Consider the following 230,686-nt stretch of genomic DNA (forward strand, 5'->3'; position numbering starts at 1 on the left):
ATGGCTTTTCTCTATTAAGCTCAATCATAATAGCAATAGCCAACGAGAAAATAGCAAGTGCGAACCCCCAACCAATCCATGGTGCTTCATACCACCAATACAATATGCCAACAGACATAATCACGGCATTAAGACCAAGACCAAGAGCAATCAAACCGTAGCTTATCCAATCTAACTTTTGAATAACCTTGCTGCGGACAACGGGCGTAAGGGGCAAAGTATAGATACAGACCAAACTGATGAGAACCAACCCCATTTCCAAAGCAGAAAGACTGGAAAAACCACCACTTTCCAATAAACCGGGCGAAATCAAGCGTGATAAAGGAGCCGCTAAAGCTGCATTCATATAATTCAAACTAAGACCAACAGTAAATTTTTTTGCTGGCGCAAAAGCCTCCATCATATAAAGCAACGCAAGCGAAGCCAAAGGTGCAGCAGCAATCCCAGCAAAAAAGCGAATAATGAGCGCAGAACGTAAATCGGTCACAAAGAGCTGTAACACGCACACCAAAACAAAGCCAAGAATTGAGAGTTCAGCAAAAGCACGCAAACCAAATTGATAGCGGATTTTGATCAACATAATCGCCACACTGACATTTGGCGCCATATAAGCTGCAACTAACCATGTTGTCTCGGCCAAAGTTGCGTGAAAATCACCGGTCAGATGAACAATATTAGACTGAACAATATTAGCCCCTAAGCCATAAGCCCATTGCAAAATAAGAGAAGCACCAATATACACAAAACATTTTGGCAAAGGCCCCGCAAAAACACGACCAGGATGCGGAAAAGGCTTTCCGCTTCTCTTAGCAGACACAACCGTACTCTTTTTTCCGCTCATGTCATCTTTTCCTAATACACCTTAGCTACGCTTCTATTAACACAGAACCATCAGATGACAATTGCTGGAAAAAAGCTTCTATTTTAGGATTATCCACATCACCCATCCCCCCCTCTAACGAAGCTCGAACCTGCAAAATCTGCTGTTCTAATACATCAAAAGAAAGATGCTCAACAGCCACAACGCGCTCTACCAATAAAGAACAACCTGATAAGGTAACATTGGCAACACCTCCGCAAACAGCAAAGAGCTTTTCTCCCGCAGAAGTGTGAACACGAACACTCCCCAACACAATGCTTGCTACCAATGGTGCATGATGTGCCATAACGGTCAAAGAGCCTGAAGCCGAAGGAAGAACAACAGACACAACCTGCTCTGAAAACACAATCTTTTCCGGCGATACAAGCTCAAATAAAAAATGCTCTTCTCTATTGTTTTCCACAAAAGTCTCCACAATACGCGATAGAAGGACTCTCCGCCCTTTTTAACTTCTTTAACACCTTATCTTTTCAACAATTTGCCCTTATTTAACAAAAAATTTTGCCTTAATTAAGAAGCTTCTAATTTAAGAAACCTCTGCCATGAGACGTTTTCCTTTTTCAAGAGCTTCATCAATTGAACCAACCATATAAAAAGCCGCTTCTGGCAAATCATCATAATCACCCGCACAAAGACCTTTAAAGCCTTTGATTGTATCTTCCAAAGGAACAAGTTTCCCCGGCGAACCTGTAAAGGCTTCCGCCACATGGAAAGGTTGCGAAAGGAAACGTTCAATTTTACGCGCCCGTCCCACCAATAATTTGTCATCTTCAGAAAGTTCATCCATTCCAAGAATAGCAATAATATCCTGAAGCGCTCTATAACGTTGTAAAATGGTTTGCACTTGACAAGCAACCGTATAATGCTCTTCCCCCACAATCAATGGATCCAACATACGCGAGAAAGAATCAAGCGGATCAACAGCCGGATAGATTCCTTTTTCCGCAATAGAGCGCGAAAGAACGGTTGTTGCATCTAAATGGGCAAAAGATGTTGCCGGTGCCGGATCTGTCAAGTCATCGGCAGGAACATAAATCGCCTGAACGGAAGTAATAGAGCCTGTTTTTGTACTGGTAATACGCTCTTGCAAAGCCCCCATATCCGTTGCCAAAGTAGGTTGATAGCCCACAGCAGAGGGAATACGTCCTAAAAGAGCAGACACCTCAGCCCCTGCTTGTGTAAAACGGAAAATATTATCCACAAAGAAGAGAACATCTTGTCCTTCATCACGGAAACTTTCTGCAATAGTCAAGCCTGAAAGAGCAACACGTGCACGCGCTCCTGGTGGTTCATTCATTTGCCCGTAAACAAGTGCACATTTTGATCCTTCTGCTGAACCATTATTGTCTTTTGGATTCACATTCACGCGGCTTTCGATCATTTCGTAATAAAGATCATTTCCCTCACGTGTCCGTTCACCCACACCAGCAAATACGGAATAGCCACCATGTGCCTTTGCAATATTGTTTATAAGCTCCATAATAAGAACGGTTTTTCCAACACCAGCACCACCAAACAAGCCAATTTTACCCCCTTTAGAATAAGGGGCTAACAAATCCACAACCTTAATACCCGTAACAAGAATTTCTGAAACGGTCGATTGTTCAACATATTCAGGTGCCTCTTGGTGAATAGAACGTGTTTTGGTCGCAGGGATTGGTCCCACATTATCCACCGGCTCTCCAATCACATTCATAATACGTCCCAAAGTTGCTTCTCCTACAGGAACACGAATTTGCGCTCCTGTATCCACGACCTTTTGACCCCGCATCAGACCATCAGTCGTATCCATCGCAATTGTACGCACGGTATTTTCACCCAAATGCTGCGCAACTTCTAACACCAAGCGATGGCCTAAATTTTCTGTTTCCAACGCATTGAGAATATTTGGTAATGCCCCTTCAAATTGCACATCAACGACAGCACCAATAACCTGCTTGATTTCACCAACAGCACCTTTTACACGTTCTTCTTTTTTTACCGGTTCTTTTTTCACTAGCGTCTCTTTAGCGGCACGATGCGCAGAGGTAGGTGAATCCTTCACATCCACTTGAGATTTCGAAGTGCTTTTTTTCACACCGGAACGAGCAGCTGGTTTCTTTTTTTCACCTTTTTCTGCTCCTTTGCTTGAGGTTACTGCTTTTGCCATCAATCCTTACCTTTTCCATTTACAGCGCTTCAGCGCCCGCAATAATTTCGATTAATTCTGTCGTAATTTGTGCCTGACGTTGACGATTATAAGCCACCGTCAATTTATTAATCATTTCACCGGCATTGCGCGATGCATTGTCCATAGCTGTCATCTTTGCACCCATTTCACCTGCAACATTTTCGAGTAAAGCCCGAAAGATTTGCACTGAAAGATTGCGAGGCACAAGCGTCTCTAAAAGAGAAGCAGCATCAGGTTCATACTCATAAACAATCGTCTCAAAACCAGTTGATTGAGAACCTTTGCTCGTCTCTGTTTGCTCTCCAATATCTATTGCCTCAACAGCTGCTTTTGGAGCAATCATAGGGATTAAACCAAAAGCTGTTGGACGCTGATTAATCACAGAAATAAATTCAGAATAAAACAGCGTACAGACATCAAAAGCACCTTCATTGAACAAATCAACAATGCGTTGACTAATCATCACCGCCTCTGCAAAACCAATTCGCTTTACAGCATGCAAGTCGATATGATCAATCATCAAACTTTTGTAATCGCGCGATAAAATATCCGCACCCTTCTTACCTACAGTGATAATTTTCACAATTTTACCAGCAGCCAACAGCGCTTTAATCTGCTCACGGGCGCGACGAGCGATCTGCACATTAAAAGCACCACACAAACCACGCTCCGCAGTACACACCACCAAGAGATGGACATCATCGCGCCCCGTACCACGCATAAGAGCAGGGGCATCAACACCATCCACATCAGCAGCAACACTGGTTAAGATATCAGCCATCCTCTTCGCATAAGGGCGCGCTGATTGCGCCGCTTCTTGTGCACGGGACAACCTTGCTGCTGCAACCATCTGCATAGCTTTGGTAATTTTCTGTGTTGCTTTAACCGAAGCGATACGGTCTCTAAGATCCTTTAGTGAGGCCATTCAAGCATTCCATCAATTTATCACGAAAAATTTTTCGCATAAGTGTTAAGAACAGTGATCAACTTATCCTTCAGCTCGTCTGTTATCTGTTTTTGCTCAGCAATTGCCTTTAAGAGATCTTGATAATCACTCCTCAAAAGCACCAAAAGCCCTTGCTCAAACCGCGCAACATCAGAAACGGCGAGAGAATCAAGATAGCCATTTACACCGGCAAAAATAACCACCACCTGCTCTTCTGTTTTGAGTGGAGAAAATTGTGGCTGTTTCAAAAGCTCTGTTAAGCGTGCTCCACGATTCAACAGACGTTGTGTTGACGCATCCAAATCAGAGCCAAATTGCGCAAAAGCTGCCATTTCACGATATTGTGCCAATTCACCTTTAATCGAACCGGCAACCTGCTTCATTGCTTTAATTTGTGCTGCCGAGCCAACACGCGACACAGAAAGACCAACATTCACCGCAGGACGGATACCCTGATAAAACAAATTGGTTTCCAAGAAAATTTGCCCATCTGTAATCGAAATCACATTTGTAGGAATATAAGCCGAAACATCATTAGCTTGCGTTTCAATGACCGGCAAAGCTGTCAACGACCCTGATCCATTTTCCGCATTCAACTTCGCAGCCCGTTCTAAAAGACGCGAATGCAGGTAGAAAACATCTCCCGGATAAGCTTCACGCCCTGGTGGACGACGCAGCAAAAGAGACATTTGACGATAAGCCACCGCTTGTTTTGACAAGTCATCATAACCGATCAAAGCGTGTTGCCCATTATCGCGGAAATATTCACCCATAGCACATCCGGCAAGAGGTGCAATAAATTGCAATGGCGCTGGATCAGAAGCAGTCGCCGCAACAATAATGGAATATTCCAACGCTCCACGCTCTTCCAAGACTTTAACGAATTGCGCTACAGTTGAACGTTTTTGACCGATAGCGACATAAATACAATAAACTTTATCCTGCTCTCGTCCCGCTCCTTTTTCATGAAAAGGTTTTTGGTTTAAAAATGTATCGAGCAAAATCGCTGTTTTTCCTGTTTGGCGGTCACCAATCACCAATTCACGCTGTCCCCGTCCAATGGGGATGAGGGCATCAATGGCTTTCAATCCAGTAGACATAGGTTCATGCACAGACTGACGCGGAATAATCCCTGGCGCTTTAACATCAACACGACGACGCTCTGTTTCCTTAAGAGGACCTTTCCCATCTATAGGATTTCCAAGGGCATCAACCACACGGCCAAGCAAAGCCGGTCCCACAGGGACATCCACAATAGAGCCTAATCGCTTAACACAATCCCCTTCACGGATCTCGCGATCTGATCCAAAAATAACCACACCGACATTATCAACTTCCAAATTGAGCGCCATCCCGCGCACACCATTTGGAAAAGCAACCATTTCCCCAGCTTGAACATTATCCAAACCATAAACGCGAGCAATACCATCCCCCACAGAGAGGACCCAACCAATTTCTGAAACTTCAGTCTTTTGGTCAAAGTTTTTGATTTGCTCTTTTAGAATTTTTGAAATTTCAGATGGTCTAATATCCATCAGCTGACCTCTTTTTTCAATGCAAGCTTAAGCGAAGACAATTTTGTTAGAAGAGACGTATCAATTTGAAACGCCCCGACACGAACGATTAATCCACCAAGAATTGTTGGATCTACAATGATGTGTAGCAAAACTTTTCCCCCCACGACACCTTCCAAAGTTTCACACAACTCTTGTTTTTGTTGAGAATTCAGTGGGCGAGCAGAAATAATTTGTGCCGTAACTTGCTTACGAGCGCGTGCAACACAACGCTGAAAAGCATGTAAAATACCAAATACGGCATTAAGTCTACGGTTTGCTGCAAGAACACGTAAAAAATCACCAACAATCTGCCCTGCTTTTTTATCAGCAAATTTGATGTTTTCACAAACAGATTGCATCACCTTGATTTGCTCTTTAACTGAAAAGAATGGACTGAGCACAAAGTACTTTAAATCTTCATTTTGCTCTAAGATAAGCAAAAAATCTTCCACTGCCTTTTCAACCTTTTCAACGTTTCCTGCTTCTTGAACGCAATTAAAAAGCGCTTGCGCATAGCGTTGATCTACCAACGGTAGCGGTATGAGAGAAAATGAATCCGACACGAAATACCGCCTCTTTCCCTTGAGCGACTCTCTGATAGTTATCAGATGATAATGAAACAGACATTCTCAATCTTAAGAATCTTCTTCTTAAAACCTAGAACAAAAACCATTCGGTTTCTAGCATAGACATAACTGACTCGCAACACCACAAATCACTGCTTTTTAAAAATTTTAAATAAAATATTCAAAATATTTCTGAAAAAGATTTTTTTAGATCTGCAGGCCGGCACCACGGTTTTTTTTGCGTCTCTTTTTGACATTCTGTGAAAAAAATTCACACTCTTTAATTTTGCTTCAAACGCTTTTGCGACCCCAACAACGATTCTTCTTTTAAATAATGGATATTGCTTATTGCCTCACACTTTTATTTCTCACGTTCCTTAATGGAGTCACGACCCTCACGTAAAATAGAACGCCACCCAGTTGCAGTTTTACGGGCTTATTTTAAAGAAACATCTCTCAAAGCGCACACCACACCCATTTCGCGGGCGGTACCCGTGAATGGTATAATAGATACCCCCCTAGAATAATATAAAATCAATTGAGCATTCCCCTCTTTACGCTTATGGAGTAACAAGCCGGCAACATCACACATTTTGTAAGCTCTCAATATTGCAGACCATCCCTTGGGCTTGTAAGACGGTTCATGAAAAGCCATTTTCGTCCTTTCTTGTACAGTTTTCACCCACATGGCCCACCCGCTTTTGACGTGCAAGCAAGTGATTTTGATTGATTCACCATGAGAAAGATTTGAAATGAGAGAATCTTACGATATTCGGGACTCTCATTCAACACATAAAAAAGAAATATCATTATAAATCAATAAATTATTGCGAATTGATGCTATTATATTAACACAATCAAAGAGGCAAGACACCTCAAGGGTAAGCAAATGATAATGCTGACGTGCTGCAATCTCACGCGTGTAAAAATCTTCTGGTTGGCATGAAAAAAGAGCTTTTATGACCGGATGCCCCTGTTGATAGATTTGGGGTTGATAGGTTTGCCATAATCCTAAACTTTCCAATGCTACCCGTCCTACTCTTCCGGTCACTTGAGAAAGAAACTTGATTTTTAAAAAAAGCTTTGCGGATCGATATCAATTTGAACTCGGACAGAACTGGGCATTTTTGAGATATTGCTCAGCATAGCACGAATAAACCCTTGTATATCAAAAGAGCGTGGCCCTTGTAGTAAAAGCCGAAAACGATAACGCCCTCGAACCAAAGCGAGAGGGGCCTCTGCGGGGCCCATAACCGAGATATTTTTTTCCCGTGGTGCTGCTTGACGCAATGCCCGTGCATAATGTTCTGCGGTTTGACGCTGCTTAGAAGACACAATCAAAGAGGCAAGACGCCTCAAGGGTAAGCAAATAATAATGCTTCCGTGCTGCAATCTCACGCGTGTAAAAATCTTCTGGTTGGCATGAAAAGAAGAGCTTTTATGACCGGATGCCCCTGTTGATAGATTTGGGGTTGATAGGTTTGCCATAATCCTAAACTTTCCAATGCCACCCGTCCTACTCTTCCTGTCACTTGAGAAAGAAACTTGATTTTTAAAAAAAGCTTTGCGGATCGATATCAATTTGAACTCGGACAGAACTGGGAATTTTTGAGATATTGCTCAGCATGGCACGAATAAACCCTTGTATATCAAAAGAGCGTGGCCCTTGTAGTAAAAGCCGAAAACGATAACGCCCTCGAACCAAAGCGAGAGGGGCCTCTGCGGGGCCCATAACCGAGATATTTTTTTCCCGTGGTGCTGCTTGACGCAATGCCCGTGCATAATGTTCTGCGGTTTGACGCTGTTGAGCTGACACAATCAAAGAGGCAAGACGCCCATAGGGAGGCAAATGATAATGCTGACGTGCTGCAATCTCACGCGTATAAAAATCTTCTGGTTGGCATGAAAGGAGAGCTTTTATGACCGGATGATCAGGTTGATAGGTTTGCAATAATCCTAAACTTTCCAATCCTTCTCGTCCTGCTCTTCCGGTCACTTGAGAAAGCAGCTGGAAAGTCCGTTCACTTGCCCGTAAATCGCCATTAGCAAGACCAAGATCAGCATCAATAACCCCCACCAGAGAGAGTTTTGGAAAATGATGTCCTTTAGCGACCAACTGTGTTCCAATAATAATATCGACATCACCATTGGCAATAGCTTGCAATTCGCTTCGCAACTGCCCAATCCCACCTTTAAGATCTGTGGAAAGAATCAATGATCGCGCTTGTGGAAAAAGCATTTGTGTTTCTTCTGCAATTCTTTCCACCCCCGGTCCACAAGCCACAAGATGGTCTAATGTTCCACATTCAGGACAGGCTTCTGGAAGGGGTTGATGATAGCCACAATGATGACATTTCAGTTGCCCTTGCGCACGATGTTCGACCAACCAACTTGAACAATCGCTACAATGAAAACGATGTCCACAAACACGGCATAAGGTTAAAGGGGCATAGCCACGGCGATTAAGAAAAAGTAGTGCCTGCTCGCCCTTCTCAAGCGTTTGTTTTAAAGCGCTTTCAAGAGTAAAAGAAATAAAGCGCCCCTTTTGCACCCCTCCTTGGCGCATATCAATGACCCGTAACTGTGGAAGAGCGACTTCTTTAAAACGGGAAGGTAAATGCACCTTTTGGTAACGCCCTTTTAAAACATTGGCTTGGCTTTCAATCGACGGTGTTGCTGAAGATAAAATAACAGGAAAATGCTCAAAAGAGCCACGAGCAACAGCCATATCACGCGCATGATAAAAAATGCGCTCTTCTTGTTTATAAGCGCTATCATGTTCTTCATCAACCACAATCAGACCAAGTTTATGAAAGGGAAGAAAAAGTGCTGAACGAGCCCCCGCAACAACACGAACCCGCCCTTCTGCAACTTGTCGCCAGACACGTTCTCTACGACGCGGTGTCAAATCGGAATGCCATTCTGCTGCTGCAGCGCCAAAACGTGCATAAAAACGATCTAAAAATTGCTGTGTTAAAGCAATTTCCGGCAATAAAATTAAAACTTGGCTCCCCCTTTTGAAGGCTTGCGCAACCGCTTCAAAATAAACTTCTGTCTTTCCAGAACCCGTCACACCATCAAGCAAAAAAACTTGAAATTGAGAAGATAAAACACCTTCCCGCAACAATGTTGCTGCTTTGTTTTGTGCATCCTGCAACTGAGGAGGACAAAAATCAGGATCAGGCATACCCACAAGATCAGGAGCTGGAATCTTAACATCTTCAAAAATTCCTAGCGCTTTTAAACCTTCAACCACAGAAACAGACGTTCCAGCCGCATGCGCAAGACCAGAACGTGTCCATATCTTCTCACCACGCACCAATTCCAAAACCCGTGACCGCGCTGGTGTGAGACGTTCCACCTCTCCCCCACAATAGCGCAATCCCAACATCTGCGCTTCCGGCTCTAAAGCAGCCGGTACAGATAAAACCAATCGTGCAACAAGACCAAAAGGCGTCATTGTATAACGACTAACAAACCGCAAAAATGCAATCATTTCTGCCTTTAAGGGAGGACAATCAAAAACATGTAAGAGAGAGCGTAATTTTTCACGCGCCACCAAAGTAGCCCGTTGTCCATCCTTTACCCCTTCTCCAACATCCACAACAAAACCGCAAAGCTCACGCCCCATCACCGGAACCCGAACAAAAGAACCAATTTCCACCTCCATAGAAGACGGAACTTTATAACTATAAGCATGCGCAACAGGAAGAGGAACCAATACAGAAACCACCTTTTCCTCTATCATGTTTGAATTCACCCCTTTAACCAATTCATTCCCCCCTTGTCTAAGATCATCTTGTCTACGATCCTCTTGAACACCAACTAGTCTACACCTTAATCTTTAAGCACTCTTATAAAATTCATTGCGCAATTTAAATCACTCTCCCTTTCCACAACACGCCTCTCACAAGAATTCTCGTTTAATACGCATTCCATCACCAAAACACCAACAATCAATACACCATCATCTTTATAACAAAAAAGCAGCGCCATTCTCCAGTGCATAAAGCCCATCGCCATTAAGCATTCAATAGAATATCATCAGCACGCTCTTTAGCGATCCTATAATGTAACCTCATACCCAACATACACATTTTTATTTTCTGAACCTATCATATCTCAATTTATCCTAAATATATTGATTTATAAAGATAAATTGACATTTTATATTACGGTAACACGCCCCCAATATTGAGTGTTTTTTCATTTCCAATCCATCGAGAAACATGTGCAAACCTTTATTGATGAAAAAATATTCAATACTTTTGATGATAGGAAAAATAATACTGCAAATAGAACCATTATAAAAACCGCTGCAATATTCATCTTAAGCTTCGTGCCAAACATAAAAACTGTGTATACATCTTTCAGCTTAGAAAAATACACAACAATATAGGCAGCAAGCCGATACCATCATACCCTTTTGTCAACCCCCAATATTGCGGCAACTATGAAGACAGTTCATAAGAGGGATTTTTAATCCTTAATGTTTTTACCCCCATTCCCGCTCCCCATAACGTGCAAATAAGCAGTTTTCATGATTTTAACAGAAAGCAAAGTGCGTGATGAAAAAAGTTTATTGTTCTCACTATGATACTTCAAGTTTAAATTTATTATTGATCATTCTAAAGCAATATGTTGATCACAGAAAATACTTCATACATAAAATTTTACATGCTTATTTCAATGATATTCGATGACACAATCAAGCCATTCTTTTACATGTTAAAGGCGAAGCAAAACATAATTTCCCGTAAAAAAGGGAAGCATCTTATAATTACGATACACTCTCAAATATCAAAAGCAATCATCAATGGAAAACGAGCCAAGTTTTGAGAATATTCGCTTATTTTCATAAGTATAAAGATATCGCTACGCAAGATGCCAATACACAACGATAGTGGTACAGTACACAATGAATCCTACGCTGATCCTATGGCTTATCACAAACAAAGCCATGCAATGGATATGCCATTAACGCGTGATCTTTCTTGAAAAAAGCAGAGATATAATAAACACAAGAGCATTCTTGTTTTTTATATTCATTCTTGCTCTTGCTTTTGCAGTCAACAATAGCGCATAACAAAAGCGAAATAAAACGTGAAAAGCTTTGAATAAAAAAGCTAAAGAGAAGAGGTAAGAGATGAAATTTTTTGTGGATAGCGCCAATATTGAAGAAATCCAAGAATTACAGAATTTAAGCCTTGTTGATGGTGTGACCACCAATCCCTCTCTTATCCTAAAATCAGGACGCAATATTCTTGAAGTAACAAAAGAAATTTGTTCTCTCGTGAGCGGTCCTGTTTCTGCTGAAGTTGCAGCAACAGAATTTGAAAACATCATGAAAGAAGCTGCTGTTTTAGCAAAGATTGCGGACAACATTTGCATCAAGCTTCCTCTAACATTTGATGGATTAAAAGCTTGCAAAGCCCTTACAGCAGAAGGATTAAAGACAAATCTCACCCTTTGTTTTTCTGCCAATCAAGCCTTACTGGCTGCTAAAGCAGGTGCAACATTTGTTTCACCTTTTATCGGAAGACTCGACGATTGCGGGATCAATGGCAGTGAACTCCTCCATGAAATTCGCACGATTTATGATAATTATAACTTTAAAACACAAATTTTAGCCGCTTCAATCCGCACCGTTAATCATGTCAAAGAAGCAGCCTTAAGCGGTGCTGACGTTGCAACGGTCCCACCTGCAATCTTAAAAGCCCTCGTCAAACATCCTCTCACCGATAAAGGATTGCAAATATTCCTTGATGATTGGAAAAAGACAGGACAAAATATTGCTTAATGGCTAGGAGCTTTATGAGAAAGATCTTTTGAAAGCAGCATTAAAATCTCTTCAGCTAATTCTTCAGCCACACGCTTTCTCGCATCTTCTTCTGCTTGTATTGTTGCATATTCTTGACGCAACCGTTCAAAAGAAACACTCATGCTTAAAGTACTTTCGGCAATAAGAACATCTTCCATATCTTGCAAAACATAGGAAACTTCCCCCACCACAGTCCCAACAGAAGGCCGCCCTTCTCTTTTTTTATCGCGATCAATTTCGATCTGTACAGAGTTCCTTGTAAACGTAGATGTTTTCAATGTTAACTGATAAGCTGGAGTAGAAGGTTTTCGCCCATTTCCATGAAGAAGAAACAACAGACGATTACGCACCATTTGCCCAAAACGATCTGAAGGTTCTGCAACGACAACAGAAGCTAGTTTTTCGGAAAGACTCAAAGGTTTTTGTTTTGGAGATGAACTACCAAAAACAGAATCCGCATAACCTATTTTTGTCGAAATTTGCGAAACCTCATGATAAAGTGGTTCAATTGTGCAGCCATACAAAAAAGTTAACAATCCCGCTATACTGACAAGCAAAAATTTTTTAAAGTACGACATTTACAATCCTCTGTGGAACAATAATGATTTTTTTCATAGGTTTTTCAGCCAAATGTGCTTTAACAAAATCAAGTGCCAAAACCGCTTCTTCAATCATCGCTGTAGTCGCTGTTGCAGCCACAGTCACCTCACCGCGTTTTTTACCATTAATCTGCACCGGCAAACTATAGCATTCTGTAACAGTTAATGCAGGGTCATAAATGGGCCAAGCAAGTTCAGACATTAAAGTTTTCTTCCCTAAAGCCGCATGACATTCTTCGGCTAAATGCGGCATGATAGGTGCAATCATAGCAAGGAAAAAATCCACAGCTTGGCGCAAAGCAGCTTTCATTTCATCCTCAACATCTGCTACCTTATTTAATAAAGGTGCCATAATATTCAAGAGTTCATAAAGACGTGCAATAGCCCGATTAAAAGCAAATTTTTCCAAATCATCTTCCACAGCACAGAGTGTTCGATGCGCGACCTTTGACAGTTCCAAAGCAGCCCCCTGATGTCCTGCACAAGGGGTGACATCCCTTAACACAAAAGCACTCAAAGCGATATGTCGCCAAACACGTTGCACAAAACGATGCGCGCCTTCAACACCCGATTCTGTCCAGATAACATCTCGCTCAGGCGGTGAATCGGACAAAACAAACCAGCGCACAGTATCGGCACCATAGGAGGCAATAATATCATCTGGATCAACGACATTCTTTTTTGATTTGGACATTTTTTCAATCAAACCAATCGTCACCTCACTTTGATCTGTTAGTTTATACGCCTTGCGTTTTCCATCTTTTTCAACAATCGAAATCTCTGCTGGAGAAACCCACCCTTGATCATCGCGATAGGTTTCATGCACCACCATTCCTTGGGTAAACAGCCCTTTAAAAGGCTCATCCACACTCACATGACCAACCAATTTCATAGCACGCATAAAAAAGCGTGCATAAAGAAGATGCAAAATGGCATGTTCAATGCCACCAATATATTGTTGCACAGGCAACCACTCAGTAGTTGCTTGTTTCTCAACAGGTTCTAAAGCAAAAGGAGCGGTAAAGCGCGCATAATACCAAGAAGAGTCAACAAATGTATCCATGGTATCGGTTTCACGTTTGGCAGATTTTCCACAGGAAGGACAAGCAACATTCTGCCACCTTTCATGCCGCGCAAGAGGATTGCCCGGTTGATCAAAAGTCACATCATCCGGTAACACAACCGGCAAATCAGCACGGGGTACAGGTACAACGCCACACGCTGCACAATGGATCACCGGAATGGGGCATCCCCAATAACGTTGACGCGAAATTCCCCAATCACGCAAACGAAATTGTACTGTCTTTTTCCCTTGCGGTTGTCCATTAAGCACTTGCTCTCCAAGCCTTTTGGCAGCTTCTTCAAAGGCTTGTTGAGGCGTCAAACCATCCAAAAAGCGGGAGTTAATCATCACCCCATCACCAACATAAGGCGTTTCAGATATGACAAAATTTTCTGCTTGCTCTCCTTTTGGCAAAACCACCGGTTTTATCGGAAGATCATATTTACGCGCAAAATCGAAATCTCTCTGATCATGAGCAGGACAACCAAACACAACCCCCGTTCCATAGTCCATCAACACAAAATTAGCGATATAAACGGGAATATGTACCGCCACATCAAAAGGATGAACCGCCACAAGAGGAGTGAGAAATCCTTGTTTTTCAGCGGTTTCAAGCGCCGCTGTTGTTGTTGCTCCACTCCGACAACTCTCAATAAAAACCTCTAATGCCTTGTCTTTTTTTGCCAAAGCTTGCGCAATAGGATGATCAACAGACAGCGCTAAAAAGGAAGCACCAAATAGGGTATCAGGACGTGTTGAATAACAAACAACCTCATCAAATGCCTTACAAACATCATCGGCATTCTTGGCATCATCGGCATTCCTAGCGTCATCAGCCGCCTTTAAAGCCCAACGAATCAGCAAACCTTGGGATTTTCCGATCCAATTTTTTTGCATCGTGCGAACTTTTTCTGGCCATTGATCCAGTTCTTCAAGCCCTGCTAGCAAATCTTCACTAAAGTCGCTAATTTTGAAAAACCACTGGGTTAATTCCCGTTGTTCAACCAACGCCCCAGAACGCCATCCCCGTCCATCAACAACCTGTTCATTAGCCAAAACAGTATGATCAACGGGATCCCAATTGACCTTAGCCACTTTACGTGCCACCAACCCCTTTTGATAGAAATCAAGAAACAGCATTTGCTGGCGGTGATAATAGTCCACATCACAGGTTGCAAATTCACGTGTCCAATCCAGTGAGAGCCCTAATTGCTTTAATTGCCCACGCATGACCGCAATATTGTCATAGGTCCAAGTTTTAGGGTGCACTTTACTTTGCAAAGCAGCATTTTCAGCCGGCATACCAAAAGCATCCCAGCCCATAGGATGAAGCACATTAAACCCCTTTGCACGTTTGTAGCGTGCAACCACATCTCCCATGGCATAATTGCGCACATGCCCCATATGAATACGCCCTGAAGGGTAAGGAAACATTTCTAAAACATAATATTTTTCACGACCATCTTCCCCCATAGTCTGAAAAATTTTCTTTTCATCCCAAATTTCTTGCCATTTTTTTTCTCGTGCACGTGGATTATAGCGTTCGCCTATCTTATAATCTTCAATCGTCATTCCCATGATACTCTTTTAATAAAACTGAACCAAAAAACTTGTTTTATTATGCTTGATCATGGATTAACCTCATCGTCAACATTTTCATGAAATATTTCCCTAAGTATTTTATAAAAACAACCAACCCTTGAATAAAAATTGAATAAAAACGGCAAAGTACAAAAATATGAATACACACATAATCCCCCAAGCCCCTAGCATTGAAGCATGGCAAAACCTTAAAAAAGATATTGCAGCAATATGCCAAGAAATACAACGCCCCGTAGAAGAAATTGAACTTATCGCTGTTTCAAAAACTGTTTCTGCTGCTGATATACGTCCCCTTTTGCAGGCCGGTCAAACTCAATTTGCAGAAAACCGTGTACAAGAAACCGCTACAAAATGGCCTGCTCTCCGTCAAGAGTTTGAAAATATTAAACTTCATCTCATCGGTCCTCTACAATCCAATAAAGCCGCTGAAGCTGTTAAAATTTTTGATGTCATTCAAACGGTTGATCGTGAAAAAATAGCCAAAATTTTAAGCATAGAAATGCAACAACAAAAAAGAACACTCCCCTGCTATGTTCAGGTTAACATCGGCTTAGAGCCGCAAAAAAGTGGTGTTGCCCCACAAGAAGTCATTCCTTTTGTTTCCCAATGCCAAAACAACTATGGGCTTGATATTATCGGTCTTATGGCCATCCCCCCTGTCAACGAAAACCCCGGTCCTTATTTTGCACTCTTAGCAAAATTGGCAAAACAAGCCGGTCTTCCAAAGCTTTCCATGGGCATGTCTAGTGACTTCAAAACCGCCCTACAATTTGGCTCTAACGTCCTTCGCATTGGTTCAGCCTTATTTGGAAGTCGCCCTGTTTAAAAGCATTTTCATTACAACCCTACATTTCAACTGCACGAAACCAAACAAACAGCAAAATGCTCGCTTATTATTTTCTCTGTATACAAAAACCTCCTCCTTCCTTTGCACTCTGAGCAAAATGAGCACAACACACAGGATGACAAAAACTATTACTGAATATATTCAGTGAAATCTTATTGGTTTTCACTTTTTTCACATTGACTTTGCTTTTTTAGAAAACATCCTGTGTAAAGCAATTTCCCTTCATATAAAGGCCTATTAAAAACTCTACGAACAAACCAAAAATAACAGAAATGATAAAAATATTCCCCTCAAGTTCAATAAAAGCGCAACTCTAGCAGAAAAACCTCCCGTTCCTCTTTCACTCTATACGCAAAATAAGCAAAAGCTGCTCTTCCTCATCTTCTCACCAAGACATTCTCAACCCGTACAATGACTTCAAATGTATATTGTTAGCTCTCGTGGTTCTGTACCTTGACTCTGCTTTATGAAGAGGTAAGCCAGCACCATCACACACTTCCCTTACAATGTTGCGACAGCTCTTAATACATTGAAAAAACTTCATAAAATGAATGCCCTCCTTGTACAGTTTTACACCGCACACGGCTTCCCCTCTTTGTAACGTGAAAGCAAATGGTTTTGATTGATTTACCATGGAAGAGATTTGAAATGAGAAAATCTTGCGAAATTCAAGGATCTAACTTAAGATAAATAACGATATATTATCATTATAAATCAATACATTGACTCATTTAAAAGCACCTCCCTCAACCACCTTTCCAGAAAAAAGGAAAAAACTATTTGTAAAGGCAAATTGATAAGAACGATCAAAATCAGTTGCCCATTAATGAAAAAGAAGCGCAAAACAAATAAAAGAACATTCCAGTTGTCGCGATAATTTTCGTTAAAAATGCATCTATTAACCTCTTCTCTATGCGCCCCTACTCTCAAACAAGCAAAGAATAGCTTCGAAGACGACATCCTATAAAACCGATGCATGATAGATATCCTGCGCCGGAGAAAATGTAGAAAAACATACGAAATAACAAAAGTGCCATTTATTAAAAGTGCCATTTATTTAAGAACAACAACGGCTCAGCAAAGAATAACAAAAACTTTCCACACACTGGATGTAAAATACAAGACGATATTCACCTGAAAAATTAAAGTCCCTCGTATGTTAAGTGCAAAACACATACACACCAAACAACGGCCACGAAACCGAATTCAATAACAGTATAATTTTCTTGCTGATTGTTATAAATTAAAGGAAAAACACAAACTTTTCAGATGAGAAATTCTTCTAGTTTTAAAAATTAAATGAAGAAAAATAGTGAGAAATTTCTTATAAATTAAGATATTATATAAATAATAATATTTAATTGTTTATACAACGTTTTTATTGATAGTTTAAAAATATATTTGATTACTTCTCTAAAATTGATGATAGCCATTTGAAATATATCATTATGATACTGTTTTAATATCGATAATTAAGGGGGGGGATTAATATGAGAAATTTTGCTTCAGATTTAACTTATGCGATACATAATTCAACACCTGTTTATGGAAATATATGTAGGCCAAATTATTTTATTTTTCAGGTGAGTGCAAAAATTTTCTGTATGCAATTGCAGGAGGTAACCAGATCAGCATTGGGTTCTATAACTGATCAAAATGAATTATGGAGGGCCTGAGCGCTACGACTGGTTTTTCGAAGGTTATGCTTTGAGTTTCGTACAAAAAACTCATGAATATTGGTTCTAATTTTAGAGAGAATAGCGACAAATATATCTCTGAAGTTAGTCATTTTGTAATTGTTTTCAAAAACATATACCAAACTCAATATTACTGGATAAAATAACTTTCAAAGATATCCACTATTATAAAATATTATAATCAGGATTTTGTTATAATGAACATTCTTTATAACATTTCAAGATTGTTTTTTATTGCTTATTGTGTTTTGCTCTACCCTTGCTATTCCTATAAATAAACTCTCTGATTTCAGTTTAAAATTATCTATAATAGTATCATTCTCCTTAAGGTTTTTTCTTTTTATTTTTGATTTTTTGCGTAGATACTTTGGCCTATATTAATATAAGTTTAATTTATTATTTCAAAACGAGTGCATACAAAATAAAAAAACATTCTCATCAAGAAAGCACTCTCATTCTCTCTCCCTTTTTTATAGGGTATTTTTTTATGTTTTAATGTTTTTATAAAAAACTCTATTAAGACAATAGGTTTAGCCGCATTAGTACATCCAAAATAAGCATAAAAGCTTTCTTCAATAGGGTCACATCAGATTTTAAAAATTGACTATTCCAATCTTTGTCCTTTAAGCTAACCTTACAATGAAAAGCTTTTGAGAAAACGCTGCCCAAAATATAACAATAAAAAACAAAGGCAGATTTTTCCCAACAATATAATATAAAGAGGGAAACATGACTGAAAAGATTTACCCAATATCCGATAGTATTAAAAAAAATACTTTGCTCGATGAAGAAACTTATCAAAAATGGTATCAAGAAAGCATCAATGATCCAGAAAGTTTCTGGGAAAAACATGGTCAACGCATTGAATGGTTTAAACCTTTTACAAAAGTAAAAAATACTTCTTTTAATGGAGATGTATCGATTCAATGGTACGAGGATGGGATAACAAATGTTTCCTATAATTGTATTGATCGCCACCTGAAAACCCATGGCGACCACATTGCACTCATTTGGGAAGGGGATAACCCCTATCATGATAAAAAAATAACCTATAACGAACTTTATGAACATGTCTGTCGTTTTGCCAATCTTTTGAAAAGCCATGGCATTAAGAAAGGCGATAAAGTAACCATTTATCTTCCCATGATTCCCGAAGCAGCCTATGCTATGCTCGCTTGTGCTCGCATTGGTGCTGTTCATTCGGTAATTTTTGCTGGTTTTTCTGCTGAAGCCATAGCAGGACGCCTTGTTGACTGTGAATCAACCTTCATTATTACTGCTGATCAAGGCTTGCGTGGTGGCAAACAGATCAACTTAAAGGACACTGTTGATCATGCTATTGAGATAGCAGCGCGCGAAAACCTGCATGTAAACCAAGTCATGGTTATACGGCGAACTTGTGGTCCCATTCAATGGGTAGAGGGACGTGACTTTTGGTACCATGAAGAGATAGCGCATGCCAAAACAGACTGTCCAGTAGAACCCATGAATGCTGAAGATCCGCTTTTTATTCTTTATACTTCAGGCTCAACCGGCAAACCGAAGGGTGTTTTGCATACCACCGCAGGTTATCTTGTCTATGCATCAATGACCCATCAATATGTTTTTGATTATCACCCAGATGAAGTTTACTGGTGTACAGCTGATATTGGCTGGATTACGGGTCATTCTTACTTGGTTTATGGGCCTTTATGCAACGGTGCGACCACTTTAATATTTGAAGGCACCCCAACCTTTCCTGACAAGGGAAGATTTTGGGACATTGTCGATAAACACCAAGTCAATACGCTTTATACCGCCCCAACAGCTATCCGGTCTTTAATGGGAGCAGGAAATTCATTTGTTGAACGCTCAAAAAGAACATCCTTGCGTCTCTTAGGGACTGTGGGAGAACCGATTAACCCAGAAGCATGGGAATGGTTTTATCATACGGTTGGAAATGGCCGTTGTCCAATTCTCGATACATGGTGGCAAACAGAAACAGGGGGACATATGATTACCCCTCTGCCCGGTGCAATACCCCTCAAAGCAGGATCAGCCACACGTCCTTTTTTTGGTGTTCAACCGCAAATTGTTGACACACAAGGCAATGTTTTAGAAGGGGAAGCAGAAGGCTATCTTTGCATCAGTGATTCTTGGCCTGGACAAATGCGCACGCTTTATAAGAATCATGAACGCTTTATTCAAACTTATTTTTCCCCCTACAAAGGGAAATATTTTTCAGGTGATGGCTGTAGACGTGATAGTGATGGCTATTACTGGATTACAGGACGGGTTGATGACATTCTCAATGTCTCAGGCCATCGGTTAGGAACCGCTGAAATTGAATCAGCTCTTGTTTCTCATCCTGCCGTATCAGAAGCCGCTATTGTGGGTTACCCTCATCCCATTAAAGGACAAGGCATTTATAGTTTTATTACGCTCATGGAAGGAATAACCCCAAGTGAAGAATTGGAAAACAACCTTATAAAACATGTCAGAAAGGAAATAGGCTCCATTGCCATATTGGATAAAGTTCAGTTTGCTCCACAGCTTCCTAAAACGCGATCAGGAAAAATTATGAGACGTATTTTACGAAAAATTGCTGAAAACGATTTTGATAATCTTGGAGATATTTCAACCCTTGCAGAACCACAAGTTGTTGAAGAGCTGATTGCTAACCGAAAAGATTAAAGAAACCAAACTTTACTACAAAACATGGTGGTTTTTGTTTTTTTGCTCAAATATCTCCGCATTGTTATGAAAACCACCAATGAGAATTAAGAAAATAATTTATAAGAAGTTCAATAACTCTAACAACAAACGAGCTTCTTCATAACAAAGAAAAAACTTCCAAATTAGAATAGGCCAGAATTGGAAAGTAAATACGAACAAGAAAGTGAGATAAAAAGAACAACAGAATCTTGTTTAATCGTTCAATGCCCACGCAATGCAAAAAAAAGCCTCTAAGCAAGAAGGCAAGATGGTTCTAATGTTTATGCTAGAATCACTTTGAAATTCCTGCTAAAATTATAAATAAAGGGAAGAATAGCAGGTATAAGTGGTGATATTTTTGAGCAAGAATATTGATCGATAACAAAAGCGCAGAAAAACCATAAACTCTACAATGAACAAACTTACAACAAAAGTTTAACGTGATGAAAGAAAGCAGAAACTTTTAGAATAAATTAAAATAAATGATGCAGTATGCAATATAAGATCAGGAGTAATAATAAAAAGTGATTCATTTTGAAAATGTCGGTCTGCGCTATGGAATGGGCCCTGAGGTCCTTCGTGATATTAGCTTTCATATTCCTGCTGGATCATTTCAATTTCTCACTGGTGCCTCTGGAGCAGGGAAAACATCTTTAATGCGTCTGATGTTTTTGGCGCTCAAACCCACCCGCGGTCATATTGATTTATTTGGAACAGATACAGCTTTACTTAAACGACAAGAACTTCCTGCGCTACGACAACGTATCGGTGTGGTTTTTCAAGATTTTCGTTTGCTCGACCACATGACCACTTATGAAAATGTTTCCTTACCTTTACGCATTAAAGGACAAGAAGAAGCAACCTATCGCAGTGAAGTAGAAGATCTCCTTTGTTGGGTTGGTCTTGGAGATCACATTCATGTTTTACCACCGGTTCTTTCCGGTGGAGAAAAACAAAGGGTCGCCATTGCCCGTGCACTTATCGATCAACCCGAAATTCTACTTGCAGATGAACCAACAGGAAATGTTGATCCGCCCTTGGCAAAGCGCCTTCTGCGTTTGTTTATTGAATTAAATCGTTTTGGAACCGCTGTTATTATTGCCACCCATGATATCGCTTTAATGGAACAAGTTGCAGCACGGCGTATGCTTCTCCATAATGGACGGATGACGATTCATGAATAAAGCTTTTCCCATTTTTACCAACAATAAAAAAAACACAACTGCGATTATTCCCAGTAACAATATTTCTGGAAAAGCATTGGTTGCCGTAATTGCTATTATGACATTTCTCTCAAGCCTCACCTTAATTGGTGTTGATTTAGTTCAGCGTTCTGCCAAAAATTGGAGCAATCAGATTAGCTATGAAGCAACAATACAAATACGCCCCATTGATAATGTTGATATCAATAAAGCACTTGATGATGCTGTACAATTGGTTAAAACCTTTTCCGGTGTAGAAGATGCAAAAATAGTTGACCAAACAGCCACGGAAAAGTTACTGGAGCCATGGCTTGGAACCGGTTTTAATTTGAACGAATTGCCCCTTCCCCGCCTTATCATTGTTACCCTAAAAGAGAATGAAAAAATCAATTTTGCTGCCATCAATCACGCCATTAAAACTCAAATTCCAGGCGGTCAATTTGACGATCACCGTGTTTGGGTCCATCGTTTTGCAACCATGGCATACACCACAGTTTTCATTGGTTTTTCAATTTTAGCATTGGTTTTAGGCTCTCTTATCCTCACCATCATTTTTGCCACCCGCAATGCATTGGCAGAAAATGCCCATATTATCAATGTGTTATATTTCCTTGGTACTGAAACCCTTTTCATTGCACGCCAATTTGATTGGCATTTTTTTAAAACTGCGCTGCGTGGAGCCTTATATGGTGGTCTCACAAGCATATTTTTGTTTTCAGCCTTTTGCTTCTGGACAAATTATAACTTGGGGAGAGCAGAAGCTAGCCAAGTAACGGCTTTGTTTGGACATATTTCCATAAGTTCCATTCCTTATGGAAAAATCGTTCTCCTTATTATTTCCGTTTCTTTTCTCACCACTCTTACAAACCGCATGACTATTTTAACGCAACTGAAAAAAATCGATCAATGTGAAAATGGCTTATTTTAATTTATGATTCGCAGCTCTAACTCATCAACGCAAGACGATTTAGACCGTCCTATTGCAAAACGGCCTCATTATAATTGGTCTCGCGGCTGCTTATTTCGCTATTTTCCACCCACAACCCTTACTCTTGCTGTCATTATTTTCATTTTTTGGGGTGGTTTTATTATTTTTTCTGAAAAAACAGAACGGCTTTCCCCGCCAACCCCTCTGCCCAAAGCCGATGCCATCATTGTGCTTACAGGCGGAGAAAATCGGATAGAGGTAGGACTTCATCTCTTACAAAAGGGGCTTGGTTCACGGCTCCTCATCAGTGGTGTTAACACCTCAACCAATCTAAGAGGTTTTATGCATAACATGCATATTAGCCCACGGCTTGTCTCTTGTTGTATTGACATTGGGCATCAGGCAATTAACACTAGAGGCAACGCTGAAGAAAGCGCCGCTTGGATAAAAAAACACCACTATAAAACCCTTTATATTGTTACCCATGATTACCACATATGGCGCTCGATGCGTGAGCTTAAATATCTCATGCCTGATATCCATTTCATTGCCTATCCTGTGAAAAAGAGCAAAGCTGAAAGTACAATACAACAGATCAATCAAATGCGCATTCTTCTCTTGCAATATATTAAAACGCTCCAAGTCTACATTAGAACAGCCTTCTGATCTTGCCCTCTAGCCTTTTCCCTGTACTTTCAATCCCCCTACTCTTTCCCCTTGGGCTTTCACCCCCCTATCCTTTCTCTTTGCGACTTTAAACCTTTTTATCCACACTCTACTGCCCGCCCCCCCTCAAGAGCCTTACTTTAGGCTTAATTCAGTCAACTATTCCCTTAATTTTTATATTTCTTACGTGATCACTTTTCCACAAATACACACTATCCACACTAGCTACATGATGACTGTAACGATATTCTAAATATTAAAATGCTCGCTCTATTTGTTGACTTTCCAATGCTATGGCTTCACATCGCTCATCATCCTAAATAACCACAAGAAAAAACACCAAAATCATTAAGAACTGTATTAGACTATACGGCTCTCAACCAACACATATACAATCAAGTCATAAAACAATAACATTGATATCTTTCCCATAAAAGATGAAAGTCTCTTCCTCATCTAATTTAAAGATTAGCTTCTTTTGATGAGATCCCAACTGCTGATAAATATATTCCACTCTATCAGGCGCGACAACAAGCAAACATCAGGCGCGATAACAAGCAAACCCTTCCCTTATATAAAGCAAAACACCCTAATATACGTGTCACTTGCACATTGACCGAAAGACATCTCTCACATCCCAAACATCTCTCACAGCACTAATCTATCAATGCCATCCCAATATACTAAGACTGCTCTTATCAATAAAGCTTCCCAGACAGCTATAAAATCTCCAAACATGTTATAGAGACCTATCGATACCACAAACTTTAGGCTTCATAAAAAATGTAAACCGCCCCATCCTCTATTATATTTTTCCAATCCCACTATGATAATCGCTCTTAAGCCACTTGGGATAACGGATGAGAACATGCTTTATGCCTTTTTAAAACGGTATTGATATACCAATCTCATATGACATTTAAAAAAGTAATTTGACTAAATTTAAAGTAAGAAAATTTATAATCCTTGAGTTTCTTACTCAACAGAAAGAACGTTAAACAACCATTATAAGTTAGTAGATTAGCAACAATATCTTCATTCTATACAGAATCTTCATAAGAACATTCTAGCTCATCGAGACGATAAGCTCAAAGCGCACACTGCCACAAACATCTCACGTTCTTTATCGCAATCTTTTTTAAATCATTGCCCCTCAAATCACTTTGTATTTGGCTTTCTCCCCACATCTCAAAGAATAATTACCCCATAGATTTATACTAGCTTCTTGTCTAACGCGCATCCCCTGCTTACTTCGGCCCTTCCCGCTCAAAAGGCAGATTTCATGAAAATTGTGACTTCCTCGCAATTTCTTAAAAAACGAAGATTCCTACCAGCAACGGTTTATAAACAGTCCACTTTCTCTAGACAATCTCCATTCAGCTTCCCCTTTATGGTTCATTCACATATAAAGCGCAACAAGCAACCTCTTAAAGATATCCACCCCTGTTGCTAAAACTCATGTGTCAAAATTTTAGCTTCCTTACTGCGCAGGGTGTTTTATGACCAACACCCCTATTGATGAATAAAGATAAGAGCTCTTCACCTTAAATAAGTATCTTGAATAACTGAAGATTTTTTCATTTCAACCTTCTCTCATCTTCAATCAAAACCATGTTTTTTACATGTTACAAGCAAAACATGTTATTTTTTTAAGAAAGGCACCCCTCTCATGAATCATCTCAATGGTTCAAGGGCTGTTGAAACATTGGGAAAAAAAACAAAGTGTATGATAATACCAGTTCGTTACCATTCAACATTGTTTTACCGCACAGTAGATAGCGTCACCTTTTCAGTTTCTCGCACTTCTAACTTTGGCAGACTGCGCACAATTTTCATGGTTTCTAAGCTTACGGTAATAACCCGTTGAAACAATTCTAAAGGATAAGCCGGATTACCCACCGTCTCAACAGCATAGCGGTTGGCATCATTAACAATGCCGCTCGCTTTATCGGTTTTGACAATCTGTCGCTCCATCACCCATTCAAGAGCAGGCCTGCCATTGACCACATAATCATAAGCTTCAAAAGGAATATCTTGCATCGTAATATTGCTATTGTAAATCACGCTACTTTTATCAACAGCACCGCGCTTACCTGCAAATTTCATCGCTTGAACACGATAGAAACTCTTTTCATCAGAAATCACCCAAGTGCTTGGGGCCCCTTGTTTATAGGTCACGGGATAGGGCTCAACCTCTTCATAATTCATGTGCAAATCACCAAGCCTTCGACCTGCTTCTACAAAAGCCCAAAAATCCTCCACTCTTTTAACCGTTGGAATCCGTGGCAATTCCTTAGACAGATTATGCGCATAACGCGCACGATAATCCTCAGAGTGCAAAATGCCATAGACATAATAAAACAAATCATCCTTTGTAATCACTTCACCAGGATAAGCAGCCTTAAAATGCGCTAACCCTTCATCTGTCAGTGCATCACGCCGCTCTACACCAGCTTTTTTGCTTTCCTCTGCAAGGTTTGCAAACAAATGAACCTGATTTCCTTCTTTATCTTCTAAAGCACCATCTTCATAAACATACCGTGGAAAGCATTGACCTTTCTCCATGGCATCCAAGTTGGCCAAATGCTTAGTCATAAGAACAGAAAAACCACTACTTGCTCCAACTCCTGTAACTTGTATCACTCTATTTTCAACCGCTTGCCCCATAGGGAATATTCGCGGCATTTGATATACTCTCTCATTAAAATTGCGATTATAATAGAGCCACTGCCTTGTAAAAGGACGATAAAGGCTTTGAATTAAACAATCATTTTCAAATCCAGAAGTCCTTCCTCTTACTAATTCTTGTTTAACATTATGACTCCAACTGATCTTTGTAGCATCCGTGTTAACAAAATCGTTCACAGCATTTGTACGCACCTTGCGATCAGCATGTCCATAAGCGCTATTAAAACGCTCTACTTCACTATTATAAAAAGCAATCATATGGCTCATATTGCTCTCTAAAACTTCACGGCTTGCATTATATGCCCACGCATCACGGTTGGTTACAATACCAAGTGAAAAATTTTCAAAGAGCTTTTTATCACTACCCTTCTTGTCACCTAAAGCTAGAAATTTTTCAAAATCACTGTTGCGTTGATTGAGCCAATCACCGTGCGCATCTGGCGTAATCATCTGCCAACCATGTTCATGCTTGACACCATCAATACCGACCAATCTCTGAAGTTCAGATAACTTCTCTTTTTTCTTGAGATAATCTCCAATATCATGAAAATATATTTTTCCACGCTGTTGAGATACTGGATTTTTTACAAGAATAGAAATAGCAATGGGAGCTCGACTTCCGGCATCAAAAATGCCATCACCTTCTTTTTTACGCTGTTCCCCAGAAGTCCGTGCATTCCCGCGCAAATGAAAAATATAAAGACTGCTAAATTCCTCGACTAAACATTTTCGTAAACCATCCGTAGAATGACTACTGATAAAACCTGCATTTGTGACAAAACCAATAACGCCACTACTCTTTATGCGATCACTTGCCCAGCGAATAGCACGAATATAACTATCATAAAGTTTATTAAGATTGCTCGCACTAGATTGAACAGCATAAGTTTCTCCAATGCGACGATCTAATTTAGGATAGCCAATATTTTTTGCATTATCATTTTCGCTTTTTTGTCCAGAAGAATAAGGGGGATTGCCAACAATAACACGAATATCCAATTCCTTCTGACGTGCCCGTCGGGTGCTGTTATCCGCCAGCAAATCACTTATCAAGTCTTTATCTTGCTCATAAAGCTGAAATGTATCGGTCAGACAAATTCCCTCAAACGGGACATAATCACCCCCCATCAGACCATGATAGGTTGTCTCAATATTAATGGCGGCAATATAATAAGCCAAGAGAACCATCTCATTGGCGTGAATTTCATGACAATATTTGTGTTTCATCTCCTCGGGTGTAATCAAGCCTGATTGCAAAAGCCGTGTGATAAAAGTGCCGGTTCCCGTAAAGGGATCCATGATATGCACCCCCGATGAGCCAAGCGTTTGGCCAAATTCTTTCTTTAAAACATCATTGACGGAGTGCAGAATAAAATCCACCACCTCAACGGGGGTATAAACAATGCCAAGTTTTTCGACTGTGCGTGGAAAAGCATAACGAAAAAATTTATCGTAAAGCTCTACAATTAACCTCTGTTTTGCCTTTGGATCGGTAATGCCACTGGCGCGTAATTTCACACTGGCATAAAATTTCTCAAGATCTTTGGATTCCTTATCAAGCTTTTCCTCATCAAGCACATCAAGCATCCGTTGCATAGCACGCGAGACAGGGTTCTCACGCGTAAACTGATAGCCTTCAAATAACACCTGAAAAACAGGACGCGTGATAATATGTTGTGCCAACATCTCAATGGCATCAGCCTCTGTGATGGTATCGTTTAAATCGTCCCGCAGTTCTACTAAAAATTGATCAAAAGCTTGACGTGCCCTCGTCTCTGGCTCTGCCAGAAGTCCTGTTAAGCGCGTGATATGGTTCTTGGCAATTTCCGCAATATTACTTGCCCAATCTTCCCAATAATCACGCGTCCCGCATTTTTTGACAATCTTTGCCATGATGGCACGCGAAAGCTCATCCATTGCAAAAGAAAGTTGTCCCGCGCCTGGATCCGTCAAAAGGAGATCTAGCTCAGGACTTCCAATTCCCGATCTTGCAGGTTGTGAGCGAACCGGAAGATTGTCTACAACAGCTGTCACAGCCTGTAACTCACTACTTTGCGTCACCCCAATAATTTCAATCACATTGCTGATATCTTGCTCCAATGATGCTTTATTAATCGTCGCATCAAAACGATCATCATGCGCGCGCAAAGCATTTAAAATTTGCCAAACAACCCTATATTTATCATTGTTATTTAAAGCTTGTTCCACTGGAACACCAGCAGGAACCCCAATGGGTAAAATGACATAGCCCATCCTTTTGCCCTCAGAGCGACGCATCACCCGCCCAACCGCTTGCACAACATCAATCTGACTCTTGCGTGGATTTAAAAACATAATGGCATCAAGCGCTGGAACATCCACCCCTTCAGACAAACACCGAGCATTGGTCAAAATACGACAAACATCATCGCCGCTCTCAGCTTTCAACCAATCAAGCAGCGCACTACGATCCTTGGCATTAAAAGTGCCATCAACATGTTTCACGTCACATTGCAAAAATGGCGCGTTTTCCGCATTCCCTTGCGTATACTCAAGATATTCTTCAACCACAGCTGAAAATTCATCACGGACCAGTTTAGAACTGCGAATATCTTTACAAAATGCCAAGGCACGCTGCATAGGATGTCGGTCACCCCCAATATCAGCCTTCATATCTTGTTTGGCCAGCGCTTTATAACAGCCAATAATTTTTGTAGCATCATCAAGAATAAGCTCAGATTCGCTATCACTAAGACGCTTTTGAACAGCAGAACTCACCAGTTTTTCGTCCATGGCTAAGACAATAACCTTATAGTCCGTTAAAAGGCCATGTTGTACAGCCCACGAAAAACCCCGATAAAAAAGTGTTTTGCCAAAAAGCTTTTCATCATCCATCGACGCGAGAACAGCATTGGCTTCATTGGCACGACTTTTTGCGTTATCCCCAAAAATGCGGGGTGTCGCTGTCATATAAAGGCGCTTCTTAGCACGAATAGCATCATTGGAATGCACCTTCACAAAATTAGATTCATCCTCGCCCTCCAGCGTTGCCCCTGTTGTACGATGCGCCTCATCACAAATAATCAGATCAAAGGTTGGAAATTCATAATTTTTCTGCGCATCCGCAATCACCTGAATAGATTGATAGGTTGCAAACACCACGCTCATCTCATCTGCAACACTTTTGCCCGCTTGTTCTGCCAGTTTTGCTGCATCGGTTGTCGCTGGAAAAGCAAGATCACACACATCAATTTCCGCAACATCATCACTATTTTTACGACGCTTTCCTACTTGTGTATCAGAACATACCGCAAAGGAACGCAAGCCAATTTCTGCATCCGTCGTCCATTCACGCACTGTTTGTGACATCAATGCCAAAGAAGGCACAAGAAACAAGACAAACTTGCCCTTACCCGCTAAATCCTCAGCAATCTTAAGACTGGTAAATGTCTTACCGGTCCCACAAGCCATAATAAGTTTACCCCGATCTGCTTGCATAAGCCCCGCACGCACAAAACGCAATGCCTCCCCCTGATGGGGACGGAGCTTCTTTTTATCCTCCAGCTCAATTGTGCCTTTGGCTGCAAAAATCTCCCAACGGATCGGACTTTTCTGCAAATCAGAAAGACCAATCCGGTTAACAGGAATTTTTTGCCCCTGTATCATTGTTTCCGCATTGTTACTCCAAGCATTCATGGTGCTATCTATGACAATACGCTGCTTGAATGGTTCCTTACCTGATGCTGAAATAAAACTATCAATATCTGCTTTTTTGATCCGATAGGATTCATCATAAAATTTACATTGGATTGCTGCAAAACCATCTTCATGACGAAGCTTTGCCACCAGATCAATACCAGTATCACGACCATCCCAATCATTTTCATGGGCCCAATCTTTAAAGGTCTGAACCTTTTCATAAAATCCTGACTGGATTGGATCATAGGTCAGATAAGCAAGAGCCAAACGCTCAAAATACGTGCCCTTATCCCGTTCAGTACGCGCTTCATCACGATAGGTCTGTAAAAGCGATTGTAGCGTCATGCTCCCCCCAATTAAAAATACCTTCAATTATCGCGTCTAGACCAATTCGTCAATGGCTCTTGTGTCTCCTATCTCCCCCAAAAGATTTAAAATATCTTCATTTTAAGACGTTTTCTCTATCCTCGGCTGCATAATATTTAAGAAAACCTCTTTAGCCTATCCCCAAACCATATTGACGCGTTTACTGATGTTTACTTCCTTATATAAATAAAAGAAAAGCGTGATGATTTTAAAAATATTTTTTTGCATTTTGTAAAAAGACAAAATGAAAATGCGCGATAATTTTAGGATTTAGCTTAAAAACTAAGAGGGGGGAAATGAGCACAACACCTGTAAACACACAAAACACTAGGAAAGAAACGCCGCCCACAAAACAGCACATTTTACAAAAAGTAGTGCGTATAATATTTGCGATAATATGGACTATATTTTCTATAATACAAAAAATATTCATCGTGATATTAAAGGTTTTGATTTTTTTTATATTTCTTTTCCTCTTGTTTTTTCGTGGTCCGGTTCTCGCCTTATTAAATTTTCTAGCATTCGGATCCGCTTTATCGTTCTTTTTTTTCAGTATAGGAGTCTAGCTAGGAGGTACAATGCCACACCACCTACACATAGCACTGCTCATTGCTTACGCCATTATTTTTTTGGGCAGCTTATCTGCAGTTTGGTTTTACGATGCTCTCTTATTCCGTCTTACTCCTGCTGAGTATGAGCTTATGCTCTTTAAATAACTGAAAACCCTTTTTACTCACACATCATTCAAAATGAGAGGCTTTCTCGCTCTCAAACTTTTTTGCTTCTCCACCACAATCATGAGATCAACCCTATATTTCACAAAGTTAGTTCTAAAATCACGCTCCCTCCCTATGGCACATCTAAGCCACCCTTTGTCTCCGAAAACGCAATGGCTTGTTTATTCTTCAGACAAAAAAATGAAATGGAGTAAAAAAGCAATATCTGACAACAAATAGTCTCAAGAAACCTACGTTACATGCATGAAAAAACGGAAAATGGCTATATCTTAAGTCACTTTTTAAAACTTGAGCGCAATCATAATATTGTTTGCATCAAGCTTAAACACCTGAAATGAACCCCAATCCTTTGCAAAACCAAAATTTGCAAAACCAAAAGAAGTGTAAATCATCATAACATCTGTGCCAAAAACTTTTAAAAAGTCTCTATAAGAAATCTTAAACCACTCAATGAACACAATAACAAATAAGCCAAATTGACGACCATATCTTTACATACGGTAATGTATTAACTGATAAAGCATCAGCTTATCTTAAAGCAGAGTTTCAAATATCGTAAGATTCTCTCATTTCAAATCTTTTCTCTATAAAATCAATCAAAATCACTTGCTTGCATTTCATAAGCAGAGCTGACGTATGAATTAAAAAATAATAAGGAAAAAACTAAAAAATGTCCCTTATGAAAAATCTCAAGCTTATCCCTTTTCATGCCAAAAGATGTAGCAATATTGGGGGGTATGTGAATGATACTACTTTACGTCTCATCAAGCGTAAAGAGAAGAATATAAATTTTATACACTTCATCAGAATATTATACCCTCACGCCCCACCATCGCAAAATGGATCAGAAGGTAGAGACATTTCTTTCAAACAAACGCATAAATATACAACACATAAATGTGCAAAGTGTATTTTAGTTTGAATCCTACCACATATTAATTGACTTCTATAAAACGCGACAAAAAGCCTAAAAATAGCTCACCACACATTCTCAAAACATTTAATGTCTCAAGAAAGCTTATAGGCATACCACCATAGTTCACATGAACAGTCTTTTAAAAACATTCCTCTTTTACAAGACATTACAAGGACACCACACAATACGATGAAAATTTATTCATGACGCATGATGCCAAACGACATCTTTTGGTAAAAGTTAAGATACGTTCCACTTAACAAATAAAAGCGTTTTCTGGAAAAAAGCAGTAGAGCTAAATTTGTTCTATCCATAGTTTGCTTCATCAACACTTCATCCAGATATAACGAAAAATATATCTTATATATATTAAATTGAGGAGTGCTTAATCACGCGAAAGCGCAACAACAGGATCAAGCCGTGAAGCTTTCCGCGCAGGCGAAAAGCCAAAACATATCCCAATGAGCGTTGAAAAAGTAAGAGATATGATGATCGAATTAATCGTATAAACAAAGTGAATAGGTGCCTTAAAGAGCAAAAACAAACCACCGATAGAAAGTCCAAAAAGAATTCCTAAACCACCACCAATGACACAAACTAAAATGGCTTCAATGAGAAATTGCTGCAAAATATCACTCTGACGCGCCCCCACTGCCATACGAACCCCAATTTCATTGATCCGCTCTGAAACAGTCACCAGCATAATATTCATCACGCCAATACCACCCACAATTAATGAAATAGCAGCAATTGAAGACACTAAAAGCGTTAAAACATGGGTACTTTCCATGATACGATCACGAAAGAACTGAGAATTTCTAATGAAAAAATCCTCTCCTCCGTGGCGCATAATCAAGAAACGTTTCACCATCTTCTCGGCTAAATTTGAATCAATATGATCAGCGATCTTCACAGTAATGGCCCGAACTTGTGTTGTTCCAAGAAAACGCGTTTGCACAGTTGTATAAGGTAAATAAACCTGCAACGTATTTGAGGTCCCTCCCATCTGTTGCGGATCTACCACACCAATGATGCGTGCAGGAACATTGCCCAAATGAACAATTTTCCCTATGGGGTTTTCATGACTATGTGGAAAAAGCACCGCAATTGCCTCTTTTTCGATAACAAGATCAACCGCCCGCTCATGCACACTATTTTTATCAAATAACTGCCCTTGAATAGCTTTAAGTCCTTGTGTTTGAAAATATTGTTCTCCCACCCCAGCAATTACCGCATTCACTTTAATAGCACCAAAACGAACCACAGAGCTTGCAGAAATCTGCGGTGTTACACCAGAAATATAAGACAATTTAGAAAGAGCTTCTGCATCGGCTTCCACCAAACTGGTTATTTTATCTGCTTGTGGATCAGAAAGGCTTTTTCCCGGCAAAATTGTTAAGGTATTAGACCCCAAGCTTTTAAAATTTTCCAGTATTTTTTCCCGCGTACCATTTCCCAAAGCCACCATGGCAATAATCGCCCCAATACCGATAATCACCCCGAGCATTGTTAAAAAAGTTCGCATTCGGTGTGCATTCATTGCCAACAATGCCATAACAAATGCTTCACGAAACCGTTCAGCAAAAGAACGAAAAAAACCAAGCGTTTTTTGATCTTTTAGATTTTGCTTTTCTTGAATACAATATTTAGCCTTTGTTTTTTTACGCTTTGATACATTATCTGCAATAATTTCCCCATCACTGATCTCGATAATACGCTCTGCTCTTTTGGCCACCTGCATATCATGCGTGACAATAATAATAGTGCGCCCTTCTTGATGAAGCTCCTCCAAAATACGCAACACTTCTTCACCACTGTGTTTATCTAAAGCACCGGTTGGCTCATCGGCAAGAATAACCTCTGCATTATTCATCAAAGCTCGCGCAATAGACACCCGTTGTTGCTGCCCCCCTGAAAGCTGATTAGAACGATGATTGACTCTCTCTCTCATACCTAAACGTGTTAAAAGTTCTTCTGCACGTCTTTTTCTCACATCCGGTGCACAACCTGCATAAATAGCTGGAATTTCAACATTGCCAAGTGCCGTTAATTCATTCAATAAATGATAACGCTGAAAAATAAATCCAAAATGATTACGCCGCAAAGCGGATAATTCATCAGCAGAAAGAGAAGCGATTTCTTTTCCTGAAATCCAATAACGACCAGAACTTGGTCGATCAAGACACCCCAAAATATTCATCAATGTGGACTTTCCAGAACCGGAAGCCCCTACAATTGCGACCATTTCACCACGTTTAATGGTCAGATTGATTTCTTTTAAAACAGTGACAAATGTCTCACCCGCAGGAAATTTGCGCACAATATTTTCCAAAACGAAAACAGCCTCTGCTTTTTCTGCTTTCATAGCTTAATTCTCATCTTCCCTATGTTCATCAGAAATTTCTGGCATCACACCATCATGGGAACCGGTAATAACCACATCCCCCTCCTTCAGCCCAGAAACAATCTCTGCCATCACTTTGTTATTAAGCCCCACAGTCACTTTTCTTGCCACCACTTTATTGTCCCCCACCAAAAGTGAAACCCATGCTTTGTGCTCTTTTGTTTCATCACGTAAAGCATCACTTGGAACCAATAATACATTCTGAGCACGTCCTAAAATAATATGCACTTGAGCCGTCATATAAGTTCGCAAAAAGTTATCTTTATTATCAACATGCACAATCCCGTTATAATAAATTGCCGAAGATATAAGAGAGCTAGACCCTCCTGAACTAGGATTAATACTCACATCAGCACGAATGGATTCAGGAGCCGGATCGACCCTTTCTAGAACGCCCTCATAACGACGGTTTGAGTTGCCCAATACCGTAAAATAAAGGGGTTGTCCGGCACGAACTTTAAGAATATCGGCTTCTGAAATTTGCGCTTTGACAGTCATCTTTGATAAATCGCCTAAAATAACAATTGTAGGTGCTGACTGAACAGCATTGACATTCTGTCCTGCTTCAACAACTGTTGCCAAAACAGTTCCCGCTGAAGGAGCCGTTATCCGCGTATAACTGAGATTAACCTCAGCACTCTCCACATCAATTTGGGCTTGTACAATCTGCTGACGAAGTTGAGCAATTTGTGCCTCACGTATTTTCACTTGTGTCGCCGCATCATCAAAATTCGCTTTTGAAATTGCATGCGATTCTATCATTTTTTTCTGCCGTTCTAAATTTTTCTGTGCAAGAGCAAGATAAGCCTCTTGTTCCACCAAACTCGCATAATAATGAGCTAATACTGCTTTTTTTCTTTTCAGATCATTTTCTTGATCTGTAGGATCAATTTCTGCCAAGAGATCGCCTTCTTTCACAACACTGCCTGGAAAAACACGCATGGAAACCACACGCCCAGTAGCACGCGCTCCAACCGCCACCAACCGGTAAGGACGCACAAGCCCAGAAGCCAAAACGCTTTCCTCGATATCCCCACGCTTCACCACAGCTGTCATATACATTGGTGTGGATGTTTCAAAAAAAACAGAGCGCAGCCACAATAAAATAATTATAACGAAGAGTGAAATAAGAAAAAATGAAAGTTTTTTGCGTTTTTTTATGAAATTTTTGATGAAACTCTTTTTCATTTTCCTACCTTTGCAAGCGAACGGGGTGCACCATCAGCAACTTCCGGACTTGAGACATCAACGACGCCATCCCATCCACCCCCCAATGCTTTCATTAGGGTAATATATTGGGTCGCAAGAGCAATACGGCTATCGTTAAGAGCCATTTGCGCCGAATAATAGGAACGATCTGCATTTAATAATTCAAGAAAGCTGGTATTGCCATTTTCAAAAAGACTTCGTGAAAGTTGTAAAGAATGCAGAAAAGCTTTGTTTGCATCGACAAGCTTTTCAAGGCGCTGGTGTTCTTTTGTTAATCTTACAAGCGCATTTTCGACATCTTCTAAAGCCCTCAATACAGCAGCGCGATAAGTAATAAAAGCCTGATCGCGCTGTGCCCGTGCCATCGCAACAGAGGCAACAATCTGTCCTCCGTTAAAAAACGGAAAACGAAGACTGGGTCCAAAAGACCAGCCAATGGTTGAACCTTTCCATAATTGGCCTATTGCGGTTGCTGCTGTTGAAATATTCCCCGTTAATGTAAGCGAGGGATAGCGTTGTGCTTCACGCTGACCAATACGCGCTGTTGCTTGTGCATATTGGCGCTCTGCTCGCCGTAAATCGGGACGATTCAACAAAACATCTGCTGGAATTCCTGCTGGTATTGGCCATCGTGGTTGTGGAATTTTTATGTGTTTGGCATTTTTTTGCAAAAGATCCTTCAAAGCCGTAGGCACATGACCGGTTAAGACAGAAAGGCGATGTATACTCATGGCCACATTGGCTTCCATCTGAGAGATATCAGCTTCTGTATTGGCCATTTGTGCTTTCGCGTTTGAAATATCAAGCTCAGAAATACCACCCGCTGTTAATTTGGCCTGCATCAATTCATATGTTTTGCGCTGCGTTGCAGCAATTTGCCGCACAATCAACAGTTTTTGTTGCCAACCACGCAATTGAATGTAATTTGTAGCTACATCTCCTAACAATACGACCATCGTCGCACGCATATCTTCCACCACCGCTTCAAGACCATAACGCGCCGCTTCAACGCCTCGCTTATGCCCTCCAAAAAGATCAAGTTCCCAACTTGCATCAAACCCACTACGATATTGATTCAACGCATCAGATTGTCCAGAACTACTACGGGTTCCTGCAATTGTATTTGACACATTTGGCAACAAAGATCCCACCACTTGCCCCAAATTTGCCCGTGCCTCACGAACCCGCGCTTTAGCAACAGCAACATCATTATTGCCAGAAATTGCCTCATCCATTAATGTATTTAAAACCGGATCATTTAACCGCCGCCACCATCCAGCAAGAGCAATTGAATGCCCTGATATCTGGGCAGACTGCTGTCCCCATCGCGCTGGGACAGAAAAAGATGTCTTATGATAATTGGGACCAACCATACATCCTGACACAAAAAAACACAGCAAGATACTCGAAAGTAATCTGCGAGAAGTCCCCATTTTGAGATTTTCGATATGCATCAAGTCTCCCGCATTCTTTCAGAATCATTATGTAATATTAATACTTTATTTACCTCTTATTTCAAAATTAACATGAAAAATTAAACACAGTTTGCACAGGAATATGATCTGAAGGACGTTCCCATCCGCGCGCATCACGAAAAATCGAAAGATCGACCACAAAATGGGCTAAATCTGGAGAGGACCAAACATGATCAAGCCGCCTCCCATAATCGGTGAGAGCCCAATCGCGTGCTCGATAACTCCACCATGTGTAAAGTTTTGTGGGTACAGGGATATGCAACCGCATAAGATCAACCCACCCACCTTGACAACACAAGTCCTGTAAACGCTCAGTTTCAATGGGTGTATGGCTTACAACCTTCAACAATTTCTGATGAGACCAAACATCCTCTGCCAAAGGAGCAATATTCAAATCGCCCAGCAAAAGAGAAGATATCCCCTTTTCCTGATCGGCGCGAATAGAAGACATTTCTTTCAAAAAATCAAGCTTATGACGAAATTTTTCATTCACATCAGCGTCTGGGATATCTCCTCCAGCGGGAACATAAAAATTATGAATCCGCAAGCTTCTCCCATGGGCTTCCACAATCACTGAGATATAGCGACAATCTTGGTTTTGACAAAAGAAACGCTTTTCGACCTTTTTAAAAGGCAATCGAGAAACAATCGCCACCCCATTATAAGATTTTTGTCCACTCAGTGCGATGTACTTATATCCTGCATCTTCAAAAGCTTCCACTGGAAATAAAGCATCGGGACATTTTGTTTCCTGTAGACACAAAACATCGACAGGAAAGAGTTCCAAGTATTGCAAAACCTGAGCAAGACGCAAACGAATAGAGTTAATATTCCAAGTTGCAATACGAAAGAACATCTACTTCAACCCCAATAACATAACATTATTTCTTCATTTCTTTGAAGGAAGTGTAAACATTCCTTCAACGAACCGAACGCCTGTTTGCACATTCATAACCTGCACAGTCGTTTCCAAATTTTGTTGGTCAACAATTGTCCACTGCCGCAAAGTAGAGCCTTTAGAATCAAAAACCATTTTTATTTGCCCTGCCCCAATTGTTTTATCACGCAGAACAATCGTCACTGCCCCCGGATCTTCGCGAAAAGCCAACAAGCGCCCAGATGATACGTCAATTTTATTATCTAACAGAAACTTCATAGGTGTTTGTGAAAGTGGTGAAAAGTTCCAAGTATTTAAAGCCCGATTATTCACGCCCACAAATTGACCATCCGCAATGATTTGTAAAGGCATTTTCTTGTAAATAAAGCGAATTTTTCCTGGACGCTCTAGATAAAATGTTCCTTGAGACATTTTCCCCTTTGGACTAAATTGAATAAAATCACCTGTCATTGTTTTGATTGCCGCAAAGTGGTTTACTACATTCTGCGCCTTTACCACCTTATGAGAAGCTTGCGAAACGACAGGAAAAGTTAAACACCAAAAGAGAATAACTCCCACCAGCCAAAAAACTCTTCTTGGTAGTAAAAACGACGTTTTCATAAAAAATGCTCCAAAATAATACCTAATTGACTTTATCATTTATAATTCAGCCATCAATGATGAATAAGTACCCTGCTTTATAAGATAAAGATATTATTTGAAAAAACTATCAAAAGATTTTTAAAATATGCTTATTCGATAGACTTTAAAACTTTCCGTTTGCCTATATCATTGGCTAAACTAATGATATTTTCTTTTTCCATCCTCTCAATTAATGTCGCAGCTCGGTTATAACCAATCCTTAAACAGCGTTGAATATAAGAGGTTGAAGCCTGATCACGAAGCACAATCGCAACAGCTTGACAATAATCATTATTGCAGAAGAAACCAACGAAACATCCTTACTTTTTTCTTGTAATCTCTTGCGATGTCTTTTCCAAATAATCAGTCTGCGTTTCAGTTTCAAAAAGTATCCTAATTTCCCGCTTTTCCACTTATTTTCCAAACGCATAATATATTCTTTTCCCCCTCATCTGTGGAACAATATAGATTATCATCAGTAACCAACCAAACATATTTCTCGCGTAAGCTAAAAATTCTTTTTAATAGCAAAAAAAATTTTGACTTCTTCTCCACCCAAAAGAATAAAAATTCTTACCCATTTCGGTCTATAAACAATTTGGAGTTTACATCCTAAAAACCTCAAAACCTCGCCGATAAGTACACTTTGCGAAGTTGAAACTCAACTTTTGGGATTTTAGCAAATTCCACTTAGCTTCTTCCCCCATATAATTCGCTTACCCCCCGTATAATTCATTGAAATAAAGGCTCGACAAATAACCCCTTCCCTAAAAGAAAAAGACTAGAAAGCCACATGACACAGCAGGTTTCACCCTAAAGTCGAACGACGAGAACAACAAAATACTTAAATATTAAATCCTCCATGTCTTTATACCCCCATACTTTCAACGATGCCATTCTAAGGCAATACATTCATTGATAATAACTTATTATTTTTTTTAACTTAAATCATACCGCCAAATACAGTAAAAATCTCACTTAACATACTCTCTCTGACTTGAATCAATTCAAATCATTTTCTTTACCCATTACAAGAAAAGCAAACGTTTGAGTAAAATTGTATAAAATAAAGAATAGCTCTTCTGAAGAGTCTCAAATGCCAAGGTATTATCCCAACATTGAAAACTCATATATAACAATGCATTGTATAACGATGTCGACTTTTTACAGCATAATAAGGTAATCGCCTATTTTATAAGACATTTTTAAAAAAGCGATTATAAAGAATTTTCAAAAGCGTTCTTCTTCGGCAGGCACTAAAATTTCTCGTTTCCCTGCATGATTTGCTGGACTAATGATCCCTTCTTCTTCCATCCTCTCAATCAATGTCGCAGCACGGTTATAACCAATCCCTAAACGGCGTTGAATATAAGAGGTTGAAGCCTTACGATCACGAAGCACAACAGCAACTGCTTGACTGTAGGGATCATCTGCTGAAGGAGAAGCCGAAGAAACATCAGCACTATCTTCTTCCACTTCTTGGGTAATGGTTTCCAAATAATCAGGTCGTGCTTGCGCTTTAAGATGCGCAACAACCTGCTCCACTTCATCATCCGCAACAAAAGGTCCATGCACACGCTGAATACGGCCTCCTCCCATCATAAAGAGCATGTCTCCTTGTCCCAATAATTGCTCGGCCCCTTGTTCGCCTAGAATTGTTCGACTATCGATTTTTGAACTCACGGAAAAAGAAATGCGTGTGGGAAAATTGGCTTTAATCGTCCCCGTAATAACATCGACAGAAGGGCGCTGTGTCGCCATGATCACATGGATACCGGCAGCACGTGCCATTTGCGCTAAACGTTGAACCGCGCCTTCAATATCTTTACCAGCAACCATCATCAAATCAGCCATTTCATCAATAATGACAACGATATAGGGCATAGGACTAAAATCAAGTGTTTCCGTCTCGTAAAGAGGCTCACCAGTCTCATGATCAAAGCCCACTTGAATGGTACGCACCATTACCTCTTCTTGACCTTCCGACTCCTTGAGACGTGCATTAAACCCATCAATATTGCGAACGCCAAGTTTTGACATTTTATTGTAGCGCTCTTCCATTTCACGAACAGCCCATTTAAGAGCAGTCACTGCTTTTTTGGGGTCTGTCACCACGGGCGTTAACAAATGGGGAATGCCATCATAAACCGAAAGTTCAAGCATTTTGGGATCCACCATAATGAGACGACATTTTTCAGGTGTCATACGATAAAGCAATGATAAAATCATGGTATTAATAGCAACAGACTTTCCCGATCCTGTTGTACCAGCAACCAAAAGATGCGGCATTTTTGCTAAATCCGCAATAACAGCTTCCCCCCAATTGTTTTGCCCAAAGCTAGACCTAGTTTTGCTTTACTTTCAACAAATTCCTGCGCTTGCACAATCTCCCTTAAATAAACCATCTCACGCTTTGCATTGGGTAATTCTATTCCTATCACATTGCGCCCTGGAACCACAGCAACACGAGCAGAAATTGCTCGCATCGAGCGCGCAATATCATCTGCCAAACTAATGATACGAGAAGACTTGATGCCAGCAGCCGGTTCAAATTCATATAAAGTGACGACCGGTCCAGGACAGGCATCTATAATTTTGCCTTTGACCCCAAAATCTAACAAAACACCTTCAAGTTCCTGAGAATTTGCTTTTAAAGCAGCAGGAGAAAGTTTTGCATCCCGAACTGAGGGTGGTGGAACCGAAAGATAATCTAAAAGTGGAAGAACAAAACGACCATTTGAAGAAGCTGTGAAAGATTTCAAACCACGACCTTTAACAGCAGAAGCATGGGTTTTATTTTGGTTGTCTTCATATTGTGCTTTTTCGCCCAAAAAAGTTGGTTCAATCCGATCAAATGGCTTACCTTTCTCTTTACTCTGAGAATGCTTTTTGAAACAGAAAAGGCGAAAAAAACGCGCTTGTAAAAAATAAAAAAGATGTAAAAGAGCCCCAAAAGTTGTCGCAAAGAAACCATGCTTCTCACGATCATCGTCTGCGATATATTCCGCATCTTCTTCCACCTCAAAGACCGGATCAACGATTTCATCTTTTGGGATGCTTTTTTCTTTTCTTTTCTTTGTTTGACGCCGCCATATCACATTGCCTGCAAAAGCAGCCATGAAAAAACCTAAAAGGATAAAAACAACACTGAAGAGAACCGTGTAAAGTGGAGAAAGCAAAAGAGGAAAAATTGAAGGAACAACATTTAAAGCTTTATCTCCTAAAACCCCTCCCAATCCCATGGGTAATGGCCAATGAGTAAAAGAAGCAACAGGTGTCATAAGGGCAAAAGCCATTAAAAAACAAAACGTTGAGATCACCCATAAAAAAAAGCGCAAAGTCAAATTATAGATATTCTTTTGTGCCAGTAAGAGAAAAGACCAAAATAATGGCGGCAACAAAACAGCAAGACTTGCCAAGCCAAAAAACTGCATCATAAAATCTGAAAAAATCGCCCCCAGCCACCCCATAAGGTTTGTAACTTCATTTGTACTTGCATGGGTTAAAGAGGGATCTGCAACATTCCAAGTTGCCAAAGAAACGACGCAAAAAATAATAAAGCCCAAAAGCCCAAGCCCAATAAATACACCAATCTGACGTAAAAACATCTCAACAAGCCGAAAACCTTGAAAATTTCGCGTTTCTAATGAATCATAGGGAGAAGAATTTCGGTGCATCCATCAAATTCCAAATATAAAACTTTAATATTTCAAAGAGCTATAACTTCCTTGCTCTCCTAAAAAAAGACGAAGCTTACACATAGCACCAATCTTTAAATACATAGCTTGTTAACAATCCAACTTCTTAAATCTCGTGCATTCGCCCCTCTTCCCACTTCATGTCGTTCATAGACCACCATCTGAAGGGCTAATCCTTCATAAAGCACGAAAAAAGTCCTACCTTAAAATATTTATCACACGATCAACAAAAAAGACCTCATGTGTAGAGCTTCACATGGAATCTCATGAGCACTCACCTCAAACCGATAAGGCTTTACACGACATTATGATAACGATAAAATATTAATGCCGTTTTAACCATCACAAATAAACATCATTTTCCTTAATCGATCATCCTCAATGGGTTTCTTCAAAGTAGTTATATTAAAAGATTTTCACACAAATTCAAAAATACACTCTCATTTTTATTTAATTTTAGTTTTCTTTTTTATCAACACAAGTGTAAAAAGAGTTGAGGAGGACACTCAAAAAACTTATTCGATTAATCTTGCAACAGTGAGTCATAAAAGCAAAAGAGCTCTGAAAAACAGTCTGTCATCAGATTGAAACCCAAGATCCATCTCATCCAAAGAGAAGTTTCATCTTCGTAGAGCAGAAAGAAAAGTAAGAAAACTTTAAATAATGGAAGAAACATTGTGTATTCTAATCACCATAAAGATGTAAAACCCAATAAAAAAATAAAATCTCATAAAACCAAACAATGTGACCTTCTCATTGCAGGAGGGGGGGCTGTTGGTTTAACACTCGCAATAGCGCTTAAGCAAACCATCCCTCATATGAAGATTAAAATCGTTGATGCTGCTCCACAAGAAGATATTCCTGCTTCCAACATACGAACCATTGCCCTTGCTGCTGCTGCTATTCGTATGTTAAAACAATTGCAATGTTGGGACTCTCTCAAACCCTCCACACAACCCATTCACTCAATGATCATCACAGATACAAACACAAATGATCCTGTTAAACCCACTCTTTTAACCTTTGAAGGCGACATTACCCCCGGTGAACCCTTTGCAACAATGGTCGAACATAGAGAACTCATCAATAGTTTAAAAAAACGTGTCAAAGACCTCAATATCTCTGTTATCGCAAACACGCGTATCATTGACTTTCATCAAGAAGACCAACACACCACCGTCACCTTAAATAATAAAGATATTCTGCAAACAAAACTGCTTATTGCAGCTGATGGGGCCCATTCGACATTACGCCAAAAAGCAGGTCTTAAAAACTTTTCTCACCCCTACAAACAAACAGCAATCATCTGCACAGTTGAACATGAAAAACCCCATAATGGTCAAGCCATTCAACATTTTTTACCTGCCGGTCCTTTCGCTCTTCTTCCTCTCAAAGGCAACCAATCCGCCATTGTGTGGAATGAAGACCATAAAACTGCGCAATATTACCTCAAAGCTGATGCACTTATTTTTGAAACAGAGCTCGAAAGACGCATTGGCCATCGATTAGGAAAACTCTCTTGGAATGGCGAACGTCAAGCTTTTCCTCTAAAACTTTCTTTAACACGTCAATGTATTAAGCCCCGTTTTGCCCTCATTGGCGATGCTGCTCATACCATCCACCCCCTTGCAGGACAAGGACTTAATTTAGGATTACGCGATAGCGCTGCTCTTGCTGAAGTGATTATTGAAACAGCACGATTAGGTCTTGATATTGGCTCCCTCATCGCTTTAGAACGCTATCAAAGCTGGAGACGTTTTGAAATTGTCCGTATGGCTTTAAGCAATGATTGGCTTAATAAACTCTTTTCTAACGATAACTTTCTCTTACGAATGCTTCGCGATACCGGTCTTGGAATCGTCAATCAAGCGCCAAAAATAAAAAAATATTTCATTCAAGAAGCAGCTGGCCTTACCCCAAATGCGCCCCGTCTTCTACAAGGTTTCCCGCTTTAAAGCAAAAATTCATACCCTTTCACTTTTTATAACCTTTAGCTTTTTCCCCCTCAAAGCACAAAAAGCGCTCCATCCAATTTGATTTATTTATAGATCCAATTTTCATTGAATGAATTCTCCCAATATTTCGATAGTCATTGATATTTGAAACAACTCATAAGGGGCATTTTTAGCTCTTTATTCAACAGTTTTACCCATAAACCTACAGTGCATTGATTTATAATGATATTTTACTATTTTATATGTTGAATGAAAATCCCGAATATCATAGGATTCTCTCATTGCAAACCTCTCTCATGCTGAATCAACCAAAATCACTTGCTTGCACGTAACAAGCGGAGTTGGTGTGGGAGTAAAAATTATATAAGAAAAGACTAAAAATGGCTTTTAATGAACCATCTGAAGTGCCAAGGGTTAGTCCGCAACACTCAAAGGCTGGTAAAGTGTGTGATGATGCCGGCTTGTTTCTTCATAAGCGTAAAGATAGGGGTGCTCTATGGATTTATCGTTACACCATTTACAAGCGCCGTCACGAAATGGAATTGGGTGTGCTTTGAGAAATGTCTCTTTCAAACAAGCACGCGAATGTGCAAACCAATAGCACTCTGTTCTTCGTGAAGAACATGCCACCATTATGACACGCAATAAACAAAAGCGTGAGGCAATACATAATCTCCATTATTTAAAAGATATTGCTTTAGATGCCTTTGAAAGCCGTAAAAAAAACTCAAGAATGATGGTAAATGGTTTGCACCTTTACGTCTTTATATTCTCCCTAAATTAGGTTATCTGCCCATTTCAGAGATTACACAAACAAAAATAGGCAATATTCTTGCTCCTATTTAGTATACAAAAGCTGGAGTTGTTTATAGAGCTCTAAAGCATCTCAATGTGTATCTCAAACATGCGGCTGTCTTGGGTTTGGATGTTGATTTACAAGCAACAGAAAAAGTACGCGCTTTCTTAGGCAAACAACGTCATAAGGTTACGAATAGACCAGCCATAGATTGGAGAGATATACCAGCTTTTTATCAAGGGCTTTGTCAAACAACAACCCTACTCATGACGTACAAACACCAATAGTTTTGATTCCTTCAACATAAAAGAGATTTTAAATGAAAGAATCCTACAATATTCGAGGATCTAATTTAATATGAACAACAATAAATTATATTTATAAGTCAATATATTATACAGTTACCATCTCCCTAGCGCATTTCATTTAACCATAAGGCAAGATAAACAAGCCATACTTTGAGAATATTCACTATGCTCTGAAAAAACATTTAATGCTTATCGCACCACACCTCTAATAAGGCGATTTCACAGCCAACAAACTAAATAGGACTTTCTTTATCAGACAAACTTTGATTTATAACGAACACTTCATTGTTCTCATATTGAATGCGCGAGCTAAAAATCATAAAATACCCTCATTTCAAATCTCTCTCCTGCTGAGTTAATCAAAATCATGTTTCTTGCACGTTATAAACGAATGAGCCATGTGGGTAAAAAACAATTAAACAAAGTAATAAAAAGTCTCTCCCCCAATACCTAGGGCTATCAAAACATTAAAAATTTGCAAAAAGTATAATGGTACCAAATTACACTTTTTATCGAAGTAAAAATGGTATTGCACAATAGATTTTATATTATTCATTAGAGTGTTACCGTTATACTACTCATGAGAAACGCCATACAATGAACTTCATTGTATTAAAGTTTTTCTTTAAAAAAAATATAAGTTAGCAATATACATGTACTCCGCATAGGGCAAGACTATTGTGTATCTTTATTGGCTTAATCTCTAAACGAAGAGGTACCCTAATTTGAAACGAACATGAAGTTTAAATTGCCTATTGCCTCATGATTTTGTTTATCGCGTGTCTTTTTGGGGTCACACCCCTCATGTAAAAACACCATCACATTAAATATTCATGGGCTTTCTTTAAAGAAATATCTCTCAAGATATTCAAAACCATTCTGCTATAGCGCCTGTAAAGAATATAATAATAAAGCCCCCATGAAATAATATAAAATCCTGTAAGCACCACCATCTTTATGCTTAATATAAAGGGCAAGCCAGCACCATTATTATATTTTCCAGCCCCCAATATTGTTACAGTTCCTGACATTTGAAGCGGTTCATTAGAGGCATTTTGGGTCCTTTATTCAACAGTTTTACCCACATGATCTCCCCACTTATGACGTAGAAGCAAATGATTTTAATTGCCTCAACATGGAACAGATTTGAAATAAGAGAGCTGACAGTATTCAAGGACTCTTACTCAACATGCAAAACAATGCATTATCATCATAAATCAATGCGATGCGGCTTAGAGTATTCTATTGTGCAACACATTCTTTAATTTACATGAAGATATTACACTTAAAAAACTCTGATATATAACAAAGTATGCCATACTCTATATCATCACACACAATTGTAAACATATATATTTCCCCGACCCAACCATACAAGAAAACAAACGAAAGTAAAAAATGACTCAATCTTTTTATTTTCAATACACCTTATTGTTCATAAAGGCTCATAAATGCATTTTAATCATAGATATTTTAGAATATATTACAAAATCCTATTATCTTACCCGCCATAGAAAGTTTCTATTTTCTCCACATTTACTCATTTCAACGAGATAAATGATAAATTAAATAAAGCAAATATCTCATGTAGATAATCTTATAGAAACCAGACCCATCACATCAGGATCTGATTTTACAGAACAGTATTGTAAAAATATAAGGATATTATCAACATATTGATTGATAAAATTATTATTTATATATCGAAGTAGAAGCAAACAGAAAATTAATTTATAATGGTAATTTATCGTTATTTAGCCCCTCAATCCCGTAAGATCCCTCATTTCAAATCTCTCTCCTGCTAAGTTAATCAAAACCATGTTTCTTACATGTTATAAACGAATGAGCCATGTGGGTAAAAACTGTTTTAAGAAAGGCCCCCGAAATACCTCTAATGAACCGCCTCCAAAGCAAAGAACTGTTACAACATTGGGTGCTGGCAAATATAACAATGGTGCTGGCACACTCCTGATGCAATAAATTCTTCTCATTTCAATCCTTTTTATAAAAGAATTAATAAAACCATTCACTTTTCTAGTCTAAAAAAGGCCACATATAAGTAAAAATTATAAAAAAGAAGCAAAATATCCCCTCCCTCAAATACCAAGAATAATGACAACACTTTAAGCTAGCAAACTTAATAATGATGCTAGCTTATGACAATAATACCTCTTGCCTTTAAATACATCCGTTCATATTTTGACCATTTTATAAGACGACTCAATAGTTTAATATATCTGTTTAGTATGTTGATACAATCAAATGGGCAAAAAGCCTACTGCTTGCATTCATATCTCTTTGTATTCCCTTGCCTTATAAATATCGCATTGTGTTATGCTAATTCTATTGTTATGTTACTTCGAGTTCATCAAGCGTATACCCATTCTCCAACCATTCTTTAATCCACTTAGGTCTTCGTCCACGTCCATTCCATAATTCCCATTGGTTATTAGGATTTCTATAATGACGCTCTTTACTCACAAGATCAGCAATATCAATTCCATGGGTATTGGCGATTTCAAGAATTTTTCGTCGTGCATTTTGCTTTTCCTTTGCTTGCCGTTTTTTTAATTCTACATCGATTTGTGTGCGCATTTCTTGTAGTTCATCAAAATTCATATTTTTGAGATCATTCACCTTAATTACTCCCCTTGCAAAAAAGAATTATTCTTTGTCATATTTTAAACATAATTATAGACGATTTTTGCCTATTTGTTATCGAAATTAAAATTACGATAAATATATCACTTTGACGGAGATGTGCTTTGGATCGCAGAGAGTTATTTATTTGTGTCTCAGTTTCCACCACCGCATCCTTTTTCAGTTTAATTGCTGAAACTGGAAAGTGCGGTGCGCAAACACCATTGCCCTTCTCTGACTCTCATGAATCAGCAGTCAAAAGTAAATATAAATCACCATCTTATAAACTATGGCAATATGTCGCAAAGAACAAGCCCTCTGCGTATAATGATGATGTCGTTCATTATAACAGTGAGAGAAACCCTCAACTACGACAACTTTTCATTGTATATAAAAACTCCTTAAAAATTTTTTCACAGCTGAAAAATGATGTAAAACAAGCAATTTCAAAAGAGTATGACAGACTATTATTGTTTAAAATCCGTTTTTTTAGCCTTAATTTTAATAACATTCGTTGGCATAATGGGCCCTATTGTATTCCATACATTGATTTCGTTTCTTGGATATTTGTATCTGTTAAAAATGTTTTAAAAAAAGAACAAAGCAATAATCATAAAAAACATTTTAAACGGACCAATCTTGTTCTGCAAATTTGTAAAATCAAAAAACAACAACAAAAAGCATCACGCAGAATTGGCATTTATATCAATAAAATTCTTCATAATAGGGCGTATTGCTGATGATTGTCTCAGATTTAATAATGTCTGCTTCTGCATACACGAATGCATCTCCTACAATGCTTTCAGTTATTATCGCACCGGAATCGCGAAATAATCTTTATGTCGCAGGTGATAACGATAGATTATTCCATCAGTCATCTCAATCTAGAAAAGCGATTGCAACAAGTGAGCACTTTAAACAAAATAGACATAATATTGACGCAAACTTGGAGCAAATTGATGTCAAAGATGTGAAATGGTTTTCTTTTTGTGATCCATTTTATTTTTGTAGAAATCTTAAAACTGAGCAAGACACTTTAACCTACCGCTATGAACGGATAGCATCCGTATACAACTCTGAAAAGGATACATTGTTATCCGCAATAGGTTTTTACAACATGGGGAATTTTAATACCGCTTCTATGCAAGAGATTTCTTCATTGTTTGAAGTAAAGGTTGCTGCACATGTAGATAAAGACTTGCAAGAGCCTGTAGTACTTAAAAAAGGGGAACCAGAACGAGTAATCAAAACAGATTCTCTTCCTCTCTTTTTAGGTGAAGAGGAAGATGATGCCTTTAAACATACGGCAAGTAGCACTGATGATGCTTTTACAATGGAGGATTCTTCTTCATTTAAAAAGCAAGAGGAATATAATACTTACTAACTTTTGGAATTAAAATTTTGATAGGATAATATAATGAAAGCTAGATAAGAAAATATTAAAGCTCTAATTAGTAAGATTGAAAAAAATCTTCTAATTGAGGGCAAAGATAATGAAAATGATCGAACAAAACAGCGTTGATATAGCATTTAATCAAAAAGCAGCACGTGAAATTACAATTGTGATGCGCTCAGAGAGGGAGTGGTATTTTACGTTTGTTGCTGATGATCCAATAACTGGAAAACCAAATAAGTATACACTTCTTACACAAAGAGGAAAACTAAGAACTTGGGCTGATCCGAAATATCTCTTTAAATTTCTTCATGAAAGAGGAGTTATTTGTGGAAGCTTTAGTCTTAATGAGGATGAAAATCATGAAACGATCAAATATTCTTCAAACAGTCATTCGTAATAAAACTACTCAAATCTCTGCAGCTTTAACTCTATTTCTTATATCTCATCCTGTATTGGCCCAAGCACAAGGTTTGGATAAAGCCAAAAAAGCTTTAGAGAGCCTTAAAAGAGAATTGGGGATAATTATTCCTACCGCTGCTGCTCTTATACTTTTATGCTTAGCCATCGGTTATGCAGGGCGCTACATCGAAAGAGATACATTCGTACGGTGGGCAGTTGGTGTCATCATTGCAGGTTCAGCAGCCGAACTTGCTAATATGTTATTTATAAACTAAAGAAAAGGGTTGTAAACATGTTTAATACGAAATGATCTTTATCTTTGCAAAAAAAGTTTGGTAGCAATGGTTTTACACCAATTTCAATCTAATTAGGCAGAATAAAATGAATCTACAATTAAAAAATAATAGCAAAACTATCGCAATTTTTTCGGTTATAGCTTTATTTGTTATGGATACCTCTGTATATGCCCAACAAACTTTAGGGAAAGCAAAAACTGCTTTAGAGGCTTTACAAAACGATCTTATCCAAAACATTATCCCTATGGCTGCTGCGCTTATACTTTTGTGCTTAGCAATTGGCTATGCAGGACGATATATCGAAAAAGACACATTTATACGCTGGGCAATTGGTGTCATCGTCGCTGGCTCGGCAACCCAACTTGCTGCCATGTTCTTCAAAGGTACAAGTGGTTAAAATTAACTACGACAACATATAATACATAATGTTCTATAATAGTGAGAGGTTACTATTAATTATAAATAAACCAATGATAATTCTATTTATATTAGGGATATATGAAATATTTTTTTTATCTAAAATGGAAGTAAAAATGAAGCAATTCAATAAATTACAATCGAAAAATAATAATAAGATCGCTGCAATTTCTACAGCTATAACTGTATTTTTTATAACACATCCTGCATATGCAGAATTAAAGAATGCTAAAGACGCCTTAACAAAGCTTCAAGAGGACCTCATTAAAAATATTATCCCTATAGCTGCTGCGCTTATGCTTTTGTGCTTAGCAATTGGCTATGCAGGACGATATATCGAAAAAGATACATTTGTACGGTGGGCTGTCGGCGTTGTCATCGCAGGATCAGCAGCTGAGCTTGCACAAATGTTTTTGGGTTGATTATGGAGTCTCCAGCAAGAAGACTTTACGTCAAGAGAATCTATATTCAATAACAATCTTTACTTATACTGCGAATAAATAAACATTATTAGAGTCTTAATAAGGATAGAATATGAAACAACTACATGACCTCCAATTTAAAAATGGTAACAAAATCATTGCAATTTCTGCAGCTATAGCTGTGTTTTTTATAACACATCCTGCATATGCAGAATTAAAGAATGCTAAAAAAGCTTTAGATGCTCTGCAAAAAGATCTTATCCAAAACATTATCCCTGTAGCTGCTGCGCTTATACTTTTGTGCTTAGCAATTGGCTATGCAGGACGCTATATCGAAAAAGACACATTTATACGCTGGGCAATTGGTGTCGTCGTCGCTGGCTCGGCAACCCAACTTGCTACCATGTTCTTCACAAACAGTTAAAGATAAAATAAGTGCAATTACAATACATAATGTTTTAATAATATCTATTAATTGTAAGCTTATAGCAATAATAGTGTTATTTATAATGCAAAAAAGGAAATGTTCTTTATAAGAACTCTAGTTAAAATAGGAATGAGGGATATGCGACAATCAAGTATTTTTCCAGCAAAAATGTACAATAAAATTAGTGAGATTGTTATCACTTTGATTATGTTCTTAGTAAGTCAATCTGCATATGCTCAAAATGAAACAAAGAACTTAGATATTTTTATAGGGATGCAATATGGGTTAAGTATAATTATTCCTATCGCTGCTGGCATTATTCTTTTCTTTCTTTTACTTATTTACCTATTTCGCATTATTGCAAGGGCTACCTTTATACGATGGGCATTCAGTGTCATTATTGCAGGTGCAGCCTTTTATCTTAGCCACATGTTATTTTACATCCAGTAACAAGAAAATCCTATGAAACCACAAGAACAAAAAGCATTCCCCTTATTCAAAGGAGCAACGCGTGTTCCAACACTGTGGGGTGTCCCTATGATGCCACTTATCGTTATGATTATATGTGTCGCAGTTTTTGCCATGACAGTAAATATCTTTTTGTGGATTATGGCGCCACCTCTATGGTTCATTATGACGCAAATAACCAAAAATGATGACAAAGCGTTTCGTATCTGGTGGTTATGGATCGATACCAAATTTCGCAATCGCAATAAAGGCTTTTGGGGCGCATCAAGTTATAGTCCCTCTAATTATAGAAAAAGGAGATAAGCATGACAGCTGTTGAAAGCAGCAAACGCCTTGCATCAGAAACACCTGTAAGCCTGTTTTTGCCCTATTCACATCATATTACAGACACAATTATCTCGACTAAGAATGCGGAGTATTTGTCGATTTGGAAGATTGACGGACGTTCACATCAAAGTGCTTCAGAAGAAGATATCTTTCAATGGACAAAAGAGCTTAACAATACTTTACGGGGTATTGCATCAGCTAATTTATCCTTTTGGACGCATATTGTGCGCCGTCGTGTTTATGAATATCCTGATTCAACATTTGATCAAATGTTTTGCTATCAGCTTGATGAAAAATATCGGCAAAGCTTTACTGGTTATAATTTAATGGTCAATGATCTATATCTGACTGTTATTTTCCAACCGGTAGCGGATAAAATTATGTCGTTCTTCTCTCGACATGAACGCGAAACGCTTGATCAAAAAAAGCTACGACAGGATTCATGTATCAAAGCACTCAACGATATCAATCGTACTTTAGGTCAATCCTTAAAGCATTATGGTGCAGAAATTCTTGGTGTTTATGAAAAAAATGGGCATGCTTATTCTTCTGCACTTGAATTTCTTGGAATGCTTGTCAATGGTGAATATCGCCCTATGCCGATTTGTCGCGATCGTTTCGCTGATTACATGTCTATCAATAGGCCTTTTTTCTCAAAATGGGGTGCTTTTGGTGAGCTGCGAACAACCAGTGGAACTCGTCGATTTGGAATGCTGGAAATTAAAGAATACGATGCAACAACCAAACCAGGACAACTAAATGCTTTATTAGAAAGTGATTTTGAGTTCATATTGACACAGAGCTTTTCGGTGCTCTCACGCCATGCGGCGAAAGATTATTTGCAACGGCATCAGCGTAATCTTATTGATGCACGCGATGTGGCAACGAGCCAAATTGAACAAATTGATGAAGCACTCAACCAGCTTATCAGTGGGCGTTTTGTCATGGGAGAACATCACTGCACATTGACTGTATATGGTGATACAATACAACAAGTCCGTGACCATATGGCAAAAGCAAGTGCAGCGCTGCTAGATGTTGCCGTATTGCCCAAACCAGTAGATTTAGCGATAGAAGCCGGCTATTGGGCACAACTTCCTGGCAATTGGAAATGGAGGCCTCGTCCTGCCCCAATTACATCACTAAACTTTTTATCATTTTCGTCTTTTCATAATTTTATGTCAGGAAAACCCACTGGAAATCCATGGGGACCAGCGGTCACAATTCTTAAAACAACCAGTAAAACGCCGCTTTATTTCAATTTTCATGCCTCCAAGCTTGAGGAGGATTCCACTGACAAGCGATTACTCGGAAATACCGCACTTATCGGACAGTCTGGATCTGGTAAAACTGTACTGCTCGGATTTTTGTTGGCACAAGCGCAAAAATTTAAACCAACAACCGTCGTTTTTGATAAAGATCGTGGCATGGAAATTGCCATTCGAGCGATGGGTGGGAGATATTTAACATTCAAGCCTGGCAGATCAAGCGGTTTTAATCCATTTCAACTTCCACCCACACAAGACAATCTGATTTTTTTGAAACAATTTGTTAAAAAATTGGCAGAAGCTGGTGGCGAAATTACGCATCACGACGAGGAAGAAATTAATAATGCTGTTATGTCTGTTATGAGCAGTAACATTGACCCATCGCTGCGTCGTTTATCTTTTCTGGTACAATTTTTACCAAATCCGCATTTAAGCAATTTTAATGCACCTCCATCTGTTCATGCGCGCTTACTCAAATGGTGTGAAGGGGGTGATTATGGATGGTTATTTGATAACCCTCATGATGCGCTTGATCTTTCAACACATCAAATTTACGGCTTTGATATCACGGAATTCTTAGATAATTTGGAAACGCGTACTCCAGTGATGATGTATCTGCTTTACCGTACAGAAGGTATGATTAGCGGGCAGCGATTTATGTATATCTTTGATGAGTTTTGGAAGCCGTTGCAAGACCCATACTTTGAAGATTTAGCAAAAAATAAACAAAAAACTATCCGTAAACAAAATGGTATTTTTGTTTACGCGACACAAGAGCCTAGCGATGCTTTAGAAAGTAATATTGCCAAAACACTCATTCAACAATGTGCAACTTATATTTTTCTAGCTAATCCCAAAGCAAATTATGAAGACTATACAAAAGGCTTTAAACTAACAGATACTGAATTTAAACTTGTTACAGAGCTTGGAGAGTTTAGTCGTCAATTCCTCATTAAGCAAGGTGATCAATCTGCGCTTGCGGAACTGAGTCTCAGTAACTTCCATGTGACAAGCGATGGAAAAACCATCAAACACGACTTTAGTGACGAGCTCTTGGTGTTATCAGGTACGCCGGATAACGCAGAACTGGTCGAGAACATTATTGCTGAAGTGGGAGATGATCCAGCAATATGGTTACCAATTTTTTTAAATCACGCAAAAAATGAGAGGAGGGAACCATGAAAAAATACGTTATTTCAATAGCAGTAGCCGTAATCTTAGGGATACTAAGCCCAGCCAAGGCTTTTGAATTTGCTGCAGTACCACCAATTACTAGGTGGTGGAAACCAAAACCAAAACCAAAACGTCCTAATACACCAAAGCATTATCTAGATATTATTAAGTTATTAAAACAACAGCTTAATTTGGCAGGAAAACAGCTTTCAGGAGTAGAGAAAATTTATGAAGCTATAACTTTTAATTACTACAACATTAGGGCTAAGGACATTGAAATTAAGGAAAAAATGTATGACGATCTTTTTTTAAAAGATCCAAGTTCACTCTACAGAGACAATAAGTCTTTAAATACATCATATAAAAAGGTTATGGAGGACGAAAAAAAGCTGTAGACTTAGAAAATATTATTAAAAATTATAGTGGTGCTAAGACAAATCAGAGTACGTCTACCGTGAATAAGAATCTTTTGGAACGTTTACATTATACATCAGTTATGGATAGAGCTGTAGGTCTACACGCTTTGGATGGATCAGAAAAACGCTTTAAATATATTTTATCTCTATTAGACACATTTGAGAAAGCAGAAAATTCGGAAGATAATAATTTGAAAAATACTGCCGATTTTCAAGCAAATGTGAACGGTATGTTAGCTATGATCGCAAATGAATCTACAAAGCTGCAAATGGTTATGCATTTACGTGATGCTGAGGATGCGCTTATGGAAACGAAAAGGCGCCAACTTGGTATGAAGACTTTTGACAGTCAAAACAAAAAGATGCCTACCATAAGATTTTAATAAGCCTTTTATAAGCTTTATTTTCTCTCTTTTATGAAAATAACCTTATTGTAATTATACGTGTCTCACCAATCTGGAAGAATACATAAAAGTTTTGTCAAATCCCAAATAATCTTGATGAAAATACCTAAGTGACTTGTATCAATGCAAAATAAAGCACATAGCGTGCATCTGTGTTTTGAGATGATGAAAATTTGAAAGTTCATTAAAGAGGAAAGCCATGAATTTCACGATATTCTCGCAACTTTTCACTCAAATCGATAAGATAACAAAAACATATGTCACAGATATTTCCGCAAAAGCCATAGCTACTATTACACCCTTCGTCTCAATCGGGATCACCATCGCTTTTATCATCTATGGATGGCTCATCATTCGCGGCGCTATAGATATGCCTCTCTCCGGATTTGTAAGCCGTGTCCTGCGAATCAGTATTATTACTTCAATAGCGCTTACCGCAGGACTTTACCAGCCACAAATCACAGATTTGATAACGCAAATGCCGCAGGACTTATCAAAAGCACTCATAAAAAATCCACTCACAGATGCAGACCTAATGAAGTTACTGGATACAACGGCTAGCAGAGGGTTTCAATATGCAAGCAGCCTTTTCGCAGAAACTATCTTCTTCGAAGCCAATGGCTTCCTTTACGGTCTCTTAGGTATCCTCATCTTGATAACAACAAGCCTTGTCGTCGCAATCGGTGGTGGTCTCGTCTTCCTGACAAAAATCGCTATTGCACTTCTCGTAGGCTGGGGCCCAATCTTCATTATCGCTCTACTCTGGCAACCAACCTATCGCTTCTTTGAGCAGTGGATAGCACAAGTCTTAAGCTATACAATCCTCTTTATACTCTTAGCAACTGTATTTAATATGATGATGACTATCTTTGCAAACTATTTGGGCGATATGAAACTCGATTACGATCAGAATATGGGATACATGTTGGGGGGAGCGCTTATCTTGTCCATTATATCCATTATGCTGTTGCTTAAACTGGCAAATATCGCCAGTTCTCTCGCAAAAGGTATTACATTCGGACATTTCTGGAAATTCGATGGTATAACACGCAACAGTTCCCGTAACAGCCGTTCTTAGCACCCATAGGATAAAATAACCAAAACCCTAATCTCAAGGTAAAAAAATATCTGCACTGAAACTGAATTCTTCCATAGAAGAAAACAGAATTATGAAATCAAAAAATTAAAAAAATACACATTATGCACTTTACTTTATATTCAAAATATAAATAATGAAGGAAAATTTTGTATTGTATATAACAGCAAAAAAGAGTAGCACTAAAATGAAACGTCTCATTCTTATGATTTTGATCATAAATGTCTTATCGGCTTGTGCATTAGCACCAAAGCTAAAGCAACCAAATGATAGGAACCGTGTGCCTATCAACAAAACAATCCCTGCCGAAATTCAGCGAGAAAACATATGAAAAAGATTATTATTATAACAGGACTGGTTATGTTCTTAGGGATACCAAACCCAGCCAAGGCTTTTACTATGGTCCTAGCAGGAACAGGAGCAGCAGCAGCAGGAGTAGGTTTTGGCCTATCGAGCAATGCAGATACCAAAAACCCTGGTCCAAAGTATTATCAAGATATTATTAGGTTATTAAAATTCCAGCTTGAAACGCAAGAACTAAATCTTGTAGCACTAGAAGAAATTTATAAAACTATAACTTTTAATTACTACAACATTAGGGCTAAGGACATTGAAATTAAGGAAAAAATGTATGACAATCTTTTTTTTAAAGATTTAAGTTCACTCTACTTAAGTTCACTCTACAAAAACAATAAGTCTTTAAATGCATCATATCAAAAGGTTATGGAGGACGAAAAAAAGCTGTAGACTTAGAAAATATTATTAAAAGTTTGAGTAGTGCTAAGAAAAATCAGGCTATGTCTCCCGTGAATCAGAAACTTTTGGGACGTTTACATTATACATCAGCTATGGATAGAGCTGTAAGTGTACACGCTTTGGATGAATCAGAAAAACGCTTTAAACATATTTTATCTCTATTAGACACACTTGAGAGCGCAAAAGATGTGAAAGATGTTGCCGATTTTCAAGCAAATGTGGACGGTATGTTAGCTATGATCGAAAATGAATCTACAAAGCTGCAAATGGTTATGCATTTACGTGATGCTGAGTATGCGCTTATAAAAACGAAAAGGCGCGAAGTTGATATGAAGACTTTTGACAGTCAAAATAAAAAGATGCCTGCCATAAGATTTTAATAAGCCTTTTATAAGCTTTATTTTCTCTCTTTTATGAAAATAACCTTATTGTAATTATACGTGTCTCACCAATCTGGAAGAATACATAAAAGTTTTGTCAAATCCCAAATAATCTTGATGAAAATACCTAAGTGACTTGTATCAATGCAAAATAAAGCACATAGCGTGCATCTGTGTTTTGAGATGATGAAAAATTGAAAGTTCATTAAAGAGGAAAGCCATGAATTTCACGATATTCTCGCAACTTTTCACTCAAATCGATAAAATAACAAAAACATATGTCACAGATATTTCCGCAAAAGCCATAGCTACTATTACACCCTTCGTCTCAATCGGGATCACCATCGCTTTTATCATCTATGGATGGCTCATCATTCGCGGCGCTATAGATATGCCTCTCTCCGGATTTGTAAGCCGTGTCCTGCGAATCAGTATTATTACTTCAATAGCGCTTACCGCAGGACTTTATCAGCCACAAATCACAGATTTGATAACGCAAATGCCGCAGGACTTATCAAAAGCACTCATAAAAAATCCACTCACAGATGCAGACCTAATGAAGTTACTGGATACAACGGCTAGCAGAGGGTTTCAATATGCAAGCAGCCTTTTCGCAGAAACTATCTTCTTCGAAGCCAATGGCTTCCTTTACGGTCTCTTAGGTATCCTCATCTTGATAACAACAAGCCTTGTCGTCGCAATCGGTGGTGGTCTCGTCTTCCTGACAAAAATCGCTATTGCACTTCTCGTAGGCTGGGGCCCAATCTTCATTATCGCTCTACTCTGGCAACCAACCTATCGCTTCTTTGAGCAGTGGATAGCACAAGTCTTAAGCTATACAATCCTCTTTATACTCTTAGCAACTGTATTTAATATGATGATGACTATCTTTGCAAACTATTTGGGCGATATGAAACTCGATTACGATCAGAATATGGGATACATGTTGGGGGGAGCGCTTATCTTGTCCATTATATCCATTATGCTGTTGCTTAAACTGGCAAATATCGCCAGTTCTCTCGCAAAAGGTATTACATTCGGACATTTCTGGAAATTCGATGGTATAACACGCAACAGTTCCCGTAACAGCCGCTCTTAACACCCATAGGATAAAATAACCAAAACCCTAATCTCAAGGTAAAAAAATATCTGCACTGAAACTGAATTCTTCCATAGAAGAAAACAGAATTATGAAATCAAAAAATTAAAAAAATACACATTATGCACTTTACTTTATATTCAAAATATAAATAATGAAGGAAAATTTTGTATTGTATATAACAGCAAAAAAGAGTAGCACTAAAATGAAACGTCTCATTCTTATGATTTTGATCATAAATGTCTTATCGGCTTGTGCATTAGCACCAAAGCTAAAGCAACCAAATGATAGAAACCGTGTGCCTATCAACAAAACAATCCCTGCCGAAATTCAGCGAGAAAACATATGAAAAAGATTATTATTATAACAGGACTGGCTGTGTTCTTTGAGATGCTAGTGGCATTTGGTTGGGGGGGGTCGTCAAGCGCGTCTCGTCACCCTCATCACAAAGAATATTCGGAAATTATTAAGCTATTAGACAAAAATTTAAAAAAGAGCAGCGATCGACACAACCAAACGGTAGAGATATATGAGTCCATAACGGGTGATAAAATTAAAAGCGCATTGCCAAACTACTTTCTTCAGGATCCGCAGTCAATTTACTCAAACGCACGACCTTCTTACTCTCTCTCTAATACGCGTTTTTGGCCAAAGCCTTATTTTGAAGATCTTAACAAGATTGTTCTGAAAGAGCAATACACGGGGATAGGCTCACGAAATGATATGCATGTGATGATTAATAGACGTCTCAAAGATAGAGGAGCTATCGCTAGAGCTGTAAGCTTGCAAGCTATCCAGGACGTAGAAAAGCGTTTTGAAAGAATTGTTGATTTATTAAAGACTGCAGAAAAAGCAAAAGATTTGAAAGAAGTTATTAAGTTACAAGCAGAGCTGAGATATATGTTAGTTATGATTAAAAATGAAACTATAAAAATGCAAATGCTCAGAAATTTAACCAATAATGAAAAGGATATTATCAACAGACAAAAACTTAGGATATATTTGCCGGCTTCAATAAAGGCTGGCAAGATGCCTACCATAAGATTTCAATAAGCCTTTTATAAGCTTTATTTTCTCTCTTTTATGAAAATAACCTTATTGTAATTGTACGTGTCTCACCAATCTGGAAGAATACATAAAAGTTTTGTCAAATCCCAAATAATCTTGATGAAAATACCTAAGTGACTTGTATCAATGCAAAATAAAGCACATAGCGTGCATCTGTGTTTTGAGATGATGAAAAATTGAAAGTTCATTAAAGAGGAAAGCCATGAATTTCACGATATTCTCGCAACTTTTCACTCAAATCGATAAGATAACAAAAACATATGTCACAGATATTTCCGCAAAAGCCATAGCTACTATTACACCCTTCGTCTCAATCGGGATCACCATCGCTTTTATCATCTATGGATGGCTCATCATTCGCGGCGCTATAGATATGCCTCTCTCCGGATTTGTAAGCCGTGTCCTGCGAATCAGTATTATTACTTCAATAGCGCTTACCGCAGGACTTTATCAGCCACAAATCACAGATTTGATAACGCAAATGCCGCAGGACTTATCAAAAGCACTCATAAAAAATCCACTCACAGATGCAGACCTAATGAAGTTACTGGATACAACGGCTAGCAGAGGGTTTCAATATGCAAGCAGCCTTTTCGCAGAAACTATCTTCTTCGAAGCCAATGGCTTCCTTTACGGTCTCTTAGGTATCCTCATCTTGATAACAACAAGCCTTGTCGTCGCAATCGGTGGTGGTCTCGTCTTCCTGACAAAAATCGCTATTGCACTTCTCGTAGGCTGGGGCCCAATCTTCATTATCGCTCTACTCTGGCAACCAACCTATCGCTTCTTTGAGCAGTGGATAGCACAAGTCTTAAGCTATACAATCCTCTTTATACTCTTAGCAACTGTATTTAATATGATGATGACTATCTTTGCAAACTATTTGGGCGATATGAAACTCGATTACGATCAGAATATGGGATACATGTTGGGGGGAGCGCTTATCTTGTCCATTATATCCATTATGCTGTTGCTTAAACTGGCAAATATCGCCAGTTCTCTCGCAAAAGGTATTACATTCGGACATTTCTGGAAATTCGATGGTATAACACGCAACAGTTCCCGTAACAGCCGCTCTTAACACCCATAGGATAAAATAACCAAAACCCTAATCTCAAGGTAAAAAAATATCTGCACTGAAACTGAATTCTTCCATAGAAGAAAACAGAATTATGAAATCAAAAAATTAAAAAAATACACATTATGCACTTTACTTTATATTCAAAATATAAATAATGAAGGAAAATTTTGTATTGTATATAACAGCAAAAAAGAGTAGCACTAAAATGAAACGTCTCATTCTTATGATTTTGATCATAAATGTCTTATCGGCTTGTGCATTAGCACCAAAGCTAAAGCAACCAAATGATAGAAACCGTGTGCCTATCAACAAAACAATCCCTGCCGAAATTAAATGAGGAGCCATATGAAAGAAAAACGAACTAAACCGATAAAAGCTGAAAACATTGATTCCTATTATGAAGAAAGTCGTGGCTTAGAACGGGATCTTATAAATGAATTTGTAAAATCCCGTAAAACGGCGTGGCGTGTTGCGAGTGCTGTTGGTCTTTTTGGCTTATCCGGTATGATATGTGGAGTCGTTGGGTTTTCTCAACCAGCTCCAATGCCTTTAGTGCTCCGCGTTGATAACACAACAGGTGCAGTTGATGTTATTTCGATCATGCGTGAATATGAAGAAAGCTATGGTGAAGTTGTAGATAGATATTGGCTCAATCAATATGTGCTTAACCGCGAAGTTTACGACTATGATACCATTCAACTAAACTATGATACAACAGCACTTTTAAGTGCCGCAGCTGTTCAACAAGAGTATTATAAAATTTATGAAGGAGAAAAAGCGCGGGATAAAGTGCTTTCCAACAAAGCACGTATCGCAGTTAAAGTACGATCGATTCAGCCCAATGGACTCGGTCAAGCAACTGTACGTTTTACGACACAGCAATTTGACAGCAATGGAGTTGCTATTGGACCCAAACAACACCAAATTGCAACAATTGGCTACACCTATGTCGGTGCCCCCATGAAATCATCTGATCGATTGCTTAACCCTCTTGGTTTTCAAGTGACAAGTTACCGTTCTGATTCGGAAATACTGTTGAATGATTAAGGAATTGATTGTTATGAAAAAACTTGCATTCATTGTTCTATTATCTTCGTTCTCTTCTCTTTATACAATGCCTGCGCAGGCGCTTAAAAGTCCATCAAATTCGCAATATGATCACCGCATTCGCTATATAACCTATAACGAAGCCGATGTCGTTCAAATTGAAACGGTTCTTGGTGTGGCAACGCATATCATTCTTGAAGAAGGTGAACGCTATATCACGCATGCTTTTGGTGATTCAGAAGCCTATGCCTTTGCACATAAAGGACGACATATTTTTATTAAACCTAAAGCAGAACTTGCTAATACCAATCTTATCGTTGTAACCGATAAACGGAGCTACAAATTCCGTCTTCAATTTCGCAATGACCGTGCGGGATCTACTTATGAATTGGCTTTCAATTATCCTGATTTCGTGGATGAAAAGTCAGACGCAAACAATCAACGCCTTGCGATTGAACGTAGTTTTCACCAAAGCGTAAAAGGCTATAATCTTAGTTACACCATGAGCGGTCATAAAGATATTGCACCGATCAATGCTTGGGATAATGGGCGTATTACTTATTTCAAGTTTCCCGCTAACGTAGATATGCCATCGATTTATGTTGTAGATGACGAAGGGAATGAAAGCTTAATACCACGCACTATTGTCGGCGATTCTAATGATGTTATTGCTGTTCATAAGGTCAATCCTAAATGGCTCATACGGCTCGGTAAACGTGCGCTCGCTGTTTTTAATGAAGCCTATGACCCTCATGGTATACCCAATACAACCAGAACAATATCTTCGGTGGTTCATCGCGTTAATAAAGGAGGAAAATGATGTTTGAGAATGAGAAAGGAGAGGACAAAGGCAGACAACTGGACAATTCAGAGCAAAGACATATTGAAGGTGCTTATGAGGAATCAGAACTAGGTTCAGAACGCCGCCCAACAATTCCCGGCGCCCGTGCATTGTTAATGGTAGGGTTTGTTGTCATCATAGCGGTACCGATCGCTTTGACTTGGAAGGCTTTGAAAGTGAGCAATACCGTAGAAGATGAAGAAGAAATATCACAACAAACGGTACAGCAAATTATACCAAGCTATACCCCTCGGATTATAGAAGAAGAGCCAAAGGTTCCAGAAGAAAATAATGAGCCAACACAAACAGAGGACTCAGCTTTGGATATTCCACCCGCCTTGACTAAGTTTTTTCAAACAACCATGCCTCCACATATGATCCAAGATTCTGAAGAATTAGCACGCAAACGTATGTTCAGTTCTAGTCTTAACAGCGGTGGAAGTGAAGGGTCTACAGAGACAAAAGATACATCGTATGGTGATAGAAGCGGTGGTGCATTGTTCGATAATCTTCAGCCTGTACGTTTAGGTCAATCACATGCGGCGCAACTTCATAACCGTGATCTCTTGATTACACAGGGAACGCAAATGGACTGCACGTTGGAAACAAAGATCATCACATCACAACCTGGAATGACGACGTGTCATTTAACACGTGATGTGTATTCTACAAGTGGTCGTGTTGTTTTGCTCGATCGTGGTTCTAAAGTCGTTGGTTTTTACCAAAGTGGCATACAACAAGGGCAAACGCGTGTTTTTGTGCAATGGTCGCGTATTGAAACCCCTTCTGGCGTTATTGTCAATCTTGACTCACCTGGTACTGGTCCTCTTGGTGAAGCGGGTATCGGCGGCTGGATTGACCAGCACTTTTGGGAGCGATTTGGTGGCGCAATCATGGTGAGCATTATCGGTGATTTAGGAGAATGGGCGAAAGGTAAAGTCAGCAGTACCAGTAAAGAAAATAAAGAGAAATCACAACCTCAAGGTGTGCAAGGTGCTGAATCAGTAGTGAGTGATGTTCTTCAAAATTCCATCAATATCGCACCAACGCTTTATAAAAACCAGGGCGAGAGAGTAAATATTTTTGTGGCTCGTGATTTGGATTTCAGCGATGTCTACAGTCTCGTCACACGTTAATCCGATACAAAAAGATCAAGCGGTTTCTCAACTTCTGCAACCGCTTGATCGTTTCTTAGAAGATCCGAAGATCACTGAATTATCGATCTGCCGCCCCTGTGAAGTGTGGACAAAGACCTTTAATGGGTGGCAGGTTCACAGCGTACCAGAATTAACAACAGCTTTTTTACAAACGCTTATTACAGCGATTATCGTTTATAACGGTATGGCTCCTAAAAGTATTAATTATGTACTCTTGCCTGGTGGACAACGTGGTACAATTATACAAACGCCAGCTGTTGTTGATGGTGCCCTGTCTTTTGTTATTCGTAAGCATTCTCTTATCGTTAAGACGTTAGAAGAACTTAAAGAAGAAGGAGCATTTGATAACTTTTCTGATGTAAGTTTTAATAAGCCTTCGGAAAAAGAAGCCGATAACTTGTTGTTAAAGCAAGACTTCACACGGTTGGAACCATTTGAAGTTCAACTTCTGCAACGTAAGCGTGAAGGAAAAATTCTTGAATTTTTGCAAGAATGCGTCCTTCATAAACGCAACATTATCATCGCAGGCAAAACAGGATCTGGTAAAACAACATTTGCTCGCTCACTCATTGAAAAGGTTCCTGCAGAAGAGCGTATTATTACAATTGAAGATGTTCATGAACTTTTTCTCCCCAATCATCCTAACCATGTCCATATGATTTATGGTAATAATGTAGGCCGTGTTTCAGCTGAAGAATGCCTAGATGCATGTATGCGTCAGTCGCCTGATCGAATTTTTCTTGCTGAATTACGAGGCAATGAAGCATGGGAATATCTCAATTCACTCAACACGGGCCATCCTGGGTCAATTACAACGACGCATGCCAACAGTGCTTTGCAAACATTTGAACGCTGTGCTACCTTGATTAAAAGATCAGAAGTTGGCCGCCAACTCGAGATAGAAATGATAAAAATCGTTCTTTACACAACAGTTGATGTTGTTTTGTTCTTTAAAGATAGAAAACTTTCTGAAGTTTTTTACGACCCGATTTTTGTTAAATCAAAAATCGCTTAAAAAAGGCTTTTTTTTCAAGAATCGCACACAAATAAAAAAGCTGTAACCAATTGTTACGGCTTTTTTATTGTGCATCCCCTCTTCTCTTTGCTACTTAAATGCATTTTCTATACTCTTCATGAATACAAGAAGAAAAAAGTAAATCACATATAGAGCTCTATTCTCTTATCTTTGATTATTATTTCTATTTATTTTTTGAAAATGGGAATTTGATGCAAAAAAAGAAAATAACTACAAAATAAATATTTCAACAAAAGTAAAAAAATAACTTTTGATTTGTCCAGCAATGAAAGCTTTATAAAATAGCTCTTTTCAATCATCACCAATAATTATCATTATAAAGACAAAATCTTATCGTTTTAAAATTCTAAGTTTTATTTTTAAGTGATCAATAAATATACTTTTTAGCCAAACACTCTTCAGATACAGAAAACCTCATACAAATTCATTCCGATTAAGCATCCACAAATCACATTTTATTTGGTCATAAAAATATAGTGGTCTATCGACTTTTTTTGAATGAAAAAAAGCTCTTCATCCCCTGTTTATAAACAATCAAATTTCTCTTAAAGAAATCCTTACCAACCATATCACATGGAGCCATTTCCACCCTAAAAAATAATGTTATATAAACAACACAAGGCAAGCTTTACTAAATAAATATTCCTGCACTTTTCTCTATCGCTCAAAGGTCGAAAATTCCTACAAATGCCGCTCTACAGTCTCCCTTCTTAAAATAGACTCCACAGATTACCATCCCCAAAAGATGAAGCTTTTTAACCCACGTTAATCTGTAAACAATCCATCTTCTTGCTTCGCTGCTTTTACTTGCTAATCACTTTAAAGGCCACACTTAAAATAATGGTATTTTACCGTACAATAGAATAGATATTCTAACAATCATTGATTACACTGTTAATACTTAAATAGATGTCTTTTATGCGGAAAAATAAAAGACCTTTTTTGATGATTAAATCCATTTGACTCAAACCAATCTACAAACATCGCTTATTTTGCATTCACAATACATGTTCCCAAAATGTAGACTATCGTTTTCTAAACTTTTAGAATAGCTTACAAATTTTATATTTTCTCAAAAGCCTTTTATGGGTTCTCTAACAAATTAAAGTCTACGACGTTATAATAATTTCAAACTCCCCCTCTTATTAAACGATGCCCCCCTTAATTGTATGATCTATCATGATAGTAGAAGATGATTTTATGTTCTCCAATTTTGAGAACTATAAATTTTTTAATGTGATTAATACTCAAAATCTTAAAGTAAAATATGTCCTTTAAATATATGTCATGCTGTTATCAAAAATTCCTAGTCACTGCAAAAGTGTTTTCGATATGACGCAAAGGAAAAGTATGGCCCCTGTAAGGGTAAGAATAAGCAAACGTAAAGCCAGATGGGTTAGGAGTGTTGTTTGGCAAGGTATTTAATAAAAGGCAGGAACATCTCTCCAATTCATTTCTGGTCTATTAGTGTTTTATGAAATTGTTTGCCTAAAAACGCGCGTGCTTTTTCTATTACTTATAAATCAACATTCAACCCTAAGACAGCCGCATGTTTGAGACACATATTGAAAAACGTATAAGAGCTCTACCAGCTGTTGCTGCTTTTGTATGCCAAATGGAGGCAAGGGTATTGCATATCTTTAGTTGGTGTAATCTCTGAAACGGGCAGACAGACTCATTTAAGAAGAATATAAAGACGTAAAAGAAAAAACCAATCACAAGCCTTACTATCATCTTTTAATTCAGCTTTACGACTTTCAAAAATATCCAAAGCAATGTCTTTTTACATAAGGGAGATTAAGTATTGCCTCACGCTTTTATTTTTCATGTTCTTTAATGGGGGCACATTCATCACGCAAAGTAAAATACCATTAGTTTATACATTCACGGGCTTGTTTTAAAGAAACATTTCCTAACGCCCCCAAGCCCATTTCGCGGCAACGCCCGTAAAGGGTATAATGATGGAGTCCCCATGGCAATAATATAAAATTTCTAACATACTGTTATTTTTATGGTTATGAAGAAGCACGCTGGGCACCATCACACACTTTGCCAACCCTAGAATGTTGCAATAGACTTTGGCACGCAAGACGGTTTATGAAAAGCCATTTTTAGCCCTTTCTTGTACAGTTTTTACCCACATCAGCTCCACTTTTGATGTGCAAGCAAGTGATATTAATTGATTCAATCTGAAAGGATTTTGAATGGAAAAAACATACTATATTCAGAGCAATAATTCAAATTGAAAATTATTATTTATCATTATAAATCAATGTATTATCTACATAATAAAGAACATATAAAATTACGAACTGTCATAATAATCACGCCTTTGTATTGCATTTCAATAATCTACGGATAATAATATTCATATCAAAATTTTTTGTACTCTCTTTGAGAGAGAGTAAGATTTAATAAGAAAAGTTCAATTGAATCATGCATTAAAATGAGAATTTTGATACGAATTTAATGAAAACAACACATAAATACCGTTTTTACACAGAATGTTGTTTAAGTGCTTGTTTTACCTACAAGACTAATGCTGTTTTAAGGCAATAATAATTGTGTTGACCATCTTATGAAAACCAATAAATTTTTTAGAGATAAACCCCTAAGGGTATAAAAAGTACGCGCAACTTGTCTTTCACTTCACTGTTCATAAATCAGTGGATTTTCGGAGATAATACTCAAACATAAATTTTCTTAATCTCAATCACTGCAAGGATTGCTTCTAAAAGAATAAGAAAGAAGACTATACCCTCCTACTTTAGCCTCATGAACCGATTAACTTTTAAAGACGGCGTTCAACCATGAGTTTTTTTAATCTCAGCAATCGCCTTCGCCGGATTTAACCCCTTTGGACAAGTTTGTGCACAATTCATAGATAGTATGACAACGATAAAGGCGAAAAGGATCCTCTAAATTATCAAGACGTTCACCACACATCTCATCACGTGAATCCACAATCCAGCGATAAGCTTGAAGTAAAACAGCGGAGCCCAAAGTGTGATCACCATTCCCCCAATAACTGGGACATGATGTTTGGCAACAGGCACACAAAATACATTCATGAAGACTGTCTATTTTGAGGAAAAGAATAAGAAAGAATCCCATACCCTCCTACTTTAGCCTCATGAACCGATTAACTTTTAAAGACGGCGTTCAACCATGAGTTTTTTAATCTCAGCAATCGCCTTCGCCGGATTTAACCCCTTTGGACAAGTTTGTGCACAATTCATAATCGTATGACAACGATAAAGGCGAAAAGGATCCTCTAAATTATCAAGACGTTCACCACACATCTCATCACGTGAATCCGCAATCCAGCGATAAGCTTGAAGCAAAACAGCGGGGCCCAAATAACGATCACCATTCCACCAATAACTGGGACATGACGTTTGGCAACAGGCACACAAAATACATTCATAAAGACCATCAATTTTTTGACGATCGTAGTGACTTTGTAACCACTCTTTCGCAGGTTCAGGAGACACTGTCTGCAACCAAGGTTCAATGACTCGATGTTGTGCATAAAAGCGCTTTAAATCAGGAACCAAATCTTTCACAACCGGCATAGAGGGTAAAGGATAGACCTTAATGGGATGTTTGACATCATCCATCCCTTTGGTACAAGCCAATGTATTGCTTCCATCAATATTCATCGCACAAGAACCACAGATGCCTTCACGGCAAGATCGACGAAGCGTCAAAGTCGGATCAATATGGTTTTTAATAAACAAAAGCCCATCAAGAATCATCGGACCACAAGCAGAACGATCCACATAATAGGTATCTAGATGAGGATTTTCCTCATCATCAGGCGACCAACGATACACGTGAAATTCTGTCAGTTTTGTCGCACCTTCAGGTTTAGGCCAAACCTTTCCCTGTTTGACTTGAGAGTTTTTGGGAAGCTTAATTTGTACCATATTTCATTCTCCCCTTAATAAACCCGTTTTTTAGGTGCAATGCGCTTTAAATCGATTCCACCATCAGCTTCAGCTGTTAATGGATCCACATGAACAGGTCGATAAGACAAAGCCACCTTACCCTCTTTGGACAAATGTGAAATTGTATGTTTTCGCCAATTTTTATCATCACGCTCTGGATAATCTTCACGAGCATGAGCACCGCGGCTTTCTAAACGTGCTTCTGCAGAATAAACAGTCATAATTGCATTCGCCATGAGATTTTGAAGCTCTAATGTTTCCACCAAATCAGAATTCCATATCAGAGAGCGATCTGTGACTTTTAGATCAGACAATTCTCCCCAGATTTTATTCATCCGTTGACATCCCTGTTGCAAAGAATCTTCTGTACGGAAGACCGCCGCATCTTCTTGCATTGTACGTTGCATTTTTTCACGCAATAGCGCTGTTGGGATTGCCCCTTGTGCAAAACGTAAACGATCAAAACGCGCCATAATTTCGTCAACAGCTTCTTCGTTCAACGGTGGAATTTCTGCATTCCGATCAATAACTTCACCCGCACGAATGGCAGCAGCACGCCCAAACACCACAAGATCAATCAATGAATTTGATCCCAAGCGGTTAGCACCATGAACAGAAGCACATCCCGCTTCACCCACTGCCATCAGCCCTGGTTGAATACGATCAGGAGAATCAGCTGTTGGATTGAGAACTTCCCCGTAATAGTTGGTCGGAATCCCACCCATGTTATAATGAACCGTTGGCAAGATGGGGATTGGCTCTTTTGTCACATCTACCCCTGCAAAGATTCGCGCTGATTCTGAAATCCCCGGTAAACGTTCATGCAAAATCGCAGGATCAATATGATTGAGAACCAAATGAATATGATCCTTTTTTGGTCCAACACCACGCCCTTCACGAATTTCAAGTGTAATACAACGCGAAACCAAATCGCGTGAAGCTAAATCCTTAAAAGAAGGTGCATAGCGCTCCATAAAGCGTTCACCTTCAGAATTAATTAAATAGCCTCCCTCACCCCGAGCTCCCTCTGTAATAAGACAGCCAGAACCATAGATTCCAGTGGGATGAAATTGCACAAATTCCATATCTTGGAGGGGCAATCCAGCCCGTGCGATCATTCCACCACCATCACCCGTACAGGTGTGAGCTGATGTCGCGGAAAAATAAGCACGTCCATAACCACCGGTTGCTAAAACAACCATTTTAGCAGAGAAGCGATGTATTGTACCATCATCGAGATTCCACGCCACCACACCGGTACACACTCCATCGGTCATGATAAGATCAAGTGCAAAATATTCAATAAAAAATTGCGCATTATGCTTTAAGCTTTGTCCATAAAGCGTATGCAAAATGGCATGGCCTGTACGATCAGCAGCTGCACAAGTCCGTTGAACAGGTGGTCCTTCACCAAATTGTGTCGTATGTCCGCCAAAGGGACGTTGATAAATTTTTCCTTCTTGTGTTCGCGAAAAAGGAACGCCATAATGTTCCAATTCATACACAGCAGCAGGAGCATGACGAACCAAATACTCCATTGCATCGGTATCCCCCAACCAATCAGAACCTTTCACAGTATCATATAAATGCCACTGCCAATTATCAGGTCCCATATTCGAAAGCGACGCAGCAATCCCACCTTGTGCTGCTACTGTATGTGAACGCGTTGGAAAAACCTTCGTAATACAAGCTGTTTTTAATCCTTGTTCTGCCATACCCAATGTTGCACGCAAACCTGCACCACCGGCCCCAACAACAACAACATCAAATTTATGATCTACAGTGCGATAAGGGGCGTTACCTGCTTTAGCACCCAAAGATGATCTTGTACCCGCCATATTTGTCTAACCCCCTAATGCAATTTTCAAAAGAGCAAAAATAATGACACCACCTATGAAAAAACAAAATAAAATATTTAATGATAAAAAGAGTAACCGTAAACCTTCGCGTGGAATATAATCTTCAATGACGACCTGCATACCAAGCTTCATATGATAAAGGACAGAAAGAGCCATCAATCCCATCAAAATAGCAATAGCAGGATGAGCAAGCCGTGCACGCACTACATCATAATCCTTGCCCACAAGCGAAAGAATAAGAACAATGAAAAAGATTAAAAGCGGCAGATTGATAAACCCTGTCAAACGCTGTAGCCAAAAATGCTCTGTCCCTTCATGAGCACTCCCACGCCCTCGTACTTTTGCAAGTTCCGTTCGAAAATCTTCTTTCATATCTCTTTTCACCCCCAGCTAAACAACGCTATATCCAATAATCCAAATTACAAAAGTAACAACAAGAGAAATAAACACCGTCACCCAAGCGATAACTGTTGCCTTTTCTTTTGCCAAAAGACAAGGCATCATATCCCAAACCATGTGACGAATTCCACCAACCATATGATGAACACCTGCTAAAGTATAAAGAAACAAGATACACAACCCAAACCACGAACCATAAATCCCGTGGACTATTCTGAAAGTCTCTTCCCCACATGCAATAGCAGTTAACCAAACAGCAAGAAAGACCATTCCAATATAAAGGCCCACCCCCGTGACACGATGCGCAATGGACATGGCCATAGTAATCGTCCAACGATAAATACTTACATGTGGGGAACGAGGGCGCTCTTTTATCCTAATTGTCTCTGCCATAAAATATCCTGACCTGGTTTTTTTCAACCACAATGAACGAGAAAGTTGGCACAAAACGACCACCTACACTATCTCGTTTTACTTAATTTGGCATCCCAAGATACCAATATTACAGGTCGGTTGTCTCAAATAACGGATTAAAGGTCACGCATAAAAAAACCGATTACTCCACGGATATAATCCGCAAAACTTGTCTTAGCCTAATACACTTTTCTCTTCACGTCAAAGGTCTAACATCTTTTCTCAAATATAAACATACATTTTTTCAGATTATACTTAATACTTTTGAGTCTCCACGAATATGTGCAATGATATCCTGCACTCCACCCACTTATGTAAGAATAAAAAAAAGACAAAATTTGGATAGATTAAACATTTTTATACCTCTCCAAGCCTTTTATAAACCTTTCAAATGATAAAACGAATCATAAAAAAACACAAATAAGCGGCATAAAAGCCGCTTTTTCATAAAATCCAACCGATATAATTTTTTACTCGGCAACTTGCGTTTCAACATCTGCGCTTACAGGAGTTCTTTCCACCTTCTCAACAACTTTTTCAGCTTTTTTTCGATAATCTCTCTTTTCAGCAATACGTGCAGCTTTACCTCTCAAACCACGAAGATAATAGAGCTTTGCTCGACGCACTTTACCACGACGTACCAGCTCAACAGCTTCAATCAAAGGAGAATAAACAGGAAATACCCGCTCTACCCCTTCACCATAAGAAATCTTGCGGACTGTAAAGGTCTCATTCAACCCACCGCCTGAACGTGCAATACAAACCCCTTCATAAGCCTGAACACGTGTCCGCGTTCCTTCTGTCACGCGCACCATGACACGAACCGTATCGCCTGGTTGAAAGGCTGGAAATTGGCGCTTTTCTTCAATTTTTGCACATTGTTCAGCTTCAAGCTGTGCGATAATATTCATTTCTTTTATCCTTCATGTTCTTTATCGAACAGTCAGAGCGCTCAACTCTTACCCAAAAAGCCTTGTATTAAGAAAAGAAACTCTTTAGGTTATGCCTTACACAGGAGCGAATACACCATTCCTTCATTTTAATTCTGGAACTACAGAAAACCTTTTATAAAAAACTCTTTAAAAAAGAGAGCTATGCAATACACTACCTTATCCTATGAATCAAGTTTTCTGACGATTTTTATCATAACGCGCATAAAGATCAGGACGACGTTGCCGTGTTAACAGTTCAGCTTGGCTTTGCCGCCAATCTGCGATCTCTTTGTGATGACCTGAGAGCAAGACAGGGGGAATCTCTCGTCCTTCGAAAAGAGAAGGGCGCGTATATTGGGGATATTCCAGCAAACCATTTTCAAAACTTTCACACTTTGCAGAAGCTTTATTTCCCATCACACCAGGGAGAAGCCGTATAATAGCATCTAAAATAACCAATGCAGCTGTTTCACCCCCTGAAAGAATATAATCACCAATAGAGACTTCTTCTAACTCTCGTGCCTCTATGACTCGCTCATCAACCCCTTCAAAACGTCCACAAACCAAGGTAATGCCCGAATCATAGGCCAAGCAGCGTGCATAAGCTTGGTCAAAAGGCCGCCCACGTGGACTCATCAACAATTTTGGTGAATCCTGTGGACAATGATCAAGTGCAGCTGCCAACACATCCGCCCGCATCACCATACCAGCACCCCCACCAGCGGGTGTATCATCAACGCTATGATGTTTATCCAAAGCAAAATCCCTAATCTGCACTGTCTCCAGTGACCAAATCCCGCGTTTTAAAGCTTGCCCTGCTAAAGAATACCCTAAAAAACCTGGAAACATTTCAGGATAAAGAGTTAAAACGCGCACCTGAAATTTCATTTTTATTTTCTCATCCTCATTTTATTCAACAAACTCTTGTTAATTATTCAACAAACTTTTTTAAGTCAAAATGGCACAAATTAAATCAATGTAACGCCATAGCGTTAATTAGAATCTTCTTTTATCTGTGTCATATTCAACACAATCCTTCTCTTAACTGGCACTTTGAAAAAGATCCTAAAAATTCAGGAATATTTCGAGATAAAATGCTATAATATCTACTCAAAAGTGTCTTCTTAATATTTTCATACCTTCCACTTTTTATTGACGAAATTCACCGGTTATTTTTTTACTTTCACCTTTATTTTTTGATGTTTAAGCTATTTCCTTGATTTATATTTATTCACTTTCTCCCCCATTGCTAAGACCAGCAGCTCGGGGATCAACAACAAGAAAGCCAGAATCCATACAAATTTCTGGTACCGCTGCCTTACTAAAGGGAATAAGCACCTTTTTTCCCATATTCAAACGTATTTCAAGCAAATCACCAGCTCCGAAATTAAAAAAAGCACACACTTCACCTAAGATTGTGCCTCCACAGTCTTGAACGCGCAACCCTATTAAATCGACTTGATAAAATTCATCCTCACCCAAATCATCAATCAATTGATCACGCCTCACATAAAGACGAATCCCTTTTAAAGATTCAGCAACATTCCGATTATCGACCCCTTTAAAACGTACAATTGCCTTATTTTTTTGTATACGAAGAGTTACAATTTCATAAGAACGCCCCATATCATCATAAAGAGTCCCATAAAATTTAAAACGCTGTGGCTCAGCACCTAAAATTTTAACAAAAACATCTCCTTTTATACCATGAGGCATACCAATAATGGCAAGATAGACTTTATTTTTAAGCTTTTCTTTATTATATTTCATCCAAAAACATTATCTCTCAAAAGTGAACCCTCAATCTTAATAATTTCTATTTAATCTTGTTGCCATATTGAGACAATCTTCTCAAAAGAGCTTTCTTGGTAACAAAAACAAATTAATATAAGGAGAAAGTCTTATGGCAAATATTATGCTATTTTACAAAGATATCACCCCAATCAACAAAGTTTCCCATAAAAATTTAAAATTTGCACCGCCAAGTGATATGTCTTTTGCCCAAAATACGCACTGGGTTCCTTTAGCAAGTACTGAATATTTTCAAGCAGCACTAGACTATCCTATTTTGTTTATGTGCGCTGAAGATGAACAAAAAAAACGGCACTATACATCGGCTGCTCTTGTTGGTCTTTCTAACGACGAAAACGACTATATTGCCTCTGATAAAAGTTGGAAAACCAATACTTATATTCCAGCTTTTGTTCGTCGTTATCCTTTTGTTTTGGCTCAAATTAGCAATGAAAAAGAGCTTTCTGTTTGCTTTGACCAAAAATCTGGGATGTTTAATGAAGTCGCAGGAACAGAGCTTTTTAATTCCGATGGCTCTATTTCTCCTTTTATGGAAGAACGTATTCGTTTTCTTGAAAGCTTTAAAATCGCTATGGAGAAAACCTCTGAATTTATTGATACTCTTGAGGAAATGGACCTTCTCAGCCAAAAATCAATCAATGTGAAAAATGATAAAGGTCTCTCAGCACAATTGGAAAATTTTTGGGTTGTTGACGAAGAAAAATTAAATAAATTATCAGCAAGCCAGCTTGCCAAACTTCATAAAAATGGCTTTTTAGGACTAATTTTTGCGCACTTAATGTCAACGCATAATCTTTTAAAAATCCTCTCTCTCAAAGGAGAAAAACAACTTATCAGCCATGAAGAGAAACCGGAAAACAAAAATGGGCGTGCTGATGATGAAAAATCTAAAAAGAAAGAAACCCTCAACTAGATGATGCCCATTAAAAACGACAAGAGAAAAGATGAAAATAACCCTCTCATTCCAGCCGATCATGCGGTTTTAACCGCAAGGAAAAGCTGGTTAGAGTGTCTCGTGAAAACACGTCGTATGTCCGCACAAACAGCGCAAGCCTATGAACGTGATACGCGGCAATTTTTATCTTTTCTCTGTCAACATTTAGGTCATGCACCAACTCTCACCGATCTTTCTCAATTACACGTCAGCGATTTACGGGCTTATCTTGCATTTCGACGGACCAACAATGTTAGTGCTCGCTCTTTAAGCCGTGGGATAGCAGGCATCCGTTCTTTTTTCAAATATCTATCGCGCGAAGGAATCGTCAATATTCCCGCTGCTCAACTTATTCGAAGTCCCAAACATTCAAAATTGCTTCCAAAACCTTTAGCCATAAATTCAGCACTCAACATCGTTAAACAAGAAAATCAGCTGGAAACTGAACCTTGGATTACCGCGCGTAATACTGCTGTCCTCATGCTTCTCTATGGCTGTGGAATGCGCATATCAGAAGCCTTAAGCCTTACACCAGAGCAATTTTCTGATCCTAGGAAAACAAGTTTATTCATAACAGGAAAAGGAGGCAAAACACGCCTTGTTCCTCTCATCAAAATTGTTTACGAAGCTGTACAAAATTATCTCAAATGTTGTCCCTATCCTTTGAAAGATAACCAACCTATATTTCGCGGTGCGCGAGGGGGACCGCTACAACCTGCCATTATTCAGAAAGCTGTACGTAATTTACGTGCAAGTCTTGGTTTACCAGAAACAGCCACCCCCCATACACTGCGCCATTCTTTTGCTACCCATCTTTTATCACGAGGGGGAGATCTGCGAACGATTCAAGAACTTCTTGGGCACGCGAGTCTTTCTACCACACAAACCTATACCCATGTCGATACAGACCATCTGTTGAAAATTTACCAAAAAGCCCATCCGCGTTCTTAAAAAGACCTCATCAAAAATTAATTTTTTCAATTTCAAAAACCAAAACACGAATACAAGTTGCGAGCTCTTCTTGTGAAATTTTATCAATCACTCGCTCTATTTCTATATGCAATGATAATCTGAAAAAATACAAATATTTGATTTATAATGATAATGTAGCATTCTTCAACTTGAATATCGTAATATTTTCTCATTTCAACTCTGTGTATAGTCAAACAATCAAAAGCTTTGTTACACATCACAAGCGTAAGCTAGCGTGGTGTAAAAACTGAACAAAAAAGGCATGCTTTTTATGAAACATCTTAAGTGCTAAGAATCGCACAATAGCGGTGAGCTTAAAAAGTGTGTTATCGCGCTTACTTGCTCTTTTCTAAGGCGTAAAGATGGGGATGCCCAACATCAATAGATTTTATACATTTCATGAAAGCTCACTATTATACCATCCACATTCATGGGAAGTTATCGCGAAATGGGTGTGACAAGCATTGAGAAGTATTTCTTTTAAAAAATTCTTTTTAAGAGAAAAATTAAATCCTTTCAACTTCAAGTGCTAAAGCATGAACACAGGTCGCTAACTCTTCTTGCAAAACTTGATAAATGGCTCGATGTATTTCTATGCGTGTCATATTGGAAAAAGAAGAAGATAAAATTTTCACGCGAAAATGTGTTTCTCCTTTACCATCAAAAGCATGCTCATTATGAGGATGTCCCTCATGAAGATGACTCTCGTTAATCACTTCAAGTCTCTGCGGATGAAAAGCATCCTGAAGCTTTCTATTGATTATCGTTTCTATAGACATTTTTCGTTCCTTAACAAAATGAACGTGCTGGGATACACCTTTTCGTAACCATATTTAAGTGTGAAAGTAAATTTTTCAAAAGTCAATTCTTGTAAAATTAATCAATTTTGCATAAACCATAGAGTATGACCATAACATCTAAATTATTCGATTCAATTCGCATAAGCTCAAATAAAAAGCAACAGACTGAGCCAGAAGTGCAACAGTGTCAGTGGGAAGGTTGTGAAAAGGCAGGAACCCATAAAGCACCAGCAGGTCGAAATCACGAAGGACAATATCTCCATTTTTGTATTGAGCACGTTCGTGCTTATAATAAAAATTTTAATTACTTCTCAGGTCTTAGCAATCAAGATATCGCAAAGTTCCAAAAGGATGCTCTTACAGGACATCGCCCAACATGGCCTACAGATCTTAGCAATGGTACATCGAAAAAAACCGCTGCCAATTATGCAAAAATTCGCTCTGGGACAGCAGCCTATCAAAATCGTATGCGCGATCCCTTCACGCTTTTGAACGGACGGCATAGCAATAATTTCTCGCGAAAATTAAAGCCCTTAGAAGCCAAAGCTTTTGATACACTAGGACTAAAAGCAAATGCTTCAGCAGAAGATATCAAAATGAAATATAAAGAGTTGGTAAAAAAGCACCATCCAGATTCCAATGGTGGGAATCGTGCTTCAGAAGAGCGCTTTCGCGATGTTTTGCATGCTTATAATTTGCTCAAAAAATCTGGTCTGTGCTAAAACACGGGCTGATGTGAACCCATTTTCATTGCGACCATCACTCTTTACATAAAACATTGTTTTTTTCGCAAACGTTGTAAATTACGTGAAAAAAGATCTTCCCTCATCTCTAAGGCTCGCATTATAGAGCATTGCATAAATGCTCCAACTCTTGTATCGTTTTCTCATGAAATAAATTCCTTTCCCTGCCAGAAGCACAATGACAAATCTTAACCTTGAAAATTTGCCCGATATTACACTTTGCGCGCGTGATCTGTTTCATATTGAAACAGATATAAAAGTCCCTGCTTTTAGCACCAAAAGCCCTCATGTTCCTGATATTGATCCCGATTATCTTTTTGATCCGCAAACAACTTTAGCGATTCTTGCAGGTTTTAAATTTAACCGTCGTGTCATGGTTTCCGGTTATCATGGTACAGGCAAATCAACGCATATTGAACAAGTTGCTGCCCGCCTCAACTGGCCTTGTCTTCGCATTAATCTCGACAGCCATGTAAGCCGTATCGATCTTGTAGGAAAAGATGCAATCGTTTTAAAAGATGGCTTACAAATTACTGAATTTAAAGAGGGCATTTTGCCATGGGCTTATCAAAATAATATTGCTCTTGTTTTCGACGAATATGATGCGGGGCGTCCTGATGTTATGTTTGTCATCCAACGTATTCTTGAAACCTCTGGCAAACTCAGCTTACTTGATCAAAGCCGCGTGATCTCTCCTCATCCCGCCTTTCGTCTTTTTGCAACAGCCAATACCATTGGTCTTGGCGATACAACAGGGCTCTATCATGGTACCCAACAAATCAATCAAGCCCAAATGGACCGCTGGTCTATTGTAACAATACTTAATTATTTACCCCATGATAAAGAGGTTGATATCGTTTGTTCAAAGGTCAAATTCTTTCAAACAGCTGAGGGAAAAAAGACGATTTCACAAATGGTTCATGTTGCTGATATGGTCCGCCAAGCTTTTATCAATGGAGATCTTTCAACAGTCATGAGCCCGCGAACTGTCATTACTTGGGCAGAAAATATCACAATTTTTCAAGATATCGGCTTTGCTTTTCGATTAACCTTTCTCAATAAATGTGATGAACTCGAACGTGCCACTGTCGCAGAATTTTATCAACGCGCTTTTGGACAAGAGCTTCCCGAATCACTCATGCAGGATGTCTTGTCTTAAAGGAATATGTCGATTATGGCTATCGCCTCTGACGATAACAGCAAAAACCAAACAAAAAATCTTTCCCCCAATACGCTTGATAATGAAACTTTTAAGAAAGCGCTTTCTACTTGTATGCGTGCAATTGCTGGTACATCTCACCTAGAAGTTTCCTTTAGTTTCAACAGGCCATCTTTGAGCGAAAATTGTGCACGTTTACCAGAATTACCACAACACGCCACGCATAAAGATATCACCATTACCCGTGGATTAGGTGATTCCATGGCTCTGCGTAAAGCATGGCATGATAACCGCATTCACATGCAATTTTCTCCAATAGAATCAGAAGCACGCGCTATCTTTGATGCCCTTGAACAAACACGTGTTGAAGCAATCGGGTCTTTAGCCATGGAGGGACTTGCAAAAAACCTTGATGTCATGCTCGCTGATAAATACAAAAGAGCTCATTATGAAAAGATCAGCAATCAAAATGAAGCCCCAATCCAAGAAGCGATTGCCCTTTTATTGCGTGAAAAAATAACAAAGCGCACAGCCCCAAAAGAAGCAGGTCCCGTCTTAGAATTGTGGCGTCAAGAACTCGAACAAAAAGCCGCAACACAGCTCAATGAACTCACGCACCATATTTACAACCAACAAGCTTTTGCACAAATAGTTCGCCAAATGCTTGCTACCCTTAAAATGACCGTGCAACAAGATGAAACTTCTGACAGTGAAAACAATAAAAAATTAAAAAACGAATCTGAACCGTACGATCAAACAGAAGAAGAAAATAAAAATAAAAAACACGCTCAAAGTGAAGAACAAACCAATACTGAACAAGAAAGTGATGTACAAGACGAAGGAAAAACACAAGCAACACAAACAAACGACCATGATCAAGCTGACGGCGAGCAAAAAAATGACCCTTGGCAAGAAAAGCCAAGCAAACCAAAACGTCTTTTTTCCGATTCAGAACAAATGGAAAGACTTGGCAATTATAAAATATTCACCCGTCAATTTGATCAGATTTTGGAAGCAACTGATTTTTGTTCTGAAAATGAATTAGATCACTTGCGCCGTTATCTTGATAAGCAAATTAATCATCTTCAAAACATTGTTGGACGTTTAGCCAACCGTCTTCAACGCCGCCTTATGGCACAACAAAATCGCAACTGGCACTTTGACCTTGAAGAAGGATATCTCGATACAGCAAGGCTTCCACGCCTGATTATTGATCCCATGCAACCCCTTTCTTTTAAAATGGAAAGCAACACTCAATTTCGAGATACTGTTGTTTCACTCCTCATTGATAATTCTGGTTCAATGCGTGGACGCCCCATTAGCGTTGCCGCAAGTTGTGCCGATATTTTGACACAAACGCTTGAGCGTTGTGGTGTCAAAGTTGAAATTTTAGGTTTTACCACCAAAACTTGGAAAGGGGGTAAATCACGTGAAAAATGGCTCGAGCAACATAAGCCTCCTCATCCTGGACGCCTGAATGATTTGTGTCATATCATCTATAAAAGTGCCGATACCCCATGGCGTCGCGCACGCCGCAATCTAGGTTTGATGATGCAAGAAGGCTTATTAAAAGAAAATATCGATGGAGAAGCTTTAATTTGGGCACATCAACGCCTTTTATCACGACGTGAACAACGCCGCATTCTCATGGTGATTTCTGATGGCGCCCCTGTTGACGACTCAACACTCTCAGTCAACACCAGCAATTATCTAGAAAAACATTTACGCGCAGTGATTCAAGAAATTCAAACACATTCCCCCATTGAACTCATTGCCATTGGAATTGGTCATGATGTCACCCGTTATTATCAACGTGCTGTAACAATTATGAATGCCGAAGAGCTTGCAAACGCTATAACAAAACAACTAGAAACACTTTTTAGTGATAAAATACCTAAACTTTATAAAAAATAAAACACACCTTCAATCAGCAACACAGCCAATACAGCAATACATTGATTTATAATGATATATCTAGCGTTATCCAATTTGCATGAGAACCCTAAATACCGTACGATTCTCTCATTTCAAATCTCTCTATATTGAATCAATCAAACAAAATCATATCTCTTGCGCTTTACAAGCCCGATTAGCGTGCAGATAAAAGCTGTACAAGAAAAACATACCTCTTTTGAACCATCTCAAATGCCAAGAGCTGGTCTGCAATATTGAGGAACGAGCAAAGTTGTGTGATAGTGTCCGGTGTGCTTCTTCATAAACGTTTTATCGTTATACCATTCACGAGCCGCCACCGCGAAATGAGCTTGGGAGCTCTTTGAAAGATATCTCTTTAAAACAAGCCCATAAATTAATAGTCCCCGTATATTAATAATCTAAGTATATTCTGCCTGCAGCGTTTTGTATTACGTGAAGGACGTGACCCCATCGATCAGCAACATTAAAAAATGCCCCCTATCATTAAACCATCGGAATTTTATGGCTAACAACTTGAGAAGATAATCGCACAAATTGGATATCAAATTTTAAGGAAGCTTCCACTTTACTAGAGGCATTATGAACTCTAAAAGAAATGTGCTCCATCCATCTTCAAAAAATTATAATGAGTTTTTTTATTTTCTGGTTTTATTGCAACGGATAAAATTTTACTTGGAATTCTTAATTTACGACCATATCCTAGAGGATCATTCACACCAAAAGACTGAATAATTACCCGTTTTTGTCTCGATCTTTTATCTATCATAATCTTATAAAAATCATAAGAACCTATAATATACTGAAACAATAGCTTAACAAATCTATCTTGATAATCTCACCAAAGCCTTTAAAGTTTTTTAGAAAAAGCTTCTAGTCTTGAAAGATAAATTCTCCTTGCTTTATCCTTTATATGTCTAAAGAATATCTTATTCTCTCTAAGCTCTGCTCAATAATCAACAATTCTCTCCCTTAAACACGGCTCTAAAATACTGTTCTAATAGAGAAATATAATGCATAGGCTTTCGCCTTCAGTAGAATAAAAAATACAAACTGTATTTATTATATACAAAAGAAGAAGCATCCTATGAACGATATAAAGAAACTTTTTTAAATCCTAAAAATCATTTCACAACAGGACTCATAAATTATGGTGTAACATCAATCCTTTACAAGCAACAAGCTAACAGTAGGATCTTAATCCTCAAGCTCCCAATATGTCAAAATAAATGAATATACTTCCAGCAGCAAATATTGCGCTTTTATTGCATCCAAGCACTTTATAAAAAATCTCTCAGACAGCCCCCCTCATGTCCATTCCTTTTATAGAAGAGCAGCCAAATGATTTTGCTTAAGCATAGATCAGAGCTTTTTAAAATGCGTAATATTTTTATGATATTTTGCTTTTTCACTAAAATAACAACATTATAAATCTATGAATTAAAAAAATCCGTTACAAATTTTCTTCCCCAATTTTCTACCATTGAATCATTCCTAAAAAGCCTTTTGTTCCTTCGCAAACGATTTTTATCCCCATCCCGTTTTTATGAAAGAAAAATAAATAACTTTATTTCACCATCACAAAAGAATATTGAAATGGAAAAAGGATTGCGGAGCTCTCCCTTAAGCCTTCAAGCGATAAACTATCTAAATCAACGCGCTATCGCATGATAATACTACGGTTAGAGTTTCAGGAAAACAAAAAGACAAAGATGATTATTTGTTACAAATAACAGAGGAATCACCCTTTGAATGACTGTAATAAAGAGGAAGTTTTACAATGTTAAGAATTGTTCCATAAGGAATTAACATCAACAAACTCATAATAATTTTTACGGAAAAATCACCAAAAGCAAGCGAGAACCAAATTGGGATCCCTAACCCCGCCACAACAGTACTTTCTACTAATGAACTATCAGCATACCCCGTTAGCTTATCAAGAATGGCAAAAGAACTCGAAAAAGCAAGAGAAAAAAACAGCACCGTATCTAATGCTGAACCTACCAACGCTGCTGCTAAAGGTGCTTTCCACCATGTTTTCCGTCGCAAAGGCGTAAAAACAACAATATCAAGAAGTTGACCGAACAAAAATGCTAAACTAGAAGCAAGTGCAAGCCGCGGTGTTGCCAATATCCAAGAAACCAAAACACCGGCAAAAAACCCAGCATAAACGACACGCCGCGCAGAAGATGGACCATAAAAACGATTGGTCAAATCATTAATGAGAAAGGCAAATGGATAGGTAAAAGCTCCATAGGTCAAAAGTTCATTCAAACCAAACCAATAGACGGGATACTGAACCAAAATGTTGGAAGCTGTGACCGCAAGACACATGGCTAAAATAGAAAAAATAATATATTTTCTCTTTTGCCGTTCTAATAAAAGACCGCTTGAAGACATTTTTTTTAACCTGGGGTATGGAACCAATAAAATAATAGAGCGATCAAAGATGAGAGAACAATAAGCTTCTAGGATGAAGAACCGTGATTAAAGCATTAATCCACCAAGGATAATGCCCTTAAAAATCACGCTGCTTGTTCAGCCTTTTGCTCACTTTCTTGCTCAGCTTTTTTCTTAACGATTTGGCGTTTTAGCAAACGTGCACGTTGTGACAATTCTTTATCGTCTGCTTTGACCAAAAAACCATCAAGACCACCACGGTGCTCAACAGAACGCAATGCACTTGCGGAAATGCGTAAGCGATAACTTTGTTGTAACACTTCTGAAATCAATGTCACATTGCAAAGATTTGGTAAAAAACGACGTCGAGTCTTATTATTCGCATGGCTAACATTATTGCCATACAGAACCGCTTTCCCTGTCAATTCACATGCACGAGACATAAACTTCACCTTTAAACTCTAAGAAACTTTCACATCCCTTATACCCAAAGAAGACAATGAATGCAAAGCATGCACAATGCAACCTCAAATGGATATCATTGGGAAGTTTCCTGTTAATAGAGAGTCGATAACAAAAGGTCAAGTCTTTTATAAAACCTTTTTTATCTTCTTGCTGACTTAAGCCTGCATTTTTTTTCGGCAATAAGGCGTATAAATTCCACCAAAAACGTACAAAATGCTTTTTTAAAAGGCATACCGTGTTAGAATAAAAGCTTATTGTCCTGAAAGGAAGCATATATCATGAGCAAACAAGAGCCCCCTATGATAAAGCGTCAGGAAAATTCTTGCCGTTTTTCTTCTCTTTTGTTTGGAACTTTATGCATTTGTTTTTTTCTTCTCTTCAGTGCATTAGGCATATGGCAAGTACAACGATTAAACTGGAAAACAAATCTTATCACCAGTGTCAATCAGCGCGTTCATTTACCCCCCATAAAAGCCCCCGAAAAAAATCAATGGGCCGATATTAATTTTGAAAAAAATGAATATCAACCTGTTGTTATCGAAGGAAAATTTTTAAAAAATAAAAATATTTTGGTCACAGCCGCTGCTCAAAACACGACGGGCTACTGGGTTTTGACTCCCTTACAAACCACTGACAACACATTGACCTTTATCAACCGCGGCTTTATCCCTATGGATGAACGTAACAATTTTCAAAACTCAGAGCCATCGCATACAAATACCTCATATAAGCAAGATTCCACCACAAACACAGAACAAACAACAATCATCGGTTTATTACGCATAAGTGAGAAAAATGGATTTTTTCCACGAAAAAATAATCCTGACAAGAATGTGTGGTATACACGTGATCTTCCCGCTATGGCCAAAAAACTAGGACTGTCCACTGTTGCCCCTTATTTCATTGATGCCAGACAAACATCTCCACAAGCAAACCTTCCCATTACAGGTCTCACAATGATCCATTTTCGCAATAATCATCTTGTTTACGCAATCACTTGGTTTATTTTAGCTGCTGGTGTATTAGGTGCCTTTCTTTTTCTGCTACAGCAAAAAAAACCACAAAAATAACGAGAAAATATCCATCCCCAAAAGGGTTATTAAACAATTTAGTCTTTAAAAACATACATTTCACAATAGGGCCGATCTTAACACTGTCATATTGATATATTGAGCGTTTACACATCGAAAAATTTGTTTTTTAAAGAAGCAATCATTTTATTTATAATAATAATCTTATTATTTTATAATTTAAAATTAAGAGCTTAGATATCTGCCTCAAATACCCTTAAGACTCTTTGCACTTAAAATATTCTTGCTGAAACCAGCAAAATCATTCTCATAATCCCCCAAAAGCAAAGAGAATCGTACAAAATAAAGTTATTGAAAATAAGAAACAGCCATCTCAAATGCCAAATCTTATTAGAGCAAGAGTTATGAAAATATTGAAAACTGATAAAGACAAAGAGGCGTTCCGACTCACACTTTTAATGACGGATCATGGGTCTACAATGAATCTATTATACCATTCGGATTTACATGACACTCTTCACAAGACCACCATAAAATGGAATTTGCTTCATGGAAAAATGTTTTTTTTAATAAATACGCGTAAATTCGCACTATCATAGCGCTTTATTCTGCATAAAAAGCCTCACCTCCTTAAAAAGGTAACACACAAAAATGTGAGCCCATGTGTCATTTCCACTCTTTAAAAAACATTCTATTAAAAACACTGCCATAAATGCTTAAAAAATTAAACATGGCAGGAAAAATGAGCCCGTATTTTTCCCCTTACAATTTCATATTCTTGCCAATGATTTCCCCGTATTTAAAGATAACTTAAACGGGTATATGTGATATTCTTGCCTTTATCTCACATACAAAAGCAAATACAACAGAGAACGTATGAAGGCGTTTGGTATTTCAAACCTACTATGAAGGTAAGATATTGAGTTATCAGCAACAAGAAAACATTTTTAAAAAAATATTTTAATGTGTCAATGAAACCTCTATACCAATCACAACACCTCTAATGACGACATTTTACAGTATAAGAAAAAAGGCAAGCCATCGTATATTTTAACGAGTCACCGTATATTTTAAAAAGACAGTTTATCCTTTCGATATATTTTGCTAAAGGCTTGTGCTATAAATGTCTAAGCTTGTTTTGCTGAAATTTTAACTCTTTCATTTTTAAGGCTTCTGTTATGGGTGTTGTTGCCAAAAATTTTCCCGTACCTGATCTTCATCAGGTTCGCCGTGTTCTTCTTTCTGTGTCTGATAAAACGGGTGTGGTTGCATTTGCAAAAGCCCTTCATGCAATTTACAATGTTGAATTGATTTCAACAGGAGGAACAGCAAAAACCCTCATGGCTGCTGGTTTACCTGTAAAAGATGTTGCTGAAGTTACTGGATTTCCTGAAATCATGGATGGACGTGTAAAAACACTCCATCCTTTGATTCATGGTGCTTTGTTAGGGGTAAGAGAAGATCCCAGCCATAGGGAAGCTATGGAAAAAAACAGCATTCATGGTATTGATCTCTTGGTGGTGAATCTTTACCCCTTTGAAGAAACACTCCAATCGGGGGCTGACCCAAAAACAATTCTTGAAAATATTGATATCGGTGGACCAGCAATGATTCGCGCTGCAGCCAAAAATTATGCTTATACCGGTGTTGTAACAGCAATAAATGACTATGATTCGATTCTAGAAGAATTAAAACAGCATAATGGGTATTTAAGCTTATCCATGCGCCATCAGTTAGCAATGCGCGCATATGCACACACCGCTGCTTATGACACGGCAATAGCAGCATGGTTTGCACAAGATTTAAAAATTGAAACACCATCATGGCAGAGTTTTTCTGGTCATCTTGAAAGTGTCATGCGCTATGGAGAAAATCCACATCAACAGGCAGCATTTTATCGCAATAATGAAAAACGTTTTGGCGTTGCAACAGCCACACTTTTACAAGGTAAAGCACTATCTTATAACAATTTGAATGATACAGATGCAGCCTTTGAGCTTGTGGCAGAATTTGATCCGCAAAAAACCGCTGCTGTTGCTCTTATTAAGCATGCCAATCCTTGCGGAGTTGCGGAAGGAAAAACTTTGAAAGAAGCTTATTTGAAAGCTCTAATGTGTGATAATGTATCGGCATTTGGTGGAATTGTTGCTTTAAATCAAACCCTTGATGAAGAATGTGCGGAAGAGATTGTTAAAATTTTCACGGAAGTAATTATTGCTCCTGATGCGACAATGGCAGCCCGTGAAATTATTGCCCAGAAAAAGAATCTTCGTTTGCTCATTACAGGTGGCCTTCCTAATCCACGTTGTGGAGGACTTCTTGCGAAAACACTTGCAGGAGGCATTTTAGTGCAATCACGTGATAATGTGGTGGTTGATGATCTGAAATTGCAAGTGGTAACAAAGCGCGCCCCCACTCAAGATGAAATGCGTGATCTTCAATTTGCTTTTCGTGTAGCAAAACATGTTAAATCAAATGCTATTGTATACGCGAAAAATAGTGCAACAGTTGGTATTGGTGCTGGACAAATGAGCCGCATCGACTCAGCGAAAATTGCTGCAAGTAAAGCCGCAGAAAGTGCAAAGAGAGCAGGCTTAACAGAAACGCTTACAAAAGGATCCGTGGTTGCATCCGATGCATTTTTTCCTTTTGCAGATGGTTTATTAGCAGCAGCTGAAGCCGGTGCAACAGCCGTCATTCAACCAGGAGGCTCTATGCGTGATGAAGAAGTTATCACTGCGGCTGATGAGCAGGGATTAGCAATGGTTTTTACAGGAATACGACATTTCCGTCATTAACATCATTGGAATAATTTCCTCTTTATATAAAAATATTTCAAGGTATTTCTCATAAACCGTCTGTCGATTGATAACTGTTGAAAGGAAAGCCGTTATTCAATCCAGAGACTTTGTGCGTTACAAAGCAGTTATCACCGCAGAAAATATACATAATTTAGCCATTGTTTTAAGGGTAAAATGTTTAAAATCTTATTGTTATTAATGGCTTTAATGATTGCATTTTTACGCTGAGACACGTGTTACATGGAAAAGAGAATGTGTATAGATGCATAGCTATTATGACATTATAGCACAACTCTTTTTAGTAATATGTTCTATCCTATTCAGAGAGTGTAATTATAGAGTTTGAGTAAAGGATATGAATATTCTACGTTCTTACAGTAATTGGCGTCGTTATCGTCGAACCGTTAATGCGTTAAGTCGCCTTTCAACATATGAACTCAGTGATCTTGGCATTTGTCGAGGTGATATTGATTCAATTGCACGGCGTTATTCGCGTAAATCTTCCTAAAAGTTTTTTTGAAATATTTGAGAAAATGCTTTACCATAAAAATGGGAGCATTTGGTGGTTGGTTGTTATGACTTTATTATCAGTCTAGCTTCATTTTTAGTATAATACCAATTAGTATAATACCAAAAAGCAGAAGTTTCCTTCTTGACCGCTTATAATGTTGTTTCGTGAGTTCTAAATGATTGATGAGAGATAACTTTTATGATTTATAATGGATAGCTTTTGGTTGAGCAGGATGTTTAGTGTTTCCTGTATTCAATGAGAAGCTCTCATACAGGGTGGTCTTTTGCTATTTCAAATGGATTTATATATCAATAAAAGTCATATCTCTTGCTCACCACAAAAAAAGCTGACTTGTGAGAAAAAATAAGAATATTTTTTTGAGCACTATCAATCACTTAATAACATCGTACAACATTGGATAATGGAAGAATGTATGACAGGAACAGCGTGCATTTTTACTAAGCATAAAAATGGCAGCGTGTATGTGCAACATTATATTGTCAGATGATGTTTCCTTTTATACTCTCTCACCAAAGAGTATTCATAGAATGCCATCGGATTTCTATTGACGTGCTTTTTTAAAAAACACCTCTCAAGGCTCCTAAGTTCATTTCACAACCGTATCCATAAACATAAAATAGAGCAATAAAAGTGATAAAGCCCCCATGAAATAATATAAAATCTATTGGGGTCCCCTATCTTTACGCCTTAGAAAAAAGCAAGCTAACACTATCGTTATATTTTCCAACTTATCAAGTATTCTACAGTCCTTGGAGCTCTTGAAAAGGTTTATGAGAGGTCTTTTTATCGTACAGCTTTTACCCACATGGGCCCACCCACTTATGAAATGCAAACAAATGATTTTGGTTACTTCCATATAGGATAGATTTGAAATGAAAAATCTTACAATATTCAGCTCTCTAACCAAAATTGAATAGCGGTAATTTATTATTATAAATCAATATATTACTAAGGGAAATAAAACGCAATATATAAACTATAAATCGAAACAATGTTCTGATTTTACGCTTTACGGATAAAACGCCAGCGAACTTTTTCCTGAAATGCAGGACGAAAATATAAAACAATCTGTTGTGTCCGTTGTGGGCCTGCTAATTCTGCAAAATCAATCGAATCTTCAAGACAAATATCCGCATCAGGCGATATAAAATGCCATATTTGCTCACTCTTCACGTCCCCATTCTTGACCGCTAAACACACACGCTCACCATCATAGTTAACTTCAACTTCTGGATGAAGATGAAACCGAACAGCAACATGATTTTGCTCACTTTGCGCACTGTTGTGTCTCTTTTCCCCTTTATTGGGCATAAAAAAGCGATCATAACCTTCGATCATATCTCCGTTTGTCGCTAAAATAAGACCACGCTCATGAATAAGATTAAAGGAGCGCACATAACCATTATGGCTCGCAATAAAACCTGTTTTCTCTGAATCCTCTATACGGTGCACTTGAACATCGCTGGGCCCATCAAACAAAAAGGACGTGCCATTTTTCTTTTTTTTGTAAAAAATACCCACCGAACAATCATTAAGTGTCGCTGTTGAATGTGCTGCCGTAACACGCCCTAAATGTCGATAATCTTCCTGCCCATCAGGATTAACACCGGTATTGATAATAAAACGATGTCCTTGTGAAGACATTTCAAAAGACAAACATCCCGAACAAGCCTGCTGTGCGAAAAAGCGTGATGGGAATTTTCCTGTATCAGCAAGCACTGTTGTTTGATTGGCTTTTAAGCGCTGAAATCCTGAATAACGCGCATAACTAAAAGGCTGCCCATCTGTTTCATCAAGTGCCAAAAGAGTCGATAATCGTTCCGACACAAGAGGACCAACCCCATTAAAATGCGCCAACGTTTGATCCTCATGGATAAAGAATCGTAAAGCGGGCAACATACGCTCAACAGAATCAATCAAAATACGCGGTGCTGTTTCATTACTCCGCATAAAAAGATGACGCAAAGACAATAAATCTGATAATAAATTCAATAAGATGATAGGACTACGAGAAATATGCCCACCATCAACCAATATTTGACGCGAAAGCTCTTCTATGAGCGTGGCTTGTACCTTTTTTTTCACGTCCGCAGAAACAGGCAAAGCAAGCGATGCAAACGTCAAAGCTGTTGCTGCTTGTAAACGTTTATCATCATGTTTCATACTGCAAATTGTTACGCGCAAATAACGAAATTGCAAACCAAGTGCCCGTAAAAAGCGTTTTTCAAACCGCTCACTTGCCCCTTCTAACAACATTTTTGAGTGACAAATCCACGAAATCAAACGCCGCGCCACAACAGGACCACTCCAAGCAAGCCCTTTTACCTTTTTTCCAGCATGGTCAAGCCAATCTTCTAAAAGAGAACGCGCATGCGCCGCAGCTAAATCGCTTTCTGCTGCTTCCATATGGCGCAACCAATGAAAGTCATGCAGAGCCTCTTCCCATTCCAATGTTGGCGAAATCAAAGAAAATGGTGAAACAGCACCCGTATGAACAATATGACCAGCAAAAGCAAAACGACCATGATAAAATTCATGCGCCATCACCGGATCAGCCACATGCAAATCAATGGGATGCGCCAAAATTTTATGAGGACGAAACCCTGAAAACCGCCAACGAAATAATGGCCCAACCCATAAACGCCGCATAACATGCTGTAGTGTATCGACACAGGCTGCCATTCTTACCTGAGGAGCTTTTACCGCAACCGCCAAAATTCCATCTCCATTTACGCTGAATCAGATACAATTTCGACCATTTTTGTAAATGAAGCGTTAATTAAGAAATTTTTCGTAAGCGCGCAGCAAAAAAACCATCCATTCCTAAAAATGCAGTTTTCTCAGCATCAAAATCTTTATGACAAAAATCTGCTGGCGTTGTGCGCAACATCCCCTCACAAAGCAAATGTGCTAATGCTCCCATTTCTTCTGGATAAATAGGATCTAAAACAATGTCATCGCGTGTCGATAAAACTTTTTCAATAAGATCTTCACCTTCTTCTCTTGCCAATGAACAATTGGAAAAAATAATCCGCCCCCCTTCCTTGACCAAGGCAATTGCTGCGATAAGCAAATCATATTGCAACGCTGCTAACTTGACGACATCATCCCTCGATTTCGTCCATAAGATATCCGGATGACGACGGATCGTTCCTGTAGAAGAACAAGGAGCATCAAGAAGAACGGCATCAAAAAGCTGTGTGGGATGGAAATTTCTCACATCTCCCTGCCAAATGTTAACAGAAAAATGAAGCCGTTCCATATTTTCTTTTAAACGCTTGATACGGCTAGCAGAAAGGTCAATAGCTGTCACCCCTGCCCCCTGCAAAGCCAATTGAGCTGTTTTCCCCCCAGGGCTCGCACAAAGATCAGCAACATTTTTGCCCTGAAGCTCTCCTAATAAATAAGCAGGTAACGCTGCAGCAAAATCTTGAACCCACCAAGCCCCTTCATGATAGCCTAGTAAATCAGAAACAGAACACGCCAAGCGGTTCAATCGAACAGAACCATTGGGTAACACTACACCGCCAAGCTTCTCAGCCCATCCAGCACTATCGGATTTCACTGTCAAATCAAGCGGAGGCTCCACACTTTGAATTTCTATAATCTGATGCGCCTTTTCTATTCCATAAGCTGACACTAAAAGCTGCCTAAACCACGCTGGCACACCTTCAATGGTCGCAATCTGTTGGCGCAAAGACTCCGCCTCCCGTGCAACATTGCGCAAAAGAGCATTCACAACCCCTGAAAAACGACGCATACGAGGATCAAATTTTGCCACACGTACAGCTAAATCAATAGCGGCATGATCAGGAATATCAAGATAAAGAATTTGCGTCACACTGATATGCAGAAGATGCTGAAGTGAAAGTGCTTGTGAAGGCAAAGGACGCACCAAAAAGCGTGAAAGAGCCGCTGTAATCTGTCCCTGATGACGCAATGACGTTGTCAAAATAGCCCGACACAACAAACGATCTCGTTGTGAAAGCTTTAAATACTGTGGATGTCCATGTTCATTATCCGTCAAACCAGAAAGAGGCGTGTGCTTATCAACCACCGCCCCCAAAAGACGCACACACACCTGCCGAACCGCTAATCCTGGAACATCTTTTTCAGACACATGCTCCGCTTTTTTGTGTTTCAAAATAATACCTTTATGTCACTGCTTCCTCAAAAGATCTCTCAGAAATCTCCTAAAAAACTCTATGAACGAGATTTTTTTGAATTTTCATAACGAAGCCAAGAAGGACGTTTTGTAACCCGCTGAAAAGCACTGCTTTCTTGCTTACCCGATGTATAAACCTGACCACTACGAAAATCTTCATCGTTCATTCCGTTGTTTTTTTCATACCTACTGCCTTCTTTATTCCATCCTCCACTTTTGGCAAGAGCCCCTTTCATCTCTTCTGCTTGCCGATAAAGAGCTGCAATACGATTTGCCGTTGCCGGATGTGTTGAAAAAAGACTATCCGCTCCCTCACCGCTCAAAGGATTAATAATAAACAAATGCGCGGTTGCAGGATTATGTTCTGCTTCTTCATTGTAAACCCCATGCCCCCCATCAGCAATTTTACGCAATGCCGAAGCCAACCATAAAGGATTACCACATATTTCAGCTCCTCTGCGATCTGCAGCATATTCACGCGTACGGCTAATCGCCATTTGCACAAGCATTGCAGCAAAAGGTGCTACGAGCAATGCAATCACACCTCCAATTGCTCCAGAACCATGAGAACCTTCCGAAGAGTGGCGCTGTCCCCCCATAAAAAAAGCAAAATTACCAAGCATTGAAATTGCCCCAGCAATCGTTGCTGTTAGAGTCATGGTTAAAGTATCACGATGCTCAATATGAGCAAGCTCATGCGCCATAACGCCAGCAATTTCTTCTGCACTTAACCTCTCTAACAAGCCGCGACTGGCAGCAACAGCGGCATTTTGAGGATTACGTCCCGTTGCAAAAGCATTGGGCTGCGCGCTCTCAATCACATAAACCTTTGGTTGAGGAAGAGAAGCTTTTTTAGCTAAATCGCTTACAATCTGATAATAAACCGGTGCTGAATTCTGATCAACTTCACGCGCACCGTACATGCGTAGAACGATTTTATCTGAATTCCAATAAGAAAAAAAGTTTAAACCACTTGCCATCAAAAGAGCAATGACCATACCACCGCCCCCTCCAACAAGATAACCAACCCCCATAAAGAGAGCCGTTAAAAAAGCCAAAAGCATGGCTGTACGCATTATGTTCATTACTCAAAAAACTCCATGATAAAATACTATCGATACTATATGATGGGGTTTTCTTTCTGCTTCTTCAATGGAATAGGTGTAAAATGAATAAAAAAGATGAAAAAATAAGCTCCCAAAATGCTATCGCCGTTAAACAGCGCTCTCTTTCTCCGGCCGCACAACGCGCCCTTAAAGAAGCTGAAGAAAGACGAAAAAGCGAAGCAGAAAAAGAACAACCTTTGGAAAATGGCGGACGCGGCGGCAAAGACCCTTCTCGCTATGGAGACTGGGAAATTAAAGGCCGCGCCATTGATTTTTAAAGCCATAGATGCCTATCATTAGACTTTTAAAAAACCAACGATGTTTTAAACAAATACCCTCTTAAAGAAGATCCGTTTTTGCTGATCAAAAACGGATAATATCCCTTCCTCTAAAGTTTTTAAAAACGCATTAATTGAAACAATCATGCTTCTTGTGCTGGAGCAGATTCTGCTTCAGCTGCCGCAGCAGCAGCTTCTTCTGCTGCTTGCTTTGCAGCTGCTATACGTTCTTGTGCTTTTTTGCCCGGTTCACCTTTATGGGGATTATTGCGTGCTGGACGCTTTTTTAAGCCAGCGGCATCTAAAAACCGTAAAACACGATCTGTTGGTTGAGCCCCTTGCCCGAGCCAATATTGGATACGTTCTTCACTAAGTTTCACCCTCGGTCCATCTTTAGGCAACATTGGGTCCCATGCACCAACACGTTCAAGAAATCGCCCATCGCGCGGACTACGAACATCTGCAACGACGATATGATAGTAAGGACGTTTCTTTGAACCTCCACGGGACAAACGAATTTTCAATGCCATATTTTATCTCCTATTATCAGTTCTGGCTTTCGTTTAAATTGACTCTTTTTGTTTTTTGCTCTTCAGCAATAACTTCATGATGATGCACAACTTCTTTAATAATAAACTTTAAAAATCTCTCAGCAAAATCAGGATCAAGATGACTGTCCATAGCCAATTGCCGCAAACGCGCGATCTGATATTGTTCACGCAAAGGATCCACTTTAGGCAAATCATAACGCGCTTTTAAGTGCCCCACAGCTTTCGTACAACGAAAACGCTCTGCTAAAATATGAATCAAAGCTGCATCAAAATTATCAATAGATGCTCGTAAATTTTCTAATTCGTTTAATACCGTTTCCTGCATCATACTTCCTTCTCTCTTTGCATCTTATTTTTTCTTAGGGTGCTGAGAAAGTTTGCCCCTATCGACAAGACCATTGGTAAGATCAGGAAATGTAGATCCACGTCTCGGGAGTCCGGGCAAGAGCTTCCCTCCATGCCCATTTTCAATCTGCTTTTGAAGCGTTGAGAGTTGTTTTGGATCTAATCCCGATAAATCAGGCATAGCTGGAGAATCTGCACCTCCCATGCCTCCCAACCCTATTTTGGAACCAAGTCCCCCGAACATTTTTCCCATTAAACCACTTTTGCCTTTACCCCCCATGGCTTTCATCATATCAGCCATTTGGCGATACATCTTCAAAAGTTTGTTAATATCAGCAGCCGTTGTTCCAGACCCTTTAGCGATTCTTTGTTTACGGCTATGTTTTAAAAGCTCTGGGTGTGCACGCTCTTGTGGTGTCATAGATGAAATAATAGCCAATTGACGATTAAACAAACGATCATCAAGACCTGCCGCAGCAATCTGCTCTTTAACCTTGCCCAATCCTGGCAACATCCCCATAATACCACCCATTCCGCCCAGTTTTTTCATTTTTTGTAATTGGTCTGCAAGATCATTCAAATCAAATTTTCCAGCCTGCATTTTTTTTGCAAAAGCAGCAGCTTTCTCATGATCCATTGTTTCAGCAGCTTTTTCAACCAAAGAAACAATATCCCCCATTCCGAGAATACGGTCAGCAATACGACTGGGATGAAACTCTTCTAAAGCGTTTATTTTTTCACCCGTTCCAATTGCTTTAATGGGCTTGCCTGTCACAGCACGCATAGAAAGGGCAGCACCCCCACGCCCATCACTATCCATCCGTGTTAAAATAATTCCTGTAATCCCTACACGCTCATCGAAAGAACGCGCAAGATGAACGGCATCTTGCCCCGTCAAACTATCAGCCACCAACATAATCTCATGAGGTAAAGAACAGGCTTTAATTTCAGTCAATTCAAGCATCAACGCTTCATCAATATGATTACGTCCTGCAGTATCAAGAAGAAGCACATCATACCCCCCCAATTTAGCAGCCTGCACAGCACGTGATGCAATATCAACGGGTGATTGTCCCGCAATAATAGGCAAACTTGCAAGTTTTGCTTGTTCTCCCAATTGGCGCAATTGCTCCTGTGCAGCAGGACGACGTGTATCTAATGACGCCATGAGAACTTTTTTATTGTGCTTATCAGTAAAACGTTTTGCCAACTTTGCTGTTGTGGTTGTTTTTCCGGAACCTTGCAAACCAACCATCATGATAACAACGGGCGCAGGTGCATTCAAATCACTTAGAACGGTTTCATCTCCAAGAATATGAACCAATTCGTCATGAACAATTTTAACCACCATTTGGCCTGGTTTAATTGATTTAACAATTTCAGCTCCAACAGCTTTTTCCCGGACCCTATCGGTAAAAGAACGGACAACATCAAGAGCAACATCAGCTTCTAATAAAGCACGCCGAATTTCACGCAACGCTTCTGCAACATCCTGATCCGACAAAGCACCACGCCTCGTCAAATGAGACAGGATAGAACCAAGTCGCTCTTGTAAGGATTCAAACATTATTTACCTCATTGTTGCCGAACAAAGTTGCATAACGAACAAACCAAAACAGCATCCGAGAACGCACCGCGCCGTCGGATGTTGACCTCTGAGATCTCTTCATACCCTTTAAAGTGGGGTCTCAGTCGGTGGCTCCAAGTTAATTTTGTCACTGAAAGCTTGCTCCTTCAAACAATAAAACCCCAGCTTTGTCAAGTTTTATCATAAAATATCTTTTTATACGAAGAAATAAAAACAGCAAATACTACCCTTCAACACTTTCAACTTCAACACATATAAAACACCCTGTTTCCTGTTCCATACGCCATAATTTCCCGCTAGAAATATCAAACCAAACCCCGTGCAATGTTAAAATACCTTGATCTTTGCGGAATTTTATCCACGGAAACGTCTCTAAATTTTTCAACGAATGGCGAATAGAAAGCTGCTCTAAAGCTGTTTGTTTTTCTGGCCAAGAGAGCGACTTATTGTTCAAAACGATTTCTGCGGCTGGCGCTAAAAGACTGATCCATTGACCAATAAAATCATTTGACGATAAAGACTTACATGTCTCGTTAAGAGCCGTACGCACACCGCCACAATGGGCATGACCAAAAACAACAATATGTTTCACCTCAAGCAATTGCACAGCATATTCAAGAGCTGCTGATGTTGCATGATATTGATCATCCGGAGAAAAAGGAGGAACCACATTTGCCACATTGCGCAGAGTAAAAATTTCCCCTGGCTTAGCATCAAAAATCATTTCTGGAACTGCGCGCGAATCACAACAAGCAATAACCAAAACTTCAGGTTTCTGTCCCTCAAGTGCCAATTGTTGATACTGTGCTGTTTTATATGAAAAATGATTGTTTATAAAATTTTGGTAACCACTTAAAAGTCTTTCTGGTAAACGGGTCATTCTCTCTTTACTTCTACTTTATCTCTTTATTTTCATTTTATATATTTAAAAAAACAAACTATTAACAAATCAAAATACTAAAAAGTCCCTTTCATTGACGAAAAATATTTCTTTAAAGTACAAACTATTACTAAAAAAGAGCAAAACAAAACGCATTCTTTCCACATAAAGAGCTATTTTCTTTAGGAAGAAAGTGTTACAGTGCAAGAAAATATAATGGTCTGCTCTTTATATAGAAGAGAAGAAAAGGCCTCTAAAAGCAAAAAGGGAGAGCAAATGTGTTACAACAAAAAACAATAGCAACAAAAAATACCCCAAATAAAATAGAACAAATCCTTTTTGCTCAAACTGATAAAGAAGATATTGCTTATTACGAAACACAAGAACTTCAAAAAGCCGCAGCTATCGCGGTAAAAGCTTTTAATCTCCATCAGGCAGGAAAAAATACCATCTGCTTTGAGCAGGATTTGACCCGTAATCACAAACCTATAACCGTTATTACACTTGTCAATGACAACAAGCCCTTCCTTCTTGATTCCATTTTAAATATCTTCAATCAACACAAAAATCGTATTTATTTGATTGCTCATCCCATTCTTGATTGTACTTCTGGCAAACGCATCAGTCTGATGCAAATTCACATCGAGTCATTAGATAAACAGCAGGTACAAAAACTCGAAAACGAACTTGCTCTCGTTCTTAAGCAGGTTAATGCTGCTGTACAAGACTGGAAACCTATGCTTGAAGAAGTTGAAAAGCATATCCATGCCTATCAAACAAGCCTTCCCTCACACTACAAAGAAGAAGGCGAAAAGGCTATTGAATTTCTTCACTGGCTCATGAACGACAATTTCATTTTCCTTGGTCTGCGTACTTACAACTTCATCAAAGATCAAAAGCCCCTAAAGTCCTTTACAGCCAGTAACATTGAACTTGGTATACTCACGGATGCTTCTATTCATATCGTTGATGATGAAAGTATGAGAGAACCTCCTCAAGAAGTTTTATCCTTTATGGAAAGCGATAATCTGTTTATCGTGACAAAGGCCAATAGCCGCTCTAAAATTCACCGCTCTGTTTGGCTCGACTATATAGGTCTTAAAATCTTTGATAAAGAAGACCAACTGTGTGGAGAATTACGCATTGTAGGGCTTTTTACCTCCTCAGCCTATACACGCTCTATTTTGCAAATTCCTTTCTTAAAAGAAAAAGCCCAAACTATCATTCAACGTCTTGGACATAATCACGCTGATTATTCTGGAAAAGCACTCATCAGTGTTTTAGAAACCTATCCAAGAGATGAAATGTTTCGCTCTGATGTTGATACCCTAACAGAAAACATTAAACTTATTCTACAATTAGATGAGCGTCCCCGTTTACGCGTTCTTGCCCACACTGATTCTTTTGGGCGCTTTGTTTCTCTCCTTGTCTATGTTCCACGTGATCAATACAGTAGTAGCCTGCGTGAAAAAGTTGGCGAATATTTTGTTGAGCTCTATAAAGGCGACTTTTTTGAATCCTATCCGCTATTTTTGGAAAGTACCCTTATACGTGTTTATTATATTATCCATCGCAAAGGAAATGAAACTGTTCCACTTCACGAACGCGCTACCCTTGAACAACATGTTCGTTCGATTGCACGAAGTTGGGAAGATAGTGTTCAAGCCATCGCTCATACCCAAAAAACAACAGAACCACAAACCCGTCTAGCCAGTGAATTTCCCAACAGCTATCGTGATTTATTTTCAGCAGAAGACGCCATTAAAGATGCTGGGCATATTTTAAGCCTTCATGATGAAAAGCCCCTTTTCGTAAGCTTTTACCACGCACAAAACAAAGACAAACAGAATATTTCTCTTCGGCTTTTTCACCGCCATCAAGCCCTTGCTCTTTCCAAACGTGTACCACTGCTTGAAAATATGGGGTTTCGCGTTATTGCAGAACAAACCCTTGAATTACCCGATGGCAACGGACAGTCTGTGTATCTTCATGATATGCAACTAGAGAGTTCTTTCCAGCTCTATATTGATTTCGAAAAAGACGGTCAAAAGCTTGCCGAAACTTTTGAAGCCATTTGGGCACAAAATGCTGATAATGACGCCTTTAATGCCCTCAGTCAAACAGCTGAGCTTAATTGGCATGAAATTGTTATTTTACGCCATTACGGGCGCTATCTCCAACAAGCTGGAATTCCTTATTCGCAAGACCGCGTTGCCCAAACTTTAAATACTTATCCTGACATTACCCAAGATCTTTATGCTTTATTTCATTTAAAATTTCATCCAAGCCATACCGAAAAAGAACGAGAAAAAAACCGACAAGCTATTCAAAAGCGCATTGAAGAGAAATTACGAAAAGTATCTGGTTTAGATGATGATCTCATCTTACGCCGTTATTGTAACCTTATCGATGCAAGTTTACGAACAAATGCCTTTACGCCTCTTGGCGATGGAAGTCCGCGGCGTATTTTAGCCACCAAATTAAATCCGCGACAAATTGAAGGTTTGCCAGAACCGCGTCCTTATCGAGAAATTTTTGTTTATGGACCAGAAGTTGAAGGGGTCCATTTGCGTTTTGGACCTATCGCTCGTGGTGGGATTCGTTGGTCTGACCGCGCATTGGATTATCGCACCGAAGTACTTAGCTTGGTGAAAGCCCAACAAGTTAAAAATGCAGTTATCGTTCCTGCAGGTGCAAAAGGTGGATTCTATCCCCATCGCCTTCCTCAAACAAGTGACCGTGCTATCATCATAGAAGCAGCACGACAAGCTTATACAGACTTTATCACGGCTTTGCTCTCCATCACAGACAATCTTGTTAATGGCAAAATAAGTGCACCCCATGATGTCATCTGTCATGATGACCCTGACCCCTATTTTGTTGTTGCAGCAGACAAAGGGACAGCAACCTTTTCTGATACAGCCAACGCCATCAGCCAAGAAAATCATTTTTGGCTCGATGATGCTTTTGCCTCTGGAGGCTCAGCAGGTTATGACCACAAAGCCATTGGTATTACAGCCAAAGGTGCATGGGAAGCTGTCAAAAGACATTTTCGAGAAACATTTGATCACGATATTCAAACAACGCCCTTCACCTGTGTCGGTGTTGGCGATATGTCTGGTGATGTCTTTGGCAACGGAATGCTCCTTTCCAAACAAACAAAATTGATTGCCGCTTTTGATCACCGCGATATCTTTATTGATCCAGATCCAAATACAGAGGAAAGCTACGCAGAGCGTATGCGTCTTTTTAAACTTCCTCGCTCCAGCTGGCAAGATTACGACAAAAGTAAATTATCAAAGGGCGGTGGTATCTTCTCACGAAAAGAGAAAACGATTACTCTCTCACCTGAAGCAGCGCAAGCTATTGGTTTCGAAAAACAAACAGGAACACCCTTTGAAATTATCTCTGCACTTCTCAAAGCCCCTGTTGATCTTTTATGGTTTGGTGGCATTGGTACTTACATCCGTGCAGCAACAGAAAGCGATGCCCAAGTAGGTGATCGTGCAAATGATGCAATACGGATTACCGGAGAACAGGTGCGTGCAAAAATTATTGGAGAAGGAGCGAATCTTGGTGTTACACAACGTGGACGAATTGAATATGTCTCCAATGGTGGTCGATGCAATACCGATGCCATTGATAATTCTGCCGGTGTGAATTGTTCTGATATTGAAGTTAATCTCAAAATTGTTCTTGCATCAGCACTGCGTGCGAAAACACTCACCCGCGAAGAACGCAATAAACTCTTGAAGAAAATGACGCCTCAAGTCGAACAGCTCGTCTTACGCAACAATTATCTACAGCCCCTTGCTCTTTCTTTAGCGGAAAACCAAAGTGCTGCTGATTTGCCTTATCAAATACGCTTCATGCATGATTTAGAACAAAAAAAGCTTCTCGATCGCAGAGTTGAGATGCTCCCTAATGAGAAAGTTTTACGACAAAGAACAACCCAAGGCAAAGGTCTTCTCCGTCCAGAACTCGCCGTTATTTTTGCCTATGCTAAATTAACGCTCAAAGAAGAAATTGCCAATAGCCCCATTGTTGATGATCACTATTTCAATACAGCCTTGCTGAACTACTTTCCAACCCAAATTCAAGAAAATTTTGAGAAGGAAGTCATTAATCACCAATTACGTCGTAATATTATCGCAACACTGGTTGCCAATGATATTGTCAATCGTGGGGGAGCTACTTTTGTTAATCGATTACACGATGCAACAGAACAAAAGGTTGAAAATATTATTCGCGTTTTCATTGCCATCCGTGATGGTTTTGAAATTTCTGAGTTGTCTGACCAAATTGATAAGCTTGACAATAAAATACCCGGTCTTGTTCAAAACAAACTCTATGCAGCCATAACCCCTATGCTCTTTGAAGCAACCAATTGGGGTCTGCACAACATGGATCTCTCACGTCCATTAGAAGAAATTGTAAAAACAATAAAGCAAGCTCGTAGTGTGATTGAAAAAGAACTTATGCATTATCACAACAATGATATTAAGCAAAAGATTGAAGAAAAAACACGACACTATAGCGAAGAAGGGGCACCAAAAACATTAGCGAAGCAATTGGCTCTCTTGGAGGCTGCTCCAACAATCTGTGATATTTCTTTAATTGCCAAAAAAAGCAACAGTGATCTTATTAAAACCGCAGAGATCTATTTTTCACTGGCGCAAATTATTCGTATAAACCGCATTAACGAAGCAAGTCGTATCATTCCTGTGGTAGATTATTATGACAGTATGGCTTTAAGCCAAGCTAAAAAAAGTATTTCCGAAAGCTTACGGCAAATCGTCATTAAAATTCTCAAAAGTTATGGAAAAAAGAGAACCCTTTTGCCACTTGGAAAAAAACAGAAGAAGATCATATTCACAATGTCACAAACCGTATTAGTGCCCTTATTGAAAATGATCTCAACATTTCTCGTTTTACTTTTGCAGCAGGATTAATTTCTCAGCTTCAAAATACTGGCTTTTAAACTTAAAATACATACGAAATACCCCAGTAAAAACTCCCGTTCTATCCCACCAGAAAAAACCTGCAAAGATAGAACGGAAGTTTTTCGCTTTTTAGATAGCGCACCAAAAATCAAAATCCCACGACTTATTACAATGGAGATGCCCCTGATTTTGGGCGTCATAGCGTTTCTAAAGAGGGAATGTAAAATAAGAGACTTTTGAATTTTGCGCTGTTGTTTTGCTTAATTTTTTATATTGTTGGCAACAATTTCAAAACAATAACAGGATTGATTTCTCAACGTAAAAACATCAACTTTCAGATTTAAAAGCAAAGCAAAATAGCAAAGCTTTTATCGCTGTTCTATCCATCCATGATCAATGTAATCTGACAGTAGGCTTTATACCAAATAGAATTGAGGGAAAATACGTAATAATTTATTGTTTTTGTGGAATATTTTACCATTAATGCATATTTTGTAAAAATTGATTTTAACATCTGAAACTCGAAAAAATGCAGAGAGTGTCAAAAATCAAAATTTAGTAGCAAAAAAGGGAGTCTGGACTTTGAAAGCCTTTTACAAACCCTTTGAGAATTCCTTAAAAGTCATTTAAAATAAAATGAATGGACAAACAACTTAAGTAAAAATATACAAAATTTGCTGGAAAGCTACAATCAATAAGAGAAGAATAGGGACGCCATCTCACATTTTTTAATAGAGCACAGAAAATAAAAAATAACACTTGAAGATTCTTGGCTTAGCAAGAAATAGCCACCGCACAATATCAAGAATCTCTACGGCTTGAACAAAAAACAAATTCAAATTTTGCTGTCAAATATCTCGCATAATAAAAACATAATGAATTGATTTACGATCATAATTTTATTATTTTGCACATTTAAAGAAGCATCCAATCTTCTAAGTTGCTCTCATTTCAAATCTGTTTATATTGAAACAATCAACCCCATCTCTCTCCATGCATGTTATGAATGGGAAAGCCCATATAAATCACTTACCAATGAAGGACAAAATGCCCTCTTATGAAGAGTTGTAAATGTTAAGAACTATAGCAAATTAAGAGTTGGCAAAATAATGTGATGATGCTGACTTGTAACTCCATAAGTATAAAGATAGTGCGCTTAATGGCTTTATCTTTATACCACTCACGGAGTACTATTAAATGGGACGCACTAAGAAATATTTTTTAATAAACAAACATGTAACACAAATATTTTACGTGAAGGGCATGCCTCTATTAAGGAATAGAAAAACAAAAGTGTATGCATAGTCCATTATCAAAAGATATAGCTATAAATAATTTTGAAAAACGTAAAATCGAATAAAAATGGCCATAACGATAGACGTTTATTTTCACCTCTATACTTTATATTCTCCTCTAACGAGACTGGTTTACCTATTTTAGAAATTACCTAAACAGATATACGCGATATGCTCGCTTCACCATAAAAAAGGTCCTCCCACACATAAGCCTACCCCCTACATGAAAAACCAATTCACCTTACTTTAAAAATCAACTTTTTTCTAAGCGAGTGCGTGTTTTTCTGTTGCTTGCAAAGAACATTCAATCCTAATTCAGCCACATATTTGAGACAAATATTAAGAATATTCAGTGATTTACGATATTTATCAGCTTTTATAGACTACTGGAGCGGAGATATTGTGTATCTCTGTTTGGCTAATCTCTACACAAGTAGACAACCTGATGTAGAGAAAATATGAAGTTTTATAAGGTATAAACCTATTCCCACCCTTACCATTATTTTTCAATTCAGCTTTACGGATTTCAAAAGCATTGAAAGCAATATCTCTTAAAATAATAGAGATTTCTTATTGCCTCATGCTTTTGATCACGTTCTTTCAGAAAGTCACGACTTTCACGTAAAATAAAGCGCTCCAAACAAAATACACTGCGTTGCATATTCACGAGATTGTTTTAAAGAGACAACTCTCAAAACACTCAAATCCACTTTGCGCAAGTACCCGTCAATAATATAATGTTAAGTCCATTGAGAACCAGCACCTTTTATGCTTATGAAAGAGTTCACCAGACCCATCACACTATATCCCTCATGTTGCGATAGCGCTTGACATTTAATATGGTTCATAAAAGGTATTTTTAGCCCTCTCTTGATAAGCAATCCACATGACTTTCCTATTTTAACATGCAAAAAGATGTTTTTTGATTCCATATAAACAGATTTGAAATGAGAGAATCTTAGGATATTCAAGACTCTCATTCAACATGTAAAACTGTGAATTATCATTATAAACCAATACCTCGCCATACAGACGTTCTTGCCAATTTCCTCTGAAGTCTAAAGTGGGGGAAGACGACCAATATCTAAAAATCCTAGTTTTACCCAACCTTGATGAATAGTCAAAGAAAAAATGGGAGCACCATCTGCATTTTTAGGCAATGTACTCAAAATAAAACGTAACCCTTTTAAAGTATCTTCTTCTTCAGGAAACAAATGTTGCAAAGTATTAAGAAGCTTTATGTATTGTATACAGACAAGTTCAAATTTTGCTGTCAAATATCCTTCATCATCAAAAGAAAAAGGTCCACTGATATGCACACCACCACCTGTATGAAAAGCTAATTCACCATGCTTTAAAATGCCACTTTTCCCATACAGACGCTGTTTCCAATTTTTTTCTTCATTTTCAGAGAGAAGAGAAACATCATTTAAAGCCCATTTCAAATTGCCATCAATTTTGGGAACTTCAACAGAAGAAGATATAAAAATTGGAGAAACATCAAAACCGTCAACAGTCATATTTCCTGAGAAATGATTCTTTTCATGTTTAAAATCAAGACGCAAAAATTCTGTCGTTATTTTTTGGGAAACATTTTGGGGCTCTAATGGTTGAGAAGTCCCATCAGAACTATCTTGCAACGATGCCTGATCTTCAACATTTTGTTGTGTTGTTTTTTTGTCTGTCGTTTGTGATCCCGATACTTCTTGAAGTTTTTGATCCTCAAGAGAAGAGGAAAAAGGTGAAAATTCAAGCCCTTCAGCTCTCAACTTCAATGACTGACCTGTTTTCCAATAAGGTTCTGTTTCAATCACCAACTTACGCCAACGGGATACTATGGAAGTTTCCCCAGAAAAAACAATTGATGCAGGAGAATCAACATTAAACTCGACCAAATAAGGCGCATAAATTGGTGCACCAGCTATCACCTTCCCCGTCGATAAAGAAACTCCATATAAAGGCCAAGAAAATTGAAACTTGTCACAAACAACACCAATCCGTAATGGATAACCATTCTTGCGCACATTCTCACATACCGTCGCCATCTTACCAGAAGATGCTTTTTCGGATATATCAGAAACATAATTTTCTATTTTACGTGAAAAAAAAACCAGAAAGCGCTATAAACGAGGATCAGAGCAAGACAAAACAGCCCATAAAATAAATAACGTAAAGAAAAATTTCTTTGTGATGATGGTATTTGAGAGGACGTAGACAATTTTAAAACTTTCTTTATCTTTCGATTTTCACCCCACCCTAAAAAGGACAAAGATTCTTGAATATTCACCAATCTATTAAAAATCCAGCTTCTTAATCTAGCTGACTTTATCTGTTAGCCACTTCATGGAGCTCACAGTCACCGCCCTATAGCACAGTACCACATAAGCTCAAGAAGTAATATCTTCTTAAGAAAACTTTGTATCTTCTAACAAAAAATACCTTATATGTAAAGCTTTACATGCATTGTCTATCTTTAGCTTTAAACGGCACTATTTTACAGCACAACAAAAATTAAAGAATCAAGATATTGATTTATAATAATAATTCATTGTTTTATATATTGAATGAGAGTCTTCAATATCGTAAGATTCTCCCATTTCAAACCAGTTCCACGTTGCATCAATCAAAACCATTTTCTTGTACGTCAAAAGTGGAGCCGAGCTATGGGTAGAGATTGTACAAAAAAGGACAAAAATGCTTTTTTGCAAATCGTCGAAAGATGCCAAGAGCTGTTGCAATATTGGAAGAAACCTTCAAATATGTGATGGCGCCAATTTACTCCTTCACAAACGTGAAGATAGCAGCGCTCTATAGATTTTATATTATTTCCATGGGGGTTTTATCGTTATACTATTCATGGTCAGCACCATAAAATGTGCTTTGGGTACTTTTAAAGAGGTCTCTTTAAAACAAGCCCATAACGATGCAACCAAATGACGTTCTGGTTTACGTTAAGGTCGTGATCCCATTAAGCATAAATACCCCTTCACACAAGTGCGGTCGGCGTACAAAAGATCTGTTGTAATGCACCTTCAAACCATTGACTTAAAGCGCGATCATAGATTAAACGCCCTTTTAAATGTGCACTGGCAGGTTGAGCACCTTTTTCAGTCAATTTATGTGCCGAACGCACGACCAAGCGTCGCATCATAGCGCGTGTAAACTCAGCATGGAATTGCAAACCCCATGCATTGTTTCCATAACGGAAAGCTTGCGTAGGATATGTATGCCCAGTTGCCAAAAGTACCGCCTCTTTCGGTAAATCATAAATCCCTTCATCATGAAAATGGTAGACCATTTCTGGCCAATTCATCAATTCTTTTCCTTGTGGCGTTGCCTCTAGTGGATACCAGCCTACTTCAACAGTTCCATCAGTTCTTGTACCAACGCGAGCTCCCAAATGTCGCGCTAACATCTGTGCCCCAAGACAAATACCCAAAAAAGGCTTATTTTCCTTTAGCGACAACGAAATCCAATCAATTTCTTCGCCAATATAAGCTTCACTGTCATTCACACTCATCTGCCCCCCCAAAATAACAACACCAGCATAATGCTCTAATGTATCAGGGAGTTTTTGTCCTAAAATAGGACGATAAACATCAAGAACAAAACCATTTTGTTGTAAAAATTTCCCCAAACGACCAGTATAGGTAGACCACCGATGAATAACGACAGCAATCCTTGGTTTGCTATTTTTTCGCTTTTTATCAAAACATCTCTGATTTAAGAACATTTTTTAACAAATCATCTTTTCAATCAAGCAAAATTTCATTTTTTAAGCATAAGAAAATAATTCTATTAAACAAGATTAACGATAATTTTTTTCTTCTACATTCATTGTTTTTTCTGAAAAAACACTCAAATCACCCTATTGATGAAATTTAAAATAAACGAAATTTTTTTCTCGATAAAGACGTTCCTCCTTCTTCTATTTTAACCCCTGGATCATCAACGTTTAAATGAATTTGGTTAACTGTTTTAACATCTTGTTCTTTTATATCTTGTTTCTCTACCTGCGTATTATGCAAAAGAGAATGGTCTACAGAAGACAGTTTTTCAAGCTTCTTATCCTCATCCCCCTCACTTTTTTCCACAACGTCTTCTTTATCTTGGCTGTTTGGCATAATATTGGCCGCCTCTAACGTAAGAGGAGGTACGAAAGGTGGCGCCTTCCATTCAAAACAGCCCAAACGGCCACTAATTGGAGAAACAGCTGCCCAAGAAGAAAAAATGGATCCCTCACACATCCATACGGGATCACGTTCAGCACGAAGTGCTAAAGAAAGCCATTGACGCACAGCAGCTTTATTGTTTCCCTGGGCCTCTTCAATATCTGCCAATAATAAATACACACTTTCCCGTTGATGATACTGCAATGCTTTTTGTGCCTGCTCTCTTGCTAATGCCGTTTCACCAGCATCCAAAGCAGCTTTAGCAATAAGGAAAGCCGACTCAAAGACATCTTTATTATAAGAAGCAAGTGTCTTAGCTCTTCTCAATCGTCCAGTAGCCCCTCCTTCTCTTTCAAGATAAAGTGTCCCCAAATCGGGATGGGGTTCCTTCTGCCAAGCCGCTATAATCATTTTATCCGCTTTACGGGTTTCATTTAATTTATAAAGAATCTCAGCAGCTATAATTGTTATTGGAACAAAATCAGGTGCCAATTTATGAGCTTTCAAAATGGCTTCACGTGCTTGTACAGGATGTGTATCAAACAGATGAAGTGCTTGCCCACTGAGCAGGAGAACCTGTATATGCTGCCGCTCTGGAATCGTGCGAATAGAACGCGGGAGAGCTTTTTGCGCCTTTTCAAAAACAGTCAGTGCCTTATCCCATTTACCCTCAGCACCCAACTGATCAAGCACCGCCTGATGTGCCCATAAAAGTGCTGGTGATAAAGTCAGAGCCTCTTCAGCATATTGTTTTGCTGCCTCATAAGCTTTACTCTTCATCGCTTCACGAAACAAACCGTAAAGTCCAACCAGCTTTGTCGGATCTTCCTTTCTCATCTCCTCAAAAAGACTGATAGCGCGAACAGAGTTATTTTGTAAAGATAAGGTTTGTACTTTTAAAAATTTTACCAACGGCTCTTGTTTTCCTGCAAGATATTTAGCAACCTGTGCTTCCATTTTTTGCGCAACCATAGCATCACCAGCAAAAGTTGCAAGAATTCCCTTTGAAAGAGCTTCATAACCGCGCCTTTTATGACGTTTATAAAAATAATTTGAAAACGCACTCGGTATGAAAAAAAAGAAAGACAATAACCACCACAAAAGCACCAACGTAACAAAAAGCAAAGTAAGTACACTTAACACTGTAAGTAATGAAGCAGAAAATCTGAAGTGTAAAAATGTAAGGACAAAAACACCATTGTGATTAGCAACCCATCCGAAAGCTAACCCAAGGATACAAACAACAAAAGTATAAATAAAAACACGTATCATCTGGAGCCTATTTACATCTTTGTTGCCTTAAAAGATCCTTGTTGCACAGACAACAGCAATTGCTGCAGCAACTGTTGAACAGCAATATGTCTTTCAAGCTGCTGAACAAAATCCTTTGAAACATCTTTTGCACTTTGGGGCAGTGATTGCCATTCGCTCAAAGCCTTTTCGTAATCACCCGCTTGGATAGCAACTTCCATACGCGCTGCAATAGCCCCAAGCGTCATCCCTTCAACATTTCCAATCGGTCGCGAGACAACAAGCCCTTTTCCCCACGCTAAAATTCGCTCAAAAAAACCAGCATCTGATGCAACAATATTTTGCGTACCAACAATTGCATCAGCAACATGAGCAAAATCAGCTGAAAGCTGTGCTGAACTTGGAAGACCGATAGTCGCTGTTTTCTGCAACACATCAAGTCCATCAATCGAAGGTGATAATTGCTCTAACAACTTTAATTCATTGTTATAAGATCCACCTCGCTCTACAGCATTTTTTAATGAACTAATTGCTGTAAAAAGTGCCGTATTAACTTCTTTTTTCTCACTATTTTTAACAGCAATTTCTTGCCGTAATGCTTCCAATTGTTCTTTTAACGAAGCAAGATCATTTGCATTATTCTGCCCAACAGACAAAGCCGTTTTTATCTCTTTTGACTCCTCAACAAAAGTTTGTACAGCCTCTTCAAGCGCTTTTACTTTTTCTTCTAAAACCGCAAAAGCTTTTCTGCTTTCTTCTTGCGATAATTCATCGTTCTTCATTGTTTTAGACTGCTGTGATGAAAAAGAAGAAAATGCTGTTTTCAAGGTATCGATCTCTTGAAGCACCTGCTCCAATTGTTCTTTTGTTTCTTCACCTTGGCTTTTTGCAGCCTCAGCAATTTGCAAAACTTTTTCCCCTCCAGCAGAGTTTTCCACAGAAGAGAACGATGTTTTTAACGCATCGATTTCTTGAAATACACGCTCCAATTGTTCCTGTGTTTCCTCCCCTTGACTTTTTGCGGCTTTAGCAATCTGCAAAACTTTTTCCCCTCCAACAGAATTTTCCACAAAAGGAGAAAGAAACAAACCCGCCCATTGAAGCCCCACAAAAATTCCCAAAGCAATAAGCCCCCCTAAAATCCCTGAAAGGAGCAACAAATGCCAAGCTGTACTAGAGGTACTTTTATTCTGACCCTGCATAGTTTGCTTTTCTTGTTCATGGGATTCTGCAGAGTTTTGTATTTTTTCCTCTGAATCATGGGAAAGAGCTTCATGTTCAATAACTGGCTTCTTACGGCGCGTACCAGCATAATGTGATTTAACTTTTGGTTTTGAAGAATCGACCATCTCTGTCACTTTTCTGTGCACACCTTTTTCTAATGATAAAATAATAAAATGAAAAAAGTTTTAAAAATGAAGCTTTTCTCAAATATCTTCGTTTGCTTTACATGCTTTTTATAGAGAATATAACTTTATAGAAACTTTCCACCCCGCATTTTTCTCAAGAATATTTACAACGATAAACCTTAATAAACAAGTTTTTAAAAATAAATCTGCATTTTATACTCAAAAATACAATTTCCGTTTTTAATCAACAATGCCATAAATACCATAAAATTCAAAGAAACGACCAAAAAGATATATTCTCTCATAAAAAAATCAATTATTAAGAGAAATAGTTTGCATCTTTTTTTGTTCATGGTACGCACGCAGATAAAGAAGCTGCAAAATAAGGTTTTACTTAAAATGCGTCTGTTGGGAATAGAAACAAGTTGTGATGAAACTGCCGCTGCTGTCATTGAATACAACAATGAAACACACAGCCGAATTCTTTCCAATATTGTTTGGAGCCAAATTGATCATCACGCACCTTACGGCGGTGTTGTTCCTGAAATTGCCGCTCGTGCCCATGTTGAGGTTCTGGATCATTTAATTTTGCAAGCTCTCACGCAAGCAAACACAAAATTAAAAGATATTGATGGTATTGCAGCCACCAGTGGACCTGGTTTAATCGGAGGACTATTGGTCGGTGTTATGAGCGCAAAAGCACTCTCTCTTGCCACTGGAAAACCATTTATTGCCGTAAATCACTTAGAGGGACATGCTTTAACAGCTGTGTTAACGCACAATGTCAAGTTTCCTTATTTATTACTTTTAGTTTCAGGGGGGCACACACAAACAATCCTTGTTCATGGAGTAGGTAATTATCAGCGTTTAGGAACCACCATTGATGATGCATTAGGAGAAGCTTTTGATAAAACTGCAAAACTTTTAGGACTTCCTTATCCTGGTGGACCAGCGCTTGAAAAAGCAGCTTTATTGGGTGATAAAAATCGTATCCCTCTTCCACGACCTTTAAAAGGTGAAAAACGGTTAGATTTTTCTTTTTCCGGCCTCAAAACGGCTGTTCGACAAGCCGCAACCGCCATAGCTCCCCTTACTGAAAATGATGTTGCTGACATTGCAGCAAGTTTTCAAGCCGCCGTAACCGATACAGTGCGTGATCGTGTTCATTTGGCCCTACAACACTTTACCAACCAGTATCCTCTCTTTCATGATCAAGGAAAGCGTGCTCCTGCTTTAGTTGTCGCAGGCGGTGTTGCCGCAAACCAAGCCATTCGCTCTACATTGCAAGAACTTGCTCATCAACATGGTTTTGAATTTATAGCACCTCCTCTTTCCTTGTGTACGGATAATGCTGCCATGATTGCTTTTGCCGGTGCACAAAAACTTGTATGCGGAGAAACAAGTCCTCTTGATATTGCTCCCCGCTCACGCTGGCCATTAGATGAAAAAGCCTCTCCCTTGATCGGAACAGGGCGCCGTGGAACAAAAGCATAAAAAACTGCTTTCCCCCACATTTCAAAGAATGAAGATTTTTACTCAATGCGGTCTATAAACAATCCAGATGACTTTGAGTCAATTTCCTATCTGCAAACGATTCCACTTGCTTCTCATTTCAGAGGATTCACTTAACAAAAAGCTCTATACGCAAACTTAAATATTCACCAAATAGTCTAAAAGCACTTCATTTTTCAAGAAAACTGCAAACCAGCACCATCATACCCTTTGCTGCCTTTTAATGTTGCAGCAACCATTAAGCCATTGAGATCGTTCATTATAAGAGTTTTGAACCTTTTCTTGTACAATTTTTATCCACACACCAACCCCACTTATGATGTGCAAACAAGCAATTTTCATTGATTCAAAATATAAAAGGATTTGTACTAAAAAATCCCATAATTTTCAATTTACTAATTTAATCATCATGATAAACAACGCATTATATATTGATATTATTAAGCCTAAAATGATAGTATTGGCATAACAAGACGCACCCACCCCCACCGAAGCATAATGGAAAGCCATCCTTTGGTATCTTTACCTTTGATCATCTATTTATTTCACGACCATTATCGTCTGTTTTCAAAACCAATTTTCTTAATTTTTTAAACGCAATGCGCCTCTAGTGACTACGTTTCAAGCTTAGCCCAAAAAAAAATGATTGAGCCTCCACATGGCTGAGCACTTTTAAATCTATTTTTTATACATTGATATATTTTTCTGCTAAAAGATAAGCAAAGTATCTTTATCGATATCATTAATGGAGCATATGCCTCTATTACAAATTATTTGGAAACAAAAAACAGATAAAACCCGTTTTTTACGCCATTTAAAAAATCATCATTGATGATGTTACCAAGATGCTCATAAAAATGAACATGATGAATGCATAACAGTCTATGAAAAAGGTGAACACATGGCTTATTGGCTTTTTAAATCTGAACCCCATAAATGGTCATGGGAGATGCAAAAGAAAAAAGGAGCTGATGGCGAACAATGGGATGGTGTCCGCAATTATCAAGCCCGTAATAATATGCGCGCCATGAAATATGGTGATAAAGGTTTTTTTTATCACTCAAATAAAGGTTTAGAAATTGTAGGCATTGTAGAAATATGTGCTGAAGCACATCCAGATTCTACAACCTCTGATTCACGCTGGGAATGTGTGGATATTCGTGCACTTTATGACATGCCAACACCTGTTTCATTAAAACAAATTAAAGCCAATCCCAAACTAGCAAATATGGTGCTGGTCAATGCCAGCCGCTTATCAGTACAACCCGTGACAGAAGATGAATGGAAAGAAGTGTGTTTAATGGGAAACCTTAAAAAGAAAATACTTTGATCTTTAAATAATAATTTTTATTCATAAACTCATATTAAACAGTGCTTCATAGCGCAGAAGGATAAGTGCAACGCATTTTTTATGGATTCTCATACTAATATACTTTTTCTTATTATTTTTTATTCTGCACTCTTTCTCAATACAGCTTCCCCACATTGCACAAACATTCTCTTTATGATGCAATCATCTTTCCAGCGTAGCTCAAGATAAGGCTTACTCAACGATTATAATGAACAACACTACGAGCACGATACCAACCGCTTCTCATACAAATAAAATGCGACGAAAAAACAAAACTAAATGTGCATCAAAAACAATAGAAATGACTGTGATTTTTTTAAAACAGTGCATCTGTACTAGGGTAGTCTTCTTCACCCTTAAAAAACGCATCATATTGATTTATAAAGAATGTTCATCGTTTTGTATATTGGATGAGAGCTCCTTCATTCCTTAGGGTTTTCTTATTTCAAACCTATTGTTGAAATAATCAAAATCATGTCTTTTGCACGTTAAAAACAAAAAAATCTTGCGTGGATATGGATAAAAAACAATGAAAGAAAGAGCATAGCTCTTATTTAAGAATCTTAAACACCAGGGTATAGTAACATTTTAGAGAAAGCCCCAAATATATGATGATGCCGATGTGTTACTCTATAAGCGAAAAAAGAGTGGTGACTCATGGAAAAACACATTCTAGCATATAAAAACGTTTTCAATCAATGTATAAATATTCTGTGCATGAAAGATACATCTTCTTTTTGGCAAGCAACTATAAAAATCATAAAAGTTCATTTTTAAAAAACTCTTTATTTTTAACTTTTCTCTTTTAATTGTTCTTGCATGACAAATCATTTTTCATGAAACTACTCTTTATCGATCAGTACATCCACATCCCTATAAGGAAAAACATGAACAACTATACTCTTTTAATCGTTGAAGATGATGATCTACGTCCCATTTTGGTAGAACAATTGCAAATGCATCAAGAGTTTGAAGTTTTCCAAGCAAAAACAGCTGAAGCAGGAATGAAAATAATCAAAGAAGAACATATTGATCTTGTCATTTTGGGAATTGAACTTCCTGATCTTGATGGTCGCAAAGCTGTTCAACAATTACGCACCCAAGAATTTCGTGCCCCCATTATCATGATAACCAATGATGATACAAACTGCGATACCATTTTAGATCTTAAAACAGGTGCCAATGATTATGTGACAAAACCTTTTCGCTTTGCGGTGTTATTAGCGAGAATTCGAGCACAGTTGCGCCAATATGAACAAAATGAAGATGCAACCTTTCATATTGGTCCCTATATTTTTAAACTAAGAAAAAGACTCCTGATTGATCAAAATAACAATAAAATCCATCTCACAGAAAAGGAAACCGCGATTCTTAAGTGCCTTTATTATGCCAATGATAAAATTGTCAGTCGTGAAACATTGTTAGAACAAGTTTGGGGGTATAACGAAAACATTGTCACCCATACTTTAGAAACTCATATCTATCGTTTGCGACAAAAAATAGAAAAAGATTCCTCTAACGCGCAAATTCTCATGACAGATCAAAATGGTTATCGTTTAAACCTCTAATCCGATATTGAATGTCTTTAAAAGAGAAATATTCTCAATTGCCCTTTACATTAAAACACCAAAGAGATGAAAAAATACGCACATACAATTTAAATAATGCTGTAGAATTACTTATAATATATTGATATTTATGATGTTTTTTAAACACTGCTCTACGCACAACTTTATCACACATTCACGAGCCTCAATTGAGAGTATTTTTTATCGTTTTCCTCTCGTTCCTTACTGCTCTTTTCCTTAAGAGATCGTATAATTAAATGATATAAAGCTCGGTGTTTACCCTAACGATAAAGCGATTGAGCACCAATCTCTTTCCATTTATTGAGCAATACATCTAATAAAAGAGCAAGCGAACACCATTACATACTTGGGCCTGCTTTCAATGTTGCAACCACCTTTGACATTTGAGATCATTCATAAGAGGCATGTCCTTTTTGGTATCATTTTTATCTACATGAACCACCTACTTGTGACGTGCAAAAAAATGATTTTTACTGATTCAATATTATAAGATTTTAAATGAGAAAATCTTATAATATTCAAGGCCCTCGTTCAAATTGAATAACCCCATGCTATAGTTATAAATCAATATCTTATCTAAAAAATTCTATTTAAAGGACATAAGATATTTTTAAAAATAACCTTCTCATAAATGAAAATTAAGCAACCTCTATTTATCCAAAGCGCTTTAAAGCCTCCATCCTATAGAGATAAGGCAGCTATTTTTATAAAACATTTTAATTTATTATTATAAAGCAATAGAAAACCATTGAAAAAATAGCTTTCCTTTAAAGAAATATATCATCTTTCTACCAAGCCCACTTCACAATACGGTCCAGAAACCCAACATATTATTGCAAGATTATTGCAAGAATTTTTGGCTCTCTTATTTTTACGCTTACGAAGATAGCAGCATTTTTTCTCGCTTAAAGGTGTTATCACTATTTATTAAAGATAATTCGATATATTAATATTTTAGGTTTTTTATTAACATGCCAATTCCATTTATAAAATATTCAAACGAACATTTTGTGAATGACAAAATTTGAAGTAAGAGAATGCTCCCCCATGGGTGGTTCTTATGCCAATGACAAAATAATCAATGATTTTTATAAATTAAAGCATTTCTTGCCTGCGGTGATAACGCAGGAATAAAAATACGCCGCGACTGACGACGCTGTACCAACAAACCTTGATAAACACGTTTTTGCGCCTGACATATTAGAAGCCCACCAAAATAAGGCAAAAGATGGCGTGCAAATGGTTCATAAAAAAATGAAAACAAACGTGAAACATACCCTGCAGAAGGTGTATAGTGGACAATTTCTTGTATAGGCCCAGAAACAAAATTTGTTTTTTCAAACAAACGAGTAATCTGTTGCCGACTATAGGGTTCGCCATAACCAAAGGGCGTTGTCGTATTGCGTGCCCAAAAACCAGAGCGATTAGGAACAATAACGATCAAGTGGCCATTGGGAGTTAAAACACGCCATATTTCATTCAACGTTTCAAATGAATCTTCTGTATATTCTAATGCATGGACCAATAAAATACAATCAACTGACGCATCAGGAAGCGGCAAATCTTCTTCAAAGACAAGCGCTGTAGCAACTTTATCATCACAAGGCCAAGATGAAGCACCTTGTGCTGCTGGCATAAAAGCAAAACACTGTTGAGTACGTTCACGCAATGCAGAAAGATAAGGCAGTGCATAGCCCAACCCCATAACACGCTTATCCGTAAGATCGGGCCACCACAAATTTAATTGGTTACACAGCGTCTTTTGCACACGTAGTCCAAGTGCAGAAGCATAAAAATCTTTCAGTGTGACAATATCCAACTCAACATACCATGTAGAAAAAAACTTCAAATATTACAGGTTTTCATATACTAAACCTATATGGACTTTTGCTCTTTCTCCGCAATAGAGAACATTTTAATATTTCACATTTTAAACTTAAATGATCAAAAAAGCCTAGAATAGGATGATTATTGCATTAAAAGCGCTGTAATCATTTTCTTTGGAGCGTAAGCTCCATAGAGGTTTCTCATACGCTATTTCTGATATCAATTAAGAAAAAAGCTAATCATTGGTTAATTAAAATGAAGCAATCTTTCAAGATAGTTTTTTTCTTCTTTTGGAATATGCTCCTTGCCCAAACGTTTACGAATTTCATCTAAAATTTGTCGCGTACGCATTTGATCACTTTCTTGTGGGAGTGCCTCACCTTTTTGTCCTTCATCTGTTTTTGAAGAAAGTGGACGTCCTAACGGATCTTTCGGACCAGAATCAGCGTTTTGATCATCTCCTGTTTCTTTGAGTGTTTCACGCATTTTTTTCAAAACACTTTGCGCACCTTGCCGTAAAGATTCCAAAGCATCAGACTGATTTTGTATAGATGCCTGATGATTTTCCTGATCAAGATCATCCTTTGCAGAGTTCATTTTTTCTTCTGCTTTTTTCAATGCATCACCCGTTTCAAACCCCTGTTCTGATAATCCTTTTTCTAATGTTGATAATTCAGACTGCAATTCAGCCTGACGTTTTTTTAAAGATTCTTTTTGTTTTTCTGGTACATTTTCTCCGCGTTTTTGTTGCATCTCCAACTGATGTGTTTCATTGAGAATTTCTTGCTGACGACGCATTAAATCTCCAAGTTGGTCCAGCTTTTCTTTCATTTGTGCAGATTGGCTTTTTTCTCCCTCATTTTTATTGCCTTTTTGCACACGCAAATGATCCAATGTTTGTTCAACTTCCGACAAGAGCTGTTCAGCAGCTAAAGAAGAACCCGCTTTTGCCATTTCCTCAATGAGATCGAGTTTTTCTTGTAATGTACCTTCAGAAAGATGAAGATTTTTTGCGCTTTTAGAATTTTTAGAAACTTGACTATCTGGTGCTTTTTCAGCCAACGCTTGAATATAGTCATCCATAGCTTGCCGTAAATCTGCCATAAGCCGTTCGATTTCTGCCGCTGGAGCACCATATCGTAGTGCATCCCGTAAAGCGGCCTGTGCTTGTTTTAATTTTTTTTGCGCAGATTCAAGCTGATTGCCTTCAATCCCCACAGCAATCTGCCATAAATAATCCACCACACCGCGCAAATCCTCTTCTGTTTCTGCCAAAGAAAGCCTTGTCCACGCACTTTGTAGAACAAGAACATGTGTCGCATTTTGCAACCCCTTTTCTGGGCGCACCAACAAAGCAGAAAGCATATCTAATACACGCTCTTTTGCAGAAGCATCAAGAGCAAGTAAACGACGCAACTCACCTACAGCACGCGCAACAGGATTTGAAAAAACACGCTGTGGTAATGTCATAACAAAAGTTTTACTACGCCCTTTCTGCCCCGCACCATCTTCTGCTACCAAAGTAATTTTGACTTGCGATCCCGCCCACGGATGCGCTGAAACATCATACACGGTCCGCATTTTTCCCTTTCCACCCCGTGGAAGAAGAAGCTCTATTTCCGGTGCCTTATAAAGAGAAGGAACGTTTTTATCCTGAAAAAGAGGTTCTATTTCAACATAAGCCTTTGTCACACCATAATCATCATCCAACATATACTGCAATTCTAACGATCCCGTTAAAATACGCCCTGGTTTTTCCTGCCATTTAATTGTCGGAAAGGCATCTTTAATCATCTGCAAATGCCATTGCTGTTTTTTACGACGCGATGAGACAAACAAATCCATTGAATTTTCTACATGGGTTTCAAAACGAACAATTGGATCATTGAAAGCTGTTTGTTCCGTTTTCTTTGAAAAAGAAACTTCCCTCCCATCTTCTGCAAGCTTTGCTTTGACTGTAACACCAGCCCCATTGACAACACGCACAACTACATTGCTCCCTTCAGGAATTTCCAGTTGTGTCTTCTCATCTTTAGTCAAATAAATCGGTGCCACACCGGTATAAGCAGGTGGTGTTATCCAAGCATCAACTCGCATGAATCTTTCATCAACAACAGGACGAAAATCAAAGGCATCAGCCAAACGTCCCCCTCGTGAACCAAAAGAAAAACTAAAAGCACACACAAAAAGGAGAACACACAAAGCTCTCAAAGCCAAAGGATCATAAACCGCGCTATTAAGAGAGATAAATCCAGTTTTTAAATGATATAATTGTTTTGCCATTCGACGCTGATGTTCACGCCAAATAACAGCACTAAAATCTGCTTCATTTTCAGAATATACGTGATCTGTCTGAATATTCAAAGGCTGATGTTTAAGATCATTGATGTGTTCAAGACGGCGATCCACTTCCCGCATTGTAGGAAATCGAAAACCAATAAGAAAAAATAAACTTGCCCCCGCACAAACAAGGAGAATACCAAGTAAAATCAAATGGGACCAATAGCCTAAAATGCCAAAAAGTCCCAACCAGCTAAACGAACAAAAGAGACTAAGAACGAGGAAAAATGGCAACAACCGTACCCATATCCTTTCAAACGAAAGGATTACCCACATCAAAATGCGCACACACAAAAGCTTTATTGCAAAACTCTTGATGTTTTTATTTTTCATAAACAAGCATTTTTCCCCTTTTACCGTGGTGTATTAAGATCATAAAAGCCATACAAGACAATTTCCAGAAAATAAATTGTTTCATCAAAGTTTAGTAAAAATAAGACCAAAAACATTTAAGAAGGCTCAATCCAATCCGGAATATGATCACATTCTATCAATTGTGCATAATCAAGACGTGGACGAATAACCGCATAACGTGTATCTTGAACAAGAACTTCTGGGACTAAAAGTCGACTATTATAAGTACTTGCCATCACAGCACCATAAGCCCCAGCTTGCGTAATAGCCAAAAGATCCCCAGATGCCAAAATCGGCAAACAGCGATCTAATGCTAGATAATCACCAGTCTCACAAACGGAACCCACAATATCTGCACGAATAAGAGGAGCATCTTTTTCTGCTTGTTTCACAAGGACGATATTCTGCCAAGCATCATAAAGCGTTGGACGCATCAGGTCGTTCATTGCCGCATCCACAATAACAAAATTCCGCCCTCGCCCCTTTTTTAAGTAGAGAACAGAGGTTACCAACACACCGGCTTGGCCCACAATGCTACGCCCCGGCTCTACAACAATATTAATCCCTAAAGGAGCAATATGCTTCTTTACCAGCGCAGCATAATCAAAAGGAGAAGGGATAGCATGTTGTTCATCCCCATAGGCAATACCAAGCCCACCACCAATATCTATATGCGTTATTGCATAACCATCGCTCCACAATTGACGCACACAATCTGCAATAAGAAGGAATGCCTCTTCAAACGGCTTTAAATCACAAATCTGACTGCCAATATGTATATCGATACCACAAACCTGTAATCCAGGTAAAGAAGCGGCTTTTTTATAAGCTTCTCTTGCCAACAACAATGGAATACCAAATTTATTTTCAGATTTTCCTGTTGTAATTTTCTTATGAGTCTTAGCATCAACATCTGGATTAATGCGCAATGAAACACGCGCTGTCTTTGACAGCGCAACAGCCCGTTGCGATAACTGTTCAAGTTCTGGTTCTGATTCAACATTAAAACAATAAATATCCTGAGAAAGAGCAAAATCTATCTCTCTTACGGTTTTACCAACACCAGAATAAACAATGCGATGCGCCGGAATACCAACAGCAAGGACGCGCCGTAATTCACCTTCTGAAACGACATCAGCTCCCGCTCCATTTGCCGCTAAAAGACGTAAAATGGCTTGATTAGAATTGGCTTTAACCGCATAAGCAATCAGACTGGGCATTCCTTGAAATGCCTTTTGATAGTCCTTAAAATATGTGACCACTGCACTGGCCGAATAACAATAAAAAGGTGTCCCCACCTCTTGGGCAAGAGTAGTAAGCGAACACCCTTCGGCATGAAGCATACCTTGATGGTAAAAGAAAAAATCCACTCTTTCCTCCTACTTTATCAAACGATCAAGAATAAAAGGTTGATCATCTTCACTTTTAGCAGCAGATGTTCCCTGCATAGATTTTTCCACGCTTGTAAGAGGAGGCGCTTCTAATGACCCTTTACGCCCACACCCAGCAACACAAACGCCCCCAAAAAGGACAATCATCACCCCTTTTAAAACCACTTTCATCTGTCCTCTTTCCTTATCTCAATCTTTTTTACCTTTAAAATATAATCACTCAAGCGCTTATAAGACGCTGTTTCCAATATGCAATTTATAAAAGAACTCCTGAATATGCTGTTTCCCCAAGCTTTTACGACTTTCAACAAATTTTTCAACAGTCAAAACATCAAAAAATATCGCATCGATATCAGGACACATTACTTGAAGTTCATCTCATGATAAATCTTAAAGGCGACACTGTTTTCCTTCTGCCAGTGCTACAGCTCTCCCTATCATGTGGTAAGCCTCACAAAAAGGAATACCTCATTCGCGGACAAGCCAATCAGCAAAAGCTGAAGTCATTGCATCCCCTCAATCCACTGCTTATTGTATAGCTCCTTCATTTACTTCCAAATCAGCAATTATCCCTGTCATTGCTACCCGTGATAACGTCAAACTCAAAGCCCCATTAAATACGTAGCCCTCATCTTCTTGCATATCCTTTGAATAAGCAAGCGGTAATCCTTTTATCACCGTTAATAATCCCACAAGCCCTCCATTCAATCAATCTGCTTTCGCCCGTACTCACTTGCCATATCAGAATTTCTCTTTTGTGGCATAATCGATAAACCCGTTGAAAAAGCATCTAAAAAATGAATAAAATGAAACTGTTCACTTGACCAAAAAATTACTTCTTCTGCTAAACGCAAAAGATGCATTGTACAAAGAGCAATAGCACTTAAAAACTTTAATGCAAAATGACGATCAGAAACACTGTCAATCGAATTGCGTGTAGATAAATTGCGTATAGGTCGCCGAAAATCGAGTGCTTTTACTGTCATAAAGCGATCAATCGGAAAATTTGTTCCTGCTAAAACCGTAGTTCCAAAAGGCGATTCATTCATTTGCTCAATGGCATCAAACATCTAGGATAAATCGCAACAAAACATTTCAACATAAGCCATCCTATAATGCCTCAATGTGACGGATTGAGCCAATTGTAAATACGTAAAGCCTAGCATAAAAACATTAATGTATCGCTCTGCAAGAGTAAGCAATTGCGTTATCAATTCCTTTACAGCTTGTGCTATTTTCTGCAATGCCTCACGCACCTACAACCGCAAATCAACAGCCACTTGATCATTGCATGAACGTGCCGTATGCAAAACCCAGCAACCGAACCAATCAACGCATAGAGCCGTGTTTTAATATTCACATGAATATCTTCAAGCCTTTGTAAAAAAACAAATGTACCCCAATTTCCTATAAAATAATTTTTAAACTATGAGAAATTTTTTTATAAATTAAGACTGTAAAATAATCCTTATTTGCGCTAACATCGCAGTATGAGAGAGCGAACCTTCAATATCTTGCCGATAGAATTTTTGATCAACATCAATTGATACGTTAATTTCTTCCATCACTGCAGCAAATCCTGCAATAAACCGTCCTCCCACATTTGGTTCTTTACCCTCTCATCTGTCATATTAAAAAAACACCCATAAAAAGGATAAAAATTATGATTCCTCAAAGTGTTAATAGCCAAAATGAGAAAAACAAAAAACGGAAAGTTTTCATAGTATCCTTTTTTGTTGCCATCATCTTAGTTGGTGTTAGTTTATACGCAATAAAAAGTCATCATGACAAGAATGCATCTTCTTTTGCCAACTCATTTTCAAAAGAAAATACAGAAAAAATGCAAGACAAAAAAATGATGGCAATTCAAAAAGCCGCAACAGGCTTTTTTGCTCACATGCGATTTATTGATAAGCCCCTAGATATGAAAAATCTTTCTTTTAAGGATATTCAAGGAAAAGATCACACACTAGCTGATTTTACTGGAAAACCGATACTCATCAATCTATGGGCTATTTGGTGCGTGCCTTGTCGCACTGAAATGCCCGAACTGGCGCAATTAAAACGTGAACTAGGTGGAGAAAACTTCGATGTCATAGCGATTAATATCGATAAAGCCGCTTCTCCTGAAAAAATTCAGCAATTTTTGCAAGATATTCATGCGGATAATTTAGTCTACTATCGCGATGAAACCATGAATATCTTCAACGATATGAGAAAGCAGGGACTTGCTTTAGGACTCCCTATTACATTTCTCATTGATAAAAATGGTTATCTCATTGCGTCTTATAACGGGGCAGCGCCATGGGCCAATGATGATGCTAAATCACTTATAAAAGCTGTCATGAAAGAAGCAGAATAACCTAAATTTAATAACCGCGTCTTTTTAAACGCTGGATGGACACATCCAATGCTGACAAAAAAGCAGAACGATCTTTACCACAAAAAGGACGTGGTCCTCCTGTAACATGCCCCTGCTCTCGCAAATTTTCCATCAAATTGCGCATGACTAAAGCTTGACCGATTGAATGAGCATCAAAAATACGCCCCGTTGGTGAAAGACAACATCCCCCAACCTTTACAACCCGTGCTGCTAAAAGGATATCACTGGTTATCACAATACACGCCTCATGCACATGCTCTACAATCCAATCATCAGCCCTATCAAGTCCATCAGAAACAATAATTCTTTCAATGAGTGGCTCTTGGGGAAGAGAAAGAAAACGGTTTGCAACAATAAATGTTTTAAGCTGATAGCGATTCATAACACGATAAATTTCAGCTTTTACGGGACAAGCATCCGCATCAACCAACAAAGTAATGGCAGGTTTTATTCCTTGCTCCATCTTTTGGCTTTCATACGATCGACAGTTTTTTTCATTCATCGAAGAGATTGCCAATAATTGCGATAAAACATTATTGCAGCATTTATTTCACCCCCCAAAATAAAAATTGCGCTTAATATGTAAAGAAAAATTATGGCAACCATAATAGATGCTAACCCCGCATAGGTTGAAATATAATCAAACATCGTTAAATATTGCGCAAAAGCAAGAGAAGCCATAAACCATACAAAAATTGTCACCACAATTCCTGGTAAAATATCTATAAATTTCCGCTTTCCTGCTGGAAGCCATTTATGAACAATCAAAAGACTGATAAACAAAACAATAACTGCAATTGTATAACGCCATAAACGAATAACCCCAATATACTCAGTCATTAAAAAAGAATGATTTTGCATAATTTTGATCAGCAAAGGTGATAAAATTAATAAAAAGCTCATCACAACAAGACCAAAAGCTCCAAGAATCACAAAAAACAAACTTTGAAAACGACAAAACAACAAACTCCGTCGGTCAACAACTCGGTAAGCTTTATTTAAAGCCGTACGCAAAGCTTCTATTCCATTAGAAGCAAAATAAGCTGCTCCAATAACAGAAAGCGTTAACACACCTCCTTTATGAAAAGTTAAAACCTTGACAACTTCCTGAGATAAAGGCTCTGCAATAACATCAGGCAATAACTGCACCAATGCTTTAATTTTTTGCGGTGTATAGGTAAAAGCCCCGAGAAAACGAGCAAAAGATATTCCAAAAATGAAGAAAGGAAAAAATGCTAAAAGCCCCGATAGCGCAACATGACTTGCAAAAGCACTTCCATTATCACGCCAGTAATGACTTATTGCATCACAAAAAATACGATAGCTCCACCAAAAGATATTTTTTAACAAACCTCAATACTTTCTGGTAACATCCTTTTTCAGTTATCTCATACTTTATAAAAACCATCAAGACTTTAAAAACAAACATTTTACAGTATAGAGGGCAATAATCCATGCGGTCAAGTCTCACGCTGTCCTAAAACTGAAAAGAATAAGCCAAAAAATTTTACCAATAAAATATCTTCTGTTTGAAGCGTTGTATTTCATACTTAAGAGCTGCCCTCCATAAAAAAACGCAACAAAAATAAAATCTGGAGAAAAGACATTTCCCTACACGCTTTTTCACGCTAAAAAGCTTAAATTGAAAAAGAATAGACGGAAATGAATTTCTACTTTTACTTGTTTTATATCGTTCTCAAATGAAATTATTTTTCCATGTTAAAAGATAAATCAAACAGATAGCATACTCCAGTCCCAAACTGGCATACAAAAGCTAAAAAACAAATACACTCAATCATCTTAATATTTATTTCAAATATACCATTGTGTGAGATTTAAATGTTGACAAGCAAGAGACAACAAAAGGACAAGTTTTATAAAGAACACAATATCATAAAACAAATTGAACTAGGAGCATATCCTTATGAACTTTGCTCTCCTTTATGCGGTTTTGTTAACCAAAACAACAAACGCCGCTTATCAGGATGCAAAAACCTTTTGAGAGCCCAGAATGGGGGAAAAAGGTAAGCGCTCCCTTATCAGCCTAAAGACTCTTAAAAACAACGCCGTATCTTAATCACAACGAACAATCAAAAAGAACAGATATTACGACCAAAAAGAATGATAAAAATTAAGCAAAACAACAGCGCAAAATTCAAAAGTCTCTTATTTTACATTCCCTCTTTAGAAACGCTATGACGCCCAAAATCAGGGGCATCAATTTCCTGCCCTGCATCAATAATATTACGACGCACAGCACGCGTACGAGTAAAAAAATTAAACAGTGTTTCACCATCTCCTACACGAATTGCTTGTTCTAAAAAAGCAAGCCCTTCACTAAAGCGCCCCAACATCTCTAAAATAGCCTCTTTATTATGCAAACAAATATCCCGCCACATAACGGGATCAGAAGATGCCAAACGCGTAAAATCACGAAAACCAGAAGCAGAATAAGCAATCACTTCCGAATTTGTTACTTTTTCTAAATCACTCGCTGTCCCGACGGTATTATACGCAATCAAATGTGGCAAATGCGAAACAATTGCCAACACAAGATCATGATGCTTAGGCTCCATCTTTTCGACACGCGCCCCACAAGCTTCCCAAAACGCTGTCAATCGTGCTACAGCCGCCGCATCACTGTCTGCAAAAGGTGTTAAAATACACCAGCGATTCATAAATAAATCAGCAAAACCAGCATCCGGACCTGAATATTCCGTTCCCGCAATAGGATGCCCTGGAATAAAATGAACCGTTTTTGGCAACAAAGGCGCCATTTCTGAAATAACCAATTCTTTTGTAGAACCAACATCACTCACAATCGCCCCTAGCTTTAAATGGTTATGAATGCTTTTTGCGACCTCTGCACTCGCCCCAACAGGAACAGAAATAATAACGAGATCAGCACCTTCAACAGCCTTTGCATTATCCGTTGTATAAAAATCTCCAAGTTCCAATTCACGCGCTCTTTCCAATGTTTCTTGACGACGCGTGGCAACAGAAATCTCAGCTGAAAGATTTTTCTTTTTAATCACTCTTGCTAAAGAAGATCCAATCAAACCAATCCCTATGAGCGCTATTTTTTCAAATTGAATATGGGGCATCTTTCACCTTTAAAGATTCTTTGCAAATGACAAAAAGGACAATTGTAAAAACCATAATTTCCTTGTCTATTTGTTCAAGAGTTATGCACAAAACATTAAAAAACTACAACCAAGGAATAAAGAATAACGCAATTTACCCATCATCACCTGTGCAAACAAAAAACAGATCATTTTACCTGGAAAACGCAAAAAAATACGTGAAAAAATTTAATACCAAGCTTTAAAATTCTTACTTCATTGCTTAATAGCATATAACGCATTGATTAATAATCATAATTACATTGTTTATATAGTGAAACAATCTCTTAAATATCTCAGGCTTATTTCATTTTAAGCCTTCTTCTATTCAATTAATCAAAATTATATCTTTTGTCCCTCACAAGAGGAATAGCCTATGGATAAGACACTTAAAAGAATAAATAAAAAGCCTCACACTCTCTCATGCCAAGAGTTATCACAACATTAAAAGCGAGCAAAATACGTGGTAAGTGCTAGATTGCACTTTTGTTAAGTATAAAAGCTTCACGCAAAAGCGAATTTTTACAGCTTTCTAAAACCGTACTCTCAATTCTTTCCATTGTGTAAGAAACCTGTTCTAACTTCCAATATTTTAAAGCTTGTTCAACAGTCTTTTTTCGTTGAAAAAAATAGGAGGCCGTGTTTGAGAAACCACCGAAAAAGGTGATTTTTCTTCAAGTTCCTTGATAATGCAACAGCTGCAATTGCTGAAGATACCTTTGTGTCACCCTCAAAATAAAAAGTCATCACATTTTTAAAATGTTAGGCTGCCATCTGGCGTCGTGCAATAATTGTAAGCCCTAACAAAACTTGACGAATGATGGCTTCACCCAAAAGCGGATTTTTACGACTGTCTAAAACAGCCCTCTCAATTCTTTCCATTGCGTAAGAAATCTGTTCTAACTTCCAATATTTTAAAGCTTGTTCAACAGTCTTTTTTCGCTGAAAAAAAATAGGAGGCCGTGCTTGAGAAACCACCGCAAAAGGTGATTTTCCTTCAACCTCTACCTGATAACGCAACAGCTGTAATTGCTGAAAATGCCTTTGTGCTGTATTCAAAATGAAAAAAAGCGTCCCATGGCCTGCAGCATGTCGGTTAAAATGCGCCTCAAAGCTTGATATATCGCCCAACAAAAGAGCATCAATGACTTCATCTTGAGAAAGAGCACTAACATCGCTTACAACAGCTTTAACATCTTCAAGAGTAATATGAACATCTTCAGCGTAAAGACAAAGCTTCTCTAATTCACCTCGTGATACAAGGCGATCGGCTCCTAAACTTTCATGCAACCATTTGCGTGCATCCAAAGAAAGAGTCTTCTTAAACTGCGCTAAAGCCTCATCAATCAAACCGTCAAGAGAACGCATATCATCTGCAAAACAGGGTAAAGCCATTGCACTTGATGCTGTTTCAACAGCATTGCGCAACCCTGTTCCTTTTTTTAAATCCCCTGCTTCAATGAGAATAAAACTTTTCTCTGGTGGTTTCTCAATTAAAATCTTCAAGACTGTAAGAAAACCTTTTTGGTTAGCAGCATTCGAAATCCATATCAGACGATCTCCCCCAAAAAGAGATACAGTATGGGCTTCATTTTCCAAACGTGCAGGCTCTTTATCAATTTCAGCAGCATCCAAACGAATTGTCGAAAATGGATCTTCTATTTCAACCTTTGTAAGCTTTGCAAAACGTTGTGCACGCTCACAAATAAGACCACGGTCTGATCCATAAATCAGAACAATAGGAAAAGCACGTGAAAAACGCGTTAGAAACTGATCAACCTCATGTGTTTTTTTCTGAGCCACACTATTAATCCATTAATAGTTCATCATCATCAAGAACTTCCCCACGAACTTTCTGAAACATGCCAATTAAATCATTAACATCCAATCCTTGACGCTCTTCATGACAGACATCCAAAATTACTTTTCCACCATGTAACATCAATGTTCGGTCACCATAATCAAGAGCTTGACGCATAGAATGGGTCACCATCATAGTCGTTAATTTTTTCTCTTCAACGATTTTTTCAGTCAATCGCATCACAAAATCAGCCATTCCAGGATCAAGCGCTGAAGTATGTTCATCAAGTAATAAAACATCCGCATGCGCTAACGTTGCCATCACAAGACAAACGGCTTGGCGTTGTCCACCAGATAAACTGTCCATAGGATTTTGAATATATGCCTCAAGACCAATACCTAATTGAGCAATTTTCTCACGAAAAAATTGCCTTTTTTCATGGTTTAAAGCTGAACGCAAACTACGACGATTTCCCCGAAGTGCCGCAAGAGCTAAGTTTTCTTCAATTGTTAAAGAACCACAACTTCCCATTAATGAATCTTGAAAAACACACGCAACCTTTCCAGCACGTTCACTAACCGATTGCCTAGAAACATTTTGTCCATTGATAACCACTTTTCCTGTCGAGGGAAGTGTTGCCCCTGCTAAAACACTGAGCAAAGTTGATTTACCTGCACCATTTGAACCGATAACGGTTACAAAACTACCCTGATCAATTTTGAGGTTAATATCAATTAAAGCCTGTTTTTCCAAAGGCGTTTGCGGTTTAAATGTAACCCCAACATGACAAAACTCAATCACGTTTACGCCTCCTCCAATAGCGTGGCACAACAAGAGTTAAAACAACCAACAGTGAAGTAATCAACTGAAGATCTGTCGATGTATCAATCCCAATGCCATTAGCTTCAAATGCAAATTGCACCGCCACACGATAAAGCACAGATCCCACAATACAGCTGATTATAATCCAAAAAATATTACGTGTACGAAAGAGCGTTTCACCAATAATCACGGCAGCTAACCCAAAAACAATTGTTCCAATTCCACCGGTAATATCGGTGGCGATCGCAGTTTGAATATAAAGAGAACCACCAAGTGCAACACAAGCATTGGAAAGCCCCATACCAAAATAAATCAATGCTGATGTATGAACACCTTGCGCTGTCGCCATACGTGGATTAGCACCCATTGCACGCATAGCCAGACCAATTTCACTTTCCAAAAACCGCCAAATCAAAAATGCCACAACCAATAATACAGTACCAACGAAAAGAGGACGTACAAAAATATCAGACAAACCAAACAGATTATAAAAGGGCGTTAAAACTGTATCAGCAAGCGCTAAATTAACATTAGACCCTCCCATAATACCCATAATACGAAGATTAACCGTATAAAGTGCGGACATTGTTAAAATAGAAGCTAAAAGGTTCAAAATACCAAAACGCAAATTCAACAGAGCTGTTAATAAACCAGCAGCCATACCTGCAAAAAAAGCACATGCCATAGCTGTCCATGCGTTAAACCCTAAAAGAATCAAGACACCACAGACACAGGACCCGAGAAGAAATGAGCCATCAACTGTTAAATCAGGAAAATCCAAAACGCGAAATGAGAGATAAACCCCTATAGCAACAAACGCATAAATAAGACCTAATTCCACAGCGCCAGAAAACGCAAATATATTCATGTAAAGATAATCTCCATGAAAACTTAACGCACTTTTATTGTATCAACATCCTATCGACAAAAGTCATTGAATCACTTTTGTCGCACGGTCAATAACGGACTGAGGGATAACAATTCCTGCTTTTTCTGCTGCTTTCATATCAATTCGAATATCATTATTAGCCGCATGCACAACATCAATATCACCAGGCTTTTCACCCTTTAGAATACGCACAACCAATTTCCCAGCATCAACGCCTACATCATAGAAATTCACACCTTGAGTCATAAAAGGCCCGCGTCCTATCGTATTAGCATCCACAGTAAATACAGGTATATTAGCTTCCTGTGTGACCTTTATTGCGCCCTCTAAAACAGACAGAATCGTATTATCAGCAGGAACAAAAATAACATCGACCTTACCAATTAAAGCGCGCGTTGCAGCCTGAACATCAGAAGGCTTTGGGGCTGATGAAGGAATGATTTCAATTCCAGCTTTTTTTGCTACATCCTTTAACGTCTTAAGTGTTGAAACAGAATTTGCCTCAGAAGCATTATAAAGATAACCAATTTTTTTCAAATCTGGTTTTACTTCTTGCAAAAGTTTAACACTTTCAGCAACATCTATGCGATCAGAACTCCCTGTTACATTACCACCAGGTTTAGTCAAAGAAGAAACGATTTTAGCTCCAATAGGATCTGAAATTGCAGCAAAGACAATAGGAATTGTTTTTGTTGCTGCAAGCATTGTTTGCGCTGAAGGCGTGGTAATTGCGACAATAACATCGGGTTTATCACCAACAAATTTACGTGCAATTTGTGTTGCTGTTGAAATATTGCCTTGCGCTGATAAAAAGGTTAGCTGAAAATTTTCACCTTGCTTATAACCATTTTCTGCAAGAACATCTTCCACACCTTTACGAACAGCATCAGCAGCAGGGTGAACCATAATTTGTGTTAAAGCAACTTTAACGTGCTTAACCTGATCATCCGCTGTTGCAATACTGTTCATCATAAAAACAGCTGCAATGACAATCCCTAATATATTTACTCTCTTCAACATAAGACCACCCCTCTCCATGCAAAATTAAAAAAGTAGTAATTTATTACTGAAGAATCTTTTAAAAGCAATCTTTATTTTATTGTATCGAAACATAAACAAAATAAATCAAACTAAGATGATATTTTTTTGTTGCAATTCTCAGAAGCCTAAGCCATACAAGCACAGTATATATCGAATCGATGAGCGGGTGTAGCTCAGGGGTAGAGCACAACCTTGCCAAGGTTGGGGTCGTGGGTTCGAATCCCATCGCCCGCTCCATTGAGTTTTGATTTACTTAATTCCTCTATTTGTTTTTTGCAGTTTGCATTTGCAATTGTAGCATGTCATCAGTGTAGTTTGGCAGCAGGTTATAGCTTGTCAGAGGGTTTTGTATATTTTGACACTGGACCACTTTATTTTCTTTCAAATAATTTTCAAGGGATTTTTAAAGGGGCTTCAAAGACATTTAAAAGATTATTTTAAAACTCTTTAATGCGTAGACCAGCCCAACCTCTATTTTATTCCCTTTTTCAGTAAACATTACCCATTGCTTAAACGAAAGGAATTCTCTCGTGTTTACCTTATTTCTTACCATTGATACAATTGGATCAACTTGACCCTATTGCTCTCTCCCATCCCAATTGAAAAAATTGCACTTTGATCTCATTGAAGATTTGTCATTTTTTGTAAGAATTTATGGGATTTTACTCTGCAATCATCGGGATATAATTTTTAGCTCATAAAAAATAATCCTTATTTATATGAAAGTGATTTAAGTGGATTTTTCTAAGCGATCAGTGCGACTTGCTAAATTACTAAACTGTGTAAAATCGGATTGGAAAGCAATAGGAACTATCCCCATTGAACCATAGCGTTGTTTGGCACCAATAACTTCAAGTTTTCCAGAGACATTTTTGCCACAGGAATTTTTCCCAAAGACATTGATCATAGCCTCTTGCCATCCTGAAGATAATTTTTTTAATATTAGCCGCAGACCTGTTACGGACTTATAGGTCATAAAGGCTTAATTTAAAATAATTTGGGATTACCTTTGAGCTGACAGATTTTTACAACCCCAGTTAAAAGATCAATAAGAAATGATAAGTAATAGCAAGGAAAAAAGATGTTAAACAAATCAAAAATCGACTTATCATTAGAGAATAATTTTTGTTCAAAGGTACGTTTTTTACCAAAATTATGCCCCCAAATGCAGGTTATTGATTTTTCAAATGGTGTATCTTCTGTTCATTCAACATTTGCTTCAGACACATTCAATATTATCTCTGCTAAAAATTTACAAGAAACGATATCGCTAGGCCAAGCAAAGTCCATAGTCGATTCCTTTAATGCACAGAAACTCCCTTTAGCTTGGTGGGTTGGACCTCATTCATCTTATTATAAAGTTGATGAAGTTCTCTTATCTATTGGTTTAGAGCATGTTGAAACAGAAGTGGGAATGGCAGCTTTAGCGCAAGATATAGATTCGTACATTACTTCTACGCCGGATAACTTCAAAATCAAGGAAGTTGAAACACTGCAAGATTTTAGAGATTACGGAAATGTTATGGCATCCGTATTCGAGCCTTTTGATGAAGAGGCGGTCATATTTTATGAAACCATAGGAGGTTGTTATAAAAAAGACCCTAATGTCGATATGTTCGTTGGTTATATCAATAACAATCCTGTAGCCATATGCTTTTGTATTAAAGCAGATGAAATTGGTGGGGTGTATGATATTGTCACCAATCCAAATTTTCAGAAAAAAGGTATTGGGACATTCATGACAAAAATTGCCATTGAACATTTAAAAAGAAAGAAATGTGATGTCATTGGTATGCAAGCCTCTCAAGAGGGAAGTGGCATTTATAAAAAGTTGGGTTTTATAAACTTTGGTGAATTTAAAGTTTATTCCAATAAACACATGATCATTTAACAATGAATTCTTTTTTTCGCCACTTAAGAGAATTTACGATTTACAAATCCACTTTAAACAAATGAAAAGCTTTTAATTTGATATGACGGATAATTTCACCATATTTCTTTTATATGGTTAGTTTAACAGAAAAATTTTCCGCTTTATATAAAAAGGCCTTTTAAAGGTCATAACCTCTTTAGGGAGTTTTTTCTTTTTCTTAAAATTGCAATTAGGATGATGAGTTCTGTAATACGAATTACATTACTTAAAGCGTTACGCAAATAAATTGTTTTATTGTTTTTCGTGTAAATTGATTGAAGATTTTTCGTATCTCCAACATATCTAACATACACTGAGCAACCTTCTTATTGCCTTTGTCTATAAAACTTCAATTCACGCAAACCCAATTCTTGTTTGTGAAGCTAACGGTAAACTCTTTGATCACGACAGATAACCAGAAAAAATCGGCTATGGTAAAAGCTTTTAACAACAGCTCTTTTTAGAAAAACACGCGATTTAAATAGAATATACAAAGCAGCAACGATACTTTCAGCCTATCGTAACTTTTCCTTTTTTAGTGATTACGTATACCTCTTCTATAATTTCTGCTACTCCACCATATGATTATTCTTTTTCCTTATTGACTCTCTCAACATAAAATCGTGATTACACAGTTTCCCACATTGATAAGCATACCAGTTGAAACTTTTTCAACTCATTCTTACCAAATCTCGCACGAATCACCCTTCAGCCGCACTTATGGAAAAATCTCAACTGATTTTAATATTGTCTTCTCCATAAAAAGTTTTTACATATCAAAAGAATCCTAAAGCCAATCAGCTCTTTCAACTAAATTACGATTTTAATTTATTTACGCAATTTTTCATGATTTTTCATGGCATTCAATACCTGTTGGCTTATTTCCTGATATGTAAGCCAACGCCAACCATTTGACATTGTTTTTCGTCCTCATTTAACAGATATGAAATCAACCTCATTTTTATACGCATAATCAACACGCATTTGATCATGAAAATTGGAGCCAAAAACATGAAGAATACACGGTGGCTTAGCCAAAAAAGCCAACAACTCAATCAACGCACAAGAAAATGCATGGGCAGGCGAATGAACCCATAATATACAATATTTCACCCCACCCCATTACTTTACAGCTTCTAAAAATTGCGCCCGCGAAGCCGCACAATAATAATCTAACGGTACGCACAGAGAGTTTTTTGGGAATGCTTCAAGCTAATCCCTATGAAAAAGAAAGCGCGCTGCAATAATCACTTCTTGTGACTTTAGCGACTGATACAAAGAAGCAAGCATCCCCGTGCCACCTACCACTAAATAACGATATTGCGCGTCATTTTTTATCATCTTTCCCAACTTTCTGGTCTAAAAACGTATACATTTCATCAGCAAGCCGCTCACAACGCACCCGTACCTCTTCACTAAGAACTTTCCATGTGTACCCCTCCTCATCCGATACCCAATCCTCTTTAGCTGAAGCGACTTAACACTGTAGGGAATAACCATAAAGCGTACGTACCCACCGGCAATAAATGTTCGCACGATTGTGCACATTTCTTGGCTACATGACCATGAGAGATAAGCCCAACCGGTTTCTTTAAAAAAGCATTATAGGCCAAATGATCAAGAGCATTTTTTTAATCACCCGAATAAAACTCTTGAATAAAGGGGGCTAGAAAGAATAATCCCAGCTGCAATTGTTTTAACAAATTGACGAACGGCAGCACTGGGATGAGCCTCCAAATCATGATGATAATCTGGATTAGCAATCGGCAAAGGCTGTTCACAAACATCAACCCAATGAAGAGATGCATCAATAGGCAATCAGCCAAACAACGTTTTTGTTAATGAAAGTTGACGCACAGACCCCAAAATAATGGCAACAGAACCCTCCCCTCTATTTCTCCGACAAATCTGACGACATATTGAAAAATGATCGCCAACAGAATGACAATAAATGTTAAAGACTAATATCACTGACCAATGATCATGAAAATCTTTTTGCTCTTTTGTTTTTTAGCTATTTTTAAGACGCATTAAACTTCTTGTTTAATTTTTGTAAAAAACATTTCAAAAATGATTTTCTAAGTTTTCAAAGATTTTTCAAAAGATCTTAAAAGACCTCTTACAGCCCTTTTCTCCTTTTTTACTTCCTCATCCCACCTCTTTCCACATAAGTGCCCCCCTCGTGCCAAACAACACTTTTTTATTCGTTATTTATATAAGCATAGAAAATATCACGACAAAACACACAGCAGAATAGAAAATTTTGTCACATCAATTTCTTCATACACTCTTCCATAATGCATAAAAATGGTGAAGGGGACCACGTCCTTTTCCTACTTGCAAAGCATTTGAAGAAGATAACGCTCCATGTAAATAGTCCTTTGCTTGTTTAACCGCACACAATAAAGGCTGTGTAGGCAATAATGCTGCAATTGCAGCAGAAATGGTACAACCGGTACCGTGGTCATGCGTAGTTGTGAGACGAGGCGTCTCAAGCATGACAAGATCTTCACCATCACAATAAAGATCCGGACTAGAACAATTGTCATTCTCCATATCTTTTACAGCAAGAGTGCTTAAATGCCCCCCTTTTAACAGCACTGCCTTACAACAAAGTGCCAACAATTGTGGCGCATATTGATACATAGCCTTTAACGACCATTGCACCTCACATCCCAGTAACAAAGATGCCTCAGGTAAATTTGGTGTGATCAAAGTTGCCATGGGCACAAGAACATCACGCATAATTTCAATAGTATCCGGCTGTAAAAGCACATCGCCACTTTTTGCCACCATAACGGGATCAAAAACAATAAAACGCGCTTTGTGATAGGCAAGACGTTCTGCTATAACTTGTGCAATCTGAGCATTTGCCACCATACCAATTTTAACAGCATCAACATGGATATCCTCAAAAACAGAATCAATTTGATCAGCAACAAAAGAAGCATCTAATGCTTGAAAAGAACGTACACCTTGGGTATTTTGTGCAACAACAGCTGTAACCACACTCATACCATAAGTTTTCATAGCCGAAAAAACTTTCAAATCCGCCTGCATTCCAGCACCACCAGAAGGATCTGTTCCTGCAATAGATAAAATTCGTGGAATAAAAAGTTTATCTTTTTGTAATTCCATTAACCTCTTTCCTTCTTGTTTTTTAATATTGGAAAATGAGTTACTGAAAAAATAGATTCTTGAAAAAACATAAAGAAAATGTTTTCTCATGTGAATTATATTATATATGAATTCTTTTTATAGATATAAAATGGAAAATCTAGTGCTTATCCTTCGTTCTATTCTTTTTACGTTTGCTTTTTATACAACAACTTTCATACAAATGATCCTTTATGCTCCCGTTTATTTTCTCATGCCACGCAAAAAGGCATGGATCGTTCCCAAAACATGGGCACGCGTTACACTCTTTTTACAAAAGTACATCGCAGGTACACGTTATGAAATTGAAGGATTAGAAAATCTCCCCAAAGGAGCTTATATCATTGCTCCCAAACATCAATCTGCATGGGAAACCTTTAGTCTTGTTCCCTATCTTGATGATCCTACGCTCATTTTAAAACGTGAATTGATGTGGATTCCATTGTTTGGCTGGTATATGGCAAAAACACAAATTATCCCCATTAACCGCACAACGCCCATCAAAGCCTTAAAAACAGTTATACAAAAAGCAAAAGAGAAAATAAAACAAGGGCGTCAAATCCTCATTTTTCCGGAAGGAACACGCCGACAGCCCGGTCAAGAACCAGATTATAAGTCCGGAATTGTCGCGCTCTATAATGAATTAGGACTTCAAGTTGTCCCTATTGCGCATAATGCGGGTTTATATTGGCCACGAGGTAATTTCCGACGCTATCCTGGAACAATTCGTGTTCGTATTCTCCCTCCAATAGAAGCTGGTTTAAGCAAACGTGACTTTTTAGATCAACTTATCCAAAAAACTGAAGAAGCCTGTGATGAACTGCTCCTCTTAGCAGCTCAAGATTCTACCCCTCCTCCTATGCCACCATCGGCTGTTCAAAAGCTTCAAAAACTGAAGCATCATGAAACACAACCTTGACTGGTAAACAATATCACTTTGTCTGTTAAATAAAGCATATGAAACAAATCTATTAAGGAAAATCCTTCAAATCTTCTTATTCAAAATTATAAAACACACATACATTATAAAAAAAACAACGAATATATAAAATTCTTTGGAAAAGCTTCTTCCCTTCTCTAAAATCGTTTAAATAATACACATAATATTGATTTATAAAGATAATTTTCGCTATTCGACTTGAAATAGATTTGCAATAAGAAAAGCTTATAACTTTTGGAAATCCTCATTCAATACGAAAATAGCGAATTATCATTATAAATCAATGTATTATTAAATATAATAACCTGCAAAACGTATGATTATATCGGCCTGTTCCTTCCTTGCAAAACATCAATTTCCCCAAGAATATGAAATTTTGTACAATCTTCATCATTTAAAAAGTATTTCTTGAGAGACTTAAACCATCAAACCAAATTCAAGGGGAAAATAAAGATGAGCGTTGGTTTTTTTATCCCTAAAAACATAACGAATTCAGCAGTTAACCATCTATCCTCTCTATCCTGGACTTAAAAGCGTTGTATGTTACATTAAAACAATTCTAAATAATGAATAAGAAGGAACTGAATTTAAACTCATGAAACGTATTTTCTATAATTTATTTTTTTATTTCATTTTGAGTTTGTTCAGCACTGTTACTTTAGCGCAGCCTTTTATTTCTGTTGATGTTACAACGGGGCATATCTTAAAACATAATCAAGCTTTTGAGCGTTGGTATCCAGCTTCCCTAACAAAATTAATGACCGCTTATGTTATTTTTCGTGCCATGAGCCGAGGAGAAATTTCCCCCAACAAACCGATCACCATCAGCCAATACGCAGCAAAAGCTCCTGCGTATCATTCAGGCTATAAAGCTGGTTCTGTTCTCACACTTGATACAGCCTTAAGTATCACCATGGTTAAATCTACCAATGATTTGGCCATTGCTATGAGTGAAGCCGTTGCCGGTTCACAAAAAGCTTTTGTACGCAAAATGAATAGTGAAGCTAAACGTTTAGGCATGTTTGGCACCCATTTTGCAAATGCAAGTGGTTTACCAGATCCTCAAAACTACTCCACAGCACGTGATATTGCTCTTTTAGCCATGCAAATACGTCGAGAGTTTCCACAATATGCTCATTATTTTTCTATTCCAGCGATTGATTTTGGTAATAACCGAAAAATCCAGTATAACTCAAACAATCTCATTGGCCGTTTTTATGGAATAGATGGTATGAAAACAGGCTTCATTTGCGCCTCTGGTTTTAATCTTGTTGCCTCAGCCACCCGCCATAAACGTACAATTATTGCTGTTATTCTAGGCGCTACAAACATAAGCGAAAGAGAAGAAAAAGCAGCACAACTTCTTGAAATAGGATTTTTGCATCAAGGAAGCCCCCTATTAACCCTAGCAACATTAAAACCTTATGGGAATCATATGACACAAGCCAACAATATGAGACAACAAACATGCACCCCTGAAGCCATAAAAATGCATGCCAATTCGTATGATGATCAAGGAAATATTATTCTCACCTCACCTTTTATCACTGCTCCACCCTCTTTTTCTCATCCTTTAGAAGTACACCTCATTCATACACCTCAAATACCTAAAATGATCGTAAAACCACTGAAAAAACCCAACATTCCGTATAAAAAGCGCGCAAAGCGCTTTATAAAAAAACCTAAAATGTAATCTGTGGTTAATTGTAACACCATAATTTATAATGATAACTCACTATTTTACCCCTTATATCAAAACCATAAATATCGTAAGATTGACTCATTACAAATCTATATCTGTTAAATCAATTAAAACCGATCTCTTGCACGTCACAAGATGGATGAGCATATAAACAAAATAATCAAAGCCAAGGAATTAAAACTCCTCCTATAAAACCCTTCAAGTACCAAGAAGTATCATAACATTATCACTGTAAAAGTGTATGCTTATGCCCAGACTTACCTTTATAAATTTAAAAGTAATGATAAAATGGACTTCATAGGAAATTGACCATTATATTCCTTTACAAGCCCAATCATGAATGGGATTGACGTCGTAAGATATGTTTCTTTAAAATAAAACCGCGGTTGATAATTAAAATGAAAATAAAGCGCATTCCTCTCACGCTTATTACTGGTTTTTTAGGCTCTGGCAAAACAACCTTGCTCAACCGTATGCTAAATGACCCTCTCTTAACAGAATGTGCTGTTATCATCAATGAATTTGGTGAAATCAGTATTGACCACCTTCTAGTTGAAAAAACCACAGAAGGAATTATTGAGCTTGCCAATGGTTGCTTATGTTGCAATTTACGCAGTGATCTCATCGAGACATTAATTGATTTAATCAATCGCGTTCAAACAGGACAGATCAAACAACTCAATCACATTATTATTGAAACAACAGGGATGGCTGATCCTGCCCCTATTTTACAAATACTTTTAAGTCACCCATTGTTTATTCAAACATTGTCCATAAATACTGTTCTTGCAACATTTGATACATTAAGCACTCTTTCCATATGTGAGCGCTATCCTGAAATATATAAACAATTAATCTTTGCTGATAAAATTATTCTCACAAAAACAGATCTTACAGCTCCACAAACGCTTTCAGATGGATTCCTTAACACACTCAAAACAATGAATCCTACAGCACAAATCATCGATGCCCATTCTGAAGATTTCTGCTTAAATAATCTATTAATAAATCACACATTATGGGATGAAAAAGGAGAAAATATACACCTTAAACAAAATCTTAAAACAGCGCCACATGATCATTCCCCCCACAAAACCATTCGTACCTTTTCACTAGACTGTGAAGATCTTGTTGATTATGCCACCATTGAGACTTTATTAGAGCTCCTACACAACCGTTATGGTGAAAAATTACTCCGTATTAAAGCTATTATCGCATTGCGCAATGATCCTTATCGCCCACTTGTATTACATGGTGTACAAACATTTTTCCATCCACCTATAAGGCTTTCAACTTGGCCAAAAGGAATAAAACAAACACGTTTTGTCATCATTACCGATGGTATTGAAAAAGAAGCAATACAAAAACTTCTCAATGCTTTTTTTAATAAACCAGCAATAGATACAGCAGACAAAACAGCCCTACTGGAAAACCCTCTAATCATTCTAGGAATAAAATTTTAATTCTCTCCTTCAAGAATATAACGGTAAATCCGTTTCCCCCCTCCTCTTAACGCTTTTAAAGAAGAAAAATAACTCTCACCATAGATTTTGCCAGCTCCCAATGTGTAGCTATCTCTTAGCATTTGAGACGATTCATTAGAGGCATTTTTATGAATTATCTCAAACACCAAAAGCTTTTGTAGCATTAAGCACTAGAGAATATAGGATGATATCGGTTTGCTTTTAATTAAGAGTAAAGGCAGAAAACTCAATGGTTTTACCTTTATATCCTCAACCAGAGCCATCATAAAATGGATATGACATACATTGAGAAGTGTTTCTTTAAAGAAAGTACGTGAAGAAGCTACATATTCTATTTAGAGCACTTTGTTTTAAACGAGAAGCGTAGCTCTATTAAACAAAAGCGTAATGCAATGCATAATTTCCGTTATGAGTATGACAAAATAATATTTTACATCATATAAAAAAATACAAAGAGAGATGCATGTTATGTTAACTAACTCTTCACTAAAAAACCAAGATTTCCACCGATATTGATGTGCAAAAACGCCTCTTTTCTGAGCCAATTCCGCTTGGTCCTCACACTTCATTTAATTAACTGATACAAAGCTCTATTAAAAAACTCCGTACTTTAAAATATAGACGTCTCCCCTAAACACCTCATGTGTAAAATTTTTTCGTGTTCTATATCGCCGCCATCATAAGCGATGTTTTTTACGGTATGGCAGAATAGAATAACACTCATTTCATTAGAGAAACTGAAGTTTTATCAATATCACGATTAAAAATGTAACGTTTTCCATAAACTTCAACGTTTGGGGGTTGATGATTTTCTTCAAAAAAATCATAACCCTCCTTAAGCATAACCCAGAATTGGTAATGAGGATCATTGCGATGACGTGACATATTATCCTCGGTCATGCGGAAAGGAAAAGCCTGTAGCTGAAATGCTCTTTGTCCTCCTTTAAAAGCATCCCGTGCAAACGCATAAATCTGAGCCATATTCCTATCACTCATAGAATAACAACCGGCAGAAAAGCAAGAACCATGCACCATAAGATTGCTTCCTGTACGACCATTTTCCTGATCATAAAGGTTAGGAAATCCTATATTAAAAGAAAGATAATATTTTGAATAAGGATTCATTTGATTTGCAGTAATTGTATAAAAACCTTCCGGTGTCTGAAGATCCCCTTCTTTATATTTAGGTCCAAGCTTACCGGACCATTTACAAATACCATAGCGAGCAACCAAGATAAAAGGCCCTGAACGAGACTGCTTCCAAACTTCAGCAACATTTTCTTCCTTAAAAAATCGCATCACAATGGGTGCATAGAGATCAATATCGTATAAAGCCATTCTATTCTGGATTTCTTTCGGAAGAGGCTGCTCAGCTTTAGCACGAATAGAAGCTGGCAATCTTCCTTCACAGGCCGTCAATACTCCCATCACACACAACACACACACAGCGATGAATCTGTTAAGTGTCATTAAAAAACTCCAATCCAACACCCCTCACACAAGATGATTTATGCTAATGAACGACCAATTTGAAGGTATTTTTCCCTTCGTTCTTGTTTAAGAACTTCCCCATCTTTTCCTGCCATCGCTTTTAAAGCTTCTGAAATAGTCTCACCCGTTGAATCAATGACAATTTCTTTATCACGATGGGCTCCTCCTAAAGGCTCCGAAATAATGCCATCAATAATCTTTAATCGATACAAATCTTGGGCAGTAATACGCATATTCATTGCAGCATCTTTTGCACGGGTTGGATCACGCCATAAAATAGAAGCTGCTCCTTCTGGAGAAATAACAGAATAAATCGCATGTTCCAGCATATAAACTTTATTGGCTGCCGCAATTGCTATCGCCCCCCCAGAACCACCTTCTCCAATAACAACAGACACAACTGGAACTTTTAGACGCAAAGTTGCTGCCGTTGATTGAGCAATGGCTTCTGCTTGCCCGCGTTCTTCAGCACTTACCCCAGGATAAGCGCCTGCCGTATCGACAAAAGTAAGGAGTGGTAAACCAAAGCGATCCGCCATTTCCATAATACGGACAGCTTTACGATATCCTTCTGGCCGTGCAGAACCAAAATTATAGCGCAAACGTGTTTGCGTATCGTGACCTTTCTCTTGACCGATGTAAGCGACTGCTTCTCCCTTAAAGCGTGCAAAACCGGCTTGAATAGCCTCATCTTCAGCAAATTTTCGATCTCCTGCCAAAGCTGTAACATCACTCAATAAGCGTTTGGCATAGTCCATAAAATGGGGACGATCAGGATGGCGAGCAACTTGTGTTTTTTGCCACGGCGACAATTTTTTATAAATATCGCGCAATGCCGTTTGGGAACGTTTTTCAAGACGCGCAATCTCGTCACTCATATCAAGACTGCCTTTTTCCTGAGAAATTTTTTTCAATTCAAGAATTTTTCCATCAAGATCAGCAACTGGTTTTTCAAAATCAAGATAATTATACATTTGTATCAACTCACTCAGTGTCACTTATACACTTATAATTTGCTTTATAAAGTCTTTTTCAAAACATCACCTTTTCTTTAACGAGCCTTTTGCGCATCGGCAAGAGGATGATGCTCATTAACGAGACGATAAAGTCTCTCTTCCAACACATGGGTATAAATCTAAGTCGTAGAAATATCAGAATGACCTAACAAATGTTGAACGGCACGCAAATCTGCACCATTTTGCAAAAGATGGCTAGCAAAAGCATGGCGCAATACATGGGGAGAAAAGCTTTCACTTTTTATTCCAGCTCTTTTAGCAAGATTTTTCAGTTCCCGTGCAACAACTTGACGCGCAATATACCCTGTTTCTGAATGCGCCGGAAAAAGATAAAGACTTTTCGCATCTTTCCCTTTATCACGCAAATCCAACCATTGCAAAAGAACATGATAGGCTTTTTTTGATAAAAGCACCATTCGTTCTTTTTTTCCCTTACCGCAAACCACAATACTGTATGTTTTCCCCCGAACAGCCTGCACGGGCAAACTCACCAACTCACTAATGCGTAATCCCGTTGCATAAAGCATTTCACTCAACAGCTGAAGACGCAATGCACGCAGATAATCCTTAGATCCATAATCTGCTTGATTAACCTCTACTTCCGCCAAATCAAGAAATTTTGTCACTACATCTTCACTGATAATTTTAGGCAAAGGGCGCCCTTGTCGAGGGGCATCAATATCATGAGAAGGGTCATTTTCTCTTAATCCTTCTGCATAAAGAAACTGATAAAATTGACGCAACGTCGATAAACGGCGTGCTTGTGAAGTTTCAGCAAAACCCAATGTATGCATGAGCGACAAAAGACCAATCAAATCTTCCTTTTGTGCTGAAAGGAGGGAAACAGAATGCGAAGACAATTCGTCTTGCGTCCACTGTAAATCATGCTGATAAGCCACAAGTGTATGGGCAGAAGCGCCTCGCTCAGCACTCATCATTTCAAGAAAACGCTCTATCACAAGGTTACTGTTCATCGATTCATTCCCAAGGAATGATTCTGTGAATCCAAAGGGACATCAACAGATATATCCACAGTTACAGGTTCAACAAAAACCACAAGAACGATCATTATACCAAAGGAAAGAGTAAGAAAAATGAAAAGAATCATTAAAAGTCTGGTTAATGTTGGCATAAAATAATAAACTTTTTCCAAAATATTCTATCGCTTAAATCCTACATTATAAAGATTAACAGGAATTGACTCTAAATTAGATAAATGCCGAAATAAGCCATGAAAAGTAATCGACCCCAACATCCCCCCTTATCAAAGATAAAGAGACAACTCTTATCATCTCTCAATAACCAAGTTATTGTGTTTGTTGGTCTTATGGGAGCAGGAAAATCAGTCATTGGAAAACGTGTTGCCACCATGCTTGATTTACCCTTTTATGATTCTGATCAAGAAATCGAAAAAGCAGCACAAATGTCTATCATAGAAATCTTTAAAATCTATGGTGAAGCGGAATTTCGTACTCTTGAACAACGTGTTATTCTCAACCTCATAAAACAACGCCCTCTTGTCTTAGCAACAGGTGGTGGTGCTTACATAAATCAAGATACACAAAAAGCTCTTCATAAAAATGGAATATCTATCTGGCTTAAAGCAGATCTCGATGTCCTTATGCAACGCGTTTCCAAGCGTCCAACACGACCGCTTCTTCAAACAGCAAATCCTAAAGAAACGATGCAAAAACTCATGGAACAGCGTTATCCTCTCTATGCAACAGCAAACATAACAATTAACAGTCATAAAGAAAGTCCTCACAGCGTAGCAAAAAATGTCATACGATCTCTACAGCACTACCTCCATACAAAAAAATAAAGATAGAAAGAACAAGCATGCAAACCAAAACCGTCAGCATTAAATTAGACAAACACTGTTACGATATCATCATTGGCCCAGATCTTATTGCGCAAGCTGCTTTAAAGATTAAGATTTCTCTTCAGAAAAAAGATTTTCATCAAACGCGTTTGGCAATTGTCACCGATACTAATGTTGCATCTCTTCATTTGGATCCATTACAAGCAGAGTTCACAAAAAATAAAATCCATACTGTTCCTATTATTGTAGAAGCGGGAGAACAATCAAAATCATTTTCAACCTTGCAAACTATCATCGATCAAATTCTTGCAGCTCGTTTAGAAAGAGGTGACTGTGTTATTGCTTTTGGTGGCGGTGTCATTGGCGATCTAGCAGGATTTGCGGCCAGTATGATCCGCCGTGGTATGAACTTCATTCAAATGCCCACAACACTTCTTGCACAAATTGATTCCTCTATTGGTGGAAAAACGGGTATCAACAGCCGATATGGCAAAAATCTTATCGGTGCTTTTTATCAACCGCAATGCGTTATTACTGATACATCTGTTCTTGATACCTTGCCACCACGTGAATTTCGCGCAGGTTATGCAGAAATGGTTAAATATGGACTCATTAACCAACCTGATTTCTTTGCATGGCTTGAAAAAAATGGACAAGAAATTTTCTCCAATGGTCCTACGCGAATAGAAGCCATTGTTCGCTCATGCCAATTTAAAGCTGCCATTGTAGCACGTGATGAATACGAAAAAGGAGAACGCGCACTCTTAAACCTTGGACATACCTTTGGACACATGCTGGAGACAGCAACCGCTTATGATTCAAAGCGTTTAATTCACGGTGAAGCTGTAGCAATTGGAATGGTTCTCGCGCATCAATTTTCTGCGCAACTGAATCTAAGCGACCCCACGCTCTCACATCGCATCGAAGCACACCTTGAATCTGTAGGTCTTCCTACAAGGTTAAAGGATATCCCAGGAGAATTACCAGATGCTGAAGCTTTAATGACTCTCATTGCTCAAGATAAAAAAGTTTCACAAAATAACTTAACTTTCATTTTGACACGCGAACTTGGCCAATCATTTATTGCAAAAAATGTTCCACCAGATGCAGTTTTATCCTTTTTGGAACAAAAATTAACAGAAATTCGTTAATTCATATTGAATATAATTGATTCGTTTTTATACTTCTATTAAAGGAATAGTTATGATGATGTCTGCGTAGCTCAGTAGGATAGAGCACAGGATTCCTAAAGAAATTGGGCACTTTGAGGAGAAATCCTCAAAGTGGATCTGCTCAAATTCGGGGAAAGCTTCATGGGCAACTATATGCCAATCCCGAGCCAAGCCTCTCTTCACATGAGAGGAAGGTGTAGAGACTGAACGGGCAGCACCTAAAAAGCGCAAGCTTCAAGGTGAAGAGACAGTCCAGACCACAAACAGCCAATAAGGCTGGCGGTGAAAATCGAAGTGGTATGAATCCTGGGGTCGCAGGTTCGAATCCTGCCGTAGACACCATCTTATTTAAGACAAATTAGTTTTCATATAGGGAAGCATTATGAAAAAAACTCTACAAATCTTAGGATTTTTTTCCTCTTTATTATTTTTCAATGTCAGCAATACCTTAGCTGCTTCTTTAGTCATTGAAATGCCAAGTGACCCAGAAACACAAACCATAACCTATCAATGTGACATGGGTGCAAATACAGAACGCGTCGAAGCAACTTATTACAATGTTGATAATATTGCGCTGGTTGATTTTAAATGGAAAGGCGAGCGCGTCATCGCTTCTAAGGTTTATTTTAAATGGAAAAGCGACGATGTCATCACTACGAGTGCCTTTGCTGCTAAGGTCATCTCTGCCTCGGCAGAAAAATATGAAGGAGGTCGGTATGACTGGTGGAAGACGAACAATGAAGTCATACTTTATGTTCATCTTCACGACCCAGAAGGAAAAAATCTCATCCACTGTAAAGATGAAACACTGTTATTATTTTAAATAACTGAGGAAATATCATGAAAAAAATTGCTTTTATTATAGGATTGTGCGCTGCTTTAGGCCTACCGCTATTCGGTTCACTCAACGCCTTTGCAGGCTCTTTAGTTATCGAAGTCCCAGATGATCCAGAACCAACAACAACCGTTGCTGTCTATCAATGCGAGACAGGAACAAGTAAAGAGCGTGTTGAAGTAACCTATCTCAATGCGGATACCATTTCACTTGTTGATTTCAAATGGAAAGGAAATCGCATCATTGCTTCCCATGTTATTTCTGCTTCTGGAGCAAAATATGTAGCAGGACCTTACATATGGTGGACAAAAGGAAACGAAGCCACACTTTTTGATCTCGTGAATGATCCAGAAGAAAAAAATCTTATTCAATGTGTAGAAGAACAAAAAATAGAACAAACAGAATAGAGAAGCTTATGGCCCCTTAAAAATCGCTCTGGCTCGTATCACTCGGCATTTCTTGTGAGGAAGGTGTTTGTTTTTTCATCTGACGTGATAAAAGGGCCAGCGGTTTTTCTGATTTATTTTCTGAATAATGTCGATAAGCTGCCGCTTGTGATACCAGCATTGAAGCGACTGGTATTGTTACAAGTAAAAAAATCATCAACAAAAATTCATGAAAAACAAAATGATGATCTACAAAAGTTGAATAAAGAAACGACGCAATAAGAATACTGCCAGCACCCCAACTTGTCCCCAACGAAATCATATGTAAACGCTTATAAAAACTGGAAAGACGCACCAGCCCTATCATTCCAATCAGTGTGAGACCAGATCCTAAGATCAAAAAAAACGTAACAGCAATAGCAACAACAAGCGATACATCATCCTTCATTCAATAATCTCCCCCCGCATGAGAAACTTTGCCAACGCAATACTTGATACAGGACCCAATAAACCAACGATGAGCGCTGCCACAAAATAAATGGTTGTCCCTGAGCGAATATCAAAGGTCAGAAACAAAAAAATAGTGATAATATAAAGAGCATCCAACCCCACAATTCTATCCTGTGCCCTTGGGCCACGAACGATCCGAAATAGTGCGAGAATCATCGCTAAACTTAAAAAAAACTGCGAGAGATAAAGCCCCCAATAAAGGATAACCATACTCATGAGAAAATCTCCAAAAGTAATTGCTCATAGCGTTGTTTGATCAATTTTTGATAATCATACCCATTTTTAAAATTTAAGACGTGAAGCAAAAGTTCACTATTCTTTCTATTATAGGCAATCCAAACAGTCCCTGGAGTTGCTGAAAGAATACATGCTAAAACAGCTAAAGCAGTACGACTTTCAAGCGAAATAGGCACCACAATAAAACCAGACTGCTGTTTTCTAGATCTTTTGGTTAAAACGAAGCAAGCTACAGCAATATTTGAAACGATAGAATCAATAAACACACGAAAAGACAGCTGGAAAACAGCACGCCAACTTTTAATGGTTATTTTTTCCGGCTCAAGAAGCCGCATCATCCAGCCCCCAAACAAAGCAATGATAACGCCTAAAAGCAATTGACCGAAACTAAAGCCATTTAAGATCAGCCACATAAAAATAATTGCCACACTAGAAAAAGGGAAAAAATAATTCTGTTTCACTGATGAATCCCCCTATTTTCAAGGGAAAAATCATCTAAAACGCTGCCAATATAATTTTGAGGTTCATACAAAGTTTTGGCTGTTTCAAGCATATAACGACTAACAGGACCAGCGACAATTGTAATAAGAAAACACAAAGCAAGCAAAACAGCAACAGGGGCAAATTCAATCACCTGCACCCGTGGAATCCTCTCTTCGAGAGAAACCCAAAAAGTTCGAATACCCGTTCGTGTCATCGCAATCAAAGCAGCAAAACCAGATAGCGTAACAAAAATCATAAAAAGCCAATCGTGATAAACGGGTAGAGAAGTATTTTCTTTACTATGATTTAAAAGTGCCACAAACATCATAAATTTAGCAACAAAACCAGAAAAAGGAGGAAGACCAATAATCAAAAGTGCACAAAGACCAAAACAAGCTCCAAGAATTGCCACAGTTACCGGTAAATAAGTCCCTACTTCATCTTCTTCATCCTCTTCATCATCCCCATAGACTTCCATTGTCACCGTCAAAACATTAGCAGCAACATCTTGACAACGTTCAACCAACTCCACCAAAAGAAAAAAAGCCCCTAGCGCCAAAGTTGAGGAAACAATATAAAAGAGTGCCCCTGCGATCAGGGCTGTATTGCCGATCCCGATTACTGTTAATAATGTCCCAGAAGAAACCAAAACACTATAAGCTGCCAAACGCCCCAAGACTTGACTTGCCAACACCCCAATAAAACCAAAAGCCATAGTGGCAAGCCCACCGTAAAACAAAACCATTTGGCCAAAATGACTAAAATATCCACTTTCTGGTCCAAACCATAACAATGTTAAACGTAAAATAATATAAATACCGACTTTGCTTAAAAGTGCGAAAGAAGCTCCAACAGGCGCTACCGCTGCACTATAAGTTGGCATCAACCAAAAATTCAATGGCCACATCCCTGCTTTAATTAAGAAAGCAATTCCCAAAAGTGCAGCCCCTATTTCGAACAAAGTTATATCGCTAGAGGCTATATATTGTATTTTTATAGCCAAATCAGCCATATTGAGCGTGCCCACGATTCCATAAATGAGCGCCGCACCAACGAGAAAAAACGATGAGGCAACCAGATTAACCACGACATAATGCAACCCAGCGCGCACACGTAGTGGACCAGAACCATGTAAAGCAAGACCATAAGAAGCCGTTAACATCACTTCAAAAAATACAAATAAATTAAATAAATCACCTGTTAAAAAAGTGCCATTTATTCCAACCATGAAAAATTGCATCAATGACTGAAAATGTGAACCCGCTTTATACCAATTTGCCCGTGCAAAAACCAACACCGCGCAGATCAACAAACTAGCAAGCAAAAGCATCATAGCACTTAAGCGATCAAGCACCAAAACAATACCAAAAGGAGAAGGCCAATTACCAAGCCGATAAACATCCACAGCGGGTGCAACTTCAAGAACACGTTTTACTAATAAAACAGCAATAACAACGAGCAATGCGGCAGAAAAAATACTTATAAGTGATTTCAGTTTTGAATGTCGCTCATCATAGAAAAGAAGAAGAGCTCCAGTACTTAACGGCAAAAGAATCGGCAAAATAATAAGATGATGCACATAAGCTTCCATCACTTTACCTCACGTCCATCAACGTGATCTGAACCTGTCAAACCACGTGAAACCAACAAGATAACTAAAAATAAAGCTGTCGTTGCAAAACCGATCACAATCGCAGTTAAAACCAAAGCTTGTGGAAGAGGATCAACATAATTTGTTGGATTAATCACTTTAGCAGGATCAACAATTGGCGCTGCATTACTCCTTGGTCTACTCATTGCAAATATGAAAAGATTGACACCATAGGATATCAAAGACAAACCTAAAATGACTTGAAAAGTTCTAGGGCGCAAAATGAGCCAAATTCCAGATCCAACAAGCACACCAATAGCCAAAGAAAGAATAATTTCCATTAATTTTCCTTCTCTTTTACAGCTGGTTTTTTACCGATTCGATAACTACGAATGGATTGATGTGCCAGTGCAATTAAAATAAGAACTGTTGCTCCCAACACAAGAGAAAACACACCAAAATCAAATAAAAAAGCAGATGCTATAGGAACCTTTCCAATCAACGGCACATGAACATACTGGAAAAATGATGTTAAAAAAGGATACCCAACAAATAAAGCCCCTATTCCAGTTACCAGCGATAGCAATAAGCCAAAGCCCATCCAGCGTAAAGGTAAAACTCTTAAATGATTTTCCACCCAACGAATATCCCGTGCAAGATACTGCAAAATAAAGCCTATTGCTAAAGTTACCCCACCGACAAATCCCCCTCCTGGAAGATCATGTCCTCGCACAAATAAATAAAAAGAAAAGGCAATAATAACCGAAAAGAGCCACCCCATAATAACAGAAGGAATAGCAAGATAGTTTAAGACCGTATCCCCCACATTTCGCTCCGGCTGTGCCTTATCAAAAGCTTCCTGAACACGTTGTTGAAATGGTGGCTCAATACTTTCAGGAGCAGGACGGAATCGACGTAAAAGAGCAAAAACAGTCAAAGAAACAACTCCCAAAACCACAACTTCTCCCATCGTATCAAAACCACGAAAATCAACCAACAATACATTCACAACATTGCGGCCACCAGCACCAGAATAGGCATTTTGCAGAAAAAAATTAGAAACCGTTGTCCCTTGAGAACGTGTCATCATCGCAAAAGAAAGCCATGCAACACCAACCCCTCCCATAGTCGCTATAATAAAATCACGGGTACGATGTAAACGCACCCCAAAATGAATAGGCGCTGGAGCAGGATGATAAACACGCTTAGGCAACCAACGCAAACCAAGCAATAATAAGACAGCCGTCACCACTTCAACAACCAATTGCGTTATGGCCAAATCAGGTGCAGAAAGCCATAAAAATGTTGCACACGTCATCAATCCTGCTCCACTCAATAGCATGAGAGATGCAAGACGATGAAATTTTGCTTGCCAAGCGACTAAAAGCGCGCACAATCCACCAACCAGCCAAAGCGCGAGAAAAGGAATATCAAGAGGAAAAAGCGGTAACCCTCCTGCAGAAATGAAACCATCAAACCAAAGTAAAAGACCAACAAAAATAAAACACACAGCAAAAATCCAGTGTAACTGAATTTGCAAACGGCGTGTTGACAAAACAGCTTCCACCGCACGTGCCCATTTCCAAGAAATAATCACAAGAATACGTTCAAAAATACGCGGTCCTTTCAAATGGCGAAAAAAGGGAGCCCCATCATCACAAGATAAAAAATAACGCCGCCCGACAACATAGAGTAAGCCACCCCCTAATAAAGCCACCAAACTCATCATTAATGGTGTATTAATCCCATGCCAAACAGCCAAGCTGTAGGAGATTGTCATCGGTCCTAAAACAGACACAACAGCATTATCTAAAATAGGCCCGATTGTTAAATTAGGAAAAATACCAACGGCCAAACAAATAAACACCAAAAATTCCATGGGTAAACGCATAAAACGCGGTGGTTCATGGGGGATTTTAGGTAACGCATGAGGTTTTGGTCCCCAAAATACACCATGAATAAAACGTATGGAATAGGTTACACTAAACAAGCTAGCAAGCGTTGCGACATAAGGAGCAATCCAGTCAAGCCATGATTCCATATGCGTTTCAACTGCCTCAGCAAAAAACATTTCTTTTGATAAAAAACCATTGAGTAAAGGAACACCAGCCATCGCCGCGCTTGCGACTAAAGCAAGAGTTGCTGTAATCGGCATAGAGCGATAAAGGCCTGTTAGCTTCCGCATATCACGCGTTCCCGTTTCATGGTCAATAATGCCAGCAGCCATAAACAAAGATGCTTTAAAAGTAGCATGATTGGCCATATGAAAAATTGCTGCAACACATGCAAGGGGACTTCCAAGGCTCAAAAGCGTGGTAATCAATCCAAGATGACTGATTGTTGAATAAGCCAGTAATCCCTTTAAATCTTGCTGAAACATAGAAAAATAAGCGCCAAGAAGAAGTGTTGAGAGACCTGAAAAACCAACCAACCAAAACCAAGACTCTGTCCCAGAGAGCACGGGCCATAAACGCACCAGCAAAAATAATCCAGCTTTTACCATCGTTGCCGAATGTAGATAAGCCGATACAGGCGTTGGAGCTGCCATCGCATTAGGCAACCAAAAATGAAAAGGAAACTGTGCACTTTTTGTTAATCCACCCAATAAAATACAAATAAGGGCAGGGATATAAAGCGAACTTGATCGGATCATATCTCCAGACTGTAAAATTTTATCCAGATCAAAACTACCAACGATATATCCAATCAATAAAACCCCAATAAAAAGGGCAAAGCCACCAAAACCCGTAATCGTTAAAGCCATGCGCGCTCCTTCACGCGCACTCGCATTATGATACCAATAACCAATCAACAAAAAAGAAAAAATACTGGTAAGTTCCCAGAAAACAACCAAAAAAACGAGATTACCGGATAAAACAATCCCTGTCATTGATCCCATAAAGGCTAGAAAAAAAGAAAAAAATCGTGGTACAGAATCTGCCGGATCCATATAATAACGAGCATAAACAACGACAAGCAGCCCAATTCCAGTAATGAGTAAGCAAAAAAGCCACGACAGACCATCCATCCGGAGGATAAAATCCCCCCCCATTCTGGAAGCCAAGAAATATTTAAACGGATAATGTGATTACCACGAATCGCCGGATAAAGCATGATTGTAAAAAGAAGACTAAAGAGAGCAACGCCCCCAGCAAACCACGCTTCATTATTTTTTGCTGTCGAACGAAAAAAGCCAATAACAGCACTTCCACAAAAGGGAAGCAAAATGAGCAACATCAACATTGCTTCCCGTGTTGTCATTCTTTCAGCTCCATCCTGCCCTTAATATTTTGTCATTGACAAAACAAAAAATATATTTTTACCCCCCTATTTCACACTTAATGATAATAAGATTTAATAAAACTTAAAAGTATTTAAATTTTTCAAAAAACAATGCTTGCATGGAAATTCTGCACACCACACAAGTATTTTTTGTTATTGTAAGAGCAATAATGCCCACGACAAGAAGCAAGTAAAACTTTATTTAATCATTTCTATCCTTTAAAAAAGCGCGATAAACACTGTTTACGAGGCCCATGAAAAGGCTGAAAACTATTATCATTTTTACGATAAGAGCGATAACGGACACGACAAGATTCAATATGCTCTTTCAGCATCCATGGCTCTTTTTTTCCTAGACTTTCTGAAGAAGACGTTAAAAACACTCTTTTAGCATCTGATACAACTTTTAATGATATGCCTTTTGTGCTTAAGTGCGATGATGTAGCAAAAGCCGCTTTAGGATACCACCAATTATCTTTATATTTAACATAACCACGCCGATAATGATGATAACCCTTAAAACCATTAAGTTCTCTACGCCCCGTAAAAATCAAAGGCATCGAACGCTCTTGAACAGAAGCTTGGGAAACCAGTTCAGCTTTAGTATCACTCCTCTTTTGCTCCAAATGAACAAAAGCGGTTGTTATCATGAAAAAACTGCTCATAAATACAAAAGCTAAAGTATAATATAATTTTTTTTTCATACGCAAAACTCAAAATAATAAACAACAGCAAATAATAAACAACAGCCGTTACAGAAAGTTTTTCTATTACTAAACAGAAACAGATTCTTTGCTTAAGATTCTTGAGACATTCTGTTACTCCTTGTACTAAACGCAGATCTTAGCAATAAGATCCTTCAAAAAAGAATGAATAAATGATGATACAAACTCCCTATTATCTTATCGACAAATCGAAACTCATCAAAAATATGCAAACAATTTCTCGTTTACGAGAAATGTCAGGAGCAAAAGTTTTGCTTGCTTTGAAATGTTTCGCCACATGGAGTGTTTTTGATTTGATGTCTGAATTCATGGATGGAACCACTTCATCATCCCTTTATGAACTGCGTTTGGGAAGAGAAAAATTTGGTAAAGAAACCCATGCTTATTCGGTTGCTTGGGCCGATCATGAAATTGATGAAGCCTGTGGTTATGCCGATAAAATTATCTTTAACTCAATCCAACAACTTCAACGTTTTTCTAATGCAACAACAACCATTCAACGGGGTCTAAGATTAAATCCAGGAATAAGTGCATCGAATTTTGACCTTGCCAATCCCTCCCGCCCTTTTAGTCGCTTAGGAGAAACAAACCTGAGCGCTATTAAAGAAGTTCTTCCTCTCATCAACGGCCTTATGATCCATAACAATTGCGAAAACGCTGATTTTAATCTTTTTAACCAAATGCTTGGGCATATGGAAGAAAAGTTTTCAGAGCTTTTTTCTGCCGTAGACTGGGTAAGCCTTGGTGGTGGAATTCATTTTACAGCTGAAAATTATCCTCTAGATGCTTTTGCAAAACGCTTAAAGCATTTTTCCAAAACCCATGGTGTCACTCTTTTTCTAGAACCAGGAGAAGCCGCCATCACCAAAAGCACCACCCTAGAAGTTAGCGTTCTTGATACATTGTATAACGAAAAAAATCTTGCCATCGTTGATAGTTCCATTGAAGCTCATATGCTTGATCTTCTTATTTATCGTGAAAATGCCAAATTAGAACCCAATCAAGGAGAACACGAAATTATGATTTGTGGAAAATCCTGTCTTGCTGGCGATATTTTTGGAACATTTCGGTTTCAAAAACCTCTTAAAATAGGCGACAGACTGTCTTTTCAGGATGCTGCAGGTTATACAATGGTCAAGAAAAACTGGTTTAATGGTGTGACAATGCCTGCTATTGTTCTCAAAGAATGTGATGGAACATTAACGCTGCAACGCCAATTCAGCTACGATGACTATCGGACAAGCCTCTCATAAAAATAACCATGAAAAAAACGTCATATAACAGTATTAAAAAGGAGATGAACCTACAATGAAAAAAAATATTCTCATTATTGGTGCTGGGGGTGTTGCACAAGTTGTTGCACACAAATGTGCTCAAAACAACGGTATTCTTGGTGAAATTCATATTGCTTCACGAACACTTAAAAAATGTGAAGCCATCATTGCTTCCATCAAAGAAAAAAATTCTATGAAAGAACAAGGTGTTCTTCAAAGTCATGCACTCAACGCCATGAATGTAGAAGAAACTGTAAAGCTCATCCAAAAGACCAAATGCGAAATTGTCATCAATGTTGGTTCTGCCTTTCTTAATATGTCTGTTCTTTCAGCTTGTATCGAAACCAAATGCGCTTATATCGATACAGCCATCCACGAAGACCCTCTTAAAATTTGTGAAACCCCCCCTTGGTATGGCAATTATGAATGGCCGCGGCGTCAAGAATGTGAAAAAGCTGGTATCACGGCTATTTTGGGTGCCGGTTTTGATCCAGGCGTTGTTAATGCCTATGCAGCGCTAGCGCATGAAAGTTATTTTGATAAAATCACCGATATTGATATTATTGATATTAATGCTGGAAGTCATGGACGTTGGTTTGCCACAAATTTTGATCCAGAAATTAATTTCCGTGAATTTACGGGGCAGGTATGGTCTTGGCAAAATAAAAAATGGACTTCCAATAAAATGTTTGAAGTGAGCCACGAATGGGATCTTCCCGTTGTTGGAAAACAAAAAGCCTATATGACAGGACATGATGAAATTCATTCACTTTCCAAAAATCTTGATGTTCAAAATGTTCGCTTCTGGATGGGATTTAGTGAACGTTATATCACTGTTTTTACTGTTTTAAAAAATCTTGGTCTCTTATCGGAACAGCCCATTAAAACAGCGGAAGGGCAAGAAGTCGTCCCTTTAAAAGTTGTCAAAGCTGTCTTACCTGACCCTTCCTCTCTCGCCCCAGAATACACAGGAAAAACCTGTATTGGAGATCTTATTAAAGGTGAAAAAGATGGAAAACCAAAAGAGATTTTTATCTATAATATAGCCGATCACAAACAAGCTTTTCACGAAACTGGAGCACAAGGCATTTCTTATACAGCTGGTGTACCGGCAGCAGCAGCAGCCCTTCTTATTGCCACAGACAAATGGGATGTTAAAACGATGGTCAATGTAGAAGAACTCCCCCCCCAGCCTTTCCTCGAATATCTCGATCGTATGGGGCTTTCCACCTTTATAAGAGAACAAGAAGAGGATAAAAAATTACAGTTCTAAATTGATCTCTATAGAGTGCATAAGCTTGACTTTCTAAGTTATCACAAAACTGTCAAGTAAGAACAAACTTAATATTTTTATGAAATTATATTTTTTCAAAAATTGTAGCTCTTCGTTACATTTTGGCAACATTGCGATTTCTTAACACCCTTAAAGAAGATTCAGATCATCTTTAAAAATACAGTAAGCAGAACAGAAAAATAAAAAGAATTGATTTAATCATACTGTATGACTTGCTATTGGTATCAAAAAGAGAATGTCTCAACAAAAGATATAAATACCGCTCTTTTTAAAAGAGCGGTATTTTGTAAAATATAAAATATCTGACACCCTCTTGATCTTAAAAAATAAAGATCCTCAGCTAACGCTAATCATTAAACAATCCGATTTCTTTAAGAAAACGCCTCTTTCCTTTACACTCCATGTATCTTACGCCATAAATAAACTATTGATTTAAAATAATAAAACATCATTTTTATAAACAATGGCCTGTAAATAACCCAGCTTCTTATTGAATATCTCCCGCTTGGGCTTTCCACTTCATTGAACGCTATAAGTAAACTTTGCTCTGAGTATACAACAAACTGTAAGTATAATTTATTGTCTTGCACGTTGAATGAGAGTCCCTCATACTGTAGAATTCTCTCATTTCAAATCTGTTTATATTGAATTAGTCAAAAGTATTTCTTTGTTGCGAATGGGGGAGTCCATATAAATAAAACGAGGCAAGAAAAATATTTTTTATAAACGCTCTCAAATAGTTAAAATATATAACATTGAAAGCGCATAAACATAACTTATAGTATAGTGCCGACTTATACATTTCATTAAGCATAAAAATGACAGTTTTTATATACCTCACGAAGAACTTTATAGTTACACCATTCACCAGTGTTATCACGAAACAGGTTTTAGGATTTTGAGAGATGTTTCCTTAAAAAAGCACGTAAATAGGCTGAAAACCCTATCCTAAATATTCAGTATAAAAAAAACTCATATGTAAAACTTTACATAGACGAAATACCACTGCTCTAAACGAGTGTGCACAACGAAACAATCAATCAAAACGGCACAACTGAGATCTATAACAACAATTATTTAAAAGCACACAACAAATTAAGTAGGATACTTCATACGATTAGTTGTATTCCTGCCAAAATATTGTTGCATGCTTCACAAATATTTTTTTAACTTCCGTGCTTTTTAAAGTGCAATTTTAAAAGCTTTTTAAATATGAAGCGGTTTAGCAAATGTTGCTAAAGCTGCTTCACGGACTGCTTCTGATAAAGTAGGATGTGCATGACAACAACGCCCTAGATCTTCTGATGAACCACCAAATTCCATTAAAACTGCAATTTCATGGATCATTTCACCAGCACCAAATCCAAGAATATGTCCCCCTAAAACCCGATCTGTTTTTTTATCAGCAAGAATTTTAACAAATCCATCACTCTTTTGCATCGCGCGCGCACGACCATTGGCCATAAAAGGAAATTTGCCGACATTGTACTCAATACCTGCTGCTTTTAGTTCTTCTTCTGTCTTCCCTACACTCGCAATTTCTGGCTGTGTATAAACAACACTAGGAATAACATCAAAATTAACATGTCCCCTTTGACCTGCCAAAATTTCTGCTACAGCAACACCTTCTTCTTCTGCTTTATGGGCTAACATTGGTCCTTTTACGACATCACCAATCGCATAAATCCCTGGAACATTGGTTTGCCAATGCGCATCAATTTCGATAAACCCACGTTCATCCAACTGAACACCAGCCTCACTCAAGCCAAGTCCCTCCGTATATGGAGAGCGTCCAGTCGCAATAAGCACAACATCAGCCTCTAAAGTTTCAGATTCACCCTCTTTAACAGATTCAAAGCTTACCTGAGCCGTTGAGCCAGATTGCGTAATAGCTGTTACTTTTGCACCTGTTTTATATTCAATCCCCTGTTTTTCCATTAGTTTTTGAAATTGCCGTGAAACTTCACCATCCATTGCGCCCAGAACTTTATTAAGATACTCAATAATGGTTACTTTAGCCCCTAAACGGCTCCAGACTGATCCAAGTTCTGAACCAATAACACCAGCACCAACCACAATCATACGCGCTGGTACTTTTTCAAGTGAAAGGGCTCCCGTAGAAGAAACAATTGTCTGTTCATCAATTTTAACATCCACCCCTGGAATGCTCGAACTCTCTGACCCCGTCGCAATAATAATATTTTTTGTCTCAATTGTTTGCTTGTTACCATCTCTAGCAACAACTTCCACATGCCCAGCGCTCAAAATTTTAGCTGTTCCAAAAAAAGTATCAACTTTATTTTTTTTCATCAAAAAAGAAACACCACTTGTATTGGCTGTCACCACAGCTTTTTTATGAACCATCATTTGTTCAAGATTAAGCTTAGATTTGCCAATAGAAATCCCAAGCGTTTCAAAGCCATGCTGGGTTTCAGCAAACACTTCCGAAGCGTGCAACAAAGCTTTAGAAGGTATACAACCAACATTAAGGCATGTTCCCCCTAGTGTTGTACGCTTTTCAATAATAGCTACTTTAAGCCCTAGTTGTGCCGCCTTTATTGCTGCTACATAACCACCTGGACCCGCTCCGATCACAGCCACATCATAAGACATCCGTTTCTCCTTTCATCCTGAAAACTGTATTTTACAAGTCAAGAACAAGGCGTTCCGGATCTTCTAAGCTTTCCTTAACACGCACAAGGAAAGTTACAGCTTCTTGCCCATCCACAATACGGTGATCATAAGAAAGTGCTAAATACATCATGGGGCGGATCACAACTTGGCCCTCAACAACCATTGCTCGTTCTTTAATCGCATGCATTCCCAAAATACCAGATTGTGGTGCATTCAAAATCGGTGTTGACATCAACGATCCATACACACCACCATTGGTAATGGTAAAAGTTCCGCCTTGCATATCAGAAACAGCTAACTTTCCATCACGTGCAAGACGTCCCAAACGGCCAATCTCTTTTTCAATTTCTGCCAATGACATTTGATCTGCATCACGCACCACTGGAACAACAAGCCCCTTATCTGTTCCAACAGCGATCCCAACATTGACATAATTTTTATAAACAATATCTGTTCCATCAATTTCAGCATTAACAGCAGGAAGTTCTTTTAATGCATGACAAACAGCCTTGGTAAAAAATCCCATAAAACCAAGTTTAATACCATGTTTCTTTTCAAAAAGATCCTTATAACGCTTGCGCAAATCCATCACGGCCGACATATCAACCTCATTAAATGTGGTTAACATTGCTGCTACATTTTGCGCATCTTTAAGACGACGAGCAATTGTTTGACGCAATTTCGTCATGCGAACCCGCTCTTCACGTGTTTCTGGAACAGGAGTTGCCGAAGAACTTGTCGCAGCAGTAGAAGCAGAAGGTGTCGGGGCATTTGTCTTTTGTTCTAATCCCCCAAGAACATCTTCTTTAAGGATTTGTCCACGTTTTCCAGAACCTGAAAGATCGCTTTTGTCAAAATTATTTTCAGCCATCAATTTTGCTGCTGCAGGTGAAGGGGGCATGGAACTGCTCGACGTAGGCTTTTCCGATTCAGCTGAAGCTGTTGGAACAGGTGTCGCAGAAGGGGAAAATGATTGGGAGGTACCTGCTTGGCCAGCTTCCACTGCTCCTAAAAGAGCGTTCACTTCAACCGTATCGCCTTCTTTTGCAACGATTTCAGATAATTTTCCCGCAACAGGAGAAGGAACTTCAACGGTTACCTTATCAGTTTCTAATTCAACCAAAGGCTCATCCATAGCGACAGCTTCACCAAGTTTTTTAAACCATTTACCAACCGTTGCTTCAGTAACTGATTCGCCCAAAGTAGGAACACGGATTTCAGTAGTCATAATATTTTTCCATACATCAGAGTAGTAATAAATTAAGAACCTAACGCGTCTTTAAGAAACGCAGCCAGTTGTTCAAGGTGTTTCACCATTAACCCAGAGGCCGGTGCAGCACTTGCAGGACGTCCTGCATAACGAACACGTGAATATTGTGCATTAATATGCGTCAAAACCCATTCCAAATAAGGCTCAATAAATGACCAAGCCCCCATATTTTTTGGTTCCTCTTGGCACCAAAAAATTTCTGCCTGCAAAAAGCGCGACAACACATTTACCAAAACTTTTGCAGGAAAAGGATAAAGTTGTTCAACACGAAGAAGATAAACGTCATCAATACCCTTTTTTTCACGTTCTTCATAAAGGTCGTAATAAACCTTGCCCGTACAAAGAACGACACGACGGATTTTATTATCTTTCTGCAACTTAATAACAGAATCTTTAAGACGTTCTGCATCATCAAGCAATACACGACAGAAACTCGTCTCTGATCCCATCTCACTGAGAAGAGAAACAGCTCGCTTATGACGCAAGAGTGATTTCGGTGTCATTAAAATCAATGGCTTACGGAAATCACGCTTAATTTGTCGACGCAAAATATGAAAATAATTTGCAGGAGTTGTACAATTAGCAACCTGCATATTATCTTCCGCACAAAGTTGAAGAAACCGTTCTAAACGTGCAGAAGAATGCTCCGGCCCTTGCCCTTCAAAACCATGAGGCAATAAACAGACAAGACCAGACATACGAAGCCACTTACACTCTGCAGATGAAATAAATTGATCAAAAATGACCTGTGCACCATTAGAAAAGTCACCAAATTGTGCTTCCCAAAGTGTTAATCCTCGTGGTTCAGCAAGAGAATATCCATATTCAAAACCAAGAACAGCTTCTTCAGAAAGCATAGAATTAACAACTTCATAAAGCGCTTGCCCCTTTTGCAAATGATTCAAAGGAATATAACGTGCTTCATTTTCTTGATCATAAAGAACTGAATGACGTTGCGAAAAAGTTCCCCGTTCAACATCCTCACCGGAAAGACGAACCGGCGCCCCTTCTAAACAAAGTGAACCAAAAGCGAGAGCTTCAGCGGTTGCCCAGTCAACCCCCTCACCGGTTTCAAAAATTTTAGCACGATTATTTAAAAAACGTTGAATAGTTTTATGAACATGAAAATTTTCTGGAATCTCAATAAGTTTCTGACCAATTTCCTTTAAAGTTTTTAATTCAACACCCGTTGTTTTAGAATTTTGCTCATCAGTATCACTAAAAGCTTTGAGTCCCGTCCAGCTTCCATCAAGCCAATCAGCCTTATTAGGCTTATAAGAAGAACTTGCTTCAAGTTCAGTTTCAAGTTTATCACGCCAGAGCTTTTTTTGTTGTTCAATCTCCTCTGAAGTAACCACTCCTTCCGCTATCAATTGTTCACCATAAAGTTGAAGAGTTGTTTTATGATTACGAATTGCCTTATACATGAGCGGCTGCGTAAAGGAAGGTTCATCACCTTCATTATGTCCATAACGGCGATAACAAAACATATCAATAACCACCGGTTTATGGAAAATTTGACGAAACTCCATTGCTATTTTAGCAACAAAAACAACAGCCTCAGGATCATCACCATTCACATGGAAAATGGGTGCATCAATCATTTTCGCGACATCAGAGGGATAAGGCGAAGAACGTAAAAAACGTGGCGCTGTTGTAAAACCAATCTGATTATTGATAATAACATGAAGTGAGCCTGCAACACGATAACCTTTAAGACCAGAAAGACCAAAAGTCTCTTGTATAACGCCCTGCCCTGCAAAAGCAGCATCACCATGAATAAGCAATGGCAACACTTTTGAACGCTCACTTAATGGAAGCGAATCAGTATGCGTAGGTCCCACAAGTTGATCTTGTTTAGCACGTGCTTTTCCCATAACAACTGGATCAACAATCTCAAGATGAGAGGGATTAGCCAAAAGTGATAAATGAACTTTATTTCCACCAAAATCCAGATCCGCAGTCGTTCCTAAATGATATTTAACATCACCCGATCCCTCTACATCATCTGGCTTATAAGACCCCCCTTTGAACTCATGAAAGATAGCTCTATGCGGCTTAGCCAAAACTTGTGACAAAACATTTAAACGACCACGATGAGCCATTCCTAAAATAATTTCCTGCACCCCTAAAGCACTACCACATTTAATAATCTGTTCAAGAGCAGGAATCAGCGCTTCACCACCATCAAGCCCAAAACGCTTTGTACCTTTATATTTAGCGTCTAAAAATTGTTCAAATCCTTCTGCTTCAATAAGCTTATTGAGAATAGCTTTCTTATCTTGTTGCGAAAAAGCAATCTTTTTATCTCGCCCTTCAATGCGCTCTTGAAGCCATGCTTTCTGGGCAGGATCAGAAACATGCATATATTCCACACCAATTGTTGAACAATAGGTACGATTGAGAATCTCAAGCATTTGCGGAATAGTTGCATATTCCAACCCTAAAACATTATCAATAAAAATAGGGCGCTCATAATCATCAGAAGTAAAACCATAAGCTTCTGGAGAAAGTTCCTTATAATCTTCCAGTTTTTCAGCCAACTGAAGAGGATCAAGTTTTGCACGAAGATGCCCCCGCTCTCGAAACGCACGAATCATCATAATGGCATGAACAGAATCACGCGTTGCACGAATAATATCTTGTTCACTGGAAGTTTTTCCCTTTTGTGCAGCCCCTGTTGCTGCTTTTTCCTTTAATTTATCACCAAGATATTTCTCAAGAGACGACCAATCACCATCAAGAGCAGAAACCAATTCACCATTCGCTTTTAATGGCCAATGATCACGTTGCCATGTTGCTCCTTCAGCATTTTTAAAAACATCTTCTTTATTATCATGAAGACCTTCAAAAAAAGCACGCCACTGTGAATCAACACTCGTAGGATCTTTTTCATACTGAGCATAAAGTTGATCTATATAGTCGGCATTCCCACCATAAAGAAATGACGTCTGTGCAAAAAGACTATTTATCTCGTCCTGCCTTGCCATATACCTCTCCGGAACATCTATTCCGTCTCCTTATATTTTTTCGACCTTTAAATGCTTACAAAGCAGATGAGAGATCGAACATTCAAAAAAGTTTTACCTTTTTATACTCAAGCTTTATCATCTGAATTAAGAAATTTTTCTTAATTCAGATGAATTTTTCTTTTAACCTTTCAAAACTGACATCAAAGTCTTACCTATTTGCGACGGTGAAGGAGATACACGAATCCCTGCAGATTCCATTGCTGCAATTTTATCTTCTGCTCCACCTTTACCACCAGAAATAACAGCACCAGCATGTCCCATTGTACGTCCTAGAGGGGCCGTACGACCAGCAATAAAACCAACAACCGGCTTTTTACGACCTTTTCTTGCTTCATCTTGCAAAAACTGTGCTGCTTCTTCTTCAGCAGAACCACCAATCTCACCAATCATAACAATAGACTGGGTTTCATCATCTGCTAAAAACATTTCCAGCACATCAATAAATTCAGTCCCCTTAACGGGATCACCACCAATCCCTATAGCAGTGGTTTGTCCCAGACCTTCCTGACTCGTTTGAAAAACGGCTTCATACGTTAAAGTTCCCGACCGTGAAACAACCCCAACAGAACCTTTTCTAAAAATAGAACCAGGCATAATACCAATTTTACATTCATTCGGCGTGAGAATACCAGGACAATTAGGACCAATAAGACGAGACTTTGAGTTTTCCAATCGCGCCTTTACCTTAACCATATCCATAACGGGAATACCTTCCGTAATACAGATAATTAAACGAACTTCAGCTTCAATAGCCTCTATAATAGCTGCCGCAGCCCCTGCAGGAGGAACATAAATAACGGAAGCATCCGCGCCTGTTTTTTCTTTTGCTTCTGCAACACTCGCAAAGATGGGAAGAGTTTCACCTTTTGAACCGTCCCATGTTTCACCACCTTTTTTAGGATTAACACCACCAACCATTTGCGTACCATGATAGGCAAGCGCTTGTTCTGTATGAAACGTACCTGTTTTTCCTGTAAGCCCTTGAACCAGAACTTTTGTCTCTTTATTCACAAGAATCGACATCGCTTAAGCTCCCTTCACGGCCGCAACAATTTTTTGAGCAGCATCATCTAAATCATCAGCGGGAATAACATTCAAACCACTGTCATTGATAATTGCTTTACCTTGCTCAACATTCGTACCTTCAAGACGAACAACTAAGGGAACCTTTAAACCAACCTCACGAACAGCAGCAACCACACCTTCAGCAATGACATCACAACGCATAATACCACCAAAAATGTTAACCAAAATGCCCTTAACATTTGGATCAGCCGTAATAATCTTAAAAGCAGCTGTCACTTTTTCTTTCGATGCTCCACCACCAACATCCAAAAAGTTTGCTGGCTCAGCTCCATAAAGTTTAATGATATCCATGGTTGCCATAGCAAGACCCGCACCATTGACCATACAACCAATTTTACCCTCAAGAGCAACGTAAGCAAGATCATGCTTTGAAGCTTCGATCTCTTTTGGATCTTCTTCTGAAAGATCGCGCAGTTCTAAAATATCTGGATGACGAAACAAAGCATTATTATCAAAAGAAACTTTTGCATCAAGGACACGCAAATGACCATCTTTCATCACAATAAGCGGATTGATTTCTAAAAGGCTCATATCTTTTTCACAAAATGCCTTATAGAGAATTGGAAAAAGCTTTTCACCATCTTCCCGTGCACTATCGCGCAATTCCAATGCATCACAAAGCCTTGCACAATCAGCAGAAGTAACACCCTCTACCACATCAATAGGTAGTGTGAAGATTTTTTCTGGTGTCTCTTCAGCAACCGTTTCAATATCCATTCCACCTTCTGTCGAAACAACAAAAGCAGTCTGACCAACGCTACGATCAACTAAAAGCGAAAGATAAAGTTCGCGCTCAATATCGGCACCATCTTCAATATAAAGACGATTAACCTGTTTACCCTCTGGACCAGTTTGTTTGGTTACCAAAGTTTTCCCAAGCATTTCTTGAACATTTGCAACAACTTCTTCAACAGATTGCGCAAGCCGAACACCACCCTTTGCATCAGGACCAAGTTCTTTAAACTTCCCCTTACCACGACCACCAGCGTGTATCTGGCTTTTAACCACATAGAGAGGTCCAGGCAATTTTTTTGCCCATTTTTCAGCTTGCTCCACAGAATAAACAGCAACACCATTTGCAATGGGAGCGCCATATTCATGAAGCAGACGTTTGGCCTGATACTCATGGATATTCATGCATTTGTCCTTTTCTTTTATGGATTATTTTATTAATCTTAAAATTCTAATATTTTAATACTCTATTTTAATGAACAGAATCTTTCTTAATTTATTACTTATTTAAGGCTAGGCACAAGAGCAATACAATCATCACAAAGCTTCTTAACCGCATTCACAGAATGCTCAAAAGCACTTCTTTCCTCTTTATCAAGATCAATTTCGATAACCTTTTCAACACCACCTGCACCAAGTACAACAGGAACACCAACATAGGTATCATTAACACCATATTCCCCAGAAAGATAGGCCGCAACAGGCACAACACGCTTAGTATCCTTTAAGTAGGCTTCAGCCATAGAAACAGCGGAAGCAGCAGGTGCATAATAAGCAGAACCTGTTTTTAACAAACCAATAACTTCTGCACCACCATCACGGGTACGCTGGATAATTTGATCAATTCTTTCCTGTGTTGTCCAACCCATTTTAACAAGGTCAGGCAAAGAAATACCACCAACTGTTGAATAACGCACCAAAGGCACCATTGAATCACCATGCCCACCTAAAACAAACGCGCTCACATCCTTAACAGAAACTTTAAATTCTTCAGATAAAAAATAACGAAAACGCGCTGAATCCAGAATACCAGCCATACCAACCACTTTATGGGCGGGAAGACCTGAAAATTTCTGCAGTGCCCATACCATTGCATCAAGAGGATTTGTAATGCAAATAACAAAAGCTGAAGGTGCATATTTTTTAACCCCAGCACCAACTTGTTCCATAACTTTTAGATTAATACCCAAAAGATCATCACGGCTCATACCAGGTTTTCGTGCCACCCCTGCTGTCACAATAACAACATCAGATCCTTCAATCGCTTCATAAGCGTTTGCACCTTTTAAAGCGACATCAAAACCATCAACCGGAGAAGATTCAACAATATCAAGAGCTTTACCCTGTGGCACACCTTCTGCAATATCGAATAAGACCACATCACCAAGTTCTTTAAGCCCAATAATATGTGCTAAAGTACCACCAATCATACCTGAACCAATGAGAGCTATTTTTTTTCGTGCCATTTTATTTTTTCCTAACTTCTAGACAATTCAGTGCACACTTATCAGCGCCCATGTACTGAATATTTTTGACTGTAACTATATTCAAATAATATCATAAAAAGGAGTAAAGAAATGAAACTTACAAATTTTTTTCCTTACAGAAACAACAACCCTCCGCAGAAACAATTATTAGAAAATTATCATGATGTATCGATAAAGTGAATTTAAAAAAAATACAACAGAATTATTATATTTCTTTAATTTCAAAGAGCTATTTTTTTACAGTTTACGTAAAGGTAAAAGTATAATCAAGGCTTCTTCTTCAAAGGAAATTTTTCTTCCCAAAGTTTTAAATAATCATGGCTTTGCATCTCAAAAAGACGTGACTGTGTTCTTTGAAATTCAAATGTTTCCGCAGTCTGAGCATGTCCCTTATACAAATCCTCCACCCCTGCTGCTGCCGACATAAATAACCGGATGTGGCGCTCATAAAGAATATCAATAAGCAAAATAAACCGCTTTGTTTCGTTACGACATGTATCATCCATGATCGGTACATTATCGATAAAAATCGTATGATAACGCTCCCCTAATACCAAATACTCAGCTGCGGCCAAAGGCTTTGCACATAAGTCTCGATAATCAAAGCGTGCACAACCCGCAGCAACACGCGGAATAGGAATAAGACGTCCTTTTATAGAAAGCTCATCAGATATTTCCTTATGTCCTTGCAATACAAATGCCCATGCTTGATCCATGCATTCATCGGCTTTGTTCCCTAATGGAGTTACATACACAGGCTGTAGATTTGATTTTTCAAGACGATAATCTGTTTTTGCATCAAGGTTAACAACATGAACATATGCTTTCAAAACGGCAATAAAAGGCAAAAAGAGTTCACGATTTAAACCATTATAATAAAGGTTATCCGGCGCCACATTTGAAGTCGCAATAAAGAAAATTCCTTTATCAAACAAAGCAGACATAAGCCGCCCCAAAACCATAGCATCAGCAATATCTGTGACACTAAACTCATCAAAACAAAGAACCTTTGCTTCTCGTGCAAGATCTTCAGCAACAGCTAAAATAGGATTATTTTGTTTAGATTTTGCATACCCAGATGCTTGACGATAAAAATTAATACGCTCATGCACATCAGCCATAAAATCATTAAAATGAGCACGTTTTTTATGACCTTTAGGCAAACAAGAAAAGAACAAATCCATCAGCATGGTTTTGCCTCGTCCTACTTCACCATAAATATACAATCCCTGAAAAGAGCTATTTTCATTCCCTTGTTTTTCAACATGAGAAATATTTTGTTTTTTTCTTTTAAATATTTTTTTAAAAAAAGAACAAAATATCCAAGGACAAGGATGAGAAATATTTTGTTCTGAAATTTTTTTTAATAAATGATCAAAATGCTTTGTCAAAGCCAATTGAGCTGGATCAAAAAAAACTTTTCCCTTAGAGACCAGCTCCTTATAGCGTGTTGAAACGAGAAGCATCCAATCAACCTTTTTAAAACCGTTCTCTATAAAAAATACAAATTCTTTTCATTAATCTATTCATATAGCTTATTTTTTTATAAACGGTCAAAAATGATTTAACGACTTAAAACAACGGAATGATCATCAAGTGTACGTCCCTCAAAACGATCAAGATTCGAAGAATAAAGAGCAATGATAACACGTCCAGAATTATTATAAAAATATAATCTTTTTCCTTTAACAGCCCACGATTTCACTTGGGAAGCAATTCCTGGACAATGTAAAGGACCAGCACGATATCCTTGTCCAAATTTCGTTTGTGGCGTTGCAATTCGGCAAACTTTACCCCCTATAGAAAGATTCCACACCCCAGCAATACTTGCAGGAAATAAATCTGTAGCATTGCTTGGCAGTTCGAGACTAGCCATTCGTCCATCACTCTTAGAATCCCCTTTCTCATACATTGAAGCATTGGCAGCTTCAGAAGAAGCCGACGGGGAATCAGACACTTCTAATGTTGTTATTTGTTGAGATGGATAAAAAACTTCTAATGCATTGCTACTATCATTACTGTCAAACCGCGCTGTTGAACATCCTCCTAAAAGTATTACAGTTGATATTGCAAAGAAAAACGAAATTTTTGAAAACGACATATCTGTACTCTCTCCCACGACAATAAATAAGCTCACAAAAAGATTTAAGTGAATATTTGTTATAATTACAAAGATAAATTAACAAATTAAAAAAATAGAATAAAATTGCTTATTTAAAATAAAATAATTTATGTATCCAGTTTTATAATGATTAAACACTAGAAATTTATAAGATTTTCAGTCATATATCTCTTGATAAGTAATCATTAGAAATAGAGAATTTTTATGAAAGTGCCATTTAGCAAAATGGACGGTCTTGGAAATCAAATTATTGTTGCTGATCTGCGTGAAAGTGCACAGCCTCTTACATCACAAGCAATCTTGGCTTTAGCAGCAGATCCTGAAATGCATTTTGATCAAATCATGGCCATCCACACACCACTCAAGACAGAAGCCGATTTCCGCATTGAAATATGGAATGCTGATGGTTCAAAGGCTAAAGCTTGCGGCAATGGTACCCGCTGTGTCATTGCATGGCTTACAGACCACAATCTTGGTGAAAGTTTTCGTTTAGAAACCCCTGCTGGAATTATTGAAGGAAAATACCAAACCGACAATCTCATCTCTGTTGATATGGGCTGCCCAAATTTTAATGCAAAAGAGATGCCTGTTTCACGTGAAATAATTGATACCAATCACGTAGAAATTACGGCTGGTCCCTTAAAAGATGCTTGTCTTATATCTATTGGCAATCTCCATGCTATCTTTTTTGTTGAAAATAATATTCAACATTTTCCATTAGAAAAATATGGACCAAAGCTTGAACATGACTCCCTTTTTCCAGAACGGTGCAATATTTCCATTGCTTGCATAACGTCAAAGAAAAGTCTAAATTTACGTACATGGGAGCGAGGTGCAGGATTAACACAAGCATGTGGAAGTGCTGCCTGTGCCAGTGCGGTAGCCGCTTATCGACGTGGTCTGACAGAGCGCCATATCGATGTAAACTTACCAGGGGGAACACTTAATATTTTTTACCGAGAAGACGATCACATTATCATGACTGGACCGATAAAATATCAATTTAGTGGTTTTTTTAATCCTCTAACTGGGTGCTACAAAAAGGATCACTTTTGATGGCAATAGAAATTGTAACTTTTGGTTGTCGACTCAATAGCTATGAATCGGAAATCATCCGCAAAGAAAGTACTTCTTCCGGACTAGACCAGCTGAAAGATGGTGCTATTATCTTTAATACCTGTGCTGTCACCGCCGAAGCTGTACGACAAGCAAAACAAGCCATCCGCAAAGCACGACGTAAAAACCCTCATGCACGCATCATTGTAACAGGATGTGCAGCTCAAACAGAAGCACAAAATTTTGCCTCCATGACAGAGGTAGATCTCGTTTTAGGAAATGAAGATAAACTTCACGCCCATTCTTATCGTCAACTTCCTGATTTTGGTATTAACCATTCCGAAAAGGTACGTATCAATGATATCATGGAAGTACAAAAAATTGCTCCCCATATGGTCAGTGCCATGCAAGAACGTACCCGTGCCTTTGTACAGGTGCAAAACGGATGTGATCATCGCTGTACATTTTGCATTATTCCTTATGGACGTGGACCATCACGTTCAGTTCCAATGGGCGCTGTTATTGAACAAATAAAAAAACTGATCGGTGAGGGGATTCAAGAAGTGGTCCTTACAGGTGTTGATCTTACAAGTTATGGTCACGATTTGCCTGGAAAAGCTAATCTAGGAAAATTAACTTCAGCCATTTTGCATCATGTCCCTGACTTAACCCGATTACGTCTCTCATCTATTGACTCTATTGAAGCAGACGAAGAACTGATAAATCTTTTAGCCTATGAAAAAAGGATTATGCCCCATTTGCATTTATCGTTGCAAGCGGGTGATAATATGATTTTAAAACGGATGAAACGGCGTCATCTACGTGAACATGCTATTCAATTTTGCCAAGAATTGCGTGCCAAACGTCCTACAATGGTTTATGGTGCTGACTTAATTGCTGGTTTTCCTACCGAAACAGAAGAGATGTTTCAAAACAGCCTCGCTTTAATTAAAGAGTGTAATTTAACCCACCTTCATGTCTTCCCTTTTAGTCCAAGAGAAGGGACCCCTGCCGCACGAATGCCACAAGTCAACCGTAAAGTGGTTAAGATGCGTGCTGAAAGATTGCGTAAAGCAGGTGATGAGGCTTACCAAAAGCATCTTGCTCATTTACAAAACAGTCAACAAACAATCCTCGTTGAAAAAGATGAAATTGGACGAACAGAAGATTATACTCTTGTACAAATTAAAGGAGTAAAAGCAGGAACTATTGTTCAGGCTCTTATCGTTGACCATGATGGCGATAAATTAATTGCTGTCCTTCCAAAATTAAATGCTGCTTAAGCAGGAAAACCCTTATGACAAAATCTTTTATTAAAAAAATATTTTCTTTTAACAAATCTAAAGAGCAGGAAATAGAACAAATTTCTATTCCTGATACGAGCGGTATAATAGAAGAAAATAAGGACAAAGATGAAAGAACAAAAAATAGCCAAATCTCTACAGATGTAGAAAAAGAACAAAAAACAAACAATAAAAAATCAACACTTACAAAATGTGATGAAAAATCTTCCTCTTTAGAGGCTAATTCTGATAAGGTTTCCCTTTCTGGTAAGGTTATTGTCACAAACACCATCCATGAAAAAAAGAGTGAAGAAACTTTACCTGCCCCCTCTGTTGAACAAAAAAAGACAGCATGGTTTGGACGCCTTAAAAAAGGTTTAGCTCTTTCCTCACAACGCCTAAGTGGATCAATTGGCGATCTCTTTGTTAAAAGAAAACTTGATGAAGAGACATTGCAGGAGCTCGAAGATATTCTTATTCAAGCTGACCTCGGCGTAGAAACGGCAACACGCATCACAAATATTTTAGCTTCCAGTCGTTATGAAAAAGATCTCTCCCCAGATGACATTCATACAATTGTCGCAGATGAAATCAAAAAAGTTCTGGAACCTGTAGCAATGCCATTAGAACTTGATCTCAGTCATAAGCCTCATGTTATTTTGCTGGTCGGTGTAAATGGTACTGGAAAAACGACAACAATTGGAAAACTTGCAGCAAAATTAACAGAAGGGGGATTAAAAGTTATGCTTGCTGCCGGTGACACTTTCCGCGCCGCAGCGATTGAACAATTGCATATTTGGGGTAAACGTACCAATTCTCCTGTTATTTCAACGAAATTGGGTGCAGATGCTGCTAGTTTAGCCTTTGATGCTTTTGAAAAAGCAAAAAAAGAAAACAGTGATGTACTCATTATTGATACAGCTGGACGTTTACAAAATAAATCTGAATTGATGGATGAATTAGCTAAAGTTATTCGTGTTTTAAAAAAACACTCTCCTCAAGCACCCCATACAATCCTTCAAACGCTTGATGCAACCACTGGACAAAATGCACTCAGCCAAGTAGAGATTTTCCGTGATATTGCTGGTGTTAATGGTTTAGTCATGACAAAACTGGATGGAACTGCTCGCGGAGGAATTCTAGTTGCTATCGCAGAAAAATATAAATTACCCATTTATTTTATCGGTGTGGGAGAAAATATTGAAGATCTTCAACCCTTTTCTGCTTCTGACTTTGCCGAAACTATCATAGGAAAACATGTATGAAACAGCCTATATTTCCCCCTAATTCACACAATAATTCTGAAAAAAATATGGACAATAATAAAAAAACACCTCTCTCACCAACACTTAAATTTCTCTTAGAAATGGGACCATTGGTTGTTTTTTTTCTTGCCAATTATAAAGGAGAATGGTTGATAAAAAACATTGAATTTTTTCAAAATTTTAGTAAACCTATTTTCCCTGCAACAGCTATTTTTATGGTAGCAATCATTGTTGCATTAAGCTTATCGTGGGTTCTTGCAAGACAAATTCCTATTATGCCTCTTATTTCGGGAATATTTGTTCTCGTTTTTGGATTTTTAACACTCTGGCTTCACAATGATACTTTCATTAAAATGAAACCAACAATCATTAATAGCTTATTTGCTATTATTCTTTTTGGTGGAATGTTTTTTAAAAAACCACTTTTACGTTATGCTCTTGACTCTACCTTAAAACTTGACGATTTAGGCTGGCAAAAACTCACCTATCGTTGGGCATTCTTTTTCCTTTTTCTTGCTCTTTTAAATGAAGTCATTTGGCGTAATTTTAGCGATAACTTTTGGACGAGTTTCAAAGTCTTTGGTGTTATGCCTATAACAGTTCTCTTTATGCTTACCCAAATGCCTATTATACTAAAACACTCACAAGGGCTTTTTACAGAAGAGGACAAATCTAATTCTTAAGCAAATTTACCACGACATATTACTTTATAGATTAATTGACAGATACACTGCTCAGGAGAAAGAACATGTTGATTGAACAGTTTATCTGTCGAGAAGATAATTTTGGTGTGCTCATCCATGATGAAAAAAGCGGCATGACAGCCGCAATAGATGCACCTGAAAGTGAAGCTATTCATAATGCTTTAAAACGCCGTAACTGGACACTTAACACTATTTTTGTGACGCACCATCATCATGATCATGTAGAAGGTGTAGCAGAATTAAAAAAAGTCTACAACACTATTATTATCGGACCAGAAGCAGAAAAAGAAAAGATTTATTATCTTGATCAAACACTTCAACCTGATGAAAAACTTCTCTTTGGTTCTCATACGCTTCTAGCTCTTTCAACCCCTGGCCATACCTTGGGAGCATTATCCTACTATTTTCCTGAAAAAAAATTACTCTTTGCTGGAGATACGCTTTTTTCACTTGGCTGTGGACGTCTATTTGAAGGAACAGCAGTACAAATGCTGAACTCTTTAAAAAAGCTTCGTCAACTTCCCAATGAAACACTTCTTTATTGTGGACATGAATACACAAAAAATAATGCTCTTTTCGCATTGACACTTGATCCGCATAATCAAAAACTTCAACAAAGAGCAGAAGAAGTTTTTTCATTACGCTCACAAAATGCCGTGACTTTACCCGTCACGTTAGGACAAGAAAAAGAAACAAACCCCTTTCTTCGTTGGGATAATCAGGAAATCAGAAAAAATCTTTCAATGAAGGATGCTACAGATGAAGAGGTCTTTTCTGAAATTCGAAAAAGAAAGGATAATTTTTAGCTATGTTTAAAGTTGTATTATGCTTTCTTTTCATTTTCCCTTTTGTATTACAGGCTCAAGAAAAAAAGCAAGAAACAGACAATCCTTCTCTTACATTACCTCTTGTTGCCAATTATCCCTTAACAGAAAACTTTCTTTTAAAGCTGGAAAAAGTCGAAAAAGAATGTGAAAATTTACTTCCAGAGACAAAAAATAAATCTATTATTTATGATTCTAATATTCACTCCAATATTGAAAGCTACACTGCTTATATTTCTAGTAAACCAAAACTCGTGAATATTTTAAAAGAAAATAATATTACAGCTAAAGATTTTGCTGCTGGCACCTTAACACTTACAGAAATATCCATGCTTCTTGCATTTGTACCCGAAAATGAATATTCACATGAAAAAAATATTATATTTCTAAACAATCTTGAATTTGTTAAAAAACATTTTTACAAAATAACGACTCTTTTAGGGAGCTGTAAAAAGCTCATTTTGAGAAACTAATAAATTATGAAATGTCGGAAAATATCATCCCATTACTCTATATAAGTCAATACATTGATTTATAATGATAATTTATCTTTATTCAACTTGGATGAGAACCCCGAATACCATAAGATTCTCTCATTTTAAATTTGTTTATCTTAAATAAATCAAAACCTCTTGGTTGCACGTCAAAAGCGGATGGGCCATATGGGTAAAGTTTGTACAATAAAAATGGTTCTTATGAGCTGTCTTTTGTGCCAAGATTTAGTCCACAACACTCAAAGGCTGGCAAAGTGTTTTATGGCGCCTGCCTTGTTACTTTACAAGCGTAAAGATGAGGGTATTCAATAGATTTATCTTTATACCCTTAACAGGTGTCATCGTGAAATGGGTGTGACGTACGTTTTGAGAGATGTCTCTTTAAAACAAGCCCATGAATGTACAAACCAATGGCGTTCTGTTTTACGTGAGGGACGTAACTCTATTAAAAGAACACAATAAACAAAAACGTGAAACAATACATAATCTCCATTACTTAAAGGACATTACTTTAGATGCTTTTGAAAAACGTAAAACTTAATTAAAAGGTGATGATAAGAATGAGAACTGTTTTTCACCTCTAAAGCTTCATATTCTCCCTAAATTAGGTTATCTGCCCATTTCAGAGATTACACAAACTAAAGATAAGCAATACGCTTTCTCCTATTTGGCATACAAAAGCTGCAACAACTAATAGAGCTCTTATTCGTCTCAATATGTGTCTCAAACATGCAGCTACCTTGGGTTTGGATGTTGACTTACAAGCAACAAAAAGAGCACGCACGCTCTTAGATGAAAAACACCATAAAGTCAAAAACTTACCGGTAATGAATTGGAAAAAATTCCAACTTTTTATTAAACACTTTGCGAAAAGATAACAATGACACAACTGGCTTTGCGTTTTCTTATTCTGACAGGCATTCGTGCTTTTCCCTTATTTCATATTCATAAAGATTAAATTGATGGAGATATATGGACAATTCTTAGCTCGAGAATATGAAAGGAAAGCATGATAGCACAAAATAATTTCGCATACTCCTATCAATAAAAGTATTAGAAATTTTAAAACAAGCACACTTGCTTCCTCGTAATGATTTTTTTCTACAACCGATCGTGGTCTCCTTGCTGCAAATTGTATGTCACAATACATGCAACAAACTAGACTAAAAGCTTTTCTGCATGGATTTTGTTCTAGTTTACGTGATTAGCTTACTGAAACAACCGATACTCCCTATAAGGTCGCTAAAACCAGTTTAAGCCATACAGTAGGTAGCAAAGTAGAGCGTGCCTATCGTCTCGTACTGACTATCTAGAACAGCACCTACCGCACATTGTGTGCTGGAAAAGTATGTGGTGGTATAGTTTGTTTTTTCATAAGCATGAAATTTAGAATCCTATAATTTTTTATTATTATATGGTATCTTATCTTTATACCGTTTACGGAAAACATCATGAAAGAAGATTAGAAAAGCTTAAAATATAACTTTTTAACACAAGCCTGTGAACTAATACCCCAATGACGTTCTATTCTTCATTAGGATTATGCTCCTATTTAAAAGAATTCATTTAAAATCATCATATTTTTATCATTCCAAACAATTATCTTATTTTCAGTTATATCTCCAAATGATTTTTCTAAAAATAAAGAGCAACAGATGAGGAAATCTTTATTAAAAATTGAAAAAGAAAGGATAACTTTTAGTCATGTTTAAATTTATATTGTGCTTTCTTTTCTTTTTTCCTTTTGTATTACACGCTCGAGAAAAAAAACAAAAAACAGATCATCCTTTTTTTATATCACCTATTGTTGCTAATTATCCTTTAACAGAAGATCTTCTTTTAAAGCTGGAAAAAATTGAAAACGAATGTAAAAATCTATCTCCAGAGCCAGAAAAAGAAAATATAAAAAATAATTTTACCGCTGATAATAATCATCTTGAAGGATATATCTCTTATATTTCTAGTAAACGAGGACTCGTAAATATTTTAAGAGAAAATAATCTCACACCCAGAGATTTTGCTATCAGTAAATTAGCACTTCAAGCAACATTAAATGTGCTTATAAATGAAAAAACTTTTCCTCATAAACAAAATATTATATATTCAAGCAATATTGAATTAGCTAAAAAACATATGTATAGAATGATCAAAATTTTAAGAGACGGTTGTTAAAAAATCTTTTTAAATGAATTAATTAATTTTGTAAACGACGACAAATTTCATCTAATTGCTCTAATGAAGAGTAATGTATTTTTAAATCACCACCTTTTTTACCATGCCTAATCATAACTTTCATTCCGATTACATTTGCAAGTAATTTTTCTAAAGATTTTGTTTCTGCATCTTTTTCAACAGTGGTACGTTTTTTAGTCTTAGGATTAGCTTGCTCATAAGCAAGTATTTCTGTTTGACGTACCGAAAGCCCTTCACGGATAATTTTTTCAGCTAACTCTTGTGGATTATCAACGGTTATAAGACACCGTGCATGTCCCGCAGAAAGTTGTCCATCTGTTAAAAATTGTTGTACTTTTTCTGGAAGTTTTAACAAACGAAGCGTATTTGCAACATGACTACGACTTTTTCCGATAACTTGTGCTAAATCTACTTGTGTATAATCATGTTCATTTAAGAGCATCTCATATCCCTTTGCTTCTTCTATAGGATTAAGATCAGCCCGCTGAACATTTTCAATAATAGCCAATTCTAAAGCGGTTTTATCATCCACATCACGAATAATAACCGGTAATTGAGTTAAATTTGCACGTTGTGCTGCACGCCAACGCCTTTCACCTGCGATCAACTCAAACCGATGAGAATGATTTCTCAAAGGTCTTACAATAACAGGTTGAACCACCCCATGCTGACGAATTGATTGTGCCAAATTATCAAGTTCTGTTTCAGTGAAATGACGCCGTGGATTATGAGGATTACATGAAATAGACTCAAGGGGAATAAATCGTTCAGAAACGCTACCGGATTCTGCCAATTTATCAAAATTTGATGAACGTGTAAGATTGTTGTTTAAATTCATATCTCCAATCAATGCTGCTAATCCACGTCCTAGTCTTTTTTTTGAAAGATCGTCACTCATAATTTTTCTCTTTGAATTTTTAGATATTTTTTATATTTCTAAGCAGCAGCGCGTGCTTTTTTTTCACGTTGAATCACCTCTGATGCTAAACGCAAATAAGCTTGGCTCCCAGCACATTTAAGATCATAAAGCAATACAGGTTTACCAAAAGAGGGCGCTTCTGATACCCTTACATTTCGTGGAATAATAGTGCGATAAACTTTATCTCCCATAAAAGAGCGTACATCTTCAACAACTTGATTTGAAAGATTATTACGTCCATCATACATTGTTAAAACGATACCTTGGATTTCTAAAGAAGGATTAAGAACAGATCGTACTTGTTTTACTGTTTCAAGCAATTGACTTAAACCTTCAAGCGCTAAAAATTCGCATTGCATAGGTACCAAAATGGAGTCTGCAGCCCCCATAGCATTCAATGTCAGAAGATTAAGTGATGGTGGACAATCAATTAAAATATAATTGAATTTTTTTTCCATCTCCGGATCATCATAAAGAGCTTTACGTAAGCGTCTTATACGATCTTGTGATGATGAAATTTCCATTTCTACACCTAAAAGATCAAGTGTAGAAGGAACAATATGAAGATTGGGGACAGCTGTTTTTAAAGCTGCTTGTGTAATAGAAACTCCTGAAACCAGAACATCATAAGACGATAAAGGACGGCTGTTACGATCAATTCCTAAGCCTGTACTTGCATTACCTTGTGGATCAACATCCATAATAAGAACATTTTCACCAATGGCAGCTAAAGCTGTTGCAAGATTAATTGCTGTGGTTGTTTTTCCTACTCCACCTTTTTGGTTTGCAATAGCGATAATTCTTGTTTCGCTCATTTTGCTTTACCCTCTAATATGATCGAATATGAGAAATTTCTAAAATAACAGAATTTTCATCAACTTTACTTTTATGTTTTAGCAGATCAAAGTGCCAATTGGCAGAGGCATTTTTTATTTCTGTAGCGTAATCCCGACCTTTTTGCAAAAGAGCGACTGTTTTTTCTGTTAATAAAGGAAAAATAAGCTGTAACAGAGTATTGAGTGGCGCTAATCCCCGTGCCGTTATGATATCAGATATAGGGATTTTTTGATATATATCTTCAATTCTAGCGTGATAAACTGTTGCTGGAAGATTAAGTTGAGCAATAACTGTTCTCAAAAAAGCTACTTTTTTTCCATTACTTTCAACAAGATTAATATGTCCTGCTTTTTTTTCTTTCAGAAAGATAGCAATCACTATTGCAGGAAAACCCCCTCCTGATCCCAAATCACACCATTGTAAAGAATGACTATATAAAGGAAAAATTTGTGCTGAATCTAAGATATGACGTACCCATAGATCTGGTATTGTTGCAGCAGATATCAAATTAATATGCGCATTCCATTGAAGGATTAAAGACTCAAACTGAATTAAATTTTCCATCGTTTCACGTGAAACAAAAGGAGCAATATCTAGTAGTTGCCGATATTTTTGTTCTGTAGAAAAATCCATTAAGCTGTTTTAGCCTTTTCACGTCGCTGACGTTGAATATATGTAATAATAAGTGATAACGCAGCGGGTGTCATACCATCAATTTTTTGAGCATCAGCAATTGAACGCGGCGACACTTCTTGAATTTTTGATTTAAGCTCATTTGAAAGACCCGAAATTTTTTGAACATCAAGAGATGAAGGGATTTCTAAACGTTCATCTCTCTGAAGAGAGGCAATATCTTGTGCCTGTTTATCCAAATAAACCGCATATTGTGCTTCAATTTCTAAAGATTCTACTGTTTTAGAATCAATTGTTTTTAATTGTGGCCAAAAATGTGAAAGACGCTCTAAAGTTACATGCGGATAAGCAAGAAAGTCATAAGCTGAACGACGAATTCCATCATGATTAACGTGTAATCCATGAGCAGAAGCTTCATTAGGTGTTAAAAAGAGATCTTGACACATTGATCGTGCTTGATCAAGCCGTTGTTGTTTTTTCTGATAATACTCCCAACGGATATTACTCACAATACCCCATTCTTGTGCCAAAGGTGTTAAACGCGTATCAGCATTATCAGATCGTAAAGACAAACGAAATTCAGCACGTGAAGTAAACATTCTATAAGGTTCATAAACACCACGTGAAACCAAATCATCAACCATGACACCAATATAAGCGGTAGAACGACTTATGAGTATTTCATCTAATTTACCCACTTTACGGGCAGCATTTAATCCAGCTAAAAGTCCCTGTGCTGCAGCTTCTTCATATCCTGTTGTACCATTAATTTGTCCTGCTAAAAACAATCCCGGTAAAGAACGTAATTCTAAACTTCTTGTTAATTGCTGCGGATTAACAAAATCATACTCAATAGCATAACCGGGTTGCAAAACTGTAGCATTTTCCAACCCTTCAATGGTTTTCAATAGGGAAATTTGTACATCTTCTGGAAGAGAAGTAGAAAGACCATTTGGATAAACCGTATCATCATTTAATCCTTCTGGTTCTAGAAAAATCTGATGCCCATCACGTTCACCAAATTTAACAATTTTATCTTCAACTGAAGGACAATAACGAGGCCCTAATCCTTCAATATTTCCAGAATATAAAGCAGAACGATGAATATTATCACGAATAATTTTATGTGTTTGTGTATTTGTACGTGTTATAGCACATTCAATTTGTGGTTGTTCAATTTTTTCTGTTAAAAGAGAAAAAGGCACAGGATTTTCATCGGCTTGTTGTTTTGGAAGACGATCCCAATCTATTGTTTTTTTACTCAAACGAGCAGGGGTACCCGTTTTTAATCGTCCAAGTTTTATAGAATAATTTTTCAAACGTTCAGAAAGTTGCACACTTGCTGGATCTCCCATACGGCCAGCAGCCCATGTTTTATCACCAATATGAATAAAGCCATTTAAAAATGTCCCTGTTGTTAAAACAACAGCACCAGAAAAAAATATTCCTTTTTCTTTTAAAACAACACCTGATATACAATGATCTTTAATAACTAAGTCAATGACTTCATCTTCAATGAGAGTCAGATTTTTTTGTTCTTTTAAGAGGCTTTGAATAGCTTCTTTATAGAGTTGTCTATCAGCTTGTGTTCGTGGACCTCTTACTGCTGGTCCCTTACGTCGATTAAGTAGCCTAAACTGAATTCCCGCAGCATCTGCTGCACGTCCCATGAGACCATCTAAAGCATCTATCTCACGAACCAAATGCCCTTTTCCAAGACCACCAATAGCAGGATTACAAGACATTGTTCCTAGTGCTGATATTTTATGTGTCACAAGCGCTGTTTTTGCTCCTACACGTGCCGAAGCCGAAGCCGCTTCACAGCCAGCATGACCACCACCAACAATAACAACGTCATATGATTGCATTCAATTCATTCCATAAAGAATAGTAAGAATAGTTCTAAAGTTTCACGTGAAACAGGATATAAATTACATAATCTTTTAAATATGTCTATGAAATAATCAATGTTTCACGTGAATCATTATTTACCAACACAAAACTCTGAAAAAATAATATCAAGTAAATCTTCAACATCAATATCCCCCGTAATTTTTCCAAGAAAATCACTTGCACGACGGAGATGTTCTGCACGTAAACTAAGATCAAGAGAATGATAATTGAGAGAATTTTCAATCTCCCCAACAGCTTCCTTTAAAAGTTGAAGTTGTCTTTTACGCGCCGGAACAAGATTCCCAATTTCAGAAGCACGATGATGACAAAATGATTCAAGTTTTTTAATAAAATGATCAAAATTTAAACCCGTTAATGCAGAAAATTGTATAGACCAACACGGGTTATCTTTTTTACAAAGATCAAGCTTATTGCCAACATGCCATATTTCAGCCGATGTCTCTGGTAAATTAACTTGCCTAGGATTTCCTATATCATAAACTAAAATAACCAAATCAGCTTCTTTAACATGTTGTTTAGCAACTTCTATTCCTAATTGTTCTATTTTATTTTCTGTTTTTCTAAAACCAGCAGTATCCGTCAAAAAAACAGGTAAACCACCAAGAATAAGCCTCATCTCTAAAGCATCACGCGTTGTTCCTGCTTCTTCCGTCACAATAGCAACAGATCTTCCTGCAAGACGATTCATAATGCTTGATTTTCCAGAATTTGGAGCCCCCGCAATAACAATTTTTAATCCATCACGTAAAATACTTGCACGTTCTCCTTCAGCAATATGTTCTCGAAGAGAAGTACAAAGATTTTCCACATCTTTCCAAATTTTATCAGATATTGCGTTGGGAATATCTGCTTCATCAACAAAATCAAGTTCTGCTTCAATAAAAGCACGCGCCTTCATAAGCTTATGACGCCAATCACGATAGAGTTTTGTTAAATGTCCACTTGTCCCCATAACAGCTAAACGCCGTTGACTTTCCGTTTCTGCCTCTATTAAATCAGCAAGACCTTCTGCTTGAACAAGGTCTAATTTTCCCTCCATAAATGCACGACGTGAAAATTCACCGGCCTCTGCAATACGGCATCCAGAAAATGTCGATAATTCATCAAGAAAACGATTAACAACTGCTTTTCCGCCATGTAAATGAAACTCTGCACAATCTTCTCCTGTAAAACTATGAGGAGCAGGAAAAAAAACAGTTAAAGCAGAATCTAAAAAGCTACCATCACGAGCAGTAAGATTTCCATAATGCATAAAGCGTGCTTTAGGTAAACAACCACAAAGCGTTTTAACTACATGCACAACATGAGGACCAGAAAGCCGAATAACCGCAACCCCTGAAGGTAACAATCCACTCGAAATAGCAAAGATTGTATCCACAGGTTTTATCCTAATAAAAACTTTAACGATTTTACGTATTCATTGAATCAAAAAATTCACTATTATTTTTTGTCTGTTTTAATTTATCAATCAAAAATTCAATCGCATCTGTTACATTCATAGGCGCTAAAATACGACGAAGAACAAAAATTTTGTGCAAATCCTGTCGTGCAACCAAAAGTTCTTCTTTACGCGTTCCTGATTTCAAAATGTCCATAGCAGGAAAAATACGCTTATCAGCAACTTTTCGATCAAGAACTATTTCAGAGTTACCAGTTCCTTTAAATTCTTCAAAAATAACCTCATCCATACGACTTCCTGTATCAATCAAAGCCGTTGCAATAATGGTTAAAGATCCACCTTCTTCAATGTTACGTGCGGCACCAAAAAAACGTTTTGGACGTTGTAAAGCGTTTGCATCCACACCACCTGTTAAAACCTTACCGGAAGAAGGAACAACCGTATTATATGCACGTCCAAGACGTGTAATAGAATCCAGAAGAATAACAACATCACGTCCAGATTCAACAAGACGTTTAGCTTTTTCAATAACCATTTCAGCCACTTGTACGTGACGTATTGCTGGTTCATCAAAAGTAGAAGAAACAACCTCTCCCTTTACTGAACGCTGCATATCTGTAACTTCTTCTGGTCTCTCATCAATCAAAAGAACAATAAGATAACATTCAGGATGATTAGTGGTTATAGAATGAGCAATATTTTGAAGGAGAACTGTTTTCCCAGTCCGAGGTGGTGCAACAATCAATCCTCTTTGTCCTTTTCCTAATGGTGATATCAAATCAATCACCCGTGATGACATATCCTTTTCAGTAGGATCTTGTATTTCCATTTGGAAACGTTCGTTTGAATAGAGAGGAGTAAGATTATCAAAGTGAATTTTATAACGAATTTTTTCAGGTTTTTCGAAGTTAATTGTATTAATTTTGAGGAGAGCAAAATAACGTTCTCCTTCTTTTGGGCTCCGTATAGGACCTTCAATGGTATCACCTGTTTTTAAAGAAAATGACTGAATTTGTGCTGGTGAAAGATAAATATCATCAGGTCCAGGAAGATAATTAGCGTCAGCAGACCGTAAAAATCCAAAACCGTCTTGCAAAACTTCGACAACACCTTCTCCTATAATTTCGACATCTTGTAGAGCAAGTTTTTTCAAAATAGCAAACATTAATTCCTGTTTGCGCATAAGCGAAGCATTTTCAACTTCTAACGTTTCAGCAAAAGAAACAAGTTCAACAGGATTTTTGCTTTTAAGTTCTTGTAGTTTCATTTTTTGCATGAAATATGCTCTTTTGACTAAGAGGAGAATTACCCTAAACAATTTATGGAAATTTTATAGAATGAAATATTCCTAAGAAAATAACATTTTACACTCAATTTTTTTAATCCGCAAGTGTCATTTATATGAAATTTATTCATGTAATATTAGTATGTTATATGAAAAGTTTGAAAAATATTAAAATCCAAATAGTATTTTAATTATTATAATAGAGATATAATTAAAATTGCAACATTTATGAAATCTTATTCAAAGATATTTTTAAAAATTTATTAATAAATTTATATTATTAAAGAGGATTCTTTTTATTAAAGACTGTGTTTAGTGTGGATTATTATTTATACTTTATTTATCCGCAATTTTATCCACAAAAGGAAAGAAAAAAAGAATAAAAATAACACTATCTTAAAGGCATTATCCCCTCTTTTTTTATAAAAGGTGTTTGATTATTACAGGAATTTTATTTGTGTATAATAATGAAAAATTTTTTCTAAATTTTAGGTTTATAAAAAATGGTGAGGATATATACACATGTCTTAACAAGGAGTTAAAATTTTTGTGACAAAAGAAAAAAAATCCTTTCATTTACACATGCTTTCTGATGCAACAGGAGAAACATTAATCTCTGTTGGAAGGGCTGTAGCATCGCAGTATACAATGAGTGAAGCAACAGAGCATATCTATCCTATGATTCGTAATAAAATACAGTTAGAAAAAGCTCTTGATGAAATAGAACAAGAGCCAGGTATTGTTCTTTACACAATGATTGATGAAGAACTTAAGCTTCTTCTTCAAAAAAAATGCAAAAAAGTAAAAGTTCCCTGTATTGATATATTACATCCTGTTTTAAATGCTTTTCAGTCATATCTTGGAATGCCAACTCATTTACGTGCGAGCGCACAACACGATCTTAATGCAGATTATTTTCGCCGTATTGAAGCATTGGATTTTACAATAGAGCATGATGACGGACAGTCTTCTAATAGTTTATCTGAAGCAGATGTAATTCTTGTAGGAATTTCAAGGACCTCTAAAACACCAACAAGTATCTATTTAGCAAATCGCGGAATTAAAACGGCTAATGTTCCCCTTATTCCTAACATTGATTTGCCAGAATCCCTTTTAGAGGCAAAAAATTCTTTGATTGTTGGTTTAATTGCTTCAGCTGAAAGAATCTCACATATTCGCCAAAATCGAGATTTGGGAGAAGGTTTTGCTCTTGATAGTTATACCAATCGTATTAACATAGCTGAAGAATTAATCTATGCAAAACGCATTTGCGAACGTTTTGGTTGGCCTATTATTGATGTCACAAGACGCTCTATTGAAGAAACTGCTGCTGCAATATTTGAACTTTTATCACGATTTCGTGAAGGAAAATAAGAGAAAATTCTCATGAATGCAGATACGTTAATATTAGCATCTCTTAGTTCTTATCGTGCACAATTATTGAAAAAAGCAGGTTTAAATTTTTTTGTTGAAGGAGCTTCTTTTGATGAAAGAGAAGTAGAAAAAAAAGCAAAAGAAAAAACACCTAAAGAACTTAGCTGTTTTCTCGCAGGTGAAAAAGCAAAAAATGTTTCAGATCGTTTTCCTGAGGTTTTCGTTATTGGTTGTGATCAAGTGCTTGATTTGGAAGGTCGAGTTTTTCATAAAGCGAAAAATATTAAGGAAGCCCATCAACGTTTGTGTGAATTATCAGGAAAAAAACATTCTCTTCATAGTGCGGTAGCTTTATTTAAAAATGGTCAAAAAATTTGGGTGAAAGCTTTTAGCGCACATATGTTTGTACGTCCACTATCATCAGAATTCATTGAACGTTATTTAATGCGTGTAGGAAGAGATGTTTTAAACAGTGTGGGAGTCTATCAAATTGAAGGAGAAGGGATCCATCTCTTTGAAAAAATTGATGGGGATTTTTTTACCATTGTTGGTTTACCCTTACTGCCTCTGCTCGTAAAATTACGTCATTTGGGAATTATTGATGGTTAACTTAATAACAAGACAAACAAATTATCCTCGTGCTTTTGTTGTTGGTTCTCCTATTCATCATTCAAAATCACCAAAAATTCACAATTTTTGGCTTAAACAATATAATTTACAAGGGGAATATCTTGCACAGGAAGTAACCTCTGAAGAATTCAGCCATTTTATTAATTCTTTACAAAAAATGGGCTTTTGTGGAGGAAATGTTACTCTACCTCATAAACAGGAAGCCTTTCGTTTAGCAGACTATAAGGATGAGAGAGCAACAATGATTGGTGCTGTTAATACCCTTTGGTATGAAGGAGATAAACTTTGTGCCACAAATAGTGATGCCTATGGTTTTAGCGCTAATCTTGATGATTTTTCATCTGATTGGGGAGGGGAAACAGCTCTTGTCTTTGGAGCAGGTGGTGCTGCACGCGCTATCCTATATGCTTTAAAAAAACGCGGATTTGAACAGATTTATCTCGTTAACCGTACAAAAAAACGCGCTGATAACTTAGCAGATCATTTTGGAAAACCCATTAAAGTTTATGATTGGCATAAAATTCATGAAATACTTTATCAAGCTGATTTGATTGTTAATACAACTTCTATAGGTATAAAAAATCCAGAAGAAGAAAGTACTTCTTTTTTTTGTGATTTTCATAAAGCAAAAAAAACAGCATTGGTAACAGATATTGTTTACACACCATTGATAACCCCTTTTTTACAACAAGCAAAAGCTTGTGGTCTAAAGACTATTGATGGATTTGGGATGCTTTTACATCAGGCTGTTATAGGTTTTGAACGGTGGTTTGGAATAAGACCACAGGTAACCAAAGCGTTACGGACAGCTATTTTAGAGGATATGAGTAAAGAAAGAGAATGAAGGTCATAGGATTAACGGGATCAATTGCTATGGGAAAATCGACAGTTGCCGATTTTTTCAAGCAAGCGGGTATTTCTGTTTTTAGTGCTGATGAGGCGGTACAACAACTTTATAGAAGTGAGTCAGTTTTATCGCGCATAGAACGTATTTTTCCTAGTGTTATTGAAAACGGTGAAGTTAATCGTTTGAAACTTTCTGAAATTTTGATTGATGATAAGGAAAAATTACAAACACTAGAAGAAATAATTCATCCTTTGGTACAAGAAAAGGAAAGAGAATTTATTGATACAGCACGTAAAAAAGGGGAAAAATTAGTTGTTCTTGATATTCCTCTTCTGTTTGAAAAAAATGGTGAAAATCGTGTAGATAGCGTTATTGTTGTTTCTGCTCCACCAGAAATACAAAAAGAACGTGTAATGATTCGCCAAGGTATGAATGAGAAAAAATTTTCCTTTATCAATGCGAGACAAATGCCGGATGAAAAAAAAGAGAACGTGCTGACTTTATTATTGATACAGGGAAAGATTTAGAAAATACACGCCAACAAGTTTTTGATGTGATAAGAAAATTGCTAAAGAATTGAAATCATGCGGGAAATTATTTTTGATACAGAAACAACAGGTTTAGATAAAGAGAAAGATCGCATCATTGAAATTGGTTGTGTAGAAATGATTGATCGTTATCTTACGGGGCGCCAGTTTCACGTTTATTTAAATCCTGAAGGCGTTATTATTCCTGATGAAGTTGTGGCAATTCACGGATTAACCAATGAGCGCCTAAAAAACGAGAAAAGTTTTACTGATATTGTTGATGAATTTTTAGAATTTATCAAAGGCGCAACGATGATCGCGCATAATGCAAGCTTTGATATCGGTTTTATTAATGCAGAATTAAAACGCGTCAATAAGCCTCTTATCAGTGTTGATAATATTCTTGATACATTGGCTATGGCACGGCGTAAATTCCCTATGGGGCCTAATTCTCTTGATATTTTATGCAAGCGCTTTGGAATTGATAACAGCCATCGTGTTCTTCATGGTGCTTTGCTTGATGCAGAGATTTTGGCCGATGTTTACATTGAACTGATTGGTGGAAAGCAAGGCGTACTGGGTTTTGATAACAGAATGGGTGTTTATAAACATACCCAAAATGACAAAGACACACCTTATACAGTTAAATTGCGCCCACAGATTTTACCTTCAAGATTGAGTGTACAAGAAAAAAGGTTACACGCTGATTTTATCAATAAAATGGGTGAAAAAGCTCTGTGGAATAATTTTAAAGTTTATGAATAATACCCTTACCTTATCTTTTAAAAAATTACTTAAGATTAAAAATATGGATGTAAAAAAATGGTCGTTGTGGGGAGGGGAACACCACAACGACCCTGTCGCTACACCGTACCTCAGCTATCATAGGAGGAGCAAAATGAAAGCTATTAATCCTGTAACAGCAAAGAAAAGCTCTAAGTACGTAATATAATATGTAACAACTTCATGTCTTATGAAAAAAAAAATGGCTATTTAGAGGCAAAATGAAAAAATTAAAATAAAAGTGAAAAAACATATAAGGGTAATGTATTTTTTTAGCTGAAATGGAGAAATAAAATTGTCATGAAAGCAACAGATCATCTTTTGTTGGTTGACGGATCGGGATATATTTTTCGTGCTTACTATGCTTTGCCGCCTTTAAAACGTAAAAAGGATGGCCTTCCTATAGGAGCTGTAGCTGGTTTTTGTAATATGTTATGGAAATTACTCTGTGATGCTCGCAACAAAGCAACAGGTATTGTTCCAACACATTTTGCTGTTATTTTTGATTATTCATCTGATACTTTTCGAAAACAAATTTATCCTCAATATAAAGCGAATCGTTCTGAACCTCCCGAAGATTTAATTCCTCAATTTGCGTTAATACGCCAAGCAACAAAGGCTTTTAATTTGCCTTGTATTGAAAAGGAAGGCTTTGAAGCGGATGATTTGATAGCGACCTATGCACAATTAGCAACAAAGGTTGGTGCAAAAACAACCATTATCTCTTCTGATAAGGATCTTATGCAACTCGTCAATCAGCATGTATCCTTGTATGATGGAATGAAAGATAAGCATATAGGTATCTCAGAAGTTATAGAAAAATGGGGTGTTTCCCCTGAAAAAATGATTGATTTACAAGCGTTAATTGGAGATTCGACAGATAATATACCAGGTATTCCAGGCATTGGACCAAAAACTGCCGCTCAGTTATTAAATCAGTTTGGTTCTCTCGATATTTTATTGCAACGTGTGACTGAAATTAAACAAACAAAACGGCGTGAAAACATACAAACTTATAGTGAACAGGTTAAAATTTCTCGTGAACTTGTTAGACTTAAAACAGATGTTCCTATAGATAGTGATTTAGATGATTTTGTTTTGGAACCACAAGATGGACCACGCTTAATTGCTTTTTTAAAAGCAATGGAATTTTCAACATTAACGCGTCGTGTTGCAGAGGAAACGACATGTGATGCAGCTATTATTGATGCACTTGATGTAGATGTTGAATGGGAAAAGCCTGATAACCAAGATGATTCTAATACCAAGAACATAGAGCAAAATTTTTCTGAAAATTCTCCTCAAGTTTTTGCACAAAAACGTAAAGATCAAGCACTAACCCAAAAAATTACAAGAGAGACATATACAACGATTCTTGATGAGGAAGTTTTAGAAGAGTGGTTATTACAAGCACAAGAGCAGGGTTTTTTCGCTTTTGATACTGAAACAACTTCTCTTGATCCGATGCAAGCAAAGCTTGTTGGTTTTTCACTCGCATTACAACCAGGAAAAGCAGCCTATATACCTCTTGAACATTTTGATGAAGGAGAGAAGGACCTTTTGAGCAGCGGGCGTATTGCTTCGCAGATTGAAATCCAAAAAGCTTTAGAACTTTTAAAGCCGCTATTAGAAGATTCAGCGGTGTTAAAAATTGGTCAGAATATAAAATATGATTGGTTGGTGATGAAGCAATACGACATTGTGATACATTCTTTTGATGACACCATGCTTTTGTCTTATGCTTTGGATGCAGGAACTTTAACCCATAATATGGATGATCTATCTGAACGTTGGCTTGGGCATAAACCAATTGCCTATAAGGATTTAACGCATAACGGTAAAAAGATAACCTCTTTTGCACAAGTAGATTTAAAACAAGCAACCCTTTATGCGGCGGAAGATGCCGATATAACGCTACGCCTTTGGCAAGTTTTGAAACCACAACTTGTCGCTCGGGGAATGACAAAAATTTATGAGCGCCTTGATCGTCCTCTTGTAGAAGTTCTTGCAAGAATGGAAGAACGTGGGATTCTTATTGATCGGCAGATTTTATTGCGTCTTTCAGGAGAATTGGCACAAGCTTCTTTGATTCTTGAAGAAGAAATTTACAAGTTAGCAGATGAAAAATTTAATCTTGCTTCACCAAAGCAACTAGGGGATATCCTTTTTGGAAAAATGGGATTGCCTGGAGGTGCTAAAACCAAGGGTGGACAATGGTCAACTTCTGCACAGACCTTAGAAGAATTATCTGCTGAAGGTCATATTTTACCGCGTAAAATTATTGAGTGGCGTCAACTTGCAAAGCTAAAATCGACCTATGCCGATGCTTTGCCTTCTTATATTTTACCAAAAACAGGGCGTGTTCATACGAATTATTCTTTGGCAATAACATCAACAGGGCGCCTATCATCATCAGAGCCAAATTTGCAAAATATTCCGGTAAGAACTGCTGAAGGACGTAAAATTCGAGCAGCTTTTATTGCTCCCAAAGGGCATGTTTTGCTTTCTGCTGATTATAGTCAGATTGAATTACGCATTCTTGCACATATTGCGGATATAAAAGCATTAAAAGAAGCTTTTGCTAAAGGACATGACATTCACGCTATAACAGCATCACAAATGTTTGGTGTTGCGATAGAAGGGATGCACTCAGATATACGACGGCGTGCAAAAGCAATTAATTTTGGTATTATTTATGGTATTTCAGCGTTTGGATTAGCCAATCAATTGGGAATTTCACGCCAAGAAGCAAGTCGTTATATTCAACTTTATTTTGAAAGATTTCCAGGCATTAAAGATTATATGGAAAAGACTAAAAGTTTTGCGCGTGAGAATGGTTATGTAGAAACAATTTTTGGACGTCGTATCCATTATCCAGAAATAAGCGCAAAGAATGTAAAAATTCGTTCTCTTAATGAGAGGGCGGCTATCAATGCGCCAATTCAAGGTTCTGCGGCCGATATTATGCGCCGTGCTATGATACAGATGGAAGATGCTTTAAAAGAAGAAAGTTTATCAGCAAAAATGTTGCTGCAAGTGCATGATGAACTTATTTTTGAAGTACCAGAAGAAGAGAGCAAAAAAACCATGGTTGTTGTTAAAAATATCATGGAAAATGCTACAATGCCGGTTTTATCTTTGTCTGTGCCTCTTGAAGTGAAAGTTATGGCGGCTCAAAACTGGGATGAGGCACATTAACTTTTTTCATTTATTTTTAAGGATGTTTATTGCATTGGCAAGATTAAGATAAGCTTTGATTGGCAAATGATCTGAGGCAATGCGTGCAAGTGGTGAATGGTGGTTTTCAAGATTTGTTACCAATTGGTGAGGAAAGGCAAAAACGCGATCAAGGGCTAAAAAAGGAAAGCGAGAAGGAAAGCTTGGTACAACTTTAACAGTACTATCAAAATAGGGAGAAAAATGGTTTAAAGATGAGCCTTTTCCCATCCGCCATTCATTGAAATCTCCCATGAGGAGTGTGGGCATAAGGGAGCGTTTTTGCAAAACTGCAAGGAGCTCTTTTGTTTGTTGTTTACGAGAATAACGTAATAAACCAAAATGAGCCGCAATAATACGAAGAGGGCCTGCTGCCATTTCCAATTCTACAATAATAGCTCCACGTGGTTCAATACCAGGAAGAGTGATTTGCAAGGTGTCTCGCACATACCCCTTTCGCAAAAACAAAGCATTCCCATGCCAACCATGACCATGGGGTGACATAGTATCGAGAGGTACAGGGATCAAGCCAGTTTCAGCTTTTAACAGCTGAAGATTAATCAAACCAATACGTTCTCCAAAACGTTTGTCTGCTTCTTGAACAGCAAGGATATCAGCTTGTAATTCAGTAATAACACGGACAATTCGTTTAGGATTAAAAACTTTATCAACACCTACACATTTATGCACATTATAGGAAGCAACGGTCAGATCAGAATGATGATTTTGGTTGAGGATATTTGATTGATGATGAGAGCGGCTATAGATCGCCTTTAAAAAGGAGCTATGGAGCTTTTGTTGGACAAAACCGGTAAACCGAGGGAGTTTTTGTTTATAAGGTATTTTTATCATTTTGCGAAAAAAATAATGCTTAAGAAGCGAAGGGTAAAAACTTATACTAAAAACAAAAAAAACCTTGCCTCTTTTAGAAACAAGGTTCTCTCATTAAGGTATTATTTTTGCAATCAGTCACGGTTGGAGCCGAGAAACTGGAGCAAGAAGACAAACATATTGATGAAATCAAGATAAAGACTTAAGGCACCCATAATAATTTTACGCCCTTTGGTATCACTTTCATCTCCTTCATAATACATCAACTTAATGTTCTGAGTATCGTAAGCTGTTAAACCAGCAAAGATAAAAACACCAATCACGGAGATAGCAAATTGCAAAGCACTTGATCCAAGAAAAATGTTTACAATCATAGAAAGCAACAAACCAATCAATCCGATGAATAGGAATGAACCAATTGCTGTAAGATCACGCTTTGTTGTATATCCATAAAGCGAAAGGGCTCCAAAAGTTGCAGCAGAAATGACAAAGGTTTGGACAACACTTTCTGTTGTATAACGCAAAACGATTGAAGACAGTGAAAGTCCAATGAGCGCAGCATAACCAAAAAAGAGGCTACGAGCAGCATTTGTGCTCAATGTATTAATCTTAAAACTGAGGAATAAAACTGCAACAAGTGGTGCAAACATAACAATATAAGCAAATGGCGATGTATAAAATGTTACGCCAAATGGTGTTAGATAAACACTGCTATTGATCTGAGCTGCTGCTTGGCTCATATCTGTTGTTGTTGCTAATGACACAATTACATAGGCAGCAGCAGCTGTAATAAGCAAACCAATGGCCATTGTATTGTAGACACCCAACATATAGTCGCGCAATCCCTGATCAATTGATGCGTCGGCATGAGAAGCAGGCGCCGAACGTAAATCTTTAAAATTAGCCATAATATAAAATCCTTTAGCATATGCTCCGTCAGATATTGTTTTTTAAAAAGTGTCTCTGTCATTAAACAGATAAGTCCCATATAGGTCTTAATTTGGCAAACACAAAAAACCTTCAGAATCACTGACGGAATTCCAGCATGTCTCCCTTTATTATGGAGATTTATTAAAAAATTACAAGAGATTTATCTAAGCAAGAAGCTTAAAAATTAGTAAGGAAATGGTTCTTTTAAATGAAAAATATTTACGTTTTTTGCCATATTTTTGCACGATAAAAAATGAGATTAAAAGTTTTTTATTATTCACAGGAATCCTATAATTCCTCCCCTATAAAATATCTATCTTTACGGTGATGAGGAGAGCATCACTAACATCGCGCTATTTTCAACCTTCAAGATTGCATATGCTCTGCATAGCTATAAGAACTAATTGAATAGTTTATATAACATCTTGATATATAATAATATATTGTTTTTTTATAAGGGTAATAAATTTTTTTACTCTCAAATACACCCCAACAAATATTGTAAGATTCTCTGATGAAAAATCTATTTATATTAAATCAATCAAAGGTTATTTTCTTGCACGAAACGAGCAGGATTGGCATGTGGAAAAAGAAGTAAAAATATCTCTCAATATTTTTAAACCCATTTTGCGACGATGTTTGTGAATGGTATGACGTAAGAGAATCTTTCTCTTTATCCTTATGAAAGAGCAAGCTGCGCGCCGCCACCATTATATTTATCAGATCCCAATTACGGAACAATCCTTGGCACTTTAGACAATTCATTGAGGGGTAATTTTATTGTATTGTCTTTATCTAAACGTAAACTCCACTTGTGTCGTACAAGAGACATGGTTTTAATGGATTCAACATGAAAAACGGTAAACTACATTTATAACCAATAGGGTTATTTTAAAATACCTCCATTAAATAATATATAGAACAAATAATTTGAAACACTTAAGAAAAGCACCGTAAAAAACGATATCTATAAAAATAAAAAAACATATGGAAGGCAATTGTCTCAAGCAAATAAATAGAACTTTAAATGCTGTAAAATATTTTCATCTCAGGATAAGAGAGAGGGTATATGGATAAAAAATATTGATTTCTATCCAAATTTATTTCTTTTGCTTTGACTAAAGATGAAAATATAAAGTCTCATAAAGAAAAATATGTAAAAACAATGAGCAGCAAGAACGATACAAGAGAAACCAATTTATAATCAGGCTTACAATGGTCGAAAATCCCTTTTTAAAAAACGATGATAACATCAATGAGAAGATGTATGGTTAGAATGATTTTTTTCTTTCATCCAAGTACGCAATTCTTCAATAAGGATGGCAATAACACCAAGTGTGATAAAACTATCTGCAAGGTTGAAAATAGCAAAATAAAAAATATCATCAATATGAAAAAGTATATAATCAGTAACATGATGAAAGCGAATACGATCAATAAGATTGCCGATTGCTCCCCCAATAATAAGGATAAGACCAAAGCGCGTTAAAGACTTCTTGTATTCAGTATTTTTCCATAACCATAAAAGAAAGATAATCACAATGATCGTGATGGCAATGATTCCCCAGTGAGGAAAGGAAGAAAAAAACGAAAATGCAATGCCAGAATTGCACACATGATAAAGGGAAAGGAAAGGAATAAGCGGGAGTTCTGTTCCTAGAGGCATGTTATGTATAACCCAGTATTTGACCGCTTGATCAAGCCCTATTGTAATTGCTAGGCCCAAGAAAAGAAAAGAAAGTGATTTACGGATCATATTTTTTCCTCGCATGGCTCCAAGGTTAAATAAGGGCGACGGATTTCATAGAGCATAACAGCTGTTGCTACTGCTAAATTAAGCGAATCAGCACGTCCACTTTGTGGAATACGCGCAAGTTTATCACAGCGATGTGTTAGAATATCGGATAATCCTTGTTTTTCATTTCCCATTAAAAGGATGATAGGACCATTTTTCAAATCCAGTTTACGATAATCCAGAGATCCTTTGAGATGCGTTCCAACAATCATGCCTTTAAAGTGAGTAGACCAGTTTAAGAAGGCGTTTTCATCAAAACGATAAAGGGGGATAGAAAAAATTGATCCCATAGTTGCACGAACTGTTTCAGGTGAGAAAGGATCTGTTGTTTCTCCAATTAAAATAACACCTTTGGCACCTACGGCATCAGCCGTGCGAATAATGGTACCAAGATTTCCAGGATCACGCACACGATCAAGCGCGATGTAGACATCTTTAGCCTGTCCTTTTATCATTTCAAGAGGTTGCCATTTTTGTTTAAAAATACCAATAACTGTTTGTGGATTATCGCGTCGAGTCAGTGATTCCATAACTTTTTGTGAGGCTTTGATAACAAAACCACCATTGGCTACAGCGCGTGCAGCAGTATTTTCAATAGTGGTATTACCAATTTCGCTTTTAGAAAAAATAAGCGTCTGTATTGTCCAGCCAAGATTGAGAGCATCAATAACCAATTTCAACCCCTCTGCCATAAAAAGGCCTTCACGATTACGGTTTTTCTTTTGGCTAAGTGCTTTTAGATCTTTTATGATGGGGTTGCTAAGAGAGGTGATTTCTTTCACTCTACCAGTTTTAGGTGTACACATATTCAAGCAATCCAACGACTAAAAAGAGAAGTAGAAAGGGCGCGCCCTGCAACTTCTTCACGCAAAATGAGTTCTCCTGATTCTACCGTACCCCCAAGGTTTACAAATGCATCGCGCATTAAAGCATGAAGTGAAAAAAAGGAAGCTCGAATAGAATAAGCTGTAAGGACAACACAGATCGGTTTATCAGAGAGAAGTTTACGACAATTTGTAATCATGTCTGGTAAATGATCAAAAAGTTGCCAAACTTCGCCATGGGGTCCACGTCCATAAGCAGGGGGATCAAGAAGAATCATATCGTAGCTTTTCTTACGACGCAGTTCTCGCTCGACAAATTTTACAGCATCATCGCAAATCCAACGAATAGAATGATCTGGTAACCCTGCTCTTTTTTGATTAGCTTTTGCCCACGCAATGGCTTTTTTAGAAGCATCAACATGAGTAACGTTTGCACCCGCTCGTGCTCCAATCAAAGAGGCAACACCTGTATAGCCAAAAAGATTCAATAACTTGATAGGACGTGCGGCTTTAATAATTTGCTCTTCCATAGAGCGCCAATGGGCATCTTGTTCAGGAAAAACCCCTACATGACGAAAGGAAGTAAAGCGACCTAGAAAAGACAGTCCATTCCAAGAAAGTGGCCATGTTTCATCAAGTGGTGTTTTAGGAAAATGCCAACGCCCCACGCCTTCTTCATCAAGGTTACCTGTGAAAATAGCATCAACATCAGCCCATTGTTTTTGTGATAAAGCGGGTTTCCATAATGCTTGACCTTCTGGTCGAACAATTCGATAATCTCCATAACGCTCTAATTTTTTTCCATACCCAGAATCAATGAGAGCATAACTTTCACTCGTACTCGTTTCTAAAATAAGAGGCAACTTTTCCTGCGGATATCTATTATTTGGGGAGGATTGAAGGCATTGAGCAGGCATGTTTGGTATCACGATACATGAGGTATAAAAGTTGCATTATAAAGCTCTTAAATGTTTCGTAAAAGTGTAAAAGAGCTAAAATTTATTAGAATACGTATAGAAAAAAATAATAGAGTACCTTTAACGCTATATTTGATATAAAATCTAAAGAAAAAGGGGGCAGTGAGATACCATTACACCAGATTTGCGATAGACGTTTTCAATTTCTCGATCTCGGCTTTACTTTTTTTGAGAGCTCTTTTGCATTTGTGATAGGACCACCAATTGATTAAACTTCCTAATGCAATACCAATAGCAAAGAAAATTAAGAGCCATACAAAGAGGGGAGCATGATAAGTAAAACTTTCTGAATTTATTCGAAAGGGGTCAAGCGTTAAGGGAACCACTTGACGATTAGCTACGACAAAGATAATTAAAAACGCTGTGAGAATCACACCGATGCTCGTTAAAATAATACGTTTAATGATCATAAGTTTCTCACTGATTAAGACGGTCGCGTAAATCTTTGCCAGTTTTGAAAAAAGGAATCCATTTTTCTTCAACCGCAACGGCTTCACCTGTTCGTGGATTACGTCCATTCCGAGCTGAGCGGCTTTTTACAGAAAAAGCCCCAAATCCACGAAGCTCAACACGATTGCCATTTGCAAGTGCTGTTGAAATTTCTTCAAAAATAGCGTTTACAATATTTTCCACATCCCGTTGAAAAAGATGCGGGTTATGACGAGCAATAATTTGTACAAGCTCTGATTTGACCACAATAGCCTCACTTTCACACAAAAAATTTTTTATAATTGCGCACTTCATGCATATTACAATATATAAACGGAAAAAAGTAAAATAAAACCAAGAAAAAACAAATTGCAAGAAACAAAATTTGAAAATACCCTCTATAAAGGTTATACAGACTAAAAATGCGGAACATTTAAGCGATTAGGAGAGCATGTCCATACACAACCATTCTGAAGTCTTTTCAACGCCATCGTCTTTGGGAGATGTTTTTAAAAAAGCATCCCGTCATTCGCGTCGCATTAGCTTATTAAAAGTTTTTTTACCTCTCCTAGCATTGGTTTCAGTGTTGGTTTTTTGCTGGTTTACGTTTTTCTTGGTTCCCGTTACTTCTGATTCTATACCTTTGAATGATGAAGAGGATGGAGAGACGAACCTGACAATCCTTAATCCAAAATTAGAAGGGTATACGCGTGCTCATGAACCTTATTGGCTTAAGGCAGAAAAGGCATTTCAAGATCATACACACTCTGGAGAAATTGGGTTGCAAAATATTACAGCGAAAGCTTCTATGGGCCAGCAAAGACAAGTTTTTCTCGCAGCACAAGGGGGTGTTTACGATAACATTAATGGTTTTTTACAGTTGAATAAACCGTTCACCATTACGACGAATGATGGGATAATAGTACAATTTATGTCTGCTAATATTAATTTATCTGAGGGGCAGTTAGAAACAGATCAACGTGTTAATATCCAGCGAACCGGTTTTCATCTTGCCGCCAACGCTTTACAAGTTCGAGATAAAGGAAAAAACATGTATTTCCATGGTGGTGTGCATTTAGTACTTAAAAAGCAATGACGTAATATCAATACAAGTCTTTAAATGATATTTATAAAGAAAATTCATGTGTATACACAAACAGAAGAATTGAAATAATGAGATCATACAAAAGATGGATAGGTGTGACGTTAGCTTTTAGCATTGGAATGTTAGGAGGAAGAAGCTTTTTAGGACATGCTGAAGGGGCCCGCTTTGGAATAAGTCTATCAAACGACAAAGAACCGGTAGAGCTTCATGCTGATTCTTTAGAAATACGTGATAAAGAAGGGATAGCACTTTTTAAGGGTGATGTTTCGGTGGTGCAAGGTCAACGTCTTTTACGGACGGCAAAATTAGTTGTTTATTACGATAAATCCTATAAGGGAAAGGATAAAAAAAAGGAATATATACAAGCATCACATGCTGCTTTGTTTGGTTCGTCGGGTATACAAAAAATGGAAGCTTTAGGAAAAGTCTATGTAAAAATAGCGACGCAAATTGCTACGGGAGATAAAGGCGTTTTTGATGGAAAATCAAAAATGATGACCTTAACGGGGAATCATGTTGTATTAACCGATGGTGATAATGTGGCAACTGGGTGCAAACTAACGGCAAATATGGAAAGCGGAAAAGCTTTTTTAGAAGGTTGTGAAACGCCTAAAAAAAAGGGGCGTGTTTCTATTATTTTAAAACAAAATCAAAAGAATGGCCATTAAGATTTCATGTTTGGAATCAAAATAAAAAAACAAACTGATCAGTATGATTTTGCAAGTGAAGCTTCAAAAAAGCGCTTAAAAGGGACATTAATTGCCAGTCATTTGATTAAAGTTTATCGAGGAAGGCCAACAGTTAATGGTGTTTCTTTTGGTATTCGTGCAGGCGAAGCCGTTGGTATTTTAGGGCCAAACGGGGCAGGTAAAACAACGTGTTTTTATATGGTTACAGGCCTTATAAAATCTGATGGAGGATCTATTAAAATCGATGGATTTGATATTACGCATCTTCCGATGTATCGACGTGCGCGTTTAGGTATTGGGTACCTTCCCCAAGAAGCTTCTATTTTTCGTGGTCTTTCAGTAGAAAATAATATTAAAGCTGTTTTAGAGGTGGTTGAAAAAGATCGCCTTAAACAACGTGAAGAGTTAGATAGCCTTTTACATGAATTTAAAATTGATCATTTACGTAAAATGTCTGCACTTTCTCTATCAGGGGGTGAACGTCGACGACTTGAAATTGCACGCGCTTTAGCTTCTCGTCCCAATTTTATGTTACTTGATGAACCATTTGCAGGGATTGATCCTATTGCTGTTTTTGACATTCAACAACTTATTCGTCATTTAACACGACGTGGTATTGGTGTTTTAATAACGGATCATAATGTGCGCGAGACATTAGGGCTTGTCGACCGCGCTTATATCATCCACACAGGGAAAGTCTTAGTTCACGGTTCTCCTAACGATATTATCAACAACGTTGATGTTCGCAGAGTTTATTTAGGAAATCAGTTTTCTCTTTGATTTTATAGCTTTCAAGAGTTTCTATTTAAATTTAACTGAACATTCTTACTGAAAATCTCCTTATTTATGCCAAAACTTGCTTTATGATTACGGTTTGAAATATTTTATTGAGTGGTGAAAAATGTTTCATCACTATAAGATGAATTTTTTGTTTTATTGGTTTAGCTTACTTTACGATTGTATCATAGAAAAGATATCACTAGATTAACTTGATAATGAGTGATAAGCGGGGCTGTAAATAAATTGCGTGTGTTATTGAAAGGTAAGAGATATTCATCATATTTTGCTCTGTCGAATCAAGTAGCATATCAATGATGCTGTTTCGAATATTTTGATAAAATCATCAGTTATATATTGCATTGATTCAATAGCGATTGTCGTGTTTTATTGGTTTGTATGGCATATTTTAAAATAGGAGCGCGGTTATAGATATCAGGTTAAATCTATAAATCTTATTAAAATAATCATTAAACGTCTAAAAGCCTTTAGATTCTTGTTATAAGGCCGTGTTTGGGCTATACAATAATCATCAAGGTAAAGGTCTCTTTTCCCTGTATTCTTCTTATTTTATTAAGGGTTCGTTTTCTTATGACAAAAAATCTTGGTGAAAAATATAAATTAACTTTTGTGACAAGTTTAATAAATTTATAAATAATGACCTTTTCTGATATCGTAAGGAAATTAATTTTATGAAAAACTTCATTTCTTTGTTTTCTCATGCTGTTAATGAAGTGCTAAATACGATCTATTATTGTGTTAAAAGTGATACGAGATATATTGGCCATCACCCATGATAACTTGAAAAGTACAACACATACAATGATGCATGAAAGTGAAAGAACATTAGATATCTATACCGAGTTTATTGGTAAACGTTTGGGCGTGTAAAAGGAAAATTAAAGGATGAATTTGGGTGAGTTAATAGCACCGGAAGCAATTATTCCGGCTCTTAAGGCTAATTCGAAAAAACAAGTTCTGCAAATTTTAGCCGAAAAAGCGTCTCAGCTAACAGGCCTTAGTGAGCATGTAATTTTTGATATTGTTTTGCAACGTGAGAAGCTTGGTTCAACGGGGTTAGGTGGTGGTATTGCGATTCCTCATGGAAAATTACCGGATATTAATCGGATTATTGGTATATTTGCACGTCTTGAAAGTCCTGTTGATTTTGAAGCTCTCGATGACGAACCCATAGATCTTGTTTTTCTCCTTTTAGCACCTGAAAATGCTGGTGCAGATCACTTAAAAGCTTTATCACAGATTGCACGTGTTTTGCGTCACGCTGATGTTGTGCAAAAATTGCGCAATACACAAAGTGCCAATGAACTTTATACTTTATTGATTCAAACTTCAGAATCAAACGCAGCTTAAGAGAAACTATGAATGTGCAAATTACAAGTGATACACGTATAGAGAGAAAAAGTAATATAATTTGTATCTTAAAGGGCTTATACAAAGGTTATGTCATGCAATTTTGAGAAATTTTTTCTAAGCGAAGTTTCTTTTTAAAGAGAAATAAATAACAATAAAGTCAGTGCCTTTTCTTATTGTCGTATAGCGTTCAATCATTATGTTCTTACATGTGTTTATTCTGTTATGCTCTAAAACAATACCATATAAGGTGTATTGAGGTAAGGCATTTAAGTCTCCTTAATACATTAAGTGCTTTTAGAATATTTCGTAAATATTCTAAAAGCAGGACTTGCTTGTAGAATCCTTAATTTAAGTGAACTTCATGCATTGGAAGACAAGAGGAGCACGTTCGACAAGATCCAAATTGTTGACAGACCTAGATTGGGTTAAGAATCTTCGTCCTTTACGAGCGTCAAAAAAAGTCAACAGGAAACATTTATTTGTAAGTTGAGTTTGAGTGTTTAGGATAATAATAAGGCTCAAGCAGAAATAAAGAAGTAGATTAAAAGATATTATGTTTTTTGTATGAGAGGGGGAGATCGCTTCTTTTTATAAGTGTGGTTTAAATGTCAGTCGTTATATAGGGCTCATGCCAAAAAATATTTTTATACGGTACGAATAAAAATGATAGCTTTAGGCTGGGTAAAAGCGTTTTATAGGAAAATTTATTCAACGACACTTTAATTGAGTAAAATGCTGTTTAAAAACGATAAGATAAAAATTATAGGGCTGATGTAGGAGGAAGTTTTTATATTTTTATTTATAAATTACCTAAAAATAAGCTGAAGAAATTATATAAAAGAACGCTTGGCAAGATTTTGGTAGCAGGAAAGAAGATATTGTCTAGTACACTAAAATAATATGGCTAAGTCCGTATAAGCAACTAAAATCATTTTAGAAACTAATCATTGGAAATGAAATATATAAGGAAATGGAATCATAAAGAAACAAAGTTGCATATCATTATTAAGACAAAATCTGAACTTTTTATATTTCATGATTAATATATTGATAATACTTGACTATTTTTTACAAGGTCATTTTAAAACTGTGGAAATATGATGTCGAGATGATGTTGAATACGAAGTATGAATGCACTATAATCAATGAAAGGTGGATTATTTTACGAAAATACATGTATTGAATGTGTAACATCGAGAAGTGATATTGCATGGGGCTGTGAAATTTTTTAAGGGAGTAGGGGGGGTGTGTTTTCGATATTTTTCAGCAGATTGCTTGTGATATAAAGAGTGTGGTTTATTTCTTAACAGAGTAGTGGTATATTTTCGTCTTGTTTTGAAATTCTATTGCTTAAAGAAATCGTTTTTTATACAAAAATGAAATAGGTAGTGTAAAATCAAGCACATGCTATTTTTTTATGTAATGATTGAATAAAAAGTTCATATTTTTGTAACGACTAAAATGAAACGTAAAAATCTATTCTGATTGGTGTAAAAATATTTCGCTTATTGAAGGAATTAGGATGATTACACATGAATATTGAGGAGTTTTTGTTAAACTTTTCCGATGAAGAGAATATTGTTATAAACTAAAGAAGTGAGCTAAATGAATATGTTTGAAAAAACTGTTATTGCTACATCTGTAATGGTTCTAATTACAGCAGGAGCAGCATGTGCACAAACGCCAAGCCGTTTAAATCAATTTGAAGCGTGGGGAGCCTATTCTTATAAATCGCCAAAAAATACGATTTGTTATGTGTTATCGGTTCCTTTGAAATCTCTTCCAACAACAGTTAATCATGGTGATAACTTTTTCTTAGTTACCAAACGTTCTCAATCGCCTATTTCTTTTGAACCGCAGTTTATGGCTGGTTATAGGCTTCAAGAAGGATCAAGAGTGACAGTGACTATTGGAGGTAAGGACTTTGATTTTTTCACGAAGGATTCCTCAGCTTGGTTAGCGTCATCAGAGCTAGAAAAGCAGCTTGTTTCTGCTATGCGTGCTGGAAACAATATGACAGTAAAAGCGATATCAAAACGGGGAACGCATACCACCTATACTTATTCCTTAAAAGGGATTACTGCTGCCTTAAATGCAGTTCAAAAGTGCCATTAAGGTTTTGATAATTTCTAAAATAGTGATGTGAATTGGAAAGCAATGACCATTTCTTATGACCTTAGACCAGTTGGTTCATGTTTTGCGCAAAAAACAGATAATGTGGTGGTAAAGGAGAGTTCTAAACTCTCTTTAATTGGCTTATCGCAAGACGAAATGGTACAAGCTTTAAAGACAGTTGGTGTACCAGAACGTCAAACGCGTATGCGTTTACGTCAGCTTTGGCATTGGCTTTATGTACGCGGCGTTTCAAATTTTGATGAAATGCTGAATATTTCTAAAGTAATGCGGGAAACACTTGAACGTCATTTTTCTATTGCACGTCCGGAAATTGTTGGAGAACAAATATCAAAGGATGGTACACGTAAATGGCTTTTGCGTTTTCCAGCACGTGGGGCTGGTAGGCCTGTTGAAGTTGAAACGGTTTATATCCCTGAAGAAGGACGTGGTACTTTATGCCTTTCATCGCAAGTCGGGTGTACGTTAACCTGCTCTTTTTGCCATACAGGAACGCAGATGCTTGTTCGCAATCTGACGGCAGAAGAAATTTTGGCACAATTATTGGTTGCGCGCGATTGTTTGGGTGATTTTCCTGATAAAGATACTCCTGATGGGGCAATTGTTCCCGTTGAAGGGCGTAAAATTACCAATATTGTTATGATGGGAATGGGAGAGCCTCTTTATAATTTTGAAGCTGTAAAAAAAGCTTTATTGATTGCTTCTGATGGCGATGGTCTTTCTTTATCAAAACGCCGAATTACGCTTTCAACCAGTGGAGTTGTTCCTGGAATTATCCGAACTGGGGAAGAAATTGGTGTTATGTTAGCAATTTCACTCCACGCCGTACATGATACACTGAGGGATATGCTTGTTCCTATCAATAAAAAATATCCGTTAGCTTTGTTAATGGATGCTTGCCGTAATTATCCTGGTTTGTCTAATGCAAAACGAATCACTTTTGAATATGTTATGCTGAAAGATATCAATGATAGTTTAGATGATGCTAAACGATTGATTCAGTTGTTGAAAGGAATTCCTGCTAAGATCAATTTAATTCCTTTTAATCCGTGGCCAGGGAGTAATTATCAATGTTCTGATTGGGAACAAATCGAGCGTTTTGCTGATGTCGTTAATCAAGCAGGTTATGCTTCTCCTATCCGGATGCCACGTGGACGCGATATTTTAGCTGCATGTGGACAACTTAAATCGGCTTCAGAACGTTTACGAAAATCTGAACGTTTGAAACTTGAAAATGCCATTGATCATTCGTTAACGTAATTTTTAGCGCTATAACGATACAAAGCCTGTGCTTTTTTATCTATAAATCAATTCAAAATCTTATGTGATAGTATGTGTGAAAAAACTGGATCAGTACGAGACGAATAGTTCTAGCTTTTATAGGTTCAATAGGGGAAAAAATATTACATAGAGTCTTTTTTCGTAACTTCTGAAATGAGGAACCAGCCTAATTTAGAGGAAGGTCTAACGGGCTATATATTTCCACTTCGCTCCTACACTCTTTGACTTTAGCTTTATAACTTTTAAAAGCATCTGTGGTTATATATTTTAAAGAGTGGAAATGTACATTGTCTCATGCTTTTGTTTATTGCATTCTTTAATAAGATCATGATTCACCCGCAAAACAGAGTGTCTAAAATATAAATGCCATTGTGTTGTCTATTGATATGTTTTTTAAAGTATTTCTTAATATACTTATCTCATGACAATGCCAGTAGGGTGTAAAAAGCTTCTGTGAAACGTAGGGGACTTCCACATCTTACATTTAATAGAGGTTTCAGTTGTTAGGGGTGTTCTATTTTTCATACCCTAATGTTGTAACAGCTTTTGGTGTTTAAAACGGTTTAGGAAGAGTTATTCTTTTTCTAAGTCATTTTTATTTACATGACAATTCTATCTTTTCTTGTGAAGTACAAGGGAAAGCATTTGTTTAATTCAGCTAAACAGATTTGAAATAAGAAAGTTTCGAAATATCTAGAGTTTTCATTTACATTAAAAACGATAAATTACACCTTATAAATCAATTTTTTGTAACGATAAGAAGATGGAGGGCAAAGCTGGTGAAAATACCTGCAATAAGCCAGTCGAGAAAGCGAAGATAAAGAGGGTTTTGTTTAAGGGTTTTGGTAAGTTTATGCGCTGTAAAAACAACTGAAATTGTAATGGGGAAAGAAATAGGAATATAAGAGAGTCCTAAAAAGAGTAACTTTTGTGTTGCCATAGGGTCATTCGCATCGATAAATTGTGGCAAGAATGTTGCATTAAAGAGTATCACTTTAGGATTGAGAAGATTAATTCCAATACCAGCAAGATAGTTACGTTTCAAATTGTGAGATTTAGAAGATGTTGGTTCAAAAGAAAATGTTGAGTGCCTGCGTAATGTTTGGAAGGAAAACCATAAGAGATAAAAGGCGCCCGCAATTTTCAGAAGGAAAAAAGTGTGTGGCGCTGCAAAAATAAGCGCAGATAAGCCAAGCGCTACAGCGGTAACTTGAATAGCAAACCCTGTCGCACTTCCCAAGGCGCATACAATTCCCGCTTTTTTGCTTTGTGTAATAGTTCGTCCGACAGAAAGCATCATGTCAGGTCCTGGAATAAGTGCTAAAATCAGCGATGCTAAAGCAAATTGTGCAATAATAGACCACTCCGGTAAAAATGACACGTAAATCTCCTCTTAATTTTTAAGCAGTGTTCACTTTTTATAGTTTTATGGCCCTTTATTTACGCTTTTTGAGTCTTTTTAATGTTGTCTAAAGAGTATTTTATACCTTCTACATTGTTTTTATTGCTTGATAAAAAGCAGCTCGTATAGAACTTTAGAATGAAAAAATATTAGAAAAGTTGTTTTGGCTTATTCAGGGGGGATAGGTCAGTTATTCTCAAGTGGTTAAAATACACTAGGTATTGAAATTATAACTTTTACAGCAGATTTTGGATAGGGAGAAGAACTAGAACTTGCTCGTCGTACAGCTGAAATACTAGGTGTTAAGAAAATCTACATTGAAGATTTGCGTGAAGAGTTTGTGCGTGATTTTGTCTTTCCAATGTTTCGAGGCAATACCGTTTGTGAAGGGATTTATCTTTTAGCAATATCAATTGCGCGTCCTCTTATTTAAAAACGTTTGATTGAAACTGCTAGAAAAACAGGGGCAGATGCAATTGCTCATGGGGGCAACGAGTAAAGGCAATGACCAGATAAGCTTTGGGTTTTCCGTTTATGCCCTTAAATTATGATAGAAAGATTATTACTCCACGGTGTGATTGGAACTTTAAGAGTCAAACAGATCAGTTTGAATTTGCTCGTACACATCTAATTCCTATAGAAAAGGATAAGCCAAGAGGAAGAGCCGTTTTCCGTGGATGCAAATTTATTGCCTTTCTCATAAGGAGGAAAGATTTTGGAAACTCTAGTCAGTCCTTTCTGCGCTTCTGAATATGTCCATATATGTACTTTTTCTCTGGAAAATGTTTCCAATCAAGCAACCAGAATCACCCTTGGCTTAAAAAAAGACAATGTGATTTTAATCAATGGAAAAAATTTATCTCTGGCAACTTTACTTGCAAAGTTAAGTACTTATGGATGCAATAATGGTCTTGGTCGATTAGATTTGGTAGAAAGTTGCTTTGTGAGGATAAAATTGTGGGGTATTTAATAAATACTAGAAGAAACCATCCTTTTAACGGCTGATAGAGCGATAGAATCTTTAACGCTAGATCATGGTGCAACACATTTGAAAGATGAATTGATACCACGTTATACAAAACTCATTTATTATAATTTTTAGTTTTCATCTGAATGTAAGATGTTGCAGACAGTGATTGATTTATTCCAAGAATATGTTGATAAGTGAAGTCACATGAAAACTCTATAAAGGGGATGTGATTGTTGAAAGGGAGTCGAAGTCAAAAGTCACTTTATTCGAGTGAGTTTGGAACTTATCAAGGATAATCAAGGTGCTTGTGATCAAAAAGATGCAACGGGTTTTATTAAATTAAATGCTCTGCGTTTATATACATTTTCCATGCGTCATCAAGGTTATTAAAGAAAAGAAATAAAAAATTTTACTGTGGCGAGTTTAATGTAGATTAGTGCCTTGGTATGAAATTCTTCATTTAAGCATTTTTATCTGTTTTTCTGCAGTTCTTTCGTTCAGTATTAAAGACTTCGTTTTATGCTTTATCCTATTGGTTTATAAAGGTCATTTAGCGTTATTTCTATTGAATGAAAACCTTCAATAGCGTATGATGCTCTCATTTCTAATATCTCTTATTTTGAATCAAACAAAATTTATTTGCTTACACATTATAGGCGGGGCTGATGTGAGGGTAAAACTGTGCAATGAAAGTGCCACATCTAAAGTTCCAAGGTGCAACATTAGGAGACAGCAAAGTGTGTGATGCATGCCAGTTTGCTGATCAACATAACATAACCAGTGATTCTTATGATAAGAGCAATGAAGGTTTTGATAATCAAAATGGGATAATTTTTTCTTTATAATATTAAATATTTTTTATTTTTATCAGAACGAAATATGTTTACAGCAAGGGGAGTTTTTGTATTGTTACTTAAGAATATAAAGAAATTTTCATCTTTTTGCTTGCTATTATTGACGAATAAATTCAAGAACCATACACCCTATTTTTAAAGAGTATAATTTTTAGGATAAATAATAATGCGTGATCCGTTTGATGCCCTTAACCTTACGCCTGAATTAAAAGATGCGGCTGCTCAATCGAGAGCTTGGCCATTTGAAGAAGCGCGTAAGATTATCAAACGGTATGAAAAGGTGGGTTATCCAGAAAGTGTAATATTTGAAACGGGTTATGGACCTTCTGGTTTACCGCATATTGGGACTTTTGGGGAGGTTGCACGTACAACCATGGTGCGTCATGCCTTTCATGTTCTCACAGAAAATAAAGTAAAAACAAAATTGCTTTGTTTTTCTGACGATATGGATGGTTTGCGCAAAGTTCCTGAGAATGTGCCTGATCGTGACAAGATGGAGCGTTATCTTGGTCAACCGTTAAGCCGTGTACCAGATCCTTTTGGAGATGATTATCCTTCTTTTGGGGCGGCGAATAATGCACGTTTACGGACTTTTCTTGATCGTTTTGGTTTTGATTATGAATTTGCAAGTGCTACGGATTATTACAGTTCCGGTCGTTTTGATGAAACACTTTTAAAAATCCTTGCCTGTTATGACAAGGTGATGGCGATTGTTTTACCAACATTGGGTGAAGAACGACAAGAAACCTATTCACTTTTTTTACCGATTTCTCCTTTTTCTGGAAAAGTATTACAGGTGCCGATGATTGCGCGGAATGTTGAAAAAGGAACGGTTACGTATATTGAACCTGAGACAGGCGAAACCATAGAGACAGAGGTTACAGGAGGCAAGGTCAAGTGCCAGTGGAAGGTCGATTGGGCTATGCGTTGGACAGCGCTTGGCATTGATTATGAAATGGCAGGAAAAGACCTTATCGATTCTACAAATCTGTCTTCTAAAATTTGTAAAGTATTGGGTGGAAAGCCTCCAGAAGGATTTAACTATGAACTCTTTTTAGATGAAAAAGGTCAGAAAATTTCCAAATCCAAGGGAAATGGTTTAACCATTGATGAATGGCTTAACTATGCCCCGACAGAGAGTTTAGGGCTTTATATGTTTTCAAAGCCTAAAACAGCCAAACGGCTTTATTTTGATGTTATTCCCAAAACCGTGGATGAATATTATGCACATCTTTCCGCCTATGGTCGTCAAAGTTGGCAAGAGCGGCTTAATAATCCTGTATGGCATATTCATAATGGTTCTCCACCAAAGGTTGATTTGCCGGTATCTTTTGCCATGCTTTTAAATTTGGTCAGTGCTTCAAATGCAGAGAATGCAGAGGTTCTATGGGGTTTTATTTCTCGTTATGCTCAAGGAGCCAATCAACAAACTTATCCAGAACTGGATCAATTGGTGCAATTTGCCATTAAATATTTTGATGTCTTTGTTAAACCCAACAAGAAATTTCGTCTACCAGATGACAGCGAACGTGCAACATTAGCACAAATTGATGAAAAGTTAGCCAATTTGCCGGAAACTTTTGATGGCAACATATTGCAAAATACACTTCTTGATGTTGCACGGTTAACGGAACGCTATCAAGATCATAGTAAGAAAAGTCCTGAAGGGGGACCTGGTGTTTCCAATGTCTTTTTCCAAATGTTGTATGAAGTTCTTTTAGGACAAGAGCGAGGTCCTCGATGGGGATCATTTATAGCGCTTTATGGAATTGATGAAATGCGTGCATTGATTGCTGAAGCGCTTGCACGGCGGCATATGGAGGAATAATGGAACGAAGAGTGCAAGAAGTAAAGCGACGCCGTACATTTGCAATTATTGCTCACCCAGATGCTGGAAAAACAACATTGACAGAAAAGCTGTTATTGTTTGGTGGCGCTATTCAACTTGCAGGAGAGGTAAAAGCCAAAAAAGATCGTATTCAAACCCGTTCTGATTGGATGAATATTGAACGTGATCGTGGTATTTCTGTTGTGACCTCGGTGATGACGTTTGAATATGAAAATCATATTTTTAATCTCCTAGATACTCCAGGACACGAAGATTTTGCAGATGATACCTATCGCACACTCACTGCGGTTGATAGTGCTGTCATGGTGTTGGATGGGGCCCGCGGGATTGAGCCTAGAACACTAAAATTATTTGAAGTGTGTCGGATGCGGGATATTCCTATTGTTACTTTTATCAATAAAATGGATCGTGAGGCACGTGATCCACTAGAGCTTTTAGACGAAATTGAAGAAAAGTTAGCGCTTGATACCGCACCCATAACTTGGCCCATTGGGACGGGTAAAGATTTTGTTGGCACTTATGATCTTCATCATAATCGCTTTCGTCAAAAAGACGATGAGATAACACAGCAGGTCGTTTCAGACCCCAGTGAAATTGTCCATTTACTTCCAGAGTATCAACGTTCAACTTTTATTGAAGGGGTAGAAATCGCTCGAAGTGCTTGCAAAAACTTTGATCTTCAAGCTTTCCATGAAGGTCATATGACTCCAGTTTATTTTGGTTCGGCTTTACGAAATTTTGGTGTTCGTGATTTGATCAATGCACTCATTGATTTTGGTCAAAGTCCTCGTGATCAAAGTGCAGATCAGCGCGATATCATAGCAATAGAACCTAAAATGACGGGATTTGTTTTTAAAATTCAAGCGAATATGGATCCTAATCATCGTGATCGTATTGCATTTTTTCGGGTATGTTCGGGAACACTTGAACGTGGTATGAAAACAAAGTTGGTTCGAACAGGAAAACCAATAACACTTTCGGCCCCACAATTTTTCTTTGCACGTTCACGCCAAATTGCTGATCAAGCTTATGCGGGTGATATCGTGGGAATTCCTAATCATGGAACATTACGGATTGGTGATACTTTGACAGAAGGAGAAGATGTCCTTTTTAAGGGTGTACCTAATTTTGCACCAGAGATTTTGCGTCGTGTTTGTTTGGGTGATCCAATGAAAGCAAAAAAACTCAAAGAAGCTTTGCAACAAATGGCTGAAGAAGGGGTTGTGCAATTATTTATTCCTGATGATGGATCTCCTTCTCTTATTGGGGTTATTGGTGCTTTGCAAATTGATGTTTTAAAAGAACGATTAAAAATAGAGTATTCTTTACCAGTGAATTTTGAATCAGCGCGCTTTAATTTATGCCGCTGGATTTCAGCGCAGAGCAAAGATGAGTTGCAAAAATTTCTCAGCAATCACCGTTCTGCTATTGCGTATGATTTAGAAGGTGATCCAGTTTTTTTAGCGGAGAACCATTTTTCATTGAATTATGAGGCAGAAAGAGCCCCTAAAATAAAATTTTCTGCTGTTAAAGATTATCAAGTACGCACTTAACGTAAAGAAAAAATTTTATACAACGACTTGATTTATAATGATCATTTATCGCCTTTACCAAGGATGTAAGAATCTAAATATTGTGAAGTTCTTTCATTTGGAAGCCTCTATTAAAACAATAACAACCATTTACTGGCAATACCGATGAATAGGATTGGTGTGTGTAAAAAAATTTGAAAAAAGAAATAAAATACCTCTTATACCCCTTCTCCATACCCAAGAGCTGTCCAAATATTGGATGAGAGGAAAAATAATGTTGCCGGTTTGCTGCTTTCTAAAGTAAAAATTTGTGGGGTGCGATGAATTTTGTCTCATACATGAAAGATTTTACGGTATGCTATGTATTATATTATTTACGATGTAGCATTCATTTATGCGGTAGGCTTGCGTGCGTAAGAGATGCTTCTTTTAAAAAACGCGTAACTTTGCAACAGGATGATGTGTTGTTTTGAACACCTATTTAAATAATGAAGTTTGCTTATTGCCTCATGTTTTTGTTTCTCATGTTCTTTAATGGGATTACGCTTTTCACATAGAGCAAAGTACCATCAGATGTATATTCACGGGCTTTTTAAAAGAAACATTTCTCAATGTCTTCAAGTTCATTTTGCGATGGTGTCCAAGGGTATAGCGATAAATCCATTAAGAATCTCCGTCTTTACACGTCATAAAAGAGCAAGCCAACACACACCATCATACACTTATACCAGCTCTAAAATGTTGCGGATAAAAACTTTGCACTTCTCAATGATTCATGAAAAGCTACGACTTTCTTGTACAGTTTTACTCCATACACTGATCTTACTTGATAATGTGCAAGGGGATGGTTTTGATTGTTTCAACATACACAGATTTAAAATAAAAGAATCTTAGGGTATTCAAGGTTATAATTCAAGTTGAACATCGATATATTGTCATTATAAATCAGTATATTAGCTAAACTATAACTCATTCTTCGTTGAAAAATATCAGGAAAATTTTGATATATTTTTTCACGATGGCTTAAGACATGAAATGTCTTTCAATCTTTTTAAAATCTCAACTGAAAATATCCTGTATAAGGATAGCTGTTCAGTTTTTCCTTGTAATGAAAATTATATACAGTCAAAATAATTCAAATAATCAATAAGATGAAATTTTTTATCTCAAATATGAGCTCATATGACCAATAAACCGCGTATTTTTTCTATTTCTTCTGGAACAGCTTTTTTGCCTCACTTTGTTGATGCGCTGCTCTCTGGTACTCTTATTGATAATTTTGCGCCCAATGGGGATATTCAAACCGCTCTTGCTGATAGCCTTATTTATGTTCCGACACGTCGTGCGGCTCGTGCTTTGCGTTTAGCTTTTGTTGAAAGAAGCGATACACAGTCAACCTTTTTGCCAACCATTCGTGCTCTAGGAGATGTTGATGAAGATAGTTTCTTGTTTGTTGAAAATCGTACCAGCGCTCTCAATCCGCCTATTGGCGAAAGTGAACGCTTGCTGCTTTTAGCGCGCCTTATTCGTCCATGGCGTGAAAAATTGCCTGCGCATCTGCGTGCCATGTTTGGGACAGAAGATGTGCTTATTCCGGCGCATAGTGCCGATGCCATTTGGCTTGCTCAGGATTTAGCACATTTGATGGATGAAATTGAAACAGAAGCAGCAGACTGGTCAAAACTTAAAGATATTGCGCCTGATATGGTTGCTGAATGGTGGCAAATAACGCTCGATTTTCTGACGATCGTTACACAAAATTGGCCACAAATCTTAACAGAAAGGCAACGAAGTAATCCTGCTGAGTGGCGTAATCAAGCACTCACCATGCACGCAGAGACATTACAACGCGCCCAATCTGATAAACCGATTATTGCGGCTGGTGTATCGGGTTCTATTCCCGCCGTTTCTCGTCTTTTGAAGGTTATAGCCTCTCTACCAAAAGGAGCCGTTGTTCTTCCTGGTCTTGATCTTCATATGGATGAAGAACAATGGAATGCACTCAGCACAATGAATAAAGAAAAAACAGCTTGTAATTTTTTTGATCATGCAGAAAATGTTTTTAGCCATCCTCAATATCATTTAAAAAAACTTCTCACTCTCATGGAGTGTCAACGTGACTGTGTTTGCGAAATTGGCCAACAAAGTACAATAAAAAAAAGACGAATGGCTCTTTTATCAGAAGCATTACGCCCCGCTTCTACTACCGATAAATGGGTACAAATTGTCCGTGATGATTATGAGGAGATTTGTGCAGACTGGTCGTTTATTGAAGTTATGAATGAACGCGAAGAAGCTCTCGCTATCGCGGTTGTCTTACGCAAAGCTATTGAAGAACCTCAAAAAACTGCAGCTCTTATTACCAATGACCGTAATTTGGCACGCCGTGTTGCTGCGGAATTACAGAGATTTGGTATTGAAGCAAATGATTCAGGGGGAATACCTCTTGCACAAACATTGCCTGTAATGCTCTTACGGCTTATTTTAGAAAATGTATTACAACCTGATGATCCCACGGCTTTTCTTTCCCTTCTTAAACATCCATTAACAACACTCCAACAAAACCGTCATCGCTTACGCGAAATGGCAGAAAATTTTGAACTTTTTGTTCTTCGAGGGAATACAGGACGTATCAATCTTTGCGAATGTGATCAATTTCTTGAAAAATGGATTGAAACATATTTCCATGATTGTTCTGAAATCAATGCCCTTGATCAGCAGAAATGTGAAGAAGCACGTCTCCTTTGTCAGCTTTTAAAGAAAGCTTTTGAACCTTTAGCTTCTCTTCTGAAACAAGAGAAAGAATGCACCATCAACGAAGCTGCGATAGCAACGGTTGAGGTTTTTGAAAATTTTGGTCGCAATGAGGATAATTCTCTGGCTCATCTTTATCAACATGAGGAAGGACAAGTCCTATCAAATTTTTTGCGTGAATTGGTCAGTGATCAATCAGGATTAACATTTCACCTTAGCGAATGGCCTGCTATGTTTTCTGCATTGATCGCAACGCGTTCCGTTACACCTTCACCTGGAGGACATCCACGTTTATTCATCTGGGGTACTTTGGAATCACGTTTGCAAACGGTTGATACAGTGGTTATTGGTGGTCTTAATGAAGGATCATGGCCGATATCAGCCAAAAATGATGCTTTTTTATCACGACCGATGAAAATGATGTTAACGCTGGAACCACCAGAGCAGCGTATTGGTCTTTCGGCGCATGATTTTCAATGGGCTATGGGAATGGATAAAGTGGTGATGACTCGCGCATTGCGTGTTAATCATACCCCTTCTATTCCTTCGCGCTGGCTACAACGCATAGAAACCGTTGTAGGAAAACAGGCTTGGAAAAAAATTCGTGCACGCGGTGAAATACTGCGTCACTGGGCTAAGATGCTTGATCATACCAGCGTGATTTCTAATGTAGAACGTCCTTGCCCTATTCCCCCCCTTGAGATGCGACCGCGTCATTTTTCAGTTACTGAGATAGAAACATTGCGGTATGATCCTTATGCTATTTATGCGAAAAAAATTCTACGGCTCAAACCCCTTAAAGCACTGATTCATGATCTTGGCACACCTGAGCGTGGAATACTTTATCACGCTATTCTTGCTGCTTTTTGCACACAAATAGAAAATCCAAATGCTAAAAATGCATTAGATGTCCTGCTTGCTATTGGACGTAAAGAATTTGATAAATTCAATTTTCCACCCGATATTGAAACAGTTTGGTGGAATAGTTTTGAAAATCTTGCTCCATTTCTTATTCAATGGGAACAAAGTTTAGGACCACGAAAGCGCTATGCAGAAGTGGTTTCACAAAAAATCCCTATAGGTACAACAGGGGTAACCCTTTCAGGGCGGGCTGATCGTCTTGATGTGTTGCCAGACAAAACGGTTGAAATTCTAGATTTTAAAACCGGAACCCCTCCTTCATCAAAACAGGTTCGTGAGTTATTATTTCCGCAATTAGCTTTAGAAACAGCTTTGCTGATGGAAGGGGCATTTCCAGATTTTCAAGATCTTGTCCCTTCAAATTTATTTTACATTCCTTTAAACGGAAAAGGTGAAATTAAATCCCAATCTATTCTTTTAACGAAAAAAGAAGGAAAAACTTATCTTAGTGCCGTTCATCTTGGTGAAATTGCCTGGAAAAATCTTATTGCACTGATAACCTATTATCAAAATCCACAACAAGGCTATCTCTCACATGCTGTTCCCATGGAAAAACGGTATGAAGGTGACTACGACCATTTAGCACGGTTGTGGGAATGGTCAATCGGTTTTCATAAAGAAGAATAATCATGACTTTTTTTTCTATTCCTCAAGCCGCTCTTGATGCACAAGCAACGGCAACACATCCCCAAAAAAACGTGTGGGTTTCTGCAAATGCAGGATCTGGAAAAACACACGTTTTAAGTGAACGTGTTATTCGTTTGCTTTTAAATGGTACGCCTCCAGCACGTATTTTATGCCTTACTTATACAAGAGCTGCTGCTGCTGTTATGCAATCACGAATTTTTTGCACGCTTTCCAGTTGGAATGAACTGGATGATGCACAGCTGCAAGAAACCTTGACAAGGTTTGAGAATAAGCCCGTTAATGCGCAAAAGTTAACGTATGCACGACAACTCTTCGCGCGTGCTCTCGAAACACCTGGTGGCTTAAAAATTCAAACGATTCATGCTTTTTGTGAATCTCTTTTGCATCAATTTATGTTGGAAGCCAATATTGCAGGGCATTTTGAAATTCCCGATGATGTCAGTCGCAAAAAATTACGACAAGAATCCCGTCGCCAACTTTTATTACGCCGTGATATACAGCCTGCTTTACAACAGTTACTTAAAGTTATTAGCGAGCATACTTTTAACAAACTGCTCTATGAAGCCGTTGAAAAGCAACATAAACTCTCTGATTTTTTCTCTTCTATTGTATCTGAAAATGGAGAAAAAAAACTACGCGCGCTTTTTAACTTAGCGCCCGATGAAACAAACCAATTTTTGCTGGAACAAATTCAACAAACTGCGCGTCTTCCTCTTCATGCGCTTAAGCATTGTGAAATCAATGGCAGTCAAAGTCTGAAAAAGATTATGGCAAAATTTCCTCAATTAGAAAAAGCGCGTGATGAGACCAATATTCTCAATATTGTCTCTGATATTTATTTGACCACAGAGGGTAAACCACGTAATTTTCCACATTTATTTCGTAAAAAGTCAGATGAAATTTTTCCTTTTATTCAACAAACGCTTGAAGATAAACAAAGCAAAATTTCTGTTCTTTTAGAAAAATACCAATGCGCAAAAGTTGCTACCCTAAATATGGCTGCTTTTCAGCTATGTGCCGTTTATCTCGAAATTTATACCAATCTAAAAAAGGCCAATGGTTTCTTAGATTTTGACGATATTATCGAGCGTACACTTCATTTGTTACAGCGCAAAGGTGCAAGCCAATGGGTACATTATAAACTTGATCAGGGTCTTGATCATATTCTCCTTGATGAAGCACAAGATACCAACCCAGAGCAATGGCAAATTATCCAACTTTTGGCACAAGAATTTTTCTCAGGGTATAGCCAACGAACAAATATACGAACTCTTTTTGCTGTTGGAGATGAAAAGCAATCTATTTATTCTTTTCAAGGAGCTGCTCCAGAAAATTTTGCTGCAAATGGACGAATTATTCAAAAAAAAGTGAAACAAACAAATCAACAATTTGAAAAAATACAATTGCATTACTCTTTTCGCTCTACAGCAGATGTTCTAAAAAGCGTTGATTTGGTTTTTGAAACACCAGAAAATTATAAAGGACTTTCGGCAGAAAATACAAAGACGGTGCATGAAGCTATTCGTGTGCATAGTCCGGGCGAAGTTGTTATATGGGATGCTATTTCCAAAGAAACGAGCGAGTTTCCGCATGATTGGCATTTAAGCGTTGATCATTTAGATACCCCTGAAGTCCGTTTAGCAGAAAAAATTGCTGAAACGATTGCTGATTGGCTACAAAAAGGCGAAATGCTTCCAGCAAAGGGACGCTTAATACGGGCAAGTGATATTATGATCTTGGTCCGTAAACGTGATAAATTTGTCTCAGCTCTTTCCCGTGCTCTTAAACACCGTAATATTCCTGTAGCAGGGGCTGATCGTTTACAACTCACCAAACATATTAGTATCCGTGATTTAATGGCGCTTGCGCGTTTTGTTTTGCAGCCACTAGATGATCTTTCTCTTGCTTGTGTATTAAAAAGCCCTCTTTTTGCTTTGAGTGAAGAGGAACTCTATCAGCTTTCCGCGCACCGAACCGGCTCTCTTTGGCAAAGTTTAAGGATGCACGCATCATCGAAAGCGTCTTTTAAAGATGCTTTTGAAAAGTTAAGCCATTATCGCGCTTTAGTGGATCAAATACCGGTTTTTGAGTTTTATAGCTATATTTTAAATAATGATAAGGGAAGACAAAAAATTCTGTCTCGTTTAGGATCTGAAGCCAATGATGTGCTCGATGCTTTTATGGATTATACGCTCAACATTCAAAAAACAAGCTTACCAGGATTACAAGCTTTTTTAGACACATTAAGTGCAAGCGAACCAGAAATTAAACGTGAATTTGAACAAAACAACGAAGAAATTCGCATTATGACTGTTCATGCTGCAAAAGGACTAGAGGCTGCTATTGTGTTTCTGGTTGATCCTGGTAGTGAGATTTGGCATTCTCAGCATGCGCCTCATTTGCTTAAAGTTCCTTTAAACAATGCACAAGGGGACGAACAACAAGCTTGTATTTGGCGCCCCAATGAAAAGTTTGATACAAAACTCTCTAAACGAGCAATTTCACATTTAAAAGAACGTGCAGAAGAAGAATATAGACGCCTTCTTTATGTAGGAATGACACGCGCTGAAGATCGTTTATTTGTTTGTGGATATAAAAGTCAGAAAAGTCCCTCTAATACATGGCTACAACTGATAAAGAAAGTCCTTGAACCCCATGTGGTTACTATAAAAGGCCCTGCGGAAGATATTGCAGCTTGGCGTTATTGCATTACTCCTCCTTCTTCTGTCTCTATAAACCAAGAAGTCTCCTGCACTGAAAGTCAAGTTTTACCCCCTTTGCCTGCTTTTTTCTCTCATAAAGTACCAGCAGAACCAGCACTCCCAAAACCGTTAAAACCCTCCGTTGCAAGCCTTTCCATTGAAGCTGATACAGAACTTTCCTCAAGTCCAAAACAGCTTTTTACGTCACCTGTTTTAGGGGAAATAAACACCAACAGAGCTTTTTTCATTGAATATGGTCATCTCATTCATCGATTATTACAATATTTACCCGACTGCCCTCCAGAAAAGCGTCAAGATTATGCTCAAAATTATCTTAATATCAAAGCCTCTCATTGGGAGGAGAGCCAAAGAGAAGATGCTCTTCGTCATGTTTGGAAAATATTAGATCATGTTTATCTCAAGCCTCTTTTCTCTGAACATTCACGTGCTGAGGTTCCCTTAATGGGTACTGTAAAAATTCGTGGAAAAGAACAAGCAATTTCTGGTCAAATTGACCGTCTTTACATCACGCAAAACAGCATTATCTTTGCTGATTTTAAAACGGGAATCCCACCAGAAAATGAAGCTGCTATTGCGCCTCATCATTGGTTACAAATGGCTCTTTATCGAAAATTGTTGCAAGCTATTCATCCCAATAAAGATGTCCAAGCGCTACTTATCTATAGTAAAGAAGCAAAAATTTTTAAACTTCCTCCAGAAAAACTCGAGGCATTTCTTGATGAAGTTGCCTTATAAGTTATTTCTTCTCGTCAAAGTAGTTTTACGTTTTTTTATTTTCATAAAACTGCTTAAATAAACACGCTCCACAATTTTGGGTGTAAAAAAGCTCCTTAATAATTTATCTTTGCAATAACTTGATATGAATTGTTATCATACCAATCTATAAAAAATGACTATAAAGGATAAATTAATGACGTGTATAAAAGTTGATAAGGATAGTTTCGAAAGTGAAGTTTTAAGTTCTTCTACGCCTGTTGTGGTTGATTTTTGGGCAGAATGGTGTGGTCCATGCAAAATGATTGCTCCAATTTTGGATGAAATTTCAACGGAAATGCAAAATCAAGTCAAAATTGCTAAAGTAAATATTGATGAAAATCCGGAACTGGCGACCCAATATGGTGTGCGTTCTATCCCTACATTATTAATGTTTAAAAATGGAAATATCTCATCAAATATGGTTGGTGCTACCTCTAAAGGACGTCTTTCTGAGTGGATAAAGGATGGGCTTAGTTAATGCTATATATAGGGAACAATAAAGGAGAGTAACTTTATCTCTCCTTTTGACTCTCTAGGTATTGTTTTCTACAGTATATTGTCATAGCAATTCAATTAAATCAAAAAGTTAAAGCATTTATTTTAATGCTTTTAAGAATCCCTACGGTTAGGCATAATTCAATATTCAATGGATCATTTTTTATTAAAAAATTGTCCTGTATAAATAATGTAGACAGTCTCTTTTTTATATGCACACTAAGAATATGAGCTAAATGGATATTTTTTATTCTTAGATAAAGCTATCAAGATAGGGAGCCAACCCATAAAAACAAAAATCAATCGAGAAATAAAGAGACTTTTGAGGAGTTCTTGGCAAGCATAGAAAAAGATTTTAAGCAAAGATTTTAAAAATTTCTTTTCTGAAATTTGCAATTTTTAAGTCGAAAGAAGCAAGAAATACATTATAGGTGTGTCAATACTCTTCTGAGAAGGTTAACACTTTGATCTAAAATTCTTTTCTATGTTTCTCTCACATCAAAAGAGTTTTTTCAAAATCTTCAAAAAATATGAAAAACTCATTCTCTAAGAAAAACGTATTCATTCCTACCAATTAACGGAATTCTTTTGCACGTTGTGCCATTTTTATAAAAGAGTCAGTGTTTTGTCTCATCTTTATGGTTGGTGCATCCATGGGCTTCTTTATATTATGCATCATTTCAAATTTCATAGGGCTGTTAAGGCATTACCAACTAAACAATGATGATGCCTATGATCATGTCGATATTTTTTATGTGCGAATTGCAAAAGATTGTTGCAAACGTTCAATAGAATGTGGTGCTGATCTCAGTATCACATGACGCCCCTGTTCTTTATATTTTAAGGTGAGTGCAAAAGTAGCAAGCTCCAAAAGATCTGCACTTCTTTCTGGCCATTCAACAAGTAAAATGCTTTTTTCACGTGCTTCATAAAACCCTAATTCATCAATTTCTTCTGCCATAGAAAGGCGATAAAGATCAGCATGAATAATTTCACACTGTGGAAGTTGATAGCTTTGCACAAGGGTAAAAGTAGGGCTTGGAACATCCATAGTGTTATCGTTTGCAAGCGTTTGGATGATTGTCCGTGCAATGGTTGATTTTCCAGTTCCAAGATCTCCTTGCAGCGTCACAAGATCTCCCACCATTAAAGAAAAAGCTAAATTTTGTGCAAAAATCTTTGTTGCCTCTTCATTTTCAAGAAAAAAATTAAAATTCATTAGAACTTCCATGAAATGGGTAAAAAATTTTTTCTATAATAAAAGTTGAAAAGTTGAAATTAAAAAGTCTTCTCTTCTTTGAGGAGTGGAAAAAAACACTTAACAGTTGTTCCTTTTCCAGAACCAGTAATAATTTCAACATGCCCACCGTGTAGTTCAACGAAACTTTTCACGAGTGAAAGGCCAAGCCCCGCTCCCGCACGCCCACCATGGTGTGAATGGGAAGAAAAACGTTTAAAAATACGATCAAGAATGTCTTCAGGGATGTCAGGGCCCTCATTGTGAACGCTAAAAACAATGTTATCATCTTGTTCATAGACACAAAACTCAATAGTGCTTGCCTCTGTTGCAAAATTAATAGCATTACTTAAGACATTCACAAAAATTTGATGTAAGCGTTTTTCATCAGCAGAAATAGAGTTTAAAGAAGGAGAAATTTGTTGTAAAAGCGTAATATGACGTTCATTAAGGCGATCTTCTACACGGGTTACTGCTTGTATCACCGCACCAGCAATGTTCACTGATTTTATGTCTAACTCCATAATACCTGCATCAAGGGTGGCAAGATCAAGAATATCATTAACAATATTTAAAAGTGTTCCTGATTCTGAATGAATATGCCCAAGATATTCTTGTTGACGTTCATTGATAGAACCGAAAATTTGATCCCGTAGAATATCGGAAAATCCAATAATATTGGTGAGAGGTGTCCGCAATTCATAGGAAACATGTTGGACAAATTCATTGCGCAAACGATCAGCACTTTTTAATGCTTCATTTTTTTCTTGGAGAGCACGTGCAACATGGACAGTGTCTGTAACATTCACAAAAGTAAGCATCGTTTGTCCGTCGGGCAGAGGGACCAGAGTATAGTCAATAATCGTATCATTTTTAAGATCTATACGACCCGAATATGTTTCACGTTTTTCAGCAAAACCAGTAATAAATTTAGTAAATTGATCCCATTCTTTCCCCAAAGTTAAAGCTGAACAATGGCTTTGTAACTGTGTAATATGGGTTCCTTCTACCAGTAAATTATAAGGCAGAGACCACAATTTCGACAGGGCAGGATTCGATAAACGAAGGCGTCCATCAGTACCAAAAACAACGACACCTTCAGAAAGCTTATCAAGTGTTTCACCTTGTATTTTAATGAGTGTATTATAACGACGTTCAAGATCAATTTTTTCTGTAAGATTTTCGTAAAGCCACGTGACTCCTCCTTGTGGATGAGGGGTTGATATAACACGTACCGTGCGTCCATCTGGAAGATTCCAAATTTGTTGATTTGATTCTGTTTGCTGATAGGCTTTAAAAAGTTCCTCTTTCCATGCGCGCCAATCAGGGTGTTCAGCAATGAGCCCTTTTTCACGTAAATGTTCAAGAAACAATGTATGACTTGGTTCACTTTCTAAAAAGGAACTTTCCAATGGCCATAAAATTTTAAAAGCATGATTGCAGAATTTTAATTTTTGGTTTGTATCAAAAATAGCTACAGCTGTTGAGATTTGGTCAAGAGTTTCACAATGGCTTTGAAGAACATATTTTAATTCATGAGCAAGATTTTCATAGGCACTGTCATCACGTGCAAAAGCGGCCATCCCTTCGGCTGTTGTGAGACGTGTGAGGTGAAAACGATGCCGTTCTCCATCAATAACGGTGTAAACATGTTCTTGAAAAATTGTTTCTGTTTCATTTGTTTTGCATTGTGTATTTTCATTGAAAAGATCCCCCACTTCATCACTGCCTTCATGAAAGTCTGTCATTTCTCTAAAGGCGCGATTGATAAAACAAACTTTTCCTTCACAATCTTTTATCCATACTGGCTCTTGAATAAGATCAAGAAGATTACGCTGCATTCTCAGTTCAGTAAGAAGACGGGCAATATTTTTTTGTAAACGAGCATTTTCGCTCTGCTGTTTTGAGGTATCTTGAAAACGAGCAATGGCGACTGTTCCGGCAATAACCCCTGTAACATGTAGCAGCACATTATTTGTGGTGGTGATAGAAAGTTCAAAAGGGTGGCATTGAGAACGCAGTTGAGTCAATGTATAATCAAGTTCTCGCAGAGAGTTTTCTTCAACCCAGAGCTCAAAGCGCTGAAAATTTTGCTGATCAATACCTATTTTTTGCAATGTGGAAAGGGCACCAACGACACGAGGTAAGGTTGTTGGATTTTCCCAAATAAGAAGGAGTTGCTCAGTTTCCTCTAAAAGCCATTCATAATATTTAAGTTTTTCAGAAAAATCTGCCTGAATTATCTTCAAAGGTTTCTGTGCAGCTTTTTTTGTCTGCATAATAACAGCCATACACGTGAGAAATGAAGCACAAGCAATTCCTCCACACAACGCTAAAAGCAGCCATGGACCATTTGGCAACGTGAAGGAAAATGGTAAATGACCTTCCAACGACTGAGCACCAGCGCGTGTGGGAGACAAAAAGAAAAAAAGGCAAAATATATACGTATAGATTCGAATCATTTTTTGAGCTTTTTCTTTGGGGGTATGGTCACCAAAGCTGAGCACGATATTTTTCCCTTTTTAAAAGCCAAGGAAGCATTTTAATAACGGTAATGGTTTGGTTTATAAGGCCCTTGCGGTGTGACTCCAATATAAGCGGCTTGTTCTTCTGATAAAACAGTTAATTTTATTCCTAACCGATCAAGATGAAGACGTGCAACTTTTTCATCAAGATGTTTAGGCAAAATAGTGACTTCATTTCTATAGTGTTCTGCACGCGTAAAAAGTTCAATTTGCGCCAAAACTTGATTGGTAAACGAGGCTGACATGACAAAAGAAGGATGCCCCGTTGCATTACCGAGGTTTAATAAACGCCCTTCAGAGAGTAAAATGATGCGTTTTCCATCGGGAAAGGTGATCATATCAACTTGAGGTTTAATATTTATCCATGGCAAATTTCTAAGAGCTGCAACTTGGATTTCATTATCAAAATGACCAATATTTCCAAGAATACACATATCTTTTACTTGTCGCATATGGTCTAAACGGACAACATCTTTATTGCCTGTTGTTGTGATGATAATATCAGCACTGGAGGCAGCATCATCCAAATTAACAACCTCATAGCCATCCATCGCTGCTTGAAGAGCACAAATAGGATCAATTTCTGTTATTTTAACACGCGCTCCAGCACCCGAAAGAGATGCTGCTGAACCTTTTCCTACGTCGCCATAACCACAGACAATGGCTGTTTTCCCAGCGATCATCACGTCTGTCCCACGTCGAATACCATCGACCAATGACTCTTTACATCCATATTTATTATCAAACTTTGATTTCGTGACGCTATCATTAACATTAATAGCAGGAAAAGGCAGAAGTCCTTGCTTTTGTAATTGATAAAGACGGTTTACACCTGTTGTGGTTTCTTCGCTAACACCTTTAATTGCGGCGCACTGCCGTGTAAAAAATCCTGGCGTTGTATCCATACGTTTTTTGATTTGTTTGAAAAAAAATTCTTCTTCTTCTGTTTTGGGATGTGAGAGGATATCTTTATTTTGTTCGGCACGACTTCCCATTAAAATATAGTTTGTAGCATCAGCGCCATCATCTAAAATCATATTGGAAGGATTACCATCAGGCCATTGAAAAATTGCATCTATATAAGTCCAATATTCTTCCAATGTTTCACCCTTAACAGCAAATACAGGAATATCGGCTGCGGCAATAGCGGCAGCTGCATGATCTTGCGTAGAAAAAATATTGCTAGAGCTCCACCGTATATCCGCACCAATCGCTTTTAATGTTTCAATTAAAACAGCTGTTTGAATTGTCATGTGCAATGAGCCAGAAATACGCGCACCGCGCAAAGGTTGACTGGTGGAAAATTCTTTACGACAAGCCATCAAGCCAGGCATTTCAGTTTCCGCAATATCAAGTTCTTTACGACCATAAGCGGCAAGTGCAATATCTTTGACAACAAAATCTTGAGCTGTCATTCTTCATTCCTTTTAAATCAGTGTTTTGAAGAACGGTAGGAGAAATTAAAAAAAAATGCAAGACAAGAAAGAAGACTTCTTTATGTGAAAAAATACTTTTAAAATCTCTATAAATTTGTGTAACAAATATGCCCAGAATATATGCATTGATATTCCAGAATATGAGAAACTATAGCATCAACGAGATAAAAAACTATCTAAATATGCTTTAAATTCTGTTTTTTTATATAAATGATCATACTCTTTTCATGAAGAGAGCTATGATAGGTAAGAAAAAAGATAATCACTTTGGTGAAAGATAATGAATTATCTTAATATCTTTGTGTGTTGTTGATAATCAAGGTATGCAAAAAAACGATAATGCTATCATGTCCTTAAAGATATTCTCTAGACAAGGCGTTTTGGTATATTATCCTCAGTTTGATTTTTATGAATACGACATAGGGGACATATACAACTACTCATAAGATGCATTAATGGGAAGTGAGAGGTGTTCCTAATGTCATTTTCAAAGTATTTTATAAAAAAACCATGTCAATGTTATAGCGGAGATATTTTCATTTTTATGGGGGTATTTATTTAATAAAATCTGTGATGTTATCATGAAATTATTTTCAACCTGATTTTTACGAATATAACGCAGAAAAATTTATACAATTACCTGTAAGGATGAAAAAATATAAATCCAAATATGTGATTGCCATTATTTTGCAAAGGGAAAAAATCTGAAGCTTTTGCTCATAAAACTTGTGCAATCACTTGTAAAGGGACATCTCACTTTCATGCCATCGCGTGATTAAAACAAATGTTGAGAGGATTAAAGACATTCTATAAGCAATCCCAACTTTTTTATAAGCCAGAGTGAGGCAAGATAAATATTACTTTTAATAATCTCTAAAATGAAACATAATTTGATTTAAAAAAAGAAGGCATAAAAAGAAAAAAAAACTGTATCCTTGTCATGGAACTTTACAATTTGTAAAAATATGTAGAGAAATATCTTTTAAAGAATAAAAATGATGCATTGCTTCACAGTTTTTATGTCGGTTTTTTTACGGGATAATCAAAAACAGCATACTCTTATTCTACGCATTCATGCAGTTTTTTAAAAAGGCATTATTACCTTGTTTTAATTTCATTATTAAGCTTTTTAGAAAAATAATATAATGCAAAAGCCACTATGTTTTTATTTTTATATTTATGGATAGATAATCCAAATCCAGCTCTTCTGGATTCCCATGTTGCATTTGCTTTTGCTTGAAGATAATTTATAAGGAGTATTTTTTCCTATTCTTAACGATTTTTATCAAAAGAGCGGATATGCGAGGAGACACTTTTTTCAATACTGAACAGAGTATTAAAAGTGAAAAAACATTAATCTATTGAACACTCTAATTTTAAAGTAGCCAGCAACAAGCTATGAATTAAAAATCAAACAATTAATTCAGTTTGGAAAAATTTATTTTAGACGGTTAAGTTTTGGGAAAATTGACCATGTGGACGAAATCTCCAGAGATAATTTGGCAAGAAGGCAGCTATTGCTTTAGGAGTAATTCCCACACCTTCTAAGGTATTTCCATTTTCAATAGCTTCTTGAGAAATGATGTTATCCATTTGTAAAAAGCGTATCTGATTGGCTGTTACAAGTGTTGGTATAAAAGGTAATTTACCGATGGTTCCCAAAATTCCTCCAATTAACAGACCAGCAGAAAGAGGCATGGATAGGATGGTTTTTTTACGGTGAATAACTTTGAGTATAATTTCAAGAGCATTTTGGAAGGTGATAATCTGGGGACCACCAAGATCATAATTTTTTCCCCAAGCAACTTGTCCATCTAAAGCATGCGCGATAAACTCAGCAACATCACCAACATACACGGGTTGCAATTTACTTTGTCCTCCTCCGAAAAGAGGCATAATGGGTAAAAAACGTGAAAAATCTGCTAAGGTGTTAAAAAAACAATCTTCTGGTCCAAAAATAATGGATGGACGGATAATAATTGCTTGAGGGTGCTTGTTATGAACGATTTGCTCACCCATAAATTTAACACGTGCATAAAGACATGAAGCGTTCTCGTTGGCTACAAGTGTTGACATATAGATAAGTGGAATACCAGCTTCTGCTGTTAATTCAGCAACATTGTGAGCACCATCAATTTGTATGTTTTTGAAATTTGATTGATTTGCTTGTTTTAAACTACCTGGCAAAAACACTGCAGCATCAGCTCCACGCAATGCGCGTACAACAGAGGCACGATGCTTGATATCTGTTTTCAGCATTTGGGTTTGTCCTACTTCTCCTATTTGGAGCATGTAATAAGCTTTTTGTGGATAACGAACAGCGATACGAACACGATATCCCCGTTTAGTCAAAGCCTCAACGACATGGCGTCCTACAAAACCAGATCCACCAAAAACAGTAATAAGTTTAGGATTTTGATAAAGTGCACGATCAAATTGCATAGTTAAAAAGTCTATCTTTCAAAGCTTTAAAAATAGCTAATTTCTAACATGGTGGTGTTTTATTGTCACGTAAAATATCGCCTGCAAGATAAAGAGATCCTCCAATAAGGAGAATAGCCTCTTTATATTCCATCTTAATTTTATGCAAAGCACCTTGTAAGTGCGTTTGAGGGGATGCACAGATTCCTGCTTTTTGGGCTGATTCAGCTAAGTTTATGGGACAGATACTGGCATTATTGTTAATAAGTGGTATCGTATACACTTTATCAACAAGGTTTGCTAAAGGACGAAAATAACCGACAGCATCTTTGGTATTAAGCATGCCAGCAATCATAATAATAGGACGATTTATTTTTTTTCTCCATTGCGTAAGTTCTAAAGCAATAGCTTTTCCAGCAGCAGGGTTGTGACCACCATCGAGCCATAAATCAATATTAGGGGATAATTGATCAACCAAATATCCATGGGTTAAATGTTGCATCCGTGCGGGCCAATAAATATTTTTTAAAGCGTCATTGATGATTTGTTCTGAAAGTTGAAAACCTGCTTGATAGACTGCTTCAAGAGCAGCACCAGCATTGGCAACTTGGTGATCTCCAATGAGGTTAGGAAGGGAAAGATCCATGAGGCCTTGATTGTTTTGAAAAACCATACGTCCATGTTCTTTATAGCTTTGATAATCTTGATCAAAGAGAGAATAAGGTGCTTTATTTTTATCAGCAAGGGGTATTAAAGTAGAAAGAGTTTCCTCATAATTTTGCTTACCGATAACCACAGGAACGTTTGGTTTGATAATTCCCCCTTTTTGAAAAGCAATTTGAGAAATTGTGTTCCCAAGAAAGTTCTCATGATCATAATCAATGGGCATAATAAGCGATACAGCTGGTTTGTTAATGACATTGGTTGCATCAAAACGTCCTCCCAACCCAACTTCTAAAATAACAACATCAGCTGGATGTAACTTAAACAGAATAAAGGCAGCGACTGTAAAAATTTCAAAAATAGTAATTGGCTCTTGATGATTGACGGTTCTAATTTCACGGATTGTCTCAGCCAATAGACTTTCTGTAACAAGCTTTCCTCCTCCTTTTTGACCTAACCGACAGCGTTCGTTCCAGTTGACAAGATGAGGTGAGCTATACATATGAACACAGTAGCCTGCACTTTCTAAAAGGGCACGGCAAATTGCTGAGGCAGATCCTTTGCCATTTGTTCCAGCAATATGAATAATAGGAGCAAGTTTTAAATGTGGATTACCAAGACGTTCTAAAAGGCGCACAATACGGCCTAAAGAAAGATCAAACTTTTTCGGATAATTCTTTAGTAAATCATCCACCACCCTTTGCACTTGACTGTTTGGCATAAATTTAAGCTGCTTTTGTTGTCGAAAGCGATGTTTGAGGGTCTGTGGGGGATGGGGTGGAAGGATTAATAACAGCAGGATGTTTCATCATTAAGCGTAAAAGACGTGCAATGGTTGTTTTCATTTCTAAGCGCGATACAACCATGTCAATCATACCATGTTCGAGCAGATATTCACTACTTTGAAAACCTTCTGGTAGAGTTTCACGTATAGTTTGTTGAATCACACGTGGACCAGCAAAACCAATCATAGCGCCAGGTTCAGCAATGTGAATATCGCCAAGCATAGCATAAGAAGCAGTAACACCGCCGGTGGTTGGATTGGTCAGAACAACAATATAGGGAAGTTTTGCTTCTTTCAGCATTTCAATCGCTACGGTTGTACGGGGCATTTGCATCAATGAGAGTGTTCCTTCTTGCATGCGTGCACCACCAGAAGCAGCAAAAAGAACCAACGGACGCCTTTCCGCAATGGCGGTATCAAAAGCTTTGATAATAGCTTCTCCTGAAGCCATGCCGAGAGATCCACCCATAAAGGCGAAGTCTTGAACGGTTGCAATAATGGGTAAGCCTTCAATCGTACCGCGTGCACTTAAAATATTGTCATCAACACCAAGTTTAGAGCGATAATCTTTTAACCGGTCAATATACCGTTTTTCATCGCGAAACTTTAAAGGATCAGTGACAACTTTTGGATTTTCAAGAGCTGTATAGGAACCATCATCAAAAAAATGCATGAGACGATTTTTGGCACTGATACGCATATGATGTCCAGAATTGGGAGCCACAAATTGATTAGATTCCAAATCTTTATGGAAGATCATTTCACCATTGGTAGGATCTTTAATCCACAGATTTTCTGGAATTTCACGGCGTCTCAATATAGAGTTAATTTTAGGACGAACATAATTTGTAATCCAGTTCATCTTTATAGCCTTCCTTTAAATATTATACATCTTTTGCATGATTTGAAAAAATATAGAATTTAGGCAGTCATATTTGCTTTTCTGGTTGAAGAAAATGAGTCTATTTAATACTTTCATCTGCGCAGGTATAGCTTTAACTGCATTATTTGTTTATTTTTAATCTTTTCAATACTATAATAATCATATGAACAAAGATTATTCCCTATAAAAAATTTCTTAGAAGTTTTAAGAACTCACATGTTTTATTTTTTGACGTTGGTATTAAAACTCGCCTCTTACGCTGGTTAACAAACAGCCTGTTTTCTTTTAATAAAAACACCTCTCCCGTTAATCACTAATATCAACAGCCCTAAAGCAAAGAAATCGTATAATACAAAACCTTAATAAGGCCACACTAACCTGTTAAAGACAATGAATATGATAATGTTATGTTAGCGAAACGCGAACATCAGAGCAAGATTTTTTTCAAACGGTTTTCTTAAAGCGCGTGCGTTTCATATAAAATAAAGCATCCAAAAAAATATCATTTTTATTGTGCATTCACGCATTGTTAGATTTAACAGTTTTACATATTCCAAAAATTCTCTCATGATTAGTTCCTATGAAGAGTATATCCTTTCTATGAAAGGTATAAAATCCATAAGCTCTCCTATTTTTACTGGAATAGAAGGTACAAACCAATATTTTCATACTCTTTTCTGCTTTCCAATGTGACAACAATTCTTGCGTTTGAGAATATTAATGAGTGATATTTTATACCTTTTTAAAAATGCTTTTATCCACACTCCGTCCTCGTTTATGATATCTCAACAAATGATTTTAATTGATTTAATATGAATAGGGGTGAAATGAGAAAGCCTTATGATATTTAGGTTTTTCACTCATGTTGTGAAATGATAAATGATCATTATCAATCAATATATTGATTTAAGTGAAATATAAGATTTTATAGTATGTTTTTTTGACGGAAAAGTTTTATTAAGTTCACGAAACCTTATTTTTGAGTGATGCGTTCTATGTTTTTTGGGAAAGCATTTTGTGTAAATGTGTCATAAAGGCAGCTGCAAAAAGCGGTGTGGCTAAATTAAGAATGGGAATCGAAACAAAAATTGCGATCAACAATCCAGCGCCAAAAACCGTTGTATAATGGGTATGTAAAAATGCGCGCGCATTTTGTTCTGTTCGAAAACGATAAGCTGCAAACAAGAAATACTCATGCCCAAGCAAATAACCGTTAATAACATAAAAAGCAATCAAATTAACACCTGGTATGAAGAATAAAATAAAAGCAATTCCATTACCAAGAAGGCTTAAAATAACAAATTTAAAGGAGAGAACAAGAGAACGCCCAAGAGGCATAGCTTGACCAAGAGGCTCATTTGGATAATCTTGCCTTTCGATGATTTCAGCAGCAGAGTCAATGAAAAAACTACCAATCATAGCTGTGATGGGGGCAATAAAAAAAGCCAATAAAAGAGCCAAACCAAGATTAAAGATGATAAGCATGCTAAATCCCAACCACCCTGCCCAACTTGGAAGACCAGGAAGAAACTGAGCAATCCAAGGCCAAAAGTAAGACATAAAAAGTTGGTGCACACATAACCATAAAATGGCGAGTACGAAAAAAGTAACCCCCAATGCTTTAAGTATCATAATACGATATTGCGAGGTCACAAGACGTTGTAAAGCACGATAGGCAGCGGTAAAAATCATAGATTAATAAATTAAGAAAATAAGAAGAAAAAACAAGAAATACATTTAAAGAAAGAAGGTGTTGTGTAATTTTTATTGCTTGAATGACATGCTCTATTTTCAATAACATTAAAGCAATATATCGATATTGCTTTATAAAAAAGAGAATTTTCCACCTTTATATATTATTAAAATACAAGATAAATTTTTTTATAGAATAGATAAAATAAGCAACCAAAACAAAGAAACGACTAGAGCTGCTGCTTAGTTTACAATAAAGTTTAAATAAATAGAAATTTTTAATTTTAAAAAACCGAGCAGAATTTAAGAGCCAACCATTATAGCAGAATTTTTAAATATTTTTGTACAAAGTTTAGCTGATTGCGCTTACATGACATATGGAAGAAATTAAAGGTTAAGAGATAGTTAGTAGTTCTTATAACTTCTATTTATTCAGTAGAGTTGTCTAATTTTGTTTATCTACATTCTTGCTTATTTTTGCATAATGTTCCATGCTTTTCTATCATTGGGTGTGGCGCATTTTTGTTTTCGCTTTTATCCAAAATAATCTTGAGGTTAATGGAATAAGGGTAATGTAGTTGCACTGGAGATATTCTGATTTTGTGCAATAGAGTGACTCATATGTTAGCGCAATGGGAAAAGAAAGGAGCTTAAACGATCCATATCCTATGAAAAGCAATTTCTTGAGAAGAAGCAAAGAGAGGGAGATGTCACTGATGATTAAAAATGATGAAATTTTAAGTTTTAAAAGTTGGATAATAAAACTTCATTGAAGAATTTTTCATACAAATGATGCATTGGAACGGATAATTTTTTAGATCATCACATCATTGATTTATGAAGAGAATTGATCATCTTCAACTTGAATAAGTAAAAATATTCTCTCAAATTTTCATCTTTACAATCAAAAAATCATTTATTTGTACATTAAATCTTTTTTATAAAAGACTAACAATTCTTCTCATGAATGGTCATAGTATAAGGACATTATGAATTTTGGAGGCTCTGATACATCGGAGGGGTTATACACTTAAATATTAAAGGCCTATCATTGAGAG

The 230,686-nt window shown here is 37.7% G+C and carries 168 protein-coding genes, 1 tRNA gene and 16 pseudogenes (1 of these 185 running past the window's edge); 84 read left to right on the forward strand and 101 right to left on the reverse strand.

The window, feature by feature from the left end:
- From AC6ER9_RS03260 to AC6ER9_RS03305, 10 genes and pseudogenes are all read right to left on the reverse strand, one after another.
- Positions 1-841, reverse strand: partial view of an MFS transporter gene (locus tag AC6ER9_RS03260; RefSeq protein WP_497074970.1) — the 5' portion only. The gene continues 794 nt to the left of window position 1, outside the view; the window shows 841 of its 1,635 coding nt (coding positions 1-841); its start codon is at positions 839-841; its stop codon lies off the left edge, out of view.
- 25 nt (positions 842-866) lie between these two features.
- Positions 867-1,283, reverse strand: a complete 417-nt coding sequence (locus AC6ER9_RS03265; RefSeq protein ID WP_497074971.1) for a F0F1 ATP synthase subunit delta/epsilon — start codon at positions 1,281-1,283, stop codon at positions 867-869.
- A gap of 123 nt (positions 1,284-1,406) precedes the next feature.
- Entirely contained in the window at positions 1,407-3,029 is a 1,623-nt protein-coding gene (gene atpD, locus AC6ER9_RS03270; RefSeq protein WP_497074972.1) for a F0F1 ATP synthase subunit beta, read from the reverse strand.
- A gap of 19 nt (positions 3,030-3,048) precedes the next feature.
- The gene (locus tag AC6ER9_RS03275) at positions 3,049-3,975 is read right to left on the reverse strand and encodes a F0F1 ATP synthase subunit gamma (RefSeq protein ID WP_497074973.1); all 927 of its coding nucleotides are present in this window, start codon (positions 3,973-3,975) and stop codon (positions 3,049-3,051) included.
- A 20-nt stretch (positions 3,976-3,995) separates the two neighbouring features.
- Complete coding sequence (gene atpA, locus AC6ER9_RS03280; RefSeq protein ID WP_497074974.1) at positions 3,996-5,531, reverse strand: F0F1 ATP synthase subunit alpha; 1,536 nt, start codon at positions 5,529-5,531, stop codon at positions 3,996-3,998.
- The gene (gene atpH, locus AC6ER9_RS03285; RefSeq protein WP_497074975.1) at positions 5,531-6,115 is read right to left on the reverse strand and encodes an ATP synthase F1 subunit delta; all 585 of its coding nucleotides are present in this window, start codon (positions 6,113-6,115) and stop codon (positions 5,531-5,533) included. Before atpH ends, atpA begins: the two co-directional genes overlap by 1 nt.
- A 367-nt stretch (positions 6,116-6,482) precedes the next feature.
- Positions 6,483-6,773: pseudogene (locus AC6ER9_RS03290) on the reverse strand (hypothetical protein); the annotation flags it as partial.
- 126 nt (positions 6,774-6,899) lie between these two features.
- A complete protein-coding gene (locus AC6ER9_RS03295) occupies positions 6,900-7,169 on the reverse strand; it encodes a hypothetical protein (RefSeq protein WP_497074976.1) in 270 nt (89 codons plus the stop codon).
- A 20-nt stretch (positions 7,170-7,189) separates the two neighbouring features.
- Positions 7,190-7,665: pseudogene (locus AC6ER9_RS03300) on the reverse strand (primosomal protein N'); the annotation flags it as partial.
- Between the two features lie 5 nt (positions 7,666-7,670).
- Entirely contained in the window at positions 7,671-9,866 is a 2,196-nt protein-coding gene (locus AC6ER9_RS03305) for a primosomal protein N' (RefSeq protein WP_497074977.1), read from the reverse strand.
- A gap of 1,398 nt (positions 9,867-11,264) precedes the next feature.
- Here AC6ER9_RS03305 and fsa point away from each other — a divergent pair.
- Entirely contained in the window at positions 11,265-11,918 is a 654-nt protein-coding gene (gene fsa, locus AC6ER9_RS03310; RefSeq protein WP_497074978.1) for a fructose-6-phosphate aldolase, read from the forward strand.
- On the opposite strand, the gene lptE is transcribed toward fsa, so the two are convergent.
- Positions 11,915-12,517, reverse strand: a complete 603-nt coding sequence (gene lptE / locus AC6ER9_RS03315; protein WP_497074979.1) for an LPS assembly lipoprotein LptE — start codon at positions 12,515-12,517, stop codon at positions 11,915-11,917. The two genes, fsa and lptE, sit on opposite strands and share 4 nt — an antisense overlap.
- Positions 12,504-15,173 (reverse strand): leucine--tRNA ligase, encoded by a 2,670-nt coding sequence (leuS, locus tag AC6ER9_RS03320; protein WP_497075262.1) that lies wholly within the window; start codon positions 15,171-15,173, stop codon positions 12,504-12,506. The genes lptE and leuS overlap by 14 nt, the downstream gene beginning before the upstream one ends.
- A gap of 166 nt (positions 15,174-15,339) precedes the next feature.
- Here leuS and AC6ER9_RS03325 point away from each other — a divergent pair, with 166 nt between their 5' ends.
- The 5 genes from AC6ER9_RS03325 (at position 15,340) to AC6ER9_RS03345 (ending at position 23,237) form a co-directional block, all read left to right on the forward strand.
- Positions 15,340-16,029: a YggS family pyridoxal phosphate-dependent enzyme gene (locus tag AC6ER9_RS03325; protein WP_497074980.1), complete on the forward strand. Its 690-nt coding sequence runs from the start codon at positions 15,340-15,342 to the stop codon at positions 16,027-16,029.
- A 2,447-nt stretch (positions 16,030-18,476) separates the two neighbouring features.
- Complete coding sequence (acs, locus tag AC6ER9_RS03330) at positions 18,477-20,420, forward strand: acetate--CoA ligase (protein WP_497074981.1); 1,944 nt, start codon at positions 18,477-18,479, stop codon at positions 20,418-20,420.
- A gap of 545 nt (positions 20,421-20,965) precedes the next feature.
- Entirely contained in the window at positions 20,966-21,625 is a 660-nt protein-coding gene (ftsE, locus tag AC6ER9_RS03335) for a cell division ATP-binding protein FtsE (RefSeq protein ID WP_012232498.1), read from the forward strand.
- Positions 21,618-22,571, forward strand: coding sequence for a cell division protein FtsX (locus tag AC6ER9_RS03340; protein WP_497074982.1), 954 nt, complete (start codon positions 21,618-21,620; stop codon positions 22,569-22,571). The genes ftsE and AC6ER9_RS03340 overlap by 8 nt, the downstream gene beginning before the upstream one ends.
- Before the next feature lie 3 nt (positions 22,572-22,574).
- Complete coding sequence (locus tag AC6ER9_RS03345) at positions 22,575-23,237, forward strand: YdcF family protein (protein ID WP_497074983.1); 663 nt, start codon at positions 22,575-22,577, stop codon at positions 23,235-23,237.
- A 1,761-nt stretch (positions 23,238-24,998) separates the two neighbouring features.
- Here AC6ER9_RS03345 and AC6ER9_RS03350 read toward each other — a convergent pair.
- From AC6ER9_RS03350 to AC6ER9_RS03385, 8 genes and pseudogenes are all read right to left on the reverse strand, one after another.
- Positions 24,999-29,948 (reverse strand): DEAD/DEAH box helicase, encoded by a 4,950-nt coding sequence (locus AC6ER9_RS03350; RefSeq protein WP_497074984.1) that lies wholly within the window; start codon positions 29,946-29,948, stop codon positions 24,999-25,001.
- A gap of 2,059 nt (positions 29,949-32,007) precedes the next feature.
- The gene (locus AC6ER9_RS03355; RefSeq protein WP_497074985.1) at positions 32,008-33,987 is read right to left on the reverse strand and encodes a MacB family efflux pump subunit; all 1,980 of its coding nucleotides are present in this window, start codon (positions 33,985-33,987) and stop codon (positions 32,008-32,010) included.
- Between the two features lie 3 nt (positions 33,988-33,990).
- Entirely contained in the window at positions 33,991-35,214 is a 1,224-nt protein-coding gene (locus AC6ER9_RS03360) for an efflux RND transporter periplasmic adaptor subunit (RefSeq protein WP_497074986.1), read from the reverse strand.
- Positions 35,211-36,689, reverse strand: a complete 1,479-nt coding sequence (locus AC6ER9_RS03365; protein ID WP_497074987.1) for an efflux transporter outer membrane subunit — start codon at positions 36,687-36,689, stop codon at positions 35,211-35,213. Before AC6ER9_RS03365 ends, AC6ER9_RS03360 begins: the two co-directional genes overlap by 4 nt.
- Positions 36,690-36,756: 67 nt before the next feature.
- Entirely contained in the window at positions 36,757-37,566 is an 810-nt protein-coding gene (locus tag AC6ER9_RS03370) for an exodeoxyribonuclease III (RefSeq protein WP_497074988.1), read from the reverse strand.
- Between the two features lie 33 nt (positions 37,567-37,599).
- Positions 37,600-38,208, reverse strand: a complete 609-nt coding sequence (locus AC6ER9_RS03375; protein WP_497074989.1) for a LolA family protein — start codon at positions 38,206-38,208, stop codon at positions 37,600-37,602.
- A gap of 131 nt (positions 38,209-38,339) precedes the next feature.
- Positions 38,340-38,603 (reverse strand): annotated as a pseudogene (locus AC6ER9_RS03380) (DNA translocase FtsK); the annotation flags it as partial.
- An 856-nt stretch (positions 38,604-39,459) separates the two neighbouring features.
- Positions 39,460-41,906: pseudogene (locus AC6ER9_RS03385) on the reverse strand (DNA translocase FtsK).
- Positions 41,907-42,604: 698 nt separating this feature from the next.
- Between AC6ER9_RS03385 and AC6ER9_RS03390 the strand changes: the two are divergent.
- Positions 42,605-43,882 carry a ubiquinone biosynthesis hydroxylase gene (locus AC6ER9_RS03390; protein WP_497074990.1) on the forward strand — a complete coding sequence of 426 codons (1,278 nt, stop codon included), beginning with the start codon at positions 42,605-42,607 and terminating at the stop codon, positions 43,880-43,882.
- A gap of 380 nt (positions 43,883-44,262) precedes the next feature.
- Positions 44,263-44,941 (forward strand): annotated as a pseudogene (locus tag AC6ER9_RS03395) (integrase arm-type DNA-binding domain-containing protein); the annotation flags it as partial.
- 2,394 nt (positions 44,942-47,335) lie between these two features.
- Here the strand turns inward: AC6ER9_RS03395 and AC6ER9_RS03400 are convergent.
- Positions 47,336-47,623 carry an H-NS histone family protein gene (locus tag AC6ER9_RS03400; RefSeq protein WP_142416710.1) on the reverse strand — a complete coding sequence of 96 codons (288 nt, stop codon included), beginning with the start codon at positions 47,621-47,623 and terminating at the stop codon, positions 47,336-47,338.
- Positions 47,624-47,751: 128 nt separating this feature from the next.
- Between AC6ER9_RS03400 and AC6ER9_RS03405 the strand changes: the two genes are divergently transcribed.
- The 25 genes from AC6ER9_RS03405 to virB11 all read left to right on the forward strand — a co-directional run bounded on the left by AC6ER9_RS03405 (position 47,752) and on the right by virB11 (position 64,579).
- Positions 47,752-48,366 (forward strand): hypothetical protein, encoded by a 615-nt coding sequence (locus tag AC6ER9_RS03405; protein ID WP_497074991.1) that lies wholly within the window; start codon positions 47,752-47,754, stop codon positions 48,364-48,366.
- A complete protein-coding gene (locus AC6ER9_RS03410) occupies positions 48,366-49,010 on the forward strand; it encodes a lysozyme family protein (protein WP_497074992.1) in 645 nt (214 codons plus the stop codon). Before AC6ER9_RS03405 ends, AC6ER9_RS03410 begins: the two co-directional genes overlap by 1 nt.
- Positions 49,011-49,119: 109 nt before the next feature.
- On the forward strand, positions 49,120-49,419 hold the full coding sequence (korA, locus tag AC6ER9_RS03415) for a KorA family transcriptional regulator (protein ID WP_497074993.1): 300 nt from the start codon (positions 49,120-49,122) through the stop codon (positions 49,417-49,419).
- On the forward strand, positions 49,382-49,696 hold the full coding sequence (gene trwL, locus AC6ER9_RS03420) for a VirB2 family type IV secretion system major pilin TrwL (protein WP_497074994.1): 315 nt from the start codon (positions 49,382-49,384) through the stop codon (positions 49,694-49,696). The genes korA and trwL (AC6ER9_RS03420) overlap by 38 nt, the downstream gene beginning before the upstream one ends.
- Before the next feature lie 106 nt (positions 49,697-49,802).
- The gene (gene trwL / locus AC6ER9_RS03425) at positions 49,803-50,114 is read left to right on the forward strand and encodes a VirB2 family type IV secretion system major pilin TrwL (RefSeq protein WP_497074995.1); all 312 of its coding nucleotides are present in this window, start codon (positions 49,803-49,805) and stop codon (positions 50,112-50,114) included.
- 136 nt (positions 50,115-50,250) lie between these two features.
- Positions 50,251-50,556 (forward strand): VirB2 family type IV secretion system major pilin TrwL, encoded by a 306-nt coding sequence (trwL, locus tag AC6ER9_RS03430; RefSeq protein ID WP_497074996.1) that lies wholly within the window; start codon positions 50,251-50,253, stop codon positions 50,554-50,556.
- Positions 50,557-50,668: 112 nt separating this feature from the next.
- Positions 50,669-50,980 carry a VirB2 family type IV secretion system major pilin TrwL gene (gene trwL, locus AC6ER9_RS03435; RefSeq protein ID WP_497074997.1) on the forward strand — a complete coding sequence of 104 codons (312 nt, stop codon included), beginning with the start codon at positions 50,669-50,671 and terminating at the stop codon, positions 50,978-50,980.
- A gap of 141 nt (positions 50,981-51,121) precedes the next feature.
- Positions 51,122-51,433: a conjugal transfer protein gene (locus AC6ER9_RS03440; protein WP_497074998.1), complete on the forward strand. Its 312-nt coding sequence runs from the start codon at positions 51,122-51,124 to the stop codon at positions 51,431-51,433.
- A gap of 12 nt (positions 51,434-51,445) precedes the next feature.
- Positions 51,446-51,754: a VirB3 family type IV secretion system protein gene (locus AC6ER9_RS03445; RefSeq protein WP_497074999.1), complete on the forward strand. Its 309-nt coding sequence runs from the start codon at positions 51,446-51,448 to the stop codon at positions 51,752-51,754.
- Positions 51,755-51,756: 2 nt separating this feature from the next.
- A complete protein-coding gene (locus AC6ER9_RS03450; RefSeq protein WP_497075000.1) occupies positions 51,757-54,228 on the forward strand; it encodes a VirB4 family type IV secretion/conjugal transfer ATPase in 2,472 nt (823 codons plus the stop codon).
- Entirely contained in the window at positions 54,225-54,614 is a 390-nt protein-coding gene (locus tag AC6ER9_RS03455) for a TrbJ/VirB5 family protein (protein WP_497075001.1), read from the forward strand. The genes AC6ER9_RS03450 and AC6ER9_RS03455 overlap by 4 nt, the downstream gene beginning before the upstream one ends.
- A gap of 14 nt (positions 54,615-54,628) precedes the next feature.
- On the forward strand, positions 54,629-55,018 hold the full coding sequence (locus AC6ER9_RS03460; RefSeq protein WP_497075263.1) for a type IV secretion system protein: 390 nt from the start codon (positions 54,629-54,631) through the stop codon (positions 55,016-55,018).
- 220 nt (positions 55,019-55,238) lie between these two features.
- The gene (locus AC6ER9_RS03465) at positions 55,239-56,117 is read left to right on the forward strand and encodes a TrbL/VirB6 family protein (RefSeq protein ID WP_497075002.1); all 879 of its coding nucleotides are present in this window, start codon (positions 55,239-55,241) and stop codon (positions 56,115-56,117) included.
- 205 nt (positions 56,118-56,322) lie between these two features.
- Positions 56,323-56,466 (forward strand): TrwH protein, encoded by a 144-nt coding sequence (locus AC6ER9_RS03470; RefSeq protein ID WP_497075003.1) that lies wholly within the window; start codon positions 56,323-56,325, stop codon positions 56,464-56,466.
- A complete protein-coding gene (locus AC6ER9_RS03475; RefSeq protein WP_497075004.1) occupies positions 56,463-56,882 on the forward strand; it encodes a hypothetical protein in 420 nt (139 codons plus the stop codon). Before AC6ER9_RS03470 ends, AC6ER9_RS03475 begins: the two co-directional genes overlap by 4 nt.
- Before the next feature lie 59 nt (positions 56,883-56,941).
- Complete coding sequence (locus AC6ER9_RS03480; RefSeq protein ID WP_497075005.1) at positions 56,942-57,271, forward strand: TrbJ/VirB5 family protein; 330 nt, start codon at positions 56,942-56,944, stop codon at positions 57,269-57,271.
- A gap of 220 nt (positions 57,272-57,491) precedes the next feature.
- Positions 57,492-58,370, forward strand: coding sequence for a TrbL/VirB6 family protein (locus tag AC6ER9_RS03485; RefSeq protein ID WP_497075002.1), 879 nt, complete (start codon positions 57,492-57,494; stop codon positions 58,368-58,370).
- A gap of 205 nt (positions 58,371-58,575) precedes the next feature.
- Positions 58,576-58,719: a TrwH protein gene (locus AC6ER9_RS03490; protein ID WP_497075003.1), complete on the forward strand. Its 144-nt coding sequence runs from the start codon at positions 58,576-58,578 to the stop codon at positions 58,717-58,719.
- Entirely contained in the window at positions 58,716-59,423 is a 708-nt protein-coding gene (locus tag AC6ER9_RS03495; protein WP_497075006.1) for a TrbJ/VirB5 family protein, read from the forward strand. Before AC6ER9_RS03490 ends, AC6ER9_RS03495 begins: the two co-directional genes overlap by 4 nt.
- A gap of 217 nt (positions 59,424-59,640) precedes the next feature.
- Positions 59,641-60,519, forward strand: a complete 879-nt coding sequence (locus tag AC6ER9_RS03500; protein WP_497075002.1) for a TrbL/VirB6 family protein — start codon at positions 59,641-59,643, stop codon at positions 60,517-60,519.
- Positions 60,520-60,724: 205 nt separating this feature from the next.
- Positions 60,725-60,856 carry a TrwH protein gene (locus tag AC6ER9_RS03505; RefSeq protein ID WP_497075007.1) on the forward strand — a complete coding sequence of 44 codons (132 nt, stop codon included), beginning with the start codon at positions 60,725-60,727 and terminating at the stop codon, positions 60,854-60,856.
- Positions 60,857-60,864: 8 nt separating this feature from the next.
- Positions 60,865-61,566, forward strand: coding sequence for a VirB8 family type IV secretion system protein (locus tag AC6ER9_RS03510; RefSeq protein ID WP_497075008.1), 702 nt, complete (start codon positions 60,865-60,867; stop codon positions 61,564-61,566).
- Positions 61,567-61,579: 13 nt separating this feature from the next.
- Positions 61,580-62,386, forward strand: a complete 807-nt coding sequence (gene virB9 / locus AC6ER9_RS03515; RefSeq protein ID WP_497075009.1) for a P-type conjugative transfer protein VirB9 — start codon at positions 61,580-61,582, stop codon at positions 62,384-62,386.
- Positions 62,386-63,543 carry a type IV secretion system protein VirB10 gene (virB10, locus tag AC6ER9_RS03520; protein ID WP_497075264.1) on the forward strand — a complete coding sequence of 386 codons (1,158 nt, stop codon included), beginning with the start codon at positions 62,386-62,388 and terminating at the stop codon, positions 63,541-63,543. Before virB9 ends, virB10 begins: the two co-directional genes overlap by 1 nt.
- A complete protein-coding gene (gene virB11, locus AC6ER9_RS03525; RefSeq protein WP_497075010.1) occupies positions 63,518-64,579 on the forward strand; it encodes a P-type DNA transfer ATPase VirB11 in 1,062 nt (353 codons plus the stop codon). Before virB10 ends, virB11 begins: the two co-directional genes overlap by 26 nt.
- 1,445 nt (positions 64,580-66,024) lie before the next feature.
- Here virB11 and AC6ER9_RS03530 read toward each other — a convergent pair.
- The 9 genes and pseudogenes from AC6ER9_RS03530 to rimM form a co-directional block, all read right to left on the reverse strand.
- Positions 66,025-66,567, reverse strand: a pseudogene (locus tag AC6ER9_RS03530) (integrase); the annotation flags it as partial.
- 824 nt (positions 66,568-67,391) lie between these two features.
- Positions 67,392-67,687 (reverse strand): annotated as a pseudogene (locus tag AC6ER9_RS03535) (4Fe-4S dicluster domain-containing protein); the annotation flags it as partial.
- Between the two features lie 62 nt (positions 67,688-67,749).
- Entirely contained in the window at positions 67,750-68,529 is a 780-nt protein-coding gene (locus AC6ER9_RS03540; protein WP_497075011.1) for a succinate dehydrogenase iron-sulfur subunit, read from the reverse strand.
- 14 nt (positions 68,530-68,543) lie between these two features.
- Entirely contained in the window at positions 68,544-70,388 is a 1,845-nt protein-coding gene (gene sdhA / locus AC6ER9_RS03545; protein WP_497075012.1) for a succinate dehydrogenase flavoprotein subunit, read from the reverse strand.
- 6 nt (positions 70,389-70,394) lie between these two features.
- Positions 70,395-70,781, reverse strand: coding sequence for a succinate dehydrogenase, hydrophobic membrane anchor protein (gene sdhD / locus AC6ER9_RS03550; RefSeq protein ID WP_497075013.1), 387 nt, complete (start codon positions 70,779-70,781; stop codon positions 70,395-70,397).
- A gap of 18 nt (positions 70,782-70,799) precedes the next feature.
- A complete protein-coding gene (gene sdhC, locus AC6ER9_RS03555) occupies positions 70,800-71,201 on the reverse strand; it encodes a succinate dehydrogenase, cytochrome b556 subunit (protein WP_497075014.1) in 402 nt (133 codons plus the stop codon).
- 491 nt (positions 71,202-71,692) lie between these two features.
- Positions 71,693-72,133 carry a 50S ribosomal protein L19 gene (rplS, locus tag AC6ER9_RS03560; protein WP_497075015.1) on the reverse strand — a complete coding sequence of 147 codons (441 nt, stop codon included), beginning with the start codon at positions 72,131-72,133 and terminating at the stop codon, positions 71,693-71,695.
- 210 nt (positions 72,134-72,343) lie between these two features.
- On the reverse strand, positions 72,344-73,042 hold the full coding sequence (gene trmD, locus AC6ER9_RS03565) for a tRNA (guanosine(37)-N1)-methyltransferase TrmD (protein ID WP_497075016.1): 699 nt from the start codon (positions 73,040-73,042) through the stop codon (positions 72,344-72,346).
- 339 nt (positions 73,043-73,381) lie between these two features.
- Positions 73,382-73,924, reverse strand: a complete 543-nt coding sequence (gene rimM / locus AC6ER9_RS03570) for a ribosome maturation factor RimM (RefSeq protein ID WP_497075017.1) — start codon at positions 73,922-73,924, stop codon at positions 73,382-73,384.
- Positions 73,925-74,057: 133 nt separating this feature from the next.
- Between rimM and AC6ER9_RS03575 the strand changes: the two genes are divergently transcribed.
- Together AC6ER9_RS03575 and AC6ER9_RS03580 are read left to right on the forward strand one after the other, a co-directional pair.
- On the forward strand, positions 74,058-74,879 hold the full coding sequence (locus AC6ER9_RS03575) for a SapC family protein (protein WP_497075018.1): 822 nt from the start codon (positions 74,058-74,060) through the stop codon (positions 74,877-74,879).
- A gap of 3 nt (positions 74,880-74,882) precedes the next feature.
- Positions 74,883-75,851, forward strand: a complete 969-nt coding sequence (locus AC6ER9_RS03580; protein WP_497075265.1) for a tyrosine recombinase XerC — start codon at positions 74,883-74,885, stop codon at positions 75,849-75,851.
- Between the two features lie 527 nt (positions 75,852-76,378).
- Here the strand turns inward: AC6ER9_RS03580 and AC6ER9_RS03585 are convergent.
- Complete coding sequence (locus AC6ER9_RS03585) at positions 76,379-76,651, reverse strand: BolA family protein (protein WP_497075019.1); 273 nt, start codon at positions 76,649-76,651, stop codon at positions 76,379-76,381.
- Positions 76,652-76,776: 125 nt separating this feature from the next.
- Here AC6ER9_RS03585 and AC6ER9_RS03590 point away from each other — a divergent pair, with 125 nt between their 5' ends.
- The 3 genes from AC6ER9_RS03590 to cobT all read left to right on the forward strand — a co-directional run bounded on the left by AC6ER9_RS03590 (position 76,777) and on the right by cobT (position 80,488).
- Positions 76,777-77,394 carry a J domain-containing protein gene (locus AC6ER9_RS03590; RefSeq protein WP_497075020.1) on the forward strand — a complete coding sequence of 206 codons (618 nt, stop codon included), beginning with the start codon at positions 76,777-76,779 and terminating at the stop codon, positions 77,392-77,394.
- Between the two features lie 199 nt (positions 77,395-77,593).
- On the forward strand, positions 77,594-78,574 hold the full coding sequence (gene cobS / locus AC6ER9_RS03595) for a cobaltochelatase subunit CobS (RefSeq protein WP_497075021.1): 981 nt from the start codon (positions 77,594-77,596) through the stop codon (positions 78,572-78,574).
- Between the two features lie 15 nt (positions 78,575-78,589).
- Positions 78,590-80,488, forward strand: coding sequence for a cobaltochelatase subunit CobT (cobT, locus tag AC6ER9_RS03600; protein ID WP_497075022.1), 1,899 nt, complete (start codon positions 78,590-78,592; stop codon positions 80,486-80,488).
- A gap of 504 nt (positions 80,489-80,992) precedes the next feature.
- Here the strand turns inward: cobT and AC6ER9_RS03605 are convergent.
- The 3 genes from AC6ER9_RS03605 to rpmB all read right to left on the reverse strand — a co-directional run bounded on the left by AC6ER9_RS03605 (position 80,993) and on the right by rpmB (position 83,349).
- Positions 80,993-81,115 carry a HaeIII family restriction endonuclease gene (locus AC6ER9_RS03605; RefSeq protein WP_497075023.1) on the reverse strand — a complete coding sequence of 41 codons (123 nt, stop codon included), beginning with the start codon at positions 81,113-81,115 and terminating at the stop codon, positions 80,993-80,995.
- Positions 81,116-82,222: 1,107 nt separating this feature from the next.
- Positions 82,223-82,906, reverse strand: coding sequence for a queuosine precursor transporter (locus tag AC6ER9_RS03610; protein ID WP_497075024.1), 684 nt, complete (start codon positions 82,904-82,906; stop codon positions 82,223-82,225).
- 125 nt (positions 82,907-83,031) lie between these two features.
- Positions 83,032-83,349: a 50S ribosomal protein L28 gene (rpmB, locus tag AC6ER9_RS03615; protein ID WP_497075025.1), complete on the reverse strand. Its 318-nt coding sequence runs from the start codon at positions 83,347-83,349 to the stop codon at positions 83,032-83,034.
- A 300-nt stretch (positions 83,350-83,649) separates the two neighbouring features.
- Between rpmB and AC6ER9_RS03620 the strand changes: the two genes are divergently transcribed.
- From AC6ER9_RS03620 to AC6ER9_RS03630, 3 genes are all read left to right on the forward strand, one after another.
- Complete coding sequence (locus AC6ER9_RS03620) at positions 83,650-84,441, forward strand: SURF1 family protein (RefSeq protein ID WP_497075026.1); 792 nt, start codon at positions 83,650-83,652, stop codon at positions 84,439-84,441.
- A gap of 1,139 nt (positions 84,442-85,580) precedes the next feature.
- Positions 85,581-87,200 carry a bifunctional phosphoribosylaminoimidazolecarboxamide formyltransferase/IMP cyclohydrolase gene (purH, locus tag AC6ER9_RS03625; protein ID WP_497075027.1) on the forward strand — a complete coding sequence of 540 codons (1,620 nt, stop codon included), beginning with the start codon at positions 85,581-85,583 and terminating at the stop codon, positions 87,198-87,200.
- A gap of 358 nt (positions 87,201-87,558) precedes the next feature.
- On the forward strand, positions 87,559-87,711 hold the full coding sequence (locus AC6ER9_RS03630; RefSeq protein WP_497075028.1) for a DUF1127 domain-containing protein: 153 nt from the start codon (positions 87,559-87,561) through the stop codon (positions 87,709-87,711).
- A 1,026-nt stretch (positions 87,712-88,737) separates the two neighbouring features.
- Here AC6ER9_RS03630 and AC6ER9_RS03635 read toward each other — a convergent pair.
- The 3 genes from AC6ER9_RS03635 to htpX form a co-directional block, all read right to left on the reverse strand.
- The gene (locus tag AC6ER9_RS03635; protein WP_497075029.1) at positions 88,738-90,450 is read right to left on the reverse strand and encodes a heparinase II/III family protein; all 1,713 of its coding nucleotides are present in this window, start codon (positions 90,448-90,450) and stop codon (positions 88,738-88,740) included.
- A gap of 64 nt (positions 90,451-90,514) precedes the next feature.
- Positions 90,515-91,879, reverse strand: coding sequence for an RsmB/NOP family class I SAM-dependent RNA methyltransferase (locus tag AC6ER9_RS03640; protein WP_497075030.1), 1,365 nt, complete (start codon positions 91,877-91,879; stop codon positions 90,515-90,517).
- Between the two features lie 59 nt (positions 91,880-91,938).
- The gene (gene htpX / locus AC6ER9_RS03645; RefSeq protein WP_497075031.1) at positions 91,939-92,985 is read right to left on the reverse strand and encodes a zinc metalloprotease HtpX; all 1,047 of its coding nucleotides are present in this window, start codon (positions 92,983-92,985) and stop codon (positions 91,939-91,941) included.
- Between the two features lie 83 nt (positions 92,986-93,068).
- Between htpX and AC6ER9_RS03650 the strand changes: the two genes are divergently transcribed.
- Complete coding sequence (locus AC6ER9_RS03650; protein WP_497075032.1) at positions 93,069-93,284, forward strand: DUF1674 domain-containing protein; 216 nt, start codon at positions 93,069-93,071, stop codon at positions 93,282-93,284.
- Positions 93,285-93,427: 143 nt separating this feature from the next.
- Here the strand turns inward: AC6ER9_RS03650 and rpsP are convergent, their stop codons facing one another.
- The 4 genes from rpsP to AC6ER9_RS03670 form a co-directional block, all read right to left on the reverse strand.
- Complete coding sequence (gene rpsP / locus AC6ER9_RS03655; RefSeq protein WP_497075033.1) at positions 93,428-93,814, reverse strand: 30S ribosomal protein S16; 387 nt, start codon at positions 93,812-93,814, stop codon at positions 93,428-93,430.
- Positions 93,815-93,830: 16 nt separating this feature from the next.
- Positions 93,831-94,160, reverse strand: coding sequence for a chorismate mutase (locus AC6ER9_RS03660; RefSeq protein ID WP_497075266.1), 330 nt, complete (start codon positions 94,158-94,160; stop codon positions 93,831-93,833).
- A gap of 24 nt (positions 94,161-94,184) precedes the next feature.
- A complete protein-coding gene (gene ffh / locus AC6ER9_RS03665; protein WP_497075034.1) occupies positions 94,185-95,747 on the reverse strand; it encodes a signal recognition particle protein in 1,563 nt (520 codons plus the stop codon).
- A 244-nt stretch (positions 95,748-95,991) separates the two neighbouring features.
- Positions 95,992-96,648, reverse strand: coding sequence for a carbonic anhydrase (locus tag AC6ER9_RS03670; protein WP_497075035.1), 657 nt, complete (start codon positions 96,646-96,648; stop codon positions 95,992-95,994).
- A 278-nt stretch (positions 96,649-96,926) separates the two neighbouring features.
- Between AC6ER9_RS03670 and AC6ER9_RS03675 the strand changes: the two are divergent.
- Positions 96,927-101,629 (forward strand): annotated as a pseudogene (locus tag AC6ER9_RS03675) (NAD-glutamate dehydrogenase).
- A 2,315-nt stretch (positions 101,630-103,944) separates the two neighbouring features.
- On the opposite strand, the gene AC6ER9_RS03680 reads toward AC6ER9_RS03675, so the two are convergent.
- From AC6ER9_RS03680 to AC6ER9_RS03695, 4 genes are all read right to left on the reverse strand, one after another.
- Entirely contained in the window at positions 103,945-104,931 is a 987-nt protein-coding gene (locus tag AC6ER9_RS03680) for a DUF2125 domain-containing protein (RefSeq protein ID WP_497075036.1), read from the reverse strand.
- A 941-nt stretch (positions 104,932-105,872) separates the two neighbouring features.
- Complete coding sequence (locus tag AC6ER9_RS03685) at positions 105,873-106,619, reverse strand: glutamine amidotransferase (protein ID WP_497075037.1); 747 nt, start codon at positions 106,617-106,619, stop codon at positions 105,873-105,875.
- A gap of 148 nt (positions 106,620-106,767) precedes the next feature.
- Positions 106,768-108,330 (reverse strand): heme biosynthesis protein HemY, encoded by a 1,563-nt coding sequence (locus AC6ER9_RS03690; protein WP_497075038.1) that lies wholly within the window; start codon positions 108,328-108,330, stop codon positions 106,768-106,770.
- An 11-nt stretch (positions 108,331-108,341) separates the two neighbouring features.
- Positions 108,342-109,658, reverse strand: a complete 1,317-nt coding sequence (locus AC6ER9_RS03695) for a COG4223 family protein (protein WP_497075267.1) — start codon at positions 109,656-109,658, stop codon at positions 108,342-108,344.
- A gap of 399 nt (positions 109,659-110,057) precedes the next feature.
- On the opposite strand from AC6ER9_RS03695, the gene tsaD reads away from it, so the two are divergent.
- The 3 genes from tsaD (at position 110,058) to AC6ER9_RS03710 (ending at position 114,089) form a co-directional block, all read left to right on the forward strand.
- Complete coding sequence (gene tsaD / locus AC6ER9_RS03700) at positions 110,058-111,152, forward strand: tRNA (adenosine(37)-N6)-threonylcarbamoyltransferase complex transferase subunit TsaD (RefSeq protein WP_497075039.1); 1,095 nt, start codon at positions 110,058-110,060, stop codon at positions 111,150-111,152.
- Between the two features lie 919 nt (positions 111,153-112,071).
- Complete coding sequence (locus AC6ER9_RS03705) at positions 112,072-112,500, forward strand: EVE domain-containing protein (protein ID WP_497075040.1); 429 nt, start codon at positions 112,072-112,074, stop codon at positions 112,498-112,500.
- Between the two features lie 908 nt (positions 112,501-113,408).
- Positions 113,409-114,089 carry a response regulator transcription factor gene (locus tag AC6ER9_RS03710; RefSeq protein ID WP_497075041.1) on the forward strand — a complete coding sequence of 227 codons (681 nt, stop codon included), beginning with the start codon at positions 113,409-113,411 and terminating at the stop codon, positions 114,087-114,089.
- 1,099 nt (positions 114,090-115,188) lie between these two features.
- Here AC6ER9_RS03710 and AC6ER9_RS03715 read toward each other — a convergent pair.
- The 5 genes and pseudogenes from AC6ER9_RS03715 to argH form a co-directional block, all read right to left on the reverse strand.
- On the reverse strand, positions 115,189-115,959 hold the full coding sequence (locus tag AC6ER9_RS03715; RefSeq protein WP_497075042.1) for a class I SAM-dependent methyltransferase: 771 nt from the start codon (positions 115,957-115,959) through the stop codon (positions 115,189-115,191).
- A gap of 224 nt (positions 115,960-116,183) precedes the next feature.
- On the reverse strand, positions 116,184-118,610 hold the full coding sequence (locus AC6ER9_RS03720; protein ID WP_497075043.1) for a TIGR02302 family protein: 2,427 nt from the start codon (positions 118,608-118,610) through the stop codon (positions 116,184-116,186).
- 116 nt (positions 118,611-118,726) lie between these two features.
- Entirely contained in the window at positions 118,727-120,001 is a 1,275-nt protein-coding gene (gene lysA / locus AC6ER9_RS03725) for a diaminopimelate decarboxylase (protein WP_497075044.1), read from the reverse strand.
- A gap of 9 nt (positions 120,002-120,010) precedes the next feature.
- Positions 120,011-120,193 (reverse strand): hypothetical protein, encoded by a 183-nt coding sequence (locus AC6ER9_RS03730; RefSeq protein WP_497075045.1) that lies wholly within the window; start codon positions 120,191-120,193, stop codon positions 120,011-120,013.
- A gap of 49 nt (positions 120,194-120,242) precedes the next feature.
- Positions 120,243-121,652 (reverse strand): annotated as a pseudogene (gene argH, locus AC6ER9_RS03735) (argininosuccinate lyase).
- Positions 121,653-121,685: 33 nt separating this feature from the next.
- Between argH and AC6ER9_RS03740 the strand changes: the two are divergent.
- The gene (locus AC6ER9_RS03740; RefSeq protein WP_497075046.1) at positions 121,686-122,384 is read left to right on the forward strand and encodes a TlpA family protein disulfide reductase; all 699 of its coding nucleotides are present in this window, start codon (positions 121,686-121,688) and stop codon (positions 122,382-122,384) included.
- Positions 122,385-122,391: 7 nt separating this feature from the next.
- Here AC6ER9_RS03740 and AC6ER9_RS03745 read toward each other — a convergent pair whose 3' ends face one another.
- The 8 genes and pseudogenes from AC6ER9_RS03745 to AC6ER9_RS03780 all read right to left on the reverse strand — a co-directional run bounded on the left by AC6ER9_RS03745 (position 122,392) and on the right by AC6ER9_RS03780 (position 130,059).
- The gene (locus AC6ER9_RS03745) at positions 122,392-122,868 is read right to left on the reverse strand and encodes a YaiI/YqxD family protein (protein WP_497075268.1); all 477 of its coding nucleotides are present in this window, start codon (positions 122,866-122,868) and stop codon (positions 122,392-122,394) included.
- A 35-nt stretch (positions 122,869-122,903) separates the two neighbouring features.
- On the reverse strand, positions 122,904-123,755 hold the full coding sequence (locus AC6ER9_RS03750) for a YihY/virulence factor BrkB family protein (RefSeq protein ID WP_497075047.1): 852 nt from the start codon (positions 123,753-123,755) through the stop codon (positions 122,904-122,906).
- An 821-nt stretch (positions 123,756-124,576) separates the two neighbouring features.
- Positions 124,577-125,509 carry a prephenate/arogenate dehydrogenase family protein gene (locus AC6ER9_RS03755; protein ID WP_497075048.1) on the reverse strand — a complete coding sequence of 311 codons (933 nt, stop codon included), beginning with the start codon at positions 125,507-125,509 and terminating at the stop codon, positions 124,577-124,579.
- Positions 125,510-126,000: 491 nt separating this feature from the next.
- A pseudogene (gene holA, locus AC6ER9_RS03760) lies at positions 126,001-126,267 on the reverse strand (DNA polymerase III subunit delta); the annotation flags it as partial.
- Between the two features lie 22 nt (positions 126,268-126,289).
- On the reverse strand, positions 126,290-127,330 hold the full coding sequence (holA, locus tag AC6ER9_RS03765; RefSeq protein ID WP_497075049.1) for a DNA polymerase III subunit delta: 1,041 nt from the start codon (positions 127,328-127,330) through the stop codon (positions 126,290-126,292).
- A 4-nt stretch (positions 127,331-127,334) separates the two neighbouring features.
- Entirely contained in the window at positions 127,335-128,129 is a 795-nt protein-coding gene (locus AC6ER9_RS03770; RefSeq protein ID WP_497075050.1) for an ABC transporter ATP-binding protein, read from the reverse strand.
- Positions 128,122-129,018: an ABC transporter permease gene (locus tag AC6ER9_RS03775; RefSeq protein ID WP_497075051.1), complete on the reverse strand. Its 897-nt coding sequence runs from the start codon at positions 129,016-129,018 to the stop codon at positions 128,122-128,124. The genes AC6ER9_RS03770 and AC6ER9_RS03775 overlap by 8 nt, the downstream gene beginning before the upstream one ends.
- A 63-nt stretch (positions 129,019-129,081) precedes the next feature.
- Positions 129,082-130,059 (reverse strand): ABC transporter substrate-binding protein, encoded by a 978-nt coding sequence (locus AC6ER9_RS03780; RefSeq protein ID WP_497075052.1) that lies wholly within the window; start codon positions 130,057-130,059, stop codon positions 129,082-129,084.
- A 183-nt stretch (positions 130,060-130,242) separates the two neighbouring features.
- Here AC6ER9_RS03780 and AC6ER9_RS03785 point away from each other — a divergent pair.
- Positions 130,243-130,317: transfer RNA gene (locus AC6ER9_RS03785), tRNA-Gly, on the forward strand.
- A 493-nt stretch (positions 130,318-130,810) separates the two neighbouring features.
- On the opposite strand, the gene AC6ER9_RS03790 is transcribed toward AC6ER9_RS03785, so the two are convergent.
- A complete protein-coding gene (locus AC6ER9_RS03790) occupies positions 130,811-130,987 on the reverse strand; it encodes a hypothetical protein (protein ID WP_497075053.1) in 177 nt (58 codons plus the stop codon).
- A gap of 174 nt (positions 130,988-131,161) precedes the next feature.
- Between AC6ER9_RS03790 and AC6ER9_RS03795 the strand changes: the two genes are divergently transcribed.
- Positions 131,162-131,971: a GNAT family N-acetyltransferase gene (locus AC6ER9_RS03795; RefSeq protein WP_497075054.1), complete on the forward strand. Its 810-nt coding sequence runs from the start codon at positions 131,162-131,164 to the stop codon at positions 131,969-131,971.
- Positions 131,972-133,204: 1,233 nt separating this feature from the next.
- Here AC6ER9_RS03795 and AC6ER9_RS03800 read toward each other — a convergent pair.
- From AC6ER9_RS03800 to thiD, 3 genes are all read right to left on the reverse strand, one after another.
- Positions 133,205-133,333, reverse strand: a complete 129-nt coding sequence (locus AC6ER9_RS03800; protein ID WP_497075055.1) for a hypothetical protein — start codon at positions 133,331-133,333, stop codon at positions 133,205-133,207.
- A 294-nt stretch (positions 133,334-133,627) separates the two neighbouring features.
- Positions 133,628-133,810 (reverse strand): hypothetical protein, encoded by a 183-nt coding sequence (locus AC6ER9_RS03805; RefSeq protein WP_497075056.1) that lies wholly within the window; start codon positions 133,808-133,810, stop codon positions 133,628-133,630.
- 462 nt (positions 133,811-134,272) lie between these two features.
- On the reverse strand, positions 134,273-135,130 hold the full coding sequence (gene thiD, locus AC6ER9_RS03810; RefSeq protein ID WP_497075057.1) for a bifunctional hydroxymethylpyrimidine kinase/phosphomethylpyrimidine kinase: 858 nt from the start codon (positions 135,128-135,130) through the stop codon (positions 134,273-134,275).
- A gap of 130 nt (positions 135,131-135,260) precedes the next feature.
- On the opposite strand from thiD, the gene AC6ER9_RS03815 reads away from it, so the two are divergent.
- From AC6ER9_RS03815 to AC6ER9_RS03825, 3 genes are all read left to right on the forward strand, one after another.
- Positions 135,261-136,067 carry a lysophospholipid acyltransferase family protein gene (locus tag AC6ER9_RS03815; RefSeq protein ID WP_497075058.1) on the forward strand — a complete coding sequence of 269 codons (807 nt, stop codon included), beginning with the start codon at positions 135,261-135,263 and terminating at the stop codon, positions 136,065-136,067.
- Positions 136,068-136,683: 616 nt separating this feature from the next.
- On the forward strand, positions 136,684-137,781 hold the full coding sequence (locus AC6ER9_RS03820) for a D-alanyl-D-alanine carboxypeptidase family protein (RefSeq protein ID WP_497075059.1): 1,098 nt from the start codon (positions 136,684-136,686) through the stop codon (positions 137,779-137,781).
- Positions 137,782-138,188: 407 nt separating this feature from the next.
- The gene (locus tag AC6ER9_RS03825) at positions 138,189-139,253 is read left to right on the forward strand and encodes a CobW family GTP-binding protein (RefSeq protein ID WP_497075060.1); all 1,065 of its coding nucleotides are present in this window, start codon (positions 138,189-138,191) and stop codon (positions 139,251-139,253) included.
- A 741-nt stretch (positions 139,254-139,994) separates the two neighbouring features.
- Here AC6ER9_RS03825 and AC6ER9_RS03830 read toward each other — a convergent pair.
- The 3 genes and pseudogenes from AC6ER9_RS03830 to AC6ER9_RS03840 form a co-directional block, all read right to left on the reverse strand.
- Positions 139,995-140,744: a L,D-transpeptidase family protein gene (locus AC6ER9_RS03830; RefSeq protein ID WP_497075061.1), complete on the reverse strand. Its 750-nt coding sequence runs from the start codon at positions 140,742-140,744 to the stop codon at positions 139,995-139,997.
- A gap of 38 nt (positions 140,745-140,782) precedes the next feature.
- Positions 140,783-141,739, reverse strand: coding sequence for an acetyl-CoA carboxylase carboxyltransferase subunit alpha (locus AC6ER9_RS03835; RefSeq protein WP_497075062.1), 957 nt, complete (start codon positions 141,737-141,739; stop codon positions 140,783-140,785).
- Between the two features lie 77 nt (positions 141,740-141,816).
- A pseudogene (locus tag AC6ER9_RS03840) lies at positions 141,817-142,755 on the reverse strand (tyrosine recombinase).
- A 257-nt stretch (positions 142,756-143,012) separates the two neighbouring features.
- Here AC6ER9_RS03840 and AC6ER9_RS03845 point away from each other — a divergent pair.
- The 4 genes and pseudogenes from AC6ER9_RS03845 (at position 143,013) to AC6ER9_RS03860 (ending at position 146,017) form a co-directional block, all read left to right on the forward strand.
- Positions 143,013-143,646, forward strand: a pseudogene (locus AC6ER9_RS03845) (shikimate kinase).
- On the forward strand, positions 143,621-144,754 hold the full coding sequence (gene aroB, locus AC6ER9_RS03850; protein WP_497075063.1) for a 3-dehydroquinate synthase: 1,134 nt from the start codon (positions 143,621-143,623) through the stop codon (positions 144,752-144,754). Before AC6ER9_RS03845 ends, aroB begins: the two are co-directional and overlap by 26 nt.
- A gap of 403 nt (positions 144,755-145,157) precedes the next feature.
- A complete protein-coding gene (locus AC6ER9_RS03855) occupies positions 145,158-145,598 on the forward strand; it encodes an MliC family protein (protein WP_497075064.1) in 441 nt (146 codons plus the stop codon).
- Positions 145,599-145,615: 17 nt separating this feature from the next.
- Positions 145,616-146,017 carry an MliC family protein gene (locus AC6ER9_RS03860; protein ID WP_497075065.1) on the forward strand — a complete coding sequence of 134 codons (402 nt, stop codon included), beginning with the start codon at positions 145,616-145,618 and terminating at the stop codon, positions 146,015-146,017.
- A 16-nt stretch (positions 146,018-146,033) separates the two neighbouring features.
- Here AC6ER9_RS03860 and mnhG read toward each other — a convergent pair whose 3' ends face one another.
- The 7 genes and pseudogenes from mnhG to AC6ER9_RS03895 form a co-directional block, all read right to left on the reverse strand.
- Positions 146,034-146,444 carry a monovalent cation/H(+) antiporter subunit G gene (mnhG, locus tag AC6ER9_RS03865; RefSeq protein ID WP_497075066.1) on the reverse strand — a complete coding sequence of 137 codons (411 nt, stop codon included), beginning with the start codon at positions 146,442-146,444 and terminating at the stop codon, positions 146,034-146,036.
- Positions 146,441-146,722 carry a K+/H+ antiporter subunit F gene (locus AC6ER9_RS03870; RefSeq protein ID WP_497075067.1) on the reverse strand — a complete coding sequence of 94 codons (282 nt, stop codon included), beginning with the start codon at positions 146,720-146,722 and terminating at the stop codon, positions 146,441-146,443. Before AC6ER9_RS03870 ends, mnhG begins: the two co-directional genes overlap by 4 nt.
- Positions 146,719-147,204 carry a Na+/H+ antiporter subunit E gene (locus tag AC6ER9_RS03875; protein WP_497075068.1) on the reverse strand — a complete coding sequence of 162 codons (486 nt, stop codon included), beginning with the start codon at positions 147,202-147,204 and terminating at the stop codon, positions 146,719-146,721. Before AC6ER9_RS03875 ends, AC6ER9_RS03870 begins: the two co-directional genes overlap by 4 nt.
- On the reverse strand, positions 147,201-148,817 hold the full coding sequence (locus AC6ER9_RS03880) for a monovalent cation/H+ antiporter subunit D (protein ID WP_497075069.1): 1,617 nt from the start codon (positions 148,815-148,817) through the stop codon (positions 147,201-147,203). The genes AC6ER9_RS03875 and AC6ER9_RS03880 overlap by 4 nt, the downstream gene beginning before the upstream one ends.
- Positions 148,817-149,158 (reverse strand): Na+/H+ antiporter subunit C, encoded by a 342-nt coding sequence (locus AC6ER9_RS03885; protein WP_497075070.1) that lies wholly within the window; start codon positions 149,156-149,158, stop codon positions 148,817-148,819. The genes AC6ER9_RS03880 and AC6ER9_RS03885 overlap by 1 nt, the downstream gene beginning before the upstream one ends.
- Positions 149,158-152,078: pseudogene (locus tag AC6ER9_RS03890) on the reverse strand (monovalent cation/H+ antiporter subunit A). The gene AC6ER9_RS03885 and the pseudogene AC6ER9_RS03890 overlap by 1 nt, the downstream one beginning before the upstream one ends.
- 233 nt (positions 152,079-152,311) lie before the next feature.
- A complete protein-coding gene (locus AC6ER9_RS03895; protein WP_497075071.1) occupies positions 152,312-152,809 on the reverse strand; it encodes a BA14K family protein in 498 nt (165 codons plus the stop codon).
- A 170-nt stretch (positions 152,810-152,979) separates the two neighbouring features.
- Between AC6ER9_RS03895 and AC6ER9_RS03900 the strand changes: the two genes are divergently transcribed.
- Together AC6ER9_RS03900 and AC6ER9_RS03905 are read left to right on the forward strand one after the other, a co-directional pair.
- Positions 152,980-154,077: a carboxynorspermidine decarboxylase gene (locus AC6ER9_RS03900; protein WP_497075269.1), complete on the forward strand. Its 1,098-nt coding sequence runs from the start codon at positions 152,980-152,982 to the stop codon at positions 154,075-154,077.
- Positions 154,078-154,132: 55 nt separating this feature from the next.
- Positions 154,133-155,371, forward strand: a complete 1,239-nt coding sequence (locus tag AC6ER9_RS03905) for a saccharopine dehydrogenase family protein (protein WP_497075072.1) — start codon at positions 154,133-154,135, stop codon at positions 155,369-155,371.
- Positions 155,372-156,598: 1,227 nt separating this feature from the next.
- Here AC6ER9_RS03905 and lpdA read toward each other — a convergent pair.
- The 8 genes from lpdA to AC6ER9_RS03945 form a co-directional block, all read right to left on the reverse strand.
- Positions 156,599-158,005 carry a dihydrolipoyl dehydrogenase gene (gene lpdA, locus AC6ER9_RS03910; protein ID WP_497075073.1) on the reverse strand — a complete coding sequence of 469 codons (1,407 nt, stop codon included), beginning with the start codon at positions 158,003-158,005 and terminating at the stop codon, positions 156,599-156,601.
- Between the two features lie 31 nt (positions 158,006-158,036).
- On the reverse strand, positions 158,037-159,254 hold the full coding sequence (gene odhB, locus AC6ER9_RS03915; protein WP_497075074.1) for a 2-oxoglutarate dehydrogenase complex dihydrolipoyllysine-residue succinyltransferase: 1,218 nt from the start codon (positions 159,252-159,254) through the stop codon (positions 158,037-158,039).
- A gap of 32 nt (positions 159,255-159,286) precedes the next feature.
- Positions 159,287-162,286 (reverse strand): 2-oxoglutarate dehydrogenase E1 component, encoded by a 3,000-nt coding sequence (locus AC6ER9_RS03920; protein WP_497075075.1) that lies wholly within the window; start codon positions 162,284-162,286, stop codon positions 159,287-159,289.
- A 162-nt stretch (positions 162,287-162,448) separates the two neighbouring features.
- Complete coding sequence (gene sucD, locus AC6ER9_RS03925; protein ID WP_497075076.1) at positions 162,449-163,351, reverse strand: succinate--CoA ligase subunit alpha; 903 nt, start codon at positions 163,349-163,351, stop codon at positions 162,449-162,451.
- A 3-nt stretch (positions 163,352-163,354) separates the two neighbouring features.
- Entirely contained in the window at positions 163,355-164,551 is a 1,197-nt protein-coding gene (gene sucC / locus AC6ER9_RS03930; RefSeq protein WP_497075077.1) for an ADP-forming succinate--CoA ligase subunit beta, read from the reverse strand.
- 98 nt (positions 164,552-164,649) lie between these two features.
- Positions 164,650-165,612: a malate dehydrogenase gene (mdh, locus tag AC6ER9_RS03935; RefSeq protein ID WP_497075078.1), complete on the reverse strand. Its 963-nt coding sequence runs from the start codon at positions 165,610-165,612 to the stop codon at positions 164,650-164,652.
- A gap of 287 nt (positions 165,613-165,899) precedes the next feature.
- The gene (gene zapE / locus AC6ER9_RS03940) at positions 165,900-167,099 is read right to left on the reverse strand and encodes a cell division protein ZapE (RefSeq protein ID WP_497075079.1); all 1,200 of its coding nucleotides are present in this window, start codon (positions 167,097-167,099) and stop codon (positions 165,900-165,902) included.
- A gap of 98 nt (positions 167,100-167,197) precedes the next feature.
- Positions 167,198-167,734 carry an AprI/Inh family metalloprotease inhibitor gene (locus AC6ER9_RS03945; protein ID WP_497075080.1) on the reverse strand — a complete coding sequence of 179 codons (537 nt, stop codon included), beginning with the start codon at positions 167,732-167,734 and terminating at the stop codon, positions 167,198-167,200.
- A gap of 225 nt (positions 167,735-167,959) precedes the next feature.
- On the opposite strand from AC6ER9_RS03945, the gene dapF reads away from it, so the two are divergent.
- The 8 genes and pseudogenes from dapF (at position 167,960) to AC6ER9_RS03985 (ending at position 175,553) form a co-directional block, all read left to right on the forward strand.
- Positions 167,960-168,811 carry a diaminopimelate epimerase gene (gene dapF, locus AC6ER9_RS03950; RefSeq protein ID WP_497075081.1) on the forward strand — a complete coding sequence of 284 codons (852 nt, stop codon included), beginning with the start codon at positions 167,960-167,962 and terminating at the stop codon, positions 168,809-168,811.
- Positions 168,811-170,094: a tRNA (N(6)-L-threonylcarbamoyladenosine(37)-C(2))-methylthiotransferase MtaB gene (mtaB, locus tag AC6ER9_RS03955; RefSeq protein WP_497075082.1), complete on the forward strand. Its 1,284-nt coding sequence runs from the start codon at positions 168,811-168,813 to the stop codon at positions 170,092-170,094. The genes dapF and mtaB overlap by 1 nt, the downstream gene beginning before the upstream one ends.
- A gap of 14 nt (positions 170,095-170,108) precedes the next feature.
- Positions 170,109-171,359: a signal recognition particle-docking protein FtsY gene (ftsY, locus tag AC6ER9_RS03960; RefSeq protein WP_497075083.1), complete on the forward strand. Its 1,251-nt coding sequence runs from the start codon at positions 170,109-170,111 to the stop codon at positions 171,357-171,359.
- Complete coding sequence (locus AC6ER9_RS03965; RefSeq protein WP_497075084.1) at positions 171,356-172,042, forward strand: septation protein A; 687 nt, start codon at positions 171,356-171,358, stop codon at positions 172,040-172,042. The genes ftsY and AC6ER9_RS03965 overlap by 4 nt, the downstream gene beginning before the upstream one ends.
- Before the next feature lie 65 nt (positions 172,043-172,107).
- Entirely contained in the window at positions 172,108-172,869 is a 762-nt protein-coding gene (gene gloB / locus AC6ER9_RS03970) for a hydroxyacylglutathione hydrolase (protein ID WP_497075085.1), read from the forward strand.
- 2 nt (positions 172,870-172,871) lie between these two features.
- Complete coding sequence (locus AC6ER9_RS03975; protein ID WP_497075086.1) at positions 172,872-173,360, forward strand: hypothetical protein; 489 nt, start codon at positions 172,872-172,874, stop codon at positions 173,358-173,360.
- A gap of 369 nt (positions 173,361-173,729) precedes the next feature.
- Positions 173,730-174,771, forward strand: a pseudogene (locus tag AC6ER9_RS03980) (tyrosine-type recombinase/integrase).
- A gap of 314 nt (positions 174,772-175,085) precedes the next feature.
- Entirely contained in the window at positions 175,086-175,553 is a 468-nt protein-coding gene (locus tag AC6ER9_RS03985) for a hypothetical protein (protein ID WP_497075087.1), read from the forward strand.
- A 22-nt stretch (positions 175,554-175,575) separates the two neighbouring features.
- Here the strand turns inward: AC6ER9_RS03985 and AC6ER9_RS03990 are convergent, their stop codons facing one another.
- The 6 genes from AC6ER9_RS03990 to rho all read right to left on the reverse strand — a co-directional run bounded on the left by AC6ER9_RS03990 (position 175,576) and on the right by rho (position 182,552).
- Positions 175,576-176,472, reverse strand: a complete 897-nt coding sequence (locus AC6ER9_RS03990) for a ParB/RepB/Spo0J family partition protein (protein ID WP_497075088.1) — start codon at positions 176,470-176,472, stop codon at positions 175,576-175,578.
- Between the two features lie 38 nt (positions 176,473-176,510).
- Complete coding sequence (locus AC6ER9_RS03995; protein ID WP_497075089.1) at positions 176,511-177,308, reverse strand: ParA family protein; 798 nt, start codon at positions 177,306-177,308, stop codon at positions 176,511-176,513.
- A 13-nt stretch (positions 177,309-177,321) separates the two neighbouring features.
- Positions 177,322-177,963: a 16S rRNA (guanine(527)-N(7))-methyltransferase RsmG gene (gene rsmG / locus AC6ER9_RS04000; RefSeq protein ID WP_497075090.1), complete on the reverse strand. Its 642-nt coding sequence runs from the start codon at positions 177,961-177,963 to the stop codon at positions 177,322-177,324.
- Positions 177,963-179,831, reverse strand: coding sequence for a tRNA uridine-5-carboxymethylaminomethyl(34) synthesis enzyme MnmG (gene mnmG, locus AC6ER9_RS04005; RefSeq protein WP_497075091.1), 1,869 nt, complete (start codon positions 179,829-179,831; stop codon positions 177,963-177,965). The genes rsmG and mnmG overlap by 1 nt, the downstream gene beginning before the upstream one ends.
- A gap of 116 nt (positions 179,832-179,947) precedes the next feature.
- Entirely contained in the window at positions 179,948-181,255 is a 1,308-nt protein-coding gene (gene mnmE / locus AC6ER9_RS04010; RefSeq protein ID WP_497075092.1) for a tRNA uridine-5-carboxymethylaminomethyl(34) synthesis GTPase MnmE, read from the reverse strand.
- A gap of 31 nt (positions 181,256-181,286) precedes the next feature.
- The gene (gene rho, locus AC6ER9_RS04015; RefSeq protein ID WP_497075093.1) at positions 181,287-182,552 is read right to left on the reverse strand and encodes a transcription termination factor Rho; all 1,266 of its coding nucleotides are present in this window, start codon (positions 182,550-182,552) and stop codon (positions 181,287-181,289) included.
- 558 nt (positions 182,553-183,110) lie between these two features.
- Between rho and AC6ER9_RS04020 the strand changes: the two genes are divergently transcribed.
- From AC6ER9_RS04020 to polA, 6 genes and pseudogenes are all read left to right on the forward strand, one after another.
- Positions 183,111-183,935, forward strand: coding sequence for a pyruvate, water dikinase regulatory protein (locus AC6ER9_RS04020; protein ID WP_497075094.1), 825 nt, complete (start codon positions 183,111-183,113; stop codon positions 183,933-183,935).
- Positions 183,936-183,947: 12 nt separating this feature from the next.
- Entirely contained in the window at positions 183,948-184,544 is a 597-nt protein-coding gene (locus tag AC6ER9_RS04025) for a Maf family nucleotide pyrophosphatase (protein ID WP_497075095.1), read from the forward strand.
- A complete protein-coding gene (locus AC6ER9_RS04030; RefSeq protein ID WP_497075096.1) occupies positions 184,537-185,409 on the forward strand; it encodes a shikimate dehydrogenase in 873 nt (290 codons plus the stop codon). Before AC6ER9_RS04025 ends, AC6ER9_RS04030 begins: the two co-directional genes overlap by 8 nt.
- Positions 185,406-185,992 (forward strand): annotated as a pseudogene (gene coaE, locus AC6ER9_RS04035) (dephospho-CoA kinase). Before AC6ER9_RS04030 ends, coaE begins: the two are co-directional and overlap by 4 nt.
- Positions 185,993-185,996: 4 nt before the next feature.
- Positions 185,997-186,704 carry a DNA polymerase III subunit epsilon gene (dnaQ, locus tag AC6ER9_RS04040; protein WP_497075097.1) on the forward strand — a complete coding sequence of 236 codons (708 nt, stop codon included), beginning with the start codon at positions 185,997-185,999 and terminating at the stop codon, positions 186,702-186,704.
- A gap of 318 nt (positions 186,705-187,022) precedes the next feature.
- Positions 187,023-189,920 (forward strand): DNA polymerase I, encoded by a 2,898-nt coding sequence (polA, locus tag AC6ER9_RS04045; RefSeq protein WP_497075098.1) that lies wholly within the window; start codon positions 187,023-187,025, stop codon positions 189,918-189,920.
- A 6-nt stretch (positions 189,921-189,926) separates the two neighbouring features.
- Here polA and AC6ER9_RS04050 read toward each other — a convergent pair whose 3' ends face one another.
- The 7 genes from AC6ER9_RS04050 to ihfB form a co-directional block, all read right to left on the reverse strand.
- Positions 189,927-190,790 carry an endonuclease/exonuclease/phosphatase family protein gene (locus AC6ER9_RS04050; RefSeq protein WP_497075099.1) on the reverse strand — a complete coding sequence of 288 codons (864 nt, stop codon included), beginning with the start codon at positions 190,788-190,790 and terminating at the stop codon, positions 189,927-189,929.
- 113 nt (positions 190,791-190,903) lie between these two features.
- Entirely contained in the window at positions 190,904-191,677 is a 774-nt protein-coding gene (locus AC6ER9_RS04055) for a Bax inhibitor-1/YccA family protein (RefSeq protein WP_497075100.1), read from the reverse strand.
- 1,274 nt (positions 191,678-192,951) lie between these two features.
- Positions 192,952-193,455, reverse strand: coding sequence for a signal peptidase II (gene lspA, locus AC6ER9_RS04060; RefSeq protein ID WP_497075101.1), 504 nt, complete (start codon positions 193,453-193,455; stop codon positions 192,952-192,954).
- A complete protein-coding gene (locus AC6ER9_RS04065; RefSeq protein ID WP_497075102.1) occupies positions 193,452-194,300 on the reverse strand; it encodes a TrmH family RNA methyltransferase in 849 nt (282 codons plus the stop codon). The genes lspA and AC6ER9_RS04065 overlap by 4 nt, the downstream gene beginning before the upstream one ends.
- A gap of 2 nt (positions 194,301-194,302) precedes the next feature.
- Positions 194,303-195,235, reverse strand: a complete 933-nt coding sequence (locus tag AC6ER9_RS04070; RefSeq protein ID WP_497075103.1) for a class I SAM-dependent methyltransferase — start codon at positions 195,233-195,235, stop codon at positions 194,303-194,305.
- A gap of 173 nt (positions 195,236-195,408) precedes the next feature.
- Positions 195,409-195,705: a LapA family protein gene (locus tag AC6ER9_RS04075; protein WP_497075104.1), complete on the reverse strand. Its 297-nt coding sequence runs from the start codon at positions 195,703-195,705 to the stop codon at positions 195,409-195,411.
- Positions 195,706-195,712: 7 nt separating this feature from the next.
- Positions 195,713-195,991 carry an integration host factor subunit beta gene (ihfB, locus tag AC6ER9_RS04080; RefSeq protein ID WP_142416588.1) on the reverse strand — a complete coding sequence of 93 codons (279 nt, stop codon included), beginning with the start codon at positions 195,989-195,991 and terminating at the stop codon, positions 195,713-195,715.
- A 184-nt stretch (positions 195,992-196,175) separates the two neighbouring features.
- On the opposite strand from ihfB, the gene lptC reads away from it, so the two are divergent.
- The 6 genes from lptC to rlmN all read left to right on the forward strand — a co-directional run bounded on the left by lptC (position 196,176) and on the right by rlmN (position 203,062).
- Positions 196,176-196,820: an LPS export ABC transporter periplasmic protein LptC gene (gene lptC / locus AC6ER9_RS04085; RefSeq protein ID WP_497075105.1), complete on the forward strand. Its 645-nt coding sequence runs from the start codon at positions 196,176-196,178 to the stop codon at positions 196,818-196,820.
- A 77-nt stretch (positions 196,821-196,897) separates the two neighbouring features.
- Positions 196,898-197,497: an LptA/OstA family protein gene (locus tag AC6ER9_RS04090; RefSeq protein WP_497075106.1), complete on the forward strand. Its 600-nt coding sequence runs from the start codon at positions 196,898-196,900 to the stop codon at positions 197,495-197,497.
- Between the two features lie 6 nt (positions 197,498-197,503).
- Positions 197,504-198,298: an LPS export ABC transporter ATP-binding protein gene (gene lptB / locus AC6ER9_RS04095; RefSeq protein ID WP_497075107.1), complete on the forward strand. Its 795-nt coding sequence runs from the start codon at positions 197,504-197,506 to the stop codon at positions 198,296-198,298.
- Positions 198,299-199,201: 903 nt separating this feature from the next.
- Positions 199,202-199,666 carry a PTS IIA-like nitrogen regulatory protein PtsN gene (ptsN, locus tag AC6ER9_RS04100; RefSeq protein ID WP_497075108.1) on the forward strand — a complete coding sequence of 155 codons (465 nt, stop codon included), beginning with the start codon at positions 199,202-199,204 and terminating at the stop codon, positions 199,664-199,666.
- A 1,614-nt stretch (positions 199,667-201,280) separates the two neighbouring features.
- Positions 201,281-201,784: an invasion associated locus B family protein gene (locus tag AC6ER9_RS04105; protein ID WP_497075270.1), complete on the forward strand. Its 504-nt coding sequence runs from the start codon at positions 201,281-201,283 to the stop codon at positions 201,782-201,784.
- A gap of 42 nt (positions 201,785-201,826) precedes the next feature.
- A complete protein-coding gene (gene rlmN, locus AC6ER9_RS04110; protein ID WP_497075109.1) occupies positions 201,827-203,062 on the forward strand; it encodes a dual-specificity RNA methyltransferase RlmN in 1,236 nt (411 codons plus the stop codon).
- Between the two features lie 760 nt (positions 203,063-203,822).
- On the opposite strand, the gene AC6ER9_RS04115 is transcribed toward rlmN, so the two are convergent.
- Positions 203,823-204,464, reverse strand: a complete 642-nt coding sequence (locus AC6ER9_RS04115) for a LysE family translocator (RefSeq protein WP_497075110.1) — start codon at positions 204,462-204,464, stop codon at positions 203,823-203,825.
- Positions 204,465-204,633: 169 nt separating this feature from the next.
- Between AC6ER9_RS04115 and AC6ER9_RS04120 the strand changes: the two are divergent.
- The 6 genes and pseudogenes from AC6ER9_RS04120 (at position 204,634) to trxA (ending at position 217,970) form a co-directional block, all read left to right on the forward strand.
- A pseudogene (locus AC6ER9_RS04120) lies at positions 204,634-205,845 on the forward strand (argininosuccinate synthase).
- A 627-nt stretch (positions 205,846-206,472) separates the two neighbouring features.
- Positions 206,473-208,137: a lysine--tRNA ligase gene (locus AC6ER9_RS04125; RefSeq protein ID WP_497075271.1), complete on the forward strand. Its 1,665-nt coding sequence runs from the start codon at positions 206,473-206,475 to the stop codon at positions 208,135-208,137.
- Positions 208,137-209,711: a peptide chain release factor 3 gene (locus AC6ER9_RS04130; protein WP_497075111.1), complete on the forward strand. Its 1,575-nt coding sequence runs from the start codon at positions 208,137-208,139 to the stop codon at positions 209,709-209,711. Before AC6ER9_RS04125 ends, AC6ER9_RS04130 begins: the two co-directional genes overlap by 1 nt.
- Before the next feature lie 1,161 nt (positions 209,712-210,872).
- Positions 210,873-213,992, forward strand: coding sequence for a double-strand break repair protein AddB (gene addB / locus AC6ER9_RS04135; RefSeq protein WP_497075112.1), 3,120 nt, complete (start codon positions 210,873-210,875; stop codon positions 213,990-213,992).
- 2 nt (positions 213,993-213,994) lie between these two features.
- The gene (gene addA, locus AC6ER9_RS04140; RefSeq protein WP_497075113.1) at positions 213,995-217,471 is read left to right on the forward strand and encodes a double-strand break repair helicase AddA; all 3,477 of its coding nucleotides are present in this window, start codon (positions 213,995-213,997) and stop codon (positions 217,469-217,471) included.
- A 175-nt stretch (positions 217,472-217,646) separates the two neighbouring features.
- Positions 217,647-217,970, forward strand: a complete 324-nt coding sequence (gene trxA, locus AC6ER9_RS04145; protein ID WP_497075114.1) for a thioredoxin — start codon at positions 217,647-217,649, stop codon at positions 217,968-217,970.
- Positions 217,971-218,738: 768 nt separating this feature from the next.
- Here the strand turns inward: trxA and tsaE are convergent.
- From tsaE to AC6ER9_RS04180, 7 genes are all read right to left on the reverse strand, one after another.
- On the reverse strand, positions 218,739-219,206 hold the full coding sequence (tsaE, locus tag AC6ER9_RS04150; RefSeq protein WP_497075115.1) for a tRNA (adenosine(37)-N6)-threonylcarbamoyltransferase complex ATPase subunit type 1 TsaE: 468 nt from the start codon (positions 219,204-219,206) through the stop codon (positions 218,739-218,741).
- A gap of 59 nt (positions 219,207-219,265) precedes the next feature.
- The gene (locus tag AC6ER9_RS04155; protein WP_497075116.1) at positions 219,266-221,731 is read right to left on the reverse strand and encodes a PAS domain-containing sensor histidine kinase; all 2,466 of its coding nucleotides are present in this window, start codon (positions 221,729-221,731) and stop codon (positions 219,266-219,268) included.
- 35 nt (positions 221,732-221,766) lie between these two features.
- On the reverse strand, positions 221,767-223,164 hold the full coding sequence (ahcY, locus tag AC6ER9_RS04160) for an adenosylhomocysteinase (RefSeq protein ID WP_497075117.1): 1,398 nt from the start codon (positions 223,162-223,164) through the stop codon (positions 221,767-221,769).
- Positions 223,165-224,628: 1,464 nt separating this feature from the next.
- Positions 224,629-225,627: a complex I NDUFA9 subunit family protein gene (locus AC6ER9_RS04165; protein WP_497075118.1), complete on the reverse strand. Its 999-nt coding sequence runs from the start codon at positions 225,625-225,627 to the stop codon at positions 224,629-224,631.
- A gap of 43 nt (positions 225,628-225,670) precedes the next feature.
- A complete protein-coding gene (locus AC6ER9_RS04170) occupies positions 225,671-226,990 on the reverse strand; it encodes a bifunctional folylpolyglutamate synthase/dihydrofolate synthase (protein ID WP_497075119.1) in 1,320 nt (439 codons plus the stop codon).
- A gap of 4 nt (positions 226,991-226,994) precedes the next feature.
- Positions 226,995-227,915 carry an acetyl-CoA carboxylase, carboxyltransferase subunit beta gene (gene accD / locus AC6ER9_RS04175; RefSeq protein ID WP_497075120.1) on the reverse strand — a complete coding sequence of 307 codons (921 nt, stop codon included), beginning with the start codon at positions 227,913-227,915 and terminating at the stop codon, positions 226,995-226,997.
- A gap of 1,014 nt (positions 227,916-228,929) precedes the next feature.
- Complete coding sequence (locus tag AC6ER9_RS04180) at positions 228,930-229,628, reverse strand: sulfate transporter family protein (protein ID WP_497075121.1); 699 nt, start codon at positions 229,626-229,628, stop codon at positions 228,930-228,932.
- Positions 229,629-230,686 lie beyond the last annotated feature (1,058 nt).

The sequence above is a fragment of the Bartonella sp. SL317 genome (genome assembly GCF_059687655.1).

What these genes read in the sequence shown, in the direction of transcription:
- AC6ER9_RS03720 (WP_497075043.1), bottom strand. Translation starts at nt 118,610, where the DNA reads ATGAAAAATAAAAACATCAAGAGTTTTGCAATAAAGCTTTTGTGTGTG.
- AC6ER9_RS03900 (WP_497075269.1), top strand. Translation starts at nt 152,980, where the DNA reads ATGATACAAACTCCCTATTATCTTATCGACAAATCGAAACTCATCAAA.
- lpdA (WP_497075073.1), bottom strand. Translation starts at nt 158,005, where the DNA reads ATGTCTTATGATGTGGCTGTGATCGGAGCGGGTCCAGGTGGTTATGTA.
- AC6ER9_RS03370 (WP_497074988.1), bottom strand. Translation starts at nt 37,566, where the DNA reads ATGTTCTTTCGTATTGCAACTTGGAATATTAACTCTATTCGTTTGCGT.
- sucD (WP_497075076.1), bottom strand. Translation starts at nt 163,351, where the DNA reads ATGTCGATTCTTGTGAATAAAGAGACAAAAGTTCTGGTTCAAGGGCTT.
- AC6ER9_RS03985 (WP_497075087.1), top strand. Translation starts at nt 175,086, where the DNA reads ATGTTTAAATTTATATTGTGCTTTCTTTTCTTTTTTCCTTTTGTATTA.
- gloB (WP_497075085.1), top strand. Translation starts at nt 172,108, where the DNA reads ATGTTGATTGAACAGTTTATCTGTCGAGAAGATAATTTTGGTGTGCTC.
- AC6ER9_RS03585 (WP_497075019.1), bottom strand. Translation starts at nt 76,651, where the DNA reads ATGTCTATAGAAACGATAATCAATAGAAAGCTTCAGGATGCTTTTCAT.
- cobT (WP_497075022.1), top strand. Translation starts at nt 78,590, where the DNA reads ATGGCTATCGCCTCTGACGATAACAGCAAAAACCAAACAAAAAATCTT.
- rho (WP_497075093.1), bottom strand. Translation starts at nt 182,552, where the DNA reads ATGCAAAAAATGAAACTACAAGAACTTAAAAGCAAAAATCCTGTTGAA.
- AC6ER9_RS03490 (WP_497075003.1), top strand. Translation starts at nt 58,576, where the DNA reads ATGAAACGTCTCATTCTTATGATTTTGATCATAAATGTCTTATCGGCT.
- AC6ER9_RS03670 (WP_497075035.1), bottom strand. Translation starts at nt 96,648, where the DNA reads ATGACCCGTTTACCAGAAAGACTTTTAAGTGGTTACCAAAATTTTATA.
- AC6ER9_RS03365 (WP_497074987.1), bottom strand. Translation starts at nt 36,689, where the DNA reads ATGCATATCGAAAATCTCAAAATGGGGACTTCTCGCAGATTACTTTCG.
- AC6ER9_RS04130 (WP_497075111.1), top strand. Translation starts at nt 208,137, where the DNA reads ATGGAACGAAGAGTGCAAGAAGTAAAGCGACGCCGTACATTTGCAATT.
- AC6ER9_RS03995 (WP_497075089.1), bottom strand. Translation starts at nt 177,308, where the DNA reads ATGAGCGAAACAAGAATTATCGCTATTGCAAACCAAAAAGGTGGAGTA.
- AC6ER9_RS03710 (WP_497075041.1), top strand. Translation starts at nt 113,409, where the DNA reads ATGAACAACTATACTCTTTTAATCGTTGAAGATGATGATCTACGTCCC.
- thiD (WP_497075057.1), bottom strand. Translation starts at nt 135,130, where the DNA reads ATGGAATTACAAAAAGATAAACTTTTTATTCCACGAATTTTATCTATT.
- AC6ER9_RS04050 (WP_497075099.1), bottom strand. Translation starts at nt 190,790, where the DNA reads ATGATAAAAATACCTTATAAACAAAAACTCCCTCGGTTTACCGGTTTT.
- purH (WP_497075027.1), top strand. Translation starts at nt 85,581, where the DNA reads ATGGGTGTTGTTGCCAAAAATTTTCCCGTACCTGATCTTCATCAGGTT.
- mtaB (WP_497075082.1), top strand. Translation starts at nt 168,811, where the DNA reads ATGGCAATAGAAATTGTAACTTTTGGTTGTCGACTCAATAGCTATGAA.
- AC6ER9_RS03730 (WP_497075045.1), bottom strand. Translation starts at nt 120,193, where the DNA reads ATGAAAGTGGTTTTAAAAGGGGTGATGATTGTCCTTTTTGGGGGCGTT.
- AC6ER9_RS03685 (WP_497075037.1), bottom strand. Translation starts at nt 106,619, where the DNA reads ATGTTCTTAAATCAGAGATGTTTTGATAAAAAGCGAAAAAATAGCAAA.
- tsaE (WP_497075115.1), bottom strand. Translation starts at nt 219,206, where the DNA reads ATGAATTTTAATTTTTTTCTTGAAAATGAAGAGGCAACAAAGATTTTT.
- AC6ER9_RS03620 (WP_497075026.1), top strand. Translation starts at nt 83,650, where the DNA reads ATGAGCAAACAAGAGCCCCCTATGATAAAGCGTCAGGAAAATTCTTGC.
- AC6ER9_RS03945 (WP_497075080.1), bottom strand. Translation starts at nt 167,734, where the DNA reads ATGTCGTTTTCAAAAATTTCGTTTTTCTTTGCAATATCAACTGTAATA.
- AC6ER9_RS03340 (WP_497074982.1), top strand. Translation starts at nt 21,618, where the DNA reads ATGAATAAAGCTTTTCCCATTTTTACCAACAATAAAAAAAACACAACT.
- rsmG (WP_497075090.1), bottom strand. Translation starts at nt 177,963, where the DNA reads ATGGATTTTTCTACAGAACAAAAATATCGGCAACTACTAGATATTGCT.
- AC6ER9_RS03590 (WP_497075020.1), top strand. Translation starts at nt 76,777, where the DNA reads ATGACCATAACATCTAAATTATTCGATTCAATTCGCATAAGCTCAAAT.
- AC6ER9_RS03360 (WP_497074986.1), bottom strand. Translation starts at nt 35,214, where the DNA reads ATGAAAAAGAGTTTCATCAAAAATTTCATAAAAAAACGCAAAAAACTT.
- virB9 (WP_497075009.1), top strand. Translation starts at nt 61,580, where the DNA reads ATGAAAAAACTTGCATTCATTGTTCTATTATCTTCGTTCTCTTCTCTT.
- aroB (WP_497075063.1), top strand. Translation starts at nt 143,621, where the DNA reads ATGCAAACCAAAACCGTCAGCATTAAATTAGACAAACACTGTTACGAT.
- AC6ER9_RS03800 (WP_497075055.1), bottom strand. Translation starts at nt 133,333, where the DNA reads ATGATAAAAAATGACGCGCAATATCGTTATTTAGTGGTAGGTGGCACG.
- virB10 (WP_497075264.1), top strand. Translation starts at nt 62,386, where the DNA reads ATGTTTGAGAATGAGAAAGGAGAGGACAAAGGCAGACAACTGGACAAT.
- addA (WP_497075113.1), top strand. Translation starts at nt 213,995, where the DNA reads ATGACTTTTTTTTCTATTCCTCAAGCCGCTCTTGATGCACAAGCAACG.
- trwL (WP_497074995.1), top strand. Translation starts at nt 49,803, where the DNA reads ATGAATCTACAATTAAAAAATAATAGCAAAACTATCGCAATTTTTTCG.
- lptE (WP_497074979.1), bottom strand. Translation starts at nt 12,517, where the DNA reads ATGTCGTACTTTAAAAAATTTTTGCTTGTCAGTATAGCGGGATTGTTA.
- AC6ER9_RS03905 (WP_497075072.1), top strand. Translation starts at nt 154,133, where the DNA reads ATGAAAAAAAATATTCTCATTATTGGTGCTGGGGGTGTTGCACAAGTT.
- AC6ER9_RS03450 (WP_497075000.1), top strand. Translation starts at nt 51,757, where the DNA reads ATGACAGCTGTTGAAAGCAGCAAACGCCTTGCATCAGAAACACCTGTA.
- zapE (WP_497075079.1), bottom strand. Translation starts at nt 167,099, where the DNA reads ATGCTTCTCGTTTCAACACGCTATAAGGAGCTGGTCTCTAAGGGAAAA.
- AC6ER9_RS03795 (WP_497075054.1), top strand. Translation starts at nt 131,162, where the DNA reads ATGTTAAACAAATCAAAAATCGACTTATCATTAGAGAATAATTTTTGT.
- AC6ER9_RS03475 (WP_497075004.1), top strand. Translation starts at nt 56,463, where the DNA reads ATGAAAAAGATTATTATTATAACAGGACTGGTTATGTTCTTAGGGATA.
- mnmG (WP_497075091.1), bottom strand. Translation starts at nt 179,831, where the DNA reads ATGCAATCATATGACGTTGTTATTGTTGGTGGTGGTCATGCTGGCTGT.
- AC6ER9_RS03470 (WP_497075003.1), top strand. Translation starts at nt 56,323, where the DNA reads ATGAAACGTCTCATTCTTATGATTTTGATCATAAATGTCTTATCGGCT.
- AC6ER9_RS03505 (WP_497075007.1), top strand. Translation starts at nt 60,725, where the DNA reads ATGAAACGTCTCATTCTTATGATTTTGATCATAAATGTCTTATCGGCT.
- dapF (WP_497075081.1), top strand. Translation starts at nt 167,960, where the DNA reads ATGAAAGTGCCATTTAGCAAAATGGACGGTCTTGGAAATCAAATTATT.
- dnaQ (WP_497075097.1), top strand. Translation starts at nt 185,997, where the DNA reads ATGCGGGAAATTATTTTTGATACAGAAACAACAGGTTTAGATAAAGAG.
- rimM (WP_497075017.1), bottom strand. Translation starts at nt 73,924, where the DNA reads ATGAAATATAATAAAGAAAAGCTTAAAAATAAAGTCTATCTTGCCATT.
- trwL (WP_497074994.1), top strand. Translation starts at nt 49,382, where the DNA reads ATGAAACGATCAAATATTCTTCAAACAGTCATTCGTAATAAAACTACT.
- polA (WP_497075098.1), top strand. Translation starts at nt 187,023, where the DNA reads ATGAAAGCAACAGATCATCTTTTGTTGGTTGACGGATCGGGATATATT.
- AC6ER9_RS03745 (WP_497075268.1), bottom strand. Translation starts at nt 122,868, where the DNA reads ATGGAGCAAGGAATAAAACCTGCCATTACTTTGTTGGTTGATGCGGAT.
- AC6ER9_RS04070 (WP_497075103.1), bottom strand. Translation starts at nt 195,235, where the DNA reads ATGCCTGCTCAATGCCTTCAATCCTCCCCAAATAATAGATATCCGCAG.
- AC6ER9_RS03510 (WP_497075008.1), top strand. Translation starts at nt 60,865, where the DNA reads ATGAAAGAAAAACGAACTAAACCGATAAAAGCTGAAAACATTGATTCC.
- AC6ER9_RS04055 (WP_497075100.1), bottom strand. Translation starts at nt 191,677, where the DNA reads ATGGCTAATTTTAAAGATTTACGTTCGGCGCCTGCTTCTCATGCCGAC.
- AC6ER9_RS03870 (WP_497075067.1), bottom strand. Translation starts at nt 146,722, where the DNA reads ATGAGTATGGTTATCCTTTATTGGGGGCTTTATCTCTCGCAGTTTTTT.
- trmD (WP_497075016.1), bottom strand. Translation starts at nt 73,042, where the DNA reads ATGAAATTTCAGGTGCGCGTTTTAACTCTTTATCCTGAAATGTTTCCA.
- AC6ER9_RS03990 (WP_497075088.1), bottom strand. Translation starts at nt 176,472, where the DNA reads ATGAGTGACGATCTTTCAAAAAAAAGACTAGGACGTGGATTAGCAGCA.
- addB (WP_497075112.1), top strand. Translation starts at nt 210,873, where the DNA reads ATGACCAATAAACCGCGTATTTTTTCTATTTCTTCTGGAACAGCTTTT.
- AC6ER9_RS03780 (WP_497075052.1), bottom strand. Translation starts at nt 130,059, where the DNA reads ATGTTGAAGAGAGTAAATATATTAGGGATTGTCATTGCAGCTGTTTTT.
- AC6ER9_RS03410 (WP_497074992.1), top strand. Translation starts at nt 48,366, where the DNA reads ATGATTGTCTCAGATTTAATAATGTCTGCTTCTGCATACACGAATGCA.
- rplS (WP_497075015.1), bottom strand. Translation starts at nt 72,133, where the DNA reads ATGAATATTATCGCACAGCTTGAAGCTGAACAATGTGCAAAAATTGAA.
- AC6ER9_RS03885 (WP_497075070.1), bottom strand. Translation starts at nt 149,158, where the DNA reads ATGGAAATTATTCTTTCTTTGGCTATTGGTGTGCTTGTTGGATCTGGA.
- AC6ER9_RS03830 (WP_497075061.1), bottom strand. Translation starts at nt 140,744, where the DNA reads ATGACACTTAACAGATTCATCGCTGTGTGTGTGTTGTGTGTGATGGGA.
- lptB (WP_497075107.1), top strand. Translation starts at nt 197,504, where the DNA reads ATGTTTGGAATCAAAATAAAAAAACAAACTGATCAGTATGATTTTGCA.
- rpmB (WP_497075025.1), bottom strand. Translation starts at nt 83,349, where the DNA reads ATGTCTCGTGCATGTGAATTGACAGGGAAAGCGGTTCTGTATGGCAAT.
- ffh (WP_497075034.1), bottom strand. Translation starts at nt 95,747, where the DNA reads ATGTTTGAATCCTTACAAGAGCGACTTGGTTCTATCCTGTCTCATTTG.
- AC6ER9_RS04170 (WP_497075119.1), bottom strand. Translation starts at nt 226,990, where the DNA reads ATGCCAAACAGTCAAGTGCAAAGGGTGGTGGATGATTTACTAAAGAAT.
- AC6ER9_RS03540 (WP_497075011.1), bottom strand. Translation starts at nt 68,529, where the DNA reads ATGGTACAAATTAAGCTTCCCAAAAACTCTCAAGTCAAACAGGGAAAG.
- AC6ER9_RS03855 (WP_497075064.1), top strand. Translation starts at nt 145,158, where the DNA reads ATGAAAAAAACTCTACAAATCTTAGGATTTTTTTCCTCTTTATTATTT.
- rlmN (WP_497075109.1), top strand. Translation starts at nt 201,827, where the DNA reads ATGACCATTTCTTATGACCTTAGACCAGTTGGTTCATGTTTTGCGCAA.
- AC6ER9_RS03740 (WP_497075046.1), top strand. Translation starts at nt 121,686, where the DNA reads ATGATTCCTCAAAGTGTTAATAGCCAAAATGAGAAAAACAAAAAACGG.
- AC6ER9_RS03705 (WP_497075040.1), top strand. Translation starts at nt 112,072, where the DNA reads ATGGCTTATTGGCTTTTTAAATCTGAACCCCATAAATGGTCATGGGAG.
- AC6ER9_RS04180 (WP_497075121.1), bottom strand. Translation starts at nt 229,628, where the DNA reads ATGATTTTTACCGCTGCCTATCGTGCTTTACAACGTCTTGTGACCTCG.
- AC6ER9_RS04065 (WP_497075102.1), bottom strand. Translation starts at nt 194,300, where the DNA reads ATGTGTACACCTAAAACTGGTAGAGTGAAAGAAATCACCTCTCTTAGC.
- AC6ER9_RS03820 (WP_497075059.1), top strand. Translation starts at nt 136,684, where the DNA reads ATGAAACGTATTTTCTATAATTTATTTTTTTATTTCATTTTGAGTTTG.
- tsaD (WP_497075039.1), top strand. Translation starts at nt 110,058, where the DNA reads ATGCGTCTGTTGGGAATAGAAACAAGTTGTGATGAAACTGCCGCTGCT.
- virB11 (WP_497075010.1), top strand. Translation starts at nt 63,518, where the DNA reads ATGTCTACAGTCTCGTCACACGTTAATCCGATACAAAAAGATCAAGCG.
- AC6ER9_RS03755 (WP_497075048.1), bottom strand. Translation starts at nt 125,509, where the DNA reads ATGCCCCATATTCAATTTGAAAAAATAGCGCTCATAGGGATTGGTTTG.
- AC6ER9_RS03355 (WP_497074985.1), bottom strand. Translation starts at nt 33,987, where the DNA reads ATGAAAGCAGAAAAAGCAGAGGCTGTTTTCGTTTTGGAAAATATTGTG.
- AC6ER9_RS04030 (WP_497075096.1), top strand. Translation starts at nt 184,537, where the DNA reads ATGGTTAACTTAATAACAAGACAAACAAATTATCCTCGTGCTTTTGTT.
- AC6ER9_RS04025 (WP_497075095.1), top strand. Translation starts at nt 183,948, where the DNA reads ATGAATGCAGATACGTTAATATTAGCATCTCTTAGTTCTTATCGTGCA.
- sucC (WP_497075077.1), bottom strand. Translation starts at nt 164,551, where the DNA reads ATGAATATCCATGAGTATCAGGCCAAACGTCTGCTTCATGAATATGGC.
- AC6ER9_RS03650 (WP_497075032.1), top strand. Translation starts at nt 93,069, where the DNA reads ATGAATAAAAAAGATGAAAAAATAAGCTCCCAAAATGCTATCGCCGTT.
- AC6ER9_RS03815 (WP_497075058.1), top strand. Translation starts at nt 135,261, where the DNA reads ATGGAAAATCTAGTGCTTATCCTTCGTTCTATTCTTTTTACGTTTGCT.
- AC6ER9_RS03495 (WP_497075006.1), top strand. Translation starts at nt 58,716, where the DNA reads ATGAAAAAGATTATTATTATAACAGGACTGGCTGTGTTCTTTGAGATG.
- rpsP (WP_497075033.1), bottom strand. Translation starts at nt 93,814, where the DNA reads ATGGCATTGAAAATTCGTTTGTCCCGTGGAGGTTCAAAGAAACGTCCT.
- odhB (WP_497075074.1), bottom strand. Translation starts at nt 159,254, where the DNA reads ATGACTACTGAAATCCGTGTTCCTACTTTGGGCGAATCAGTTACTGAA.
- AC6ER9_RS03965 (WP_497075084.1), top strand. Translation starts at nt 171,356, where the DNA reads ATGAAACAGCCTATATTTCCCCCTAATTCACACAATAATTCTGAAAAA.
- ptsN (WP_497075108.1), top strand. Translation starts at nt 199,202, where the DNA reads ATGAATTTGGGTGAGTTAATAGCACCGGAAGCAATTATTCCGGCTCTT.
- AC6ER9_RS03690 (WP_497075038.1), bottom strand. Translation starts at nt 108,330, where the DNA reads ATGATACGTGTTTTTATTTATACTTTTGTTGTTTGTATCCTTGGGTTA.
- fsa (WP_497074978.1), top strand. Translation starts at nt 11,265, where the DNA reads ATGAAATTTTTTGTGGATAGCGCCAATATTGAAGAAATCCAAGAATTA.
- AC6ER9_RS03485 (WP_497075002.1), top strand. Translation starts at nt 57,492, where the DNA reads ATGAATTTCACGATATTCTCGCAACTTTTCACTCAAATCGATAAAATA.
- AC6ER9_RS03610 (WP_497075024.1), bottom strand. Translation starts at nt 82,906, where the DNA reads ATGTCTTCAAGCGGTCTTTTATTAGAACGGCAAAAGAGAAAATATATT.
- AC6ER9_RS03575 (WP_497075018.1), top strand. Translation starts at nt 74,058, where the DNA reads ATGGCAAATATTATGCTATTTTACAAAGATATCACCCCAATCAACAAA.
- AC6ER9_RS03465 (WP_497075002.1), top strand. Translation starts at nt 55,239, where the DNA reads ATGAATTTCACGATATTCTCGCAACTTTTCACTCAAATCGATAAGATA.
- trwL (WP_497074996.1), top strand. Translation starts at nt 50,251, where the DNA reads ATGAAGCAATTCAATAAATTACAATCGAAAAATAATAATAAGATCGCT.
- AC6ER9_RS03695 (WP_497075267.1), bottom strand. Translation starts at nt 109,658, where the DNA reads ATGGTCGATTCTTCAAAACCAAAAGTTAAATCACATTATGCTGGTACG.
- sdhD (WP_497075013.1), bottom strand. Translation starts at nt 70,781, where the DNA reads ATGAAAGAAGATTTTCGAACGGAACTTGCAAAAGTACGAGGGCGTGGG.
- AC6ER9_RS03500 (WP_497075002.1), top strand. Translation starts at nt 59,641, where the DNA reads ATGAATTTCACGATATTCTCGCAACTTTTCACTCAAATCGATAAGATA.
- mnhG (WP_497075066.1), bottom strand. Translation starts at nt 146,444, where the DNA reads ATGAAGGATGATGTATCGCTTGTTGTTGCTATTGCTGTTACGTTTTTT.
- acs (WP_497074981.1), top strand. Translation starts at nt 18,477, where the DNA reads ATGACTGAAAAGATTTACCCAATATCCGATAGTATTAAAAAAAATACT.
- ftsY (WP_497075083.1), top strand. Translation starts at nt 170,109, where the DNA reads ATGACAAAATCTTTTATTAAAAAAATATTTTCTTTTAACAAATCTAAA.
- AC6ER9_RS03345 (WP_497074983.1), top strand. Translation starts at nt 22,575, where the DNA reads ATGATTCGCAGCTCTAACTCATCAACGCAAGACGATTTAGACCGTCCT.
- AC6ER9_RS03445 (WP_497074999.1), top strand. Translation starts at nt 51,446, where the DNA reads ATGAAACCACAAGAACAAAAAGCATTCCCCTTATTCAAAGGAGCAACG.
- AC6ER9_RS03275 (WP_497074973.1), bottom strand. Translation starts at nt 3,975, where the DNA reads ATGGCCTCACTAAAGGATCTTAGAGACCGTATCGCTTCGGTTAAAGCA.
- AC6ER9_RS03630 (WP_497075028.1), top strand. Translation starts at nt 87,559, where the DNA reads ATGAATATTCTACGTTCTTACAGTAATTGGCGTCGTTATCGTCGAACC.
- mdh (WP_497075078.1), bottom strand. Translation starts at nt 165,612, where the DNA reads ATGGCACGAAAAAAAATAGCTCTCATTGGTTCAGGTATGATTGGTGGT.
- ahcY (WP_497075117.1), bottom strand. Translation starts at nt 223,164, where the DNA reads ATGACAGCTCAAGATTTTGTTGTCAAAGATATTGCACTTGCCGCTTAT.
- AC6ER9_RS03440 (WP_497074998.1), top strand. Translation starts at nt 51,122, where the DNA reads ATGCGACAATCAAGTATTTTTCCAGCAAAAATGTACAATAAAATTAGT.
- AC6ER9_RS03920 (WP_497075075.1), bottom strand. Translation starts at nt 162,286, where the DNA reads ATGGCAAGGCAGGACGAGATAAATAGTCTTTTTGCACAGACGTCATTT.
- AC6ER9_RS04090 (WP_497075106.1), top strand. Translation starts at nt 196,898, where the DNA reads ATGAGATCATACAAAAGATGGATAGGTGTGACGTTAGCTTTTAGCATT.
- AC6ER9_RS03375 (WP_497074989.1), bottom strand. Translation starts at nt 38,208, where the DNA reads ATGAAAACGTCGTTTTTACTACCAAGAAGAGTTTTTTGGCTGGTGGGA.
- trxA (WP_497075114.1), top strand. Translation starts at nt 217,647, where the DNA reads ATGACGTGTATAAAAGTTGATAAGGATAGTTTCGAAAGTGAAGTTTTA.
- AC6ER9_RS03305 (WP_497074977.1), bottom strand. Translation starts at nt 9,866, where the DNA reads ATGATAGAGGAAAAGGTGGTTTCTGTATTGGTTCCTCTTCCTGTTGCG.
- AC6ER9_RS03825 (WP_497075060.1), top strand. Translation starts at nt 138,189, where the DNA reads ATGAAAATAAAGCGCATTCCTCTCACGCTTATTACTGGTTTTTTAGGC.
- AC6ER9_RS03790 (WP_497075053.1), bottom strand. Translation starts at nt 130,987, where the DNA reads ATGATCAATGTCTTTGGGAAAAATTCCTGTGGCAAAAATGTCTCTGGA.
- AC6ER9_RS04075 (WP_497075104.1), bottom strand. Translation starts at nt 195,705, where the DNA reads ATGATCATTAAACGTATTATTTTAACGAGCATCGGTGTGATTCTCACA.
- AC6ER9_RS03775 (WP_497075051.1), bottom strand. Translation starts at nt 129,018, where the DNA reads ATGAATATATTTGCGTTTTCTGGCGCTGTGGAATTAGGTCTTATTTAT.
- AC6ER9_RS03835 (WP_497075062.1), bottom strand. Translation starts at nt 141,739, where the DNA reads ATGTATAATTATCTTGATTTTGAAAAACCAGTTGCTGATCTTGATGGA.
- lspA (WP_497075101.1), bottom strand. Translation starts at nt 193,455, where the DNA reads ATGATCCGTAAATCACTTTCTTTTCTTTTCTTGGGCCTAGCAATTACA.
- AC6ER9_RS03660 (WP_497075266.1), bottom strand. Translation starts at nt 94,160, where the DNA reads ATGCAGGAAACGGTATTAAACGAATTAGAAAATTTACGAGCATCTATT.
- atpD (WP_497074972.1), bottom strand. Translation starts at nt 3,029, where the DNA reads ATGGCAAAAGCAGTAACCTCAAGCAAAGGAGCAGAAAAAGGTGAAAAA.
- AC6ER9_RS03860 (WP_497075065.1), top strand. Translation starts at nt 145,616, where the DNA reads ATGAAAAAAATTGCTTTTATTATAGGATTGTGCGCTGCTTTAGGCCTA.
- korA (WP_497074993.1), top strand. Translation starts at nt 49,120, where the DNA reads ATGAAAATGATCGAACAAAACAGCGTTGATATAGCATTTAATCAAAAA.
- AC6ER9_RS03605 (WP_497075023.1), bottom strand. Translation starts at nt 81,115, where the DNA reads ATGGAGCACATTTCTTTTAGAGTTCATAATGCCTCTAGTAAAGTGGAA.
- atpA (WP_497074974.1), bottom strand. Translation starts at nt 5,531, where the DNA reads ATGGATATTAGACCATCTGAAATTTCAAAAATTCTAAAAGAGCAAATC.
- lptC (WP_497075105.1), top strand. Translation starts at nt 196,176, where the DNA reads ATGTCCATACACAACCATTCTGAAGTCTTTTCAACGCCATCGTCTTTG.
- AC6ER9_RS03325 (WP_497074980.1), top strand. Translation starts at nt 15,340, where the DNA reads ATGAATACACACATAATCCCCCAAGCCCCTAGCATTGAAGCATGGCAA.
- trwL (WP_497074997.1), top strand. Translation starts at nt 50,669, where the DNA reads ATGAAACAACTACATGACCTCCAATTTAAAAATGGTAACAAAATCATT.
- htpX (WP_497075031.1), bottom strand. Translation starts at nt 92,985, where the DNA reads ATGAACATAATGCGTACAGCCATGCTTTTGGCTTTTTTAACGGCTCTC.
- accD (WP_497075120.1), bottom strand. Translation starts at nt 227,915, where the DNA reads ATGAACTGGATTACAAATTATGTTCGTCCTAAAATTAACTCTATATTG.
- AC6ER9_RS03975 (WP_497075086.1), top strand. Translation starts at nt 172,872, where the DNA reads ATGTTTAAAGTTGTATTATGCTTTCTTTTCATTTTCCCTTTTGTATTA.
- AC6ER9_RS03580 (WP_497075265.1), top strand. Translation starts at nt 74,883, where the DNA reads ATGCCCATTAAAAACGACAAGAGAAAAGATGAAAATAACCCTCTCATT.
- AC6ER9_RS03880 (WP_497075069.1), bottom strand. Translation starts at nt 148,817, where the DNA reads ATGGAAGCTTATGTGCATCATCTTATTATTTTGCCGATTCTTTTGCCG.
- AC6ER9_RS04105 (WP_497075270.1), top strand. Translation starts at nt 201,281, where the DNA reads ATGTTTGAAAAAACTGTTATTGCTACATCTGTAATGGTTCTAATTACA.
- AC6ER9_RS03455 (WP_497075001.1), top strand. Translation starts at nt 54,225, where the DNA reads ATGAAAAAATACGTTATTTCAATAGCAGTAGCCGTAATCTTAGGGATA.
- AC6ER9_RS04165 (WP_497075118.1), bottom strand. Translation starts at nt 225,627, where the DNA reads ATGCAATTTGATCGTGCACTTTATCAAAATCCTAAACTTATTACTGTT.
- AC6ER9_RS03350 (WP_497074984.1), bottom strand. Translation starts at nt 29,948, where the DNA reads ATGACGCTACAATCGCTTTTACAGACCTATCGTGATGAAGCGCGTACT.
- cobS (WP_497075021.1), top strand. Translation starts at nt 77,594, where the DNA reads ATGACAAATCTTAACCTTGAAAATTTGCCCGATATTACACTTTGCGCG.
- sdhA (WP_497075012.1), bottom strand. Translation starts at nt 70,388, where the DNA reads ATGGCGGGTACAAGATCATCTTTGGGTGCTAAAGCAGGTAACGCCCCT.
- leuS (WP_497075262.1), bottom strand. Translation starts at nt 15,173, where the DNA reads ATGACGATTGAAGATTATAAGATAGGCGAACGCTATAATCCACGTGCA.
- sdhC (WP_497075014.1), bottom strand. Translation starts at nt 71,201, where the DNA reads ATGGCAGAGACAATTAGGATAAAAGAGCGCCCTCGTTCCCCACATGTA.
- AC6ER9_RS03680 (WP_497075036.1), bottom strand. Translation starts at nt 104,931, where the DNA reads ATGGCGACGGTATGTGAGAATGTGCGCAAGAATGGTTATCCATTACGG.